Consider the following 224,120-nt stretch of genomic DNA (forward strand, 5'->3'; position numbering starts at 1 on the left):
GCTACCCGGTCGAGGACGTCCGCCAGGCCCTCGACCTCGACGACGGCGTACCGCTCATGATGTGCGACGCCCGCGACCGCGAGTCCGTCAAGGAAGCGCTCATCGGCGTCGTCCAGCACGCGATGGCCTACGCGGCCGAACACCGCCAGACGGTGACCTCCTGACCGCTGACGGCCGACGGCTGACGGCTGACCACTGACCGGTGCCCACCGGCGGGCACGGCCCGTACCCCCGCCGGCGGGGGTACGGGCCGCAGTCGGAAACGGCCCTCCACGCGCGCGTGGTCAGCTGTCGCCGTCCTCCTCCCAGCCGAAGCTCCGCTCCACGGCCTTGCGCCAGTTGTGGTGCTCGCGGTCCCGCACCGACGCGTCCATGGACGGCGTCCACTCGACGTCCTTCTGCCAGTGCGCCTTGAGTTCGTCCAGGTCGTTCCACACACCGGTGGCCAGACCGGCCGCGTACGCGGCGCCCAGGCAGGTCGTCTCGGAGACCTTGGGCCGCACCACGGGCACGTCGAGCACGTCCGACTGGTGCTGCATGAGCAGGTTGTTCTTCGTCATGCCGCCGTCGACCTTCAGGGTGGTGATGTGCACCCCGGAGTCCTGGTACATGGCGTCCACGACCTCGCGCGTCTGCCAGCTCGTCGCCTCCAGCACCGCGCGGGCGAGGTGCGCCTTCGTGACGTACCGGGTGAGGCCGGTGACCACGCCACGCGCGTCGGAGCGCCAGTACGGCGCGAACAGGCCGGAGAACGCCGGCACGATGTACGCGCCGCCGTTGTCCTCCACGCTCGCCGCCAGGGGTTCGATCTCGTCGGCGGTGCGGATGATGCCGAGCTGGTCGCGGAACCACTGCACGAGCGCGCCCGTTATGGCTATCGACCCCTCCAGACAGTAGATCGGCGCCTCACTGCCGATCTTGTACCCCATGGTCGTCAGCAGGCCGCTCTTCGACGGCACCGGGCGGTTGCCCGTGTTGAGCAGCAGGAAGCTTCCCGTGCCGTACGTGTTCTTCGCCGTGCCCACGTCGTAGCAGGCCTGCCCGAACACGGCCGCCTGCTGGTCGCCCAGCGCGGAGGCCACGGGGACGCCGGCGAGCTGGCCGACAGCGGTGCCGTACACCTCGGCGGAGGACTTGATCGCGGGCAGCATGGCCTCCGGAATGTTCATCGCCGAGAGGATCGAGGAGTCCCACTGGAGGGTCTCCAGGTTCATCAGCATGGTCCGGCCGGCGTTGGTGACGTCGGTGACGTGCTGCCCGCCGTCCGTGCCGCCGGTGAGGTTCCAGATCAGCCACGAGTCCATGGTGCCGAAGGCGATCTCACCGCGTTCGGCACGCGCCCGCAGGTCGGGCACGTTGTCGAGCAGCCAGGCCGCCTTGGGCCCGGAGAAGTAGGTGGCCAGCGGCAGCCCCGTCTGCTCGCGGAAACGGTCCTGCCCGTCCGATCCGCCCAGCTGGTTGCAGAGCGCCGCCGTCCGCGTGTCCTGCCAGACGATGGCGTTGTGCACCGGCTTGCCCGTCGCGCGGTCCCACAGGAGGGTCGTCTCCCGCTGGTTGGTGATCCCCATCGCGCTCAGCTGGTCGGCCCGCAGTCCGGCCTTGGCGATCGCCCCGGCGACCACCGCCTGGGTCTTGGACCAGATCTCGGTGGCGTCGTGCTCCACCCAGCCCGGCTTGGGAAAGATCTGGCGGTGCTCGCGCTGGTCGACGGCGACGATCGCGCCGTCCTGGTTGAAGACGATGCAGCGGCTCGACGTGGTGCCCTGGTCGATCGCTGCGACGTACTTCTCGGCGTTGTCCGTCATGAGTACCCCTCGGGCTGGTTCAGAAGGCTGCGTTGTAGATGAGGGCCGCGAGGACTCCGCCTGCCAAGGGCCCCACCACCGGAACCCATGCGTATCCCCAGTCGGACGTCCCTTTGTTCGGGATCGGGAGGAACTGGTGCACGATGCGCGGACCCAGGTCACGCGCCGGGTTGATCGCATAACCGGTGGGCCCACCGAGCGAGAGACCGATGCCGACGACCAGCAGGGCCACCAGCAGGATCGAGATACCGGAGCCGTAGATCCCGGCTCCCTCGCCCGGGATCGGTCCGATGCCGACCCCCTGGACGACCCGGTTGTCGCCGACGAGCGCGAGGATGGGCAGCACCAGGGCGATGGTCGCGAGGACCTCCGTCATCAGGTTGGCGACCGGGTTCCTGATCTCCGGGATGGTGGAGAAGATGCCCAGGGTCGGCACCGGCTCGTCCACCGTGCCGTCCGTGGTACCCGTCTGCCGTACATTGGCTCGGAACTGGGCGAAGTACAGCAGGTACGCCAGAATGGCGCCCAGGATCGCTCCCACCATCTGCCCGAGCACGTAGACCCAGACCTTGTTCCACACGCCTGTGTCGACGGCCAGGCCGAATGTGACCGCGGGGTTGATGTGGCCGCCCGACAGCGGGGCGGCGGTGTACGCGCCGGCCAGGACACCGAAGCCCCAGCCGAACGTGATGACGATCCAGCCGGAGGCTCGCGCCTTCGAGAATCTGAGCGTGACGGCGGCGCAGACGCCCGCGCCGAACAGGATGAGAATCGCCGTTCCGATGATCTCGCCGACAAAGATGTCTACGTTGCTCATGGCGGCTCCTAGGCCCCGGCCCGGGACGATCCGCCCCGGTCCTCATGTGCAGGATGCGTTTTCCCATGGCTACTTCAGCCGGAGGCAGGGGGTCCCGCGCCCCGCCCGGCATCCGTGACGAGCGTGCCGTCGCAGCCGAATCGCCCGTGGGGGAAGGGGCCTTGGCGCAGGCGCGTTCACGCGCCGCAGTGCCGGATTACGCCGAGTATGTACGGCGATGTCGACTGACACCGGAAGTGTTCACCGGCACCCAAAGGGCGTCAAGGTGGCCGACCGCAACGGTTGACGGCCATGTGACGGCCGCCCGGGATCCTGCCGGGCCGGGTGGCCGGTTGCACGGCCGCGGCGATACCCGGTCGGGTCATTGTTCAGATCTGGGTCGGACCCGCGCGGGCCTTGGTGCGCCGCGCGAGGCATGACGGATGGTGTCCGGCCTCCGCTGAGCTCCGCCTTCGGCGACTGCCCAGCCGCACCTGACTCCTCGCTTGCTCGTGTCCAGGATCTACCTGACCTGCCGGTTTCTCAACCGGACCAGCGGAGGCCCGCTGACGGCCGCCGTACGGGGGCCTGGCGGCCAGGTTCCCGGCGCCCGGGTGCCGCCTCCGACAGCGCAGCCGACCGCGTGTGCCGAGCCCCCCGGAGTCCCGCGGAGCCCCGCCGGAAACCTTGCCCGCTCGCCCCCTGAGGCCGTTGCGAGCGGCGCAGGACCGGGCTCGCCTCTCCGGCCCCACGCGGCTCTGCAAGCGGCTCAGAGGCTTTTCCGTTCCATACGGCCGGGCGGGCGCTGAACGCACCCAGCCTCCATGGCCCTGCGAGCGGAGACCCCGCCGGAAGGCCCCCCGGCCCCGCAACACTGCCCTGTCAGCCCCCACCCGGTTCCCCCACACCGCACCCCGCCGGTGCCGGTTCGGAGCCCCGCCGGGTCTCGTGGCCGGGCAGGCCAGCGCGTCCCAGCACCCAACTCGCCCCGTGCAACGCCTTCGCCGCCTTCTTCAGCGGTGCCAGGCAGGCCGCCGCCTGCCGGTGGTCCGCCACGCTGCCCGGAGCACACAGCACTGTCGCGAGCGACAGCGTGACCGGGCGCCCGCCCGCCGACCAGGGCGCGTCCAGCACGGAGGCCACCAGCGGATCGAGACCGTCCGGATCGGCCAGGACCAGGAAGTCGTCCCCGCCGATGTGCCCCACGCGCGCCCCGTCCGTGGCGGCCTGCTGGAGTGCTCGGCCCACGGCCCGGATCAGCTCGTCGCCCGCCGCGAAACCGGCCCCGTCGTTGACCTGCTTGAAGTGGTCGACGTCCAGCCAACTCAACGCGAACGCCCGCCCGGCAGCGATGCGCCGGTCCACCTCACCGGTGATCGCGTCCGAGCCGGGCAGGCGCGTCAGCGGATTGAGCCCGGCCGCCTCCTCCACCCGTGTCTCGGCCAGCGCGCGCACGAGGTCCGCGAGCCGTACGACGCCCACGCACCGCCCGTACTCGTCCACCACGGCCACGTCGTCGGACGTACGGTCCCGTCCGCCGACCGCCACCACGTCCAGCACCTCCCAGGCCGTCGCGTCGACGCCCACCGTCCGCGGCGGGTCACCGAGCTTGGCCGCGGGCCGGTCGGCGTACAGGGCGTGTCCGTAGCGCCCCGACATCGACAGCAGGAAGCGGGACCGGTGCACCGACCGGACCGGTACCCCCGCGGTGTCCACGAGCAGCACTCCGGACACGTCCGGCGAGCCGGTCAGCAGTGCACGCACCTGCCCCGCGGACGCCGTGGCGGGCAGCAGGGCGGCGGGCCGCACGAACTCCCGTACCGACGGCCCGGACCGGGGCATCGTCATGTCGCCGGGGGAGCGGGGCGGAACGTAGACGTCCGCGGCGGGCAGCCGGGCCGGCGGCGCGAAGAGCTCGCCCTGTGCCAGCTGCGCTCCGGCCGCCGATGCCGCCGCGCACTGCCCTTCGGTCTCCACGCCCTCGACGGCCAGGAGCGCTCCCAGCTCGTCGCACAGCGTCCGCATCGACCGCACCACCGCAGGCCGCGCCAGCAGCGACGCGTCCAGCTTCACGAGGCCGGGCGCCATGTCCGACAGCAGCCGCAAGGGCACGTCCCCGTCCCCTACGCCGTCCGCGCAGATCCGGAAGCCCTGGCCGCGCAGCGTGGCGACCGCCTCCAGCAGCCCCGGTTGCGGCACGTGCGTGTACGGCGGACAGACGTCGATCGTCACCTCCCACGGCAGCCGCCCCGCCTCGCGCACGGCGTCGTGCAGGGAGGGGAGACCGCCGAGGTCGGCCAGGGTGCCGGCGAACACGTTGACGAACAGCGGGAGCAGGGTCTCCTTGCGCACCGCCGCACGGACCGCCGACACCGCCAGCCGGCAGTCGAGTTCGGGATCCCGACGGGCTTCGGCCAGGATGTCGCCGGTCTCCGGGCGGGCGAGTATCTCCAGTCCCGCGACCACTCCGGTCGTCAGGTTGACCACCGGTTGGAAGGCGAAGCGGAGAGTATCCGTCCAGGAGCGCACGGGAGCATGATGACTCCACCGGCGCACGCTCAAGCCCAGTTCATGAGACGTTCACGCAGGATTCCGGAGCGGTCACACAGCGTATGGCCATGGCCCGGCACGGCCGCATGACCTGCACGGGCAGATGGTTCGTCCAGCCTCCGCAGAGCGGTTCACCGCACGGCGATCACCGCCGACCCGTGCCCGAAGAGCCCCTGGTTCGCGCTGAGGCCGACGCGCGCTCCCGCCACCTGCCGGTCACCGGCCTTGCCTCTCAATTGCCAGGCCAGCTCACACACCTGGGCTATCGCCTGGGCCGGAACCGCCTCTCCGAAGGAGGCCAGCCCACCGCTGACGTTCACCGGTATCCGACCGCCCAGGGTCGTCGCCCCGTCGCGCAGCAGCTTCACGCCCTCGCCCTCACCGCACAGCCCCAGGTCTTCGTACCACTGCAGCTCAAGGGCGGTGGACAGGTCATAGACCTCGGCCAGCGACAGGTCCTCCGGCCCGAGGCCGGCCTCGTCGTAGGCCGCCTGGGCGATCGATGTCCGGAACGTCTGCCCGGGCGGGTCCACCGCCACCGCGGAGTCCGTGGCGATGTCCGGCAGGTCCAGCACGGTGTTGGGGTAACGCGGGGTCACCGTGGAGACGGCCCGGATCCGCACCGGCTCCGTGTGACCGTGCCGCCGCGCGTACTCCAGGCTCGACAGCACCAGGGCCGCACCGCCGTCGGAGGTGGCGCAGATGTCGAGCAGCCGCAGCGGATCGGCGACGACGGCGGAGGCGGCGACCTCCTGGGCGGTGACGCGGCCGCGGTAGCGGGCGTTCGGGTTGAGTGCTCCCATCGCCGCGTTCTTCACCTTCACCTGAGCGAAGTCCTCCGGCGTGTCTCCGTGCACAGCCATGCGTCTGCGGGCGTACAGCCCGAAGTAGACCGGGTTCGTCGCCCCGAGGACGCGGAAGCGCAGCCAGTCGGGATCGTCGGGCCGATCGCCGCCCGCAGGGCGAAAGAACCCCTTGGGAGCGGCATCTGCGCCGACCACGAGCACCACATCGGCGAGACCGGCGAGGATCTGGGCCCGCGCGGTGTCGACGGCCTGTGCCCCGGAGGCGCACGCCGCGTACACGCTCGCGACCCGGGCCCCTTGCCAACCCAGTGCTTTCGCGAACGTCGCTCCCGCCACGTATCCCGGGTAGCCGCCCCGCACCGTGTCGGCGCCGACGATCGAGCCGACGTCCCGCCAGTCCAGCCCGGCGTCGGCCAGAGCCGCGCGGGCGGCTGCCACGCCGTACTCGACGAAGCTCCGCCCCCACTTGCCCCACGGGTGCATGCCCGCGCCGAGCACCGCCACTTCGCCTGTCACGCCGTCACCCCCGTCGGCCGCCAGTGCCACGTCGTCCATGTCGTCTCCGCGTCCTCATGGAGCACGCCGGGGACGACCTCCGCCTCCATGCCCACCGCGAGATCCGAGGCGGTGACCCCGGGTGCCGCCTGTCCCAGTACCACGATCCGCTCGGCCTCCAGCTCCACAGCGATCAACGTGCACGGCTCCCATGGAAGTTCCGGATCGCTCACATAGGGTGACGGTGGCCGATACCGGCTGTCCGTGTACGACCAGACGCGCCCGCGCCGGGACAGCGGCACCTCCTTCAACTTCCCGCTTGCGCAGCCGGGGTTGCGGCAATGGTGGTCCTCGCGTGGGAAGAAGACCGAGGCGCATGCCGTACAACGCGTGCCGAGCAGCCGGAATCCGTCCCCGTCCCCGGCGAACCACCCCGCCACCACAGGTGTTCGTGTACGCGACACAGCGCCTCCCCACGCGAACCTGACGGTATGTCAGGAGTCTGCCACGGTCCGCCCGGGTTCGGCAGCCACCGGACCGGACGCGAGAGGCGGTTGGAGCCCCTGTCCCTTCCCCGCCGGGGACCACTCCTGGTAGACGCAGGAGGCATGACACGACTCACCACCGTGGCCCGCGCCCTGATCACCGCCCTCGCCGGCCTGCTGGCAGCGATCGTCCCGAGCGCAACCGCCCAGTCCCGGACCGAGCCTCAGGCGCCGAAGGACTTCGTGGCCCTGAGGAGCGTGGACCCGACGATCATCCAGGAGATGCGCTACTTCACCCCGCACAACTTCGTCGGCGAACGCATCGACGGCTACCTCCAGCCGATGTGCGTCCTGACCCGCCCCGCCGCCGAAGCCCTGCACCAGGCCCAGCGGAAGCTGCTGCGTCAGGGCTACACGCTGAAGGTGTACGACTGCTACCGGCCCCAGCGTGCGGTGGACCACTTCGTCCGCTGGGCTCGGGATCTCGACGACCAGGCGATGAAGGCCGAGTTCTACCCGAACGTCGACAAGAGCCGGCTCTTCGCCGACGGCTACATCGCCGAGAAGTCCGGCCACAGCCGCGGATCCACCCTCGACGTCACCCTCGTGAGGCTCCCCGCGAAGCCGACCCGGCCGTACCGCCCCGGAGAACCCCTCGTGCCGTGCTTCGCCCCCGAGAACGAGCGGTTCCCCGACAACTCGGTCGACATGGGCACCGGCTTCGACTGCTTCGACACCCTCTCGCACACCCTCGACCCCCGCATCCAGGGCGAACAGCGCGCCAACCGGGCACTGCTCAAGAGCACCCTGGAGGGCCTCGGCTTCGTGAACCTGCCGGAGGAGTGGTGGCACTACACCTACAAGCCCGAGCCCTACCCGGACACCTACTTCGACTTCCCGGTGTCCAGGAAGTCGCTCACCAGCGCTCACTGAGCCGCCTGCCCGAGACGCCCTGCCCGCGATCGGCTACAGTCCGCCGCGTGTCCGAAACTCAGCACTCCAGTTCCAACTCCGCGCCGGACTCCCACTGTTCGAGCTGCGGCGCGCCCTACGGTGAGGGCGTCTCCGGGTGGCCCCGCACCTGCCCGGCATGCGGCGCCGTGGCCTACCGCAACCCGCTCCCGGTCGCGGTGGCCCTCCAGCCCGTGTACGACACCAAGGGCACGGCCCTGGTGGTCATCACACGAACCGTCGCTCCCGCGCGCGGGGGCACCGCCCTGCCCGGCGGCTACATCGACCACCGGGAGGACTGGCGGCAGGCCGTCGTACGCGAGCTCAAGGAGGAAACCGGCATCGACGCGGCCGGCCGCGACGTACGCCTCGTCGACGCCATGAGCTCGCCCGACGGACACCTGCTGCTCTTCGGCCTCCTCCCGGAACGCCCCGTCGAGGGGCTGCCGCCCTCCGCCGCCACGGACGAGACGGAGGGCTGGCACCTCCTGCGCAGGCCGGAAGAGCTCGCCTTCCCGCTGCACACCGTGGCCGTCCGGGCCTGGTTCGAGGGCCGGTACTGAGCTCAGCGCTCGCCGGCCCCGCGGACGCGCACCGGGTGGGGCGGCGTGCCCCCGCCGTCCTCACCCTCCCGTTCGACGACCAACCGCGAGCTCATCCACCGGGCGGTGTAGCGCTCGAGCTCCGGCTCGTCCCAGCCCTCGCCCCCGTCCGGCACGACCAGCCCGCCCCCTGTCCGGCCCCGGGCGGGTGCCCACACCTCCAGTTCGAGACCGCCGTCCTCCCCGCGTACGGGAAGCACGGCACCCGCGCGCGCGAACACCGGGATCCGCGACAGGGGCGCGTCGACGAGCACCTGCGCCGGCCCCTCGTACGCCTGCTCCGTCGCCGTGTCGTACCAGCGCCCCCGCGGCAACTGCACGGCACGGCGGTCCGCGCCCGGATCGAGCACGGGCGCCACCAGCAGGCTGTCCCCGAGCAGGAAGGCATCCCCGCAGTCCCGCAGAGCCCGCTCCTCCGGCGCGGCCCACCACAGGGGCCGTACGTAGGGCGCCCCGGTCCGCCGGGCCAGATGCGCCAGCGTCACGAAGTACGGCAGCAGCCGCCGTCGCTCGACGAGCGCCACGCGCGCGTGCTCCAGCACCTCGGGACCGAACTCCCACGGCTCCCTCCGGCCCGCCCGCAGACTCGCGTGCGTCCGGAACAGCGGCAGATACGCGCCCAGCTGGAACCACCGCAGATACAGCTCGGGTGAAGGATCCCCATCGAAGCCTCCGATGTCCGGACCCGAGTACGGGACACCGCACAGCCCGAGCCCCAGGACCAGCGACAGGGACGCCCGCAGTCCCGGCCACCCGGTGGCCACGTCCCCCGACCACGTCCCGCCGTAGCGCTGCATGCCGGCCCACCCGGAGCGGGAGAACAGGAACGGCCGCTCCTGGGGTGACAGTTTCCGCAGCCCTTCGAAGCCCGCCCTGGCCATGCACAGCGCGTACACGTTGTGCGCCTCACGATGGTCCCCACCCCGCCCCTCCAGGGAGTGCCGCGCCGAACGCGGCAGCGTCGTCTCTCCGAAGGCGTTGAACGAGGTGGGCTCGTTCATGTCGTGCCAGAAACCCGAGAACCCCTGCGCCAGCCGCTCCTCGTAGAGACGGCCCCACCACTCACGCACCCGCGCGTGCGTGAAGTCGGGAAACACCGCCTCGCCGGGCCACGCCACACCCTGCACGACCTGCCCCGACGCGTCCCGCACGAACGCGTCCTCCGCCACGCCGTCGTCGTACACCGCGTTGCCGGGCAGGGCCTTCACGGCCGGGTCGACGATCGACACCAGCCGGATGCCGTCCCGCCGCAGCTCCTCGGCCAGAACCGGCAGCTTCGGAAAGCGGTCCGGGTCGACGGTGAAGACCTGATGTGCGTCCAAGTGATCGATGTCCAGGTGCACGGCGTCGAGCGGAAGACCATGCTCCAGATACCCCGCGACGATCCGCCGCACCTCCTGCTCGCTGCCGAACCCCCAGCGCGCGTGGTGATGGCCGAGCGCCCACGCGGGCGGCAGCGCGGGCGCCCCGGTGAGCGAGGCCCACGCGAGCAGCACGCGCGCGGGGCTGCCCACCATCACCCAGCAGCGCAGCGGACCGCCGTCCATCCGCAGCTCGCTCGTCCCGGCGCGATCGTGCCCGGAACCCGCCCCCTCCTCGCCCTCGCGCAAGGTCACCGTGCCGTCCCACGAGCTGTCGTGGAACACCAGGTGGGTCCCTCCGTCGGCCACCACCAGCTGCACCGGCATCGTGATGTACAGCGGGTCGTCTCCGGGCGCGAAGGCGTGCCCGGGATCGGTGTTCCACAGCCGGTACGTCCCGTCCGGCAGCCGAGGACCCGAAGCACGCCCCCCGAGCCCGAAGAACCGGGCGTCGGCAGCCACCTCCGACCGCTGTGCCCATCGCGCCGGGCCGCCACCGACCGGTTCCCACCACCGCGGCGGTTGATCACGGCGCAGGGTCACGCCACCAGGAGTGCGCACCTCCACTGCGCCGTGCCGCGAGACGACCACCGTCGCCCGCTCGGCCACCACCCGCCAGCCGCCGTCCTTGTCCGGCTCCAGCACCGCCCGGGGGTCCGGCTCCGGACAGCGGCCGGCCAGCGCGTACGACGGCTCGGGCTCCGCCCCGTCCCAGCCCCAGAAGACGGCCCCGTTCACCGCGACGAGAACCCGCAGCTCCGACCGGCCGAACCGGACGACACCGCCCCCCGGCCCCGGCTCCACCTCCTGCACGGGCCCAGGCACCCGCGCCCGCTCCGCCCCTCGCGACGGCAGCCCAGTGGCGTCGGCCCGCCGCCTGCGCCACGCTGCTCGTACGGTACGCACACCCTGCGCCGCCCCCACCGAACCCACCGCTTTCACCGAACGCACCAGGTCACGACCGTTCATGCTGCTCACCCTGCCACTGACCGGCCCACGAGAGCGTCTCGTTCAACTGCCGTTCACCCGTGTAAGGACCACATCTTCACGACACGGACTATGTGGGGCGCACCCTGGTGCCGAAGTCGATCACATGGCATTGTCCGTGCCAGCCGCGTCACGCGCACACCCCAGCCCGTGCGCGGAGGACGCACACGACGCGCACAGTCCGGGAGCCGACCATGTCGACCGATAGTCCTCAGCCGCTCTGGCAGCCCGACCCCGAGCGCATCGCGCGAGCACGCATCACCAGGTTCCAGGCCTGGGCCGCCGAGCACCACGGCGCCCCCGCCGAGGGCGGCTACGCGGCCCTGCAGCGCTGGTCCGTCGATGAGCTGGAAACCTTCTGGACAGCCGTCACCGAGTGGTTCGACGTCCGCTTCTTGACCCCCTACGCGCGCGTGCTCGGCGACCGCTCCATGCCCGGCGCCTCATGGTTCCCCGGGGCAACCCTCAACTACGCCGAACACGCCCTGCGCGCCGCCGACACCCGCGCGGACGAACCCGCTCTCCTGCACGTCGACGAGACTCACGAACCACGCCCCGTCACCTGGACCGAGCTGCGCCGCCAGGTCGGCTCCCTGGCCGCCGAGCTGCGCGCCCTCGGCGTACGCCCCGGAGACCGCGTCAGCGGCTACCTCCCCAACATCCCGCAGGCCGTGGTCGCCCTCCTCGCCACCGCAGCCGTGGGGGGAGTCTGGACCTCCTGCGCGCCCGACTTCGGTGCCCGCAGCGTCCTCGACCGCTTCCAGCAGGTCGAACCCGTCGTGCTGTTCACCGTCGACGGCTACCGCTACGGCGGCAAGGAACACGACCGTCGCGAGATCGTCACCGAACTGCGGCGCGAACTGCCCACCCTGCGCGCCGTCGTCCACATCCCGCTCCTCGGCACCGACGCGCCCGAAGGCGCCCTGGACTGGGCTGCCCTCACCTCCGCCGACACCGCCCCCGTCTTCGAGCAGGTGCCCTTCGACCACCCCCTGTGGGTGCTCTACTCCTCCGGCACGACGGGCCTCCCCAAGGCCATCGTCCAGTCCCAGGGCGGCATCCTGGTCGAGCACCTCAAGCAGATCGGCCTGCACTGCGACCTGGGGCCCGAGGACCGCTTCTTCTGGTACACCTCGACCGGCTGGATGATGTGGAACTTCCTCGTCTCCGGCCTGCTCACCGGCACCACGATCGTCCTCTACGACGGCAGCCCCGGCTACCCCGACACCGGTGCCCAGTGGCGGATCGCCGAACGCACGAAGGCCACCCTGTACGGCACGTCGGCCGCCTACGTCATGGCCTGCCGCAAGGCCGGCGTGCACCCGTCCCACGACTTCGATCTCTCGGCCGTCCAGTGCGTGGCCACCACCGGTTCGCCTCTGCCGCCCGACGGCTTCCGCTGGCTCCACGACGAGGTCCGCGACGACCTGTGGATCGCCTCCGTCAGCGGCGGCACGGACGTGTGCTCCTGCTTCGCCGGCGCCGTACCGACCCTCCCGGTCCATGTCGGCGAACTCCAGGCCCCCTGCCTGGGCACCGACCTCCAGTCCTGGGATCCGAACGGCAACCCATTGATCGACGAGGTGGGGGAACTCGTGGTCACCAACCCCATGCCGTCGATGCCCATCCACTTCTGGAACGACCCCGACGGCAGCCGCTACCACGACAGCTACTTCGACACCTACCCCGGCGTATGGCGGCACGGCGACTGGATCACCGTCACGTCCCGCGGATCCGTCGTCATCCACGGCCGTTCCGACTCCACGCTCAACCGCCAGGGCGTGCGCATGGGATCCGCCGACATCTACGAAGCCGTCGAGCGCCTCCCCGAGATCCGGGAGTCCCTCGTCATCGGCGTCGAACAGCCCGACGGCGGCTACTGGATGCCCCTCTTCGTGCACCTGTCCCCGGGAGCCGTCCTCGACGAGCCCCTGCTGAACCGCATCAAGCAGACCATCCGCGAGCAGCTCTCACCGCGCCACGTCCCCGACGAGATCATCGAAGTGCCCGGCGTCCCGCACACCCTCACCGGCAAGCGCATCGAGGTCCCGGTCAAGCGCCTCCTCCAAGGCACCCCCCTGGAGAAGGCGGTCAACCCGGGCTCCATCGACAACCTCGACCTGCTGACCTTCTACGAGGACCTGGCCCGCAAGCGCGCCTGACCGGCAGCCCGGACCACTCCCCGTAACCGTGGGTTGATGGCGGGGGCCATCAGCTCCAAGGCTGTGACCTGCTCCTTCACCATCAGTCGAGTGCGTGATCTCCCTGTCCACCCTCATTGTCAGTGCTGCCGGTTACTGTGAGTGAGCATTGATCGACCGTGCACAGGGGGAACACAATGGCGCACACCGACAGCAGGACCATGCGACGCGTCCTGGGCCGCGAAATCGCAGGCACCATCGGCCTGCTGACCGACGAGCACGACTTCCGGGCCATGCGGCGCTACCGCAGCTTCACCTTCGACGACCACGCGACCTACCTCAAACAGATGGAGGCCCTCCTCAGGACGCGAGCTCTGCAAGGCAGCCACACCACGGTGGCCCTCTTCGACCCGGAGGAATACGCCGAGTTCTGCGAGCAAAAAGGCCTGAACCCCGACATCCCGTCGACCCGCACCCGCTTCACGGCGCACGTCGCGCTGACCGGTCCGACCCTCCCTTATGAGGGCCAGCCACTGGCCGACCTCGTCGCGTCCCTCGTCGACGAGGCCGTCCGGCAGGCCACCTGGGAGTACGCGACCACGCTCCTGGCCCGCCTGGGGGCCTGCACCTCCTGTGGCGAGGACATCGGACGGGCCGCCTTCGCCCGAGCCTCGGACCTGCTCGTCCGCATCCTCGACACAGCTCCGCCCGGGGACCGGCACCTCGTCTGCAGCGTCACCGGACCACCCGAAACCCTCGTCGCCGCCCTCCACGCCACCGACACCGGCAGCGAGCTGGAACTCGACGAGACCGAAGCCCTCGAATTCACCACGGTCCTGGCCCTCGGCCTGGCCACCGAAAGCCCCGGAGGCCTCGTCATCCGCGCCAGCGCCCCAGGCACCCCCGACCGCGTCTACGGCTGGCGCCTGCGCGCATACGGACTCGAGCCCCTCACCGCCGGAGAGGTCTTCGACGCCTACTGCACCGACGTCGACTCCGGGGACCTCATCTCCCCGGAATCCAACGTCGACTACTGCGCACCTCCCGACCTCGAAGACGAGAAACCCACGCAGGGACACAACCACTGAAACGCCGGAGGGGCGCCCCACCTCAGTGGAGCGCCCCTCCCGGGCAGCCGATCAGCCGGCCACATCCGGCCTACTCGCCGGACAACACCGCCTGCGCCGCGCTCCGCGCGTCCTCGGCACTGTCCGACGCCCGCGCAGCGGCGGCGGCCCGCTCACACTGCGCCAACGTGTACTTCGCCAGCGTCGCACGGACGTAAGGGATCGACGCCGCGCCCATGGAGAGAGAGGTGACACCCAGACCAGCCAGCACACACGCGAGCAGCGGGTCGGACGCGGCCTCACCGCACACGCCACAGCTCTTGCCCTCGGCCTTCGCCGCCTCGGCGGACAACGCCACCAGGTCGAGCAGCGCGGGCTGCCACGGATCCTGAAGACGGGAGACCGCACCCACCTGACGGTCGGCGGCGAAGGTGTACTGCGCCAGGTCGTTCGTCCCCAGCGACAGGAACTCGACCTCCTGCAGGATCGAGCGTGCCCGCAGGGCGGCCGACGGGATCTCGACCATCGCGCCGAACTTCGCTCGCAGACCCGCCTCACGGCACGCGTCCGCGAAGGCCCGGGCATCCGTACGGTCCGCCACCATCGGGGCCATGACCTCGAGGTAGACCGGCAGCCCCTCCGCGGCCTTCGCGAGCGCCGTCAGCTGCGTGCGCAGCACCTCCGGGTGATCGAGCAGAGTCCGCAGGCCGCGCACGCCCAGCGCCGGGTTCGGCTCGTCGGCCGGCGTGAGGAAGTCGAGCGGCTTGTCCGCACCCGCGTCCAGCACCCGCACCACGACACGCCCCTCGGGGAACGCCTCGAGCACCTGCCGGTACGCCGCGATCTGCTTCTCCTCGGACGGCGCCTGCTTGCTGTCGTCCAGGAAGAGGAACTCGGTACGGAAGAGGCCGACGCCTTCTGCACCGGCCTCGACGGCGGCATCCACATCGGCCGGCCCACCGATGTTCGCCAGGAGCGGCACCTTGTGACCATCCGCGGTGGCACCGGGCCCGGTCGAGGCGGCCAGCGCAGCCTTCCGCTCGGCGGCCGCGGCTTCGAGCTGAGCCTTCTTCTCATCGCTCGGGTCCACGAAGATCTCGCCCGTGCTGCCGTCGACGGCGATCATGGTGCCTTCGGCGAGCTCACCGGCGCCCGGCAGCGCGACGACGGCCGGCACCCCAAGCGCACGCGCCAGAATCGCGCTGTGGCTGGTCGGACCGCCCTCCTCGGTGACGAAACCCAACACGAGAGTGGGGTCGAGCAGCGCGGTGTCGGCAGGCGCGAGATCGCGGGCGACAAGGACGTAGGGCTCGTCGCTGTCGGGGACACCCGGCATCGGCACCCCCAGCAGACGGGCGACGATACGATTCCGCACGTCGTCGAGGTCGGCCACGCGACCGGCGAGGTACTCACCGGCGCCGGCCAGCAGCTCCCGGTACGAGGCGAACGCGTCGTACACCCCGCGCTCGGCCGTGCTGCCGACGGCGATCCGCCGCTCCACGTCGGCCATCAGCTCGGGGTCCTGGGCCATCATGGCCTGAGCCTCGAGCACCGCCTGGGCTTCGCCTCCCGCCAGGTTCCCGCGCGCCATCAGGTCGGCCGCCACAGCCTCCACGGCCTTGCGGGCGCGCCCCTGTTCACGCTCCGCTTCCTCCGCCGGGATCTGCTTCGCGGGCGGCTCGAGCACCGCCGTTCCCATATGCCGAACCTCGCCGATCGCCACACCGTGGCTCACGCCGACGCCTCGCAACGTTGTCTCCATCTCACCCGTCTCCGATAGTGCGGCGGGTCCCACCGCCGCGTAGGTTGTCGTACTCGCCGTCATACGACGGCACAGACGTCACTTCCAGAGGAAGAGACTGTCGCCGGCCTTCACATCGCCGTTGTCGCGAAGATCGGAGAGAGCCTCGGCCGTGGCTTCCAGCGCTACGACCGGGCAGATCGCGGACTTGCCGGCTGCCTCGACGGCCGCCGGGTTCCAGCGCACGACGCTCTGGCCGCGCCGGACGGTGTCGCCCTTGTTCACGAGCAGCTCGAAACCCTCGCCGTTGAGCTGCACGGTGTCGATACCGAGGTGGGTGAGCACGCCGTGTCCGCTCTCGTCGACGACGACGAACGCGTGCGGGTGCAGGGAGACGATGACGCCGTCCACGGGGGAGACGGCTTCGGAAGGCTCGCGTACGGGGTCGATCGCTGTGCCCGGGCCGACCATGGCCCCGGAGAAGACCGGATCCGGCACGGCTGCCAGTCCGATGGCGCGTCCTGCGAGTGGGGACGTCACGGTGGTCATGGGAAGCCTCCCAGGGGTGGAGATCGATAGGGGCCGTCCGTGTCGGTACCGGGCGGCACACTGCTCAGCAGCGTATGTCACCTGAAGTGCCGGTTCCGCGTGGGCACTCCAGAGTGGTCTAGACCATACCCCAAATGGATTTGCACCGGCTCCACGGCCGCGTGTACAGTCGTACTCCTGCTTGGGGCTGAGTAACGCAACCTCGCGTCCTCGCCCGGCAGCACCCAACTTGTCAGATCCTATCTCGGGGTCGCCTTCTGCATGCCTGCAGGACGGTGGTCAGGGAGTCGGAAAAACACTGATAGAGTTTGGAACACCGAAGGGAAGCGCCCGGAGGAAAGCCCGAGAGGGTGAGTACAAAGGAAGCGACCGTTCCTTGAGAACTCAACAGCGTGCCAAAAGTCAACGCCAGATATGTTGATACCCCGTCCATCGGACAACCGATGGTCGAGGTTCCTTTGAAAAAACACAGCGAGGACGCTGTGAACGGTCGGGCTTATTCCGCCTGACTGTTCCGCTCTCGTGGTGTTGCACCGGATTACCGGTACACATTCACGGAGAGTTTGATCCTGGCTCAGGACGAACGCTGGCGGCGTGCTTAACACATGCAAGTCGAACGATGAACCACTTCGGTGGGGATTAGTGGCGAACGGGTGAGTAACACGTGGGCAATCTGCCCTGCACTCTGGGACAAGCCCTGGAAACGGGGTCTAATACCGGATATGACCATCTTGGGCATCCTTGATGGTGTAAAGCTCCGGCGGTGCAGGATGAGCCCGCGGCCTATCAGCTTGTTGGTGAGGTAACGGCTCACCAAGGCGACGACGGGTAGCCGGCCTGAGAGGGCGACCGGCCACACTGGGACTGAGACACGGCCCAGACTCCTACGGGAGGCAGCAGTGGGGAATATTGCACAATGGGCGCAAGCCTGATGCAGCGACGCCGCGTGAGGGATGACGGCCTTCGGGTTGTAAACCTCTTTCAGCAGGGAAGAAGCGAAAGTGACGGTACCTGCAGAAGAAGCGCCGGCTAACTACGTGCCAGCAGCCGCGGTAATACGTAGGGCGCGAGCGTTGTCCGGAATTATTGGGCGTAAAGAGCTCGTAGGCGGCTTGTCGCGTCGGTTGTGAAAGCCCGGGGCTTAACCCCGGGTCTGCAGTCGATACGGGCAGGCTAGAGTTCGGTAGGGGAGATCGGAATTCCTGGTGTAGCGGTGAAATGCGCAGATATCAGGAGGAACACCGGTGGCGAAGGCGGATCTCTGGGCCGATACTGACGCTGAGGAGCGAAAGCGTGGGGAGCGAACAGGATTAGATACCCTGGTAGTCCACGCCGTAAACGGTGGGCACTAGGTGTGGGCAACATTCCACGTTGTCCGTGCCGCAGCTAACGCATTAAGTGCCCCGCCTGGGGAGTACGGCCGCAAGGCTAAAACTCAAAGGAATTGACGGGGGCCCGCACAAGCGGCGGAGCATGTGGCTTAATTCGACGCAACGCGAAGAACCTTACCAAGGCTTGACATACACCGGAAAACCCTGGAGACAGGGTCCCCCTTGTGGTCGGTGTACAGGTGGTGCATGGCTGTCGTCAGCTCGTGTCGTGAGATGTTGGGTTAAGTCCCGCAACGAGCGCAACCCTTGTCCCGTGTTGCCAGCAGGCCCTTGTGGTGCTGGGGACTCACGGGAGACCGCCGGGGTCAACTCGGAGGAAGGTGGGGACGACGTCAAGTCATCATGCCCCTTATGTCTTGGGCTGCACACGTGCTACAATGGCCGGTACAATGAGCTGCGATACCGCGAGGTGGAGCGAATCTCAAAAAGCCGGTCTCAGTTCGGATTGGGGTCTGCAACTCGACCCCATGAAGTCGGAGTCGCTAGTAATCGCAGATCAGCATTGCTGCGGTGAATACGTTCCCGGGCCTTGTACACACCGCCCGTCACGTCACGAAAGTCGGTAACACCCGAAGCCGGTGGCCCAACCCCTTGTGGGAGGGAGCTGTCGAAGGTGGGACTGGCGATTGGGACGAAGTCGTAACAAGGTAGCCGTACCGGAAGGTGCGGCTGGATCACCTCCTTTCTAAGGAGCACTTCTAAGCCGGTCCTTCGGGGCTGGTTCAGAGGCCAGTACATCAGCGAACGTCTGATGCTGGTTGCTCATGGGTGGAACGTTGACTACTCGGCATCTTCAGCCAACTCGGGCTGCTAGTACTGCTCTTCGGAGCGTGGAACGCAGATCACGAGGGGCGAGGGTGTCGGGCACGCTGTTGGGTGTCTGAGGGTACGGCCGATTGGCTGCCTTCAGCGCCGGCCCCAGTGAACTCGCCTAGTAGGGCGGGGTGATGGGTGGCTGGTCGTTGTTTGAGAACTGCACAGTGGACGCGAGCATCTGTGGCCAAGTTTTTAAGGGCGCACGGTGGATGCCTTGGCACCAGGAACCGATGAAGGACGTGGGAGGCCGCGATAGGCCCCGGGGAGCTGTCAACCGAGCTTTGATCCGGGGGTGTCCGAATGGGGAAACCCGGCAGTCGTCATGGGCTGTCACCCGCTGCTGAACACATAGGCAGTGTGGAGGGAACGCGGGGAAGTGAAACATCTCAGTACCCGCAGGAAGAGAAAACAACCGTGATTCCGGGAGTAGTGGCGAGCGAAACTGGATGAGGCCAAACCGTATGCGTGTGAGACCCGGCAGGGGTTGCGTATACGGGGTTGTGGGATCTCTCTTTCATGGTCTGCCGGCCATGAGACGAGTCAGAAACCGTTGATGTAGGCGAAGGACATGCGAAAGGTCCGGCGTAGAGGGTAAGACCCCCGTAGTCGAAACGTCAGCGGCTCGTTTGAGAGACACCCAAGTAGCACGGGGCCCGAGAAATCCCGTGTGAATCTGGCGGGACCACCCGCTAAGCCTAAATATTCCCTGGTGACCGATAGCGGATAGTACCGTGAGGGAATGGTGAAAAGTACCCCGGGAGGGGAGTGAAATAGTACCTGAAACCGTGTGCCTACAAGCCGTGGGAGCGTCGGATGGGAGCTTGCTTCCATCTCGTGACTGCGTGCCTTTTGAAGAATGAGCCTGCGAGTTTGCGGTGTGTTGCGAGGTTAACCCGTGTGGGGAAGCCGTAGCGAAAGCGAGTCCGAATAGGGCGTCTGAGTAGCACGCTCAAGACCCGAAGCGGAGTGATCTAGCCATGGGCAGGTTGAAGCGGAGGTAAGACTTCGTGGAGGACCGAACCCACCAGGGTTGAAAACCTGGGGGATGACCTGTGGTTAGGGGTGAAAGGCCAATCAAACTCCGTGATAGCTGGTTCTCCCCGAAATGCATTTAGGTGCAGCGTCGTGTGTTTCTTGCCGGAGGTAGAGCACTGGATAGGCGATGGGCCCTACCGGGTTACTGACCTTAGCCAAACTCCGAATGCCGGTAAGTGAGAGCGCGGCAGTGAGACTGTGGGGGATAAGCTCCATGGTCGAGAGGGAAACAGCCCAGAGCATCGACTAAGGCCCCTAAGCGTACGCTAAGTGGGAAAGGATGTGGAGTCGCAGAGACAACCAGGAGGTTGGCTTAGAAGCAGCCACCCTTGAAAGAGTGCGTAATAGCTCACTGGTCTAGTGATTCCGCGCCGACAATGTAGCGGGGCTCAAGCGTACCGCCGAAGTCGTGTCATTGCGATATATACCCCCAACGGGGATCGTGATGGGTAGGGGAGCGTCGTCTGCCGGGTGAAGCAGCCGCGTAAGCGAGTTGTGGACGGTTGACGAGTGAGAATGCAGGCATGAGTAGCGATTCACACGTGAGAAACGTGTGCGCCGATTGACTAAGGGTTCCTGGGTCAAGCTGATCTGCCCAGGGTAAGTCGGGACCTAAGGCGAGGCCGACAGGCGTAGTCGATGGATAACCGGTTGATATTCCGGTACCCGCTGTGAAGCGTCAAACATCGAGCATCGTGATGCTAAGGCCGTGAAGCCGCCGGTGATCCCTTCGGGGTGAGTCGGAGTGGTGGAGCCGCTGAACCAAGCGGTTAGTAGGTGAGTGATGGGGTGACGCAGGAAGGTAGTCCATCCCGGGCGGTGGTTGTCCCGGGGTAAGGGTGTAGGCCGGACGGTAGGTAAATCCGCCGTTCATTAAGGCTGAGACCTGATGCCGAGCCGATTGTGGTGAAGTGGATGATCCTATGCTGTCGAGAAAAGCCTCTAGCGAGTTTCATGGCGGCCCGTACCCTAAACCGACTCAGGTGGTCAGGTAGAGAATACCGAGGCGTTCGGGTGAACTATGGTTAAGGAACTCGGCAAAATGCCCCCGTAACTTCGGGAGAAGGGGGGCCACATCCGGTGACGGCACTTGCTGCCAGAGCTGGGGGTGGCCGCAGAGACCAGCGAGAAGCGACTGTTTACTAAAAACACAGGTCCGTGCGAAGCCGTAAGGCGATGTATACGGACTGACGCCTGCCCGGTGCTGGAACGTTAAGGGGACCGGTTAGCTCCATTTCGGTGGGGCGAAGCTGAGAACTTAAGCGCCAGTAAACGGCGGTGGTAACTATAACCATCCTAAGGTAGCGAAATTCCTTGTCGGGTAAGTTCCGACCTGCACGAATGGCGTAACGACTTCTCGACTGTCTCAACCATAGGCCCGGTGAAATTGCACTACGAGTAAAGATGCTCGTTTCGCGCAGCAGGACGGAAAGACCCCGGGACCTTTACTACAGTTTGATATTGGTGTTCGGTTCGGCTTGTGTAGGATAGCTGGGAGACTGTGAAGCGCTAACGCCAGTTAGTGTGGAGTCGTCGTTGAAATACCAGTCTGGTCGTGCTGGATGTCTAACCTGGGTCCGTGATCCGGATCAGGGACAGTGTCTGATGGGTAGTTTAACTGGGGCGGTTGCCTCCTAAAGGGTAACGGAGGCGCCCAAAGGTTCCCTCAGCCTGGTTGGCAATCAGGTGTTGAGTGTAAGTGCACAAGGGAGCTTGACTGTGAGACCGACGGGTCGAGCAGGGACGAAAGTCGGGACTAGTGATCCGGCGGTGGCTTGTGGAAGCGCCGTCGCTCAACGGATAAAAGGTACCCCGGGGATAACAGGCTGATCTTCCCCAAGAGTCCATATCGACGGGATGGTTTGGCACCTCGATGTCGGCTCGTCGCATCCTGGGGCTGGAGTCGGTCCCAAGGGTTGGGCTGTTCGCCCATTAAAGCGGTACGCGAGCTGGGTTTAGAACGTCGTGAGACAGTTCGGTCCCTATCCGCTGTGCGCGTAGGAGTCTTGAGAAGGGCTGTCCCTAGTACGAGAGGACCGGGACGGACGAACCTCTGGTGTGCCAGTTGTTCTGCCAAGGGCATGGCTGGTTGGCTACGTTCGGGAGGGATAACCGCTGAAAGCATCTAAGCGGGAAGCCTGCTTCGAGATGAGGACTCCCACCCACTTGATGGGGTAAGGCTCCCAGTAGACGACTGGGTTGATAGGCCGGATATGGAAGCACGGTAACGTGTGGAGTTGACCGGTACTAATAGGCCGAGGGCTTGTCCTCAGTTGCTCGCGTCCACTGTGTTGGTTCTGAAACCACGAACAGCCCCGTCATTGTTGGCGGTGTGGCGTTCACAGTTTCATAGTGTTTCGGTGGTTATAGCGTAGGGGAAACGCCCGGTTACATTCCGAACCCGGAAGCTAAGCCTTACAGCGCCGATGGTACTGCAGGGGGGACCCTGTGGGAGAGTAGGACGCCGCCGAACTCCTTTTAGAGCTCTGGCTCTTGGGTACCAGCCCGAGAGCCAGAGCTTTTTTGCGTTGAGGTAAGGTCAGGGGGCATCGTTGGTACGTTCCCCACAGGAGGCCCCCGGGTGGAGGTTCAGGAGACTCGTGTCCAGACGGACCGTGTGCTCACCATCCCGAACATCCTCAGCATGGCGCGGCTCGTTGGCGTGCCCCTCTTCCTGTGGCTGATCCTGCGGCCTGAGTTCGGTGGGCCCAAGAGTGACGGATGGGCCCTCCTGGTGTTGGCCCTGAGCGGCGTCAGCGACTACCTGGACGGCAAGCTCGCGCGGCGTTGGAACCAGATCAGCAGCCTCGGCCGGCTTCTCGATCCCGCAGCCGACCGGCTCTACATTCTCTCGACATTGGTCGGTCTCACCTGGCGCGAGATTCTGCCCCTGTGGTTGACCGCCGTACTTCTGGCGCGAGAGCTGGTTCTGCTGGTGATGGTGGGCATCCTCCGCCGGCACGGCTATCCGCCACCCCAGGTGAACTTCCTGGGCAAGGCGGCAACCTTCAACTTGATGTATGCCTTCCCCTTGCTCCTGCTCAGCGACGGAAGTGGTTGGATCTCGTCACTGGCTGCTATTTTCGGATGGGCGTTCGCCGGATGGGGTACAACGCTGTACTGGTGGGCAGGAGTCCTCTACGTGGTACAAGTCCGCCGCTTGGTCCGTGCGGACTCCATGGCCGATTGAACTCGTGGATTGACCCGCCCAGCGCGGTGCGATGGCCCGTGGTCGAAAAGTGCGGGACAATCCTCGCGGGGGAAGTCGGCTAGACCGTCGTCTCTTCGAGGAGGACGCTTCCGACATGAAGGCCGTCGTGATGGCCGGAGGCGAAGGCACGCGCCTTCGCCCCATGACCTCAAGCATGCCCAAGCCGCTCCTGCCTGTGGCCAACCGCCCGATCATGGAGCACGTTCTGAGGCTGCTCAAAAGGCATGGGCTCAACGAAACAGTCGTGACTGTCCAGTTCCTGGCCTCGCTCGTCAAGAACTACTTCGGTGACGGCGAAGAGCTGGGTATGGAGCTCACCTATGCCAATGAGGAGAAGCCACTCGGTACCGCCGGAAGCGTCAAGAACGCCGAAGAGGCGTTGAAGGACGATGCCTTCCTCGTCATCTCCGGCGATGCTCTGACGGACTTCGACCTCACAGAGCTGATCAATTTCCACAAGGAAAAGGGTGCGCTGGTCACGGTCTGTCTGACGCGTGTGCCCAATCCCCTGGAATTCGGCATCACCATTGTCGACGAGGAAGGCAAGGTCGAGCGCTTCCTTGAGAAGCCCACCTGGGGCCAGGTCTTCTCCGACACGGTGAACACCGGCATCTATGTGATGGAGCCCGAGGTCTTCGACTACGTCGAGCCCGATGTGCCCGTCGACTGGTCCGGCGACGTCTTCCCGCAGTTGATGAAGGAAGGCAAGCCGATCTACGGCTATGTGGCCGAGGGATACTGGGAGGACGTCGGCACCCACGAGAGCTATGTGAAGGCGCAGGCCGACGTCCTGGAGGGCAAGGTCGACGTCGACATCGAAGGGTTCGAGATCTCCCCGGGAGTCTGGGTCGCCGAGGGCGCCGAGGTGCATCCCGACGCTGTTCTCCGCGGGCCCGTCTATATCGGTGACTACGCCAAGGTCGAAGCCGGTGCGGAAATCCGTGAGCACACCGTCGTGGGCTCCAACGTGGTCGTCAAGAGCGGCGCCTTCCTGCACAAGGCCGTTGTTCACGACAACGTGTACGTGGGACCGCACAGCAATCTGCGCGGCTGCGTGGTCGGAAAGAACACCGACATCATGCGTGCGGCGCGGATCGAGGACGGGGCGGTCATCGGTGACGAGTGCCTGATCGGTGAAGAATCGATCGTCCAGGGCAATGTGCGGGTGTACCCGTTCAAGACGATCGAGGCCGGCGCCTTCGTCAACACGTCGGTGATCTGGGAATCCCGGGGACAGGCGCACCTCTTCGGCGCCCGCGGGGTGTCCGGAATCCTCAACGTCGAGATCACGCCGGAACTGGCGGTGCGTCTGGCGGGTGCGTATGCGACGACCCTCAAGAAGGGCTCGACCGTCACGACGGCCCGTGACCACTCGCGTGGTGCCCGTGCGCTGAAGCGGGCGGTGATCTCCGCGCTGCAAGCCAGTGCCATCGACGTACGGGACCTGGAGAACGTGCCGCTGCCCGTGGCGCGGCAGCAGACCGCACGGGGCAGCGCGGGCGGGATCATGATCCGTACCACGCCCGGAGTGCAGGACTCCGTCGACATCATGTTCTTCGACGGGCAGGGCGCGGACCTCTCGCAGGGCAGCCAGCGGAAGCTTGACCGGGTGTTCGCGCGCCAGGAGTACCGGCGTGCCTTCCCCGGGGAGATCGGGGACCTGCACTTCCCGGCCAGTGTGTTCGACTCGTACACCGGGTCCTTGCTGCGGAACGTCGACACGACCGGGATCGCCGATTCCGGGCTGAAGGTGGTCGTGGACGCGTCCAACGGCAGTGCGGGACTCGTGCTGCCCAGCCTCCTCGGGAAGCTCGGTGTCGACTCGCTGACGATCAACCCCGGCCTCGACGAGTCCCGGCCGACGGAGACGGCCGACATGCGACGGTCGGGCATGGTGCGCCTCGGCGAGATCGTGGCGTCCTCGGGAGCCGCGTTCGGTGTGCGGTTCGACCCCGTCGGTGAGCGGCTCTCGCTCGTCGACGAGAAGGGACGCATCATCGAGGACGACCGGGCGCTGCTCGTCATGCTGGACCTGATCGCGGCCGAGCGGCGCAGCGGCAGGGTCGCGCTTCCGGTGACCACGACCCGGATCGCCGAGCAGGTCGCGGCGTACCACGGGACCCAGGTCGAGTGGACGACCACCTCGCCGGACGACCTCACGCGGGTGGGCGGTGAGGAAGGGACGATCTTCGGCGGTGACGGCAAGGGCGGTTTCATCGTCCCCGAGTTCAGCAGCGTGTACGACGCCACCGCGGCCTTCGTACGGCTCATCGGGCTCGTGGCGCGGACGCAGCTCACGCTCAGCCAGATCGACGCGCGGATCCCGCGGGCGCACGTCCTGAAGCGGGATCTGGCGACCCCGTGGGCCGTCAAGGGCCTGGTGATGCGGCGGGTCGTCGAAGCGGCCGGAGATCGCTTCGTGGACACCACGGACGGCGTGCGTGTCGTGGAGACCGACGGGCGCTGGGTGATGGTGCTGCCGGACCCGGCCGAGGCCGTGACCCATCTGTGGGCAGAGGGCCCGGACGACGCCTCGGCGCAGGCCCTGCTCGACGAGTGGTCGGCGGTCGTGGACAGCGCCGGCCGGTAGAACGGGCTGCACGCGTGCGTGCCGGACAAGTGTCCCCAACGGGGCCTGTCCGGCACGCCGGTGGGGTCGTTCGGAGGTAGTGGCCGCGACGTGCGACGATGTGCGGCATGCCGCAGCAACCCCCCATTCGGAGCACACCCACGCGGCCCCGGCGCCCGGATGCGTCCATGTCGTTGATCACCAACGTCATGGACCACAGCCTCGACGACGGATACGCCGAGGCCGCCGCTCGGAAGAAGGCCGCGGGCGACGGCGGCATGCCGAAGACTCTCCGGGCGAAGCTGGGGCTCGCAGTCGGCCTGGTGCTCGCGGCCCTGGTCGTGACCGTAGGGGCGGCACAGGCGCGGGTCGCCGCTCCGGTCGTCGCGAAGGAGCGGGAGGAGCTGGTCGACCGCATCGACCGGGAGACCGAGGCGGCGGACAAGCTGGAGGACTCCGTCGACAAGCTGCGCGAGGACGTGAACGCGCGGCAGCGTGAGGCGCTGAAGCACAGCGGCGGCAGTGCCCGGTCGGAGCTGGTGGGCATCCTGTCGGGCGCCGTGGCGGTGCACGGTCCCGGCGTGAAGCTCGTGGTGAACGACGCCAAGGAAGCAGCCGCGGGCGGTGACGGTGATGCCCGTGAGAACTCCGGCTTCTCCGACACCGGACGAGTGCGGGACAGGGACATGCAGCGCGTGGTCAACGGGCTGTGGGAGTCGGGCGCCGAGGCGATCTCCATCAACGGGCAGCGGTTGACGGCGCTGTCCGCGATCAGGGCCGCGGGAGACGCGATACTGGTCGACAACAAGCCGCTGGTGCCGCCCTACACGGTGCTCGCGGTGGGGGACGGGCAGCGGCTGAGCACTCGGTTCCAGAACAGCGCGGACGGGCTGTACCTCAACGCGCTGCAGGAGAGCTACGGCATCAGGACAGCCATCTCCGCGGAGGACGACCTCCGGCTGCCTGCCGCACCGAGTGTGATCGTACGTACAGCACAGCCGAGCACTGAGAAGAGCGAGAAGGGCACATCGTGATCGCCGTACTGGGCCTCGTCGTGGGAGTCGTGGCCGGCCTGTTGGTCCGGCCTGAGGTTCCGGCGGTGGTCGAGCCTTATCTGCCGATCGCTGTCGTGGCGGCGCTCGACGCCGTGTTCGGCGGACTGCGGGCCATGCTCGACGGGATCTTCGACGACAAGGTCTTCGTGGTGTCGTTCCTGTCGAACGTCGTCGTGGCCGCGCTGATCGTGTTCCTGGGGGACAAGTTGGGCGTGGGTGCCCAGCTGTCGACCGGTGTGGTGGTCGTCCTCGGTATCCGGATCTTCTCCAACGCCGCGGCGATCCGCCGGCACGTTTTCCGGGCGTGAGGCCGATGAGCGAGCACGACGACAAGCGCGCCGAGGAGCACGGCGACACGCGCGAGGAGCAGCGCGAGGAGCGCGACGAGTCCGGGAACAGGCTGCGCAAGGAACTGCCCCAGGAGGTGTCCGCGTCGGTCCCCGCACCGCAGGACATCCCGGAGCCCGACCCGGAACCCGACCCGGAGGCGGAGGATCCGGAGCGGCAGCTGACCGGTCGGCAGCGGCTGGTGCAGGGCCTGTGGCCGCCGCGCGTCTCACGGGCCCAACTCATCGTCGCGGTGCTGCTGTTCGGTCTCGGGTTCGGACTGGCCGTGCAGGTGGCCTCGAACAGTGACAACGACAGTGCCCTGCGCGGTGCACGGCAGGAGGATCTCGTCCGGATCCTCGATGAACTGGATGACCGCACTCAGCGTCTTGAGGACGAGAAGCAGGGTCTCGAGAAGCAGCGCGACGAGTTGGAGAACAGCTCGGACCAGGCCGAGGAGGCCCGGAAGCAGACGATCGAGAAGGAGAGGCAACTCGGCATCCTCGCGGGCACCGTCGCCGCGCAGGGGCCCGGCATCACCATGACCATCGAGGACACGAAGGGGACGGTCGAGGCGGACATGCTGCTCGACGCGATCCAGGAGCTGCGCGCGGCGGGTGCGGAGGCGATCCAGGTGAACGGCGTGCGGGTCGTCGCCGGCACGTACCTCACGGACTCGGGCAAGGGTGTGAGCGTCGACGGGAACAAGATCACCGCGCCCTATCGTTTCAAGGTCATCGGCAAGCCGCAGGACCTCGAGCCGGCGCTCAACATCCCCGGAGGCGTGGTGCAGACTCTCGAGAAGGAACAGGCCACCGCCACGATCGAGCGGTCGTCCAAGATCGTCGTGGACGCCTTGCGAGCGGCGAAGCGGCCTGACTACGCTCGGTCGTCCTCGCAGTGAACCGGGGGTGCATGGGCGGCGTCCGGCGAGGGCATGAGGTTGCGGGGGGTCGGCGCACCGAATGGGTGGTGCGTGGTGGAAACTGTCTGGTGCAGACGGACGTTGTCAGGATGTCCGGGTCGGTCAAAGTGTTCAGTCAGGGTTCGTCCTGCCCCACGGGCGGGTCTGTTTCGGTCAAGGGGAATCGCCCGTGAAGTTGTTTGCGAAGTTGTTCGGCAAGAGCGCGCGAGAGGGCAGCGACAGCGCCACCGCTCGTCATCGCGCACAGCCTGACGCGGAAGGCCAGCGGCCGCTGTTCCGTGACCAGGTCGGTGGTCCGGGCGGGGACGTTTCCGGAGGTCAGGGCGCGCCGTCGGTTGACCCTGCGCAGCCCGGCGGCATAGGTTTCGGCCAACCGTCAGCCTCAGGTGCGGGTGGAGGCTTCTCCGACCCGTATGCGTCCAATGCCCCCGGTGGGCAGCCGCGGCAGGAGGATCCGATGTCGGCCCTGGTGTGTACGAGGTGCGGTAACCGCAACGCGGAGAACAGCCGCTTCTGCTCGAACTGCGGCGCGCCGCTGCGGGCCGGGGCGGCGGCGGAGCGTCCGTCCGAGACGACGTCCACGATCTCCATCTCCGGTCTCGAGGCCTACGACAGCGAGACCACCGGCCAGACGCCGATGCCGACGCTGTCCCCCGAGGCGCAGGCGGCCGTCGACGCGCTGCCGCTGGGCTCGGCCCTCCTGGTCGTGCGTCGTGGGCCGAACTCGGGCAGCCGCTTCCTGCTGGACGGCGATCTGACCACGGCCGGGCGTCACCCGCAGAGCGACATCTTCCTGGACGACGTGACGGTGTCCCGGCGGCACGTGGAGTTCCGCCGCGGCCAGGACGGCTCGTTCACGGTGGCCGACGTGGGCAGCCTGAACGGCACGTACGTGAACCGCGAGCGGATCGACCAGGTTGCCCTGAACAACGGTGACGAGGTGCAGATCGGCAAGTACCGGCTGGTCTTCTACGCCAGCCAGCGGGGCTACTGACCCGGGCTCGTTCCGGGGCGACCCCCAGCGAAGGTCCATCCGTCAGGGAAGGTCCATGCTTCGAACACCGAGCGGCGGTGCCGGGCACGGCACCGCCGCCACGGACAGTGGGCTGATGAGCATCGGCACGGTGCTGAACGTGCTGCGCGACGAGTTTCCCGAAGTCACCATCTCCAAGATCCGTTTCCTGGAGTCGGAGGGGCTCATCGAGCCGCAGCGGACCCCCTCGGGTACCGCAAGTTCAGCGCCCACGACGTCGAGCGCCTCGGTCACGTCCTGAGGATGCAGCGGGACCACTATCTGCCTCTGAAGGTGATCCGGGAACACCTGGAGGTCATGGAGCGCGGTGAGGCCGTACCTCTGCCGGCGCTGGGCCGTCAGCGGGACGGCGATGCCGCGCCCGAAGCGGCCGAGGGGCCCACGGCCGCCAGGATCGGGCGTGCGGAGCTGCTCGCCGCCGCCGGGGTCGAGGAGGAAGAGCTCAGGGAGTGGGAGTCGTACGGGCTCGTCACTCCACTGGAGGACGGGGCGTACGACGCCGAGGCGGTCACGGTGGCCTCGCTCGTCGCCGAGCTCGGGCGGTTCGGCATCGAGCCGCGGCACCTGCGGGTGATGAAGGCCGCCGCCGACCGTGAGGCCGGGCTCGTGGACCAGGTCGTGGCTCCGCTGAGGCGGCACCGGAACCCGCAGACCAGGGCCCATGCCGAGGCCCGTGCCAAGGAACTGGCGGGGCTCACGGTGAAGCTGCACGCGGCGCTCGTGCAGATCGCGCTCGGGGTGCGGCTGCCGTGAGGCGGCCGGCCTCGCGAGGGCCGGATCGGGCGCCTGATCCCGGCCCGACTACCCAAACATCCCGAGCACGGCCTAGGGTTGCTGTGTGAACGAGCTCGATGTCGTAGGTGTCCGGGTCGAAATGCCCTCCAACCAACCGATCGTGCTGCTGCGTGAAGTGGGGGGCGACCGTTACCTCCCCATTTGGATCGGACCGGGGGAGGCGACGGCGATCGCCTTCGCCCAGCAGGGCATGGCTCCCGCGCGGCCGCTGACCCACGACCTGTTCAAGGACGTGCTGGAGGCGGTCGGTCAGGAGCTCACGGAAGTGCGCATCACGGACCTGCGTGAGGGGGTCTTCTACGCGGAGCTGGTCTTCGCCAGTGGCGTCGAGGTGAGTGCCCGCCCGTCCGACGCCATAGCGCTCGCCCTGCGCACGGGGACGCCGATCTACGGCAGCGACACAGTGCTCGACGACGCCGGTATCGCGATCCCGGACGAGCAGGAGGACGAGGTGGAGAAGTTCCGCGAGTTCCTCGACCAGATCTCTCCGGAGGACTTCGGCAGCAGCAGCCAGTGAACCCCCGGTCCGGTGAAGGCCGGGCGGGGCGGGAGCACCAGCGGTCAGGGAGTCGTGTGGGCGGCCCGGCGGACGATGTGGTCCGTGGCGGAGCCGCCCGCCGCGTTGTCGGGGTGAAATGCCCGCATGTGCCGGTGGCGAGTGAGAGCGTCACGAGGCCCATGCCGAACGCATTCGGCTAGCCTTTCCCCGCGGTGGGGCACGGGAAACCACTCCTAGGGTGATTATCACTCGGCGTGGCGAGTGTGGCGATCGTTGACGCACCCCTGGTGACTGCCTACCGTCGAGAAGGCAGGTCAAGGACGGAGGTCGGCGTGAGAAGCAGCGGCGACGGTACGGCTGGGGGCGGCCCCGAGCGCAGTCTCAGGGCGAGCGGTCCGTACCCTCCCCCCGGCTCTCGGCTCCGCTCGAGCGGGGGATACTCCCAGCCCGGCGGCGCGGCCGATCACGCTCCGCAGCGACCGACGGCCGTGCCGAGCAGCGGAGGGACGACGTCCATGGCGTCCGAGCAGATCGGCTATCGAGGTCCCACGGCATGCGCCGCCGCCGGTATCACCTACCGGCAGCTGGATTACTGGGCCCGCACAGGTCTCGTCGAGCCGAGCGTGCGCCCCGCCTACGGGTCCGGGACGCAGCGGCTGTACAGCTTCCGGGACGTCGTCGTCCTGAAGATCGTCAAGCGGTTCCTCGATACCGGAGTGTCCCTGCAGAACATCCGCACAGCCGTCCAGCATCTGAGAGAACGCGGTTTCCGCGACCTGGAGCGGATGACGCTGATGAGCGACGGCGCGACGGTGTACGAGTGCACCTCGCCGGACGAGGTCCACGCCCTGCTCCAAGGGGGCCAGGGCGTCTTCGGGATCGCCGTGGGCGTGGTGTGGCGGGACGTCGAGAGCGCGCTGTCCCAGCTGCACGGAGAGCGGATCGATACCGGCGAGACGCTGGTCGGACCCAACCCGGCGGACGAGCTGGCGCGACGGCGGAACCGGGCCGTCTGAGCCCTGGGCAGTGCGTGGCCGCAGTAGGCGGGACGTTTCCGCGCCGCGCTGCAAGCGGTTTCCGTCGGCGCGGTTCGAGCGGTCGCCGGGGGCGTTGTCAGTGGCGTAGGGCAGCATCGGAGATGTGAGAACCGCGCCCACGATCCTGCATCTCGACATGGATGCCTTCTTCGCCTCGGTGGAGCAGGCGTCCAAGCCGAGTCTGCGCGGGAAGGCCGTGGTCGTCGGTGGCCTCGGGCCCCGGGGTGTGGTCGCCACGGCGTCGTACGAGGCGCGGGTCTTCGGTGTGCATTCGGCGATGCCCATGGGGCAGGCCCGACGGCTCGCGCCCAACGCCGCGTATCTCGTGCCCCGCTTCGGGTTCTACCGGGCGATCAGTGAGCGGGTGATGGAGCTGCTGCGCGCGCTGTCGCCGTTGGTGGAGCCGCTGAGCCTGGATGAGGCGTTCGTGGACCTGGAGGCCGGGGGAGCGGCCTGGGACGAGCAGTCGGCGCGCCTGGTCGGGGCGCAGCTCCGCGCCGACATCCGGGCCGTCACGGGGCTCACGGGGTCGGTGGGGCTCGCCGCCTCCAAGATGCTCGCGAAGATCGCCTCGGAGCAGGCCAAGCCCGACGGACTGGTGGTCATCGAGCCGGGGACCGAGCGGGCGATGCTCGAACCGATGTCGGTGCGGACCCTGCCGGGTGTCGGACCGGCCACGGGTGACCATCTGCGGCGGGCCGGGATCACGACGGTCGGGGAGATCGTCGAGGCGGGCGAGGACGAGCTGGTGCGGCTGCTGGGGAAAGCGCACGGGCACGGGCTCTACACGATGGCGCTGGCGCGGGACGACCGGCCCGTGGTGGCGGAGCGCGAGGCGAAGTCGGTGTCGGTCGAGGACACCTACGACGTGGACATCCACGACCGGGTGCGGGTCGGGCTGGAGGTGCAGCGGCTCGCCGACCGGTGCGTGCGGCGGCTGCGCGGGGCGGGGATGTCGGGGCGGACCATCGTGCTGAAGGTGCGGCGGTACGACTTCTCGACGCTCACCCGTTCCGAGACGCTGCGCGGGCCGACGGACGATCCCGCGGTGATCCGGGAGGCGGCGGCCCGGCTGCTGGACTCGGTCGACACGACGGGCGGGGTGCGGTTGCTCGGGGTCGGGGTCAGCGGGCTCGCCGACTACACGCAGGAAGACCTCTTCGCGCAGGCGGCGGGGGAGCGGGCCGTCGCAGAGGGGCCGGTCGAGGAACACGCCGCGGCGCCGGCCGAGGAACAGCCGGCCCTCGCCGATCGGCGGTGGCCCGCCGGGCACGACGTGCGGCACGCCGAGTTCGGGCACGGGTGGGTGCAGGGCAGCGGTCTGGGGCGGGTGACCGTACGGTTCGAGACGCCCGGCTCGGAGCCCGGGCGGGTGCGGACCTTCCGGGTGGACGACCCCGATCTGGAGCCGGCGGATCCGTTGCCGCTGGTGTTACGAAGACCCGAGGGGGGCGGTGGCGTCGATTCCGCTTCCCCGGTCGGGTCGGCCTCGGGGGATGCGCAGTCCGTGGCGTCGTCGGAGTAGGGCGTCGTCGGAGCAGAGGGCCGTGCGGGGGTCGGGGCGGGGATCGGCGAGACCTGTTGCCGGACGGCAGGGGAGGGCGAGCGGGCCGGTCGGGGGTCGGCCGGGTGGGGCAGGGCTTCAGGGGGTCGGCTCGTCCGTGCCCGCCAGTTTGCCGAAGCCGCGGTCCTGGAGCGGGGGAGGAGCGGCGATGTCGAGACCGTAGTGGTGGTAGAGCTGGAGTTCCTGCTCCGGGGAGAGGTGGCGGCCGACGCCGAAGTCGGGGGCGTCCTTGATCAGGGCGCGGTCGAAGGGGACGTGGAGGGCGCCGTCGATCAGTTCGCTGGGCTCCAGGGGGACGAACGCGTCCCTGCTGAACAGGCCCGTCCGTATGGCCGCCCACTCGGGCTCACCGGTGGCGTCGTCGAGGTAGACCTCGTCGATCGTGCCGATCCTGGTTCCGTTGCGGTCGAATGCCTTGCGGCCGATCAGGTTGCGCGGATCGATATCGGTACGCACGGGCCCTCCACAGGGTCGCAACTCATCCGTAATCACTACAAAACGGCACAATCGAAGAGGCGGCCACTCGAAGGTACGTGCGTTGACCTCGCTGGTACGCTGGCATCGGCTGTTGACCCCGTGCGGGAGAGTCCTCCGGACACCACCGGAGGCGCCGAAGGAGCAAATCCTCCCCGGAATCTCTCAGGCCCACGTACCGCACGGACGAGGTCACTCTGGAAAGCAGAGCGGGTGTCGACGGCTTCCGCTCTCACCGACGGTGAAAGCCGGAGGCCTTCGGGCGATCCGGTGAAGCTCTCAGGTTGAGATGACAGAGGGGGAGGCCGTCCGGGTACCCGCGCCGTGGTGCCCCTCGAAGGTCGTGTGACCAGGAGGCCTCCGCAAATGACCGCCCACCGCATTCCGCTCTCCGAGCTCGAAGAGGCAGTCCCCTTCGAGCAGCGCCACATCGGCCCCGACCACGAGGCCTGCGCCAAGATGCTCGCGCAGGTCGGCTACGGCTCGCTGGACGAGCTGACGGCCGCCGCCGTCCCGGCCGTGATCAAGAGCACCGAGGCCCTCGATCTGCCCAGCGCGCGCAGTGAGGCCGAGGTGATCGCCGAGCTGCGGTCCCTCGCCGACCGCAACCAGGTCCTCGGATCCATGATCGGCCTCGGGTACTACGGCACGTTCACCCCGCCGGTCGTCCTGCGCAACGTCATGGAGAACCCGGCCTGGTACACGGCCTACACGCCGTACCAGCCGGAGATCTCGCAGGGGCGGCTCGAGGCTCTGCTCAACTTCCAGACCATGGTCGCCGACCTGACCGGACTGCCGACCTCCGGCGCCTCCCTGCTGGACGAGGGCACCGCGGCCGCCGAGGCCATGGCGCTGTCGCGGCGTATGGGCAAGAACAAGAAGGGCCTGTTCCTGGTCGACGCGGACGCGCTGCCGCAGACCATCGCCGTGATCCAGACCCGGGCCGAGCCGACCGGCGTCGAGGTCGTCGTCGCCGATCTCAGCGAGGGCATCCCGGCCGAGGTCGCCGAGCGCGAGATCAACGGTGTCCTGATCCAGTACCCGGGCGCCTCCGGTGCCGTACGGGACATCAAGCCGGTCATCGACCAGGCGCACGAGCTCGGGGCGCTCGTCACCGTCGCCGCCGATCTGCTCGCGCTGACGCTGCTGAAGTCGCCCGGTGAGCTGGGCGCGGACATCGCGGTCGGCACGACCCAGCGCTTCGGCGTGCCGATGGGCTTCGGCGGACCGCACGCCGGCTACATGGCCGTCCAGGAGAAGATGGCGCGCAGCCTGCCCGGGCGGCTCGTCGGCGTGTCCGTGGACGCCGACGGCAACAAGGCCTACCGGCTGGCGCTGCAGACCCGTGAGCAGCACATCCGCCGCGAGAAGGCGACCAGCAACATCTGCACGGCGCAGGTGCTGCTCGCCGTGATGGCCGGCATGTACGCCGTCTACCACGGGCCGGAGGGTCTGAAGGGCATCGCGCGGCGCACCCACCGGTACGCCACGGTCCTCGCCGCCGGGCTCGCGAACGGTGGCGTGGAGGTCGTGCACGGCTCCTACTTCGACACCCTGACCGTGCGCGTCGCGGGCCGTGCCGCCGAGGTCGTGGCCGCGGCGCGCGACAACGGGGTCAACCTGCGTCTCGTCGACGCCGACCACGTCTCGATCGCCTGCGACGAGACCACCACGCGGGCCCAGCTGCGAGCCGTGTGGGCCGCCTTCGGGGTCGAGGGGGTCATCGAGGCGCTGGACGCCGCCGCGGAGGACGGGCTTCCGGCCGGCCTGCTGCGCACCGACGACTACCTCACGCACCCCGTCTTCCACCAGCACCGCTCCGAGACGGCGATGCTGCGCTACCTGCGCCGGCTGGCCGACCGGGACTACGCGCTCGACCGCGGCATGATCCCGCTGGGCTCCTGCACCATGAAGCTCAACGCGACCACCGAGATGGAGCCGGTCACCTGGCCCGAGTTCGGGCAGCTGCACCCCTTCGCGCCCGCCGAGCAGGCCGCGGGCTACCTCACGCTCATCCACGAGCTGGAGGACCGGCTCGCCGAGGTCACCGGCTACGACAAGGTGTCCCTCCAGCCGAACGCCGGGTCGCAGGGCGAACTGGCCGGACTGCTCGCCGTGCGCGGCTACCACCGGGCCAACGGCGACGCGCAGCGCACCGTGTGCCTGATCCCGTCGTCAGCCCACGGCACCAACGCCGCGAGCGCGGTGATGGCGGGCATGAAGGTCGTCGTCGTGAAGACCGCCGAGGACGGCGAGATCGACGTCGAGGACCTGCGCGCGAAGATCGAGCAGCACCGCGACGAGCTGGCGGTGCTGATGATCACCTACCCCTCCACGCACGGCGTGTTCGAGGAGCACGTCTCCGAGATCTGCGCGCAGGTGCACGAGGCGGGCGGCCAGGTCTACGTCGACGGAGCCAACCTCAACGCCCTCGTGGGGCTCGCCAAGCCCGGGCACTTCGGCGGGGACGTCTCGCACCTGAACCTGCACAAGACCTTCTGCATCCCGCACGGCGGCGGAGGTCCCGGCGTCGGTCCGGTCGCGGTGCGCGAGCACCTCGCGCCCTACCTGCCGAACCACCCGCTGCAGCCCGAGGCCGGACCGGAGACGGGCATCGGGCCCATCTCCGCGGCGCCCTGGGGCTCGGCCGGGATCCTGCCGATCTCCTGGGCCTACGTCCGGCTCATGGGCGGCGAGGGGCTGAAGCGGGCCACGCAGGTGGCGGTGCTCAGCGCCAACTACATCGCCAAGCGCCTGGAGCCGCACTACCCCGTGCTGTACACCGGCCCGGGCGGGCTCGTCGCGCACGAGTGCATCATCGACCTGCGGCCGCTGACCAAGGCGACCGGCGTGAGCGTCGACGACGTGGCGAAGCGGCTGATCGACTACGGCTTCCACGCGCCGACGATGTCGTTCCCGGTGGCCGGGACGCTGATGATCGAGCCGACCGAGTCGGAGGACCTGACCGAGCTGGACCGGTTCTGCGAGGCGATGATCGCCATCCGCGCCGAGATCGAGAAGGTCGGCTCGGGCGAGTGGCCCGCGGACGACAACCCGCTGCGGGGCGCCCCGCACACCGCCGGCGCGCTCGCCGGGGAGTGGGAGCACGCCTACAGCCGTGAGGAGGCCGTCTTCCCGGCCGGGGTCGCGGCGGCCGACAAGTACTGGCCGCCCGTGCGCCGCATCGACCAGGCCTTCGGCGACCGGAACCTGGTCTGCTCCTGCCCGCCGCTGGACGCGTACGAGGACTGATCCGGCGCACGCCGGTCCGTGGGAGGGCTCTGCCGTGCGGGGCCCCTCCCGTCATGTCGCGGCGAGTGCCACCTCGGTCGACTTGATCAGGGCGACGACTGGGGTTCCGGGCGACAGGGTGAGGTCGTCCGCGGCGTCCTTGGTGATCGCGGCGGTCAGCGCGCCGTCCTCGACGGTGACGCGGACGGAGGTCATCGCGTCGCCGCTCGTGACGTCCTGGACCGTGCCCGGGAGCCGGTTGCGGATGGACAGGCCCTCGACGGGGGCGGTGGCCAGCGAGATCTCCGTCGACTTCACCAGGGCCCGCACGGCGGTGCCCGGAGCGAGGCGGAGATCCTCGGCGGCCTCGCGGGTGATCGCCGCGGTGAGGTCCTGGCCGCCGGTGAGGCGGACCCTGACCGTCGCCATGACCTCGCCGGGTGTGACGGCGGTGACGACGCCGGGGAGCTGGTTGCGGATGCTCAGGCTCATGGGGGAACGGTAGCCCGGCACATCCCTCATGCCGGGTATGCGTGGGTCTGCGTCGCCTTGACCGCCGCCCACACCGGTGCCCCGGGGTGGAGATCGAGTTCGGCCGCGGCGACCGTGGTGAGGTCGGCGGCCAGGGGCAGCTCACCGGTGAGGTCCGCGCGGATCTGGTCGCCGTGCGTCTCCAGCCCGGCGACCTCGCAGTGCCACAGGTTGCGGGCGCTGGAGCCGGTCGGGCGGTCCCGGTACAGCGTCACCGCGCCCGGCGGGAACGCCACGAAGACCGGGCCGGACAGCTCCTCCGTGGTCGTGATGCCCGGGCCGGTGTCCAGACGGACCGTGTGGCCCTCGGCCCGCCCCTTGTAGAGGTTGAGGCCGACGAGCCGGGCGATGTAGTCCGTGCGGGGGTGGCGGGCGATGTCGGAGGGCGTGCCCTCCTGGACGACCCGGCCGTCCTCGACGACGACCAGGCGGTCGGCCAGCACCATGGCGTCCAGCGGGTCGTGCGTGACGAGGACGGCCACGGCCTCGAACTCGGCGAGGTGGCGCCGGAGCTGGGCGCGCACCTCCAGGCGGGTCCGGGCGTCGAGCGCGGCGAGCGGCTCGTCCAGGAGCAGCAGCCGGGGCCGGGTGGCCAGGGCACGGGCCAGGGCCACGCGCTGGGCCTGGCCGCCGGAGAGGCGGCGGGGCTTGGCCCCGGCGTGGTCGGCGAGGCCCATGCGGTCGAGCCACTCGGTGGCCTGGGCGCGGGCCTCGGCCTTTCCGGCGCCCCGGCAGCGCGGCCCGAAGGCGACGTTGTCCAGGGCGGTCAGGTGCGGGAAGAGCAGATAGTCCTGGAAGACCACGCCGACCGGGCGGGACTCGGGTGCCGTGCCGTCCAGCCGGGTGCCGTCCAGCAGCAGATGGCCGGACGTGAGCGGGATCAGGCCCGAGAGTGCGCGCAGGGCCGTGGTCTTGCCGGCGCCGTTGGGGCCGAGCAGGGCGACGACGTCGCCGGGCGCCGCGGCGAGCGTGACGTCGAGGCGGAACGCGCCGCGGTCGACGACGAGACGGGCGTCGAGGCCTTCGGAGAGGTGACCGGGGGGCGGTGTGCCGAGGTCGGTCGTCTCGGTCATGAGGATCACGTCCAGGGGGTCAGGGGACGGGCCACGGCATCACGACGCCGTCATCCAGCGGTCCCGCAGGGCCGCCAGCACGGCGATGGACACGGCCAGCAGCACCAGGCTGAGGGCGATCGCCGCCGCCGGGTCGTTCTGGAGGGCGAGGTAGACCGCGAGGGGCATGGTCTGCGTCCGGCCCGGGAAGTTGCCCGCGAAGGTGATCGTCGCGCCGAACTCCCCCAGCGCCCGGGCCCAGGCCAGCACCGCACCGGCCGCGACGCCCGGCGCGATCAGCGGCAGGGTGACCCGGCGGAAGGCGGTGAAGCGGGAGGCGCCCAGGGTGGTGGCGGCCTCCTCGTAGCGCGGGTCGGCGGCCCGCAGGGTGCCCTCCACGCTGATGACGAGGAACGGCATCGCCACGAAGGTCTCGGCGAGGATCACACCCGTCGTCGTGAAGGGCAGCGTGATGCCGAACCAGGAGTCGAGCCACTGCCCGACGACGCCGTTGCGCCCGAAGGCGAGCAGCAGGGCGACACCGCCCACGACCGGCGGCAGCACCAGCGGCAGGGTGACCAGGGCCCGTACGAATCCGCGGCCCGGGAAGCGCGTGCGGGCCAGCAGCCAGGCCAGGGGGACCCCGACGACCAGGCTCAGCCCCGTCGCCGCCGTGGCGCAGACGAGGGACAGCCGGAGCGCCTCCCACACCTCGGCGCTGGTCAGCTGTTCGGGCAGGCTGCGCCAGGGTGCCCGGACGAGCAGGGCGATCAGGGGCAGGAGCAGGAACGCCAGGCCGATGAGGGCGGGGGCCAGCAGAGGGATCGGCACCACCCGGGACCGGCCGCGGTGGCGGTCGCGGCGGGGCCGGCTCTCCAGCGTGTCGGTCATGGCTTGAGGAACCCGGCCCCGGACAGCACCTTCTGGCCTTCGGCGGAGCGGACCAGGGCGATGAAGGCCTTCGCCGTCTCGGGGTCGGGGGCGTTCTTGAGCCGGGCGATCGGGTAGTCGTTGACGGCCTCGGCCGACTCGGGGAACTCCACGCCCTCCACCTTGTCGCCCGCCGCGCGCACATCGGTCCGGTAGACGACGGCCGCGTCGGCCTCCTCCAGCTCGACCTTGGTCAGGGCGCTCTTGACGTCCTGTTCGTAGGAGACGGGGGTGAGCTTCAGGCCGCCGGCGGCCAGCGCCTTCTCGGCGGCGGCGCCGCACGGAACCGTCCTGTCGCACAGCACGACCTTCAGGCCGGGCCGGGTGAGGTCCTTGAGGGAGGAGATCCTGTCGGGGTTGCCCGGCAGGGTGGCGATCTCCAGCCGGTTGCGTACGAAGGTGGCCGGTGTGCCCGCCGCGTCCCCCTTGTCCGTCACGATCGCCATGGTCTTGGTACTGGCGGCGGCGAAGACGTCGGCGGGGGCCCCGCCGGTGATGCCGGCGGCGAGGCTGTCGCTGCCGCCGAAGTTGAACGTGACCTTGGTCCCCGGGTGCTGCTTCTCGAAGGTCTTGCCCAGGACCTCGAAGCTCTCCTCCAGTGAGGCGGCGGCGAACACGGTGATCGTGCCGGAGAGCTTCGACGCCGAGGAGGAGCCCTGGTCCGAACGCGTGGCGGTGGAGGAACAGGCGCTCAGCGTCAGCAGCGCGGCCGCGGACACACCGGCGACCTGAAGCATCCGGCGGGTCCGGTGCGCGGAACGGGTCATCTCGGGGCCACTCCCTCTGTGTGCGGGAGGAAGAGCCCGCAGGGCCCTTCCGACACGCCGATCATACTTGCGCATCTGCGAGGCAGAAGCCACCTGTCACATCGCATGAGCCAAGCGGAAGGGCGTGGTGGATACGCATGTGCGTACCACCGATGGAGTCACGCGCGGTCGATGTGCACGTTCGTCGACTTCACCCGGGCCGTCGCCTCCATGCCGACCTCCAGGCCCAGTTCCTCCACGGCCTCGCGGGTGAGCAGGGAGACGAGCCGGTGCGGGCCGGCCTGGATCTCGACCTGGGCGGCGACGTCGCCGAGCTTGATCGCGGTGACGATGCCGGGGAAGGCGTTCCGCGCCGAGGTGTACCGGGTGTCCTCCTCGGCGGTGCCGGACCGGGCGAGTTCGACGGAGAACGCGGCCAGGTCCCGGCCGTCGACGAGCCGTCGCCCGGTCTCGTCGCGGTGGGTGGTGAGGCGGCCGGCGTCCGCCCAGCGCCGGGCGGTGTCGGGGCTCACCCCGAGCAGCCGTGCTGCCTGGCCGATCGTGTAGGACTGCATGCCGGTCACGATAGGGGGCGGGGGAGGGGAACGACGGCTGCGGGGTTGGCCGTTGGGTATAACGCGATATAGCGTTAGTCGGCGAACCGGATGGGTGGGATCGGGGTGGAGCCAAGGGTGGCTGAGGTGGCGTGGATCGGTGGATCACCCGAGGTGAGGGCCTCGCACCCGGACCGGGACCGGATCGTGGACGTGCTGCGTGTCGCCGCGGGTGACGGCCGGCTGACCATGGAGGAGCTCGACCAGCGGGTGGAGGCCGCGCTGTCCGCCCGCACGGTGGGCGAGCTCGCCGCGCTCACTGCGGATCTGCCCGAGGCGGTGCCCCAGGATGCCGTCGAGGTCGAGGACGTCGTGCGGATCGAGCAGGAGGGGTCTTCGACCCGGCGCGGCGATGCCTGGGTGGTGCCGCGGCGGCTGGAGGTCCGTTCGGCGTGGGGCGAGGTGACGCTCGACTTCACCGGCGCGGTGATCACCCAGGACACCCTGCACATCGACCTGGACATGAGGGGTGGTGCCCTGAAGCTGGTGACGCGGCCGGGCGTCGTGGTGGACACCGACGCGCTGGTGACGAACTACTCGAAGATCAAGACGCGTCGGGCTGCCGAGGGCCCTGCCGTGCTGCGCGTACGGATCACCGGTGAGATCAACTTCGGGCAGGTCGTGGTGCGTCCGCCCCGCAGGGGCTTCGGCAGGCGCGGAGCGACGGTCTGACTCAGCCCACGTGCACCCTCGGCCGCCGCTTCCGGTCCGGTTCCGCCTCGCGCAGGACCTCGCGGGTCACCGGGGCGACCTCGCCCTGGCCGAACAGGAAGAAGCGCAGGAGGTTGGCGAAGGGCCCGCCCTCGGTCCACTCGAAGTAGATGTGCGGGGTGCGCCCGGTCGTGTCGCGTACGTGGAGGAGCAGGGCGGCCAGCGCGTTGGGGATGGAGGAGGACTCCAGGGTCAGGACGCGGTAGCGGCCGTGAAGGACCTCGCCGCGTACGGTCAGGCCCGCCTCGAACTCGGACGGGTCGGTGACCGTTACCTCGACGAAGACGAAGTCCTCGTGCCCGGGCACGTCGTTGTCGTGCCGGATCTGCTCGATCTTGTCGCGGTACTCCGCGATGTCGCGCCGGTCGGGCTCGTTGGCGATGAACCGCATCCGGCGGCTGGCCATGTCGCGGACGAAGCGTTCCGCCATGTCGTCCAGGGTGACGCTGGTGACGCGCAGCTCGAACGACCGGGCCAGTCGTGACAGCAGGGAGACCAGGATGATGCCGGCGATGAAGCAGGCGCCGATCTTCACGCCGTCCGGACGCTCGATGACGTTGGCGACGGTCGTGTAGAGGAACACCGCGGAGATGACCGCGAAGGCGATCGTCCAGTTCCGCTGCCGGGCCTTGCGGGCGGCGATGGTCACGGCGATCGCGGCGGAGCTGATGAGGACCAGCACACCGGTGGCGTAGGCGCCGCCCTGCGCGTTGACGTCGGCGTCGAAGATCCAGGTGACCAGGAAGGCGATCAGCGTGAAGACGATGACCATGGGGCGCACGGCACGGGCCCAGTGCGGGGCCATGCCGTAGCGGGGCAGATAGCGCGGCATCAGGTTGAGCAGGCCGGCCATCGCGGAGGCGCCGGCGAACCACAGGATGGCGATCGTCGAGACGTCGTAGACGGTGCCGAAGGTGTTGCCCAGGTAGTCGTGCGCCAGGTAGGCCAGCGCGCGGCCGTTGGCCTGGCCGCCCGCCTCGAACTCCTTCTCGGGGATGAGGAGGGTGGTGATGAAGCTGGTCGTGATCAGGAAGACGCTCATGATCAGGGCGGCCGTGGTGAGCAGCTTCTTCGTGTCGCGGATCCGGCCGACCGGCCGTGCCTCGGTGTCGTCGGGGTCACCCTTGACGTGCGGCATCACGGCGACGCCGGTCTCGAAGCCGGACAGTCCGAGGGCCAGCTTCGGGAAGACCAGCAGGGCGACGCCGATCATGACGAAGACGTTGCCGTGCTGGGTGGTGAGGGCGCTCGACCAGTCGGTGATCACGTGGCCCGCGGTGATGACGTGGTAGAGGCCGACGACCACCACGACCGCGTTCAGCGCGAGGTAGGCGCCCACCAGGGCGACCGCGACGCCGATCGCCTCCAGGAAGCCCTTGAGGAAGACCGCCCCGAGCAGCGCCACGAGGACGAGGGTGATCAGCATCTGCCGGTCGTGCAGCACGCCGGTCAGATGCGGGTTTTCCACGAGGTGGGTGGAGGCGTCGGCGGCCGACAGTGTGATGGTGATGAGGAAGTCGGTGGCCGCGAATCCCAGCAGGGTCAGCACGAACAGCTTGCCCTGCCAGAAGGACAGGAGCCGCTCCAGCATCGCGATCGAGCCCTCGCCGTGGGGGCTCTCCTCGGCCACGCGCCGGTAGACCGGCAGGGCGCCGGCCAGGGTGACGACGACCAGCACGATGGTCGCGACGGGGGACAGCAGGCCGGCGGCGAGGGCGGCGATGCCCGGCTGGTAGCCGAGCGTGGAGAAGTAGTCGACGCCGGTCAGGCACATCACCCGCCACCAGGGCTGGCCCTGGTGTGCAGGCTGCGGTTCGGCGTGGGGCCCCGTGTGGCCGCCGCCCTTGCCCATGTCGGACAGGCCCTGCAGCATCCAGGCGCGCAGGCGGCCGGGTGGGGCGGGCTCCGTGACGCCCGGTCCGGGGTGCTCAGTGGTGGCCATCGACGTGCTCCCGATGTGCGGCTCAGTGCGGTTCCGGCCATCACTGGACGGCCAGATCAGCGTAAGCGGAGCGTGATGCCGTGGCCGGTGGATACGGGGGCTGTGCGCGTCAAGCTTCCGTTAATTCTGACGTGCGGGATGGCGGAGCAAGTGAAAGCCCCAGGTCGGGGGCGGTTCTGCGGCTCTGTCCGGCTGGAGGGCGGTGCCGAGCGTGGGGCTCGCGGGTGGGTACCTAGCGTGACCACTGCCTCCGTAAGGTTCGTCTTGGCGCTCGAATGTTTCGGCACCCTTCTGCGGTCCTCGTGTCGAGGAAAGATTCACCGTGTACAAGGGGTTGCCACTGTTTACCCGCTGTCTCTAGGGTGCGGCAGCAACGCATCTTTCTGAATCTCATTCGAAACTTTCGAGGAGCGCATGATGGGCGACCCGGCACTGTCCCGCCGCGGCTTCCTGGCGGGCTCCGCCGCCGCCGGTCTGGGGATGACGGCACTGACGGCATGCGGCGGGGACTCGGACGGAGGGTCGTCCGGGACGACCACGATCGAGTGGTGGAACATCTCCACCACCGAGCCGACCAAGGGGGTCTGGGCCGCCCTGGCCCGGAAGTTCGAGGCGCAGAACCCCAAGGTCAAGGTGAAGATCGTCCAGCTGGAGAACGACGCCTACAAGGCGAAGATGACGGCCCTGACCTCCTCCGGGAAGCTGCCCGACATCTTCCACACCTGGGGCGGCGGCGTCCTCCGCCAGCAGGTCGACGCCGGGCTCGTCGAGGACCTCACGGACCGCACCAAGCCGTGGGGCGACGCCCTGCTGCCGGTCGCCCGCGAGCCGTACCTCCTCGACGACCGGGTCTACGGCATCCCGTTCGACATCGGCATGATCGGCTTCTGGTACAACAAGGCGCTGTTCCAGAAGGCCGGCATCAGCGCGCCGCCGACCACCTGGAGCGGCTTCCTCGACGCCGTGCGCAAGCTGAAGTCCGCGCAGATCACGCCGCTGGCCCTGGCCGGCAAGGAGAAGTGGCCCGGCATGTACTACTGGGCCTACCTGGCGATGCGCACCGCCGGCGCCGGGGCGCTGCAGAAGGCCTACGAGGACAAGGACTTCACCGGCGCACCTTTCCTCGAAGCGGGAGAGCACCTGGAGGAACTCGTCGCCCTGAAGCCGTTCCAGAAGGGCTTCCTCGGCGCCGCCTACTCCACCCCCACCGGCCAGGCCGCCACCGTCGGAAACGGCAGGGCGGCCATGGAACTCATGGGCCAGTGGGCGCCCGTGGTCCAGGCCGACGCGGGCAAGGGCCTCGGCAAGGACCTCGGCTTCTTCCCGTTCCCCGCGGTCGAGGGCGGCCGCGGCGCCATCACCGAGGTGTTCGGCGGAGGCGGCGGGCACGCCCTGCGCCGGGGCGCACCACAGGCGGCCGTCGACTTCCTGAAGTTCTTCGCGTCCGAGGCCACCGACCGGGAGCTGGTGAAGAAGACCGGCGTCCTGCCCGTGGTCCCGGCGGCCGAGAGCGCCCTCGCCGACCCCAACATCAAGGCCGTACAGCAACAGCTGAAGCAGGCCACCGGCTTCCAGCTCTACCTCGACCAGGCGTACGCGCCCGCCGTGGGCCAGGAGGTCAACGACAGCGTCGCCGCGCTCATCGCCGGGTCCAAGTCGCCCGGGCAGGTCGCCCAGTCGATCACCAGGACCGCGAAGGAAGAGCAGTAGCCGGCGATGACCTCCACGTACCTGCCGGACAAACGGGCCGGCCGCGACGCCGGCCCCCCGGCCCCGGCCGCCCGCCGGGACCGGGCCCGGGCCCGGCGACGCACCCTGAACTGGCTGACCGCGACGGGATTCCAGCTGCCCGCCCTGGTGCTGTTCATGGGGCTCGTGCTGCTGCCGATGCTGTTCGCGCTGTACGCCGCCTTCTTCCGCTGGGGCGGCTTCGGCATGCCCTCCGACTACGTCGGCGGCGAGAACTTCACCCGGCTCTTCCAGGACGACGTCTTCCTCGGCGACCTGTGGCGCTGCCTCGTCCTGGTGGTGCTGTCGCTCGCCCTCCAGCTGCCGTTCGCGCTCGCCATGGCCGTGCTGCTCAACCAGCGGATGCGCGGCCGGGCGGTCTACCGGATGCTGTTCTTCGCCCCGTACGTGCTGTCCGAGGCCATCACCGGTGTGCTGTTCGGCATGATCTTCGCGCCGGACGACGGCTTCGCCGACCAGGTCCTCGGCGGGATCGGGCTGGACGGGCTGGGCGGCGAGTGGTTCGCCGACCCGTCGACCGTCATGGCGACCCTGTTCCTGGTCATGACCTGGAAGTACTTCGGCTTCCACATGATGCTGTACCTGGCCGGACTCCAGGCCGTCCCCAGGGAACTGACCGAGGCGGCGCTCATCGACGGGGCCGGGCCCTGGCAGCGCTTCCGCAACGTCACCCTGCCGCTGCTCGCGCCCACCCTGCGCATCAGCGTGTTCCTGTCGGTCATCGGGGCTATCCAGCTCTTCGACCTGGTGTGGGTGACCACCGCGGGCGGCCCCGACCACCACTCCGAGACCATGGCCGTGACCATGTTCCAGTACGGCTTCAAGCGCTACCAGGTCGGCTACGCCAGCGCGATCAGCGTGGTCATGTTCGCCATCAGCCTCGTCTTCGCCCTCGCCTACCAGCGGTTCGTGCTCCGGCGCGACCTGGAAGGGGCCACCACGACCATGCGGGGTGACGGAAAGTGACAGCCAGTCAGAAGACGCGCAGGGGCCGGACCCTTCCGCTGCACCTCGTCCTGGTCGTCGTCGGCGCGGTCATGGCCGTGCCGCTGCTCTACGCCGCGCTGTCCGGCTTCAAGTCCACCGACGAACTCTCCCGCAACCCGGTCGGCCTGCCCGAGTCATGGGTGACCTCCAACTACACCCAGATCCTCGGCTCGGGCGACTTCTGGCGGCTGATCGGGAACAGTACGCTCATCGCGGTCGGCACGACCGTCCTGATCGTCGCCGTCTCCGCGCTGTCGGCTTTCTCCTTCGCCCGGTTCGCCTTCCGCGGCAGGGAAGCGCTGTTCACGCTGTTCACGATGGGGCTGATGTTCCCGTTCGCCGTGGCGGCGCTGCCGCTGTTCCTGCTGCTGCGGTCCCTGGACCTGCTGGACAACCCGCTCGGCGTGATCCTCCCGCAGGCGGCCTTCGGGCTGCCGATGACCATCATCATTCTGCGGGGCTTCTTCCGGCAGATCCCCGGCGAACTGGAGGAGGCGGCCACCCTCGACGGGTGCAGCCCCTTCGGGTTCTTCTGGCGGGTGCTGCTGCCCATGGCGCGGCCCGCGCTCGGCACGGTCTCGGTACTGGCCGTCGTCACCAGCTGGAACAACTTCTTCCTGCCGCTGCTGGTGTTCACCGACGCGCAGTGGTGGACGCTGCCGATCGGAGTCCAGCAGTTCCAGGGGCAGTACTCGGCGGAGTACGCCAAGGTCTTCGCCTATCTGGTGCTGGCCATGGTCCCCGCCCTCGCCTTCTACTCGGTCGCCGAGCGCCAGCTCGTCGGCGGCCTCACCGCGGGCGCCACGAAGGGCTGACGCGCCCGCGGACGTACGGCTCACCCACCCGTTGACCGTGAGGAGTCGCACCATGCACAAGACCGCCACCCGGCTCAGACTCGCCGGGGCGCTCGCCGCCGCGCTGATGCTCGGAGGCATCGCCACCGGCCCGTCGGCACAGGCGGACGAACGGCACGGCAAGGAACGGACCCTCGCCGACCTCGCCCAGCGGCACGGCCGCTACTTCGGCAGCGCGACCGACAACCCGGAGCTCGTCGACGAGCCGTACAAGGCCCTGCTCGGCCACGAGTTCGACCAGATCACCCCCGGCAACGGGATGAAGTGGTACGCGACCGAGCCCGAGCAGGGCGTGTTCGACTTCTCCAAGGGCGACGAGATCGTGAACCTCGCCCGCGCCAACCGGCAGAAGGTGCGCGGCCACACCCTGGTCTGGCACAGCCAGCTGCCCGACTGGCTCACGAGCAGGGAGTGGACGGCGCCGGAGCTGCGGGCCGTGCTGAAGAAGCACATCCAGACGGAGGTGCGGCACTACCGGGGCAAGGTCTTCGCCTGGGACGTCGTCAACGAGGCGTTCAACGAGGACGGCACGTACCGCGAGTCGGTGTTCTACAAGACCCTGGGCCCCGGCTACATCGCCGACGCCCTGCGCTGGGCGCACCAGGCCGATCCGCGCGTGAAGCTGTACCTCAACGACTACAACATCGAGGGGATCGGCCCGAAGAGTGACGCCTACTACAAGCTGGCGAAGGAGCTGAAGGCCGAGGGCGTCCCGCTGCACGGCATCGGTCTGCAGGCCCATCTGGCGCTCCAGTACGGCTATCCGACCACCCTGGAGGACAACCTCCGCCGCTTCTCCCGGCTCGGCCTCGACACCGCGCTCACCGAGGTCGACATCCGGATGCAGCTGCCCGCGACCGAGGAGAAGCTGGTCCAGCAGGCCGAGTGGTACGGCGACCTGACCGAGGCGTGCCTGGCGGTGCGCCGGTGCGTCGGCATCACCCTGTGGGACTACACCGACAGGTACTCGTGGATCCCCGACTTCTTCCCGGGCGAGGGCGCGGCCCTGCCGTGGGACGAGGAGCTGCGGCGCAAGCCGGCCTACTTCGCGCTGCGTGAGGCGCTCGGCGGCAGGTAGCGGGGGTGGTGGCGCCCTGCCGTCGGGGGGTGGCGGGGCGCCACCGCAGGTCCGCCGGGAGCAGGGCTACGGGCCGGTGCCGGGCGCGTCGTGTGGGCTGTCGGACGGGGGCTGCCGCCCTGGCCGCGGTGTCCGGCCGGCCCCGGGCGGGACCGGTGGGTTCCGGGGTGTCGGAGGTGCCGTGCTCGCCCTCACCACCAGGTCGGTGCCCAGCTCCACCCGCGGCGAGTCCGGCTGTTCGTCGCGGGTGAGGCGGAGGACCGTGCGGACGGCCAGCTTGCCCATGTCGGCGAGGGGCTGGCGGACCGTGGTGAGCGGCGGAGCCGACCAGCGGACTTCCGGAAGGTCGTCGAAACCCACCACGCTCATGTCCTGCGGCACCCGCAGCCCGCGCCGGCGCAGTGCCTCGATCGCGCCGAGTGCCATCTGGTCGCTGGCCGCGAACACGGCGGTCGGCGGCTCGGGCAGGTCGAGCAGGGCGTTGCAGGCGGTGAAGCCGGACTCGGGACGGAAGTCGCCGGGGGCGACGAGGGACTCGTCCAGCGCGATGCCGGCGCCCTCCAGCGCGGCGCGGTAGCCGTCCAGCCGCGCCCGGGAGCAGAGGAGGCGCGGCGGGCCGGCGATCAGGCCGATCCGGCGGTGGCCCAGCGACAGCAGGTGGGCGGTGGCCGCCATGCCGCCCGACCAGTTGGCGGCGCCGATCGTGGGCGCGTCCAGGGCGGGGGAGCCCGCCGGGTCGACGACCACCAGCGGCACCCCGAGGATCCGCAGCTCCTCGTGGAGCATCGGCTCCAACGCCGACGTGACCAGGATGACGCCGTCCGAGGCGCGGGCCCGGAGGTTACGCATCCACTCGCGGGCGTCGCCCGACCGTCCGTGGATGGCCGACACCACCGTGCCGACCCCGGCCGCGTGCGCGACCTCCTCCACCCCACGGATGATCTCCACGGCCCAGGGACTGTCCAGGTTGTTGAAGACCAGGTCGAGCAGGGCTGCGCGGGTGCCGGAGGACGCGGGGCGCCTGCGGTAGCCGTGCCGGCGCAGCAGGTCCTCGACGCGGGCCCGGGTCTGCGGCGACACGTCCGACCGGCCGTTGACGACGCGGGACACGGTCGGGACGGACACGCCGGCCTGCCGGGCGATCTCCGTGATCGTGACCCTGCCCTCCGCGTCGGCCTCACGTGCTGCCACTCGCCCCACCTCCGTCGACGTTGACCGCGAAACTTCCAGGAGTCTTCCGGAAAACGGGCATCCGTGGGAAGGCGTACGGGGCGGGAACGGGGCGTCGCCGGGAATGACGGGGAGTGACGGTCTCCGGACACGCGTCGGGGCCGGTGCGCAGGAGGTCCTGCGGCCGGCCCCTCATGTCTGCGGGCGGGGCGTCACCCCGCCCGCGGCCCTCAGGCCGCCGTGACCACCTGGCTGCCGGCCGGCGGGCGGTGCGGGGCGATGATCCGGCCGTCGGGCAGGAGCTCGCCGGTGTCCTCGAAGAGCAACACCCCGTTGCACAGCAGGCTCCACCCCTGCTCCGGGTGGTGCGCCACGAGGCGGGCGGATTCCCGGTCGGCGGAGTCGGCGGAAGGGCACGGTGTCTGGTGCTGGCACATGGGTGGGATCTTTCGGTCTGTCGTCATGGATGAGGTGACTGAGTCTGCTGTCGTGTTCGTTCCGCGGCTGGAAGTCTCGTTCATGGCCGCCCCCCGTGATAAGTCGTCGGAACCCAGTGTTGCCCCACGGGCGTCGATCCGCAGGGATTTCGCAGCACCGCTACTCACTGGTTCAGGACGCATCACCCGCGCGGACGGTTCATCCCAACTGGACTGTCACTTCGGGTGGTTCTCGGTGGCCTGATGGGGCTAGTCCGGTCGGGGCGGTCACCTCTCCGGGCTCTTATGAGCCATTAGCCGCTCTTAAGAGCGGGGAAAAGGCGACCCCGCCGGCGGGAATTCCGGCGGCGGGGCGCAGGGGAACGTCGCGGCGCTTCAGGCGGGTGAGCCGAGCAGGCGCGTGGGAGTCGCCCGGTGGGTCAGCACCGGGAGGAGTTCGGCGACGCGGTGCGGTCGGTGGGCCGCGATGCCGGGAGGCGCGGGGGCCAGCGGGACGAGCAGGTCGGTGGCGGCGGGATGGCCGACGGCGCCGTCCGCGGCGCAGTCCTCGTGCAGCCAGAGCGTCAGCATGTACAGGCCGGGCACCGACAGCAGGCGGGGCTGGTAGGGCTGCGCCATCGTCTCGGCCTGGCGCAGGGCGCGCTCGGTCGAGGTGATGTACGGGCCTTCGAAGAAGTGGGAGAAGGCCCAGCCGTCGGCGGTCAGCATGGTCTCCGCCGCGGCCAGGGCACGATCGCCGCAGCGGATCAGGAAGCGCCACCCGGCCAGCCGCGTGACCGGCACGCCCTCGGCCGTGACCGCGTCGAGGACGTGGACGGGCAGGGGCAGCTCGGGCGTGGCGGGCCCCTGGGCGCCGAGCAGGGCGGGAGTTCGGGCTTCGCGGACCGCGGTGGGAGAGGAGAGCGCAGTCAGGACGGAACGGAGTGCGGGCGCGGGAGCCGGGGGGACATGCAGCGGCATGGTGGGTCGCCTCTCATTCAAAGGCACGGTGGCGCGAGGGCGGGGGCGGACGGCGCTGTCTGCTCACGGGAGGTCAGAGAGGCAGGGGCCGGGGTCTGGAGAACGAGAGGGGGGTGGGGTCCGCCGTACATCGCCTCGACGACATGACCCATCGACCGTGGGCGCCAACCTTCTGCCTTGTTCGCGGAGTTTATACGACACGGGTTCAGACTGTGTTTCGTCTAGCCGTTTCCGGTGAGTAGAACAAGGGTACATTCGGTCGGCGATACGCGAGAATTATCCCGATTCCACGCGGGGGTGTGCGGCGATGACCTCGGCGAATGGCCGCGATCCGGTCGGCCCATTCTCGTCGGCGTTTTTCACGAGTCGGCGCCGCCCGAAACCGGTGTCCCGCTTCATGCCGAGCGAATGTGCCACCGGTCACACGTGACCAGCGTAGCGGCCGCCGGCCCCGCCCGGGACGTTATCGATCGCTTTCGCTGGGCATCCTCCACCTGACCGGGGCCCCGGCGGCCGGGTCTTCGGCCCGCACCATCCGAGGAGGGACGCATCGATGGGGGAGAAGGTCGTGGCAGGCCGGTTCGACCTGTCCGATCGCCAGCGCTACCGCGACAAGCTCCGCCAGTGCCTGACGGGCTTGGAGCGTCTCCTGGCGGAGAAGCGGTTCGATCGCCCGAAGAACCTCATGGGGCTGGAGATCGAATTGAATCTCGCGGGCGCCGACGGCCTGCCGAAAATGTTGAATGGGCAAGTCCTGGAACGCATCGCAAGTCGCGACTTCCAAACAGAACTCGCCATGTTCAACCTTGAAGTCAACATTCCTCCACACCGCCTCGGTGGCCGTGTATTCGACCGGCTCGCGGAGGAACTCCGTACGTCACTGGCATATGCCGACCGAAAAGCCGGCGAAGTCGATGCGGGAATCGTGATGATCGGCATTCTGCCGACTCTCGACCGGGACGACCTGGTGTCGTCGAACCTCTCCGACGTCGACCGCTACACCCTCCTCAACGACCAGATCGTGGCCGCCCGAGGCGAGGAGTTCACCCTCGACATCGCCGGTGTGGAACATCTGTCCTGCACCTCGAAGTCCATCGCCCCGGAGGCCGCCTGTACCTCCGTGCAACTGCACCTCCAGGTCACCCCGGCCCGGTTCGCCGACGTGTGGAACGCGGCCCAGGCCGTCGCCGCCGCGCAGATCGCCGTCGGCGCCAACTCGCCCTTCCTGTTCGGCCGCGAGCTGTGGCGCGAGTCCCGGCCCCCGCTCTTCCAGCAGTCCACCGACACCCGCCCGCCCGAGCTCCAGGCCCAGGGCGTCCGGCCGCGCACCTGGTTCGGGGAGCGTTGGGTGACCTCGGCGTACGACCTCTTCGAGGAGAACCTGCGCTACTACCCGGCGCTGCTGCCGATCTGCGACGACGAGGACCCGATCGAGGTGCTCGACCGGGGCGGCACCCCGACGCTCGCTGAGCTCGTCCTGCACAACGGCACGATCTACCGCTGGAACCGCCCGGTCTACGGCATCGCCGACGGCGTCCCGCACCTGCGCGTGGAGAACCGCGTCCTGCCCGCCGGGCCCACCGTCACCGACGTCATCGCCAACGCGGCGTTCTACTACGGCGTCGTCCGCGCCCTCGCCGAGGAGGCCAGGCCGGTCTGGACCCGGCTGCCGTTCGAGGCGGCGGCCGCCAACTTCGACGCCGCGTGCAAGGACGGCATCGACGCCCGCTTCACCTGGCCCCGGCGCGGCCGGTACGGCGGCACCGTCCAGGTCGACGCGGTGAGCCTGGTCCGCGACGAGCTGCTCCCGCTCGCCGAGGCAGGACTGGACGCCTGGGGCGTCGAGCCCGCCGACCGCGACCTGTACCTGGGCGTGATCGAGGAACGCTGCCGGCGCCGGGTGAACGGGGCGAGCTGGCAGGCCGCGACCTTCCACAAGGCCCTGGACACGGGCCTCACCAGGGAGGACGCGCTGGCCGCCACGACGCGGCGCTACCGCGAGCTGATGCACAAGGGCGACCCGGTGCACAGCTGGCCGGTGGGACTGCCGGAGCCGGTGTCGCTGGGCTGACGCCCCTGTGGGACGGCCGCCCGCTGCCGCCATACTGATCCGACACGTCGGTGAAGTTGGAGGCAGGTGTGCAGGCGGAGGCGAGCCCGGCGGGCGATCCCATTCCCCAGCAGGGGCTCTCACGGCGGATGCTCCGCGACGAGACGCTGCTCGTCCTCGCGCTGTCGCTGGGGGCGAGCGGGGTGTCCGCGCTGATCAGCTTCATCGGGTCGGTCACCAAGCCGGGCGGGCTCAAGGACCAGGCGGCCACGATGAACGCCTCGGCCGCGCCCGGCCGCCCCTGGCTCGACCTGGCCTGGCAGCTCTTCGGCATCACCACGGCGCTGGTGCCCGTCCTGCTCGTCGCGCACTTCCTGCTGCGCGAGGGCGCGAGCCTGCGCACCCTCGGCTTCGACCGCACCCGCCCCTGGCCCGACCTCGGCCGGGGAGCCGCGATCGCCGCGGTCATCGGCAGCACGGGCATCGCCTTCTACCTGGCCGCCCGCGGCCTCGGCTTCAACCTCACCGTGGTGCCCGAGGCGCTGCCCGGCGTGTGGTGGAAGTACCCGGTGCTGATCCTCTCGGCGATCCAGAACGCCGTACTGGAGGAAGTGATCGTCGTCGGCTACCTGCTGCGCCGCATGGGCCAGCTGGGCTGGACGCCGACGGCCGCACTGGTGGGCAGCTCCGTACTGCGCGGCTCGTACCACCTCTACCAGGGCATCGGCGGCTTCATCGGCAACATGGTCATGGGCGTCGTCTTCGTCTGTCTCTACCGCCGCTGGGGCCGCGTCGGCCCGCTCGTGGTGGCTCACTCGCTGCTCGACATCGGGGCGTTCGTGGGCTACGCGCTGCTGGCGGGCAAGGTGGGGTGGCTGCCGACCGCGTGACGAGACACGGGAGGGGCGTACGACGGTGTCGTACGCCCCTCCGCTCGTCTCAGGCGAGCAGTTCGCCCTCGATGACCGTGACCGCCCTGCCGGTCAGCAGGGTGCGGTCGCCGCGCAGCTCCGTGCGGACGCGGCCGGAGCGGGGCGAGGCCTGGAGGCCGGTGAGGCCGGGGCGGCCCAGGCGCTCGGACCAGAACGGGGCGAGGGCGGTGTGGGCGCTGCCGGTCACCGGGTCCTCGTCGATGCCGACGTTCGGGAAGAAGCAGCGCGAGACGAAGTCGTAGCCCCGGACCGGGTCCTCCGCGCGGGCGGTGGCGATGACGCCGCGCTCGGAGTGGGCGGCGAGGGCCTTCAGATCGGGGCTGAGGGCGTGCACCGTCTTCTCGTCGGCGACCTCGACCAGCAGGTCGCCGACGTTCGGGCCCGTGTCGAGGACCGTCAGCGGTTCGGTGCCCAGGGCCTCGGCGAGGCCGGGGGGCGGGTCGACCCGGGTGAGCGGGGCCGTCGGGAAGTCCAGGGTGACGGAGCCGTCCGCGGCGGGCGTGGCGACGAGGACGCCGCTGCGGGTGGCGAACCGCACCGGCCCCTCCTGGATGCCGGTGGTGCGCAGGACGTGGGCGGTGGCCAGGGTCGCGTGGCCGCACAACGCGACCTCGGTGGCGGGGGTGAACCAGCGCAGGGCCCAGTCGGCCTCGCCGCCCTCGGGGAGGGGGTGGGCGAAGGCCGTCTCGGCGTGGTTGACCTCCAGGGCGACGTTCTGCAGCCAGGTGTCGTCCGGGAAGGCGTCCGCGTCGTTCAGGAGCAGGACGCCGGCCGGGTTGCCGGAGAAGGGACGATCGGTGAAGGCGTCGACGATTCGGATCCGCATGCCCCGACGCTAGGGGCTCCGCGAAGCCGGGGGCCAAGGCCAATTCACGAGTGCTGGCCCGCTTCCGCCGGGGTCGGCACTGTCCTGACGTCCTGCTGGCGCGGTCGAATCGAGGAGGCGACGTGTGAAGACTGGACGTACCCCGAGGAGTTCGATGTCCGTCAGCGGCTACATTTCGAGGTCGAAGGCGTCGAATGCCGGCTGCACGGCTCCCGCTTCGACCTCGCACCGGCCAGCCGTTCGCGCGTCGGCCTCGCGGCCCCGCCGGGTGTGTCCGGTGCGGATCGAGGAGGGTTGCGTGTACGTCGATGTCGTACCGCGGAGTGATGGATGACTGGACCTTCGGGCGATCTCGCGGGGGAGCGTGCCGACGCCGTCCGCAACCGTGCCCGCTTGCTGGAGGCGGCCGCTTGGCTGGTGGCCGAGCGGGGCGCCGAGCATGTGACGATGCACGAGGTCGCGCGGGTGGCCGGGGTCGGCAAGGGCACGCTGTTCCGCCGGTTCGGCGACCGCAACGGACTGCTGCTGGCTCTGCTGGACGACGTCGAGGCCGAGTTCCACGAGGCGTACACCTTCGGCCCGCCGCCACTGGGACCGGGGGCGCCGGCGAGTGAGCGGCTGATCGCGTTCGGCCAGGCCCTGATCGAGCGGGTCGCCGACCCCACGGACCTGGGCCCGGCACTGGGCCGCCAGGTGCCCACCGACCGCCGCCGGACCTCGTACTACGGCCGGGCCTTCCGCGCCCACGTCATCTCGCTGTTGCGGGAGGCGGGAGTCGTGGGCGACCACACGATGCTCGCCCACGCCCTGCTCGCCTTCGTCGACCTGGAGACCCTGGACCACCTGCGCACCGACGACCAGGTCACCACCGCGCGCCTCCAGGCCGCTTGGGCGGATCTGGTGCGGCGGGTGACCGGCACCGACGAACGGTGAACGTCCCTCCGTTCACACGTTCTTACGGACGACATGGGGTGCTGAATCACGAGTGCTCAGGGATGTCGTAGACCCACTCGTCCGCGAGCGCGGCCGCGACTTGGCGGAATTCCGCGAGCACGTCGAGGAATCCGGCGCGGCCCCACACCGCCAGTCCCAGGACGGTGACTCCCACGGCGGTGATGTGCACGGCCCCGGTGAGGTCCCGGCACGAGGCCGCGCGCATCGCCGACTCGTCCCCGCGGGCCCACGCCCGCGTCGCCTCGGCCGTGGCGAACTCGTAGTGCGGCGGCGCCGCGACGGCGACCTCGTCGCCCACCGCACCAGATCCTCCAGCCGGCACGGCCTGCCGGTCCAGACCGTCCAGCGCCTCGTGGACCGCGGCGGCGTCGTGGTCCGCATAGCCGCGGACGACATCCAGAGCCCGGTCACGAGGAGCCTTCTGCGCAGCGTCCCTCATGCACCAGGACCAGGCTCCGTCGTGCTCGTGCGGGTGGCCTGCGGCGCCTAGCCCGACGTTCTGATGGCGTGGTTGATCGCGGAGGCCACGTCCTCGGCGATGTGGGTGGGCCGATAGGGGTCCTGGGTCCAGGCACGTCCGTCCGTCACCCACACGCTTCGCAGACCGAGCGCGTGGGCGCCCGCGATGTCGGCGTGGGGCGAATCGCCGATGACCCAGGAGCCAGGGAGCGGGACACCGACGGCATCGGCTGCCGCCTGAAAGATCTCCGGGGCTGGTTTCTTGTGGCCGACCGCTTCGGAGACGACCCAGCCGTGGACGAGTCGGTCGAGTCCGGTCTTCCGGATCTTCGCTTCCTGCTGGGTGGTGCGCCCGTTGGTGACGATCGCGCAGGTCCAGCCGTCCGCCGCCGCTTGGGCCAGCGCCTCGCGGGCCGAGTCAGCCAGGACGACGCGGTCGGCGGCGCCGCTGTCGAGGAGGGCGCGGATGGCGGTGGTCGGCACGACGTCGCCGTATCGGTCGGTGAGGGCTGCGGCGACTTCGTCCCGCGCGGTGTAGCCGCCGGCGTCGATCGCCATCACCCAGGTGAGGTCGGATGTGGGCAGGTCGTGCTCGGCGAGAAAGTCGGTGACGGCGGCGCGAAAGGCCGCATCCCGGTCGACCAGGGTGTTGTCGAGGTCCAGCAGCAACAACGGCATGACCGGGAGTAGATCACGGAACCCGCGGACGCGGGCGGGGCCTTGTCATGCGAACCATTCCGATATATCGTTGACGCATCGCGACAGATCAACGATGGAATGGAGAGTGGTTGCGATGCGTACCCATGGTTTCGAGCACGGGCATGGCCACGGCGGACCGCGTCACGGTCGGGGCGGTTTCGAGGGGCTGCGGGCGGCCTTCGGTCCCTTCGGTCCGGGCGGCCCCGGCTGGGGCGGCCCCGGTGGTCCCGGTTTCGGTCCCGGTCCCTGGGGTGGTCGAGGGCGCGGCGGGCCGAGGGGAAGGGCGCGGCGCGGTGACGTACGGGCCTCGATCCTGGCCCTGCTGAAGGACCGGCCGATGCACGGCTACGAGATGATCCAGGAGATCGCCGAGCGCAGCGGCGGGGCGTGGAAGCCCAGCCCCGGCTCGGTGTACCCCACGCTTCAGTTGCTGGAGGACGAGGGCCTGATCGCGAGTGAGTCGGAGGGCGGCAAGAAGCTGTTCTCGCTCACCGAGGCGGGCCGTGCCGCGGCCGACGAGGGGCCCGAGGCGCCCTGGGAGGAGGCCTCCCGCGGGGTCGACTGGGAGGCCCTCGGCGAGATCCGCCAGGCCGGCTTCGGCCTGATGGAGGCCTTCGGCCAGGTCTGGAAGACCGGCAGCAAGGAGCAGCGGGAGAAGGCGCTCGGCGTCATCAACGACGCGCGCAAGAAGCTGTATCTGATCCTCGCCGACGAGGACTGAGACGGCCGGGACCGAGAGAGCCAGGACTGAGATGGCGAGGCCTGTGGCGGCGAGGGCCGTGACGGCGGAGCTGAGGCCGACCGCTGGTTCGACGAGCGCCCCTCGGAGTGATCCGGGGGGCGCCTCCGTGTTCCCGGGCGGCAGGCCTCGGACGTCCCGGCGGGCCTCAGGTCACCAGCCCGTCCAGCCTGCGCAGCGACTCGTCGAGGGCCGCCGTGGCCGAGTCCTTGAGCTTGCCCGCCATCAGGGACACCGTCGCGCCCGTGAACGCCCCGTCGATCCGGACCCTCGTCGCGTCGCCGTCGGGCGTGAGGGTGTAGCGCGTCGCCACGGTCACGGCCATCGGGCCCTGGCCGCGGATGGCGAGGACCCGGGCCGGTTCCAGCTCCTCGACGGTCCATTCCACCTCTGCCGGGAAGTTCATCAGCCGCATGTTCTCCCGGAAGGTCGCGCCGACTTCGAGCGGCTCGGGGCCGCCCGACGGGAAACCCGTGTGGGTCGTGTTCCACTCGCCGTACGCGGACCAGTCGGTGAGTCGGGCCCACACCGTCTCGGCCGGTGCCCCGATGCGTGACTCCGCGCTGACTTCGGCCATGCGACCACCTCTTCGAGTCGGGCTGGATGTCGCGGAACGTAGCCGGGACGGCTGCGATGTTCAATACTGACGAACCGTCAGAACTGGTACGTCCTCCGTAGGAAACAGCCTGATGTCCTCCGCAAGGAGGAGATTTCGGTCGGCGGAGTCCACTTCCCGTGGGACGCGAGAATGCTCCGCTCCGGGGATGTCCCGGGCCCTCGGAGCTGATGGGGTAGGGGATGTGCAACCCCGTATCCCCCGGCAGTCGGCCCATGAGCACGGCGTCCACCGCGCAGAGCACGATGCCGGGCTCAGTGACGAGCTGGCCTCGATGGTCGCCGGTGCCCGCCGCAGGGCGGTCCGGGACGGGGACCGGCAGATCGACACGGCCCATCTGCTCCACTCGCTGCTGGAGTCCGACCCCGACGCACGCGCCGTCCTCGGTGACGGACCGCGGATCGCGCGGCTGCTCGGCTACCTCGTCCAGCGCAGCATCGGCTACGGCCTGCGCTGGCAGAGCGGCGTCGAGGACTCCGGCGCCGTCCCCGTCGTCACGGAGGCCACGGGTTTCTCGCCACTGGCCGCGGCGTCGATGAAGTACGCCCGCGCACGCGCCGTGCGGCACGGCGGACCGGCCCGCGGTACCGACCTGCTCGCGGCGATCGTCGTGGATCCGCAGGCGCGCGCGGTCGAAGTGCTCGAACGCGCCGGGATCGACGCGCACGAGGTGCTCGCCCGGCTGGAGAACCGGTCCAGTCGGCCTCAGGAGTGCGTCGGCGGCGGCGAAACCGGCCGATGACCGGATCCGCGCGCCTCGTCCAGGCAGTGAGACAGGTGTCATAGGGGGTGACGCTCCTGTCGGAGCCTGACATCATGTGCCGGTGCGTACGTCTGACAGCAGTCCGAGCAGGCGCGGCAAGGGCGTGGGGCTCGGCCTCGCGATCCTGTCCGCGGTCGCCTTCGGCGGATCCGGGGTCGCCGCCAAACCGCTGATCGAGGCCGGCCTGGACCCGCTGCACGTGGTGTGGCTCCGGGTGGCCGGGGCGGCCCTGGTGATGCTGCCGCTCGCCGTCCGCCACCGCGCGCTGCTGCGCCGCCGCCCCGGACTGCTCGCCGGATTCGGCCTGCTGGCCGTCGCCGGTGTCCAGGCCTGCTACTTCGCCGCGCTCTCCCGTATCCCCGTCGGCGTGGCCCTGCTCATCGAGTACCTGGCACCCGCCCTCGTGCTCGGCTGGGTGCGGTTCGTGCAGCGGCGGCCGGTGACCCGTGCGGCGGCCGTCGGTGTCGTGCTCGCCGTCGGCGGACTCGCGTGTGTCGTCGAGGTGTGGTCGGGCCTCGGCTTCGACGCCCTGGGGCTGCTGCTCGCGCTCGGCGCGGCCTGCTGCCAGGTCGGCTACTTCGTCCTCTCCGACCAGGGCAGCGACGCCGGTGAGGAGGCGCCCGACCCGCTCGGCGTCATCGCCTACGGCCTGCTCGTCGGCGCGGCCGTGCTGACCGTCGTCGCCCGGCCCTGGAGCATGGACTGGTCGGTCCTCTCCGGCGCCGCGCACCTGGACGGCACGCCCGTCGCGGCCGTCGTCCTGCTGGGGTGGATCGTCCTCGTCGCCACGGTCGTCGCGTACGTCACCGGCGTGCTCGCCGTGCGCCGGCTCTCCCCGCAGGTCGCCGGAGTGGTCGCCTGCCTCGAAGCGGTCATCGCCACCGTCCTGGCCTGGGTCCTGCTCGGCGAGCACCTGTCGGCGCCGCAGATCGCCGGTGGCGTGATCGTGCTGCTGGGCGCGTTCATCGCGCAGTCCTCGACGCCCGCGAAGGGCTCCGACCGGCCGGTGGCCGGCGGCGGCCCGGAAAGGCAATTGTCGACCCCCGGGACGACCGCATAAGGTGCCGATCATGCCTTCGAACGCGCTCGTTCTTCCGCCTCCGGCCGCCTGAGGCGGGCCCTCCGGAAACCGCGCCCGGCGCGTCGCCGCCGGGCCGAACGGTGCTGCCCGCAGACGAAGTCCGTGGACCCCGCTGATCCCGACTGATCCGGGGCCCTTCCCGAACTTCCGCGCACCCGCCGACGCCCCTCGGGCGCGGTACGTCGTGCGCGTCTGCGGAGAGAACACGTGTCGAACACTGCCTCCGGCCTGCCTATCGGGCGAGGCCTCCTCTGTCTGATCGTCGCCGGTGCCGCCTGGGGCACCGCGGGCGCGGCTGCCTCCCTGGTCTACCAGGCCAGTGACATGGGGCCGATCGCCCTCTCCTTCTGGCGCTGCGCCACCGGCCTGGTCCTGCTGCTCGGCCTGCGCCTGCTGCGGTCACGCGCCGGCAGCCCCGTCCGCGAGCCGTCGCGCCGCAGGGCGCTACGGGCCGGTGTCACCGGATTGGGCCTCGCGGTCTTCCAGACCGCCTACTTCGCGGCCGTCTCGGCCACCGGCCTCGCCGTGGCCACCGTCGTCACGCTGGGCGCCGGGCCCGTGCTCATCGCGCTCGGCGCGCGACTGACGCTGGCCGAACGCCTGGGCCGGGGCGGGGCGGCCGCCGTCCTGGGCGCCCTCGCGGGGCTCGCGGTCCTCGTCCTCGGCGGCGGGGGAACGGCGGTACGCCCCGGCGGCGTGCTGCTCGCGCTGCTGTCCGCGGCCGGGTACAGCGTGATGACGCTGCTCACCCGGCGCTGGGGGCGCGACGGCGGGGCCGACGCCTCCCGTACGTCCGTCGACGCGTTCGCCGTCACGAGCCTGTGCCTGTTGCCGTTCGCGCTGGCCGAGGGGATCCTGCCGCACACCGGGGATCCGGTCCGGCTCCTGGTCCTGCTGGCGTACGTCGCCGCGGTCCCGACCGCCCTCGCCTACAGCCTCTACTTCGCGGGCGCGGCCGTCGTGCGGTCCGCCACCGTCTCTGTGATCATGCTGCTGGAGCCGGTGAGTGCGGCGGTGCTGGCCGTTGTCCTGCTCGGTGAGCGGCTGACGGTGGCGACGGTGGCCGGAACCCTGGTGCTGCTGGGGTCGGTGGCGGGACTCGCCGTGGGGGAGGCGCGGACGCCCGAGGCGCGGGTGGTGCGGGTGCGACGGCGGCCGCGGGCTGTCGTCGGCTGGTCGCGCAGTTCCCCGCGCCCCTAGAGGGCTAGGGGGTCACCTGCCCTGGAGGTAGTCGGGAAGTGCCGTGTCCGCGGCCAGAGCGGGGTCGGGGATCGGGGTGCCGTAGGTCCTGCGGACCGGCACGACTCCGGCCCAGTGCGGAAGGGCGAGGTCCTCCGGCTCGTCGTTGACGCCGCCGGTGCGGAGCTTGGCGGAGACCTCGTCCAGGTCCAGGCGGAGCACGGCCGTGGCGGCCAGCTCCTTCTTGTTGGCCGGCCGGGAGTCGGCGGCGCGGCCCGGTACGACGTGGTCGACCAGGGCGTCCAGGGCCTGCCGCTTCTCCTCGGGGTCCGTCACGTCACGGGCGACGCCGTGCACCACCACCGAGCGGTAGTTGATCGAGTGGTGGAAGGCGGAGCGGGCCAGGACCAGACCGTCGACGTGGGTGACGGTCAGGCAGACCGGCAGGCCCGGGTCGGCCTGACCGGCCGCCCGCAGCGGGCGCGAGCCCGTCGAGCCGTGCACGTAGAGCCGCTCACCGACCCGGGCGTACAGCGTGGGCAGCACCACCGGCGCGCCGTCGCGGACGAAGCCGAGGTGGCAGACGTAGGCCTCGTCGAGTATCGCGTGCACCAACTCCCTGTCGTACGAGGCCCGGTCCGGTGAGCGCGTGGGGACGGTGCGGTCGGTCGGCGGGTAGGCGGTGGCGGGCTGCGACGGCGTCTGCGTGCTCCCCTGCATGGCGCTCTCCATTGCACTAGTGCATAATCGGCTTTGTGCTAGGAGAGTATCCGATCAGTGGGCGTCGCGCAGCGGACATTTCCGCGAGCATCGAGCGGGCGGTGGGCGCCGGTGAGCTGCGGCCGGGTCAACCGCTGCCGCCCATGCGGGAGCTGGCCGAGCGGCTGGGAGTGAATCCGAACACGGTCGCGGCCGCGTACCGGACCCTGCGCGAGCGCGGGGTCATCGAGACCGCGGGCCGGCGCGGCAGCCGGGTGCGGCCGGCGCCCGCCACGACCGGGCGGGACCACATCAGGGTGGACGTCCCCGCGGGCGTGCGCGACGTGGCGAACGGCGATCCGGATCCGGCGCTGCTGCCGCCGCTCGCGGGCGCGTTCGCGGGGGCCGCCGCCGAGGGCGACCGGGCGCCCGTGATGTACGGGGACGCCCCCGTGGAGCCGGAGCTGGCCCGGATCGCCCGCGCCGGTCTGGACGCCGACGGGGTGCCGGACGGGCCGCTCGCCGTGGTCTCGGGGGCGCTCGACGGCGTCGAACGGGTGCTGGCGGCCCACCTCAAGCCCGGCGACACCGTCGCCGTGGAGGACCCCGGCTGGGGCCGCACCCTGGACCTCGTGCCGGCGCTCGGACTGCGGACCGCCCCCGTCGGCGTCGACGACGAGGGCCCGTACGCCGATGACCTGCGCCGGGCGCTGGAGGCCGGGGCGCGCGCCCTGATCGTCACCGACCGGGCGCAGAACCCCACCGGTGCCGCGGTGAGCGCCGCACGCGCGCGTGCCCTGCGGTCCGTGCTCCGGGAGCACCCGGAGACCCTGCTGATCGAGGACGACCACGCCCACGGCATCGTCGACGTGCCGCTGCACTCGCTGGCCGGGGCGACCCGGCACTGGGCCTTCGTCCGGTCGGCCGCCAAGGCCTACGGCCCCGATCTGCGCCTCGCCCTGCTCACGGGGGACGCGGTCACCGTCGACCGGGTCCGCGGTCGGCAGCGGCTCGGGCCCGGCTGGGTGAGCCGGCTGATGCAGCGGGCCCTGGTGCGGCTGTGGGCCGACGGCGCTGTGGACACGGCCCAGGTGGCGGCGGCGTACGGGCGGCGCCGGGACGCGCTGATCGGCGCGCTCGAACGGCGCGGTGTCGCGGCGCACGGGCGCAGCGGCATGAACGTCTGGGTGCCCGTGCCGGACGAGACCGGGGCCGTCGCCCGGCTGCTGCACGCCGGCTGGGCCGTCGCCCCCGGCGCCCGCTTCCGGATGAGCGCGCCGCCCGGCATCCGCGTCACCGTCTCGACGCTCACCGAGGGCGAGACCGAGGCGCTGGCCGACGCGATCGCCTCGGCCCTCGGCCCCGCCCCGGCGCGCAGTTACGTCTGAGGCGCCCGCCGGGGCTTCGGCCGCACCTGCGTGAGCGCCGCCCCCGTCAGCACGATCACCGCACCGACCGGTGTCGACCAGGTGAGCGACTCGCCGAGGAGCGCGACGCCCGCGGCCGTGGCGATGACCGGGATGAAGTACGTGACCATCTGCGCGGTGGTCGGGCCGACTTCGGCGACCAGGCCGTACTGGAGGAGCACGGCGACGCCGGTGCCCAGGGCGCCCAGGGCGGCGATCGCCAGCAACGGCACGACGGACACGCGGGTGGGCAGGGAAGTGAACAGCGGTGTGACGACGACCAGTTGGACCGTCGCGAGCAGCAGCTGCGCGCCGGTCATCGACAGGTGCGAACCGCCGGTGCCCGCCAGGGTGCGCCGGACGTAGATCCAGCCGACGGGGTAGCTGAGGGACGCGAGCAGGGCCAACGCCGTGCCCGTGGCGTCCAGGCCGTGGAAGCCCTGCCAGGCGCCCAGCACCGTGAGCACTCCGAGGAAGCCGAGGCCGAGCCCGGCGACCCGCACCCGCGTCGGGCGGTCCTCCGACAGGGCGACCAGGGACAGCGCCATGCCCCACAGCGGCGAGGTCGCGTTGCAGATGCCCGCCAGCGTGGAGGGGATGGTCAGTTCGGCGTAGGCGAACAGCGAGAACGGCAGGGCGTTGAGCAGGAACGCGGCGACCGTCAGATGGCCCCAGGTGCGCGCGCCGCGCGGCAGTCGCTCCCGGCGCACCGCCATCGCGGCGGCCAGCACCGCCGCGCCGAACACCAGGCGGCCGAGCGTGACCTGGAACGGCGCGTATCCCTCGGTGCCCACCTTGATGAGCAGGAAGCTGAAGCCCCAGATCAGCGAGAGGGCGGCGAACCGGATCCGCCAGTCGAGGCGGGGCCCGGGGCGGTCGGGCGAGGCGGGGGTGATCCGGCCGGAGGCGGTGGTGGCGGTGCTCATGGACGCCACGATGCTGGAGAAGAACCTCTTAGCACAATCGAGATTTCGCACCCGGTATTGCGTAGCATTGCTTACGTGTTGAATCTGGAGCGCCTGCGCACCCTCGACGCCCTCGCCCGGCACGGCTCGGTCAGCGGCGCGGCCGAGGGGCTGCACATCACGACGTCCGCCGTCTCGCAGCAGATGTCCAAGCTGGAGCGGGAGGTGGGCCAGCAGCTCCTCGCCAAGAACGGCCGGGGCGTACGGCTCACCGACGCCGGGCGGCTGCTCGCCGAGCACGCCGCGCGCATCCTGTCCCAGGTCGAACTCGCCCAGTCGGATCTGGAGGCGCAGCGCGGGCAGGTCGTCGGCGAGCTCAGACTGTCGGCCTTCCCGACGGCCGCGCGCGGGCTGTTCCCGCACGCGCTGTCCGCCCTGCGCGAGGCGCACCCCGCGCTCCGGCTGCGCTCCTGCGAGCTGGAACCGGAGGACGGCATCGCCGGGGTCGTGCGCGGCGACCTCGACCTCGCCGTGGTGCTCGACTGGTACAACAAGCCGATGGCGTTGCCCGACGGCCTGGTCAAGGCGTCGATCCTGGACGACCCGGCCGAGGTCGCCATGCCGGTGGACCACCGGCTCGCCGGGCGCGACGAAGTGGATCTCACCGAGTTCGCCGAGGACGAGTGGATCACCTGGGGCGAGGGCGAGTTCTGCCACGAGTGGCTCATGTTCACGCTCCGCTCCAAGGGCGTCGAGCCGATCGTCGGCCACCGCGCCGCCGAGAACCACACGCAGCTCGCGCTGGTCGCCGCGGGGCTCGGGGTGTGCGTCGCCCCGCTGCTCGGCCGCCATCCCGTGCCGACCGGAGTCGTGACCGTCCCGCTCAAGCAGCGGGTACGGCGGCACGTCTACGTCGTCTGGCGCGCGGACGCCGACCGCCGCCCGTCGATCCGGGCGGCGGTGAAGGCGCTGCGGGCGGCGGGGGAGAGCGTCGGCTGAGACCGCCCGGCGAGAGCCTGCCCCCGACCACGGGAGGCCGCCAACCCCTCCAAAGGACCTACCGTGCCCCCAGCTTGCGGAAGTCCCAGGAGACGATCTTCTCCGGGGTCAGCCGCACCCAGGCGTGCCGGCCGTCGTGCGGCATCTCATCCAGGCCGAAGTTCTTCCGGGCGAACAGCGTCTCCGGCACGTCGAGTTCGGCGCGCAGCTCGCCCGTGCGCGGGATCTCGCCGACGAACTCGACGGTGCCCGACAACTCGGCACCGCGCAGCTCGTCGTACTCCTCGCCCGTGTCGACCACGATCGCCACACGCGGATCGCGCCGCAGGTCGGCCCACCGCTTGCTGCGCACGACCGAGTACAGCCACATCGAGGTGCCGTCCCAGGCGAACCACAGCGTGCTCACGTGCGGAGCGCCGCCCGCCGAGACCGTGGCGACCCGGCAGGTGCGCTGCGTGGTCAGGAAGTCGTCCAGCTCGCCCGGCGTCATCATGATCTTCCGGCCCCGGCGCTGCTGCGTGACGGTCATGCTCCCCCTCTTTCTTCTCCCACGTCGTGTCAGAGGAGATCCTCTGACATCACGTCAGAAAAGAATGAGTTCTCTTCCGTCGGCGCGCAACGCTTCCGTCCGTGCGCAACGGTGGCTACGCTCGCCCGCCCAGCCGCCGGCGACAGGGGGAAGCCGTGCCCTCGTACGCGGAGCTCAGCGAACTCCTCGATCCGGACACCACCGTGCTGCTCACCGTCGAGTGCCAGGAGGGCGTCGTCGGGAAGGACAGCGCGCTGCCCGAACTCGCCGAAGAGGCAGGCTCCAGCGGGATGCTCACCCACGTGGCCCGCCTGGTCGCCGCCGCCCACGAGCGCGGTGTCCAGGTCGTGCACGCCGTCGCCGAGCGCCGGCCCGACGGCCGGGGTTCCAGCCGCAACGCCCGTCTCTTCCGCGCCGCCGCCCGCCTGCCCGTCAAGCAGTTGGCCGGCACGCCGGCGGTGCGGGTCGCCGCCCCGATCGAGGTCGCCGACGAGGACCTCGTCGTACGGCGCCTGCACGGCCTGTCGCCCCTCCAGGGCACCGACGTCGACCCGCTGCTGCGCAACCTGGGCTGCCGCACGCTGATCGTCACCGGTGTCTCGGCCAACGTGGCGATACCCAACGCCGTGTTCGACGCGGTGAACCGCGGCTACACCGTCGTGGTCCCGGCCGACGCCATCGCGGGGGTGCCCTCCGACTACACCCCCGCGATGATCCGCCACACCCTCGCGTTGGTCGCCACGGTCGCGACCACGGACGAGGTGCTGGCGTGTCTGGGGCGTCGGGGCGGGGTCAGGCGAGCGTGATGGAGTCGCCGTTCACGGTCACCTGCTTCGCCTCCAACGGCTTGACCGCGGGGCCCTTCTTCACGCTGCCGTCGAGGACGGAGAACTGACTGCCGTGGCAGGTGCAGGAGATGATGTCGTCCTTGAGGTCCACCATCGGGCAGTTCTGGTGGGTGCAGATCGTCGAGAAGGCCTTGAAGTCACCCGCGGCCGGCTGCGAGACGACGACCTTCTCGTCCTTGAAGATCTTGCCGCTGCCCTCGGGGATGTCGGCGGTCTTCGCGAGCGCCGCGCCACCGGCTCCCGCCCCGGCGGACGAGCCGCCCTCGGAGTTCGTCGCGCCGCCGCCCGCGGCGCCCTGCTCGGTGGACGAGTCGGACGCCTTGTCGTCCGAGCCGCACGCCGTCAGCGCCACGGTGAGCCCCGCCGCGCCGACCGCCGCCACGACGGCACGGCGGTTCGGTCCCGACACCGGCTGAACTGATTCGCTGGTCATGCTGACGTTCCTTCCGGGGATTCCTGATCTGCGGAGAGGTACGGTCCTTGGGGACCGGCTGTTCAGACAACGTCGAAATCCTGACCCGTCCGCCCAGCGCCGTGGGTAAAACGGAGCTGTCGGTTCGCTGTCGGGTTCCGGCGCGCCGGCGCGAGGCCGTCGCCCATGGCGGCGCCCGACCACGGCGGGCACCGACCGGCTGGCCGAGGCCGCCCCGCGCACACGGCCGACCCGCTCGCCAACGACCAGGACTGGCACCTGGTGCTGTGGCTGCGAGCACAGGCACAGGCGGGTGACCAGGTCGGGTAGTCGGCGGCCGCGGAGGCAACAGTGGGTTCTCCGCAGCCGCGGAGGAACAGCGGGCCCTCCGCCGACCGGGGAGGTTACGGCCGTACAGGCGCTTTCTCGGAGGGGAGGCGTGTGCGGTTGCGGGCCGGTCGCCGGTCGGCCGCCCAGACGGCCAGCCCGCAGGCAGCGAAGCCGGCGCCGAGCAGGCTGGAGCCCGCCCAGCCGTGGGCGGTGAAGAGGGCGGTGGTCGCGGCTGCGCCGAGGGCGGAGCCGAGGGAGTAGAAGACCATGTAACCGCCGATGACGCTGCTGACGCGATCCCGATACAGGGCGGTGAGCACGTGCTGGTTGCTCACGTGCACGGCCTGGACCGCGAAGTCGAGGAGCACGATCCCGGCGACGAGGAGCCACAGTGACCACGGCAGCTGTGCGATCGCGGTCCACGAGAGGACGAGCAGGGCGAGCGCGAGACCGGTGACCGGGACCGCCCCGCCCGCATCCGCCCACCGTCCCGCGCGTGCCGCGCCGAGCGCGCCGGCGAGCCCGGCGACGCCGAACAGTCCGATCTGGCTCTCCGTCAGCTGCCACGGCGTGTCCGCGAGCGGCAGGGCCAGTCCGCTCCACAGGCTTCCGAACGACGCGAACAAGAAGAACGCGATGAGCCCGCGCGTCAGGAAGAGCCGCTGCCCGAACAGTCCGCCGAGTGAGACGACGACCTTCCTGTATCCCGCGGTTGAGGTGGAGCGCTCCTCCGACGGCAGTGCGACGAGCACGAGAGCCGCGAGCCCGAGTGACAGCACCGCGAGCACGGCATAGACGCTCCGCCAGCCCCACATCTCGGCGAGAGCGCCGGTGACGACCCGCGCGCCCAGGATGCCGACCACCACGCCCGAGGTCACGACACCGATGTTCCGCCCGCGTTCGGCAGGCCGGGAGACCGACGCGGCGTAGGCCACCGCGGTCTGTACGACGACCGCGAACATCCCGGCCGTCGCGAGCCCCACGAACGCCACCCATGCGGCCGGTGCCGAGGCCGTGAGGGCCATGCCCGCCGCGGTGATCAGGAGGTGCACGGCGATGAGCCGGCGCCTGTCGACCACGTCCCCGAGCGGCACCAGCAGCACCAGTCCTGCCAGATAACCGAACTGGCCGGCCGCGACGATCCATCCGGCGAGCCCCGCCGACACCCCGAGATCGCGTCCCATCGGCTCCAGAACCGGCTGCGCGGCGTAGATGCCCGCGACCGCCACAGCGCACGCCACCGCGAGCAGTAAACGCCGCCGGGCATCCATCCCACACCAACCCCAATCAGTAGCTGATTGCAACCAATTTGACCGTACGGCAGTATGGTCTCGATCCGCAACTCATGGGAGGTGTCATGCCGCGCGACGCCACGGGCGCCTCGAACCCTGACTGGACCGACCCCGACTGCCCCGTCGCCCGCACGCTCGACCTCGTCGGCGACAGGTGGAGCCTGCTCATCGTCCGCGACGCGATGGACGGGGCGCGATCGTTCACCGAGTTCCAGCGCCGGACCGGCATCGCCCGTAACGTCCTCACCGATCGCCTCCGCAAGCTCACCGCTCACGGGCTCGTCGCCCAGCGCACCGCACCGTCGGGCCGCCGTCAGCAGTACGTGCTCACCGACGCCGGCCGCGATCTCTTCCCCGTCATCGTCGCTCTGCGACAGTGGGGAGAACGCAACGCCTTCGCCCCCGGTGAGACGCACTCCGTCCTTGTCGACCGGCACGGGAACCCGGTTCCGGCCATCGCGCCGACCAGCGCCGACGGCACTGCCCTCGACGCCGACACCACTCACGTGCGGAAGGCCCCATAACGGCGGAGATCACCGGCGGTTACTATGCTCACCTCCTGCCGGAGGCCGGGGGCAAGGGCCGCATCGGGCCCCTCCGAGGCCGGTCGTGGACTGCAAGGCTGAAGAGACGGATGGCCCGGGACATGCTGGAAGAGGTCACCGCGACCCGCTACATCACGCCCCTGCGTGAGGGTGGTTCGCTGCCGGGACTCGTCGAGGCCGACGACTTCGGCACGTACGTCCTGAAGTTCACCGGCGCGGGACAGGGCCGCAAGACGCTCGTCGCCGAGGTGGTCTGCGGGGAACTCGCCCGCCGGCTGGGACTGCGCGTGCCGCGCCTGGTCACGGTCAGGCTCGACGCGGAGCTGGGACTCGGCGAGCCCGACGAGCAGGTCCAGGGCCTGCTCAGGTCCAGCGGCGGCACCAACCTCGGCATGGACTTCCTCTCCGGCGCGCTCGGTTTCGACCCGCTCGCCTTCCGGGTGAGCCCGGAAGAGGCCGGGCGGATCGTCTGGTTCGACGCGCTGGTCAACAACGTCGACCGGTCCTGGCGCAACCCCAACCTGCTGATGTGGCGGGGCGAGTTGTGGCTCGTCGACCACGGCGCGACGATGATCTGGCACCACAACTGGCGCGGTGCCGAGGCCTCGGCGGCCCGCCCCTACGACGCCTCCGACCACGCGCTCGCGCCCTTCGCGCCCGACATCGCCGCCGCGGCGGCCGAGTTGGCTCCCCGGATCACCGAGCGGCTCCTCGCCGAGGTCACCGCCCGGATCCCCGACTCCTGGCTGGCGGACGAGCCCGGCTTCGACACACCGGACGACCTGAGGCAGGCCTACGCGCGCCCGCTGCTCGCCCGGGCCGCCGTCATCCACGACCGCATCCAGGGAATCAAGTGAGCGACCGGCACATCATCAAGGGCGGCCCCCGGGACCGCCAGATCTACGAGTACGCCGTCCTGCGCGTGGTCCCGCGCGTCGAGCGCGGCGAGTGCATCAACGCCGGGGTGCTCCTGTACTGCCGCGCCGAGGCCTACGTCGGCGCGCGCACCCACCTGGACGAGACCCGCCTGCTCGCCCTCGACCCGCAGGCGGACGTGGCCGGTGTCCGGGCCGCCCTCGGCGCCGTGGAGAGGCTCTGCGCGGGCGGTACGGCGGCGGGCCAGGCCGCGGCCGACGACCCCGGCCGCCGCTTCCGCTGGCTGGTCGCCCCCCGGTCCACGATCGTCCAGCCCGGACCCGTCCACACCGGCCTGACGCGAGATCCGGCGGCGGAGACGGAGCGGCTGCTGGACCTCCTGGTGAGGTGAGAGGGGCCCGGCGGGGCCGGGGGATGGATCACATGGCCGAGCTGGCCGTTGACACCGCGTGCCAGGGCTTCTAGCGTCACACCCACTGAAGGTACTAAGCGGTCGCTCACCCGAGGAGAAGCAGCCATGTCCACCACTGAGCAGCGGGTCGCCGTCGTCACCGGTGCCGCGCGCGGCATCGGCGCCGCCACCGCCGTACGACTGGCCGCCGAGGGCCGCGCGGTCGCCGTGCTCGACCTCGACGAAGCCGCCTGCAAGGACACCGTCGAGAAGATCACCGCCGCCGGTGGCAAGGCCATCGCGGTCGGCTGTGACGTCTCGGACGAGGCGCAGGTCGAGGCGGCCGTCGCGCGGATCGTCGAGGAGCTCGGCGCGCCGACCATCCTGGTCAACAACGCGGGCGTGCTGCGCGACAACCTGCTGTTCAAGATGAGCGTCTCCGACTGGGACACCGTCATGAACGTGCACCTGCGCGGCGCCTTCCTTATGTCCAAAGCCTGCCAGAAGCACATGGTGGACGCGGGCTTCGGCCGGATCGTCAACCTGTCGTCGTCGTCCGCGCTCGGCAACCGCGGCCAGGTGAACTACTCGGCCGCCAAGGCGGGCCTGCAGGGCTTCACCAAGACCCTCGCCAAGGAGCTCGGCAAGTTCGGCGTCACCGCCAACTCCGTCGCCCCCGGCTTCATCGCCACCGAGATGACCAAGGCCACCGCCGAGCGCGTCGGCATGGGCTTCGAGGACTTCAAGGCCGCCGCCGCCACGCAGATCCCGGTGGCCCGGGTCGGTGAGCCGGACGACATCGCCAACGCCATCGCCTTCTTCACCGGCGAGGCCGCCGGGTTCGTCTCCGGCCAGGTGCTGTACGTGGCCGGCGGACCGCTCGACTAAGGGACGAAGAACATGACTTCCGTGGAACTCTCCGGCAAGGTCGCCCTCGTCACGGGCGCCAGCCGCGGCATCGGCTACGGCGTCGCCGAGGCGCTCGTCGCGCGCGGCGACCGCGTCGTCATCACCGGCCGCAACGAGGACGCCCTCAAGGAGGCAGTGGAGCGGCTCGGCGCCGACCGGGCCGTCCACGTCGCCGGCAAGGCGCACGACGAGGCCCACCAGGCCGTCGCCGTCGAGCGCGCGATGGAGGCCTTCGGCCGCATCGACTTCCTGGTCAACAACGCCGGCACCAACCCGGTGTTCGGGCCGATCGCCGACCTCGACCTGAACGTCGCCCGCAAGGTCTTCGAGACCAACGTCGTCTCGGCGCTCGGCTTCGCCCAGAAGACCTGGCACGCCTGGCAGAAGGACAACGGCGGCGCGATCGTCAACATCGCCTCCGTCGCGGGCCTGTCGCCCTCGCCGTTCATCGGCGCCTACGGCATCAGCAAGGCCGCGATGATCAACCTGACCGTGCAGCTCGCGCACGAGTTCGCGCCCAGGGTGCGGGTCAACGCGATCGCCCCGGCCGTCGTGAAGACCAAGTTCGCCCAGGCCCTGTACGAAGGCCGGGAGGAGGAGGCCGCCGCGGCCTACCCGCTCGGCCGGCTCGGCGTGCCCGCCGACATCGGCGGCGCGGCCGCGTTCCTCACCTCCGAGCAGTCCGACTGGGTCACCGGCCAGACGCTCGTCGTGGACGGCGGGATCTTCCTCAACGCCGGCACCGGCTGACACCGGCGTACGGGCCGCACGGCACGGGCGCTCCTCAACACGAGGGGCGCCCGTGCCACGCGCAAAGGCACCGCAAAGGGCGATGACAACGTAGTCACATGTTTATCGATCAAGGAGTCAGGTCCGGGGGAGGGTCAGGGGCCCCGGCACTGCGGTATGGTCTGCCGACCCTTGGTATGGCAGATCGAGGAGCGTGCGCGTGTTCAACCGGAACCGATGCCTGCGGCGGGTGGCGGCCATCGCGTCCATATCGTCCCTGGTGACCGGCTGCGGAGTGCTGTCGTCCGACACCCCGGAGGACGAAGGGCCGATCGTCGTCGGCACCACCAGTGCCCCCAGCACGCTCGACCCTGCCGCCTCCTGGGACAGCTCGTGGGAGCTGTTCCGCAACATCTACCAAACGCTCCTGAGCTATCCGACCGGTGCGACCGAGCCCCAGCCGGACGCCGCCGAGAGCTGCGGCTTCAGCGACTCCTCGAACCAGGTCTACCGCTGCGAACTGCGCGAGGGCCTGAAGTTCTCCAACGGCGACGCGCTCGACGCCCGGGCCGTCAAGCACTCGTTCGACCGGATCCGCAAGATCAACGTCAACGGCGGCCCCGCCGGTCTGCTGGGCAGCCTCGAACGGGTCCAGGCGCCGAACGACCGCGAGGTGATCTTCCACCTCAACAAGCCCGACGCCACGTTCCCGTTCGTGCTCGCCACGCCCGCCATGTCGATCGTCTCCCCGGAGGCCTACCCGGAGGGCTCCCTGCACGAGGGCGAGGACGTCGTCGGCTCCGGGCCGTACACGCTCGACTCCTACGACGACGGCAAGGAGGCCGTCCTCGTCCGCAACGACTCCTACAAGGGCTACGCGGAGCGCCGGAACGACGCGGTGACCATCCGCTACTTCCAGGACTCGGCCACCATGGTCAAGGCCCTGCGCGACCAGCGGATCGACGTCACCTACCGCGGCCTGGCCGCCGGCGACGTCGTCGACCTCCAGAGCAAGACCTCCAAGGAGGAGGAGATCCAGCTCGTCGAGGGCACCGGCACCGACATCAACTACCTGGTGTTCAACCCGAAGGACTCCTGGGCCAACAAGAAGGCCGTGCGCCAAGCCATCGCCCAGGTCGTCGACCGGGCGGCGATCGCCCACAAGGTCTACAAGGACACCGTCGACCCGCTGTACTCCATGGTCCCCAAGGGCCTCACCGGCCACACCACGGGCTTCTTCGACGACTACGGCGACCCGGACGTGGCCAAGGCCCGCAAGATCCTCACCGACGCCGGCATCAACCAGAAGGTCCCGCTCACCTTCTGGTACACCAGCGACCGCTACGGCTCCGAGACCGCCGCGGAGTTCAAGGAGCTGGAGCGCCAGCTGGAGGACTCCGGCCTGTTCACGATCAGCCTCAAGAGCCGCCCCTGGAAGACCTACGTCGAGGGCTACCAGAACGGTGAGTACCCGGTGTTCGGGCGTGGCTGGTTCCCCGACTTCCCGGACGCCGAGAACTTCATCGCGCCGTTCGTCGGCGAGCAGAACGCCCTCGGTACGCCCTACCCGGCCCCCGAGATCACCGGCGAGCTGCTGCCCCGGTCGCGCCGGGAGAGCGACCGCGCGAGCGTGGAGAAGGAGTTCGAGGAGGCCCAGCGGATCCTCGTGAACGACGCGCGGCTGCTGCCGCTGTGGCAGGGCCGGCAGTACGTGGCGGCCAGCCGGGACGTCTCGGGCGCCGAGCGGGCCCTGGACCCGTCGACGATCATGATGATGTGGGAGCTGCACCGCAAGACCGCCTGGTAGGCAGCGGCGGACGTCCGGCTTCCCGGGGCGCGTTGTCAGTGGTCGCCTGTAGGTTCTGAGGCCTGAAGTGACCGCACATCGTGAGGACGTTGACGTGACCGACATCGCCATGCTGCCCGAGTCCTGGCGCGGGGTTCTGGGTGACGAGCTGCAGCAGCCCTACTTCAAGGAGCTGACGGAGTTCGTCGAGGAGGAGCGGGCGAACGGTCCCGTCCACCCGCCTCGCGAGGAGGTCTTCGCGGCGCTGGACGCCACGCCGTACGAGGAGGTCAAGGTCCTGATCCTCGGCCAGGACCCGTACCACGGCGAGGGCCAGGGGCACGGCCTGTGCTTCTCGGTCCGGCCCGGCGTGCGCATCCCCCCGTCCCTGCGCAACATCTACAAGGAGATGCACGAGGAGCTGGGCACGCCGATCCCGGACAACGGCTACCTGATGCCCTGGGCGCGCCAGGGCGTGCTGCTGCTCAACGCGGTGCTCACGGTCCGCGGCGGTGAGGCCAACTCGCACAAGAACCGGGGCTGGGAGAGGTTCACCGACGCGGTGATCCGCGCGGTGGCCGGGCGGCCGGACCCGGCGGTGTTCGTGCTGTGGGGGAACTACGCGCAGAAGAAGCTCCCGCTGATCGACGAGTCGCGGCACGTGGTGGTCAAGGGCGCGCACCCCTCGCCCCTGTCGGCGAGGAAGTTCTTCGGCTCCCGCCCGTTCACGCAGATCAACGCGGCGGTGGCGGCGCAGGGGCATGAGCCGATCGACTGGACGATCCCGAACCTGGGCTGACGGCGACGGGCCGCACGGCCGGTGCGCCGGGCACCGGCCGTGCGGCCCCGAACAGCCCGGTGGCGCACGGAGCGGCCTGAGCCGGATCGCCCCCGCCTGCGGTTAGCGTCGGGGAGGACAGCGGGCGAGGGCGCGGAGGGCGTGGTGGTCGAGCGACAGGGGCAGGCGGCGCCGGACGCCGTGCTGACGCGGATCGGGCAGGTCGTGATGCTGCACCACGCGGGGGACCGGGAGGAGGCCCGGCACCGGTTCCTGGACCTGTGGGCGGAGATCGGGGAGCACGGAGACCCGCTGCACCGCTGCACCCTCGCCCACTACCTGGCCGACACCCAGGACGACCCCGCCGACGAACTGGCCTGGGACCTGCGTGCGTTGACGGCGGCCGAGGAGATCGCCGAGGACGGGCTCGGCGCGCGGGACGGGGCGGCCGTTCGGGACAGGGCGGCCGCGCGGGACACGGCGGCCGCGGTGCGCGCCTTCTACCCCGCCCTGCACGTCAGCCTGGCTGCCGACTACGCCGGGCTCGGTGACCGCGACGCCGCCCGTACCCATCTGCGGCGGGCGAGGGGAGCGGCCGCCGCCCTCACCGACGACGGCTACGCGGCGGGGGTGTGGGCGGCCATCCGGCGGCTGGAGTCCCGGTTGGGGGAAGGCGGCGGCGAGACCGGCGGAGGGCCGTGGGGGAGGCCGCCGAGGCAGCGGCCCTGACGGAGTCGGTCACCGTCCGTAGGTGTCCTGGCAGATGGTCGCCTCCGGGCTGTCGGCCCGCCATCCCCCGTAGCGCCTGCCCAGCGCGCACACGTCCGTGCCGCCCGGGACGTTCCGGTGGACGTCCTGCCGTACTGACATTGAGACGTCGGGGAGGCCGGGGCGCGGCCGCTGCGGGCCGCGCGGGGCCGGCTCGGGGCGCTCCGGGCGTTCCGGGCGGGCGGGGCGCGGACGGATGTCGCGGTCACCGGCCGGCGGCCGGTGCTGTCGCGGCGGGTCCGCCGCCGGGCTCTCCAGGCGGGACTCGGACGGGGCCGGTCGCGGGCGGCGGGACTCCTCGATGAGCTGCAGGGCCTCGCGGGCCGGGGCCTGCACGATCTGCGTCTCCGTCTGCCCCGCCGGCTGCGGCGCCGACGGCCGGGACGGTGCCGTCGGCGGCCCGGGAACGGGCGGATGCTGGACCGTCACGCAGCCGGAGAGGGCCGAGACAGCCACGGTCACCAGGAGCGTCGCGGTGGTCGTCGTTCGATGCACCCGCGCCACTCTGGCCCGTGCGGCGCGGGGCGGTACGGCGGACCGGCGGAGGATGCCCCGCACGGGTGATGTCCGGCCCCGTACGGAGGGCGTCCGCGGGCCGTGGGTGACGTCAGTCGCCGGTCGAGCCGTCGATGCGCTCGCGGATCAGGTCGGCGTGGCCGTTGTGCCGGGCGTACTCCTCGATCATGTGGGTGTAGATCCACCGCAGGTTGAACTTCTCGCCGGTGCGCCGGTGCGCGCCCTCGGAGAGGTCGTCCAGGCCGAAGCGGGCCGCGATGCTCCGGGCGGTCTCGATCTCGGACTGCCAGGCGCGGTACGCCTCCTGGTAGGTGTCCGCCCCGGTCAGGCGGAACTCGCCGTCGCGGTCCTCGTCGCTCCAGTAGAGGGGCGCCGCGTCCTCGTCCGCCATCACCCGGCGGAACCAGCTCCGCTCCACGTCGGCCATGTGTCGCACCAGCCCCATGAGGGACAGAGTGGAGGGCTCCACGGCGGCGGACCTGAGCTGTTCGTCGCTCAGGCCCTCGCACTTCCACGCGAGGGTCTGCCGGTGGAACTCCAGCCAGCCCTCCAGCATGGTGCGTTCGTCGGCGGTCGTGGCAGGCATACGGCGTTCGGTCGTCATGGAGGCAATCCTTATCCCGATGTCCCTTGCCGGGCCACGGGTTTTCCGTGGCCGAGCATGCCGTCCAGCAGTTCCCGCAGCCCGGCGCGCACCTCCTCCAGGCTGGGCACCTCGGTGCTGAACGACCCGGCCACGCAGCTGAACATCAGCCCGTCCGCCCAGGCGATCAGGGACAGTGCGTGCCGGGCCGGGTGCGTCGAGCCCATCCCGGTGACCAGGGCCGTCAGTTGCTCGCGGAAGCGGGCGCCCATCGCGTCGAAGCACGCCCGCAGTTCGGGGCGGCGCGTCGCCTCCAAGGCCAGTTCGTAGCGGGCGCGGGTCAGCTCGCGGTTGCAGGTCAGGGCGCGGTGGGTGGCGAGGGCCAACGCGTCCGCCAGAGGACCGGCGCCGGCCCGCGGTTCCGGCATCTCGTGCAGCGCCAGCACCCGCGCCTCGCGGTCGGCCAGGCGCCGCACCGCCAGCTCCAGCAGGGCCTGCCGGGTCCGCGCGAGGTTCGACGTGGAGCCCTGGGGGAGTCCGGCCGCCTCGTCGACCGCCCGGTGCGTCAGGCCCCGCATCCCGCGCTCGGCGAGCAGGGCCAGGGCGGTGTCGGCGACGAGGTCGGCGCGGGAGGAACCGGCGGTGCGTACGGACATGCGGCTCACGCTACCCGCCTCACTACATCTGTAGTAGCCTCGAAGGGGTCACTACAGATGTAGTGACCGTGGCCGGCCCGAGGAGGAGTCATGGCACAGGCGGACCACGCCGTCGTGATCGGCGGCGGAATCGGAGGCCTGACCGCGGCCGCCGCCCTGCACCGGCGCGGCCGGCGCGTCACCGTGCTGGAGCGCGCCCCCTCGCTGGAACCGGTCGGCGCCGCCATCTCCCTCGCCCCCAACGCCCTGCGCGCGCTGGACGTCATCGGCCTCGGCGACGAGATCCGCGACCTCGCCGCCTGGACCGGGGACGGCGGCCTGCGCACTCCCTCCGGGCGATGGCTCTCACGCTCCTCCGCCGACGCCGCCGCCGAGCGCTTCGGCGGCCCGCTCGTGTTGCTGCACCGCGCCACCCTCATCGAGCGCCTGGCCGCCCTGCTCCCGCCCGGCACCGTCCGCACGGACGCCGCCGCCACCCTCCTCGACAGCGGAGACCACGACCGCCCGGCCCGCGTCACCACCGCGGACGGCGAACTGGAGGCCGACGTGGTGGTGGGCGCCGACGGTGTCCGGTCCGCCGTACGCCCCGCGCTCTTCCCCACCCACCCGGGGCCCGTCTACGCCGGCTTCACGACCTGGCGGGTCGTGATCCCGGTCCCCGGCGCCGAGTTCGCCTCGCACGAGACGTGGGGCCGGGGCCGCATCTGGGGCACGCACCCGCTCAAGGACGGCCGCGTCTACGCCTACGCCGCCGCCGTGACCCCGGCCGGCGGACGAGCGCCGGACGACGAGCGGGCGGAGCTGCTGCGCCGCTTCGGCGACTGGCACGACCCCATCCCGGCCGTGCTCGCCGCCGCCCGCCCCGAGGACGTCCTGCGCCACGACGTCCACCACATCGCCGAGCCCCTGCCCGCCTACCACCGCGGCCGGGTCGCCCTGGTCGGCGACGCCGCGCACGCCATGCCCCCGACCCTCGGCCAGGGCGGCAACCAGGCCATCGAGGACGCGATCGTCCTCGCCCACCACTGCGAGGACCTCCCGGCCTACTCCGCCGACCGGCTGCCCCGTACGACCTCCATCGCGCGCCAGGCCGTCAGGGTCGCCCGCCTCAACCTCATGACCGGCCGCGTCGGCGCCGCCGTACGCGACACGGTCGTGGCCGCGCTGTCGAAGGCCGGGCCCGCGCTGTTCCTGCGGAGCTTCGACGGCATCGCCGACTGGCGGCCGCCGCAGCCCCCGTATGCTTCCGAGCAGACCCCGGCAGGCAACGGCCAGAGGAGCACACCAGGTGAAGGTCGGCTGCATCGGACTCGGTGACATCGCGCAGAAGGCGTACCTTCCGGTCCTCGCCTTCCAGCCCGGGGTCGAGCTGCACCTGCAGACTCGCACGCCCGCCACCCTCGACCGGGTCGCCGACGGGCTCCACCTCCCGCCGGAGCGGCGGCACACCACCCTCGACTCCCTCCTCGCGACGGGCCTCGACGCCGCCTTCGTGCACGCGCCCACACTCGTCCACCCGGAGATCGTGACGCGGCTCCTCGAGGCGGGCGTCCCGACGTACGTCGACAAGCCGCTCGCCTACGCGCTCGACCACTCGGCACGGCTGGTGGCGCTCGCCGAGGAGCGCGACGTGAGCCTGGCCGTCGGCTTCAACCGGCGCTTCGCCCCCGGCTACACCCAGTGCGCCGACCACCCGCGCGAGCTGATCCTGATGCAGAAGAACCGCATCGGGCTGCCGGAGGAACCGCGCACGATGATCCTCGACGACTTCATCCACGTCGTCGACACCCTGAGGTTCCTGGCGCCCGGCGCGATCGACGACGTCACCGTGCGCGCCCGTGTCCGGGACGGCCTGCTGCACCACGTGGTGCTCCAGCTCGCCGGGGACGGCTTCACCGCGCTCGGCGTGATGAACCGGCTCAGCGGTTCGGCCGAGGAGATCCTGGAGGTGTCCGGGCAGGACACCAAACGGCAGGTGGTCAACCTCGCCGAGGTGATCGACCACAAGGGTCAGCCGACCGTGCGGCGGCGCGGGGACTGGGTGCCGGTGGCCCGGCAGCGCGGGATCGAGCAGGCGGTGCTGGCGTTCCTGGACGCCGTGCGGGCGGGCAAGGTGCTCAGCGCCCGGGACGCGCTGGAGACCCATGAGCTGTGCGAGCGGGTCGTACGCGCGGTTCAGGAGCGGACCGCCTGAGCCGCAGGGTCCGTACGCCCTCGCCGGCGGCCCAGGCGGCGAGGATCAGCAGGGCCGCGTGCACGGTCCAGTCGCCGAGGCGGACGTAGGGCGTGGTGCCGTGGGCGAGGGGGATGTCGTAGACCTGCGCGGCGGACGTGTCCGTCCCGAGCCACGGGCCGACGCGCTGTCCGCTCGGGCCGTACACCGCGGAGACGCCCGTCAGGGTCGAGTGCACCATCGGACGGCCGGTCTCGGCGGCGCGCAGCGCGGCGAGCGTGGCGTGCTGCTCGGGGGCCCAGCTGCCCTGGAACGTGGAGGTCGACGACTGGCCGATCAGCACGTCGACGCCCTCCTTGGTGAGGTGGCGGGTCATGTCGGGGAAGGCGGTCTCGAAGCACACCATGGGGCCGGTGCGCAGGCCGCTGCCGCCCACGTTCATCACGACCGGCTGGGAGCCGCGCCGGCGGTCCTCACCGGCGGCCTTGCCGACGGACGTGGCCCAGCCGAGCAGGGAGCGGGCCGGGATGTACTCGCCGAAGGGCACGAGCCGCATCTTGTCGTAGCGCTGGCCGGTCAGGCCGTCCTGCCCGACCAGGACGGAACTCTTGTAGATGCCGGGCTTGTCGGAGCGCCGGGCGTCCACGTTGACCAGGATGTCGGCGTTCGTCGCGCGGGACAGGTCCGCGAGCCGCCGGGCGAGGTCGGGGCGGTCTCCGAGGTCGAAACCGACGCTGCTCTCCCCCCAGACGATCAGGTCGACGTCCTGTCCGGCGAGCCGCCGGGTGAGCTGCTCCTCGCGTGCGAACCGGCGGTCCCCGCTGTCCGCGCCGCCGATGACGCCCGGCTGGACGACGGCGATCCTGGCCTGGCCGTCGACGGCGGGGCGGGGCGCGAGCGTCCAGGTGGCGGAGGTGGCGACGGCGGTGACGACGAGACCGGCCACGGCGGGCACGCGGGCCCGGCGGACCGCGACGAGGACGGCGACCGCGACGTTGAGGGCCACCAACAGGAAACTGATCAGCCACACCCCGCCGACGGAGGCGAGCCGCAGCGCCGGTTCCACCTGCCACTGACTGCTGCCGAGCATGCCCCAGGGCCCGCCCAGGCCCTGCCAGGAGCGGACCAGCTCGACGGCCAGCCAGCCCGACGGCAGCACCACGAGCGCGGCCGCGATCCGGCTCCGTGAGGGCACCCCGGCCAGCAGGCGGCGCACCAGCCAGCCCCAGGGGCCCCACAGCGCACCGAGCAGCGCGGCGATGACGAACGTGAACACGTGCAGGAACGGCATCAGCCAGTGGTGCATGGCCAGCATGAAGCCGAAGCCGCCGCACCAGCCCTCGTACAGCGCCCGTTTCCCGCTCGGGGCCGTCCGCAGCAGCAGGAGCCACGGCACCAGGGCGACGTAGGCCCACCACCACAGGGACGGGGCGGGGAAGGCAAGGACGGGCAGGGCGCCCGCGACCGCCGCGGCGGCCGAGCGCCGCCAGGGGGAGGCGAGCCAGTGGCCGAGCGTCTTCATAGGCGCCTCCTACCCGCGGATGCCTCCAGTGTGCGTCCTGCGGACGATCTAGGACAGAGGACGCCGGGTCAGTTGACCACAGGTGCCGCCCGCCGCTCGGGAAGGCGTCGCCACTTCTCCCGGACGACCACCTCGCTGAGCCGCCAGCCCGCGTCGGTGCGCAGCAGGGCGAAGGCGTACCGGCCGCCGCACACGAAGTCGGGCGCGGGCCCTTCGGTGGCCATGGGATTGACGTAGTCGGCCTGGACCTGGGCCGTGTCGCCGGTGTCGTGCTCCCAGACCCCGAACCGGACCCGCCGGTTGACGATCAGGTGCTGGCGCATCGGGAACAGCCGCATGCTCTCGGCGAGCCACGCGGCGACCGCCCCGGCCTCTCCTTCGATGCCGCCGGCCGACCGGTAGTCCGCCCGCCCCTGAGGGGCGAACAGCCCCCGGTACGCCTCCCAGTCACCGTCGTCGACCGCCACCGCGTAGTCGGTGATCAGTCCGTCGACGGCCAGCCGGTCCCTCACGGTGGCGAGCTCCACGCGCTGCGTCATCGGCTCAGTGTTGGGCATGGGAGGGGCCGAGTGAAGAGCCGTGCGGTGATATTCGGTGGCCGTCGAGGGGCACCGGGGCCGAGCCTGTCCCTCGTGAACGATCAGAACGAACCGAGATTCCGGGTCCGCGCCCGCCACACCGCGTCCACGCTCACCGTCTACCAGGCCTACCGCCCGGAGATCGGCGGCCCCGCGGCCCGTGACGGCCGCTTCCCGTCCACCTGGAAGCGGGAGCGCATGACGTGGATCAAGCCGTCGTTCCTGTGGATGATGTACCGCTGCGGCTGGGGCACGAAGGAGGGCCAGGAGACGGTCCTGGCGATCGAGATCAGCCGCGAGGGCTTCCACTGGGCGTTGCGCAACGCCTGCCTGTCCCACCACGTGCCCGCCCTGCACGGCGACCGGGCCGCGTGGCAGCGGCAGTTGAGGCAGGCGCCGGCACGGGTGCAGTGGGATCCGGAGCGGGATCTGCGTCTCGATCCGCTGCCGTACCGGTCGCTCCAGCTGGGGCTCGCGGGGGAGGCGGCGGCCCGGTACGCGGACGAGTGGATCGTGGGGATCGAGGACGTCACGCCGCTCGCGGCGGAGGTCCACCGTCGGGTGCGGGCGGGTGAACTCGACGCGGCCGCCGGGCTGTTGCCCGAGGAGCGGCCCTATCCGGTCGACGACGAGGTGCTGGCGCGGCTACGCGCCTGAGGATCGGGACGGCGGCTGCCGGCTGAAGGCCGGAACGGCGGCTGCCGGCGCTTGCCGGTCAGGCCGCCTTGACGACGCCGCCGCGGATCGCGGCGGCCCATTCGACGACCAGCAGCTCGTACTCCGCGCGCTCCTCGGCGGACAGGGTGCCGCCCGTGCGCTGCCAGAGCGCACGGATCTCCTCGTTCACCTCGGCAGCGGACCGCACGGAACCAGGGGTCAGGGAATCGGGGGACATGCGGACAAGCCTAGGGGCAGCCACTGACAGGCCGCTACCGGACGGCTACCGGATCGCTATGCGGTTGGTCACGAGATGCGGGTCACACGCGCCGCGTCAGTGTGCCGGTTCCCCCGCGTGCGGGCTGAGCTCACCCATGCTGACCAGGGCGATGATGACGATGCCGAGCGCGATGCGGTACCAGACGAACGGCATGAAGCTCTTGGTCGAGATGAACTTCATGAACCACGCGATCACCGCGTACCCGACGCCGAAGGCGATGACCGTGGCGAAGACCGTCGGACCCCAGGAGACGTGTCCGCCCTCCGTCGCGTCCTTCAGCTCGAACAGACCGGAGGCCAGCACCGCGGGGATGGCGAGCAGGAAGGAGTAGCGGGCCGCGGCCTCGCGCTTGTAGCCCATGAACAGGCCGCCGCTGATGGTGGCGCCGGAGCGGGAGACGCCCGGGATGAGCGCCATGGCCTGGCAGACGCCGTAGATCAGGCCGTCGCGGACGCCCAGGTCCTCCAGGGCCTTGCGCTGCTTGGGCGCGCGGTGCTTGCCGCCGCTCTCGTCGCGTGCCGCGAGCCGGTCGGCGATGCCCAGGACGATGCCCATGCCGATCAGCATCGTCGCGGTGATCCGCAGGTCGCGGAAGGGCCCCTCGATCTGGTCCTTCAGCGTCACGCCGAGCACGCCGATCGGGATCGAGCCGACGATGACGAGCCAGCCCATCCGCGCGTCGGGGTCGCTGCGCAGCGCCTTGTTCGTGAGCGAGCGCGTCCAGGTCGAGATGATCCGTCCGATGTCCTTGCGGAAGTAGATCAGCACGGCGGCCTCGGTGCCGATCTGCGTGATGGCCGTGAAGGCCGCGCCCGGGTCCTCCCAGCCCGAGAAGGCCGCCGTCAGACGCAGGTGCGCGCTGGAGGAGACGGGCAGGAACTCGGTCAGCCCCTGGACGAGTCCGAGGATGAGTGATTCGAACCAAGACATGAGGTAGCGGAGTCCAAGTGCCGATCGTGGGACGGACGACGTGCACACCGGGCCGCCGTGTGTGATGACCGGGTGATCAGGTGTGCCGAGGGGGAAGCGTAGCGCCCCGCGGAGGCCGCCCCGACACAGGGGTTTGGAAGCGGCCGTCAAGCAGTGGGGATCAGGCCGCCGTCGGTCCGGTGACCGTCCAGCCGGGCGCCTGGGGGCGGGCTGTGAGGTCCTCGTGACGCACCTCGTCGCCGCAGGCCCGGCAGGTGACGACCGGGGCGAGCGCCTCGCCGCAGGAGTGCTCCACGACCATCGGGCGGTCGCCGTCCGCGCGGAGGTGGCGGTCCCCCCACGCCATGAGGGTCAGCAGGACCGGTTCCAGCTCCAGGCCCGCCCGCGTCGGCAGGTACTCGAAACGCTGCGGGCGCTCGCTGTAGGGCCGCTTGGTCAGGATCCCGGCGTCCACGAGCCGGCGCAGCCGCGTGGCGAGGATGTCGCGCGGGGCGCCGATGTTGCGCACCAGCTGGTCGAACCGGCCGTTGCCGAGGCACACCTCCCGCAGCACGAGCAGGGAGTGCTTCTCCCCGACGAGCGCGAGGGTGTCGGCGATGGAGCAGGGGCGCGGGTCTTTGCTGGCGGCCATGAAGCTCAGTCTAGGAGAGGGTTGGAATTTCCAACCCTGCGGGATACCGTGAGTTCGGATTTCCTACTCACCGGTAGTCGTGGAGGCCCGCACATGCGTGACGCAGTGATCGTCGAAGCCGTACGCACCCCGATCGGCAAGGGCAAGCCCGACGGCGCCCTCGCACACGTCCACCCCGTGGAGCTGCTCGCCCACACCCTGCGCACGCTGGTCGAGCGGTCCGGCGTCGACCCGGCGCTGATCGACGACGTCATCGGCGGCACCGTCGACCAGGTCGGCGAGCAGGCCATGAACACCACCCGCTACGCCGTCCTGTCCGCGGGCCTCCCGGAGTCCGTGCCCGCGACCACCGTGGACCGCCAGTGCGGCTCCTCCCAGCAGGCCGTGCACTTCGCGGCGCAGGGCGTCCTCTCCGGCGCCTACGACCTCGTCGTGGCGTGCGGGGTGGAGTCGATGAGCCGGGTGCCGATGTGGTCGAACGTGCCGGAGGGCAAGGATCCCTTCGGGCCCGGGGTCGCGGAGCGCTACCCGGAGGGGCTTGTTCCGCAGGGCATCAGCGCCGAGCTGATCGCCGCCAAGTGGTCGATCGGCCGTGAGCGGATGGACGCCTTCGCGGTCTCCTCGCACCGGAAGGCCGCCGCGGCCTGGGAGGCGGGGCTCTTCGACGCCGAGGTCGCGCCCCTAGAGGGCGTCACGCGCGACGAGTGCGTCCGCCCAGGCAGCACCACGGAGATCCTCGCCGGGCTCAAGCCCGCCTACTACGACCCCGGCTTCGCCGAGCGCTTCCAGCAGATCGAGTGGAACGTCACGGCCGGCAACGCCAGCCCGATCAACGACGGCGCCTCGGCCGTGCTCATCACGTCGAGCGAGACGGCGGCCCGGCTCGGCCTGCGCCCGCTCGCCCGGCTGCACAGCTTCGCCATCACCGGCTCCGACCCGCTGCTGATGCTCACGGGCGTCGTCCCGGCGACCGAGAAGGTGCTGCGCCGGGCGTCGCTCACCCTCGACGACATCGACCTGTTCGAGGTCAACGAGGCGTTCTCCAGCGTCGTCCTGGCCTGGCAGCAGGAGACCGGGGCCGACCTCGACCGGGTCAACGTGCACGGCGGCGCCATCGCCCTCGGCCATCCGCTGGGCGCGAGCGGCACGCGGCTGACGACGACGCTCGTGCACGCCATGCGGGAGCGGGGCGCCCGGTACGCGCTCCAGACCATGTGCGAGGCGGGCGGGCTCGCCAACGCCATGGTGCTGGAACGGGTGTGAACCAGGATGCTGTAACGGTTCGTCAGAGGCGGCGCAGCTGGTGCCGCTTACGCCAGGCCACCACCACGCCCGCCAGCGCCGGCAGGGCGATGCAGGCCAGGGCGATCAGGAAGGCAGGTGACGTCGGCGTCGAGGCGCGGGCGCCGGCGACCACGTAGGCGGCGGTGTTCGGGATCGAACCGAGGCCGGTGGCCAGCAGGAAGGGCAACAGGCCCATGCGGGAGACGGCGGCGCAGTAGTTCGCGGCCCAGAACGGCACCCCGGGGAACAGCCGCACCGCCAGCATCGAGCGGAAGCCGTGCCGGCTGAGCTGGCCGTCCGCCGCCTTCAGCCAACGCCCGCGCAGCAGCGGCCGCAGGGCCTCCTGGCCGAGCGCCCGGCCCAGGCAGAAGGCGATCCCGGCGCCGAGCACCGTGCCGGCCAGGGAGACGCCGAGGCCCAGCTGCGAACCGAACAGCGCACCCGCCGCCAGATTCAGCAGCGGCCTCGGCACGAACGCCACCGTGCACACGCCGTACGCCACCGCGAACACCACCGCCGCCGCGGCTCCGCCGAGCTGCGGCGGCCAGCCCTGGGTCAGCAGCCGCTGCGGCTCGAACAGCAGCACGCCGCACGCGCCCGTGGCGAGCAGGGCGACGAGCAGCGACAGCCGCGACCACGGAGAGAGCAGAACTCTCGTGCAGCGGGCGGCGAAACCGGTGGGTGGAACGGGCGAGGCGGTCGTTGCCGGGGAAGCGGCGACGGCGAGCTCCGCGGTGGCGGCCCGGGGAGAGGCCGTGGCGGTGCCCCCAGAGCGGGTGGTGGCATCGAGCATCCGGTGACACTAACCGACAAATGTGTGTGATCGCCGTATGGTTCGTCTCACGAGCGTCACAGGAACCCGGCCGCACCCCCTGTACGCAGGCCGGACGAAAACCATTCGACGCGCGGTAAAGCGTCGGCAATGATCGACGTCATGTTCCGGCACGCCTTCGCCCTCGCAGCATCCGTGGTCACGGATGCCCCGAAGGCTGCCGTCGTGGTTCTCACGGCCGTCGCGGACGGCGCCCGAAGCTGACCCTCTCCGGTTCGTCCGGCGGACCCCGCAAGGGGAGGGTCGGGGAGTTCCTCGGGGTCCCACTTCCTTTCTCCGTCGACCAGACGCTTCGAGGTACAGCCATGTCCAAGACGGCCTACGTCCGTACGAAACCGCATCTCAACATCGGCACCATGGGTCATGTCGACCACGGCAAGACCACCCTGACGGCCGCCATCACCAAGGTCCTCGCCGACCGGGGCACCGGCGCGTTCGTGCCGTTCGACCGGATCGACCGGGCGCCCGAGGAGGCGGCGCGCGGCATCACCATCAACATCGCGCACGTCGAGTACGAGACCGACACCCGGCACTACGCGCACGTCGACATGCCGGGCCATGCCGACTACGTCAAGAACATGGTCACCGGCGCCGCGCAGCTGGACGGGGCGATCCTCGTCGTCTCCGCGCTGGACGGGGTCATGCCGCAGACCGCCGAACACGTCCTGCTCGCCCGGCAGGTGGGCGTCGACCACATCGTGGTCGCCCTGAACAAGGCCGACGCGGGCGACGAGGAGCTGACCGACCTGGTCGAGCTGGAGGTGCGCGACCTGCTCACCGCGCACGGCTACGGCGGTGACTCCGTGCCCGTCGTGCGCGTCTCCGGGCTGAAGGCGCTGGAGGGCGACCCGCGGTGGACGGCGTCGATCGAGGCGCTGCTCGACGCGGTGGACACGTACGTGCCGATGCCCGAGCGGTACCTGGACGCGCCGTTCCTGCTGCCGGTGGAGAACGTGTTGACCATCACCGGGCGGGGGACCGTGGTCACCGGTGCGGTGGAGCGGGGTGTGGTGCGGGTCGGGGACAAGGTCGAGGTGCTCGGGGCTTCCGTCGAGACGGTGGTCACGGGTCTTGAGACCTTCGGCAAGCCGATGGAGGAGGCGCAGGCCGGGGACAACGTGGCGCTGCTGCTGCGGGGGGTTCCCCGGGACGCCGTCCGGCGGGGACATGTCGTGGCCGCGCCGGGGAGCGTCGTGCCGAGTCGTCGCTTCACCGCGCAGGTGTACGTGCTGTCCGCCCGTGAGGGCGGTCGTACGACGGCTGTCTCCACCGGGTACCGGCCGCAGTTCTACATCCGTACGGCGGATGTGGTGGGGGTCGTCGACCTCGGGGAGGTGGCTGTGGCGCGGCCCGGGGACACGGTGGTCATGACCGTGGAGCTGGGGCGGGACGTGCCGCTGGAGGCGGGGCTCGGGTTTGCCATCCGTGAGGGTGGCAGGACCGTGGGGGCGGGGACCGTGACCGCCGTTGTGTGAGCGTGGTTCGTCGCGTGGGGGACCGCGGGCCGTCTGTGGCCGGTCGCGCAGTTCCCCGCGCCCCTCCGGGGCGTCGCCCTACCGCACAATGGAGAAGTGAGCGAGTCCATCCCCGTGATCCGCGTCGTCGATCACGGCACCGCCAAGCTGATGCCCGACATCGACCGGGAACGCGCCTGGCTGCTCACCGTCGACGGGGCGCCGCAGTCGTACGTCGATCTGGACGAGCCCACGCATCTGGAGTTCGAGTACGCGCGGCGGCTCGGGCATGTGCTGGACGTCGTGGCGGAGCCGGGGGCCGCGCTGGACGTCGTGCACCTCGGGGGCGGGGCGCTCACCCTGCCCCGGTACGTGGCCGTGACGCGGCCGGGCTCCCGGCAGGAGGTGGTGGAGGCCGACGGGGGGCTGCTGGAGCTGGTGGCCGAGCATCTGCCGCTGCCCGAGGGGGCCCGGATCGCGCTGCACGCGGGGGACGCGCGGACGTGGCTGGAGGGCGCCGCCGGTGACTCGGCCGACGTGATCGTCGCCGATGTGTTCGGCGGCTCCCGGGTCCCGGCGCACCTCACGTCCGTCGCCTATGTGCGGGAGGCCGCGCGGGTGCTGCGGGGGAGCGGGGTCTACCTCGCCAACCTCCCCGACGCGGCGCCGTTCGGCTTCCTGCGGTCCCAACTCGCCACGCTGGCCACCGCCTTCGAGGAACTCGCGCTGATCGCCGAGCCGGGGGTGCTGCGGGGGCGGCGGTTCGGCAACGCCGTGCTCGTCGCCGGGCACCGGCCCGTCGACATCGCCGCGCTGGTCCGGCTCACCGCTGCCGACGCCTTCCCGGCCCGGGTGGAACACGGTGCCGCGCTGCGGGAGTTCACCGGTGGCGCGCGGGCGGTGCGGGACGAGGACGCCGTGCCGTCACCCGAGCCCCCCGACGGGGCGTTCGGCATCGGCTGAGGGGTGCTCGGCATCGGCTGAGGGGCGTTCGACGACGCCCTTCGCCACCGGTGTGGTCCTGCGGCGCAGATTGCGCACGTCCGGGACGCACAGCACGGCCGCCGTGACCAGGACCACCAGGCCGGCACAGCCCCACAGGGCCGCCGTACGGCCGAAGGCGTCCTCCGCCGGGCCGGCCGCCGCCGTGGCGAGGGGGACGAACGCCACGGAGCCGAACCAGTCGTAGGCCGAGACGCGGGAGAGCTTGGCCTCGGGGATCTCCTGGTGCAGGGCCGTCATCCAGGAGACGCCGAACACCTCGATCGTCGCCCCCGCCACGAACATCACCGCGCACAGGGCGCCGATCGGCACCGGGACGGCGAGCGCGGCCGAGGGCAGGGCCAGCGGGAACACGCAGAGGGTGCCCGCCAGGAGCAGGCGGCGGGGCTTCCAGCGGGTCATCAGCACGGCCCCGGCGACCGTGCCCGCCCCGAACGCGCCCAGGGCGAGACCCCAGGGGCCCGCGCCGCCGAGGTGGTCGCGTGCCACGAGCGGGCCGTACACGGCGTCGGCGGCGGCGACCACCGCGTTGGCGATGGAGAACTGGACGACGATGCCCCACAGCCACGGGCGGCCGGAGAACTCCCGCCAGCCGTCCCGCAGGTCGGCGAGCAGGCCGCCGCCCGGTGCCCGGGGCGGGATGTGGCCGACGTCGAGGAAGGCCCGCAGCGCACCGGCGACCGCGAAGGCCGCCGCGTCAGCGGCGAGCACCCAGCCGGGTCCGAGCGCGGCGACCAGGGCACCGCCGAGCGCGGCACCGCCCAGGGCCGCGCCCTGCATCGCCATCCGGAACACCGCGAACGCGCGGCCCGCCTGCTCGCCCTCGACCGAGGACATCAGCATGCCCTCGGCGGCCGGGCCGAAGAAGGCCTGGCCGGTGCCGCCGAGGGCGGAGAGGAGCATCATCTGCCACAGCAGGGGCTCCCCGGCCAGCACGAGCACGGCGAAGGCGGCCTGCGAGAGGCAGTTCAGGACGTTGGCCGCGACCATCACGTGGTGCCGCGGCAGCCGGTCCGCCACCGCCCCGCCGATCAGCAGGAACAGCACCAGCGGGACCGTCCGCGCCGCCGCCACCAGACCGACGTCGCCGCCGTCACCGCCCGCCTCGAGCACGGCGAACGCCGACGCGACCAGGGCGCCCTGGCTGCCCAGGCTGGTCACGACCGCGGCGGCGGTCAGCAGGGAGTAGTTGCGGCCCGCCCAGGCGGGTCTGCGGGGGCTCCGGGTGGAGGCGGTGCGGGATGTCACCGGCCGACTATCGCCGCCGAGGCCCCGTCCTGCCAAACCATTTCGACCGGCCCCGCCGCCCTGCCGCATCAGCCGCCGGTCGGCTCCCCGTGCAGCCGGACCGTGCTGAGGATCTTCAGGATGGTCTCCTTGGGCACTTCCTCCTTGACGCCCTTGGCGCCGAAGAAGCTCCACGCGACGAAGTCACCGGCCGAGTTCTTGAAGCCGAAGGTGACCGCCTTGCCGTCGCTCGCGCACTTGCCCTTGTCGGGCGTGTTCTCCGACCAGGCCCACGCGACACTGCCCTTCACACCCGAGGCGGTGGTGTAGGGCTTGGCCTTGTCGTCGGTCTTCACGCTCTTCTTGTCGGGCTGCGTGTACCCGCCGTACACCCACCAGGCCACCTGGTTGACCGCGACCTCGTCGGTGTTCTTGGCGCCGTCGGCGCCCTTGGTGCCCGCGCCGGCCAGGGCCTCGCTCTCGGTCCTGCCGTCCTTGTCGTCGTCGCTCGTGCACCACTTGGACTTGTAGAACGCCGGTGCCGACATGAGGATGAGCGGCTTGCCGTCGTCGGACTTCTCGTCCTCGAAGAAGACCGACGACTTCGGGGACGCCACCTCCCAGTCCGCCGGGACGTCGAAGGCCGTGCCCCACTTGGGGTTGATGACGACCTTCCAGCCCTTGACCGTGGGCTGCTCCTCCTCGCCGCCGCGGGGGTTGTCGCCGGTGGCGGGTGCGCTCGGCTCCGGGGCCGAGGCGCTCGCCGACGCCTTGCCGTTCTCGCTGCCGCCGTCCGCGGTGTCGTCCTTGTCCCCGCCCAGCACCAGGAAGCCCGTGACACCGGCCGCCACGACCACCGCGGTGGCGGCGACGATCGCGACCAGCTTCGTCCGGTTGCCGCCGCCACCGCCCTGCGGGGGCTGCGGCGCGCCGGCCGGGGTGGGGGCGCCCCACTGCGGCTGCGGGGACTGCGGCGGTTGCTGCCCATAGGGGTTGGGCTGCTGGTACCCCGGCTGCTGATACGGATTCGGCTGCTGGTACCCCGGCTGCTGGTACGGGTTGTTCGCTTGCGGGTTCTGCTCGCCCCCGGGCGGCTGCTGTCCTGGCCACATGGGCAGCAACCCTAGCCGCGCCTCGGACACGATTCGGTCACCGCTCGTGGACGGGGAGGTAGCAACACGGGGACGGACGGGGGCGGGCCGGTGCGCGGCGGGCCGGTGCGGCGGTCGTCACACGGCCTGGTCAGCCCTCTCTACTCGTGAGTAACATGCGGCCATGAGCGCAGACCAGATGTCCATCGGCGAGATGCTCGCCGCCACGGTGCCCATGGCCCGGACCCTGAACCTCGAGTTCCTCGAGACCACGCCGGAGCGTGCCGTGGTGTCGCTGCCGGACCAGAGCGAGTACCACAACCACGTGGGCGGTCCGCACGCCGGTGCGATGTTCACGCTCGGCGAGTCCGCGAGCGGGGCGATCGTGCTCGCCGCGTTCGGGGACCAGCTCTCGCGTGCCGTGCCGCTCGCCGTCAGCGCCGAGATCTCCTACAAGAAGCTGGCGATGGGCGCCGTCACCGCCACCGCCACCCTCGGCCGCCCGGCCGCCGAGGTCGTCGCTGAACTGGACGCCGGTGAGCGGCCGGAGTTCCCGGTGGCCGTCGCCATCCAGCGCGCCGACGGTGCCGTGACCGGCGAGATGGCCGTGGTGTGGACCCTGCGCCCCAACGGCTGATCCGCCGGCGCGGACACGGAGCCCCGGCCGGATGCCGGGGCTTCTCGCGTCTCAGGCCGCGATGTCCCGCCGTGCGGGCCGCGCGTCGTCCAGCCCGGCGACGAACTCCCTGAGCCAGGCCGTGAACTCCGGCCCCAGGTCGGGCCGTTCGCAGGTCAGCCGGACCACCGTGCGCAGGTAGTCGGCCTTGTCGCCGGTGTCGTAGCGCCGCCCCTCGAAGACGACCCCGTGCACCGTGCCGCCCGCGGCCAGTTCCTGAAGGGCGTCGGTCAGCTGGATCTCGCCGCCCCGGCCCGGCGGGATGCGCTCCAGGACGCCGAAGACGCCCGGGTCGAGGACGTAGCGCCCGATGACGGCGTAGCGGCTGGGCGCGCTGTGCGGGGCGGGCTTCTCGACCAGGCCGGTGACGCGGACGACGTCCTCCTCGCCGGTCGGCTCGACGGCGGCGCAGCCGTAGAGGTGGATCTGCTCCGGCGGGACCTCCATCAGCGCGACCACGCTGCCGCCCCGGCCGTCGCGGACATCGAGCATGCGGCTGAGCAGAGCCTCGCGTTGGTCGATCAGGTCGTCGCCGAGGAGGACCGCGAAGGGCTCGTCGCCGACGTGCCGGCGGGCGCACAGCACGGCGTGGCCGAGGCCGAGCGGGTCGCCCTGCCGGATGTGGTGGATGCTCGCCAGCCGCGCCGGGTCGCGCACCGCGTCCAGCCGCACGGTGTCGCCCTTGGTCGCGAGGGCCTGCTCCAGTTCGAGGGCGTGGTCGAAGTGGTCCTCGATGGCCCGCTTGTGGCGGCCCGTGACCATCAGGACGTCGTCGAGTCCCGCGGCCGCCGCCTCCTCGACGACGTACTGGATGGCCGGCTTGTCGACGACCGGCAGCATCTCCTTGGGGGTCGCCTTCGTGGCGGGCAGGAAGCGGGTGCCGAGACCGGCGGCCGGGACGACCGCCTTGCGCACGCGGCGAGTGGGGGCGGCGGGGGCGTCGGGGGCGGAGGAGTCGGAAGGGTGGGGGGTGCTCATGCGGCTCATGCTGACGCGCGGAGATGAGAGCGCGCCGAGAGGCGCCTGGGAGAGCGCTGTGGAGTGGGAGATTTCGTGGACCAACCGTCCTCGCGTGCACACAACTCGACGCTCTGACCGGCGGCGTTATCGAAAGCCGGTACGGATACCGGCGGTAACATATTTGAATTCGCCGCGTTTTGAACTCGGGTCATCCGAACTCCTTGTTACCTGTGAGTCGTATGTGCGAAAGTGAGCCGCCTCACAGCCAAGTCCGCAGCTGACGCGGCAGAGGTATGCACCAATCACGCACCTGCTTTCCGACGGACGCGCAATTCGCATGCCGTCCTGCGGCTGGAAGGAAATGGTTCCGTGCAACCCCCTTACCCCCCACGCCCGCCGTACCCGCCGCGCCCCGGAGCGAGGCCCGCGGAGTCCGACCGCAATCTCCTCGCCCGGTTGGGTGAGCCCGGTGAAGGCCCGCGTGCCGTCGCGCTGTTACTGGCGCGGCACTGGCGGGCGGTCTACGAGTACGCCGTCATCTGTCTGGCCTCCTCGGCGGATTCGGCGTCGATGGCGGCCGCCGCCGCGTTCCGCCGGGAACTCGCCCTGCCGGGCGGCGGCGCCCTGCGCCCGCGCCTGCTCGCGGCCGTGCGGGACACGGTCGGGGAGTGGGCGGCCGACGACGGCATTTCCGGAGTGCTGCCGGAACTCCGCAATACCGTCGGCGCCCGCGGTCTGCGCGCCGCCCGGTCCGTGACACCCGAAAGGCGGCGCCTCGCCGAGCGCGCATTCCGGGCCCTTCCGGGGGCATCCCAATGCCTGCTCTGGCACACGGAGGTGGAGGCCGAGCCCCTATCCGTACCGGCCGGTCTGCTGGGGGTGGACACCGGGACCGCGTCGGCCGCGCTGGAGCAGGCCCGTGAGCAATTCCGGGCGGGCTGCGTGCGGGCGCACCGGGAACTCGCGCCGACGCGGGAATGCCGCTACTACAACCGCCTGCTGGACGTTCCGATGCGCCGCGGCGGGGCCTTGCTGACGGATGTGCAACGCCATCTCATGGCGTGCCGCTACTGCCGGCACGCCGCCGAACAACTCAGCCATTTCGAGGGCGGTTTGGAGGACCTGCTCGTCGAGACCGTGCTCGGCTGGGGCGCCCGCCGCTACCTCACGTCACGGCCCGGCCGCGACGGGGGCCAGGCCGCCCTGCCGGCCGGGGGCCGCCATCGGCTCCGGCCCCGCGCCCTGCCGGCGGGCGGGCGCCCCGGGACGCCGAGACGGCACGCGAAGGCGCTGGCCGCCGCGATCGGGGTGACCTCCCTCGTCCTGCTCGCGACACTGCTCGCCGCCCGGGGCTGGTCCGAGGAGGGCGGTACGGCCGGCCCCCGGGCCACCTGGGGAGCGGTCAGCGGCCACTCGGTCGACCCCGACACCGGGGGCTCCTCGTCCGCGGAGCCGTCCTCGGCCGCCGCCCCCTCGGCCGCCTCCGCGGGCGGTCCCGCCGAAGTGGCCCGGGGGCGGCTGCGCAACCTCGACGCCGGGCTGTGCCTCGACGTCCGGGGCGGCCGGGGCCGGGCCGACGCGCCTCTCGTGCTGGCCACCTGCTCCGCGGGGTCCCCGCAGTGGTCGTACCAGGACGACGGTCTGCTGCGCAGCGCCGCCGATCCCACCCGCTGCCTCGACTCCGACCCGGCCGAGGGCTCGGTCGTCCTGGCCGGCTGCCTGGTGCACGCCGGCGTCGTGCGCTACGACCTGACCGTGCGCGGCGAACTCCTGCCCCGCGCCGGCAAGGGGCTGGCCGTCGCCCCCGGCAAGGGCCGCGGCGTGATCGTCACCGGGCGCGACGGCTCCGCCGCCCAACGCTGGGCGCTGGAACCGTTGATCGCCCCCGAGGACAAAGGACCCTCCCGGGAGAACCGCGCCCAGGACGCCCCGAGGGAGAGCCGTCAGGAGAAGAGCCACCCGTACGGGGACGCCCCGCCCGCGCGGCGTCCCGAGCCGCCGCGGACCACGTCCGAGGATCGCGCGCCCGAGCGGCACGGGACGCGGTTCGCGCAGGTGGGATGCTGCGGTGCGACGGGGCCGGAGCCGGGCCCCGACGCCGGGGGTACGTCCGGCACCGGCGTGCTCCGTTCCGTACGCGCAGGCGTGACCGATGCCGTGACGGCACTGCACTCGGCCGTGGGGCCGTAGGGCGGGTGGGGGTGTGAGCCAGGGGCAGGTCGGCGGGGGGAGAGGGTGCGCGCCGGGATCAGGCCCGGCGGCGTCCCGCCGGACGGCCCGCCCCGGCGGCTCGGGTGACTAACCGGGCCCGGTCCACGTCACTCCCCTGCGGCGGGGCCGATCCCGGACTCCCGCCAGCTCACCAGGGGGGCGCACCGGCTGACGATCACCGCCCGGGGCGGGGACACCGGCTCCCTGTTCCGGCTGCGCCGCATCACCGCAGCGACCCGGGCCGACGACGTCGCCGAGGCCGTACGGGCGGCCGGCTCCGCCCGGGACGTCGTCCTCTTCGCCTACGAGGACGCCATCGAGGGCCAGGACCGCACGACCATCGCCCTCCCCGGCAACCAGGAGCGGCTGATCGAGGCCGTGACGGCGGCCAACCCGCGCACCACCGTCGTCCTGAAAACACCTCGTCGGCCATGTCGATGCCGTGGCTGGAGCGCACCGGGGCCGTGCTCCATATGTACTACCCGGGCCAGGAGGGCGCCGCCGCCACCGCCGCCGTCCTGTACGGGGACCGCGACCCCGGCGGCCGCCCCACCCAGAGCTTCCCGGCCGACGACGACCACCACCCCGTGGCCGGCGACCCGCGCCGCTACCCGGGCGTCGACGGCACCGAGACCTACGCGGAGGGCGTCCGCGTCGGCCACCGCTGGTACGACGCCGAGGGCGTGCGGCCGCTGTTCCCCTTCGGCCACGGACTGTCGTACACCTCCTCCGCCTACGCGGATCCGGACGCGCGCTGGACGGGCGACGGCGTCGACGTCGCCTTCACGGTCCGCAACACCGGGCGCCGCGACGGCGTGGACGTGCCGCAGGTGTACGCGGGGCCCTCCCCGGACCTCCCGCTCGACCAGCCCGTACGCGTGCTGGCCGGGTACCGGCGGCTCGCGCTGCGGGCGGGGGAGGAGCGGCGCGTCGGCGTCCGCGTCGAGCCGCGCACCCTGTCCTCCTGGGACGCCGGGGTCCACGACTGGGTGCTGGGCACGGGAGTGCGCACCCTGTGGATCGGGGCGTCGTCACGGGACCTGCGGCTGCGCACGAGCGTACGGGTGGGCGGCTGACCCGGCGTGCACCGAACAGCCGTGCGCCGAACAGCCGCGCGGCGCATGGCCGAGAGACGCGTGGCCGAGAGGCGCCTGGCCGAGAGGCGCCTGGCATCGAACCGGAACAGACTGGTACTCCTCCTGAGGCCGTCGCAGAACCCAGGGAGTCAGCCATGCCCGAGGCCCCGCGCCAGCACCACCCGACCGCACCGACCGACGAGGAACTGCGCACGCTGGACGCGCACTGGCGGGCCGCCAACTTCCTGGCGGCCGGTCAGATCTACCTGCTGGCGAACCCGCTGCTGACCGAGCCGCTGAGGCCCGAGCACATCAAGCCGCGGCTGCTGGGGCACTGGGGCACCTCGCCCGGCCTGAACCTCGTGTACACGCACCTCAACCGGGTGATCAGGAACCGGGGGCTGGACGCCCTGTGCATCTGGGGCCCGGGCCACGGCGGGCCGTCCGTGCTGGCCAACTCGTGGCTGGAGGGCAGCTACAGCGAGAAGTACCCCGACGTGTCGCGGGACGCGCAGGGCATGGGACTGCTCTTCCGCCAGTTCTCGTTCCCCGGCGGGGTGCCGAGCCATGTCGCCCCGGAGGTCCCGGGCTCGATCCACGAGGGCGGCGAACTCGGCTACTCCCTCGCCCACGCCTACGGCGCCGCCCTGGACAACCCCGGCCTGCTGGTGGCCTGCGTGATCGGCGACGGCGAGGCGGAGACCGGCCCGCTCGCCGCGTCCTGGCACGCCAACAAGTTCCTCGACCCCGTCCACGACGGCGCCGTCCTGCCGATCCTGCACCTGAACGGCTACAAGATCGCCAACCCGACCGTGCTGTCCCGCCTGCCCGAGGGGGAACTCGACGCGCTGCTGCGCGGCTACGGCCACGAGCCGGTCCACGTCTGCGGCGACGACCCCGCGCAGGTGCACCGCGCCATGGCCCGGGCGATGGACACCGCGCTCGACCGCATCGCCGGGCTGCAGCGCGCCGCACGCGAGGAGGGCGTGGGCGAGCGCCCGCGCTGGCCGGTGATCGTGCTGCGCACCCCGAAGGGCTGGACCGGCCCCGCCGAGGTGGATGGGCAGCCGGTGGAGAACACCTGGCGCTCCCACCAGGTGCCGCTGTCGGGCGTCCGTGACAACCCGGACCACCTGCGGCAGCTGGAGGCCTGGCTGCGCTCGTACCGGCCCGAGGAGCTGTTCGACGCCCAGGGCCGCCCGGTCGCCGACGTCCTGGCGCCGATCCCCGAGGGCACGCGCCGGCTGGGCGCCACGCCGCACGCCAACGGTGGACTGCTCGTGCGCGATCTGCCGGTCCCGTCCCTGGACGACTTCGCTGTCCCCGTCGACAAACCGGGCACGACCCTGCATGAACCCACCCGCGTCCTGGGCGACCTGCTGGCCCGGGTCATGCGGGACACCGCCGACCGCCGGGACTTCCGCCTGGTCGGCCCGGACGAGACCGCCTCCAACCGGCTCCAGGCCGTCTTCGACGCCAGCGGCAAGACCTGGCAGGCCGGGACGCTGCCGGTGGACGAGCACCTGGACCGGCACGGCCGCGTGATGGAGATCCTCTCCGAACACCTCTGCCAGGGCTGGCTGGAGGGCTACCTCCTGACGGGCCGGCACGGGCTGTTCTCCTGCTACGAGGCGTTCGTGCACATCGTCGACTCGATGGTCAACCAGCACATCAAGTGGCTGCGCACCTCCCGCAGGCTGCCCTGGCGCGCCCCCATCGCCTCCCTGAACTACCTGCTGACCTCCCATGTGTGGCGGCAGGACCACAACGGCTTCTCCCACCAGGACCCCGGCTTCGTCGACCACGTCCTGAACAAGAGCCCCGAGGTCGTCCGCGTCTATCTGCCGCCGGACGCCAACACCCTGCTGTCGGTGGCGGACCACGCGCTGCGCAGCCGCGACTACGTCAACGTGATCGTGGCCGGCAAGCAGCCCTGCTTCGACTGGCTGTCCATGGACGAGGCCCGGGTGCACTGCGCCCGCGGCGCCGGGATCTGGGAATGGGCGGGCACCGAGAACGGCGGTGAGCCCGACGTCGTCCTGGCCTGCGCCGGCGATGTCCCCACCCAGGAGACCCTGGCCGCCGCGCACCTGCTCCGCCGCCATCTGCCCGAGTTGTCCGTTCGCGTGGTGAACGTCGTCGACCTGGCCCGGCTGCTGCCCCGCGAGGAGCACCCGCACGGCATGAACGACTTCGAGTACGACGGCCTGTTCACCGCCGACAAGCCGGTGATCTTCGCCTACCACGGCTACCCCTGGCTGATCCACCGTCTCGCCTACCGCCGCACCGGCCACCAGCACCTGCACGTACGCGGCTACAAGGAGGCCGGCACCACCACCACGCCGTTCGACATGGTCGTCCGCAACGACCTGGACCGCTACCGCCTGGTCATGGACGTCATCGACCGCGTCCCGGGCCTGGCGGTGCGCGCCACGGCCGTACGCCAGCGCATGGCCGACGCCCGCACCCGCCACCACGCGTGGATCCGCGAGCACGGCACCGACCTGCCCGAGGTCGCCGAGTGGAGCTGGAACGCCTGAGCCGCGAGGGACGTCCTATGAGCCGGTAGGCTTCCCGGGGCACGCAGGGAAGCACAGGGAAAGGATCCGGCGTTGCACGTCCAGGAGTGGCTCGAAACCGTACCCGCGGTGGCCGTCTACGCACTGGTGGGAGTGGTCATCGGCCTGGAGAGCCTGGGCATCCCGCTGCCGGGCGAGATCATCCTCGTCTCCTCCGCGCTGCTCGCCTCCCAGCACGGCGACATCGACCCGGTCGTCCTCGGCGCCAGCGCCACGGCCGGCGCGATCATCGGCGACTCCATCGGCTACGCCATCGGCCGCAGGGGCGGGCGGCCCCTGCTGGCCTGGCTGGGCAGGAAGTTCCCCAAGCACTTCAGCGAGGGCCACATCGCCACCGCCGAGCGCTCCTTCGAGAAGTGGGGCATGTGGGCCGTCTTCTTCGGCCGCTTCGTCGCCCTGCTCCGCATCTTCGCGGGCCCCCTCGCCGGTGTGCTCCGCATGCCGTACTGGAAGTTCCTCATCGCCAACGTCCTCGGCGGCATCCTCTGGGCCGGCGGCACGACAGCGGTCATCTACTACGTCGGCATCGTCGCCGAGTCCTGGCTGAAGCGCTTCTCGTGGCTGGGCCTCGTGGCGGCGGTCCTCGTCGGTGTGACGTCCATGCTGGTGCTCAAGCGCAAGGCGAAGAAAGCGGGCGAGAACCGCGAAGTGGCAGAACCACAGGTTCCCTAGGGCCCCCTACGCGTGCACCTCCCGGTGCGCCTTCGCCAACTCGGCGTACATCGTGCCGTTGAGGGTGACCCCCTGCCGCTCCTCCTCCGACAGCTCCCGCCGGACCTTCGCGGGGACGCCCGCCACCAGGGACCCGGGCGGTACGACCATCCCCTGCGGCACCAACGCCTGCGCGGCGACCAGCGACCCGGCTCCGATCACGGCCCCGTTCAGGACGGTCGCCCCCATGCCGATGAGGCAGTCGTCCTCGACCGTCGCCCCGTGCACCACCGCGTTGTGCCCGATGGACACCCGCTCGCCCACCGTCACCGGAAAACCCGGGTCGGCGTGGAGCGTGCAGTTGTCCTGCACGTTGCTGCTGGCCCCGACGGAGATCGACTCGACGTCGCCGCGCAGTACGGCCCCGTACCAGACGCTCGCGCCGACGCCCAGCGTCACGCCCCCGATCACCGACGCCGTGGGCGCCACGAACGCCGTTTCGTCGATCTCCGGCTCACGGCCGCCGATCCCCGTGATCATCGCCCGCTGACCCATGTCCGCCTCCATAACGTCGTCGACAACGCGCAAACCGTACGCCACCCGATGGGGCGAAGATCACAGGCCTCCGACGCCGCGGGGTGAGCTACCGCTGAGTACGGTGAGCGGGTGCCGAAGCGCAAGAACACGTTCTCATCCTGGCGACGGGGCCTCGCGCAGCGCGCCGTCCACGCCGGCTGGGCCTGGGTGCAGCGGACGGGGTCGGTCACGGCCGAGCACCCCGGGCGCTACCGGTTCGGCGCGATGGGAACAGGTACCAGGCTCGCCTTCCCGCTCGGCACGGTCTTCGGCGAACCCTGGATCCACCTCGGCTCCCACTGCATCATCGGCGAGCAGGTCACGCTCACCGCGGGCCTGATGCCCGACCTCGACCTCGGTCCGGACCCGATCCTGCGCCTCGGCGACGGCGTGGTCCTCGGCCGCGGCAGCCACGTCATCGCCGACACCACGGTCACCATCGGCAGCGACTGCTACTTCGGCCCGTACGTCTACGTCACGTCCACGAACCACTCCTACGACGACCCCCACGAGCCGATCGGGAAGCAGTGGCCGCGGATGGAGCCGGTGGAGATCGGACCCGGCTGCTGGATCGGCACCGGCGCGGTGATCCTGCCGGGGGCCCGGATCGGGCGGAACGTGGTGGTGGCCGCGGGCGCGGTCGTCCGGGGCGTGGTGCCCGACCACGCGGTGGTGGCGGGGGCGCCGGCGCGTGTCGTCCGCCGCTGGACCCCCGCCGACGGCTGGCAGCCGCCGCTGCGCACCCCGCCGCCGGTCCCCATCCCGGAGGGCGTCACCCCCGAGCAGTTGCGCGCGCTGTCCGGGCTGGACGAGGAGACGGCGGCGCAGCTCGCCGAGCTGGACGGGGAGGCGGCGGCCCGGCTCGCGGAGCTGGAACCGGGATCCTGAACCGCCGGGTTCAGCCCGACGCGAGCAGGACCGTTCCGACCAGGGCCAGCCCCGCGCCCGCCGCCTGCACCGCCCGCAGCCGTTCGCGCAGGACGCCGCGCGCGGCCACGGCCGTCACCACCGGGTAGAGGGAGGCGAGCACGGCGGCGACGGTGACCGGGCCGTGCTGCGCGGCGATCGCGTAGGTGCCGTTCGCGGCGACGTCCGCCAGACCGACAAAGGCGAGCGCCGGCAGGGAGCGCCAGGGGAAGCCGTCCGCGGGAAGGGCGGGAGCCCCGCGCCGCACCGACACGTACAGCGCGAGTCCGCCGGCCGCCACGTTCGTCACCCGCTGCACGAACAGCGCGAGGAACAGTCCCGTCAGCGTCGTCGACGCCTCGGCGATCAGCGCCATCACCGCGCCGAAGCCGAACGCCGCGAGGAGGGTCAGGACGACGGCCTGGCGCTGGACGGGCGCCCCGCGGAACTGCGGGCCGCCGGCGAGGCAGACACCGGCCACGGCGACAAGGATGCCGACGAACTGCAGCAGGCCCGGGCGCTCGCCCAGCACCAGCCCCACCCCGACGGGCACGGCGACGCCGATCGAGCCCAGCGGCGAGACCACACCCATCGGCCCCAGCGCGAGCGCCTTGTAGAACGCCAGCATCGCCACGGGCCCTACGAGCCCGGCGGTCACGGCGAACCACAGCTGCGGTCCCGCCTCGCTCCAGCCGCCGGTCGCCACCACGACCGCGCCGAGCACGACCACCGCGATCGACTGCGAGACCACGACCACCGTCAGCGCGGGCGTGCGCCGGGTCAGCAGTCCGCCGCCGAAGTCGGCCAGTCCCCACAGCAGGCTGGTGGCCAGGGCGAAGAGCGCTGTCATGGGGTGGATGCCTCGCAGTACAGTTCAGTGAACGATCAGGTCAACCACACCATAGTGCGTTCTGTTGCACTGTGTCATACAGAATATTGGACGGAATGTGTCGGACCTCGACCTGTTGACCCAGTCCCTGGCGCGCAGCGTCAAGCACTGGCGCGCGGTGCGCGGCTTCACCCTGGACGTGCTCGCCGCCCGGGCGGGCGTCAGCCGCGGCATGCTCATCCAGATCGAGCAGGCCCGCACCAACCCCAGCCTCGGCACCGTCGTCAAGATCGGCGACGCCCTCGGCGTCAGCATCACCACCCTGCTCGACTACGAACAGGGCCCGCACGTGCACATCGTCCCCGCGGACCAGGCCGTACGGCTGTGGCACACCGACGCCGGCAGCTACAACCGGCTCCTCGCGGGCACGGAGGCGCCCGGCCCGCTGGAGATGTGGGACTGGCGGCTCATGCCCGGCGAGAGCAGCCAGTCCGACCCGCACCCCGCCGGCACGATCGAACTGCTGCACGTCACGGCGGGGGAACTGACGCTCGCCGTCGACGGGGTCGAGCACCGCGTCCCGGCGGGCGCGAGCGTCCACTTCGAGGCCAACGTCCCGCACACGTACGGCAACACCGGCGAGGCGCCCATGGAGATGGTCATGGCCGTCTCGGTGCCGCCCGTGCCCTGAGACGCCCCGGCCCGAGGACGGCCCCGAGTTGTTAGCGTGCGGTCATGCGCGCACCCATCGGACACTTCGACAACGCCCGTCCCGCCCCCGACTGCCTCGGCGAACTCACCGGCCCGGTCGCCGACGCCGTGCGCCACTGGGCGGGCAGCGTCCCCGCCGAGCAGATCGTCTACGTCGACACCGACCCGGAGTGGGCCGACACCGCGACGTTCCTGGAGCACTACGGTCCGGAACTGCTGGGACAGTCGGCGAACTGCGTGGTGGTCGCGGGCAGGCGCGCCGGTGAGACCACGCTCGCCGCGTGCGTCGTGCTGTCCGCCACCCGGGTCGACGTGAACGGCGTCGTCCGCCGTCACCTCGGTGTCCGCAAGGCCTCGTTCGCCTCGATGGACACGGCGACCGGCGAGACCGGCATGGAGTACGGCGGGATCACCCCGCTCGGACTGCCCGGCGACTGGCCCGTCCTGGTCGACGCGGCCGTCACCGACCTGCCCTACGTCCTCGTCGGCAGCGGCCGACGACGCGGCAAGCTCCTGGTCCCGGGCAAGGCCCTCGCGGAACTGCCGGGCGCGGTGGTGCTGGAGGGGCTCGGAGTCGCCTGAGCTACGCCGCCGCGTGGTGGGCCAGCGGCAGGTGCGGGTCGGCCTCGCCGGGGGACGCTTCCGGATCGGCGTGGACCAGGGCCGCCGTCAGGCGCGGTACGGCGTGCAGCAGTGCGTGCTCGGCGTCGACGGCGATGCGGTGCGCCTCGCGTACCGTCGCCTCCCCGTCGACCACGACGGCTACCTCGGCGCGCAGCCGGTGCCCGATCCAGCGCAGCCGCAGCTCGCCCACCCCCCGCACCCCCGGGACCTCGGTCAGGGCCCGCTCGGCCCGGTCCACCAGGGCCGGGTCGACCGCGTCCAGCACCCGCCGGAACACCTCCCGTGCCGCGTCCCGCAGCACCAGGACGATCGCCGCGGTGATCGCCAGGCCGACGATCGGGTCCGCCAGTTGCCACCCCAGGGCGGATCCGCCCGCGCCCAGCAGCACGGCCAGTGAGGTGAAACCGTCGGTGCGGGCGTGCAGCCCGTCGGCGACCAGCGCCGCCGAGCCGATCGCACGGCCGACCCGGATGCGGTAGCGGGCCACCCACTCGTTGCCCGCGAACCCGACGAGGGCCGCCACGGCGACCGCCGGGACGTGCGCGACCGGCCGCGGGTCGAGGAGGCGGTCGATCGCCGCCCACCCCGCGAAGGCCGCCGACGCGGCGATGGTCAGCACGATCACCAGGCCCGCGAGATCCTCGGCCCGCCCGTAGCCGTAGGTGAAGCGGCGGGTCGCCGCGCGCCGGCCCAGCACGAAGGCGATCCCCAGCGGCACGGCGGTCAGCGCGTCCGCCGCGTTGTGCACCGTGTCCCCGAGCAGCGCCACCGAGCCGGAGACGGCCACCACGACCGCCTGCGCCAGCGCCGTCACGCCGAGCACGGCGAGCGAGACCCAGAGCGCCCGCATCCCGCGCGCCGAGGACTCCAACGCGGAGTCGACCTTGTCGGCCGTCTGGTGCGAGTGCGGGGTGAGGAGGTGGGCCAGTCGATGCCGCAGGCCGTGCCGACGGCTGTGGGAGTGCTCGTGCCGGGAGTGCTCGTGCCGGTGGTCGCTCACGTGGATCCCCTTCCGGTGCGCGGAGTGGACGTGCACACGCCCATGGCGCCATTATGTGCGTATGAGCGCACGCATGCACCTGTCATCTGCGCACGATGCGCATCCGCGCACCCCCGGCGAGGAGCAGTTCGCGCTCGCCGCCGAACTCCTCGCCCTGCTCGGCGACCGCACCCGGCTCGCCCTGCTGCACGCCCTGGCCGGGGGAGAGGCCGACGTCACGACCCTCACGGAGGCGTGCGGCGCCGCACGGCCGGCCGTCAGCCAGCACCTGGCGCGCCTGCGCCTGGCGGGCCTGGTGAACACGCGCAAGGAGGGCCGCCGGGTGATCTACTCACTCCGGGACGGCCATCTGCGCCGGCTCGTCGACGAGGCGCTGAACGTGGCCGACCACCGACTGAGCGACCGCCCCCCGCACGACTGAGGCTGAGCGACAGCCTCCGGCACAACTGAGTCAGTAGCGCGCGGCCGTCCCGAGGTACTGCTCGGCGAAGGCGGCCGCCGCCGCGCGCGAGGTGAACAGCCGGCGCAGCCGGGCCAGCGTGGTGCCCGCGCGGAACGGGTCGCCCGACGCCGTGCCGTGGTACACCTCGGACAGCCACTGCGAGAACTCCTGGTAGTCCCACACGCGCCGCAGACACGCCTGCGCATAGCCGGCCAGGCCGCCGTCGTCGCCCATGGTCAGGTGGGCCACCAGGGCGTCACCGAGCAGGAAGGCGTCGTGCAGGGCGAGGTTCATGCCCTTGGCGGCGATGGGCGCGACCAGATGGGCGGCGTCGCCCGCGAGGAAGAGCCGGCCGTGCACCATGGGCTCGACCACGTAGTCGTGCATGTCCAGCACGCGCTTCTCGATCAGCCGCCCCTCCGTCAGCGGCGGCACACCGGCCGCCCCCAGGCGCTCCTGGAGCTCCGCCCAGACACGCTCGTGCGGCCAGTTCTCCGGATCGTCGCCCGGCGGGCACTGGAGGTAGTAGCGGGTCACCTCCGGGCTGCGGGGCATCTGGCCGGCGAAACCGCGGACGTGGCAGCCGAACAGCACGCAGTCCGCGGACGGCGGCGCCTCGGCGAGCAGCGCGAGCCAGCCGATGCCGTAGTCGTGCCGTGCGATCCGGACCCGCTCCGGCGGCAGCGCGGCCCGGGTCACCCCGCGCGCCCCGTCGCAGCCGGCGACGAAGTCGCAGTGCACGACCCGCCGTTCCCCCGTGTCCGGGCAGAGGTACGACACCGAGGGCCGGTCGGTGCCCAGGTCGTGGAGCCGTACGTCCCGGACGCCGAAGCGGATCCGGCCGCCGCGCACGTCGGCGTACTCGCGCACCAGGTCCGTCACCAGCAGCGGCTGCGGGTAGACGAAGTGGTGACTGCCCGTCAGCTCGCCGTAGGGGAACCGGTACCGCTCCCCGTCGAAGCGGAACTCGCACGCCGTGTGCAGCTCGGCGCGGTCCAGCAGGTTCCGGGCGAGGCCCCGCTTCTCCAGGCCCCGCACGGCCCATTCCTCGATGACGCCGGCCCGGGGCCGCTGTTCGATGAACTCCCGCGTCTCCGTCTCCAGCACCAGGCAGTCCACCGAGGCGGCCCGCAGGATGTTGCCGGTGGTCAGCCCCGCGGGACCGGCGCCCACGACAACGACCGGGAAGCGTTGCGGGGCGCCGGAGTTCGCGGCTGGGGAGGCGTGGGTCATGCGGTCATTATGGAGGCGGGCCTCAGTGGGCGGGCACCTCCGTGACGGCCAGCTCCTCGATGCTCCGCTCGATCTCCTCGGGCCGGGACGCCGAGGCCCGTGCCCAGTAGTAGATCGCCAGCGAGAACACGGCGATGACCACCATGTCCCACCACAGCCCGATGCGGCCCTGCCCCCCGAAACCGCCCTGCCAGGAGATGACGCCCATGCCCAACAGGTAGACGGGCAGCCACTGTGCGGCCTTCCAGTCGAGCCGGGGCGCGTCCGGCAGGCCCCTGCGCGTGGCATACCAGGCGTAGCCGCCGAGCAGGACGTAACCGAGGACGATGGCCACGCCGAGCCGCCACAGCGTGTCCCAGGTGGACCAGTAGATGATGAGGTTGGCCACCACGAACGACAACGGGGACACGACCTTGCCGCCGGGCAGCCGGTAGGGGCGCCCGCGGTGCGGCAGCCGGTCGGCGAAGACCCCGTAGGCCAGCGGGGCGCCCGCGTACATCAGCACGCTCGCCGAGGTGATGAAGCTGACCAGCTGCTGCCAGCTCGGGAACGGCAGGAAGCAGATCACGCCGGTCACGAAGGAGACGAACAGCCCGAACCACGGCACGCCGCGCGCGTCGGTGCGGGTGAAGATCTTCGGCGCGTAGCCGTTGCGGGCCAGGCCGTACGAGATGCGGGACGTGGCCGTCGTGTAGATCAGGCCGGTGCCGCCGGGGGAGACCACCGCGTCCAGGTACAGCACCACGCTCAGCCAGCCGAGCCCCAGCAGGGTGGCCAGACCCGCCCAGGGGCCGCTGATGCCGGGGTAGTCGAGCTTCGTCCAGCCGTGCGCGAACGACGCCAGGGGCAGGGCGGCGATGAAGACGACCTGGAGCAGGAGGTAGACGACCGCGCCGATGGCGACCGAGCCGATCGTCGCGCGCGGCAGGTCCCGCGCCGGATCGCGGCTCTCGCCCGCGAGCTGGATCGCCTGCTCGAAGCCCAGCAGGGCGAAGATGATGCCGCTGGAGCTGACGGCGCTCAGCACACCGTGCGCGCCGAACGGGGCGAAGCCGTGCTCGGTGAAGTTGCCCGGGTGGAAGTTGCCGGCCGCGATGATGAAGATCGCGGCCAGGGGGACGGCCACCTTCCACCAGGTGGCGGCGCTGTTGGTGTGCGCCAGGAGCCGCACGCCGAGGAAGTTGATCACGACGAACACGGCCATGAGGACCACGGCGACGACGAACCCGCTGGCCGTCAGTGTCCCGTCCTTGGCGTGCTGGAAGCCCTGCGCCCAGTGCCAGTGCCCCGCGTAGCCGATCATGGCCTCGACCTCGATCGGTGCCACCGTCGCCGCCTGGAGCCAGGAGAACCAGCCGAAGGACATGCCGGCCAGTCCGCCGAACGCGTAGTGCGGATAGCGGGCCGTGCCGCCCGCGACCGGGAACATGCCGCCCAGTTCCGCGTGCACCAGCGCCAGCAGCACGATCGCCACCGCGCCGATGAGCCAGGACAGGATCGCCGCGGGACCGGCCGCCACGACCGCCTTCTCGGCGCCGTACAGCCAACCGGATCCGATGATGGACCCGACCGACGCCCACATGAGCCCGATCAGTCCGACGTCCCTGCGCAGTCCGCCCGGGCTCCCCTCCACCCCCACTGCCACCTGGTCGACGCTTGCCATTCAAGGGGCCTCTCATCAACGAACTCGGAGAGTTCAGCGAGCAAGAGGCCTCAGGCTAGGAACCGGTCACCGGCGGCAGAAAGACGAGTTGTACGCCCTTGACCGGGCAGGGGTGTTTCCTGGCCATCGCTTCAGGAATCCTCGACGCGGCGATGGGGAAGTCGTGGGATCTCGATGGCCGGGCAGCGGTCCATCACCATCTCCAGGCCCGCCGCGCGCGTCCGCTCGTACGCCGCCTCGTCGACGACGCCGAGCTGGAACCACACGGCCCGCGCGCCCTTCGCGACCGCCTCGTCCGCGACGGCCCCGGCGAGGTCGCTGTTCACGAAGACGTCCACGACGTCCACGTCGAAGGGGATGTCCGCCAGGCTCGCGTAGCCCTGCTCGCCGTGCACCGACTCCGCCTTCGGGTGCACGGGCACGACGCGCTTGCCGAAGCGCTGGAGCACCTCGGCGACGCCGTACGCCGCGCGCTGCCGGTTCGACGACAGGCCCACCACGGCCCAGGTGTTGCCGAGCTCGGTGAGGATCCTGCGGACCGTTGCCTCGTCGCCGTACACCGGCGGCCTCCTCGGGAGTCGGGGAAGAGCTGCTGCCCGCACAACGACGCAGGGTGCGCGGTGATTCCCCGGCCCCCCGATCCGGAACTGACGCGCAGCGGTGAGGGGGACGGGCGGGGCCTCGGCCACTGGACTGTCGTGCGGACGTCCGGGAAGGCGCCCCGATCCGGGTGAACCCGAGTCCGAAGACCTGCTGGCGGCCCCCGCGGCCGCGCGCGGCGGGGGAGCACCGTACGACCGGGCCCCGCGATCGGGCCCTCGACGCCTGAGGACTGGTTTCCGTGCCCCTCGCCCGACCCGCCCGTGCCGCCGTGCTGCTCGCGGCCGGCTCCCTGCTCCTGACCGGCTGCGGCGACGCGCGGCCCGCCCCCGCGAAGGCCGCCGCCGTCCCCCTCGCCAACTGCGGCCACGAGGTACGCGTCGCGGCCCCGCCCCGGCACGCCGTCTCCCTCAACCAGGGCACCACCGAGATCCTGCTCTCCCTCGGCCTCGCCGACCGGCTCGCGGGCACGGCCACCTGGACCGATCCCGTGATGAAGGGGCTGGAGAAGGCCGACGCCCGGGTGCCGCGCATCGCCGACAACAACCCCTTCTTCGAACGGGTCCTGGACGCGGACCCCGACTTCGTCGCCGCGTCCTTCGTCTCCACCCTCGGCAAGGGCGGCGTCGCCACCCGCGAACAGTTCGAGAAGCTCGGCGTGCCCACGTACGTCTCCCCGTCCGACTGCGCCGGCAAGGACAACTCGGGGGACGGTGACGGCGCGCGCGACAAGGCGCTCGGCATCGACACCGTCTACGGCGAGGTGCGCGACCTCGCCGCCGTGTTCGGGGTGAAGGAACGCGGCGACGAGCTCGTGGCCTCCCTCCAACAGCGCATGAAGAAGGCCACCTCGGGCATCGACGCCTCCGACGTCACCCTCCTGTACTGGTTCGCCAACTCCGAGTCCCCCTACATCCGCCGACGCCGAGACGACCAAAGGCGTGCTGTTCTGGCTGCTCGGTTCGCTCGGCGGCGCGGGCTGGACCGACGTCCGGCTCTGCCTGGCCGTCCTGGCGGTGGCGCTCGTGGTGTGCCTGTCCTACGCCCGCACGCTCGATGCCTTCGCCTTCGGGCAGGACGCGGCGGCCGCGCTCGGGGTGTCCGTGGCCCGCACCCGCCTGGTGCTGCTGTGCGTCACGGCCCTGCTCGTCAGCTCGGCCGGGGCGATCGGCTTCGTCGGGCTGGTCCTGCCGCACGCCGCCCGGGCCCTGACCGGCCCCGGGCACGCCCGGCTGCTGCCGGTCACGGCCCTTGCCGGCGCGGTCTTCCTGGTGTGGGTCGACACCCTCGCCCGGACCGTCCTGGATCCGCAGGAGGTGCCGGTGGGAGTCGTGACGTCGCTGATCGGGGTGCCGGCGTTCGTGGTGGTGCTGTACCGGACGCGGAGGGCGCGATGAGCGAAACGACCCAGGGGGCCGCGCCGGAACCCGGGCTCCGCGCCGACCGGGTGTGCCGCCGGGCCGACGGGCGCCTCATCCTCGACGGCGTCGTCCTCGCGCCGGAGCCCGGCTCCACCGTCGGCGTCCTCGGGCCCAACGGCTCCGGCAAGTCGACGCTGCTGCGGCTGCTGGCCGGGCTGCTCACCCCGACGGGCGGGGTCGTCACCCTCGACGGCACGCCGCTGGGCGACGTGCCCCGCCGTACGGTCGCCCGCCGCCTCGCCGTCGTCGAACAGCAGTCGGACACGCAGGTCGAGTTGACCGTCGAGGACGTCGTACGGCTCGGCCGGTTGCCGCACCGCCGGGCCTGGACCCCCGCCTCGGCCGACGACGAGCGCGCCGTGCGAGCCGCCCTGGAGCGCACCGGCCTCGCCGACCGGGCCGGCCAGCCCTGGCAGACCCTCTCGGGCGGCGAGCGCCAGCGGGTGCAGAGCGCCCGCGCGCTCGCGCAGGAACCCCGCGAACTCCTCCTCGACGAGCCGACCAACCACCTCGACATCCACCATCGGCTCGACCTGCTCGCCCTGGTCACCACCCTGCCCGTCACCACCGTCGTCGCCCTGCACGACCTCAACCTCGCGGCGATGTGCTGCGACCGGGTCGTCGTCCTGCGCGCGGGGCGGGTCGTGGCCAGCGGTGCTCCGGGTGACGTCCTCACGGAGGGGCTCATCGCGGAGGTGTACGGGGTGCGGGCGGCCGTCAGCCGCGAGGGGCGTGAGGGGCGGCCTCACGTGCGGTTCCTGGGGACGCTGGGGTGAGGGGCGGACGCCCCCTCGACAGCGCAGGCCTGCACGCCATTGGTGGAGCGATTTCGCCACAGTGACCGAAAAAAGCCGAGCGGGCCTGCGCGTGTCCGCCCGCCCGCCTAGGCTCGCATCGTGCTGCGCATCATCGACGCCCGTACCGGCGAGCCGGTCGACGCCGCCCCCGCCCGCCGGGGACTGACCCGTGTCGAAGTCCACGCGTCCGACTCCGACACGACGGACCTGAGGGTGCTGCTCGTGGCGGACCTGCTCATCCGGGCCCTGGAACTCGGCGGCACCCCCGTGTGGGCGATGCTGACCGGCGGCCGTCGGCAGGCGGAGCTGCGGGCGAGCGCCGCGACGCTCGGCATCCGCCCCTTCGAGGACAGTGCCGACGTCGGCGCGGGCCTGGGTGAGTCCCAGGTCATCCATGTCGCCGGGGAGGCCGAGGCACCACCGGACGGAGTACGGATCGCCGTCGCGCCCGTGCGGCGGGGGAATCCCGGCGCGCCGGTCGACGGGGCAGGGGGAACGGGCGCGCCGGTCGATGGGCCAGGGAGGTGGGGCGCGTCGGTCGATGGGCCGGGGGGACCGGAAGCCCCTGGTGCGCCGGCCGGTGAGCCGGCGGAAGCGGGCGGCTCGGCCGGTGGCTCGCCGGAACCGGGCGCGAGGGGCGGTGAGGGGCCGCACGGCCGGCCGGCGGAGCGGGGCCCGTCGCACAGTCGCTCGGCGGCATCGGCGGCATCGGCGGCATCGGCGGGCCCGCAGAAGCCGGGCGGCGACCCCGCCGTTCTGCGGCTCGCGCTGCTCGCCCGGCACCACAGCGCTCCCGTGGAACTGGAGGCGGCCGGTCTCGACGACGCCGGTGTCACCCTCGCCCGCTGGCGGCGCGCCGTCGCCCGCTGGGCGCGGCGGCCCTCGCGGCCGGTGCCCGACGAGGTGCGCGGGCGGCTGCGCGCGGCCTGGGAGGACGACCTGGACGTGCCCGGGGTGCTGGACGTGCTGCGCCACGTCGAGACCGACCCGGACCTGCCGGACGGCGCCCGCTTCGAGACGTACGCCTACGCCGACCGGCTCCTCGGCCTCGAACTCACCCGTGACCTGGGATCCCTCTCATGATCGAGCGTGCCGGAGCCGGCCCCCTGCGCCGACTGGTCGTGCTGCGGCACGCCAAGTCCGCCTGGCCCGTGGACGTCACCGACCACGAGCGCCCGCTCGCCCCGCGCGGCCGCCGGGACGCCCCCGCCGCGGGCCGTGCCCTGGCCGAGGCCGACTGCCTCCCGGACCTCGCCCTGTGCTCCACCGCCGTACGCGCCCGCCGGACCTGGGACCTGGCCGCGGCCGAGTGGGGCACGCCCCCGCCGGTCCGGTTCGACCGGCGCCTGTACGCCGCCGGCGCCCCCGGCCTCCTGGCCGTCGTCCACGAGGTACCCGCCGAAGTGGAGACGCTGCTGCTGATCGGGCACAACCCCGGCCTGGAGGAACTGGTCCTGGCGCTCGCCGGCGACGGCCTCGACGACACCCTGGAACGGGTCGGCACGAAGTTCCCCACCTCGGCGATCGCCGTCCTGTCCTGGCGCGGCGCCACCTGGCGGGCGCTCGCCCCCGGCACGGCGTTGCTCACGTCCGTGACCGTGCCCCGGGGCGCGAAGAAGTAGCCCCGGGCCCGCGCATAGGCTGGCCGGATGCAGGACGAATACCGCACGGTCGCCCACGCGGGCGTGCACGAGACCGAGGTCAACCGCTCCCGCTTCCTGTGCGCCCTCGCCCCGGCGGCCACCGAGCAGGAGGCCCAGGCGTTCATCGCCACGGTCCGCAAGGAGCACGCCGACGCCACCCACAACTGCTGGGCGTACGTCATCGGCGCCGACGCCTCCGTCCAGAAGGCGAGCGACGACGGCGAACCCGGCGGCACCGCCGGCGTCCCCATGCTCCAGATGCTGCTGCGCCGCGACATGCGGTACGTCGTCGCCGTCGTCACCCGCTACTACGGCGGGGTCAAGCTCGGCGCGGGCGGGCTCATCCGCGCGTACGGCGGGGCCGTGGGCGAGGCCTTGGACACCCTGGGCACGCGCACCCGCCGCAGGTACCGCCTCGCCACGATCACCGTCGACCACCAGCGGGCCGGAAAGCTGGAGAACGACCTGCGCACCACCGGACGCGAGGTACGGGACGTCCGCTACGGGGAGGCGGTCACGATCGAGATCGCCCTGCCGGACGCGGACGTGGACGCCGCCCGCGCCTGGCTCGCGGACGCGACCGCCGGCACCGCCCGCTTCGACCTGGGCGGGGAGGCGTACGGCGACGCCTGAGTGTCAAGGGGCGGTCGCGTCACGCCGGTTGCCAGAGCTGGGTGAGCGTCGAGGCGGTGAGCAGCTGCTCGGGGCTTCCCCGGCCTGCCAGGCGGCCGTCGCGGAGCAGGAGGCAGGCGTGCGCCGCGCGCGCGGCTTCCAGGTCGTGGGTGGCCTGGACGACGGTCACTCCGTCGGTGACCAGCTCCGTCAGGAGGGTCGCGATCCGCTCTCGTGCCTCGGGGTCGAGGCCGGTGGTCGGCTCGTCCAGCAGCAGCAGGTCCGACTCCTGGGCGAGCCCTTGGGCGATCAGGGCGCGCTGTCGCTGTCCGCCGGACAGCTCGCCGAGCTGACGGGTGGCGAGGCCGGCGATGCCCAGTCGCTCCATGGCCGTGTCGACGGTGACGCGGTCCTGTCGGGTCAGCCGGCGCCACGGACCGCGTTCGCCCCAGCGCCCCATCTCCACCGTCTGTCTGACCGTCAACGGCAGCGCGTCTCCGACGGCGCCGCGTTGCGGGACGAACGCGGGTGGCCGGTCGCCCTCGTGGTGGAGCTCGCCTGACGTGGGGTGGATCACACCGGCCAGCACTCCGAGCAGGGTGGACTTCCCGCTGCCGTTCGGGCCGACCAGTGCCGTGGTGGCCAACGCCGGTATCTCTGCGTCGATTTGATGCAGGACGGGGCGGCCCGGATATCCGGCGCAGAGTCCGGTGAAGCGGATGCGGGGCGTTCTGTTCCGGGCGGGAGCGGGCGAACGTGGGGATGAGTTGAACATGATTTTCATTATAGTGTGTTTACATGGACTGGTTGACGGGCCCCTTCGAGGTGACCTTTGTGCAAAGGGCCCTGTGGGGCGGGATGTTGGTGTCGGCGATCTGCGCCCTGGCCGGCACGTGGGTGGTGCTCAGGGGGATGGCCTTCCTCGGTGACGCCATGTCCCACGGGCTGCTGCCCGGAGTGGCGCTCGCCGCGCTGTTCGGCGGCAACCTGCTGGTGGGGGCGCTGCTGAGCGCGGCCGTGATGACGGCCGGCGTCACCGCACTCGGCCGCACCCCGCGGCTCTCCCAGGACACCGGTATCGGCCTGCTGTTCGTGGGGATGCTGTCGCTCGGCGTGATCATCGTGTCGCGCTCGCAGTCCTTCGCTGTCGACCTGACCGGGTTCCTCTTCGGTGACGTCCTCGCCGTCCGTGAACAGGACCTGGTGCTGCTGGGCGTGGCGCTGCTGCTGGCGCTGGCCGTGTCGGTCCTCGGGCACCGGGCCTTCCTCGCCCTGGCCTTCGACCCGCGCAAGGCCCGGACGCTCGGGTTGCGCCCCCGCCTGGCCCACGCGGTGCTGCTCGGTCTCCTGGCGCTGGCCATCGTCGCCTCCTTTCACATCGTGGGGACGCTGCTGGTCCTGGGCCTGCTCATCGCCCCGCCGGCCGCCGCGCTGCCGTGGGCGCGCAGTGTGCGGGGTGTCATGGCCCTCGCGGCGCTGCTCGGCATCACCGCCACCTTCTGCGGCCTGCTGCTGTCCTGGCATCTGAGCACCGCGGCCGGCGCGACGGTATCCGCCCTCGCGGTGGCCCTGTTCTTCCTCTCCCATCTGGCTTCCGGTCTCCGCGGCCACCGTCGTGCGCGCCTCGCCGGTGCTGACGCCGCGGCGACCGACTGAAAGAAACCCGAGGCGATCCCCTTGTTCGTCCGCAGAAACCGCACTCCCTGGGCGTCGGCCGCGTTCGTGACCGTCGCACTGCTCGCCACCGGCTGCGCCGGGCAGGACGCCGATCCGTCCGCCCGGGGAGCGACTCCCACGTCCGCCGCTCCGCACGGGTACGTCGAAGGGGCGCAGGAGAGGGCCGAGCAGCAGTCCCGGCTGGTTCTCAACGACCCGGGGAGCGGAGACACCCGCGTCCTCGACCTCATCACCGGAAAGGTGCACGAGGTGTCCCGGACGACGGACACCACGCACCTCACCACGGACGGCCGGTTCGGCTACTTCCACACCCCGCGCGGCACGCACGTCCTCGACAGCGGCGCCTGGATGGTGGACCACGGCGACCACGTGCACTACTACCGCGCGCGGATTCGTGACGTGGGCCGGCTGCCCGGAGGCCCGGGTGCGCGCGTGCGCGGCGACGCCGCCGTGACCGCGGTGACCGACGCGGACGGCCGGGCCAGGACCTACCGCCGGGCCGAACTGGAGAAGGGCGAGGTCGGCTCCCCCCGCACGCTTCCCGGAACCCACGCGGAAGCTGTCGTGCCGTACGCGGAGCACCTGCTCGGCCTCACCGACGACGGGAAGGGCTCCGCGAAGCTCGTGGTGTACGACCGCGAGGGCAGGCGCGTCGCGTCGCCGGACGCGCGGTGCGAGGACCCGCGGGGAGACGCCGTCACCCGGCGCGGAGCCGTCCTCGGCTGCTCCGACGGCGCCCTCCTCGTCCGTGAGGACGACGGCACGTTCACCGCCGAGAAGACCCCGTACGGCGACGACGTACCCGCGGGGCAACGCGCCACGGCCTTCCGCCACCGGCCCGGCAGCGACACGCTCACGGCACCGGCGGGTGAGCGGGCCGTGTGGGTTCTGGACGTCACCGAGCGCGCGTGGACGAGGGTGAACACCGGCCCCGTGGTCTCCGCCAACACCGCGGGCGAGGGCTCCGTCCTGATCGTCCTGGAGACCGACGGGTCGCTCCACGGCTACGACATCGCCACCGGCAAGCAGGTCTCCGAGACGAAGCCGCTCGTGAAGGGCGACCTGGACGCCGGCGCCGACGGGAAGACGGGACCGGTCATCGAGGTCGATCGCAGCCGCGCCTACCTCAACGACCCCGAGGGGAAACGCGTGTACGAGATCGACTACAACGACAACCTGCGCGTCGCGCGCACCTTCGACCTGGACATCGTGCCGGCGCTGATGGTGGAGACCGGACGATGACGAGACAGCCCCGACGGCCGCGGCGCTTGCGCGGCCTCCTCCTCGCCCTGCTCGCCCTCGTCCCGGCCGGTGCGGCGACCGCGTGCACGGCCGGCGACGACCGGCCCCGGGTCGTGGTGACGACCAACATCCTCGGCGACATCACCCGCGAGATCGTCGGCGACCAGGCCGACGTCACCGTGCTGATGAAACCCAACGCCGACCCGCACTCCTTCGGTCTGTCGGCCGTGCAGGCCGCCGAACTGGAGCGCGCGGACCTCGTGGTCTTCAACGGGCTGGGCCTGGAGGAGAACGTCCTGCGGCACGTGGAGGCCGCCCGCGAGTCCGGCGTGCCCACCTTCGAGGCCGGCAAGGCGGCGGACCCGCTCACCTTCCAGGCGCACGACGACGGAGGCCCCGAGGAGGAGGCCGGGCAGCCCGACCCGCACTTCTGGACCGACCCCGACCGCGTACGCAAGGCCGCCGGCCTGATCGCCGATCAGGTCGCCGAGCACGTGGACGGCGTGGACGAGAAGACGATCCGCGCCAACGCCGACCGCTACGACGGCCGACTCGCCGACCTCACCGCCTGGATGGAGAAGTCCTTCGACCGCATCCCGGAAGAGCGGCGGGCGTTGGTGACCAACCACCACGTCTTCGGCTACCTCGCCGAACGCTTCGGCTTCCGGGTGGTCGGCGCGGTGATCCCGAGCGGTACGACGCTGGCCTCGCCCAGCTCCTCCGACCTGCGCTCGCTCACCCGGGCCATGCGCGAGGCGGGAGTGCGCACCGTCTTCGCCGACTCCTCCCAGCCCAAGCGGCTGGCCGAGGTCCTGCGCACCGAACTGGGCGGCCAGGTGCGCGTCGTGGAGCTCTACTCGGAATCGCTGACCGAGCAGGGCAAGGGCGCCGGCACCTACCTGCAGATGATGCGCGCCAACACCACCGCCATGACCGACGGCCTGACCGGCGCCTGAGACCGTCCCTCACCCCCTGAACACAAGCACCGCACCCCACGCCGCGCCCGCGCGGCCCAGAAAGGATCACACCGGTGAACAAGTCGATACGCACCAGAGCCTTCACGGGCACGGCCCTCGCCCTGGCGGCCTCCGCGGTCCTGACCGCCTGCGGAGGGGAGGACACCTCCTCGTCCGACGCGCAGGCCAAGAACACGCCGGGCACCAAGGCCGTGGCGGTCAAGGACCCGTTGGTCGCCACGTTCGACGGCGGCCTGTACGTCCTCGACGGCGAGAGCCTGAAGACGGCCGCCACGATCGAGCTGCCCGGCTTCAACCGGCTCAACCCTGCCGGCGACGACTCCCACGTCATCGTCTCCACCGACGCCGGCTTCCGCGTCCTGAACGCCGCCGAGCAGACCTTCACCGGCGTCGAGTACAAGGGCGCCAAGCCCGGGCACGTCGTCCAGCACGCCGGCAAGACGGTGCTCTTCACGGACGGAACCGGCGAAGTCAACGTGTTCGACCCCGACGACCTCGCGGGCGGCAAGAAGCCGGAGGGGCGCACCTACACCTCCGCCGAACCGCACCACGGCGTCGCCATCGAACTGAGCAACGGTGAACTCCTCAGCACCCTGGGCACCGAGGAGAAGCGCACCGGCGCCCTCGTCCTGGACAAGGACAACAAGGAGATCAAGCGCAACGAGAACTGCCCCGGCGTGCACGGGGAGGCCGCGGCCAAGGGCGAGGCCGTCGCCGTCGGCTGCGAGGACGGCGTGCTCATCTACAAGGACGGCGAGTTCACCAAGGTGGACGCCCCCGACGACTACGGCCGCATCGGCAACCAGCGGGGCAGCGACGCCTCGCCGATCCTCCTGGGCGACTACAAGACCGACCCGGAGGCAGAACTGGAGCGGCCGACCCGCATCTCGCTCATCGACACCGAGACCGGGAAGCTGCGCCTGGTCGACCTGGGTACCAGCTACTCCTTTCGCTCGCTCGGCCGCGGACCCCACGGTGAGGCACTCGTCCTCGGCACGAACGGCACCCTCCACGTCATCGACCCGGAAACGGGCAAGGTGGAGAAGAAGATCCCCGTCGTGGACAAGTGGCAGGAGCCGCTGGACTGGCAGCAGGCCCGGCCCACCCTCTTCGTCCGCGACCACACCGCGTACGTCTCCGAGCCGGGCAAGCGCAAGCTGCACGCCGTCGACATCGAGTCGGGCGAGAAGATCACGTCGGTGACGCTGCCGAAGAGCACGAACGAACTGTCCGGCGTGGTCGCGGGGCACTGATCCGCACCAGCCCGAGCCGGACGACCTTGCCGTGTGCCGCGCAGCGGGTGCCCCACCGCTGCGCGAACCGGACCACCGCGCCCCGTAAAAAACAGGTCAAGTGAAAATGATTATCAGGTATGTTTGGGATCCGGGGACCGTCAAGGAAGAAGCGAGGGAACGATGCTGCGCGCACCGTCGAGATTCGTCCGAAGCTGCGTCGCCGCAGCGGTAGTGGGGTCGGTCCTGGCCGGATGCGGCGCGTCCGCCGAACCCGCGAGCGAGCGGCGCGCTGCCGGGGCCGGGCCCAGGACCGACGTCACCGTCGAACCCATCGAGGCCACGCGGGAGCTGACGGACACGAACGGCGTCAGGATCTCTCTGCGGAAGGAACCGGAGCGCATCGTCTGCCTCTTCGCGCTCTGTGACGACATCCTGACCGAACTGGGCATCGTCCCCACGGCCACGAACAACGCGCTCCTGGCCCACCCCGGCTTCCTGGGAGAGGAGAAGGCGAAGGAAGTCGACGTCATCCCCGGCGGTTTCATCGCCCCCGAGGTGGAGGCGATCCTCTCCCACAAGCCCGATCTGGTGATCGGCCTCGAGGACACCCACGGAAAACTCGCCCCGGCGCTGAAGGGCGCGACCACCTTCTGGCCCATGCAACCGGAGACCTGGCAGGACAGCGTGGGTTACCTGCGCGACACCGCGGCGCTCACCGGCCGTACCGCCGAAGGAGTGAAGGCCGAGAAGGCCTTCCGCACCAAGCTCGCCGAGGCCGAGCGGGCCAGGAGCGACAAGACCGCGATCGTCATCTACGGCAGCGACGAGAACTTCGGCGTCGCCACCCCGGAGACGGACGTGGCCGCCAGCCTGTTCCCCAAGCTGGCCGACTACCCCTGGAAGTCGCGGGGCGTGGAGGGGAGTTACAGCCTCGAGGAGATCCTCGCGGCCGACGTCGACGTGATCTTCTCCGAGACGATCAGTTTCGGTGAGGCGGACGGCAAGCTGTCGGAGAAGCTGGCCCGGAACCCGCTGTGGGGGAAGATCCCGGCCGTGCAGAACGGGGACGTCCACGAGGTGAACTCCGAGGTGTGGGCCAAGGGCCGCGGCACCCGCTCGCTGGGGATCGTCCTCGACGAGGCCACGGCCGCGCTGCGGTGAACGCGCCCCCTGCGACCGAGGCCGCAGCGGACGACGTGACCACGCGGGGGCGCAGGGCTGTGCCGTGGCAACTGCCCTTGCTGGTCTCCCTGGTGGCCGTCGCATCCGGCTGCGCGCTGAGCCTGGGCACGCCCTATGTGCAGCTGTACCGGCTGCCCGGCGCGCTGCGGGATGCCGACTCCACCCTTGCCGGGATCGTGGTCACCGAACTGCGCCTGCCCCGGCTGGTGCTGGCGCTGGCCGCCGGGGCCTGCCTGGGTGCCGCAGGGCTCGTGCTGCAGGAGGCGCTGCGCAATCCCCTGGCCATCCCCGAGATGCTGGGGGTGTCGTCGGGAGCCGCGTTCGGGGTCGCCGCACCGCTGGTGCTGGCGGTGTCCATCCCCGCCGCCGTCCAGCCGCTGCTGGCGATCGGCGGCGCCGTGCTCGGCGGCGGACTCACGCTGCTCGCGGCCGGGCTCGGGCGCAGCCCGTCCGCGGTGCTGCTCACCGGTGCCGCGGTCGCCGCCGCGTTGCAGGCCGCGCTGCTCGTGCTCATGGTGATGGCCGACCAGCTCGACCTTCAGCTGATCTACCGCTACCTGCTCGGCTCCCTCTCCGCCCGCACCTGGGACGACGTCACCGGGCTGTGGCCGTGGCTGCTCGTCGCGGTACCCGCGCTCGTGCTGTGCGCGCCGGTGCTCTCGGTGCTGCGGCTGGGGGACGAGGACGCCGAGGCGCTGGGCGTCCGGGCGCAGCGGGCACGGTTGGCGGCGCTGGCCATCGCCATCGTGCTGATCGCGCCCGTGACGGCCGTGTGCGGGCCCGTGGCCTGGGTCGGATTCCTCGCCCCGCACCTGGCCCGACGGCTCAACCCGGGTGCGACCGCGGTGGGTTGGCTGCCGTGGTCGGCGGCGTGGGGTGCGGTCGTGGTGGCCGTCGCCGACATCCCGGCCCGGCTGGCCCTGGTGCCCGTCGAGACACCGGTCGGCGCCTGGACGGCCCTGCTCGGTGTGCCGGCCGGTGTCGCCCTGCTCCGGTCGGGCCGCCGGAGACCGACTGCTCCGCGACGAGCGGCCGGCTCCGCTGCCGTGTCCCTCGAACCGCCGGGCCCGCGCGGGACGGAACCCTCCCCGGAGACCCCCGGGCATGGCCACCGGCAGGAGCCGGGCGGCGAACCCGGCTGGGCGGCCGAAGCGGGGGAGGCCCGATGAACCGGCGCTTCGGGGCGCTCGTCGCGCTCGTCGTCGTGTGCGCCTGCGCCGAACTGCTGGCTGGGCGGGGCCTGTCCCCGTCCGTGGTCGCGGACGTGCTCGGCGGAGGCGGCGACGCGACGGAACGGCACATCGTGTTCCAACTCCGGCTGCCCCGGCTGCTGGTGGCCCTCGGCGCGGGAGCGTGCCTGGGAGTCGCGGGCCTGGTCCTGCAGTCAGCTCTGCGCAACCCCCTGGCCGGACCCGAGGTCACGGGTGTGACGCCGGGCGCGGTGCTCGGAGCCGTCACCGCGACCGGCCTCGGCCTCGCCGGCTGGGAATCTCCCCTCGCGGTGGTCGTCGCCGCGTGCGTGGGGGGCTGCACCGGGGCCACCCTGCTGTGGCTGCTCGCCGGACGCGGCCGGGGCGACCCGGAACAGACCGCCCTGCACGGGGTCCTCGTATCGGCGGTGCTCGGCGGGCTGACCGCCATGGTGCTGCTGGTCGCGCCGGGCGAGCTGGGCAGCGTCGTGCAGTGGCTCGTCGGCACGACGGAGGGCAGGGTGTGGCAGCACTGGCACCTGCTGTGGCCCTGGGCGCTGGCCTGGGGTGCCGCGGCGTGGCTGCTCGCCGGGCCCCTGACGCTGTTGCGCTGCGGGGACGAACTCGCCGCCGCCGCGGGGCTGGCCACCGGACGGGCCCGGTCCCTCGCCCTGCTGTGCGCGGTGGCGCTGACGGCGGGAGCGGTGGCCGCCGTGGGGGCGCTGGGGTTCGTCGGACTGCTCGTGCCGCATGTCGCCGTGGCCGTGTTCGGCGCGGACCTGCGGGTGTCGCTGCCCGGTTCCGCCCTGGTCGGGGCGGCCGTGGTGTGCGGGTCGGACGCGGCGGCGCAACTGCTGTCACGGCTGCTGGCGGCCGCCCTGGACTTCGGGCGGCTCACCCTGCCGGTCGGGGCACTCACGACCTGCCTCGGAGCCGCGCTGTTGATGGTCGTCGTGCGCCGCGCGCCGAGCCGTACGTTCTGATGTCGACGGAGGGGAACATGACCGAGCCCGTAGGGATCCGCGTCGAGGGGGTTCGCTTCGGATACCCCGGCAGGCCCGTGCTGCGCGGCGTCGACATGACCGTCGAGCCGGGTCAGTTGACCGCCCTCATCGGCCTCAACGGCTGCGGCAAGTCGACCCTGCTGCGGCTGGCGGCCGGACTGCTCCGGCCCGAGGAGGGAAGCGTCCTGCTCGGCGGGGACGACCTCGCCGGGCTCTCCCGGCGCGCCACCGCCCGGCGCGTCGCGCTGTTGCACCAGTCGGCCCCGGCCGTCCCCGGCATGACCGTACGGCAGCTCGTACGGCAGGGGCGGTACGCGGCCCGGGGCCCGCTCGGCATGCTGCGCGAGGGCGACGACCCCGTGGTGCGGCGGGCCCTGCGCGACGTCGGCGTGGAGGACTGGGCCGAGCGCGACGTCGACGCGCTGTCCGGGGGCGAGCGGCAGCGGGTCCGGCTCGCGATGGCACTCGCCCAGGACACCCGCGTCCTGCTGCTGGACGAGCCGACCACCTACCTGGACCTGCATCACCAGCTCGATGTGCTCCAGACCGTGGTGCGGCTGCGCGAGGAGCGCGGTCTCACCGTCGTGATGGTGCTGCACGACCTGGCGCACGCCGCCCGGTTCGCCGAGCGGATCGTGGCGCTGCGGGACGGCCGCGTGGTGGCCGACGGGACGCCGAAGGAGGTGGTCACGCCCGGACTGCTGGCGGACGTCCTCAGGGTGGCGGGCCGGGTGGGCCAGGATCCCGAGGGCGGCTGGCCGGTGTGTTACCCCGACCACCCTCTCACCGAGGGCGTCTGACACCCGCCCCCGGCCACCCGCTCCCACGCGCTCGTCGAGCGCCCCTGCGATCACTCCGAGGAGAGGACCCGTGATCACCCACCCCGAGCTGCGCCGTGCCGCCGGGCACGCCCGGCGGCCTCTGCTGGCCGCCGCCGCCCTGCAGGGGGCCGTCACCCTCACGCACCTCGCGCAGGCCGCGCTGCTCGCCGTCGCCCTCGCCGGCCTGGCCCGGGGCGACACGGACCGGCTCCCCCTGCTCCTCGGAGCGGTGCTCGGCGTCGTCGCCGCCCGGGCCCTGCTCGGCACGTGGCAGCGACGTACCGCCGGCCGTGCCGGCGCACAGGTCAGGGTGCGCCTCAGGGACGAACTCCTCGTCCACCTCGGACGGCTCGGACCCGCACACCTGACCTCCGCGCGCGCCGGGGCCGTCCGCACCACACTCGTCGACGGGGTGGAGGGCGTCGACGCCTACGTCTCCCGCTACCTGCCCCAGCTCCTCATCACCCTCACCGTGCCGCCCCTGCTGCTCGCCGCCCTGGCCGTCGTCGAACCGCGCGCACTCCTCGGCCTCGTCCCCGCCCTGCTGCTCGCCCTCGCCGGGCCGCGCGCCTGGGACCGGCTCCTCGCCAAGCGCGGCAAGGAGCACTGGGACACCTACGAAGCTCTCGGCGCCGACTACCTGGAGGCGCTGCAGGGCATGCCCGCCCTCCGGGCAGCGGGCGCCGTCGGGCGCGCCCGGAAACGGCTTCAGCAGCGTTCCGCGGCCCTGCACCGGGCGACCGTCGCCAAGCTCCGCGTGTCGCTCGTCGACACCGGCCTGACCGATCTGGCCATCCAGGGCGGCGTCGTGGCCGCCGCGCTGCTCGGCTGCTGGTCGGCCGTCACCGGATCCACCACGGCGACGGGCACCTATCTGGTGCTGCTCCTGGCCTCCGAGTGCTTCCGGCCCGTGCGCGACCTGTCCCGCGAGTGGCACGCCGGGTACCTGGGTGTGTCGGCCGCGGACGGGCTCGCGGCGCTGCGCACGGCCGAACCGGCGGTCCCCGACACGGGAACAGCACAGGCGCGCCGGTCCGCCCCGCCCGAACTGCGCTTCGACAACGTGGAGTTCACCTACGAGGGCGCGCAGGAACCCACCGTGCGCCAGGTCACCTTCACCGCCGAGGCAGGGCGCACCACGGCCGTCGTCGGCCCGTCGGGCGCCGGCAAGTCCACGCTGCTCGCCCTGCTCCTGCGCCACCGCGACCCGCAGCAGGGCCGGATCCTCATCGGCGGCCGCGCCGTGACCGAGTACGCCCTCGACTCGCTGCGCCGGAGCATCGCCGTCGTCTCCCAGGAGACGTACCTCTTCCACGCCACCATCGCCGACAACCTGCGCCTCGCCCGGCCGGCGGCCACGGACGAGGAACTCGTACGGGCGGCGCGCACCGCCGGCATCCACGACGAGATCGCCGCCCTCCCCGACGGCTACGCCACCGTCCTCGGCGAACGCGGCGCCACCCTGTCCGGCGGCCAGCGCCAGCGGCTCGCCCTCGCGCGCGCCCTGCTGGCCGACGCTCCGGTCCTCGTCCTCGACGAGGCCACCAGCGCCGTCGACGAACGCCGGGAGGCCGGCATCGTCCGCGAACTGCTCGACGCCGTGGGCGGCCGCACCGTCCTGCTGGTCGCCCACCGGCTCGCCGCCGTGCGGCACGCCGACCGCATCGTGGTGCTGGACGGCGGGCGCGTGGATGCCATCGGCGATCACGCCACCCTCGTCGAGGCCGGGGGCGTCTACGCCGACCTCGTCAAGGCGGGCCGCACGCACGAAGAAGGGCTCGCCGCATGAGCAGCACCACCGACAGCACCACGGCCGAGCTGACCGCCGTGCCCGCACGCGGCTCACTGCGCGCCCTGCTGCCCGCCCTCGCCGGGCACCGTGCCATGATGGCCCGCACCTGCGCCGCCGCCCTCGTCGAACAGGGCTCGCTGGTCACCCTGTTGACGCTGGCCGCGCACACCGTCGGCACCGCCGTCATCGAGGGCCGGGCCCCCTTGGCCGGTACGGTCACCGCTCTCGTCGTCCTGGTCCTCGTCCGCGCCCTGATGACCTGGCGCGAGATGGACCTCTCGCACGACCTGGCCTACCGGGTGCTGGCCGAACTGCGCGTGCGGATCTTCGACGGGCTCGCCCGCAGCGCACCCGCCCGGGTGGCCGGCAAGCGCAGCGGAGACCTCGCCGCCACCGCGATGGCCGATGTCGAGGCCCTGGAGTTCTTCTACGCCCACACCACGGCCCAACTCCTCGCGTCCGGCGTGGTGTTCGCCGGTGGAGTCACGGCACTGGCCACGGTCGAGCCGTGGCTGCTCATGGCGATGCTGCCGGTCGCCGCGCTGCTCGCCGCGGCGCCCTTCGCCGATGCGAGCGGACGTGCGGTGCGGGGAGCCCGTACCCGGGCGTCCTCGGCGAAACTCTCGGCGGACACCGTGGAAACCGTCGACGGGCTGCGCGAGCTGCTCGCCTTCGGAGGACTCGCCGAGCGGCGCGCCCGTCTCGCCGAACAGGGCCGGAAGGTGGGCGAGGCCCAGCGGGCCGAGGCGACCTGGGAAGCCATGGCCGCCGCTGTCCGGGACGCCCTCATCGTCCTCGCGGTCCTCGGCGTGGTGGCCACCGCGGCCCAGTCCGTGACCTCCGGGCGGCTGCATGGCGCATGGGCCCCGGCGGCGATGGCACTGGCCGTGTCAGTGCTCGGCCCGGTCGCCGAGTCGGCCCGGGCACTGAGCCAGGCCGTGGGTCTGCGCGCCGCGGCCGCCCGCGTCGACGCGGCCCTGAAAGCCCCGGCGCTCGCCCCGCCGCCCGCCTCACCCCGCCCGCTTCCCGCGGGCCCACTGGGCGTCCGGCTGCACCGGGTGAGCTTCGGCTACGGCGGCCGACCCGTGCTGGACGGCGTCGATCTGACGGTTCCGGCGGGGCAGACTCTCGCCCTGGTCGGTGTCTCGGGGGCGGGCAAGTCGACCTGCGCACACCTGCTGGCCCGCTTCTGGGATCCCTCCGCGGGAGCCGTCCAGCTGGTGCCCGACGGAGAGGACCCCGTCGACCTGCGCGACCTGACCGACGCCCAGCTCCGCGGCGCCGTCGCCGTGGTCGGTCAGGACACCCCCCTCTTCCACGGAACCCTCGCCGACAATCTGCTCCTCAGCGCCCCCGGTGCGGAGGAGCAACTGCTGGCCGCGACAGCCCGGTTGTGCGGCGTCGACCGGATCGCCCCCCTGGAGACCCTCGTCGGCGAGCGCGGCGCCACCCTCTCCGGCGGTCAGCGCGCCCGCGTCGCCCTGGCCCGCGCCCTGCTGGCGGAGCCCAGGGTCCTCGTGCTCGACGAGACCACCGCCCACCTGGACAACGCCTCGGACGCCCGGCTCGCCACCGCGCTCGGCAAGGGGCACCGCACCACGATCGTCATCGCCCACCGCCCCGCCACCATCCGCCGCGCCGACCGCGTCGCCGTCCTCGAAGCCGGCCGTATCTCCGAGGAAGGAACCTGGGACGAACTCACCGCCCGCCCCGACAGCGCACTCAACCGAGTCCTGGCCGTCACGTCGCCTTGACGCCGCCGGCCCACGGGACGCGGTCTCGTGGGCCGGCGCCCGCCGATCACGGCAGCTGAACGAGGGTGAGCCGGTAGGCCTTGACGTGCGGCAGGTTCCGCCCGGCAAGGTCGGTGATCATCTGCCGGCAGGTGCCCGGCAACGCCTCGAACATCCGGGACGGCAGCGCGTCGAGCGTGTGCGAGGCGAGGACCCGCGTCCCGGGCCGCCACGTGCTGAGTTCGGCCGGATCCGCACAGGCCCACCGGAAGCGCGCTTCGACCTTGCTGAGCACGTCGTGCTGGTCCTGGTTGTCGACGACCCAGGGGCCGTTGGTGTCCAGGGCCAGCAGCGAGCCGGGGAAACGCTCGGAGATCAGGTCGACGACACCCCGGACCTCCGCCTCCTCCAGGTAGGGCAGTACGGCTTCCGCGGCGAAGAAGTACGGGCCCTCCGTCCCGGAGACCGCGTCGGCCCATGCCTCGTCCGTCACCGAGCCGGCCACCATCGTCCTGCGCGGGGCGTCGCTGAAGAAGGTCCGCCGCAGGTCGATGACGTCGGGCAGGTCCAGGTCGAACCATCGGGCGCGGCCGTTGTCGACGCGTTCGAAGCGGGTGTTGAGTCCGGTGCCGATCTCCACCACGGTCCCGGTGGGATGGGCGGTGAGGAAGTCCGTGATCCAGTGGTCGAACAGGCTCGTGCGCAGGACCGAGCCGAAGAGGCTGGGCTGGTCGTCGAAGCGGCTGAAGTCGTAGTCGATCGATGCGACGATCTCCTCCGCCCTCGGGTCGCGCAGGGCGGGTTCCGGCTTGCGGTTCTCCACCGCCCGGCCGTACAGGGGGATCAGGAGCGTTTCCTGGACGGTGCCCAGGCGCACGGCGTGTTCCGTCATGGGGCGACCTCCTCGTGGGTGGGCCCATGACTCTATATGAAAATGGGATCCATTATTAAGTGTCCGGGTCCGGCAGCCTCGACCGGGTCGGGGGCCGCCATGCGTTAGCGTGGCAGGCGTTGAGAGCGAGCCCCGTGTGGGTTCGTGCTGGTTCTGGAGGTGCAGTGGGGGCAGACGTGCGGGGCAGTGCGGTTTCATGAGACTGCTGCACACTTCCGACTGGCATCTCGGCCGGGCGTTCCACCGGGTGAACATGCTCGGCGCCCAGGCCGAGTTCATCGCCCACCTCGTCACCACCGTGCGAGAGCGGGCCGTGGACGCGGTCGTCGTGTCCGGGGACGTGTACGACCGTGCGGTGCCGCCGCTCGCCGCGGTCGAGCTGTTCGACGACGCCCTGCACCGCCTCGCCGACCTCGGTGTGCCGACCGTCATGATCTCCGGGAACCACGACTCGGCCCGCCGTCTCGGCGTCGGAGCGGGCCTGATCGGACGGGCCGGCATCCATCTGAGGACCGAGCCGTCGGCGGCCGGTACCCCGGTGGTGCTGCCCGACGCCCACGGGGACGTCGCCTTCTACGGACTGCCGTACCTCGAACCCGCCCTGGTGAAGGACGAGTTCGGTGTCGAGAAGCCCGGGCACGAGGCCGTGCTCGCCGCCGCCATGGACCGGGTCCGCGCCGACCTCGCCGCCCGCGCGCCCGGCACGCGCTCCGTCGTCCTCGCGCACGCCTTCGTCACCGGCGGCGAACCCAGCGACAGCGAACGCGACATCACCGTCGGCGGCGTCGCCGCGGTGCCCGCCGGCGTGTTCGACGGCGTCGACTACGTGGCGCTCGGGCATCTGCACGGCTGCCAGACCCTCACCGACCGGATCCGCTACTCCGGCTCCCCGCTGCCCTACTCCTTCTCCGAGGCCGCCCACCGCAAGAGCATGTGGCTCGTCGACCTGGCCGCCGACGGCTCGATCGACGCCGAGCGCGTCGACTGCCCGGTGCCGCGCCCCCTGGCCCGGATCCGCGGCACGCTGGAGGACCTGCTCGCCGACCCGGAGCTGGCCCGCCACGAGGACGCGTGGGTCGAGGCCACGCTCACCGACCCGGTCCGCCCGGCCGACCCGATGGCCCGGCTCAGCGAGCGCTTCCCGCACACGCTCAGCCTCCTCTTCGACCCCGACCGGGACCGGGAGGAGACCGAGGTGTCGTACGCCCGCCGCCTCGCCGGGCGCAGCGACCAGCAGATCGCGGAGGACTTCGTCACCCATGTGCGCGGCGCCGGACCCGACGCCCGCGAACAGGGCGTGCTGCGGGACGCGTTCGACGCCGTGCGGGCCGACGAGACGGTGCGGGAGGTGGCCCGGTGAGGCTCCACCGGCTCACGCTCACCGCCTTCGGGCCCTTCGGAGGCACCCAGAGCGTCGATTTCGACGAACTGTCGGCGGCCGGCCTGTTCCTGCTGCACGGCCCGACCGGCGCCGGCAAGACGTCCGTCCTCGACGCCGTGTGCTACGCCCTGTACGGCTCGGTGCCGGGCGCCCGGCAGAGCGGCGGACAGGGCGCGACACTGCGCAGCGACCACGCCGCCCCCACGGTCCGCACCGAGGTCACCCTCGACCTCTCCGTCGCCGGGCGCCGACTGGAGATCACCCGCCAGCCGCCCTGGGAACGCCCCAAGAAACGCGGGACGGGCACGACGCTGGACAAGGCGCAGACCTGGCTCCGGGAGTACGACGCGACGGCCGGCACCTGGAAGGACCTCAGCCGCTCCCACCAGGAGATCGGCGAGGAGATCACCCAGCTGCTCGGCATGAGCCGGGAGCAGTTCTGCCAGGTCGTGCTGCTGCCGCAGGGCGACTTCGCCCGGTTCCTGCGCGCCGACGCCGAAGCCCGCGGCAAGCTGCTCGGCCGCCTGTTCGACACCCGTCGCTTCGCCGACGTGGAGAAGCGACTCGCCGAGCGCCGCCGCGCCACCGAGGCCCAGGTGCGGGACGGCGACGCCGAGCTGCTGGCCGACGCGCACCGCATGCAGCAGGCCGCCGGTGACGGCATGGAGTTGCCGGACCTCGCCCCGGGTGAACCGGGACTCGCCGAGGCCGTGCTGAGCGCGGCCGCCGTCGCCCGCGGCACCGCCCGGGAACAGCTCACCGTCGCCGAGTGCGGGCTCGCCGCCGCCGAGTCCGCGCACGCCGCGGCCGCCCGCGTTCTGGACGACGCACGCGAACTGGCCCGGCTGCAGCGGCGGTTCACCGAGGCCCGGGAACGGGCCGCGCGTCTGGAGGAGGGAGCGCAGGCGTACCGGGAGGCGCAGGCCCTCATGGAGCGGGCCCGCAAGGCCGAGGCGGTCGCGCCCGCCCTGGAGCTGCGCGAGTCCGCCGACGCCGAACACCGGCGCACCGCCGCCGCCGAGGCACGCGCGCGTGCACGGCTGCCCGAGAGCTTCGCCGACGCGGGCGCGGCCGGACTCGCGACCGCCGCCCGCCGCGCCGCGGAGGAACTGGGCGGACTGGACTCGGCCCGCCGCGCCGAACGGCGGCTCGCCGAACTCCTCGACGAACGCGCCGGCCTGGACCGGCAGGAGCGCGCCGACGCCGACCTCCTGCACGAGGCCGAGGCCTGGCTCGACGGCTGGGAGGAGACGCGCACCGCCCTCCAGGCCCGTGTCGACACCGCACAGCAGGCCGCCTCCCTCGCCGAACAGCTCGCCGTACAGCGCGAGCCCGCGCAGCAACGACTCAAGGCGGCCCGGCTGCGCGACCAGCTCGCCCAGGACACGGACGAGGCCGTCGACCAGGTCCGTACCGCGCGGGAACAGGCGCTGCGCGCCAAGCAGCACTGGCTCGACCTCAAGGAACAGCGCCTGACCGGTATCGCCGCCGAACTGGCCGCGCACCTCACCGACGGTGAGCCCTGCGCCGTCTGCGGCGCCACCGAGCATCCGGCGCCCGCCCGCAAGGTCGCCGGGCATGTCGACCGCGAGGCGGAGGACCAGGCCCTCGCCGCCCACCAGCGGGCCGACGAACAGCGCGCCGAGGCCGAGCGGCGCCTCGGCGTCGTACGGGAGGCGCTGGCCGCCGCCACCGCCGAGGCCGGTGACACCCCCACCGACCGGCTCGCCGCCGAGGTCGAGGAGCTTCAGGCGCGGTATGCGCACGCCCGCGGCGCCGCCGCCGAACTGCACTCCGCGCAGGAGCGGCTGCGGCAGGCGGGGCAGGAGCACGAACGGCGTGTCGCCGCCCGGCAGGAGGCCGCCGTGCGGACCGCCTCCCGGGTCGGTCACCGGGACCGGCTGGACCGCGAACGGGCCGTGCTGGAAGAGGAGTTGGACCGGGCGCGGGGTGCCCTGGACAGCGTCGCCGCGCGGGCCGCGCAGTTGCAGCGGCAGGCCGCGCTGCTCTCGGACGCCGCCGACGCGGCCCGTGCCGCCGAGGACGCGGCGCAGCGGCTGAAGGACGCCGACGCCCGGCTCGCCGACGCCGCCTTCCGTGCCGGCTTCGACACCCCGCAGGCCGCGGCCGCCGCCCTCCTCGACGCCGCCGCCCACCGGGAGCTGCAACGGCGGCTGGACGCCTGGCAGAGCGAGGAGGCCGCCGTACGGGCCGTCCTCGCCGAGGCCGACACCGCGGCCGCCGCCGGGCAGCCGCCCGCGGACGTCGACGCGGCCCAGCGGGCCGCCGACGACGCGGCCCGCCGCCTGCGCGACGCCGCCTCCGCCCACGACGCCGCCGGCCGGCGCTGCGCCGAACTCGACCGGCTGTCCGCCCGGGCGACCGCCGCCGTGCGCCGACTGGGGCCGCTGCGCGAGGAGTACGACCGGGTCGCCCGCCTGGCCGGCCTCACCGCCGGCACCTCGGCGGACAACGAACGCCGGATGCGCCTGGAGTCGTACGTGCTGGCCGCCCGGCTGGAGCAGGTCGCCGCCGCCGCGACGGTGCGGCTGCGGCGCATGTCGTCCGGCCGCTACACCCTCGTCCACTCCGACGACCGCACCGGACGCGGCCGCAGCGGACTCGGGCTGCACGTCGTCGACGCGTGGACCGGCCGCGAACGCGACACGGCGACGCTGTCGGGCGGCGAGACGTTCTTCGCCTCCCTCGCCCTCGCCCTCGGTCTCGCGGACGTCGTCACGGACGAGGCGGGCGGGGTGCGGCTGGACACCCTCTTCATCGACGAGGGCTTCGGCAGCCTCGACGACCAGACCCTCGACGAGGTCCTCGACGTCCTCGACTCCCTGCGCGAGCGAGACCGCAGCGTCGGCATCGTCAGCCATGTGCCCGACCTGCGGCGGCGGATCCACGCCCAGCTGGAGGTCGTCAAGGGCAGGTCGGGCTCGGTGCTGCGGCAGCGCGGCACCGGCTGAGGGACCTCGGACTCGATCACTTCCGGTGAGCCGCTAGGATCACGGCATGGTTACGGCTTGGTCGCCCTGGCGCATCGTCAGGACCCGCTCGGGTGCGGGTCCGCTGCTGCGCGTGCTGACCTTGGCCGTGCTCCTGGCCGGCGTCCTCGTCACGCACGGCATGCACGTGGACAGCGTGCAGGGACACCTTTCCACCAGCGCAACGGCCGTCACCGCACCGTCGGACGGCGGTGTCCGCCAAGCAGCCGTCGAGCCCGCGGTGCTCTCCGCCGCGGACACCGACGATCACCACGAGGGCCACGGACCCGCACATCCCGGCGAGCACTGCGTGTCCGGGCAGCCTCAGCAGGCTCCCGCCCTGGCATCGCCCTGCTGTGCAACGGCGGTTCGCGCATCGACCGGTCCCCGGGACGCCTCGACCGTTCGAGGGCCGGCCGCCGGCGGTCCCATGGACGGTGAGCCTCCCGTGGCGCTCAGAGCGGCCTCCGTGGTGCGGCAGGTCTAGAGGAACGCGGTTCCGTCCGTCGAACCCGTTCCTGCCCCCCACCCACGTCTGCCATGTCTGCCCCTCACTCCGTGCTTGCCGGAGCCGTGGCAGCAGCGCGGAGGACCCGTGTCGCCCCCTTCCCGTACACCCGCGCACGCCCTACGGGCGCCATGCGGCTCATCACCGTCCCGCCGCCTGGCTGCGGTGATCCGCGGCGCCCTAGTGATGGCGCTCGTGCTCTGCGCCGTCCTGCACGGCGTGTCCGAGGAGACACACGAGCCGGTGTCCGCGCCTGCCGCGTTCTCGGCTACGGCGATGGCGACGGCGGTGGACGAGGACCCTCATGGCCCCCACGCTCCCCACGGGGGCGAGGAGTGCGCGACGGACATGATCGTGCGCACCGCGGCCCAGCCGACCGAGGAACGTGCCCTCGGCGCGCTGGCCGTCGTCCTCCTCGCCGTGACCGTGGCGGTCGCGAGGCCCCTCGTACGGCGTGAACGCCGTAGACGTCGCAGCGCACGCACCGGCCGCTTGGCGCTCGCAGTCACGTCGCGGTGGCGGATCTAGACCACTCGCTCGCAGCCGACCGACGTCACGGCTGCCGCGTGCCCATGGCCCGGGCGCGGACGCACGGTCCGCCCCATGGCCAGGACGCGCGAGATGCACCCGCACCGGTATTCATCGAGCGAGAGTGAACACACAGACATGCAGTCATCGACCAAGGCCGGGACCCCTTCCGGCCAGCCCGGCCAGCCCGGCCAGTCCGCCCTGTCCGGACTGGTGGGCAACACCCCGCTGCTGCGGGTGTCGGAGCCGCTGGCGCCCGCCGGGCGTGGCTTCTGGGCGAAGCTCGAAGGCTTCAACCCCGGCGGCATCAAGGACCGTCCGGGGCTGCACATGGTGGAGCGGGCCCGCGCCCGGGGCGACCTGCGGCCCGGTGGGCGCATCATCGAGTCCACCAGCGGGACCCTGGGACTGGGTCTGGCGCTGGCCGGGATGGTGTACGGCCACCCGGTCACCCTGGTCACCGATCCCGGGCTGGAGTTGTCCATGACCCGGCTGCTGACCGCGTACGGCGCCCGGGTCAACGTCGTCTCCGAGCCGCACCCCACCGGCGGCTGGCAGCAGGCCCGCCGCGACCGCGTCCAGCGACTGCTGGAGCAGCACCCCGGCTCCTGGTGCCCTGACCAGTACAACAACCCCGACAACGTCGCCGCCTACACCCCGCTGGCGCTCGAACTCGCCTCCGAGATGGGCCACATCGACATGCTGGTGTGCAGCGTCGGCACCGGCGGCCACTCGGCCGGCGTCTCCCGCGTGCTGCGCCAGCTCTACCCCGAGCTCACCGTCGTCGGCGTGGACACCATCGGCTCCACGATCTTCGGCCAGCCCGCCCGGCCCCGGCTGATGCGCGGACTCGGCTCCAGCATCTACCCCCGCAACGTCGCCTACGAGAACTTCTCCGAAGTGCACTGGGTCGCCCCGCACGAGGCCGTGTGGACCTGCCGACAGCTGGCCGCCTCCCACTACGCCACCGGCGGGTGGAGTGTCGGCGCCGTAGCGCTGGTGGCCGGCTGGCTGGCCCGCACGATGCCGGCGGACGCCCGGATCGTCGCGATCTTCCCCGACGGTCCGCAGCGCTACCTGGGGACGGTCTACGACGACGACTACTGCGCCGCCCACGGCCTGCTGGAGTCACCACCGGCGCCCGAACCGGAGCTGCTCGGCCGCCTGGACGAGAAGGAGGTCACCCGCTGGACCCGGTGCACCACCGTCGTCGATCCCCTCACCCTGCGAGACGCTCAGGGCGCATCGGACGCTTCGGAGGAGGACCGGTGAAGGGGCTGTACACCCAGGTCCGGTCGTACGAGGGCAGCGTCCAGCTGTTGATGGTCAACCAGTTCACCATCAACCTGGGCTTCTACATGCTGATGCCCTATCTGGCCGCTCACCTCTCCGGAACGCTCGGGCTGGCCGGCTGGATCGTCGGACTCGTCCTCGGCGTACGCAACTTCAGCCAGCAGGGCATGTTCCTGGTCGGGGGCACACTCGCCGACCGTCTGGGCTACAAGCCGCTGATCGTCGCCGGATGCGTGCTGCGCACCGTCGGCTTCGCGACGCTCGGCCTGGTCGATTCCCTGCCCGCCCTGCTCGCCGCCTCGGCGGCCACCGGGCTGGCCGGGGCGCTGTTCAACCCGGCCGTACGGGCGTACCTCGCGGCCGACGCCGGGGAGCGCAGGGTCGAGGCCTTCGCCCTGTTCAACGTGTTCTACCAGGCGGGCATCCTGCTGGGCCCGTTGGCCGGCATGGTGCTGACCGGCGTGGACTTCCGCATCACCTGCCTGGTGTCGGCCGGGATCTTCGCGCTGCTGAGCGTCGTACAGATCCGCGCACTGCCCGCCAGGAGGTCGGAGGACACCGGGCGGCAGGGCGCCCCCGCCGACGAGGGTGTGCTGACCCAGTGGCGCGGCATTCTCGCCAACCGGCCGTTCCTGCTCTTCTCCCTCGCCATGATCGGTTCGTACGTCCTGTCCTTCCAGGTCTACCTGGCGCTGCCGCTGGAGGTGCGACGGCTCGGCGGGGACGGGGAGTTCGGCACGGCGGCGGTGGCGACGCTCTTCGCCATGTCCGGGCTGACCACGATCCTCGGCCAGACGCGCGTGACGGCGTGGTGCAAGGCGCGGTACGAGCCGGGACAGGCGCTCGTGCGCGGGCTCGCGGCCATGGGGCTGGCCTTCGTGCCCCTGCCGCTCGCCACCGCCGTGCCGGTACCGGAGTCCGGGATCGGGCTGTGGCTGCTCGCGGCGGTTCCGCCGACGCTCGCGGCGCTGCTGCTGGCCATCGGCACGATGATCGCGTACCCGTTCGAGATGGACACCATCGTCCGTCTGTCCGGTGACCGCCTCGTCGCCACCCACTACGGGCTGTACAACACGATCTGCGGCATCGGCATCACCGTCGGGAACCTCGGCACGGGCGCCGCGCTCGACGCCGCCCGCGCGGCCGGGATGCCCGCGCTGCCCTGGATCACCCTGTGCGCGCTCGGCCTGGCCTGCGCGGCCGCCCTGTACGGCCTGCACCGCACCGGCCGACTGGCGGCACCGCCGGCCTCCGAGCCGCTCACCGCGACCGCCTGACCCACCGGCCCACCGGCCCGGGGGCGGGGCACCGCACGGTGCCCCGCCCCCACCCGAGACGCCGACGGCTTCGCGTATCGGGTGCGGCTGCCGAACCCCCGATTTTTTGCCGCGAGTTGACCCTGTAGGTTCTTGCGCCATGGTGCGATACGCGGAACCGGGCGTCGTGGAGTGGGTGGAGTCGGGCGGCGGGCCGCTGATAGCGGTACCCGAGACCGTCCTGCCGTTCTGGGCGGGCGCCGACGGCGAGGAGACGGCGTCGGACTACGACCGGGCCTGCGAGGTGGACGGACACGTCGGACTCCTCCCGGTCGGCGACTGCACGGCCCTGGTCCTGGGCGACGAACCCGCCTCCACCGCCTACCTGCCCGACCACGGCGCGTTCGTCCGGTGGTGCGCCGGCGACTCCGAGGACGAACTGCTGGCGAGCGTCCCCGCGGCGATCCGGACCGCGGAGTGGGGGACCGAGGTGAACTGGGAAGTACCCGGCACGGTCCTCCTGTTCGACGCGGCCTGGCCCGGTACGGACACCTCCGGGACCGACCACGTACGGATCGCCCTGGAGCCCGGCCGGTACGCGGTGCGCGCGGCCCGGGTCCAGCCGGGTCCCGAGACCTGGCTCGACCTGGTCCACCTCCGTCTGCTGGCGCCGCGGTAGTCACCCCACGCCCCGGAGGAAAATCATGTGCGTCGGGCCGTGGGGGCCTACCACGATGAACCCATGCCCCGTCTTCCCCACCCCACCCCCGCAGAACTGCGCCGCCACCCCCTGCCCCTGCGCGGCCGGGCCGCGTTGGTCACCGGCGCCAGCCGCCGCGGCGGCATCGGACACGCCGTCGCCCGCCGCCTCGCCGCCTACGGGGCGAGCGTCTACCTGCACCACCACGTGCCGCACGACGCCGGCCAACCCTGGGGCGCGGACCGCCCCGAGGACGTCCTCGCCTCGGTACGCGACGCACTGGGCGATCCCTGGGCCCGGGTCGTCGCCGGCCCCGGTGACCTGGCCGACCCGGCCGTGCCCGCCGCACTCGTCGCCAGGGCCGCCGACGCGCTCGGCGGACGCCTCGACATCCTCGTCGCCAACCACGCGCAGAGCGGGTTCGACGGCGCCCTGGACGAGATCGACACGGCGATGCTCGACACGCACTGGGCGGTCGACACCCGCTCCGTGATCCTGCTCGTCCAGGCCTACGCCCGGCTGCGGGCCGCACTGCCGCCCCGCACCCCGGGCGGACGCGTGATGATGATGACGTCCGGGCAGGACATCGCGGGCGGCATGCCCGGGGAGCTGGCCTACGCCCTCCAGAAGGGCGCCCTCGCCTCCGTCACGCGGTCCCTCGCGACGGCGCTCGCCGAACACGCGGTCACCGTCAACACCGTCAACCCCGGCCCCGTGGACACGGACTACATGACCGGCGCCGACTACGAGGCCGTCGCCGCCCGCTTCCCCGCCGGACGGTGGGGCATGCCCGACGACCCGGCCCGCCTCATCGCGTGGCTCGCCACGGACGAGGGGGAGTGGGTCACCGGGCAGGTCATCGATTCCGAGGGCGGCTTCCGGCGCTGATCAGAGGGCGGACAGCTCGTCCACCAGATCGTCCAGGCCCAGGGAGCCCTGGGACAGTGCCGCCATGTGCCAGGCCTTCGGGTCGAAGGCGTCCCCGTGCCGGGCGCGGGCCTTCTCGCGGCCCAGCAGCCAGGCCCGCTCGCCGAGCTTGTAGCCGATGGCCTGGCCCGGCATCGACAGGTAGCGGGTCAGTTCGCTCTCCACGAAGTCCGACGGGCGGCTGCTGTGCGCACCGAAGAACTCCTGCGCCAGCGCGGGCGTCCAGCGCTCGCCGGGGTGGAACGGCGAGTCGTCCGGGATCGTCAGCTCCAGGTGCATGCCGATGTCGATGATCACGCGCACGGCCCGCATCATCTGGGCGTCCAGATAGCCGAGCCGGCGCTCGGCGTCCGTCAGGAAGCCCAGTTCGTCCATCAGCCGCTCCGCGTACAGGGCCCAGCCCTCGGCGTTGGCGCTCACCATGCCGACGCTCGCCTGGTAGCGGGAGAGGTCCTTCGCCACGTGCTTCCACTGGGCCAGCTGGAGGTGGTGGCCGGGCACGCCCTCGTGGTACCAGGTCGACACCAGGTCGTAGACCGGGAAGCGGTCCAGGCCCATGGTCGGCAGCCAGGTGCAGCCCGGGCGGGAGAAGTCGTCCGACGGGGGCGTGTAGTACGGGGCCGCGGCGCTGCCGGGCGGCGCGATGCGCGACTCGACCCGGCGCACCCGCTCGGCCAGGTCGAAGTGGGTGCCGTCGAGCGCGTTCATCGCCTCGTCCATCAGGCCCTGCAACCAGTCGCGGACCTCGTCGACGCCCTCGATGTGCGTCCCGTGCTCGTCGAGATGCGCCAGCGCCACCCAGGGGGTGGCCGCGCCCGGCAGGATCTTCTCGGCCTCGGCCTTCATCTCGCCGAGGAGACGGTGGTACTCGGACCAGCCGTAGGCGTACGCCTCGTCCAGGTCGAGGTCCGTGCCGTTGTAGTACCGCACCCAGCGCGCGTACCGCTCCCGGCCCACCACGTCCGGGGCGCCCTCGATCGCCGGCGTGTACACGTCCCGCATCCAGTCCCGCAGCCGCACCACGGCCTCGGTGGCCCCGCGGGCCGCCGTCTCCAGCTCGGGCCGCAGCGACTCGGGGCCGGCGGCGGCGTACTGCTCGAACCAGCCGTGGCCCTGCCCGTCCGCGTCGGCCCACTCGCCGAGCTGCTCCACGAAGGTGGCCGTCGCGCGGGGCCCGGCGTACAGCTTCCGCTCCAGGCCGAGCGCCAGGGACTCCCGGTAGCCCTCCAGAGCGGCCGGGACCGCGCGCAGCCGCTCGGCGATCGCCGTCCAGTCCTCCTCCGACTGCGCCGGCGTCACGGTGAACACCTGCCGCACCGCGTGCGCGACGGAGCTCAGGTTGCTGACGGAGCGCAGGCTCTCGTCGGCCTCGTGCACGGCGAGTTCCGCGGTGAGCCGCTCGCGCAGCAGCCGGCCGCAGCGGCGTTCGATGTCGCTGTCCGCTCCGGGCTGCCGCTCGGCCTCGTCCAGCCGGGCCAGCGTCCGGCGCGCCAGCTCCGCGAACGCCTCCTGGCCCGCGGGCGAGGTGTCGGGCAGCCTGCTCGAACTCTCCTTCACGCCGAGGAACGTGCCGGTGATCGGGTCGAGGGCGACGAGCTCGTCGACGTAGGCGTCGGCGACCTCACGGGGCAGCGGGCTCTTGATCTCAGACATGCGGCCATCCTCGTACGAGGGGCCGCACACGTCACGCGGATTGAGCCGTGGGCGAAGGCGGCAGCAGCGGCCCGCACTCCCACTGCTGGAAGATCAGCCGGGTCTCCACCCGGGCCACCTCCCGCCGGGCCGTGAACTCGTCCAGCACGAGCCGCTGGAGATCGGCCATGTCGGCGACCGCGACATGGACCAGATAGTCGTCCGGCCCGGTCAGATGGAAGACGGTCCGCGACTCCGGCAGCGCCCGGATCCGCTCCACGAACGGCCCGACCAGCTCCCTCCGGTGCGGCCTGACCTGCACCGACAGCAGCGCCTCCAGGCCGCGCCCCAGCTTGGCGGGGTCCAGCTCCAGCCGGTGCCCGAGGATCACCCCGGAGCGGCGCAGCCGGGCCACCCGGTCCAGACAGGTCGACGGCGCCACCCCGACCTGCGCGGCGAGATCCCGGTAGGTCGTCCGGGCGTCGTTCTGCAGCAGCCGCAGCAGATGGAGATCCACCGGGTCCAGTACGACGGATTCGGTCATCGGCCGAACGTAGCACGGGGTTCAGCCCCACGACCCCGGCCGGTGTTCACCCTTCGGTCATGGACACAGCGAGCATGGGCGCCCACGACGACGTACGCACCGCACCACGGGCACTGGCCACCGAGGCCGTGCACGCCGGGCGGGACGACCTGGCCCGGCAGGGCCTGCACGCCCCGCCGATCGACCTGTCCACCACCTACCCGTCGTACGACAGCCGCGGCGAGGCGGCCCGGATCGACGCGTTCGCCGCCACCGGCGCCGAGCCGGACGGGCCGCCCGTGTACGGACGCCTGGGCAATCCGACCGTCGCCCGCTTCGAGACGGCGCTGGCCCGACTGGAGGGCACCGAGGCGGCGGTCGCGTTCGCCAGCGGCATGGCCGCGCTGAGCGCCGTCCTCCTCGTCCGCGGCTCGATGGGTTTGCGGCACGCCGTCGCCGTACGCCCCCTCTACGGGTGCAGCGACCATCTGCTGACCGCGGGACTGCTGGGCTCGGAGGTGACCTGGACCGACCCTGCCGGTGTCGCCGACGCGCTGCGCCCGGACACCGGCCTGGTCATGGTCGAGTCCCCGGCCAACCCGACCCTCGCTGAGGTCGACCTGCGGGCCGTGGCGCACGCCTGCGGCTCGGTGCCGCTGCTCGTGGACAACACCTTCGCCACGCCGGTCCTGCAGCGCCCCGCCGAGCAGGGGGCGCGACTGGTGCTGCACAGCGCCACCAAGTACCTCGGCGGGCACGGGGACGTGCTGGCGGGCGTGGTCGCCTGCGACGAGGAGTTCGCGGGCCGGCTGCGCCAGGTGCGTTTCGCGACCGGCGGCGTCCTGCACCCGCTGGCCGGCTATCTGCTGCTGCGGGGCCTGTCCACCCTGCCGGTCCGGGTCCGGGCCGCCTCCGCCACCGCGGCCGAACTCGCCCGCCGCCTCGCCGCCGACCCGCGCGTGGCCCGCGTCCACTACCCCCGCATCGGCGGCGCCATGGTCTCCTTCGAAGTCCACGGCGACCCGCACGAGGTCATCGCCGGGGTACGCCTGATCACCCCGGCGGTGAGCCTCGGCAGCGTCGACACCCTGATCCAGCACCCGGCGTCCATCAGCCACCGCATCGTGGACGCGGAGGACCGCAGGGGAGCGGGGGTCGGCGATCGGCTGCTGCGCCTGTCCGTGGGCCTGGAGGACGTGGAGGACCTGTGGCTCGACCTCGCCCAGGCGCTGCGCTCCGAAAAGGGCGCGGGGCCGTACTGATGTGCGGCTCCGCCGCGTGGGCGCGAACAACCACAACGCGCCCGCACCCGCCTACGGTCATGACCTCCTACGGCGCGGACGCACTCCCCAACTCCTCCGCACCGGTCGTCACCGCGGCCTCACCCAGCCGCGCCGTGATGACCAGCGTCCCCTCCTCGACCTGGTAGTCGAGCGGCAGCCCCAGCCCCCGCATCGCCGCGACCATCCCCGTGTTGGAGGCCTGCGTCACGGCGTACACACTCGTGCACCCGGCCTCACGGGCCATCGCCACCAGTCGCCGCAGCAACTCACCGCCGATGCCACGCCGCTGCCACGCGTCCTCGACGAGCAGCGCGACCTCGGTCTCGTCCCCGTCCCACAGCAGATGACCGAGTCCGACGAGCCGCCCGGAAGCCGTCTGCACGGCCAGCGTGCGCCCGAATCGCGGGCTGAGCAGGTGGTTGAGATACCGGTCCGCGTCACCGACCGGCCCGTGGTAGCGCAGCTTCAGCGTCCGCGGCGAGCACCGCTCGTGCATCGCCCGCGCGGCCTGGAGGTCACGCGTGTCGGCCCGCCGCACGGTGATGTCGCTGCCCTCGGCGAGGGTGAGCACGTCCCGGCCGTGCGGGACGCGCGGACCGAGCCGGGCGTCCAGTTCCACCAGGGCCCTGGCCCGGGCGAACTCGGTCGGGGTGAACGGCAGGTACGGCCGCTCGACGGTGATCACTCCGCCTTCCGGGGCGCGCAGCCGCATCACCGTGTCGTCGAGGGCGCCCTCCACCGGAAGGCTCCCCGGCACGCGGTCGCCGGCGGTCGGCGCGGGCTGCGAACGGATGGTGCACCGGCCCAGCAACTGCCGCAGAGCCAGCGGGAGCTCCGCCGCGTCCAGGGCCGTGCGGGCGGCCAGTGAGAGGACCCGGGTCGGCGCGTCCACCAGGTCGTGCGCGTCGGCCCGCTCGATCCAGGTGTCGGATCCGCCGGCCGACCGGACGGCCGTGGTGATCGCGGACGCCGACAGCTCTCCGGGGGCCCGCAGCAGGAACTCGTCCACCGTGCCCTCGGCCAGCGGGTGCGTCTGGAGGCTGAGGATGTCGACCCGCTGCCCGGCGAGTGCCGTGCACAGCGCCGCCAGCGACCCGGGCTCGTCCTTCACCGTGGTCCGCATCCGCCACAGCGTGTTCGCCCCCGGCACCGGCTCCGGTGCCGGGGACCCGGTATCGCCCGTCGGCGGCGCGTGTTCGTGGCGTCGTGTTCGCCAGGCCCGGAACGCCGCCGCGAGCCGCTGCCGGCGGCCCGCCCGGCCGCCGTCGAGGTGCTTCACTTCCGTCACTTCTCGCGTCATGCACCCACTGTGACGGAACGGTGTTGCGTGATCACGAACGCCTTGTGACTGGCGGGTAAAAAGGGCATCGTGCCCTCTTTATCACCCCTTCAAACGTTGCGCTCCGTACCTACTGGCCGACCCGGCCCGGCTGGAGCACCTGGGTGAAGAGCACGGTGCCGTCCTGCTCGCGCAGACGCACCGTCAGCTCGCCGCTGCCGCCGTCGATATCGACCTCGCCGAAGAACTGGTAGCCGCCCGCGGGCGAGACGTTGGCGGTGGTCGGGGCCTTCACGAAGACGCGCTCCGGGCCGAAGGTGCCGTCGAGCGTGTTCGCCGGGAAGGCACCGGCGTTGAGCGGGCCGGACACGAACTCCCAGAACGGCTCGAAGTCGGTGAAGGCGGCCCGCGACGGCTGGTAGTGCTGCGCCGAGGTGTAGTGCACGTCGGCCGTCAGCCACACCGTGCCCGTGATCCGCCGGTGCTTGATGAACCGCAGCAGCTCGGCGATCTGCAGCTCACGCCCGAGCGGCGCGCCGGGATCGCCCTGGGCGACGGCCTCGATGTTCGGCTTGCCGTCGCCGGTGTCCGGGACGACCAGGCCGAGCGGCATGTCGGAGGCGATCACCTTCCACACCGCCCGGGAGCGGGACAGTTCGCGCTTGAGCCACTCCAACTGCTCACGGCCCAGGATGCCCTGCGGGTCGGTGGGCTGGTCGTCGGGGGAGTTGGCGTTGCGGTAGGTGCGCATGTCCAGGACGAAGACGTCCAGCAGCGGGCCGTGGTGCTGCACGCGGTAGACGCGGCCGTCGGGGCGGCGCAGCGTCGAGATCGGGAAGTACTCGGAGAACGCCTGGCGGGCGCGGGCCGCGAGCACGTCGACGTTCTTCTCGGTGTACCGGGTGTCGCCGAGGATCTCGCCCGGGTACCAGTTGTTGGTGACCTCGTGGTCGTCCCACTGGATGATCGAGGGCACCTGGGCGTTGAAGGCGCGCAGGTTCTCGTCCAGGAGGTTGTAACGGAAGTTGCCGCGGAACTCCGCGAGCGTCTCGGCGACCTTCGCCTTCTCCTCGGTGGTGATGTTCCGCCAGGTCCGGCCGTCGGGCAGGGCCACGGTCGAGGTGATCGGGCCGTCGGCGTAGACGTTGTCGCCGCTGCAGAGGAAGAAGTCCGGGTCCAGGGCGGCCATCGCCCGGTAGATCCGGTAGCCGCCGAGGTCCGGGTTGATGCCCCAGCCCTGTCCGGCCAGGTCGCCGGACCACACGAACCGCACGCCGTCGCGGCGTCTGGCGGACGCGGTGCGGAAGGTGCCGGTGACCGGCTCGCCGGTGCGGCGCGGGTCGTCCGGGTCGGCGAGCAGCACGCGGTAGTGGATCTGCTCGCCGGACGGCAGACCGCGCAGCGGGGTCGTGCCGGTGAAGTCCGTGCCCGGGCCCAGCAGCGGGCCGCGCCATCTGCGCGGGTTGCGGAACGACTCGGTCGCCGACGTCTCGACGATCATCCGGGCGGGCCGGTCGGAGCGCACCCACACCAGCCCGGAGTCGCAGGTCACGTCTCCGGCCTGCACCCCCCACTGCGCCTGCGGACGCCCGGACCGCGCGAAGGCCGGTGCCGCGCCGAGCGCGGTGGGCAGGGAGAGGGCCGCCGACGCGGCGAGGGAGCCGCGCAGGACGCTACGGCGCCCGGGGAACGGACGGTGTGACATGGATACGCCTCCAGGGACGGGATCCGGCCAGTGTGCAGAGCCACAACTACTGGCACGCCGCAGCGCACACACGAACCCCAAGTGAACAACTGACCGCGGGGTGAGGGAACCGGGCGGGCACGCCGGGTCACCCGGTGGCCGCCTCCGCCATCAGACGGACCCCTTCGGCGATCCGGGCCGGGGAGATGTGCGCGTAGCCCAGGACGAGTCGCACCTCCTTCGCTCCGGCGTCCCCGGGCCGCGAGTGGGTGCAGGAGGACAGCGGGCGCACCGCCACCCCGGCCGCCGCCACGCGCGCGAGGAACCCGTCCTCGGGGCCGAACCGCTCCGGCAGCGTGGCGATCACGTGCAGGCCCGCGGCGATCCCGGACACCTCCGCGCCGGGGAAGTGTTCCGCCAGGGCGGCGACCAGCGCGTCACGCCGCTCGCGGTAGGCGCGCTGGCAGCGGCGCAACTGGCGGTCGTAGTCGCCGCGTTCCACGAAGCGCGCGAACAGGGCCTGGTCGAGGGCCGGGTGGCCGAGATCCATGGTGCGTTTGCGTTCGACGATCTCCGCCGCCCAGGACTCGGGCACCAGCAGCCAGCCCAGGCGCAGGCCCGGGGCGAGGGACTTGCTGACGGAGCCCGTGTAGGCGACGTGGCCGGGGTCGAGGCCCTGGAGCGCGCCGACCGGGGCGCGGTCGTAGCGGAAGTCGCCGTCGTAGTCGTCCTCCAGGACGATGCCGTCCACGGACCGCGCCCAGTCGAGCAGTTCGGCGCGCCGGCGGGCCGAGTAGGCGATGCCGGTGGGGAACTGGTGGGCCGGTGTCGTGACGACGGCCCGTACGCCCGACTCCCGCAGCGGCCGGAGGGCGATCCCCTCGCCGTCCAGGGGAAGCGGCACGGTCGTGACCCCGGCCGCGGCGTACAGGGCGTCGTGCTGGGGACTGCCGGGGTCCTCCACGCCGACGGCGCGCACCCCGCGCGCGTGCAGCGCGAAACCGAGCAGGGTCGTCGCCTGGGCCACCCCGGAGACGATCACGATCCGCTCCGGGTCGGCCACCACGCCCCGCCGCCGGGCGAGCAGTCCGGCCAGCGCCGTCCGCAGCCCGGGCAGACCGCGCGGATCGGGGTACCCCAGCTCCTGGTGCGGCAGGTCCGCCAGCACGGCACGCTGCGCGGCGGCCCAGGCCGAGCGCGGGAACAGCGACAGGTCCGGCGTCCCGGGCACGAAGTCGGCGCGGGCACCGGGCGCGCGCGGGGCGAGGTCGCGCGCACGCGGCCGGGCGGCACGCACCGCCGCGCCCACCCACGTTCCGGCGCCCCCGCCGCTGCGCAGATAGCCCTCCGCCGTCAGCTGCTCGTACGCCTCGGTGACCAGCCCCCGCGACACGCCCAGGTCCGCCGCGAGGTCCCGGCTCGACGGCAGCCGCGTGCCCGGCGCCAGCCGGCCCGAGCGGACCGCCTCGCGCAGCGCCGCCTGGAGGGCACGGCCACGCGTGCGTGCCGGCGCCGAAGCGGCCGGGAGCAGCAACTCCCAGGCGGCGGACGCGGTACCTCTGCCCGGATCGCTCTGCGATGGCCTCATGGGGAAGACCTTAGAACGCGCCTGCCGGTGGCAGGGGATCCGGTTCAGCGGCTGCCGTCGAGCACCACCCGGGCGACCAGCGCCGGGTCGTCGTTCATCGGGACGTGGCCGCAGCCGGGCAGCCGGACCAGCCGCGCCTGCGGGATGACACCCTTGGCGCGCACGCCCTGGCGGGGGATCAGGAGCCGGTCGCGGTTGCCCCAGGCCACGGTGACCGGTGTGCCCACGATGTCGTCCGTGAACTGCACGGTCCGGCCGGAGCGGAGGGTCTCGGAGAAGCCCTGGGCCCGGGCCAGCGCGAGCGTCTCGGCGATCACGGCCTCGGGGGAACGGCGGCCGGGGCGGGCGTAGATGGTGCTCGTCAGCAGGGTGCGGCCGATCGCCGGGCGGGCCAGCCGCTCGACCACGGGCAGCGGCATCCGCTGGGCGATCTGCCGCATCGTCATCAGCACCGCGAAGGCGTAGCGGCGCTCGGCCGCGTTCCAGAACCCGGCGGGGGACAGGGCGGTGACGGACCGGACGAGGCGTGCCCGGGCCAGGTCCAGGGCCAGCAGGCCGCCCAGCGAGTTGCCCGCCACGTGCGGCCGTTCGACCTCCAGCGCCGCCAACAGGGCCGCGAGAACGGCGTTCATCGTCGGCAGGTCGTGCGCCATGCCGTCGGGGAGCGCCGGCGACTCGCCGCAGCCGGGCAGGTCCACGGCGATGACGTCCCGCTCGGCCGTCAACGCGGGGAGCACCGGGTCCCACACCTGCCGGTGGTGGCCGATGCCGTGCAGCAACAGCAGCGGTTCGCCGCTGCCCTCGCGCGTGTACGACAGGGTCACGTGCTGGTCGCCGCGCGGGGTGGCGACGTCGAAGGAGACGGTGGCGGACATGGGGTGCTCCTCGGCTGTGCTGGCTGACGGACGCTGTAGACAGCTTGTCAGCAATTACTACCGACGGGTAGCCCTCAAGGTGTCGCCGCGTTCCCACCGTGCCACCGCCTTCCCCCTCCCGCCGGACCGCTCAACGGGCCCGGCGCACCTCCAGGTTGAACTCCGCGTGTCCGAACTTCTGGAGCAGGCCCACCCACAGGGGCAGCCACATCTCCACCGCCCGGGCGGCCCGGATGCCGCCGAGGTCGAGCACCCGGTCCGCCGGCCAGCCGAACTCCCCGAGCAGCGCCGTCACCTGCTCCTTGGCGCCCGGGTCGTCCCCGCAGACGAAGACGTGGTGCCCGCCGGGCACCCGCGCCGGTTCCACCATCACCCGGCAGTTGACCGTGTTGAGCGTCTTCACCACGCGCGCGTGCGGGAAGGCCCGCTGGATCTGCTCGCCCACGCTGTCCGACTCGACGGGGGAGAGCCGCAGCTCGCCCTCCTCGAACGCCAACGGGTTGGAGACGTCCACCAGCACCTTCCCGCCGAGGTTCCCCGCCCCCGCCGCCTCCAGCGCGGCGAGCGCCACCCGCCCGCCCACCGCGTTCACCACGACCTCCCCGAACGCCGCCGCGTCCGCGAACGTCCCCGCGTGCGCCCCCGCACCCGCCCCGGCGGCCCACTCCACCGCGGCCGGGTTGTCCCTCGTCCGCGAGCCGAGCGTCACCTCGTGCCCCAGCTGAACCAGCCGGCCGCCCAGCGTGCGTCCGACCTCCCCCGTCCCCAGCACCGCGTACCGCATCGCCACCTCCGGGAGCCGCGTCGCCGATCACCGGCGTCCTGTCGGCCATTGTGTCCGGAGCGGGGCGATCCCGCCTGGACAGCACTCCGCCGGTGGGCTGGGATGGAGCCGTGACCACCGAGACCGCGACCGACGTCTTCGAAACGCACCGACCCGTCCTGCTGGGCGTCGCCTACCGCATGCTGGGACGCGTGGCCGACGCGGAGGACGTGGTCCAGGAGGCCTGGCTGCGCTGGTCCGGCGCCGCCCGCGACGACGTCCGCGAACCCCGCGGCTACCTCGTGCGGATCACCACCCGCCTCGCCATCGACCGACTGCGCCAGATCAAGGCCCGCGGCGAGACGTACGTCGGCCCCTGGCTGCCCGAGCCGTACGTCACCGACTTCGGCGACACCGTGCCGGACACCGCCGAGCGGGCCGTGCTCGCCGACTCGGTCTCCCTCGCCGTCCTCGTCGTGCTGGAGTCGCTGTCACCGCTGGAACGGGCCGTGTTCGTGCTGCGCGAGGCCTTCGGCTTCCCGTACGGCGACATCGCCGCCATGCTCGACCGCGGTGAACCGGCGGTGCGCCAGCTGGCCGGCCGGGCCCGCAAGCACGTCGAGGAGCGGCGGCCGCGCTACGAGGTCGACCCCGCCCAGCGCCGCGACCTCACCGAGCGGTTCCTCGCCGCCGCGGCCGACGGCGACCTGGAGGGCCTGATGGCCCTGCTCGCCCCGGACGTCCGGCTCGTCGGCGACAGCGGCGGCAAGGCGCGGGCCCCGCTGCGGATCCTGCAGACGGCCGACAAGGTGGGCCGCTTCCTCGTCGGCGCCGCCCGGAAGGGCCTCCCGGACCTGTCCGTCCGCTTCCTGGAACTCAACGGCGGCCCCGGCGTACTGGTCCTGTCCGGCGACAAGCCCGACGCCGTCTTCCAGCTCGACGTCGCCGACGGCCGCGTCCAGGCGGTCTACGTCATCCGCAACCCCGACAAACTGCGGTCGCTGACCGCCCTCTAGACACCGCGGAGCAGTGCGGCCGAGAAGCCGTACACATGTCCCGTGAACGTTCCCGGCCATTGGTCTTGACCAAGGATCAGGGCCGCCCTATGGTCGCAGAGAAGTGCAACAACCTTTAATAAACAAGGGCGCTAAATAGCCGCCGACCACGGCGATTGCGGAGGACAGGGTGGGGACCACGCAGCTGGAATCGGTGCCGGAACCGAAGTACTGGCATCTCAAGACCGTGCTCAGTCAAGCGCTCGACTCGGAGTTCTCCGTGGGCGAGATCCTGCCCAACGAGCGCGACCTCGCGGCCCGCTTCGGCGTCGCCCGCGCCACACTCCGCCAGGCCCTGGAACAGCTCGAACTGGAAGGCCGGCTGCAACGCCGCCGCGGTGTCGGCACGACCGTCGCGCCGCCCCGCATGGGCGTCTCCCTCGGCACCGGCCCGCACACCTGGCCGGGCGGCCCCGAGGACGCCTGGCAGCCCGTCGACTGCGCGGCGGCGGTGCCGCCCGCGGCCGTCGCCGACGCGCTGGGGACCGGCGGTGACGAGCCCGTGCACATCGTGCGCCGCTCCCGCGTCTCGCACGGCCGGCCGGTGGCCGCCGAGCTGCTGTACGTCCCGCAGTCCTCGGTGCCGGAGCTCTCCGCCATCGACGCGCCGTCCGGAGCGGCCCGCGCGCGTGCGGTGCTCCGTGAACTGCAGCGCGTCGAGCTGGAGCGGCAGGAGAACGCGGTGGAGCTCGGCTCCGCCGGGGCCGATGACGCGAAGGAACTGGACCGGCTTCCGGGGGCGCCTGTGCTGGTGGTGACGACGCGGTTCGTCGCCGGGGGGCGTACGGCCGCGTTGTCGGTCGCCACGTATCGCGCTGACACGTGCCGGTTGACCTTCGGGGACGCGGGGGGTGTGGAGATCCACGACGGGCCGCAGCGGAGGGCGTCCTGACCTTGGCGCCGTAGGGGTCCGCTCCGTTCGGGACTGCGGGTGCGTCGTGGTCGGTCGCGCAGTTCCCCGCGCCCCTAAGGGGTCGGTGTCCTGCCCTCCACAGTGAACAGCTGTTCCTCCACGTGGTCCAGGGCCAGGCGCAGGGCGCCCGTCGCCACGGCCGCGTCACCGAGGCGGGAGAGCGTCACCTGCGGGGGCCGCAGGCAGTAGCGGGCGAGTTCCCGGCGGAGCGGGTCCAGGACGCCGTCCAGGCCCGCGGCCCAGCCGCCGATGACGACCAGCTCCGGGTCGAGCGCCAGGGCGAGGGCCGCCACGTCGTGGACCAGGCGCTGGATGAACCGGTCCACGGCGGCGCGGGCCCGCTGGTCGCCCTCGCGGGCCTGGGCGAAGACCTCGGCGACCGCCTGCTCGTCGAGGGGGTGCAGGGGCTCGTCCGTGGTGGACAGGAGCGCCTCGGGCGTCACCTCCCGGCCCAGCAGGTGCAGCGCCCCGATCTCGCCGGCCGCTCCGCCGTAGCCCCGGTGCAGCCGCCCCCCGATCAGCGCACCGGCGCCCGGGCTGAGCCCCGCCAGCACGAACACGACGTCGTCCGACTCGCCGGCCGCGCCCTTCCAGTGCTCGGCGACGGCCGCCGCGTTGGCGTCGTTCTCGACCAGCACCGGGCACTTGAAGGACCGGCTCAGCCGCTCGCCCAGCCGCAGCCCGGTCCACCCGGGCAGCGCCGTGCCCAGCCGGACCGTGCCGTCCGCCTCGACGATCCCGGGCGTCGCCACGCCCACGGCCCGCAGCGAGCCGCGTGCGACCCCCGCCCGCCGCAGCAGCTCGGCCACGGCCCCCCGCACCCGCTCCAGCCGCTCGTCGGCCTCCGCCGTCTCCGCCACCTCCTTGGCCTGGGAACCGATCACCCGGCCGTCCAGGTCGGCCAGCAACGCCGCCACCCGGTGCGCGCCGATCTCCACGCCCAGCAGATGCCCGGCCTCCGCCCGGAACCGGAACCGCCGCGCGGGGCGCCCCTGCCGCCGGGCCGCCCCCTCCTCGGCCGCCTTCTCGACGACGAGCCCCGCCTCGATGAGCCCGTCGACGACGCCCTCGACGGTCGGCCGGGACAACCCCGTCACCCGGGTGATCTCGGTCAGCGTCGCGCAGTCCGTGGCACGCAGCGCGTGCAGCACCACCGCGGAGTTGATCCTGCGCAGCAGCGAGGGATCCCCGCCGGTCAGCCGCCCCACCGTCCGTCCTCCCAGGTCGTGCGCGTGTTGGCCGGATCGTACTTCGGCGCGGCGCACCACGGCGAGGGGCGGGGCGGCGCACCACGGCGAGGGGCAGGACCGGCCCCGCCGATCAGCCCGGGGCCACGAACCCCGACTCGTACGCGGCGATCACCGCCTGGGTGCGGTCCCGTGCCCCCAGCTTCGCCAGCACGGAGCTGACGTGCGATTTCACGGTCTCCGTCCCGACGACCAGCCGGGCCGCGATCTCCGCGTTCGACAACCCGCGGGCCATCAGCCGCAGCACCTCCGCCTCGCGCTCGGTCAGCTGGGCCTGCTCCATCGCGGCCCGCGCCGCGCGGTTCCCGCCGCCCTCTCCGTACTCGGCGGCGAGCTGCCGCACCGAGGCCGGGAACAGCAGCGACTCGCCCTCGGCGATCAGCCGCACCGCGTGCACGATCTCGGCCGGCCGGGCCCGCTTCAGCAGAAACCCGTCGGCACCCGCGCGCAGCGCCTCGTACACGTACTCGTCGTTCTCGAAGGTCGTCACCACCAGGATCCGCGGCGGTTCGTCGACCGTGCGCAGCAGTGCCCGGGTGGCCTCGATGCCGTCGAGCAGCGGCATCCGGACGTCCATGGCGACCACGTCGGGCCGCAGCCGCCGCACCAGCGGGATCACCGCCGCCCCGTCCGCGGCCTCCCCGACGACCTCGATGTCGGGCTGCGCCTCCAGCACGGCCCGCAGACCCGCGCGCACGAGGGGTTCGTCGTCGACGAGGAGAACGGTGACCGGCATCGGCCCAGCGTAGATCAACTCAGCGGCAGCTCGACATGCACCTGCCAGTCACCCTCGTCGGGGCCGGTCCGGGCCCGCCCGCCCAGCAGGGCCGCGCGCTCGCGTATCCCGCGCAGGCCGCTGCCGCGTCCCGGGCCCGGTATCGCGGCCGGGAGCGGATTGCGTATCGCGAGGACGAGGGTGCCGTCGCCGGCGTGGACGCGCACGCGCACCGGGACCGCGCCCGCGTGCCGCAGCACATTGGTCAGCGCTTCCTGGAGGATCCGGTAGCCCTCCCGGGACACCGGCCCGGGCACGGAGTCCACCGGGCCGGTCACCTCGGCGTCGACCTTCGCCCCGGAGGCGCGCGCGGAGTCCAGCAGCCGGTCGGCGTCGGCGAGAGTCGGCCTGCCGCTCACTGACTTCCCGGACTCGCGCAGCACGCCGAGCACCCGCTCCAGGTCCTCCAGGGCGGTCCGCCCGGTCTCCTCGATGGCGCTCAGCGCCCGGTCCGTGAAGGCCGGGTCGCCCGCCGCCCGCGCAGCCCCCGCCTGCACGACGGCGACCGTGAGCGCGTGACCGATGGAGTCGTGGAGCTCGCGGGCGATCCGCGTGCGTTCCAGGAGCTGTTCGGTGCGTTCCTCCAGCGCGGCGAGCCGCTCGGCGTGCGAGGGGCCCAGCAGCCGCGCGGCGAGCCGGGTGATGAGGTGGCCCGAGCCGACCACGACGGCGGCCACCAGCACCAGGGGCAGGGGCGCGAGCAGCATGTGCCACCAGTGCTGGCCCCCCACGGGAATCCAGGAGCCGCCGACGCGCTCACCACCGACCGCCGTCGACACCAAGTCCATCGTGAAGAGCGGGAGTTGGAAGGTGAGGTGGGACACCAGCGCGCCGAGCAGCAGCCGCAGCTCCAGCCACACCATCGTCCGACCGCGATCGGCCCACGTCGTGGCCGGGGCGACCATGATCTCCATGTCCTCGCGGCCGTCCCGATGGCCGGTCAGCAGCAACCGGGCCTGGAACCCCTCCACGACCCGCGTGGCCGGGATCAGGCCCGCGAGCCCGAGCAACACGACCGCGGTGCCGACCGTCCACCACGCCTCGTCGATGAACAGCCACAGAGACGGCCACACCACCGCCATCGCGAGGTGCAGCCACCGTGTGTACGTCACCGCCCGGCCGAACGGGCGCAGCATGCGGACCATTGCGCCATCGTGCCAGCCACCACCGACAACGAGCCTCCCCCGCACGGGGGAGGTGATCTCCACCGCCGGGGGAGGCCCGGACCCCGCACCGACGGCCACGCTGCTGCCATGACCAGCATCGACATCCAGGACCTCACCAAGGAGTTCGGCGGCCGGCGAGCTGTGGACCACCTCACCGTCCGCGTGCTGCCCGGCCGCGTCACCGGCTTCCTCGGCCCCAACGGCGCCGGGAAGTCCACCACCATGCGGCTGGTGCTCGGCCTCGACCGCCCGACGGCGGGCCGCGCCACGCTCGGCGGCCGCCCCTACGCCGCTCTGCGCGAACCCCTGCGCCACGTGGGCGCCCTGCTCGACGCGCAGGCCGCGCACGGCTCCCGCACCGCCCGCGACCACCTCCGGGTGCTGGCCGCGAGCAACCGCATCCCGGACCGGCGGGTCGACGAGGTACTGGAAGAGACCGGCCTGGCGTCGGTGGCCCGCCGCCGCGTGCGGACGTACTCCCTGGGCATGCGCCAGCGGCTCGGCATCGCCGCCGCCCTGCTGGGCGACCCCGAGGTCGTCATGCTGGACGAGCCGTCCAACGGCCTCGACCCCGAAGGCATCGTGTGGATCCGGCAGGTGCTGCGCCGGCTCGCGGCAGAGGGCCGCACGGTCCTGGTCTCCAGCCACCTCATGAACGAGACCGCGTCCTTCGCCGACCACCTCGTGGTGCTGGGCCGGGGCCGGCTGCTGGCCGACACCCCGATGCGGGACTTCATCCACGCGCGCGTGCGACCCCTCGTCCGGGTCCGCACGACCGACCCCGTCGCCCTCAAGAGCGCCCTCGCCCGGCACGGTCACGACGCCGTGGAACACGAGGACGGCCACTGGACCGTGCACCACGCGCGCGTGGACGACATCGGCCGCATCGCCTCCGCCGCAGGTGTGCCGGTCCTGGAACTCGCCGCCGAGGAGGCCACGTTGGAGCAGGCCTACTTCGACCTCACCGGTGCCGAGACCGAGTTCGCCGCCCAGCCCCAGGAGGCCTGACCATGGAATACACGCCCGTACTCCGCTCCGAGTGGCTCAAGATCCGCACGCTCCGCTCGTTGCCGGGCGCGCTGCTGGCGCTGTTCGCCGCGACCACGGCGTTCTCCGCGATCGCCGGTGTCTCCGAGACGTCGGACCCGGACTTCGACCCGCTGTTCACGGCCCTGTCCGGCGTCATACCGGGACAGATCGCGGCCGTCGCCTTCGGCGCCATGGCGGTGTCGTCGGAGTTCCACCCGGGTGCGCTCCGGCTCACGCTGGCCGCGGTCCCGCGGCGCGGCCGGTGGTTCGCGGCCAAGGCGGCGGTCATCGCCGTACCGGCCCTGGCGGTGGGCACGTTGACGGCGCTCGCCGCACTTCTCGTGGCGGGGGCGGGGCTCGGCACGGCGGCCGACGGGCTCAGCGCCGGTGAGCAGGTGCGCGGTGTCGTGGGCTGCGGTGTCTACCTCATGCTGATGGCCCTGTTCGCCGCCGGGCTCGCCGCCCTGCTGCGCAGCGGCGTGGCCACGCTGTCGCTCATGGTCCCGTTCATCCTCGTCGTGTCGTTCGTGATCGGTGACGCGACGGGCACCGTCGCCGACTTCCTTCCCGACAAGGCGGGACAGCTCGTCCTCCACGAGACGTACGAGGGAACCCTCGGGCCGTGGTCGGGGCTCGCGGTGACCGCGCTCTGGACGGCCGCCGCCCTCCTGCTGGGAGCGTGGCGCCTGCGCCGCCGGGACGCCTGACCGGGACCCGGCTGATGCCCCGCCAAGTGTCAGTGGCGACGGGTTTACTGGACCCATGAACATCGCACAGCACATCGCTCTCATCGACGAGCTGTGCTACCGCCCCTTTCCGGCGGAGCACGGCCCGTCGGACGTCGGCGCCTCGGGGCCCGGCCACCACGTCGCGGTATTAGCGGCCGCGGCCGACAGCGACCCGGCGCGGTGGGCGGTGGTGGTCGACCAGTACGAGAAGGACCGGGACGCCGTCTACGAGGTGCTCGCCTCACGCTGGGGCGACACCCCGCCCTACAACCTGCAGACCGTCCTCCTGCGCACCGAGCGCGAGGAGATACCCGGGCCGTGGGCCGAGTTGAGCGAGCGCGCGAACGTCGCCCACCTGTGGGAGGTGGAGGGCACGGGCCGCTGGGTCGCCGTGGCGGTCACCGACCGGGACGCGTCACAGGACCTCCAGCTGCTCGCCCTGGTGACGGAGATCGCCCCGCCGTGAGGGACCGGCGGCGTCGACAACCGCTCGCCGTGCCCGATCAGCCCTCGGCGGCCTCCCGCAGCCGCGCGAACTCCTCGGCCATCGTCTCGGCCGTCCAGTGCGCGTTCAGCCCGCTCGGGTTGGGCAGCACCCACACACGCGTGTCGCCGATCGTCCGTGCCTGCGGCCCGACCTGGGCCTTCCGGTCGTCGAACGCGGCCCGGTACGCCGTCACCCCCACCACGGCCAGCCAGCGCGGCCGCAGCCGCCCCACCTTCAGCGCGAGCAGCCGCCCGCCCTCCCGGTACTCCTCCGCGGTCAGTTCGTCGGCCCGAGCGGTCGCCCGCGCCACGACGTTGGTGATGCCGAGCCCGTACGACAGCAGCTCCCGCTGCTCGGACGGCTTCAGCAGCCGCGGCGTGAACCCGGAACGGTGCAGCACCGGCCAGAAGCGGTTGCCCGGCCGGGCGAAGTGATGGCCCGTGGCGGCGGTCATCAGCCCGGGGTTTATCCCGCAGAACAGCACCCGCAGACCGTCCGCGACCACGTCGGGCACGACGCGGCCACGGGCGGCCTCCAGTTCCTCGGGGGTGAAACGGGGCATCGGGTGCGGCGCGTCAGAGGATCGCGCCGGGCGTGTAGCCCGCGGCCTGGGGGTGCTGCTTGACGATCTCCTCGACCCGGGCGACGACGGCGGCCACCTGGTCGCCCGCGGCACCCGTGAAGGACAGCTTGTCGGCCATCAGCGCGTCCAGCTCGGCGCGGTCCAGCGGGATGCGCGCGTCGGCGGCCAGCTTGTCGAGCAGTTCGTTGCGCTCGGCGCCCTGCTCACGCATGGCGAGCGCGGAGGCGACGGCGTTCTCCTTGATCGCCTCGTGGGCGAGCTCCCGGCCGACACCCGCGCGCACGGCGCCCATGAGGACCTTGGTGGTGGCGAGGAACGGCAGGTACCGGTCCAGCTCCCGGGCGACGACCGCCGGGAACGCGCCGAACTCGTCGAGCACCGTCAGGAACGTCTCCAGCAGGCCGTCCAGCGCGAAGAACGCGTCCGGCAGCGCGACCCGGCGCACCACCGAGCAGGACACGTCGCCCTCGTTCCACTGGTCGCCCGCCAGCTCGCCGGTCATCGAGGCGTAGCCGCGCAGGATGACCATCAGGCCGTTGACGCGCTCGCAGGAGCGGGTGTTCATCTTGTGCGGCATGGCGGAGGAGCCGACCTGGCCGGGCTTGAAGCCCTCCGTGACCAGCTCGTGCCCGGCCATCAGCCGGATCGTCTTCGCCAGCGACGACGGCGCCGCCGCCAGCTGCACCAGCGCGGTGACGACCTCGTAGTCCAGCGAGCGCGGGTAGACTTGGCCGACCGAGGTGAACGCCTGCGAGAAGCCCAGGTGCGCGGCGATCCGCTGCTCCAGGTCCGCGAGCTTCGCGGCGTCCCCGCCCAGCAGGTCCAGCATGTCCTGGGCCGTGCCGACCGGGCCCTTGATGCCGCGCAGCGGGTAGCGGCCCAGCAGCTCCTCGACGCGGCCGTACGCCACGAGCAGCTCGTCGGCGGCGGTCGCGAAACGCTTGCCGAGGGTGGTGGCCTGTGCTGCCACGTTGTGCGAGCGGCCGGCCATGACCAGCTCGCCGTACTCGCCGGCCAGCTTGCCCAGGCGCGCCAGGACCGCCACCGTGCGGTCGCGCATCAGCTCCAGCGACAGCCGGATCTGCAGCTGCTCGACGTTCTCGGTGAGGTCGCGGGACGTCATGCCCTTGTGCACGTGCTCGTGCCCGGCGAGGTCGTTGAACTCCTCGATCCGCGCCTTCACGTCGTGCCGCGTGACCTTCTCGCGCTCGGCGATGGAGGCCAGGTCGACGGTGTCGAGGACACGCTCGTAGTCGGCGAGCGCCGCGTCCGGCACCTCGATCCCGAGGTCCTTCTGCGCCCGCAGCACGGCGAGCCAGAGCTGCCGCTCCAGCCTCACCTTCTGCTCGGGCGACCAGAGCGTGGCGAGCTCGGCGGAGGCGTAGCGTCCGGCGAGGACGTTCGGGATGCGGGGCTTGGCGGGAGCGGAAGTCACGTGGACGGATTCTACTGGCGATTCGTGCAGGCCAGCGCAACGGGTGGGTTCGTCGGAACCTACGAGAGCGTCCCGAGGGCGACCACCTGCGGCTACGCCAGGTCCTCGTACGGCAGCAGCTCCGGCCGCTTCGGCGGCAGCCCGTCTCCCGAGGAGCGGCCCGTCAGACGGCGGCCGATCCACGGCAGCAGGTGCTGCCGGGCGAACCGCACGTCCGCCGCGCGCCGCATGACCCAGCCCGGCGGCAGCGTCGCCGGCATCGGCGTGCTCCACTCGGGGTCCTCGGGCTCGTGGCCGAGCCCCTGCCACACGGCCTCGGCGACCCGGCGGTGGCCCTCGGCCGTCAGGTGCAGCCGGTCCACGTCCCACAGCCGCGGGTCGGCGAGCGAGGGGGCCCCGTACAGGTCGACGACGATCGCGCCGTGCCGCGCGGCCAGCTCGTCGACGCAGGCGAACAGCTCCTCCATGCGCGGCCGGAACCGCTCCAGCACCGGACCCCGGCGGCCCGGGCTGCGCATCAGCACGAGCTGCTTGCAGGAGGGGGCCAGCTTCTCCACGGCCTCCTCCAGGAGCCCGCGCACCCGGCCCATGTCGCACTTGGGGCGCAGGGTGTCGTTGAGCCCGCCGACCAGGGTGACGACGTCGGCCTGCATGGCCGCCGCCACGTCCACCTGCTCGTCGACGATCTGCCGGATCAGCTTGCCGCGCACCGCGAGGTTGGCGTACCGGAAGCCGGGCGTGCGGGCCGCCATCCGCGCGGCGAGCAGGTCGGCCCAGCCCCGGTAGGTGCCGTCGGGCAGCAGGTCCGACATGCCCTCGGTGAAGGAGTCGCCGACCGCGACCAGGCTGCTGTAGGTGGGGTTCGTGTCCATGGCGGCGGAAATGATATCCCGTGCACATACCCAGCAGTCGGTCACCCGCTCGCGAGGCGAGCACCGACAGCCGGTCCCTCAGGCCCGCTGACCGAACAGCTCCCGCAGCACGTCCTCCATCGTCACCAGCCCGGCCAGCCGCCCGTCCGCCCCGAGGACCGCCGCGAGGTGCGTACGGCTGCCCCGCATCGCCGTGAGGACATCGTCCAGCGGGGTGCCCTCCCGCACGCGTGCGATGGGCCGCATGTCCCGCAGCCGGAACGGCACCTCGCGCCCGGCGGCGTCCAGGGCGTCCTTCACGTGCAGATAGCCGACGATCCGCCGCCCCTCGTCCACCACCGGGAACCGTGAGAACCCGGACTCCGCCGACAGCCGCTCCAGCTGGTCCGGAGTGACGCCCACGCGCGCGTACACCACGCGCTCCAGCGGCAGCACCACGTCGCGCACCGGGCGGCGGCCCAGTTCCAGCGCGTCGTGCAGCCGCTCCTGGGCGCGGTCGTCGATGAGCCCGGCCTCGCTGGAGTCCCTCACGATCTGCGCTATCTCGGCGTCCGAGTAGGAGGCGGCCACCTCCTCCCGCGCTTCGACGCGCAGCAGCTTCAGCAGGGTGTTGGCGAAGGCGTTCACCGTGAAGATCACCGGGCGCAGCGCCCGGGACAGCGCCACCAGGGGCGGGCCGAGCGTCAGCGCGCTGCGCACCGGCTCGGCGAGCGCGATGTTCTTCGGCACCATCTCGCCGAGCAGCATGTGCAGATACGTCGCCAGGGCCAGCGCGATCACGAAGGACACCGCGTGCCCCGCACCCTCGGGCACGCCCACCGCGTGGAACACCGGCTCCAGCAGGTGCGCGATCGCCGGCTCGGCGACCACGCCCAGCACCAGCGTGCACAGCGTGATGCCGAGCTGGGCGGCCGCCATCAGCGCGGACACGTGCTCCAGGCCCCACAGCACGCTCTTCGCACGTCGGTCGCCCTGGTCGGCGTACGGCTCGATCTGGCTGCGGCGCACCGAGATCAGCGCGAACTCGGCGCCGACGAAGAAGGCGTTGACGACCAGCGTCGCCAGACCGATCAGCAGCTGTACGGCGGTCACAGCTCGACCCCCTTCTCGTCGGGCTTCTCGTCGTCGAGGGGCGCCTGCAGCAGGACGCGGGCCGCCCGGCGGCCGGTGGCGTCCAGGACCTCCAGCCGCCAGCCGGCGACCTCGAGCCGGTCACCGGCGGCCGGTATCCGGCCGAGCACCGTCGCCACCAGCCCGGCCAGCGTCTCGTAGGGTCCTTCGGGCGCGCGCAGCCCGACCCGCTCCAGGTGGTCCACGCGCGCGGAGCCGTCCGCCGAGTACAGGGCGTGGCCGGACTCGTCCGTGCCGGCCGGCGCGAGGTCCGGCAGCTCGTGCGGGTCGTGCTCGTCGCGCACCTCGCCGACGACCTCCTCGACGATGTCCTCCAGAGTGGCCACGCCCGCGGTGCCGCCGTACTCGTCGATCACGACGGCCATCGTGCGCTTGCCGGAGAGCCGGTCCAGAAGGCGGTCGACGGTGAGCGTCTCGGGGACCAGCAGCGGCTCGCGCATCAGCTCCGAGACGAAGATCCGGGTCCGGCGCTCGGCCGGCACCGCCAGCACGTCCTTGACGTGGGCGGTGCCGACGACCGAGTCGAGCGTGCCGCGGTAGACGGGGAACCGGGACAGGCCGGTGGCCCGGGTCGCGTTCGCCACGTCCTCCAGGGTCGCCTGCACCTCCAGGGCGACGACCTGCACCCGCGGCGTCATCACGTTCTCCGCGGTCAGGTCGGCGAGGTTCAGCGTGCGCACGAACAGCTCGGCGGTGTCGGCCGCCAGGGCGCCCTCCTTGGCGGAGTGCCGGGCGAGCGCGGCCAGCTCCTGCGGCCCGCGCGCCGAGGCCAGCTCCTCGGCGGGCTCCACGCCGATCCGGCGCACCACCCGGTTCGCCGTGTTGTTGAGGTGGGTGATGAAGGGCCGGAACGCGGCGCTGAACCAGCGCTGCGCGTTGCCCACGGTCTTGGCGACGGTCAGCGGCGAGGAGATCGCCCAGTTCTTCGGCACCAGCTCGCCGACGACCATCAGGAACACCGTCGACAGCGCCGTGCCCAGCACCAGCGCGAGGCTGTGCGACGCCGAGCGCGAGACGCCGAGATCCTCCAGCGGCCCGGCGATCAGCGCGGCGATCGACGGCTCGGCGAGCATGCCGACCACCAGGTTCGTGACGGTGATGCCGAGCTGCGCCCCGGAGAGCTGGAACGTCAGGTTCCGTACGGCCTTCAGCGCACCCTGCGCGCCCCGCTCGCCGCGCTCCACCGCCCGCTCCAGCTCGGCGCGCTCGACCGTGGTGAGGGAGAACTCCGCCGCGACGAAGGCGCCGCAGGCGAGCGAGAGCAGGATCGCCGCGAGGAGGAGGAGCACTTCGGTCATCGGTTCACCCCCGTTCCATGGTTCTCCAAGACGGGGCGGGACGCGCGGTGTCGCGGACTGGGAGGCTCGCCCATGGGCGGACGCTCACAACCTTTCATACAGAACCGAGTGGCCATCCAAGGGTAAAGGATGGGCAAAGTCCTGCGGTCGGCCTATGCCGTCAGCGGCTTCACCCAGCGTCGCCACTGCTCCTGGGGCGCGTACCCGGCGGCGCCCCACGCGTGGTGCGCGGTCTCGTTGCGGGTGAGCACCACCGCGTCCGCGCGCCGCCCGCCGAGCCGTACGAAGCGTTCCTCGGCGGCGGCCAGCAGCGCGGACGCGACCCCCTGGCGGCGCCGGTCCGGGTGCACGGCCAGCCGGTACAGATGGCAGCGCCAGCCGTCGAACCCCGCGATCACCGTGCCGGCCAGCTCGCCCCCCTGCTCGGCGAGGAGCAGCGCCTCCGGATCGCGCTCCACGAGCTTCTCCACGCCGGCCCGGTCGTCGCTGATGCTCGTGCCTTCGGCGGCGACCTTCCAGAACGCCAGCACGGTGTCGAGGTCCTCGGGCGTCGCGGCCCGGATGCGCAGCTCCGTCATGCCGTGATCACATCACGCACGGGCGGCCGGGACAGGCCGTTCCATCATGCGGACGTCAGGCCCCGCGCACCCGTTCCATGACCGGCGCGAACGCCTCCATGTAGGGCTCCAGGACCGTGAAGTACGTGAAGCCGTAGCGCTGCCGCCGGGCCAGGACCTGCTCCGCCAGCTCCTCCGGCGTGCCGACCAGGGAGACGGGCAGGTCCAGCACCTGCTCCACCGTCAGGTCCGGCACGAGTTCCAGGAACGGCTGGACGGCGGCCTCCCGGTCCTCCGTGCCGATCACCATCTGCAGCAGCAGGTTGAGCTCGGGCGGCTCCTCGCGGTGCTCCGCGAGCTTCAGACACCGCGCCACGCGTTCGTCGAGCTCCTCCGCGGTGATCGGCGTCAGCTGCCCGGTCGTGCTGCCGGGCACCGTACGCGCCCCGGTGAACGCCGCGATGTCGGCGTGCTCGGCGCTCAGCCGCAGCACGCGGTCGCCGTTCCCGCCGATCAGCAGCGGCACCCGGGGCCGCTGCGCCGCCTGCGGTCGGTGCTCCTGCGAGCCCAGCAGCCGCCCCAACTCCTCGACCGTACGCCGCAGGTGCTCCACCCGCTCGCCCGGCGAGCCGAACGGCAGCCCGGCCGACTCGTGCTCCGCCCGCACGTAGCCGGTGCCCAGGCCGAGTTCCAGGCGTCCGCCCGTCAGCGCGTCCGTCGTCGCCACCTCGCGGGCCAGCAGCGTCGGGTTGTAGAAGCCCGCGTTGAGGGTGAAGGTGCCCAGCCTCGGACGCTCGGTGGCCTCGGCGGCCGCCACGAGCGCGGGGAAGGGCGCGGGCATGCCCAGATGGTCGGGGACCAGGATCACGTCGTACCTCAGCTCCTCGGCCCGGCGGCACTTGGCGCGCCACTCCCCGGCGGACCCGGGTTGCAGCAGATTGACCCCGAAGCGGAACGGACGCGACATGAACTCTCCTCACACGAAAGCGACTTGAGTACCCGCCGCGATTCCATCACTCGTGCGCGATGGCCGCCAGTACGTTCATGCGGGATGCACGCAACGCCGGCAGCAGCGCCGCCACGACCCCGATCACCGCCGAACCGATCACCACGGCGACGATCGTGACCCACGGGATCGCGAGGGCCGTCATCCCCTGGAGCGCGAGCACCTGCTGCGTGCACAGGCCCCACACCAGCCCCAGCGCGAGCCCCAGGACCGCGCCGAACACGGCGATCACCACCGACTCCAGCCGGATCATCCGCCGCAACTGCCGCCGGGCCAGGCCGATCGCCCGCAGCAGCCCGATCTCCCGGGTGCGCTCGACGACCGACAGCGCGAGGGTGTTGACCACGCCGAGCACCGCGATGATGATCGCCAGCCCCAGCAGCGCGTACACGAGGTACAGCAGGACGGCGATCTGGTCGTGGACGAGCTGCTTGTAGTCGGCCAGGTCCCGCACCTGCACCTGCGGATACGGGTCGAGGGTCGCCTCCAGCCGCGCGCGCAGCTCGTCGTCGCTCGTGCCCGGGGCGGCGTTGACGTACAGCGCGGAGTCCTGCCCGCCGGGCGCGTACCGCTCCAGCGTGCCGAGACCGAAGTAGAGCCCGCCCTGGGTGCCGAACCCCTCGGCGGAGTCCTGGTCGGTGAGGGCGCCGACCGTCAGCTCGGCCGAGCGTCCGCCCTGGAACTCCACCGGGACGGTGCCGCCCACCCGGACGCCGTGGTCGCGGGCGAAGTCCCGGTCCATGGCCAGGCGCCCGTCGGCGAGCGCGGCCGCCGAGTCCCCTTGCGTGTAGGTGATGTTGGCGACCTCGTCGAGCCGCGGATCGTAGCCCGCCGCGGTCGTCTCGACGCGGTCGCCGTCCGGCAGCCGCACCGCGACCGGCGTGAACCGCCCCCGTACGACGAGGCCCACGCCCTCGGTGTCGCGCACCGCGTCGGTGACCTCCTTCGGGAACGGCAGGAAGTTGGTGTTCTGGATGACGAAGTCGGCACCCAGCGTCCTGTCGATCTGCCGGTCGAACGACGCGGTCATCGACTCGCTCGCCACCGACATGCCGCCGACCAGGGCGAGACCGACCATCAGGGCGGCCGCGGTGGCTCCGGTACGGCGGGGATTGCGCAGGGCGTTGCGCTGGCTCATCCGGCCGATCGACCCGAACAACGCGGGGAAGACCCCGCCCAGCACGCGGATCACCGGGCGCACCAGCAGCGGACCGGCGATCACCGTCGCGATCAGGGTCAGCACGACACCGAGGCCCAGCAGGGACGCCGCCGACGCCGTCCGCTCGGACACCGCGCACCCCACGAGCGCCGCCGCCCCGGCCGCCCCGACGACGGCGCCCGCCACCGCGCGCACCCGCAGTGGGCGGCCCACCCCGGCGACCTCGGCGTCCGACAGCGCGGCCATCGGTGAGACGCCCGCGGCCCGCCGCGCCGGGAGGTACGCGGCGACGAAGGTGACGCCGAGGCCGACGACGTACGCCGCCACGGGCGTCACCCAGCCGATGACCATCTCGTCTGCGTCGATGTTCATGCCGAGCAGGCCCATCAGCTCGATGAGCCCGGCCGCGAGCCCGATGCCCGCGGCGAGCCCCAGCGTGGAGCCGACCAGGCCGAGCAGGAGGGCCTCGGTGAGCACCGAGCGGCGCACCTGCCGCCGGTCGGCGCCGAGGGCGCGCAGCAGGCCCAGCTCACGGGTGCGCTGGGCGATGAGCATCGAGAAGGTGTTGACGATCAGGAACACGCCGACCAGCACGGCGATCCCGGCGAAGCCGAGCATCACGTACTTGATGACGTCGAGGAACCGGCCCAGCTGCTCGACGTCGGACTCGGCCTGCTCGTCGGCGGTCCGGAAGTCGTAGGTGTGCGCGCCGAGTGCGGCGGCCACGCGCCGCTTGAGCTGCTCGTCGCCGACGCCCTCCGCCGCGTCGACCGCGATGCCGGTGGCGGCCCGCGGGTCGCCGAGGAGTTTCGTCCGCGCGGTGGACGGGTCGAGGAAGACCAGGGCGGCGCCCGGATTGGTCGTGGTGAACGTGACGATGCCGACGACCCGGACCTCGAACGACCCGGGCGGCGCGATCACGGTGAGGGTGTCGCCGATGCGCACGTCCCTGCGGTCGGCGGTCTCCGAGTCGAGCAGCGCCTGGCCGGGCCCGCGCGGGGCGTGGCCGGAGGTCAGCTCCACGGGGCTGCGCTCGTTCGGGTTCCAGGCGTTGCCGAGCGTGGGCGCCCCGGTGGTGGGGCCGACCGGTTCGTTGTTCTCGTCGACGACCGTGAGCCCGTTGACGTCCACCTCGGCGCGTGCCGCCGCCACGCCGTCGACGCGCCGTACGCGTTCGGCGAGCGCGGCCGGCAGGGTCGCCGTCCGGCCGGAGGGCACCGCCTCGTCGAGGCCCTCCTTCGGGCTGACCGTGACATCGGCGGCGGTGGAGGCGAACAGCCGGTCGAAGGTGCGGCTGACGGTGTCCGAGAAGATCAGGCTCCCCGCGACGAACGCGACGGACAGCAGGACGGCGAGCGCGGAGAGCAGCAGCCGCCCCTTGTGCGCCAGGAAGCTCCTCAGGGTCGCCTTGAGCACGGGGTCAGTTCTCCTCGAACCGCGTGCGGATCACATCGAACCTCTTCATGCGTTCGAGCACGGCCTCCGCCGTGGGCCGCGGCATCTCGTCGACGATCCGGCCGTCCCCGAGGAAGAGCACCAGGTCCGAGTGGGCGGCGGCCCCCGGGTCGTGGGTGACCATGACGACGGTCTGCCCGAGCCGGTCCACCGCCTCGCGCAGGAAGCCGAGCACCTCCAGACCGGCGCGCGAGTCGAGGTTGCCGGTCGGCTCGTCCGCGAAGATCAGCTCGGGCCGCGAGGCCAGCGCCCGCGCGCAGGCCACGCGCTGCTGCTGACCGCCGGAGAGCTGGGAGGGCCGGTGCCTGAGCCGGTCCCTCAGGCCGAGCGTGTCGATGACCTGGTCCAGCCACTTCTCGTCGGGCCGCTTGCCCGCGATGTCCATGGGCAGGGTGATGTTCTCCAGCGCGTTCAGGGTCGGGATGAGGTTGAACGACTGGAACATGAACCCGATCCGGTCCCGGCGCAGCCGGGTCAGCTCACGCTCCCGCAGCCCGGTGATCTCCGTGTCGCCGAGCCACACCCGGCCGGCCGAAACGGTGTCGAGCCCCGCCAGGCAGTGCATCAATGTGGACTTCCCGGAGCCCGACGGCCCCATCACGGCGGTGAACCGGCCGCGCACGACGTCCACGTCCACCGAGTCGAGCGCCAGCACGGTCGTCTCGCCCGAGCCGTACGCCTTGGTCAGCCCGCGGGCGCGGGCCGCGATCCCGTCGGCCGACGCGAGGCCGGGGACGTGCTCCGCAGCAGGTGTGGACAAGGCCGCCTCCTCAGGGTGTACGTCGGACATCCTGACTCTGCCCGAGCGTAATGTGACCCGGCACACACTCGGTATCCTCCGCGGGTCGGACTCCGGCCCTTGCCGGTGCTAGCGCCCTCGCGCTAGCGTCGAGGTATGGCGAAGACCCAGCTGAACGTGCGAGTCGACGAGGGCACCGCCCGCGCCGCCCGCGAACGCGCCCTGGCCCGCGGGATGAGCGTCAACCGCTACATCGAGGAGCTGGTCAGACAGGACACCGGCGAGGTGGGCCACACGTTCGTGGAGGCCGCCGCCGACTTCATGAAGCAGTACGAGTCCGTCTTCGCCGAGGAGTTCGGCCCGGACCGTGAGGGCACGCGCGAAGGTCGCCACTGAACCGTTGAACAACCTCGAGATCGACCTCGCCTGGCTGCTGATGCTCGCCGAGCAGAAGACCCCCGGCGACCCCCAGGTCACCGACTGGGGAGCGCTCGTCGCCGCCGTCGCACGCCACCAGGCCCGGATATTCGACGTCCCCGTCTACGACAGCCCCCACGCCCGCGCCGCCGCGCTGCTCCAGCTCCTCATCCACGTCCCCGCGCTGGAACGTTCCAACGCCCTCTTCGCCTCCGCCGTCGCCTACGCCTACCTCGTCGCCGGCGGCGCCAAGGTCGTCACCTCGCCCGAGCAGGTCCGCGACCTTGCCCGGCTGGTCAAGAGCGGTGAGGCGTCCGTACGGGACATCGAGCGGGAGCTGCGCCAGTGGAGCCTGTGACTACGCGCTGACACCCGGGCGCCACGCCGTGCCCAGCACGCAGTACGAGGCGGGCAGCACCGGCCCCTGCTCCGGCATCATCACCCGCCGGTAGGGGCCGAGCTCGAACCCGGCGTCCCGCAGTGCCCGCACGGGCTCCCGCGACAGGTGGCAGCCGCCGCTCACCAGCGGCCACAGCGTCCGGTCCAGCGCGTGCTGCGTGAAGGTCATCGCCCGGCCACCGCCCCGGCCGTGCTCGAAGAACCGCACCTCGCCGCCCGGCCGCAGCACCCGCCGCAGTTCCCCGAGCGCCCGGGGCACGTCCCGCACACTGCACAGCACCAGCGACACCACGGCCGCGTCGAAGCCCTCGCTCTTGACCGGCAGCGCCTCGGCCGCCCCCGGCACCACGTCCACCGGAACGTCGGCGCGCAGGGCGGCCTCCACAGCCAGCTGCCGCAGCAGCCGCTCCGGCTCGATGGCCACGACCTCCGAGACGGTGCCCGGGTAGTGCGCGAAGTTCAGCCCGTTGCCCGCGCCGATCTCGATCACCCGCCCGGACAGCCCGGCGAGCAGTCTCTCGCGCATCCGGCCCATGCCCATCCGGGTCTCGGCGTGCACGCTGACCCGGGCGTAGTAGCGGGCGAAGAGCGGGTGGTGCACGGCATCCCGCGGCACCGTGCCGGAGCGGAGCGGCATGGGGGACCTCCCTGACGAGGCGGGCCTACCGCGATTCTCCCTCGCGGGGACCCGGCGCACCCCTGCCTGCCGGTGACACCGGCGAACCGGGTGCCCGCCACGGCCCGCCTCGTCGGCCGGCTAGGCGAGTTCCGCCGCCAGCAGCTCCGCCGTCCTGGCCACCAGCGGGTTGTCGGCCGGGGCGTCCTCCTCCGGCTGGGTGGTCAGCACGGACATCACGATCGGGGGACCGTCCGGCGGCCAGGTGATGCCCACGTCGTGGTTGCCGCCGTACCGCCCGCCGCCGGTCTTGTCGGCGATCAGCCAGTCGGCCGGCAGGGCCTTGCGGAACTTCTCGACGCTCGTGGTGTTGCGGAGCAGCCAGTCCGTCAGCCGGGCCCGGTCCCGCGGCTCCAGCGCGTCGCCGAGCACCAGACGGGCGTAGGTCCGGCCGATGGCGCGCGGGGAGGTCGTGTCGGTCACGCGCCAGGGTTCCGCGCTGTTGAGCTCGGGCTCCCACCGGTCGAGCCGGGTGACCCCGTCACCGATCGAGCGGGCGAACCGCGTGATCGCGGTCGGTCCGCCCAGCTCCTTCAGCAGCAGGTTGCCCGCGGTGTTGTCGCTGAAGCGGATGGTGGCGTCGCATAGTTCGGCGACGGTCATGCCGGTCGCGACGTGGTCCTCGGTGATGGGGGAGTACCCGGAGTCCGTGACGTACTCCCGGGTGTAGTGGATGCGCCGGGCCAGGAACTCGCCGTCGCGGTCGAGGTCGCGCAGCACGGCAGCGGCGGCGAGCGTCTTGAAGACCGAGGCCATGGGGAAGAGTTCGTCGGCCCGGTACGCCACCGTCCGGCCCGTGCGCAGGTTGCGGGCGTACACCCCCAGGCGGGCGGTGTGTTCCTGCTCCAGCTTCCGCAGCCGTGCGGTGACGCCGCCGGTGCCCGGTAAGGCGTGGGCCGTGCCGCCGCCCAGCGAGAGAGCGGCGGCCGCGCCCAGCGCGAGGGCCGTGCGGCGGGACGGACGTGAGTGTGGGGTGTGCACGGGGTTCCCTTCCGACGTGATCACGTACGTAGTTCAACACGCGATCACGTCCGCGTCGGTTTCACCGCACGGCCGCGGCACGCTCAGGACGCCGGCGGTGCCTCCCGTACCCGGAACGCCTCCGCGTCCCACGTGCCGTCGAGGCGGGGCGCCAACCAGTGCGGCGCGGCCGCCCGGAAGACGGCGGGGGAGAGGCCCCCCGACCCGGCGGGCACCGACCCCAGCAGCGGCGCCCCGGCCACGTCCGGCAGGTCCGCGAGGTTGCAGCGCGCGGCGAGATCCGGTTCCGCGGGCCAGCTCCCGATCACCACGCCCGCCAACTCCAGTCCCCGGGAGCGGAGTTCGCGTGCCGTCAGCTCCGTCGTGTTCAGCGTGCCGAGCCCGGCCGGTGCCACGACCAGCACCGGCGCCGACAGCAGCCCGGCCGCGTCCGCCAGCGTGCCGCCGGCCGCGTCGAACCGTACGAGCAGTCCGCCCGCCCCCTCCACCAGCACCAGGTCGTGCTCGGTGGCCAGCTTGGCGGCGGCCTCCGCGACCTCGTGCGGATGCACCGGGGCACGACCGGCCCGGCGGGCCGCCGTGGCCGGCGCCAACGGCTCCGGATAGCGGGCGAGTTCGGCCGTCGTCACCGGGCCCGCGAGGCGCGCGACCTCCGCGGCGTCCCCCGGCTCGTCCGGCCGCACGCCCGTCTGCGCGGCCTTCAGCACGGCCACCGAACGGCCGGCCGCCAGGGCCGTCGCGGCGACGGCGGCGGTCACCACCGTCTTGCCGACCTCCGTGCCCGTGCCCGTGATCACCAGGACCGGCATGTCATCACCCCGCTCATCCTTCTCGCGCCGCCGCGCACACCGCCCGCGCGATCCGCGCCAGGTCCGCGTCGCCCGTGACGTACGGCGGCATGGTGTAGATCAGATCGCGGAACGGCCGCAGCCACACGCCTTCGCGCACGGCCGCCTCCGTCGCCGCCCGCATGTCCACGGCGTGGTCCAGCTGCACGACCCCGATGGCGCCGAGGACCCGTACGTCCTTCACCCCCGGCAGGGCGGAGGCCGCCGCGAGTCCGTCCCGCAGTCCCGCCTCGATCCGCTTGACCTCGGCGAGCCAGTCCTGGCCGAGCAGCAGCTCGATCGAGGCGCACGCCACGGCCGCCGCCAGCGGGTTGCCCATGAAGGTCGGACCGTGGGCCAGCACCGGGACCTCGCCCCGTGAGATGCCGTCGGCGACCCGCGCGGTGCACAGCGTCGCCGCCATCGTCAGATAGCCGCCGGTCAGCGCCTTGCCCACGCACATCACATCCGGCGTCACCGCCGCGTGCTCCGCCGCGAACAGGGCGCCCGTGCGGCCGAAGCCGGTGGCGATCTCGTCGAACACCAGCAGCACGCCGTGCGCGTCGCACGCCTCGCGCAGCACCCGCAGATACGCGGGGGAGTGGAACCGCATCCCGCCCGCGCCCTGCACCACCGGCTCGACGATCACCGCGGCCAGCTCGTCGGCGTGCCGCCCGATCAGCGACCGCAGGTGCTCGGCGTAGGCCTCGTCGTACTCCGCCGGGGGCGGGTCCGCGAAGACCTGGCGTTGCAGCACCCCGGTCCACAACTCGTGCATCCCGCCCTCGGGGTCGCACACCGACATCGGCTGCCAGGTGTCGCCGTGGTAGCCGCCGCGCCAGGTCAGCAGCCGCTGTTTGCCGGGGAGGCCCAGTGAGCGCCAGTACTGGAGACACATCTTGACCGCGACCTCGACCGACACCGACCCGGAGTCCGCGAGGAAGACGTGCTCCAGCCCCTCGGGCGACATGTCGACAAGGAGCTTCGCCAGGCGTACGGCGGGCTCGTGGGTGAGTCCGCCGAACATCACGTGGCTCATCCGCCCGAGCTGCTCGCGCGCGGCCTCGTTCAGCACCGGGTGGTTGTAGCCGTGGATCGCCGACCACCAGGACGACATACCGTCGACCAGCTCGCCCGAGCCGTCCGCGAGCCGCAGCCGTACCCCGCTCGCCGACTCCACGACGAGCGGTTCCTGCCGGCCGGGCATCGGCCCGTACGGGTGCCACACATGCCGCCGGTCGAGCTCCAGCAGCTCGGGCACCGTCAGCTCGGCCACCGTCGGCTCAGGCATTGGGCGCGAGGTCCGTCCCGGCGCCCCGGCGGCGCACGGCGACCAGGTCGGTACGGGGCTCACCGGCCTGCGGGGCGGGTGCGGCACCGCACACGCCGTTCCCGTCGGGCCCCTCGGAGCCGCAGCCGCCACCGCTTCCGCAGCCGCCGGAGGCGCGGTGCTCCGGCAGCGTCACCTGGTCGGTGCCCTCCACCTCGAACCCGGCGTCCGCGATCATCTCCAGGTCGGCCTTGCCCGCCTGGCCCTCGCTGGTGAGGTAGTCGCCCAGGAAGATCGAGTTGGCCAGGTGCAGTGCGAGCGGCTGCATCGTGCGCAGATGGACCTCGCGCCCGCCCGCGATGCGTACCTCCACGTCCGGGCAGACGAACCGGGTCATCGCCAGGATCCTCAGGCACCGCTGCGGCGTCAGGTTCCACTCCTTGCCCAGCGGCGTGCCCTCGAACGGGATGAGGAAGTTGACCGGAACCGAGTCCGGGTCCAGCTCGCGCAGCGAGAAGACGACGTCCACCAGGTCCTCGTCCGTCTCGCCCATGCCGGCGATCAGCCCCGAGCAGGCGGACAGGCCCGCCGCGTGCGCCTTGTTGACCGTGTCGACGCGGTCGGCGTACGTGTGCGTGGTGGTGATCTCCCCGTACGTCGCCTCGGAGGTGTTGAGGTTGTGGTTGTAGGCGTCGGCGCCCGCCTCGCGCAGCCGCTCGGCCTGGCCGTCGGAGAGCAGTCCGAGGCAGGCGCACACCTCGACGCCCTCGTTGTTCTCCTTGATCGCCTTGATCGTCTCGGAGACCCGGTCCACGTCCCGGTCGGTGGGACCGCGCCCGCTGGCCACCAGGCACACCCGTTTGGCGCCGCCCGCCACACCGGCCGCCGCCGCGTCGGAGGCCTGATCGGGTTTGAGCCATGTGTACTTCAGGATCCCGGCCTCGGAACCGAGCCGCTGCGAACAGTAGGAGCAGTCCTCGGGGCACAGGCCGGACTTCAGGTTGACGAGATAGTTGAGTTTCACCCGTCGGCCGAACCAGTGCCGGCGCACCTTCCCGGCCGCGGCCACCACATCGAGCAGGTCGTCGTCGGACGTCGCGAGGACGGCCAGTGCCTCGTCACGGGTCGGCAGCTCGCGCCGAAGCCCCTTGTCCACCAGCGTGTTCAGCAGGTCCATGAGAGCCGATCCTGTCCTACGGAGCGGCCCGCGGCCAAGGAGAGTTCGCACAACAGAGTCGCTTCGAGGTGTGGGTATTGCCACACAGTGACCTGCTGGTCGTCCCGCTAGTGTCTGTGCACTGCCTACAAATTCCCCGGAGGACCACCCATGGCGTTCGGCTGGATCGACGAGCAGGCGCGGCTGCGCCGCCGCGCGGGACTCGTACGGACCCTGCGCCCCCGTCCGGCCGACTCGCCGCTCCTGGACCTGGCGAGCAACGACTATCTGGGACTCGCCCGCCACCCCGAGGTCACCGAGGGCGCGGCCCGCGCCGCGAAGAGCTGGGGCGGCGGCTCGACCGGCTCCCGGCTGGTCACCGGCAGCACCGAACTGCACGCGGAGCTGGAACGGGAGCTGGCCGATTTCTGCGGTGCCGAGGCCGCCCTGGTCTTCTCCTCCGGCTACGCGGCCAACCTCGCGGCGGTCACCGCGCTGGCCCCGCACGGTGCGCTGATCGTCTCCGACGCGGGCAACCACGCCTCGCTCATCGACGGCTGCCGACTGGCCCGCGGCACGACCCAGGTCGTGGCGCACGCCGAGCCCGAGGCCGCGCGCAAGGCGCTGGCGGGCCATGAGGGCCCGGCGATCGCCGTGTCCGACACCGTCTTCTCGGTCGACGGCGACGCGGCCCCGCTCGCCGCACTCGCCGGGGCCTGCCGGGAGCACGGCGCCGGACTGGTCGTCGACGACGCCCACGGCCTGGGCGTCCTCGGCGACGGCGGTCGCGGCGCCCCGCACGCGGCGGGACTCGCGGGCGCCGACGACGTCGTCGTGACGGTCACGCTCTCCAAATCGCTCGGCAGCCAGGGCGGAGCCGTCCTCGGCCCGGCCCGGGTCGTCGACCACCTGGTCAACGCGGCACGGACGTTCATCTTCGACACGGGACTCGCCCCCGCCGCGGCGGGGGCGGCCCTCGCGGCCCTGCGGCTGCTGCGCCGCGAGCCGGAGCGGGCGGCGCGGGCCCGCGCGGTGGCGGGCGAGCTGTACGCAGGGCTGACCGCCGCGGGTCTGGAAGCGGTGCGTCCGGACGCCGCGGTGGTCTCGGTGCGGGCGCCCTCTCCCGAGGACGCCGTGCGCTGGGCGGCCGAGTGCCGCGCGGCGGGCCTGGCCGTGGGCTGTTTCCGTCCTCCTTCCGTGCCGGACGGCATCTCACGGCTCAGGCTGACCGCCCGCGCGGACCTGACCGGTCAGCAGATCGAACGCGCTGTACGGCTGATCGGCGAGACGCGGCCATGAGTCGGCGTGACACGGCCGTGCGTCGCACGATGGCGGGCTGGACGGACGGGGTTCACATACGGTCCACCGCGGCCGTGAACTCCGCCCAGCTCCTCGAGGAGAAGAGCAGCGCGGGCCCGGCCGGGGCCTTGGAGTCACGCACGGCGAGGAGCCCGGCCCAGGGAGGGGTGTCCGGACACGCGGTCTCGACGCAGTTGTTCGCGCCGGTGCTGTAGCTGCTGCGCAACCACCGCACACCGTGCAGTTCGATGCTCGAGGGGACATGACGAGGCAGTGCACGCATGGGGTCTCCTTACGCGCCGGCGGCTGTCCCGGCGATGAAATCCAACGAGTCCTCGGGCGAAAGGGCGTGGATCTGAAGGGCGTTGAAGGCCTCCGTGTAGGCCTGGAGGTCTTCTTTCCGTTCGAGATAGAGGCTACTCGTCAAGTGGTCGAGAACAACCACATCCAGATCAGAAGTGCTCGAAAATGAGAAGATAACGAAAGGGCCGGTGACACCGATGTGCGCCCCGGCGGCGAATGGCAGCACCTGCAGCCGCACTTGGGGCAGCCGCGCCGCCTCGACCAGGCGTTCCAGCTGCCGGGCCATGACCCCTGGCCCGCCCACCTCGCGGCGCAGCACCGCCTCGTCCAGGACGGCGCTCAGTGCCAGCGGCGGATCCGCGCGCAGCACGTCCTGCCTGGCCAGTCGCACTTCGACGAGGGTGTCGAGCCGGTCTTCCGACAGCCCCTCCACCGCGGCCCTCGTCACGGCGCGCGCGTACTCGGGCGTCTGGAGCAGGCCCGGGACGACGGTGGTCTCCAGGGTGCGCATCGCGCTGGCCTGGGACTCCAGGCTGATGAAATCCCGGTAGGTCGGCGGCAGCACCCCGCGGTAGGCGTGCCACCAGTGGTGCCGGCCGTCGCTGTCCTCGGACCCCGCCAACGCCATGAGCAACTCGCGAAGTTGGGAGTCCGCCACATCGTAGGCATCGAGGAGTAACCGCACATCGGCCGGTTTCACCCCGCTCGTGCCCGTCTCGATCCGACTGACCTTCGACTGGTGCCAGCCCACCAGCCGGGCCGCCTCGCCACTGGTGAGCCCCGTCGAGGTGCGCAGCGCACGCAGTTCGGCGCCCAGTTTCCGGCGGCGCACCGCGGGACCGTGCTGCATGGGCTTCTCCTTACTCCTTCCGAGCCACCCAAATGCGGTCTCGCGTCGTAGAGTTCACCGCTTTGAGCGACAGATATATGCACATCTTGGTGGATCGCCGTCCTCCATGGGGGTTCTGGTGGCAGTCTGGCGACGAAGCACCAGTCCGGGACCGTACTCGAACCTTCCGCTCCGTGTCGGACTGCGGTCCCGTGGGAAAGGGACGACGTCGCCATGGCAGACCATTTGGAAGCCTCCGTCACTCTGCCGAGCGATCCCGCCTCGGTCTCCGCAGCGCGTGCCTACGTGGTGGGCACGCTGGCGGAGTGGGGCCTGCCGGAGGACACGGAAGTGTCCGACACCATCCGGCTCATCATCTCCGAACTCGCCACCAACGCCGTCCAGCACACCTTCGGGCAGTCGCCCACGTTCACCGTGGACGTCGCACTCGACCGCGACGAGCACCTGCGCGTCGGTGTCACGGACAGCCACCCGCGCTTCCCCAGACGGCTCCCCGCGGCGGTCCAGCAGGACAACGGCCGCGGCCTGGCCATCATCCGCTGGCTGACCGCGGAGTACGGCGGCAGGCTCCGTATCCGCCCCACCCGCGAGGGCGGCAAGACCATCTCCGTCGAACTCCCGTGGACTGTCCCGGCCCAGCCCGTGACGGCGGCGGGACAGCAGGAGCCGTAACGTCACAGCGGCCCGCAGACCTTGTCCGCCGCACGGCGGGGCCCACCGGACGGGCCCACCGGACCGGCCCACGGTGGACGCCGCCTCGCCGCCCTGCCGGGCGACCGGAACCCTACGCCGCGGCCCGCCTGCTCAGCGCCGCCCAGCACCCCGTGACGCCCCGCACGCAACGCCGCACCCACGCGCAACGGCGCCCCCCGGACGTCGCGCCTCCGGAAGGGGCCGCCCCGACACCCACCCGCCCCGACGCTCGTCGGCTCGGATGCTTGCCGCCTCGACGCTCGTCGATTTGGACGCGCCGCCCCGCGCTCGTCGGGTCGGATGCTTGCAGCCCGATGCTCGTCGGCTTGGACGGGCCGCCCTACGCTCGGTCGGCTTGGACGGGCCGCCCTACGCTCGTCGGGTCGGATGCTTGCAGCCCGATGCTCGTCGGCTTGGACGGGCCGCTCTACGCTCGTCGGCTCGGACGCGCCGCCCTACGCTCGTCGGGTCGGATGCTTGCAGCCCGATGCTCGTCGGCTTGGACGGGCCGCTCTACGCTCGTCGGCTCGGACGCGCCGCCCTACGCTCGTCGGGTCGGATGCCTGCAGCCCGATGCTCGTCGGCTTGGACGGGCCGCCCTACGCTCGTCGCCTTGGACGCGCCGTCCGACGCTCGCCGCCCCGACGCTCGTCGGCCCGGCCCGGCCCGGCCGGCCCGGCCCCGCCCCGACCGACACCGCCCGTGTCACCGGCGTCGCGTCGACGTCTCCCGACGTGCCGTTCCCGGCGGCGTCGACGGCTGCCTGACGGTGTCCCGCAGCTGCGCCGGAACCCTGACGGGGACAGACCGGGGCGACGCCGGCTCCTCCGCCGGCCCGGCGGGCTCGTCGCGCAGGCCCGCTCGCCGGACCAGCCGGGGGAGCAGCCCCCACAGGCCGACACAGACCAGGAAGGTTGCCGCGCTCGCCGCGATGCCGCCGGCCCGGCCGGTCGTCACATCGACCACCAGCAGGACGGAACCGCTGAACGCGAACACGAGCACCACCAGGCCGGTGGTGGCCAGGCGCGAGGAGACCTGCACGATGCGCGGCTTGGCGCCCTGCTGGAAGAGCGAGCGGTGCAGCGCGGCCGGCGCGGTGAACAGCGCCGCGGCCAGGACCGCCAGCAGCAGCGTGATGACGTAGGTGACGCGCTGGACCGTGTCGAGGTCCTCGAAGCGCGAGGTGAAGGCGAGCGACAGCAGGAAGGCGAAGAGGATCTGTACGCCCGTCTGGGTGACGCGGAGTTCCTGGAGCAGCTCGACGAAGTTGCGGTCGGCGCGCTGCAGCGGCGTCTCGTTGCGTGCGGTGCAGGGACGGTGCTCGGCCATGGGTGACGGGTAACCACCTGAGCCCGTATCACGCTCCGGCGTGCGGCGGCGCGTCAGGACGCCGCCGCACGCCGGGCGCTTACTTCACGCGCCCGTACCAGACGCTCTTGGTCCAGATCTTCTGCAGCCGCACCACGTCCCCGGTCTTCGGGGCGTGCCAGAGCTTGTTCTTACCCGCGTAGATACCGACGTGGTACACGCTCTTGCCCGAGTGGAAGAACACCAGGTCCCCCGCCTTGCGGTTCTTGGCGGAGATGTGACGGGTCTTGTTGTACTGCTGGGCGGCCGTGCGGGGGAGCTTCTTGCCGGCCTTCTTGAACGAGTACAGCGTCAGCCCGGAGCAGTCGAACCGGTGCGGCCCGGTGGCCCCGTACTTGTAGGGCGAGCCCTTCTTCGAGGCCGCGATCTGGAGTGCCTTCGTCGCATGCGTGGCTGCCGCGGCCTCCGAGGAGAAGCCGGGGGCCACGATCGAGCCGCCCACCGCGGCGATGGTGAGGGCCGAGGCCGTACCGGCCCGGACCATGAGCGACGGGACACGATTGAGCGCAGTCATGCGCAACCCTTCGTCAGCCGCCTGTGAAGGATGACCTGTCGGATTCGGGCTGGCGAAGTTGCCCGGCCGCTGACGCGGCTTCACCCCAAGGGCTGCTCGGGCCCGGTCATGGCGTGACCGTCCCGGCGACCCGTCGTGCTTGGGTCCTCCACTCCTGCCGATCCACTTCCGTCGACCGGTCATCCGGGCGGCGGCAGGACTCGGCGTCCGCCCGGATCGCCCCGCCGTTGTGGCGGGGGCTTGTCGTCAGACAGGGATCTTGACTCATCGTTGTCCGGAAATCCCAACCGAACCGGGGATTTGTGTTGTTACTCACCACTCACCCGTTCGGGTGGACACGTCTGTGTTCGAGCCACCGTCGACAGCTCCGCGGACCGCCGGACCAGGCATGGAATGTCCCATTCCGCCCCACGGCTACGCGCGTTGCGCAACTGTGGGGGCCCAAAAAAAGGATCCCCGTCTACTCCGAACAGGGGTACGTCGTTCGGCCCGTTTCGACTCAGGCCCGGACGCTCCGTCGACAGGGCGGACGTCCGGGCCGTCGGATCCGCGTCAACTGACGGACTCGGGCGGCAGGGTGAGCCTGGCCGTGCGCCGCTCACCGTCCAGCACTCGCAGCGCCCGGGCCAGCGTGCCGGCGTGCAGTTCCGTCTCGCCCCGCTGGTGCATCAGGGCCAACGCGTCACGTAGCGCGGTCGCCTTGCCGACCAGGGCCTGGGCGGCGCGCAGTCCGCGGTAGGTGTCGCCGTGCAGCGCCGGGTTGATCCGGCCGAGCAGATCGACGACATCGAGGTAACGGTCGATCAACTCCGCCTCGGCGCGGGTCAGCGCGGGCAGCGGCGGCAGTTCGGGCGGCAGCACCGGAGTCTCACCGTCCGGTCGGCGCGGCCAGGGTGGCCTCGCGGTTGGGGAGGATCCGGTCCACCAGGCCGTACTCCACCGCCTCCTGGGCGGTGAGGATCTTGTCCCGCTCGATGTCCGCGCCGACCTGCTCCCGGGTGCGGCCCGTGTGCCGCGCGAGCATCTCCTCCATGCGCGTCCGGATGCGCGTCAACTCGTCGGCCTTAATCGCCAGATCGCTGGCCTGGCCGTGGACCGGCTCGGGCAGCGACGGCTGATGGATCACCAGACGCGCGCCGGGCAGCACGGATCGCTTGCCGGGTGTGCCCGCGGCCAGCAGTACCGAGGCGGCGGCCCCGGCCTGGCCGAGGCAGACCGTCTCCACGTCGCAGGTGACGTAGCGCATCGTGTCGTAGATGGCGGTCATCGCGTGGAAGGAGCCGCCGGGGGAGTTGATGTAGAGCGCGATGTCGCGGTCCGGGGCCTGGTGCTCCAGGTACATGAACTGGGCCATCACGTCGTTCGCCGACGTCTCGTCCACCGGCGCGCCGAGGAAGACGATCCGCCCCTCCAGCAGCTTGGAGTACGGATCCATCGTCCGGTGCCCGGACCCCGTGCGTTCGGTGAACTCGGGCAGCACGTAGCGGGCGGACGGTCGGGTCATGGCGAACCCCTCCTCGCGGGCAGAGCCGTCTCCGGCGACGGCTGTCTCTGTAAAAAATGTACAGGACGTACGTGACGTTATGATGGGTGCATGGCCTACGAGATTCCGGTGACGCAAGCCAGGGCTGAACTCGCCGACCTGATCAACCGCGTGGTGTACGGCGGCGAACGCGTCGTCGTCACCCGGCACGGCAAGCCTCTCGTCGCCCTCGTCTCGGCCGATGACCTGCGGCGACTCGAGGAACTCGCGGAGTCGGCGGAGCCCGCCGAGGAGCAGGTGATCAGCGCCGTCTCCACGGTCCGCGAGGTCGCTTCCGCTCCTCGCGAACAGCAGCGGTTCGGCATCGCGGCGGAGCACCGGAGGGCGGGCGGCCCGGCGTAGGGCGGGCGGCCCGGCGTGGTCCGGGCACGCGATCGGAGGACCGGTCCGGCGCGGTCAGCGACCCGGGCATCCCGGACGAGCGGACGAAAAGGCCGCGCACCCCCGTCCGCTACAGCGGGGGTGCGCGGCCGTCCTTGCGGTGCGGCGGCTCAGCCGACGGCCGCGAGGCCGCGTGCGTCGGCCGCGGGGGCGCCGCTCTCCTTCCGCGCCCTGAGCGAACCTCCGAGCAGTACGGCGCACAGGCCCAGCGCCGCCCACCAGGTCAGGGTCAGGGCGGGGCCGGTCGCCGCCGCGCCGTCGAAGTAGGCCACCGAGCGCAGCAGGGTCGTCCCCGCGCCGGGCGGCAGCCACTGGCCGATCGCGCCGGCCGGTTCCGGCAGCATCCGCGGTGCCGACGGCGCGCCGGAGAACGGGTTGCCGAGCAGCATCACCACGGCCGCCGCGATCCCCATCCCGGCGGTGCCGGCCAGGGCGGCGAGTCCGGCGACGGTGCCGCTGACGGCCAGCGCGGACAGGCCGAGCACGGCCGCCTCCGCCCACCAGTCGCCCGTGAGCACCCCGAGCCAGCTGTCCGCGATCCCGGTCGCGACCACGCCCACCAGGGCGGACGCGCCGAGCAGAGCGGTCACGGCCCGGACGCCGCGCAACCCCAGCCTCGTGACCACGGCGCCCGCCGCGATGCCGGCCAGGGCGAGCGGCAGGACGGAGGCGTTCAGTGCCGCGCCGCGCGGATCGCTCGCCGGGGCCGGTACGACGTCGACCGTCCTGACCTGTGTGCCCCCGGCGGAGGCCTGCTGCGCGACGGCCTGCTGGAGGAACTGCGCCACGGCCGGCCCCGCGGCGGAAGCGGTGAGCAGTTCGGGGCCCTCGGGCGTGACCACCACCGCCCCGTACACGCTCCGGTCCTCGATCGCGTCCCGGGCGGCGGCCTCGTCGGCGTAGCGGTGGATCTCGAACGCGCCCTCGTGGCGCTCCAGCTGCCGCTCGACCTGGGCGGTCGCCGCTGGTGGTCCCGCGATGCCCAGGGGCAGGTCGCGGGGCGCGGTGCGGGCGGCCGGCCAGGCGAAGGCCCACAGGGCCAGGGCCGCGAGAACGGGGACGAGCACGACGACCGCGATCACGTGGCGGGTGCTGGTGGAAGGCATGAGGTCTCCGGATCGCTAAAAAGAAGGATCGTTCGTTTTTCTCTGCTTCCACGGTGCTCCGGCCGGGACTCCTTGTCAAGAATGAATATTCGTTTTACTTTGGGGATCATGGCTCGCGTGTCCCAGGAACATCTCGACGCCCGCCGCCGCCAGATCCTCGACGGCGCCGCGCTCTGCTTCGCCCGCAACGGCTTCCACGCCACGTCCATGCAGGACGTGCTGAAGGAGGTCGGCCTCTCCGCCGGCGCGGTCTACCGGTACTTCAGCGGCAAGGACGAGCTGATCGAGGCGATCGTCGGCGAGGTGCTGGAGGTGGTGGGCGGCGTCTTCGAGAGCGCGGCCGAGCAGAGCCCGCCGCCGCTGCCCGACGAGATGATCCCCAGCCTCCTCGCCACCCTGAAGGAGGTCAGGCCCGGCGTCGTGCAGGACGGCGAGTGGATCTTCCCCCGCCTCATGCTCCAGGCCTGGACGGAGACCGTGCGCAACGATGACCTGGCCGCCGTCATCCACGCCGGCTACGACCGTGTCCGCGCGGGCTGGGCGAAGGTGGTGGAGGGCTACCGGGCCGCCGATCTGATCCCCGAGGACGTCGACGCCGACGCCATGGCGCGGGTGATGATCGCCCTCGCGCAGGGCTTCGCCGCCCAGATGGCCGTCTTCGGGGAACTGCCCCCGCAGACCCTCGGGGACGGAGTCCGGGCGCTGATGCGCATGCGGGACCCGCGCGCGGGCGCCTGAGGGATCACAGCTCGGTTAACGTGCCTGAAACCCGGTCCAATTAGCCTGCCGCCACGCCACCAGGGGTTTTCCCCGGGGGTTGCGGCAACCGGGCCCCGCACGGTCCGGAGCGAGGACTGTGAGGTGGGACGTGCAACTGACCCCGCACGAGCAAGAGAGGCTGCTGATCCACGTGGCGGCCGACGTGGCCGAGAAGCGCCGGGCCCGTGGGCTCAGGCTCAATCACCCCGAGGCGGTCGCCCTCATCACGTCGCACATTCTCGAAGGCGCCCGGGACGGCCGGACCGTCGCCGAACTCATGGCCTCCGGACGGAAGCTGCTCACCCGGGACGACGTCATGGAGGGTGTCCCGGAGATGATCCACGACGTCCAGGTCGAGGCCACCTTCCCGGACGGAACCAAGCTCGTCACCGTCCACGAGCCGATCGTCTGAGAGGGCCCCGATGATCCCCGGAGAGACCCTCTTCGCCGACGACCCGATTGCCTACAACGAGGGCCGTGACGTCACCCGGCTCACCGTCCTCAACGCAGCCGACCGCCCCGTCCAGGTCGGCTCCCACTACCACTTCGCCGAGGCCAACCCCGGTCTGGAGTTCGACCGCGCCGCCGCGCGCGGCAAGCGGCTGAACGTCGCCGCCGGCACGGCCGTGCGTTTCGAGCCCGGGATCCCCGTCGACGTCGAACTCGTTCCGCTCAGCGGCGCCCGGGTCGTGCCCGGCCTGCGCGGGGAGACCGGAGGTGCCCTCGATGCCTGAGATCTCGCGTGCCGCGTACGCCGACCTGTTCGGCCCGACGACCGGCGACCGGATCCGGCTCGCCGACACCGACCTGCTGGTCGAGATCGAGGAGGATCGTTCCGGTGGTCCCGGACGCGCCGGTGACGAGGCCGTGTTCGGCGGCGGCAAGGTCATCCGCGAGTCCATGGGACAGGCGCGTGCCACGCGTGCCGAGGGCACCCCGGACACCGTGATCACCGGCGCGGTGATCATCGACCACTGGGGCATCGTCAAAGCAGACGTCGGCATCCGCGACGGGCGGATCACCGGCATCGGCAAGGCCGGCAACCCCGACACCATGGACGGCGTCCACCCGGACCTGGTCATCGGCCCGGAGACCGAGATCATCGCCGGCAACGGGCGGATCCTCACGGCCGGCGCCATCGACGCGCACGTGCACTTCATCTGCCCGCAGATCGCCGACGAGGCGCTGTCCTCGGGCATCACGACCCTCGTCGGCGGCGGCACCGGCCCGGCCGAGGGCTCCAAGGCGACCACCGTGACCCCCGGCCCCTGGCACCTGGCCCGGATGCTGGAGGCCATGGAGGCGTACCCCCTCAACATCGGCCTGCTAGGCAAGGGCAACACCGTCTCCCACGAGGCGATGCTGTCGCAGATCCGGGGCGGCGCGCTCGGTCTGAAGCTGCACGAGGACTGGGGCTCCACCCCGGCCGTCATCGACGCCTCGCTGACCGTCGCCGACCAGACGGGCATCCAGGTCGCCATCCACACGGACACCCTCAACGAGGCCGGGTTCGTCGGTGACACGCTCGCCGCGATCGCCGGGCGGGGCATCCACGCATACCACACCGAGGGCGCGGGCGGCGGCCACGCGCCGGACATCATGACCGTGGTCTCCGAGTCGTACGTGCTGCCGAGCTCGACCAATCCGACCCGGCCGTTCACCGTCAACACCGCCGAGGAACACCTCGACATGCTGATGGTGTGCCACCACCTCAACCCGGCCGTGCCGGAGGACCTGGCCTTCGCCGAGTCCCGGATCCGGCCGTCCACGATCGGCGCCGAGGACGTGCTGCACGACCTCGGCGCGATCTCGATCATCTCCTCCGACTCCCAGGCCATGGGGCGCGTGGGCGAGGTCGTCATGCGGACCTGGCAGACCGCCCACGTGATGAAGCGGCGGCGGGGCGCGCTGCCCGGGGACGGACGGGCCGACAACCGGCGGGTGCGCCGCTATGTCGCCAAGTACACGATCAACCCCGCCCTCGCCCAGGGCCTGGCCCGCGAGATCGGGTCGGTGGAGAGCGGCAAGCTGGCCGACCTGGTCCTGTGGGAGCCGGCGTTCTTCGGCGTCAAGCCGCAGCTCGTCATCAAGGGCGGGCAGATCGCCTACGCGCAGATGGGCGACGCCAACGCCTCCATCCCGACCCCGCAGCCGGTCCTGCCGCGGCCGATGTACGGGGCGATCGGCCGGGCGCCGGCGTCCAACTCCGTCAACTTCGTGGCGCCGCTCGCCCTGGAGGACGGGCTGCCGGAGCGACTGGGCCTCGGCAAGCGGTTCACGGCGATCGAGTCGACGCGCCGGGTCACCAAGGCCGACATGCGGGAGAACGACGCGCGGCCCGAGGTACGGGTCGACCCCGACAGCTTCGCCGTGCACGTCGACGGGGAGCTGATCGAGGCGTCGCCGGCGGCCGAACTGCCCATGGCCCAGCGGTACTTCCTCTTCTGAAGGCGGGGTTGCGATGTCGCGCGCGGCGCTTCTCGTCCTGGCCGACGGCCGCTTCCCCGCCGGCGGGCACGCGCACTCCGGCGGGGCCGAGGAGGCGGTGAAGGCCGGGCGGATCAGCGGGGCGGCGAGCCTCGCGGACTTCTGCCGGGGACGGCTGCACACGGCCGGGCTGGTGGCGGCTGCTCTGTCGGCGGCCGCGGCGCTCGGGATCGACCCCGTCGCGCTGGACCGCGCCGCGGACGCCCGTACGCCCTCGCCCGCGCTGCGGCTCGCCGCGCGCAAGCTGGGGCGGCAGCTGATGCGGGCCGCCCGGTCGACCTGGCCGTCCGCAGAACTGGACGCCCTGGGCCGGGAGTTCCCCAAGGGCGCCCATCAGCCGGTGGTGCTCGGGCTGGCGGCCCGGGCGGCGGGGCTGGGGCCGGTCGACGCGGCGTACTGCGCGGCGTACGAGAGCGTCGGCGGACCGGCCACGGCGACGGTGCGGTTGCTGAGCCTGGACCCCTTCGACGCGACGGGCGTGCTGGCCCGGCTGGCGCCGGAGATGGACCGGGTCGCGGACCGGGCGGTGGAGGCGGCACGCCGAGTCGTCGACGAAGGAGTCGACGCCCTGCCGGCGGGGTCGGCGCCCCTGCTGGAGATCGGGGCGGAGGCGCACGCCGGGTGGCCCGTCCGGCTGTTCGCCTCCTAGCCGGCGGCCCGTCGCCCACCTCGTCGAATCAGTCGGACAAGAAAGCAGGAGCCGTACATGCACCTCGACCACAGTCACAGCCATGACGGACCGGCCGCCGTCGGTGCCGACGCACACCGGGCCGACGGCAGCCGCCGCGCGCTGCGCATCGGCCTCGGCGGGCCCGTGGGGTCCGGGAAGACCGCGACCGTCGCCGCCCTCTGCCGGGCGCTGCGGGACGAGCTGTCCCTCGCCGTCGTCACCAACGACATCTACACCCGGGAGGACGCCGAGTTCCTGCTCCGGGAGGCCGTGCTGCCGCCCGAGCGGATCACCGCCGTGGAGACGGGGGCCTGCCCGCACACCGCGATCCGGGACGACATCTCCGCCAACCTCGAAGCGGTGGAGGACCTGGAGGACGCCGTGGGGCCGCTGGACCTGGTGCTCGTGGAGTCCGGCGGGGACAACCTGACCGCGACCTTCTCCAAGGGGCTCGTCGACGCGCAGATCTTCGTGATCGACGTGGCCGGGGGCGATGACATCCCCCGCAAGGGCGGACCGGGCGTGACCACCGCCGACCTGCTCGTCGTCAACAAGACCGACCTCGCCCCGTACGTCGGCTCCGACCTGGCCCGCATGGCCGCCGACGCCAAGGCGCAGCGGGCGGAACTCCCGGTCGTCTTCCAGTCGTTGCGCAGCGAGGCCGGGGTGGCCGACGTCGCGGCGTGGGTGCGCGCGCAGCTCGCCGCCTGGGCGGCCTGAGCGTGAGCGGCTCCGCCGGGGTGCGGTCCGTCGCGAGGATCCTGGCCCGCGACGACGGACGGGGCGGGACCTCCCTGCCCGTGCTGGAGAGCGACGGCCCCCTGGCGCTGCGCCGCACCCGGGCCGGCGGCAGCGAGGCGCGGGTCATGCTGGTCGGGGCGATGAGCGGACCCCTGGGCGGTGACCACTTCACCGTGCAGGCCCGGGTGGAGGAGGGGGCCCGGCTGTCCGTCGGATCGGCCGCCGCCACCATCGCACTGCCCGGGCAGGCGAAGGGCGAGGCACACTACGACGTGCGGCTCGAGGTCGCCGACCACGCCGAACTGCACTGGCTGCCCGAGCAGTTGATCTCGGCGCACGGCAGCGACCTGTATGTCGCGACCCGCGTCGAACTCGCCGCCACGGCTCGGCTGGTCCTGCGCGAGGAGCAGGTGCTCGGGCGGTCCGGTGAGGAACCCGGACGGCTGACGAGCCGGCTGACCGTGCGGGTCGCCGACCGGGTGGTGCTCGACCAGGAACTGGCGTGCGGTCCCGGCGCACCGGGCGGCTGGGACGGTCCGGCCGTGCTCGCGGGACACCGGGCCGTGGGACAACTCGTCGTCGTGCGGCCCGAGTTCGCCGCCGAGCCGGTGCCCGTCCGGTCCCTGGGGGAGGGGGCCGCCCTCATGCCGCTCGCCGGGCCCGCCGCGCTGGTGACCGCCGTGGCGCCGGACGCCCTCCGGCTGCGGCGGCTGCTCGACGAGGCCCTGGCCTCTCTCGGATAGCCGTCCGTAGAACAGACGCGGTTCTCCGTTTATCGGATTGGCAAAGAAGGTCACCACCCCCTGTTCTCGGACACCTCACAGCCGAGAGGATCCCCCGTACTGATCGCAACTCTGTACGGGGAGGTCCCACTTGAGGGGTACGAGACCGAAGAGGCGGGTGGCGGCGCTCGGTTCGGCCGGCGCGCTCGTCACGGCCACGCTGATAGCCGGCGCCGTCGCGGCGCCCACGGCCAACGCGAGCGCGGGCAGCGGCCCCGGCCAGGACCGCGAGGCCCGGGGCGCCGCCATCGCGGCGGCCCGGGCGGCGAAGGCCGGCATCGACTGGCAGGACTGCCCCGCCGACTGGAACCTGGCCAAGCCGATCCAGTGCGGGTACGTCACCGTGCCGCTCGACTACGCCAAGCCGTACGGCAAGCAGATCAAGCTCGCCGTCGACCGCATCGGCAACACCGGCACGAAGGCCGAGCGGCAGGGCGCGCTCCTCTACAACCCCGGCGGCCCCGGCGGTTCCGGACTGCGCTTCCCGGCCCGGGTCACCAGCAAGAACCCGCTCTGGGCCAATGCGGCCAAGGCCTACGACTTCGTGGGCTTCGACCCACGCGGCGTCGGCAAGTCGACGCCGATCTCCTGCGTCGACCCGCAGGAGTTCGTCAAGGCGCCCAAGATGGACCCGGTGCCCGACTCCGAGGCCGACAAGCTCACCCAGCGCAAGCTGGCCCGCGAGTACGCCGACGGCTGCTACGAGCGCAGCGGCTGGATGCTGCCGCACATGACCACGCCGAACACCGCGCGCGACCTCGACGTCATCCGCGCCGCCCTCGGCGAGAAGAAGCTCAACTTCCTCGGTGTCTCCTACGGCACCTACCTCGGCGCCGTCTACGGCACCCTCTTCCCTGGCCACGTGCGCCGCATGGTCGTCGACAGCGTCGTCAACCCGTCCCGGGAGAAGATCTGGTACCAGGCCAACCTGGACCAGGACGTCGCCTTCGAGGGCCGCTGGAAGGACTGGCAGGACTGGGTCGCGAAGAACGACGCGACCTACCACCTCGGTGACACCCGCGCCGAGGTCCAGCAGCAGTGGCTGAAGCTGCGCGCCACCGCGAAGAAGAGCCCGCTCGGCGGCGTCGTCGGCCCGGCCGAGCTGATCTCCTTCTTCCAGAGCGCCCCGTACTACGACTCCCGGTGGGCGCCGGTCGCCTCGGTCTTCAGCAAGTACGTCGCCGGGGACACCCAGGCGCTGATCGACGCCGCCGCCCCCGACCTGTCGGACACCGCGGGCAACGCCTCCGCGGAGAACGGCAACGCCGTGTACACGGCCGTCGAGTGCGCCGACGCCAAGTGGCCCACCAGCTGGCAGCGGTGGGACCGCGACAACACGCGGCTCCACCAGGACCACCCGTTCATGACCTGGGCCAACGCCTGGATGAACCTCCCGTGCGCCACCTGGCCGGTCAAGCAGCAGACGCCGCTGGACGTGAAGACCGGCAAGGGCCTGCCGCCGGTGCTGATCGTGCAGTCCGAGCGGGACGCGGCCACCCCGTACGAGGGTGCCGTCGAACTGCACAAGCGGTTCAAGGGCTCCCGTCTGATCACCGAGAAGGACGCGGGCTCCCACGGCGTCACCGGCCTGGTCAACCCGTGCATCAACACCCGGGTGGACAGCTACCTGCTCACCGGCAAGCTGGACGGCGCGGACGTGACCTGCGCGCCGCACGCCACGCCGAAGCCGTAGTCGTCGGCCGTACGGTGGCGAGGGGCGGCCGGAGCACCGGCCGCCCCTTCGTCATGTCTCCCGGGCTGTGAACCAGGCGTCCTCCGCCGCGTAGTCGAAGAGGTCCGGGTAGACCCGCGCGAGAGCGGGGAACGCCTCCCGCCAGTCCTGCGCGGAGAGCCGGCGGGTGAGCCAGTCGACCGTCTCCGGCAGGCTGTCGGCGTACGAGACGACCGGCCGGTAGCCCAACTCCCGTTCCGCCGAGGACATGTCGCACACCACCGGCCGTGGTGTCGACCAGGGCGTACGGCCCACGGACGGCGCCGGTGCCGGCCCGTCCACCAGGACGGTCTCCGTCTCCACGCCCATGACCGCGTCGATCGCCGCCCCGATCTCCGACACCGTCGGCGGCTGCGGGTCGCAGGCGTTGAGCGCGCGTGAGCCCGGCCGGGCCGCCGCCAGCCGGATCAGTTCGGCGATGTTCCGGGCGGCCGCCGTGTGGAACAGGCTCTCGCCCCGGTGGGCGACCACGCGCCTGCGCCGGCCGTCGAGGTTCCGCTTCACGAAGTACAGCTCGCGGGGGAGCGGGCTGCGGGGACCGTGGATCGCGCCCGCGCGCAGCAGCGTGGTGGGCAACCGGTCGCCCGCCGCGAGGAGTTCATGCTCCAGGGCGGCCTTGCCGGTGCTGTACGTGGCGTCCCCCGGCGGGACCGTCGGCTGGTCCTCTCCGATCGGCACGGGGTACTCCGGGAAGCCGTCCGGTTCCTCCATCGTGTCGAAGCCCCGGCCCTTGCCGTCCTCGTAGACCGACACGGTGGACACGACCACGGCCGAGCCGATCCGGTCGGCCAGGGCCGTCAACTGCCGGGCGTGCCGGGCCCCGTAGGCGACCACGTCGACCACCAGATCGCAGCCGTCGCCGATCAGCGCGGCCAGCGCCGCGTCGTCCTCGCGGTCCAGCCGCTCCGTGCGTACCCCGTCGGGCCAGTCCCCGGCGCTGCCTCCGCCGCGCGAGGCGGCCGTCACCTCCCAGCCGTCCCGCGCCAGCGCCGCCACCGCCGGCCGCCCGATCTGTCCACCGGCTCCGATCACCACAGCACGTCTCATGCCGTGACCGTAGGGCGCCGGGGCGTGCCGGGTCACGGGGTTCTGCCGACAGCAGACCTCAACTGAGGGGCATGCGGGGGAACTTCCGCTCCTTCGCGGCGGCGGCCTCCTCGGCCTTCACGACGGCCGCGTACTGGTCGACGTACTCCTGCTCGGACAGCGAGAGGATCGCGTACATGATCTCGTCCGTGATGGCGCGCAGGATGGCCTTCTCGTTCTCCATGCCCTCGTACCGGGAGAAGTCGAGGGGCTCGCCGAAGCGGATCACCACGGGGTGGATGTTGGGGATCACCTTGCCGGGCGGCTGGGCCTCGAAGGTGCCGATCATGGCGCAGGGCACGACCGGGACCCCGGCCTTCAGGGCCATCACCGCGACACCGACCTTGCCCTTGTAGAGCCGCCCGTCGTGCGAGCGCGTGCCCTCGGGGTAGATGCCCAGCAACTCGCCCTTGCCCAGCACGCCGAGACCCTCGCGGATCGCGGCCTGGCCCGCGTCCTTGCCGGAGCGGTCGACCGGGATCTGCCCCGCGCTGCGGAAGAAGGACGCGGTCAGCCGGCCCTTGATGCCCGGCCCGGTGAAGTACTCGGCCTTCGCCAGGAAGGTGATGCGCCGCTTGAGGACCGCGGGCATCAGGAAGTGGTCCGAGAACGACAGGTGGTTGCCGGCGATGATGGCGGCGCCCTCCGACGGCACGTGCTTCAGGCCTTCTATGCGAGGCCGGAAGACGAGTCTCAGCAGCGGGCCCAGCAGCACGTATTTCAGCAGGTAATAGAACAAAGCGGGCGCTCCTCGACTCTCGCGGTGGACTCAACCGCCGCGTTCCAGCAGGTCAACCGGCATGTCGTGGGGTGCCAGTGTAGGTGCAGGCGGAGCCACCGGGCACCTCGTGCACCCGTACCGCACAGATCCTTTGCCGATTGACTGACGGTCAGTCAGGGTGGGTGTGTGCGGTGGTGCTCCTGCGGCTGGTGAGGCAGCGGGGCCGACGTGTTGCTCCGTACGGGTGACCGGCGCTCCGGGGCCCCGCCGAGTACCCTGCGACCTATGCGGATCTCTGTTTCCTCGGACATGGACGAGCCCGTCGCCCGCTCCCTCGTGGCCGCGCTGCGCGACCGGGGGCACGAGGTGCGCCCGCACGGCGCGCTGCGCCCCGGGGACGACCCGCAGTGGGCGGTCTGCTCCGAGGCCGCGGCCCGGGAGGTCGCCGACGGGACGGCCGACCAGGCCGTGGTGTGCTGCTGGACGGGCACGGGCGCGTCGATCGCCGCGAACAAGGTGCCCGGCGTCCGGGCGGCGCTGTGCACGGACGCCTACACCGCCGACGGGGCCCGCCGCTGGAACGACGCCAACGTGCTGGCGCTCAGCCTGCGCCTGACGTCCGAGCCGCTGCTGAAGGAGATCCTCGACGCGTGGTTCGGCGGCGAGCCCAGCGCGGACGCCGAGGACCGGCAGAACGTGGACCGCGTCCGGCTGCTCGACCACGGCAGGACCCGCGGGTAGGTCACAGCCGCACGATGACGAGCGCCGTGTCGTCGGTGGCGCCGCCGGGCGGCAGCAGCTCCAGCAGCACGGTGTCGGCCAGGGTCTCCGGGTCCTGGTCCCGGTGGCGGCGCAGGGCGTCGGCCAGCCGGGCCAGGCCCACGTCGATGTCCTCACGGCGCCGTTCCACCAGGCCGTCGGTGTAGAGCACCAGGGTGGCGCCCGGCGTGAACGTGGTGTCCGCCTGGGGCCGGGGAATCGGGTCGGGGCGGGCGTCGAGCGGTGTGTCGGTGGCCCGGTCGAGGAACTCGGTGCGGCCGTCGGGGTGGACCAGCACCGGCGGGAGATGACCGGCGCTGCTGTAGGTCACGGTGTTCCCGTCGAAGTCGACGAACGTCGTCACCGCGGTCGCCGACTCGGCGCCGTCGACCACGTTCGCGTAGCGCCCCAGCACGTCCAGGGCCTGCGCCGGGCCCTCGGCGACCCGGGAGGCCGCGCTGAGCGCGCTGCGCAGCTGGCCCATGACCCCGGCGGCCGCCAGCCCGTGCCCGACCACGTCGCCCACGGACACGCCGATCCGGTGGCCGCCCACCAGGTCGACCAGGTCGTACCAGTCCCCGCACACGTTGAGCGCGCCCACGGCCGGCCGGTAGCGGACGGCCGCCCGATGGTGGTGGCGGACCTGGCGGCCCGCGGGCAGCATCGCCTCCTGCAGCGCCAGCGCCACCTGACGCTCCCGGGAGTGCGCGAGGCGCAGCCGCTCGTTCAGCTCCTGCAGCTCACGGGCGCGGGTGTACAGCTCGGCCTCCAGCACCCGCGCGCGACTGTTCCGGCCCGCCCGGCTCCCGCCGGAGCGGCCCCGGGCCCGGATCAGTTCCGTGACCTCCTCGACGCGGTGCACGATCAGCGCCACCTTCCCGTCGGGGCCGAGCAGCGGCGCGTTCACCGGGCTCCAGTAACGTTCCTCCCACTCCCCGGGGCGCTCGGGGTCCTCGATGTCGTAGCGCTGGAGGGCCATGGTGTCGCGCTCGCCGGTGGCCAGGACGCGGTAGAGCGAGGCCTCCAGGTTGCGCATGCCCGTCGCGGCCGGGTCGTTGGGGTTGTCCGGGAAGACGTCGAACAGATAGCGGCCGACCAGCTGCTCGCGGGAGCGGCCCGAGACGCGGACGAACTCCTCGTTCACGTCCGCGTACACGAGCTCGGGCGTCAGAAGTGCCACCATGCCGGGCAGGGCCTGGAACACCGCCGCGTAGTCGATCGCCGTCTCCGCCATGGCTGCCGCCTCCCGCCGCCGGGATCACACCAGTTTCCCACGGTATGTACGAAGCGGAGCCCGACGTCACTCCAGGAGATCCGTCAGGGCCTGCTCGGCCCAGATGATCTTCCCGTCGGGGATGAACCGCGTGCCCCACCGCTGGGTGAGCTGGGAGACCAGCAGCAGGCCGCGCCCGCCCTCGTCCGTCGTGCGGGGGTGGCGCAGATGGGGCGCCGTCGCGCCGCCGTCGAAGACCTCGCAGACCAGGGCCCGCTCACGGATCAGCCGGAGCCGGATGGGCCCCTCCGAGTACCGCATGGCGTTGGTGACCAGCTCGCTCACCACCAGTTCCGTGGTGAAGACCAGCTCCTCCAGACCCCAGCGCGACAGCTGCCGGGTGGCCGTGCGGCGGGCCTCGGCGACGACGGCCGGGTCGCAGGGCAGGTCCCAGGCCGCGACCTGGTCGGCGCCGAGACGTTTCGTCCGGGCCATCAGCAGCGCCACGTCGTCGTACGGGCGCGCCGGGACCAGCGCGTCGACCACAGCCCTGCAGTAGGAATCGAGCGGCCCCGCCCGCTCCAGCGCCCTGCGCAGCCGCTCCCGGCCCGTGTCGACCGCCCAGGTCTCGCCACGGGCCAGCAGCCCGTCGGTGTGCAGCGCCAGCGTGCTGCCCTCCGCCAGGGACAGCTCGACCGCCTCGAAGGGCGGGCCGCCCACGCCGAGCGGCGGCCCCTGCGGGAGATCGATGAACGTGACCGAACCGTCGGGCAGGACCACGGCCGGCGCGGGATGGCCCGCGGCGGCCATCGCACACTGGCCGTCGACGGGGTCGTAGACGACGTACAGGCACCCGGAGCCCACGGACTGCCCGCTGCCGGTGCCCGCCGCGCCCGGCTCGACGCCCTCCTCCCGCGCCGACCGCGCCACCAGGTCGTCGAGGTGGGCCAGCACCTCCTCGGGCGTCAGGTCCAGCGCGGCCAGCGTCCGCACGGCGGTCCGCAGCTGCCCCATGGCCGCGGCGGCGTCGATGCCGTGCCCGGGGACCTCGCCCACGACGAGCGCGACGCGTGCCCCGGACAGCGGGATGAGGTCGTACCAGTCGCCGCCCAGGCCGGTCAGCTCGTCGGCCGGCCGGTAGCACGCGGCCACCTCGACGGCGTCCTGCTCGGGCAGCCGGTGGGGGAGGAGACTGCGCTGGAGGACGAGCGCGGCGTCGCGCTCGCGGGTGTAGCGGCGGGCGTTGTCCACGCAGACGGCCGCGCGGGCGACGAGGTCCTCGGCCAGGCGCAGATCCTCCTCGTCGAAGGGCTCACGGCGGTCGCCGCGGAAGAAGGAGGTGACGCCCAGGATGGTCCCGCGTGACCGGATCGGCACGGTCATCGCGCTCTGCGGGCCCGGCTCCAGGAAGGCGGCCCCCCGGTCGCCCGGGACGTCCGTGGCCCACTCCCGGGCCGGCGGATCGAGTCGCTCCGCACGCCAGGACCGTCCCGTGGCCAGGGAACGGGCCGGGGGCGACCCGGCTAGGTAGGCCACGCCGTCGCCGATCGCCACTCCGGTCTCCGGCAGGTCGTCCTCCGTGGACCGGTGTCCGGCCCGGCGCAGCGCCGGCGGCTCCGTGTCCGCGAGCGGCCCCGGAGCCGGCTCGGCGCCCCGCAGCACCGTCTCCAGCAGGTCCACGGTGACGAAGTCGGCCAGTCCCGGCACCGCCACGTCGGCCAGTTCCTGCGCGGTGCGCACGAGGTCCAGGCTGCGGCCGATGCTCTGGCCGGCCCGGTCGAGCAGCGCCAGCCGCTGCCGGGCCCGGTGCCGCTCGGTCATGTCGACGACCGTGTAGTACACGCCGATCGGGCGGCCCCGGTCGTCCTCGAGCCGGGTGAAGGACAGCATGTGCGCCGTCTCGCGCAGCGGCGCCGACCGGATCTGGCCCACGTGCTCGTACCCGACCACCGCCTCGCCGGTCTCCAGCACGTGCCGCATCTGCGCCTCGACCGCCTGGGCGTCCATGCCGGGCTGGACGTCCGCGAGACGCAGGCCCAGCCGCCGGGGCGCCGGTCCGCCGCCGAACTGCTCCAGGGCGGCGTTCGACCACACGAACCGCAGGTCCGTGTCCACGATCGCGATCCCGACCGGGGCGTCGGACACCATCCGCTCCAGCACCGTGCGGCTCATGTCCCAGCCGGGCGCGTCGGCCAGCTCCGACAGCAGCACCAGCCAGCGTGAGCCGCCGTGGGCCTCGTCGGCCGCGGTGATCCGGGTCATGACGCGCACCGGCTGCCCGTCCCTGCGGCGGGCCGTCAGCAGCCCCGTCCAGCCGCCGTTCCTGCGGCACCGCTCGACCAGGTCCGGCACGCGCTGCGCGTCCTCGGCGGTCAGCAGGTCGGCCAGCTTCCTGCCGACCGCCTCGGACGCCGGGTACGCCAGCAGCAGCCGGGCGGCGCCGGTCCAGCCCGTCACCACGCCTTGCGGATCGAGCAACAGGGGCGCGGCGTCGGCCACGTCGAACCGCTGCCGGCCAACGCCGTACTCCTCGTGTGCGCCCACGGCCGACCTCTCTGTCGCTGAGAGTGGTCTACCACCTCTTGCACCAATCTTCACCCTTCCTGCGGGAGGGGGCGGCTTGGGCGGGGCTGCTCGGTGGAGGGCGGTACGGGGGCCGAGCGGGTGCCCGCCCGGCCCGTGGGCGTCAGCTCCGCTGCCCGAGTACCTTCTCCAGGGCCCCGAGCGCTCCCTCGAGTTCCTCGCCGGTGATGGTGAGCGGCGGTGCCAGGCGGATCGTCGAGCCGTGGGTGTCCTTCGCGAGGACGCCCTCCCGCATGAGGCGCTCGCTGATCTCGCGGCCCGTGCCGAGCGCGGGGTCGATGTCGACGCCCGCCCACAGGCCGCGCGAGCGGAAGCCGACCACGCCCTTGCCGACCAGCCCCGCCAGGCCGTCGCGCAGGATCACGCCCAGTTCGGCCGCCCGGCGCTGGAACTCGCCCGTCTCCAGCAGCTCGACCACCGCCGTGCCGACCGCCGCCGCCAGCGGGTTGCCGCCGAACGTCGAGCCGTGCTCGCCCGGGTGCAGCACCCCGAGCACCTCCCGGCGCCCGACCACCGCCGACACCGGCACGATGCCGCCGCCCAGCGCCTTGCCCAGCAGCACCACGTCCGGCACCACCGACTCGTGCTCGACCGCCAGCGTGCCGCCCGTCCGGCCCAGCCCGGACTGGATCTCGTCGGCGACGAAGAGGCATCCCTCGCGGCGGGTCAGCTCGCGCACGCCGGCCAGATAGCCGTCGTCCGGGATGATCACCCCGGCCTCGCCCTGGATCGGCTCGATCAGCACCGCGGCCGTCGTCTCGTCGACCGCCGCCTCCAGCGCGGCCAGGTCGTTGTACGGCACGACCCGGAACCCCGGTGTGAACGGCCCGAAGCCGGCCCGGGCGGTCTCGTCCGTGGAGAAGCTGACGATCGTCGTCGTCCGGCCGTGGAAGTTGTCCGCCGCCACCACGATCGTGGCCCGGTCCGCCGGGACGCCCTTGACGTCGTAGGCCCACTTGCGGGCCACCTTCACGCCGCTCTCCACCGCCTCCGCGCCGGTGTTCATGGGCAGCACCATGTCCTGCCCGGTCAGCGCGGCCAGCCGCTCCGCGAACTCCGCGAGCCGGTCGTTGTGGAAGGCCCGCGAGGTCAGGGTCAGCCGGTCGAGCTGGCGGTGGGCCGCCTCGATCAGCGCCGGGTGCCGGTGGCCGAAGTTGAGGGCCGAGTAGCCGGCCAGCATGTCGAGGTAGCGGCGGCCCTCCACGTCCTCCACCCAGGTGCCCTCGGCGCGGGCGACGACCACGGGCAGCGGGTGGTAGTTGTGCGCGAGGACCGGCTCCTCCGCGCGGATGAGCTCCTCGGAGCCGCGGGGCTGTGGCGAGGCGGGGGTCTCCTGCGAGCCCTGCGTGCGGACGGGTGCGGTCATGAGCGGATCTCCCGGATCTCCTGGGTGCAGCACTTGATGCCGCCACCGGCCTTGCGGAACTCGGACAGGTCGACGGGGACGGGGACGTAGCCACGGTCGGCGAGCTGCCCGGCCAGGTCCGTCGCCCCGGGCGAGATGAACACGTGGCGCCCGTCGGAGACGGAGTTGAGCCCGAACGCCATCGCGTCCTCGCGGGTGGCGAGCACCGCGTCCGGGTACAGCCGGGCCAGCACCTCGCGGCTGCCCGGCGAGAACGCCTCGGGGTAGTAGGCGATGTTCCCGTCGGGCCCCTCGTCGAGGACGAACAGCGCCGTGTCCAGGTGGTAGAAGTACGGATCCACCAGCGTCAGGCCGATGACCGGCACACCGAAGTACTCCTGCACCTCGTTGTGGGCCTCCCGGGTCGTGCGGAAGCCCGTCCCGGCCAGGATCCAGCGGCCGGCCGGCACGATGTCGCCCTCGCCCTCGCACACCGACTCGGGGTGGTACACCTCGTAGCCCTCCGTCTTGAACCACGCCTCGTACGGCACGGACTCGGGACGGCGCTCGGGCGCGTGGAAGAGGGAGCCGAAGACGCGGCCGTCGACGACGACCGCCGCGTTCGCGGCGAAGACCATGTCGGGCAGGCCGGGAACGGGTTTCACAGTGTCCACGGTATGGCCGTGGGCACGGTAGGTGTCGACCAGCGCCTGCCACTGGTCCAGGGCGCGGATGACGTCGACGGGTTCGTCGGGGTGCATCCACGGGTTGATCGCGTACTGCACGGCGAAGTGTCTGGGTTCGCAGACGAGGTAGCGCCGCCGGCGCGGCACACGGGAGTCGGGCACGAAGGGGTCCCTCCGCTTCCTCACGGTGTGTGACTGGGGGTTGACCCAACGGTAGGAACTGACGGAGGGACGAGCAAGAAACAAAGGTTGCGCGTGCGCGCAGGAACGCTGCGTCTTGCGGCCGGTCAGCGCACGTACGCTGCGCCGCCCGGGAGCTACTGGGGCGCCGGCTGGCTGGCTCCCGCCTCCGGACTGTCCGGCAGCAGATGGGACAGCACCATCACGCTGATCGTCTTCCGGATGAACGGCTCCTGCCGGATCCGCTCCAGCACCTCCTCGAAGTGCTCCACGTCCCGGGCCCGCACGTGCAGCAGCGCGTCCGCGCCGCCGGTCACCGTCATCGCCGCGGTGATCTCCGGGTAGTCGCGCACGACCTCGGCCAGCCGCCGCGGCGGGGCCGCGCCCTCGCAGTACACCTCGACGTAGGCCTCCGTGCGCCAGCCCAGCGCCGACGGCTTCACCGTGGCCGTGAACCCGGTGATCACGCCCGTCTCGCGCAGCCGGTCGACCCGCCGCTTGACCGCCGTGGCCGACAGCCCGATCGCCGTGCCGATCTCGGCGAACGACGTCCTGGCGTTCGCCATCAACGCGGTGATGATCTTCCGGTCGAGTTCGTCGAACGGCGCGGACGACCTGCTGTTCATGCGGGCACTGTATCCACGTGTCCGGACAGGGGGGATCGCCCCTACACTCCACCTTCATGCTGCGCGCCCTGGCTGTCGACGACGAACGCCCCTCGCTCGAGGAACTGCTCTACCTGCTGCAGGCCGATCCCCGCATCGGCAGCGCGGAGGGCGCCGGCGACGCGACCGAGGCACTGCGCCGCATCAACCGCGCCCTGGAATCCGGCCCCGGCGGGCCCGAGGCGATCGACGTCGTCTTCCTCGACATCCAGATGCCCGGCCTCGACGGCCTCGACCTGGCCCGGCTGCTCACCGGCTTCGCCCGCCCGCCGCTCGTGGTGTTCGTCACCGCCCACGAGGACTTCGCCGTGCAGGCCTTCGACCTCAAGGCCGTCGACTACGTCCTCAAGCCCGTCCGCAAGGAACGCCTCGCCGAGGCCGTCCGCCGGGCCGCCGAGCTGCGCGGAGCCACGCCCCGCATACCCGTGAGCGAACCCGACCCCGACCACATACCCGTCGAGCTCGGCGGCGTGACCCGGTTCGTCGCCGTCGACGACATCACCCACGTCGAGGCCCAGGGCGACTACGCCCGCCTGCACACGGACAAGGGCAGCCACCTGGTGCGCATCCCGCTGTCCACCCTGGAGGAGCGCTGGCGCTCCCGCGGTTTCGTCCGCATCCACCGCCGCCACCTCGTCGCCCTGCGCCACATCGGCGAGCTCCGCCTCGACGCCGGTACCGTCAGCGTCCTCGTCGGCTCCGAGGAGCTCCAGGTCAGCCGGCGCCACACGCGCGAACTGCGCGAGCTGCTCATGAGGAGGCCGTGACGGTGCCCCAGGACCACACCGAACGCCGCGTCGTCGTCACCGGCCCGCCCCGGCAGGCCCGGCGCGCCTCCGGCTACTACCGCCCGCGCACGGAGATCGACGAGCAGACCACCCTCGGCCACACCTACGTCCGCTCCCTGATGCGCACCCAGCTGCGCGCCGCCCTCACCGTCCTCGCGATCCTCGGCCTGCTCGTCGGCCCGCTCCCGCTGCTGTTCGCCGCCATGCCCGACGCCCGCCGCCTGGAGTGGGCCGTCCTCGGTTTCGGCCTCTACCTCCCCCTCGTCCTGCTCGCCCGGTGGTACGTCCGCCGCGCCGAGCGCAACGAGCGTGACTTCGTCCGCCTCGTCGAAGACCGCTGAACCCAGCCCATGAACTCCAGCTACGCCGTCCCCGCCGTCGCCCTGGTCGTCGTCGCCACGGTCCTGGTCGGTGCCTTCGGCCTGCGCATCTCCCGCACCACCTCCGACTTCTACGTCGCCTCCCGCACCGTCGGCCCGCGCCTCAACGCCGCCGCCATCAGCGGCGAGTACCTCTCCGCCGCGTCCTTCCTGGGCATAGCGGGCCTGGTCCTGGTCCAGGGCCCCGACATGCTCTGGTACCCGGTCGGCTACACCGCCGGCTACCTGCTCCTGCTGCTCTTCGTCGCCGCCCCGCTGCGCCGCTCCGGCGCCTACACCCTCCCCGACTTCGCCGAGGCGCGCCTCGCCTCCCAGGCCGTACGGCGACTCGCCGGGGCCTTCGTCGTCGGCGTCGGCTGGCTGTACCTGCTGCCCCAGCTGCAGGGCGCCGGACTCACCCTGACGGTGCTGACCGGGGCGCCCGACTGGCTCGGCGGCGTGATCGTCGCCGTCGTCGTCACCGCCACCGTCGCCGCCGGCGGCATGCGCAGCATCACCTTCGTCCAGGCCTTCCAGTACTGGCTGAAGCTCACCGCGCTGCTCGTCCCCGCCCTGTTCCTGATCCTCGCCTGGCAGAGCGACGGCGCCCCGCGGCACGCCTTCGACGAACCGGCCACCTTCCGCGAACAGCGCGTGGTCCGCGTCGACGACAGCGTCGACCTGAAACTGGACCGACCGCTGACCGTCACGGTCACCGGCACCGTCGACGGCCGTGCCCACACCGACACGCGCCTCGACCTCCCGGCCGGCACCCACCACATCGAACGCGGCACCCGGCTCACCTTCGCCGAGGGCGCGACCGTCCCCGCGGCCGAGCGCGGCGGCGGCGGCGACCTCTCCCCGTCCCAGGCCGAGAGCCGCGCGGAACGCCCCTTGTACGCCACGTACGGGCTGATCCTCGCCACGTTCCTCGGCACCATGGGCCTGCCGCACGTCGTGGTCCGCTTCTACACCAGCCCGCACGGCGTCGCCGCCCGCCGCACCACCGTCGCGGTCCTCGGCCTGATCGGCGCCTTCTACCTCCTGCCCCCCGTCTACGGCGCCCTGGGCCGCCTCTACGCCCCCGAACTCACCCTCACCGGAGACCCCGACGCGGCCGTCCTGCTGCTGCCCGACCGGATGATCGGGGGAGTGGGCGGCGATCTCCTGGGCGCGCTGGTCGCGGGCGGCGCCTTCGCCGCGTTCCTGTCCACCGCCTCCGGCCTGACCATGGCCGTCGCGGGCGTCCTCACCCAGGACGTCCTGCCGTCCCGGGGCGTCAGGCACTTCCGGCTCGGCACGGTCCTCGCGATGGCGATGCCCCTGGCGGCGAGCGTCCTGGTCGGCGGGCTCCCCGTCGCGGACGCGGTCGGTCTCGCCTTCGCCGTGTCGGCGTCCTCGTTCTGCCCGCTGCTCGTCCTGGGCATCTGGTGGCGGCGGCTCACCCCGCCCGGCGCGGCCGCCGGGATGCTGGTCGGCGGCGGCTCGGCCCTGCTCGCCGTCGCCGCGACCATGGCCGGCTATCCGGGCGAGGGCGCCGCCCTGCACGCCCTGCTCGCCTGGCCCGCCCTGTGGTCGGTGCCGCTGGGCTTCCTCACCATGATCCTGGTCTCCCTGGCCACCCCCGGCCGCGTCCCGCCGGGCACGGCGGCCGTCCTGGCCCGCTTCCACCTGCCCGAGGAACTGCGCACGGAGGTGACGGCGTGAGCGACTTCCTGGCGGGCCTGTGCGTCGCCGTCCTCCCGGTCCTGGCCCTCGGCGTCTGGCTGGGCCGGCGCACCGCCCGGGCCAAGAGCCTCGCCGGCCTCGGCACCCCCGTCGAGCACGCCACCTTCGAGACCCTGCACACCGCCTCCCTCGCCGCGCCCCCGCTCAGGGCCGGCCTGACCGAGGAGACCGCCCGCAAATCCGCCCGCAAGCTGCGCTCCCTGCTCGGCACCGACGCCCTCTGCCTCACGGACCGCAAACAGGTGCTGGTCTGGGACGGCGACGGCGCCCACCACCGCAGCGAGATCATGGAACGCCTCGCCGGCGCCCTGGACACCGGCCGCGGCGAGGCCTTCGCACTCACCTGCGACAGCCTCGACTGCTCGGTGCGCTGGGCGGTCGTCGCCCCGCTCACCGTCGACGACCGCGTCCACGGCGCCCTGGTCGCCTGCGCGCCCCGCGAGTCCGCCGTCCTGGTGCGGGCCGCGGGCGAGGTCGCCCGCTGGGTCTCGGTCCAGCTGGAGCTGGCGGACCTCGACCAGTCCCGCACCCGCCTCATCGAGGCCGAGATCAAGGCGCTGCGCGCCCAGATCTCCCCGCACTTCATCTTCAACTCGCTCGCGGTGATCGCGAGCTTCGTCCGCACCGACCCCGAGCGCGCCCGCGAACTGCTCCTGGAGTTCGCCGACTTCACCCGCTACTCGTTCCGCCGGCACGGCGACTTCACCACCCTCGCCGACGAACTCCACGCCATCGACCACTACCTGGCCCTGGTCCGGGCACGCTTCGGCGACCGCCTCTCCGTCACCCTCCAGATAGCACCGGAGGTCCTGCCCGTCGCCCTGCCCTTCCTGTGCCTCCAGCCGCTCGTCGAGAACGCCGTCAAGCACGGCCTGGAGGGCAAGGCCGTCTCCTCGGGCAAGTGCCACATCCAGATCACCGCACAGGACGCGGGCGCCGAGGCCCTCGTCGTCATCGAGGACGACGGCGCCGGCATGGACCCCGAGCTGCTGCGCCGCATCCTCGCCCGCGAGGCCAGCCCCTCGGGCGGCATCGGCCTGTCCAACGTCGACGACCGGCTCCGTCAGGTCTACGGCGACGACTACGGCCTCGTCATCGAGACCGCCACGGGCGCGGGCATGAAGATCACCGTGCGGCTCCCCAAGTACCAGCCGGGCGTGCACTCGGCGGGCCGGCTGACGCGGGAGTGAACCCTCAGGTGCTCTTCGTGGTGACCACCATCCCGAGGGTGATCAGCCCCAGCACGATCCAGCCGAACCACAGCCAGCCGTTGCTGCCGAGCGCCACCGTGTAGGCCGTCACCACGACGAGGCCGCCGACGGTGAGCACTCCCATGGTCTTCGTCGAGTTTGAACCGTTCGTGGAACCGGGCATCGCAACACCCTCCTCATGGTTCGGTCCCCTCCATGGTGCCCCCGTTCTGCCTCCTGACGGTGCACACGACGACATGAGTACCGGATTTCCAGGGACCCTCGCTGGTCCACGAACCGGCTTCGTAGACGGACGGATCGAAGCCGTAGTCACGCGGGGCGACGTCCCGCGCGCACGCGGCGTCCGATGAGGTCCGGGCCTCGGCGAGCGTCACGTCGGCGCCCAGCCGGGTGAACCCGAGCACCTGTTCGTCGTACCGTCCGCCGCAGGGCACCAGCCGCACCTCCCGGTTCGAACGGACGTCCAGGCAGTCGCGCTTCTGCATGGTCGCGGTGTCGGCGAACGGCGTACCGAACCTACGCCGCTCCCCGAGCGGCCCGTACAGCGGCCCGTGCGCGCCGAGCACCAGGCAGGCGGTCCGCCGCCCGGCGGCCTCGAACCCGGCGCCGCTCGGCACGACGGCGTGGCCGCGGACATCGGCGAGCCGGTCCCGCAGCTCCCGCGTCCGCTCCTCGCACCGGGCCGGACCCAGCGTCCGCGCCTCCGCCACGGAGGCGGCCCCGACGAATCCCAGCACCTGCCCGTCGGGCGCCTTGTCCCGGCAGGTCGGGTCCAGGGTCAGCCGGGGCGTGCCGGCGAAGCGGCTCCCGCCGGGCCAGTCGGCGAGCACGCAGTCCCCCTCCGCGAGCGGCTTCCCCAGCCCGACGGCGTCTCCGTACGGCGTCACCGCCTCGCCGTCCGCGCGGTCGCCCAGCGCGTACCAGACGCCGCCCAGGGCGAGGGCCAGCCCGAGACCGCAGGCGGCGACGGCCCGGAGGGCGGAGGAGCGCCTGCGCCGCCGCGCGCCGGACGCGGCGACGACGGGTACGAGGCCGCCCGGCCCGGCCCCCGCCTCCCAGGGGGACGGCGACCCGGGATCGGTCCTGGTCCGCTCGTACGCCTCGGACCGGGACGCGACGAGCCCCGACAGCGCGGCCTCCGCCTCCGGCGCGGTCATCCGCAGGTCAGGATCCTTGGCGAGCAGTCCGCGCAGCACGGGCTCCAGCGCGCCGGCCCGCACCGGCGGGCGCGGTTCCTCCATGACCACCGCGGTGAGCGCCGCCACCTGGGACTCCCGCTCGAAGGGGCTGCGGCCCTCGACACCGAAGTACAGCGTGCAGCCGAGCGAGAACAGGTCCGCGGCGGGCGTCGGCGAGCCGCCGGACGCGCGCTCCGGCGCCAGATACCCCGCCGTGCCGACCAGGACGGACGCCTTGGTGTACCGCGTCTCACCGGCGTCCGGCTGCACCGAGATGCCGTAGTCGGTGAGCAGGACCCGCCCGTGGGGCGCGCCCGTGCGGTCCGGCGCGAGGAGGATGTTCGCCGGCTTCACGTCCCGGTGCATCACGCCCCGCTCGTGCCCGGCGGTCAGCGCGTCCAGCACGGCGAGGCCGACCCGGGCGCACTCGGCCGGGGCGAGCGGTCCGCGCCGGGCCACCAGCTCCCGCAGGTCGACGGCGCCCGTCACGTACTCCATGACGATCCACGGCAGGCCCTCGTGCTCCAGCACGTCGTGCACCGTCACCACGTGCGGGTGACCGCGCAGCCCGGCAGCGTGCCGGGCCTCCGCACGGGCCCGCGCGACCCGTGCCTCCCGCTCGTGACGCGCCTCGGCCGGGTCGCGGAACACGATCTCCTTCAGCGCGACCTCGCAGGCCAGTCTCTGGTCGTGGGCCAGCCAGACGTGCCCCATGCCGCCGCTGCCGAGCCGGTGCAGCAGCAGATAACGGCCGGCGATGACCCGGCCCGCTCCCGACGTCGCTGATCCTGAGGACATCCGGTGCCTCCCGAGGTCGGCGGGGCTGCTAAGGCGTGGCGCTCGTGGCGGGTGCGGTGGTCACCGGGGCGCTGCCGGCGCTGCCGGATTCCGGCGGTGAGCTGGTGGTCTGTGGCGGTGTGCTCGTGGTCTGTGGTGGTGGGTCGGTCGTGCGGGGTGGCTGGCTGGAGGCCTGTGGCGGTGGGCTGGACGGCCGTGGCGGCGGACTGGTCGTCCGGGGTGGTGCGCTGGTGCCCTTCGGCGGTGTGCCGGTGGCGCTCGGCGGTGAGCTGGTCACCGTAGGCGGGGCGCTGGTCACCGTAGGCGGTGCGCTGCTCCGGGGCGGCGTGCTCGCCGCGGGCGAGCCGGAGCCGGGCGGCGCGGCACTCGACGAGGGCGACTCGGAGCCGGGCGGCGCGGCACTCGACGAGGGCGACTCGGAGCCGGGCGGCGCGGCACTCGACGAGAGCGACTCGGAGCCGGGCGGCGCGGTACTCGACCGGGGCCGCTGCGAGGGCGGCTCCTGACTCGTCGCACCCGTGCTCGTGGGCCCGGCCCCGGTGGGCCCGCCACCCGTGCTCGTCGGCCCGGAACCGGCCGGGGGAGCCGGGGAAGCCGGGGGAGTGGCCACCCGCACCGTCACATACGCCCCGAACGGCAGCTCGGCCCCCGCCCCCGGCTCGGTCGCGGTGACCCGTGCCCGGTCCGGCGGCAGCCCCTCACTCCCGTACGCGATCGCCAGCCCCGCATCGGCCAGCCGTCGGCTCGCCTCCCCGAACGTCGTCCCGGCGAGACGCGGCACGGCCCGCCGCTCCGTCGCGTCGAAACGGGAGTCGGCCTCACCCGTCGTCCCGACGGGCCGCCGGATCCCCCGCTCGGCGTCCTCGACGTCGACGAGGGCGATCCGCTCCAGTTCCCGCGAGGCGGGTCGTACGACCACCACCTCGGCACGGTCGTAGCCCTGCCACTTCTCGTTTCCGTCCTCGAAGGTGACCGATATCCGGCCCGTGTCGCCTTCGAAAGGCAGCAGCGGATTTCCGCACGAACACTTGACCGACGGAAGTCCCTTCTCGTCGACGAGTACCGCGATTCCCGCCTGCAGCAAGGCGCGGAAGGGAACGGCCTTTCCTTTTTTGTAGTCGTGGTTCAGGGCGAGCGTGTCGTGACGCAGGAGAACAGGGGTGAGCCGGTCGAGATATCCCGGGATCTGGTCCGTACGGAGTTCCAGAGCGGTCGCCCACGCTCGTGCCTTCCCGGCATTGCGGGGCGCGGTCAGGAACCGCTTCAACCGCTCCACGTCACAGATCTTCGGCTGCTCGGTTCCCCCGTACAGCCCTGGCGTGTCACCCTGCTGGAGCCCGCTCGGCACCGGCCGCGACCGTACCCGTGCGTCTCTGCCGAGCCCGCTGTCCTCGGCGAAGAAGGGCGCCAGGGACGGCACCCCTGCGGCGATCGCCCTGACCTCGACCAAGGGCGCCCTCGCGTCACACCCCCCGAGCGCCAGCAGAAAGACGACCAGGACAGCGATCTTCCGCATCACCGCTCCCCCCTGCGGTTCCCCCCGACGCGTTTCATGCTACTGAAGGAAAATGCTGTTCATCCGGGTTGTGGAAAAAGAGCAGAGGGGGAGAAAAGAGCGGCCTGGGGAGACGGAGGAAATCAGTTCCCGCGTGCGTGCAGCGAGCTCAAATAGGCGTTGTACGCCTCGAGTTCCTTGTCCCCGTCGCGGTCGGCGGCCCGGTCCTTGCGCCGGGCCTGCCGCTGCTCCGATGCGTACCACTGGAACAGCAGGGCGATCAGCACCAGCACGGACGGGATCTCACTGAACGCCCAGGCGATGCCGCCCGCCGCGTTCTGGTCGGAGAGCGCCTCGATGCCGAGGGAGGCGGGCGGGTTCTTGAACGTCTCGACCATCGGCTCGGACGCCATCATCAGCGCGATCCCGAAGAACGCGTGGAACGGCATGCCCGCGAACAGCTCCAGCATCCGCATCAGATAGCCCGGCCGGTGCGGCCCCGGGTCCACGCCCATGATCGGCCAGAAGAACACCAGGCCGACGGCGAGGAAGTGCACCATCATCGCGATGTGCCCCGGCCTGGAGCCCATCAGGGTGTCGAACAGCGGCGTGAAGTACAGCCCGTACAGGCTCGCGATGAACAGCGGGATCGTGAACGCCGGGTGCGTGACGATCCGCATGTAACGGCTGTGCAGGAACTTCAGCAGCAGCTCGCGCGGCCCCTTGCGGCCCCGCCCCGCCGTGGGCAGCGCGCGCAGCGCCAGTGTGATCGGCGCCCCGAGCAGGATCAGGATCGGCGACACCATGCTGATCACCATGTGCTGGACCATGTGCACGCTGAACATGACCATGCCGTAGTCGTTCAGCTGCGTGCACATCATGAGCATGATGCTGAGGACGCCGATGGCGAAGGCGACGGTGCGTCCCACCGGCCACTTGTCCCCGCGTCGTACGAGCCGTACGACACCCCATCCGTACAGTGCGAGCCCGGCCAGGCAGGCGACGAGGAAGAACGGGTCAGCCGACCACTCCAGCCCTCGCCCCAGCGTGAACGGCGGCAGATCCATCGTCATGCCGTGCCCGCTGTGATCCATGTAGCCGGCTCCTGTTTCGTGGGGGTGTGCAGCAAGTTGTCCGCCCCCAAGAGTAGAACCGCCCCCGACCACACCAGTGACCGGGGGCAAGGTTCCAGGGACGCGGGGAACTGCGCGACAAGCCACGAACGGCCCGCACCCGCCGACTACGGCAGCCTCAGAGAACGGTCTCCGCCTCTTCGTACCGCTCGTCCGGCACGGTCTTCAGCGTCTCCACGGCTTCCGCCAGCGGCACCATCACTATGTCCGTGCCCCGCAGCGCGGTCATCTGCCCGAACTCCCCGCGATGCACGGCCTCCACCGCGTGCCACCCGAACCGCGTGGCCAGCACCCGGTCGTACGCGGTGGGCGTACCACCCCGCTGCACATGCCCGAGGATGACCGGCCGCGCTTCCTTCCCCAGCCGCCCCTCCAGCTCCACGGACAGCTGCCGCGCGATGCCCGCGAACCGCTCGTGCCCGTAGATGTCCTTGCCGCCCTCGTCGAACTCCATGGTCCCGGGGCGGGGCTTGGCCCCCTCCGCCGCCACCACGATCGCGAAGCGCTTGCCGGCCTCGAACCGCTCACCGACCCGCCGGGTCAGCTCCTCTATGTCGAAGGGCCGCTCGGGGACGACGATGGCGTGCGCGCCGGCCGCCATGCCGGAGTGCAGCGCGATCCAGCCGGTGTGCCGGCCCATGACCTCGACGACGAGGACCCGCTGATGGGACTCGGCGGTGGTCTTCAGCCGGTCCAGCGCCTCCGTCGCCACGCCGACGGCCGTGTCGAAGCCGAACGTGACGTCCGTGACCGCGATGTCGTTGTCGATGGTCTTCGGCACACCCACCACGGGCAGACCGCTGTCCGACATCAGCCGCGCGGCCTTGAGCGTGCCCTCGCCGCCGATGGGAATGATCGCGTCGAGGCCGAGCTCCTCGACATGGCCCTTGGCCCGCTCCACACCGTCCCGCAGATGGGAGGGCTGGACCCGGGAGGACCCGAGAATCGTGCCGCCGCGGGCGAGGATGCCGCCCACCGCGTCGAGGTCGAGCTTGAGGTAGTCGCACTCCAGGAGGCCCTTCCAGCCGTCCCGGAAGCCGATGACCTCGTCGCCGTGGTCGACGACGGCACGGTGCACGACGGACCGGATGACGGCGTTCAGGCCGGGGCAGTCGCCGCCGGACGTGAGGACACCAATGCGCATAGCCCGAATACCTTCTCAACGTGGGCCGGGGACCGGACCACGTTGTCCGGCTGGAATCCCCGCCACCCTAGCGGCATCGAGGGGCCGGACCGAAGCACGCGTCCGCCTGCTGGACGACCCCGCTCACCTGTGCGGATGTGCCGTCAGACGGGCTGTTGACCAGCAGGTTGACGCGTGTGCCGGGCCAGCTGCGACGACGTGCTCAGGCAGGCTGCTGCGCAGCTGTGTTCACGCAGGCTGCTGCGCAGCCGCGATGCGCTCGTTGCGCAGCGCCTCGTACCAGCGGTCGTCGGTCGGCGGCAGCGCGTTGACGTCGAGCGCCAGCTTCAGCAGCAGGTCCGCGATGAGCGGGTTGCGCGCGAGCACCGGACCGTGCATGTAGGTGCCGAACACGGTGTCGTTGTACGCGCCTTCCGTGCCGTCGCCCGTGCCGTTGCCGTTGCCCAGGCGCACCCGGGCCAGGGGGCGGGCGGTGGGGCCGAGGTGGGTGACGCCCTGGTGGTTCTCGAAGCCGGTCAGCGGGGGCAGACCGAGCCGCGGGTCGATGTCACCCAGCACGTCACCGACGCACCGCTCGCCCTCGCCGCGCACGGACACCACGTCCAGCAGGCCGAGGCCGGGCTCGCGCTGGCCGAGGTCGTTGATGAACTCGTGGCCGAGGATCTGGTAGCCGGCGCACACGGAGAACACGATGGCGCCGTTCTCCACGGCCCGGTGCAGTCCGCCGTCCCGGCGCAGCCGCTCGGCCGCGAGCCGCTGCGGACGGTCCTCGCCGCCGCCGATCAGGTAGATGTCGCCGGACGTCGGGATCGGCTGGTCGCTGCGCACGTCCAGCCGGGCCACGTCCAGGCCGCGCTGCCGGGCCCGGCGCTCCACGACGAGGGCGTTGCCCTGGTCGCCGTAGGTGCTGAGCAGGTCGGGATAGATCCAGACGATGCGCAGTTGGTTGTCGCTCACAAAAGTCCCCTGACGTCTCGTGCTCAGTTGCCGACGCGGCGGCGCAGGTCCTGGAACGCCGTGTAGTTGGCGATGACCTCGATCCGGCCCGGCGGGCACGCGGCCACGGCCTGGTCGAGGTTCTCGTAGACCTGGAAGTGCTGGTCGGCCACCTCCAGCCGCACCGCGAGGTCCAGCCGCCGGTCGCCGACGACACAGATCGGGTGGCCGGTCAGGCGCGTGTAGTCGACGTCCCACAGCCAGGAGGTGTCGGTGCCGTCGGCGGAGCGCGCGTTCACGGAGAGGATGACCGGGGCGGGCGGCGGGTCGATGAGGGAGAACGTCTCCAGCCAGCCGGCCGGGTTCTTCGCGAGCAGCAGCCGCAGGTCGCGGCCCTGGAACTGGACGACGTCGTACCGCCCGGCCACCGCCTGCACCTGGTACATGCGCTCCAGCGCGACCTGCGGCGGCACCCCGAACACGGCGGCGACGGCGGCCGAGGAGGCGGCGTTGGCCTTGTTGGCGCGGCCGGGCAGCTGGAGGTGGATCGGCCAGGCCGAGCCGTGCGGGTCGAGGACGTGGTCGCCGGACAGGGCCCAGCTCGGCGTCGGGCGGCGGAAGCCGCACTCACCGCAGTACCAGTCGTCGCCCGGGCGCTGCATGACGCCGCCGCAGGACGGGCAGGACCAGGCGTCGTCCTTCCACATCTGGCCGGCGGCGACCCAGATCACGTTGGGGGAGGACGACGCCGCCCACACCACCAGCGGGTCGTCGCAGTTGGCCACGACCACGGCCTTCGAACCCGCAAGCCCTTCCCGCCAGTTCTCGGCGAGCATGCGGGTCTCGGCGGCGCGGTCGAGCTGGTCGCGGGAGAGGTTGAGCAGGGCGATGCACTTCGGGGCGGTGTCCCGGGCGACGCCGGCCAGGTACTTCTCGTCGACCTCGATGACGCCGTACCGGGCGTCCGAGCCACCGGCGAGCGCCGAGGTGATGCCGGCTGGCATGTTGGCGCCGAGCGCGTTGGAGACGACCGGGCCCGCCGCGCGCAGGGCCTCGGCGATGAGCCGGGTGGTCGTGGTCTTGCCGTTGGTTGCCGAGACCAGGATCACGTCCAGGTTCTGGGCGAGCCGGGCGAGGAGGTCGGGGTCGAGCTTGAGTGCCACCCGGCCGCCGATCACCGAACCGCTGCCGCGTCCAGCGGCGCGGGATGCCGCTGCGACCGCCTTGCCCGCGGTCACGGCCAGCTTGGCCCGCGGCGAAAGCGGGTCCGAGTTGCCTGCCATCAGTTCTCGATCCTCCTTGCGTACGCGCCGCGCCTGAAGCCTGACGGCCACGTGGTGTGGACCTCAGCCTATCGAGATCCCTTCGCACTCCCGAACCGCGGCACTGTGGGGAACTCGTGCGGGAGGCGCGGGCCGACAGGGACCTTACTCTTGCCGCCATGCGACACAGCTCCATCCCCGGCGCCCACGGCCGCGTGAGACCCCTCACGCTGCACGGCGACCCGCTGCTGCACACGCCCTGCGCGGAGGTCACCGACTTCGGCCCCGAACTGGCCCGCCTCGTCGACGACTTGTTCGCGACCATGTACGCCGCCCGGGGCGTCGGCCTGGCCGCCAACCAGATCGGCGAGCCGCTGCGGGTCTTCGTCTACGACTGCCCCGACGACGAGGACGTCCGTCACGTCGGTCACCTCGTCAACCCGCGTCTCGTCGAGACGGACGGGGTGGTGATCCGCGGCCCGGAGGGCTGCCTGTCCCTCCCGGGCCTGGAAGCGGGCACGGAGCGGTACGACCACGCGGTGGTCGAGGGCTTCACCGTGACCGGCGACCCGGTCACGATCCACGGCACGGGATTCTTCGCCCGCTGCCTGCAGCATGAGTGCGACCACTTGGAGGGCCGCATCTACGCGGACCACCTGAGCGGCTGGCGCCGGCGCAAGCTGATGCGCCAGGTGGCCAGGGCTTCCTGGCGCCGAGCCGAGTAGTTCAGGGGCGCGGGGCTGTATTGATTTGCGGCTCCGCCGCGTGGGCGCGAACAACCCCACCCACCGTCAGCCGAAACGCGACGGTCAGAACCCCGGACCCCCCACCCGATCCCCCGCAGCCGCGAGCCGACCCCACAACAGGTCGGCAAGACTGCGCACCAACTCCGCACGGGAACACGGCCGTTCCCCCAGCCACCAGTCCCCGGCGGCATGCATCATGCCGACGATCCCGTGCCCCCACACCCGCGCGAGCTGCTGCCCGCCCGGCCCGAGATCCAGCCGCTCCTCGATGACCTGCGCCAGCTCCTCACCCATCCGCCGCAGCAACGGCGCACTGTGCTTGCCGACGTCGAACCCCTGGTCCCCCGGCTGGCTCCCCTCCGCCGGGTGCATCAGGAACCGGTACACCTGGGGCCGCGCCTCGATCGCCGCGAGGTACGTGTCCAGCGTCGCCTCGACCCGCTCCCGCCGGTCCGCCGGCGCGTCCAGCGCCGCCCGCAGCGAGTCCAGCAACGCGTCCGTGTGCCGCTTGGCAAGGGCCGCGTAAAGTCCGCCCTTGTCGCCGAAGTGACGGTAGAGAATCGGCTTGGTGATGCCGGCCTCCGCCGCGATCGCGTTCATCGAGGCCTGCGGGCCGTCGCGCAGCACCACCCGGTCGGCGGCCTCCAGCAGCTCACGCCGTCGGCGGTCGGCGGACCGTTGCTGGTCGGTCCGCTGCGTGGTGTCCATGTGCTCTCCCCACCCGTGCTGTATCGATGACGCCTGCGCAAACTAACACTGAAGCATGCCCCGGACACCGAAAGGGTGCCGACCGGTCGGTAGGAGTTGACGCGGACTACCCACCGGTAACAGACTGGTGTTACCGCAAGTAACATGCACGTGTGCCGCTGGAGGGGACGACATGGCCGAGTTCACCATGGAGCTCAACGACGAACAGAAGGAGGTCCGGGACTGGCTCCACGGCTTCGCGGCCGATGTGATCCGCCCCGCGGCCGCCGAATGGGACGAGCGTGAGGAGACTCCCTGGCCGGTCATCCAGGAGGCCGCCAAGGTCGGCATCTACTCCCTGGACTTCTACGCCCAGCAGTACTTCGACCCCACCGGCCTCGGCATCCCCATGGCGATGGAGGAGCTGTTCTGGGGCGACGCGGGCATAGCCCTGTCCATCGTCGGCACCGGCCTCGCCGCGGTCGGCGTCCTCGCCAACGGCACCGAGGAGCAGATCGGCACCTGGATCCCCCAGATGTACGGTGACGCCAACGATGTCAAGGTCGCCGCCTTCTGCTCCTCCGAGCCCGACGCCGGCTCCGACGTCGCCTCCATGCGCACCCGGGCCGTGTACGACGAGGCCAAGGACGAGTGGGTCATCAACGGCACCAAGACCTGGGCGACCAACGGCGGCATCGCCAACGTCCACGTCGTCGTCGCGGTCGTCGACCCCGAACTCGGCTCCAAGGGCCACGCCTCCTTCATCATCCCGCCGGGCACCGAGGGTCTGTCCCAGGGGCAGAAGTTCAAGAAGCACGGCATCCGCGCCTCGCACACCGCCGAGGTCATCCTCGACAATGTGCGCGTCCCCGGCTCCTGCCTCCTCGGCGGGAAGGAGAAGCTCGACGAGCGGCTGGCCCGGGCCCGCGAGAAGGCCAGGCAGGGCGGGGAGCGCGTGAAGAACGCGGCCATGGCCACCTTCGAGGCCTCGCGCCCGGCCGTCGGCGCCATGGCGGTCGGCACCGCCCGCGCCGCGTACGAGGTCGCCCTCGACTACGCCGTGACACGGGAGCAGTTCGGCCGGCCGATCATCGACAACCAGGGCGTCGCCTTCCAGCTCGCGGACATGCGCACCTCCATCGACGCGGCCCGGCTCCTCGTCTGGCGCGCCTCCTGGATGGCGATCAACGGCAAGCCGTTCACCGCCGCCGAGGGCTCGATGTCCAAGCTCTTCGCCAGCGAGACCGCGAAGAAGGTCACGGCCCAGGCGATCCAGATCCTGGGCGGCAACGGCTACACCCGGGAGTACCCGGTGGAGCGGATGCACCGCGACGCGGCCATCTACACCATCTTCGAGGGCACCAGCGAGATCCAGCGTCTGGTGATCGCCCGGACGTTGTCGGGCAAGCCGATCCGCTGACGCGGTGAAAGGGCCCCCTCCGGTACGGAGGGGGCCCTTTTCCATGTGCGCACAGGGCGGACGTCAGGACGGGCTGCCGGGTTGCCTCAGACGCCTGATTTTTTTCGGTGAACCGTGCAACCATGCATTTCCTTTGCGAGTCCTTCACTTACGTGTCACAGAACCCTGGGGGGATCATGAGCAACTACAGCCGCATCAGGCTCACCGCGGCAGCGGCGGCCGTCATCGGCGCACTCACCGTCACCGCCTGCGCGGGCTCCGGCGATTCCGTCGTCGACAAGCCCAAGGCGAAGGCCTCCGCCAACGCCGACAGCGGGCAGCAGAAGGCCAAAGAGGCCAAGGAGGCCGCCAAGAAGGAGGCCGCACCCGAGGTCGCCGAGACCGGCGACACCCTCGCCCTGAAGGGCATGGAGGACGGCAGCAAGCTCGACGTCACCGTCGTCAAGGTCGTCGACAACGCCAAGTCCAGCGACGAGTTCACCGCTCCGGAGTCCGGCAACCGGTGGCTCGCCGTGCAGTTCCAGCTGGTCAACACCGGAACCAAGGCCTACACGGACAGCCCGCAGAACGGCGCCCAGGTCGCCGACGACCAGGGCCAGCAGTTCCAGACGACCTTCGCCGAGGTCACCGCCGGCCCGTCCATGTCGTCCGCCGTCCGGCTCAAGCCCGGCGCCAAGGCGCTGGGGTGGATCGTGTTCGAGGTGCCGAAGGCCTCGAAGGTGGCCACCGTCCAGTTCGCGATGGACTCCGGCTTCGCCGAGCAGACCGGCGAGTGGAAGCTCACCTGACGTCCGCCGGCCGTTCGGCGACGCCCGCCGGTCCCCACCGGTGCCTGAGAGGCGTCAGCTGTTCGATGTCGTAGCGGGCCCATCTTGGCCGGGGTGTCCGTCGGGTTGGCGAACGCGTGCGGGCACCCCGGGGGTACGACGATCACCGTTCCCGGGGTGGCCCGCACCACGCGGTTGCCCGACGTGGACTCCCACTTCTGCCAGTTGTCGGGGGTGCGGACCCGCGGCTCGAAGGCGAGGACGCCCAACTCGGGCCGGAGGGTCAGCGGCAGTTGGGGGTGGTCGGCGTGGCGCTCACGCGCCAGCTCCAGCGTCTCCTCCATCGTGATCACGTGCTCTGGAACGGACACCGAGGGTCTGCACGAAGTCGCCATGAACCGTGCCTGCTTTCGCCTCCCGGAAGGCCCTTCGCCCCCCGGTCAGAAGGTGGTTCACCTCAGGGGGTGGTCCATCCACGATCACCCGGTGGGGCCGATCTCGCGCCGGACTACTCCGTCTCGGGGACGCCGTGTCAGGCTCGTCCCCGGACCCTCACGACGGAGGACGCGATGACGCACACGGCCAGGGACCTGCTGACGACGACCACGGCGACCCTCGCCCCGGACCCGAACGCCAACCCTCTGGTCCCCCGGATCGCCGCCGGCACGGCACCCCGAGCCACCCTCGCCGCGCTCGCCCTGGAACAGACCTGGGTGATCCCGGCGGACCGCCGGGCGTTCGAGTTTCTGGCGGAGCGCTCGGCCGTGACCGACCCGGAGGCTGCGGCCTTCTTCACGACCCTGGCGCAGGGCGAGGCCCTGGCGGGTGAGCGGCTGACGGCGTTCGCACGAGCGTGCGGTGCGGACGAGGCCTCGTACGAGCCGCTCCCGGGCTGCCAGGCCTACCCCGCATACGTCGCCTGGCTGGCCCTCAACGCCTCACCGCCGGACGTGGTCCTGGCGCTTACGGCCAACTTCTCGGCGTGGGGCGGCTACTGTGCCACGATCGCGACGGCACTGCGCGACCACTACGGCTTCACCGACGAGGCCTGCGCCTTCTTCGACTTCTTCGCCGAGCCGTCACCCGACCTGGACCGGCTGGCGACGGCAGCGGTGCAGGCAGGGCTGGACACGGGGCGACTGGACGAGATGAGCGCGTGTCGATACGGCCGCCTACTACAAACCTACGAGGCCATGTTCTGGAACGCGCTGAGTGCAACTCCTTAGGGGCGCGGGGCTGTGTCGACTCGCGGCTCCGCCGCGTGGGCGCGACCAGCCACAACGCACCCGCACTCGCCCCGCTACGTCCCGCTCCCACTGCTGTGCGCGATGCAAGCCACATCAATCCGATCGGCCAGCTTCGCCAGCTCGATGGCCAACTCGGCAACCGTGTCCTCGTCGAGCCCCGACTCCCCGCCCTCCACCAGCCGCACCCACCGACCCCCCACGGTCCGCAACAGCTTGCTGACATCCGCCGCAGCCACCTGCAGGGTCCCGCGGTCGTCGACGATCAGAGGCAGAGTCACTTCGCGGTTCACAGACGGGATCGTAGCCCCGCAACACTCACGCACCGTGCCAAACGGTGGTGATGTTGCAGAACTCGCGGATTCCGTGCCCGGACAGCTCACGCCCGTACCCGGACCGCTTCACACCGCCGAACGGGAACGCCGGATGCGAGGCCGTCATCCCGTTGAAGAACACCCCTCCGGCCTCCAGATCCCGGACGAACCGGTCCACCTCGCCCTCGTCCCGCGTCCACACGTTCGAACTCAGTCCGAACGGCGAGTCGTTCGCGATCAGCACGGCCTCGTCCAGGTCGGCCGCCCGGTACAGCGTCGCCACGGGCCCGAACGCCTCCTCCCGGTGGATCCGCATCTCCCGGGTGATGCCGGCGAGGACCGTCGGCGCGTAGTACCAGCCGGGCCCGTCCGGCCGTTCGCCACCGCACAGCACCTGCGCTCCACCGCGCACCGCGTCGTCGACCAGTTCCTCCAGGTCGCGCAGCCCCTGCTCGCTGGAGAGCGGCCCGACCTCGGTGTCCTCGGCCAGCGGGTCGCCGACCTTCAGCGCCCTCATGCCCTCCGCGAACCGCTCGGCGAAGGCGTCGTAGACGTCCGCGTGCACGATGAACCGCTTCGCGGCGATGCAGGACTGCCCGGTGTTCTGCACGCGCGCGGTCACCGCGACCTTCGCGGCCCGGTCCAGATCGGCCGAGGGCATGACGACGAAGGGGTCGCTGCCGCCCAGCTCCAGCACCGTCTTCTTGACCATCTCCCCGGCGGTGGAGGCGACCGCACGCCCCGCCGGCTCGCTGCCGGTGAGTGTGGCGGCCTTGACGCGCTCGTCGCGCAGGATGTCGTCGACCGCGGCGGAACCGATCAGCAGGGTCTGGAAGCAGCCCTCCGTGAAGCCCGCCCGGTGGAAGAGATCCTCCAGGTAGAGGGCGGTCTGCGGGACGTTCGAGGCGTGCTTGAGCAGACCCACGTTCCCCGCCATCAGCGCGGGCGCGGCGAAGCGCACCACCTGCCACAGCGGGAAGTTCCACGGCATGACCGCCAGTACCGGCCCCATCGGCCGGTAGCGCACCCGCACCCGCGAGGCGCCGGAGTCCTTCACGTCGGCGTCGGCGGGCTCCTCGTCGGCGAGCAGCTCCTCGGCGTGGTCGGCGTACCAGCGCATCGCCTTGGCGCACTTCGCCGCCTCGGCCCGGGCCTGCTGGATCGGCTTGCCCATCTCGGTGGTCAGCACGCGGGCGATGTCCTGCTGGTCCTCGTCCAGGAGGTCGGCGGCCCGGTGCAGCAGCCGGGCCCGCTCGCCGAAGGTCGTCGTCCGGTACGTGCGGAACGTGGCCTCCGCGAGCTGGAGCCGGCGCTCGATCTCCACCTCGCCCATGGCCTCGTACGTCCTGAGCGTCTCGCCGTTCGCCGGGTTCACCGTTGCGATGGGCATGGCTGACCTCCCTCAAAGCGGGCTGTGTCTCGACCTTCCCGCGCGGCGGGGCGGACCGCAACGCGGGAGCGTCTCCTCAGGGCGAGTGCTCCGCCAGGCGGTCGAGAAACGCCGCCTGTGCCTTGACGATCACCGCGCGGGCCCGGTCGATGCCGAACCACGCCACCCGGTCCAGCTCGGGGAACTCCTGGAGCTTCCCCGAGCGCGGCGGCCACTCCATCCGGAACGTGCCGGGCGCGATCGTCGCCGGGTCGAGGTCCGCCTCGACCGCCCAGGCCGTGACGATCTTGCCGCCGGTCTGCCGGACCTCGCCCAGGGCGATCGCCTCACCGTCCGGCGGGGGCAGCCCCAGCTCCTCCGCGAACTCGCGGCGGGCGGCCGCCCAGGCCGACTCGTCGGGCTCGTACTCGCCCTTGGGGAGGGTCCACGCCCCGGCGTCGCGGCGGGCGAAGAACGGGCCGCCCATGTGGCCGAGCAGCACTTCGAGGCCGCCGTCGGTGTGGTGGAAGAGCAGCAGTCCGGCACTGCGCTTCACGGGCTCACCTCCGGGTGCGCGGCCAGCAGCGTCTCGACCGTGTCGGCGTCCTCGGGGCGCTTGTCCTCGCGGTAGCGGACCACACGGGCGAAGCGGAGGGTGACGCCGGCCGGGTAGCGGGTGGAGCGCTGCAGCCCGTCGTAGGCGATCTCCACGACGAGTTCCGGGCGGACGGTCACGACGTGGCCGTTGTCGTCGACGGCGAGCTGCCGGAGCCGTTCGGTCTGCCAGGTGAGCATCGCGTCGGTCATGCCCTTGAAGGTCTTGCCGAGCATGGCGAGGCCGCCGTCGGCGGTGCGGGCGCCGAGGTGGAGGTTGGAGAGCTTGCCGGTGCGGCGGCCGTGGCCCCACTCGGCGGCCAGGACGACCAGGTCGAGGGTGTGCACGGGCTTGACCTTGAGCCAGGAGGCGCCGCGCCGGCCCGCACTGTAGGGGGCGTCGAGCGCCTTGGCCACGACACCCTCGTGGCCGCGCTCCAGGGTCTCGGCGAGGAACTCCTCCGCCGCGGGCGTGTCGTCCGGGCCGGACACCAGGGTGCGCCGCACCCGCATCGGCTCGGGGACCAGACGGGCCAGCTCGGCGTGCCGCTCGGCGAACGGCAGGTCGAGCAGGTCGCGGCCGTCGACGGACAGCGCGTCGAAGAAGACGGGGGAGACCGGGACCGCGCGGGCGGCCGTCGACACGTCCGTGCGGGAGCCGACGCGTCCGGCGGTCTCCTGGAACGAGCGGGGGCGTCCGCTCTCGTCGAAGGAGATCACCTCGCCGTCCAGGATGAACCGCTCGCCCCGCAACTCCCGTGCGGCGGACGTCACTTCGGGCAGGCGGTCGGTGATGTCGTCGAGGGTGCGGGTGTAGAGGCGCACGGTGTCGCCGTCCCGGTGCACCTGGACGCGGATGCCGTCCAGCTTCTCCTCGACCGCGCAGGCGCCGAGCTTGACCACCGCCTCCGCCACCGAGGAGGCGCTGTGCGCCAGCATCGGCAGGACCGGACGGCCGACGGTGAGGCGGAAGCGGTCCAGGGCGGCGGGGCCGTCCGCGAGCAGGGCCTCGGCGACCGCCTGGAGGGAGCCGGCGAGCATCACAGCCCGCCGTACGTCGGCGGGGGGCGCCCCGGTCGCCTGGGCCAGTCCCTCGACGGCGACGGCGTCCAGCGCGCCCTGCCGCACCTCGCCGGTGAGCAGCCCGAGCAGGAACCGCTGCTCGTCCGCGGTGGCGGCGCCCATCAACTCACCGACCAGACGGGTGCGTTCCGCCTGGGAGCCGGGGCCGGAGACCTCGGCGAGCGCCGACAGCCGGGCGTCCACGTCCCGCACGGTCAGGGCCGGCTCGGCGGCCGGGGCGACCGGGCGGCTCAGCACCTTCCAGCCGACGCCGATCCGGCCCTGCGGCAGCCGCCCGGCCAGGTACGGGATGACGATCGGCACGTCGTCCGCCTCGGCGTCCCGGAAGAGCTCCGCGAGCAGGGCCGTCTTCCGGGACCGCGCCGAGGTGGCGGCGACCTCCTGGGACACTCGGGCCAGCCGGTGCAGCAGCATGCAGCCATGGTGCACCCGAGGCGATGCCTCTACACCTGGTCTCCACCTCCGCTACGCCTGGGCGGCCGCGTCGAGGTCCGTCATCAGCAGATCCCCGACGATGGCCGACGCGGCCCGGTACCCGCCGCTCGCGGCGTGCACGACCTGCTCGGCGAAGCCGATCGCGTTGCCCGCGGCCCACACGCCCGGCACGCTCGTCAGGCCGTTCCCGTCGACCACCGGGTACGCGCCGAACGGCGTCTCGTGCAACTCGGCGCCCAGCCGCTCGAGCAGCCCCGTCTGCGGCACCGGCCGCGGGGCGGTGAACACCACCGAGCGGGCGTGCGTCGTACCGTCCGCGAGCCGGACGCCGGTGAGCCGGTCGTCCTCGACCACCAGTCCGGCGACCTCCCCGGGCACCACGTCGACCCCGGCCGCGGCGAGCCGGCGCAGATCCTGGTCGGACAGCTCCTCCTCGGCGACCGTGTGCAGGAAGAGCCGCACGTCCTTCGACCACTGCGACACCATCAGCGCCTGGTGCGCGCTCGCCGGGCTGGTCGCGAGCACCCCGAACGGCTGGTCGCGCACCTCCCAGCCGTGGCAGAACGGGCAGTGCAGCACGTCCCGGCCGAACCGCTCGGCGATCCCGGGGACGGCGGGCAGCTCGTCCCTCAGCCCCGTCGCGACCACCAGCCGCCGCGCCCGCACGGTCCGGCCGCCGGCCAGCACCACGGAGAAGTCCTCGCCCCTCTCCACGTCCACCACCCGGTCCCGCACCAGCTCCACGCCGTACCGCGCGATCTCCTCCCGGCCGGCCGCGAGGAACTCGGCGGGCGGCATGCCGTCCCGCGACAGGTAGCCCTGCATGTGGGCTGCGGGGGCGTTGCGCGGCTCGCCCGCGTCGACGACCAGCGTGCGGTGCCGGGCCCGCCCCAGCACCAGTGCCGCGCTCAGGCCCGCGGCACCCCCGCCGACGACGACCACTGCGTACTTCTCGGTCATGGTGACCACCTCCGCCCCCGAGGTTCGCCCCGGCGGTACGGGATTGACAAACGCGTTTGCCGAACCTGCAATACGAGCATGACGACGGACGAGGTACTCGCGGGCGTGGGCCCCCGGCTGCGGCAGATGCGCAAGGACCGGGAGGTGACCCTGGCGGCGCTCTCGGAGGCCACCGGCATCTCCGTCAGCACCCTGTCGCGACTGGAGTCGGGCCTGCGCAAACCCAGTCTCGAGCTGCTGCTGCCGATCGCGCGCGCCCACCAGGTGGCGCTGGACGAGCTGGTCGGAGCACCGCCGGCCGGCGATCCGCGGGTGCGGTCGAAGCCGATCGTGATGGGCGGCCGCACCCTCTGGCCGCTCACCCGGCAGCCCGGCGGCCTCCAGGCCTACAAGGTGCTCGAACCCCAGCGCAGGCAGGAGCCGGACCCGCGCACCCATGAGGGCTACGAGTGGCTGTACGTGCTCTCCGGGAAGCTGCGCCTGGTGCTGGGCGAGCACGACGTGGTGCTCACGGCGGGGGAGGCCGCCGAGTTCGACACCCGTGTGCCGCACTGGTTCGGGTCGACGGGGGAGGGGCCGGCGGAGTTCCTCAGCCTGTTCGGGCCGCAGGGGGAGCGGATGCACGTGCGGGCGCGGCCCAAGCGGTCGTGACGCACGCGATACCGGAGGGCGGGACTCTTCCTTCGAAGACGGTTCCCTGATCGGCAAGCGACCGCTTAGTATGCGAACCGACCCCGGTCAGACGAAGCAGTCCCCCGTGGAGGCCCCGCATGCAGGCATGGCACGTGCACGAGAACGGCGAGCCGAGCGAGGTGATGCGCCTCGAGGAGGCGGAGCCGCCTATCCCCGGCGACGGCCAGGTCCTGCTGAAGGTGCGCGCCGCGAACATCAACTTCCCCGACGCCCTGCTGTGCCGGGGGCAGTACCAGGTCAGGCCGCCGCTGCCGTTCACCCCGGGCGTGGAGATCTGCGGCGAGACCGAGGACGGCCGCCGTGTCATCGCCAACCCGGCGCTGCCCCACGGCGGCTTCGCCGAGTACGCCGTCGCGGACGCCGCCGCCCTGCTGCCCGCGCCGGACGCCCTCGACGACGCCGAGGCCGCCGCCCTGCACATCGGCTACCAGACCGGCTGGTTCGGCCTCCACCGCCGGGCCGCCCTGCAGGCCGGGGAGACCCTGCTCGTCCACGCTGCCGCAGGAGGGGTCGGCAGCGCGGCCGTGCAGCTCGGGAAGGCCGCCGGCGCCACCGTCATCGGTGTCGTCGGCGGCTCCGGGAAGGTGGCCGTCGCCAAGGACCTGGGCTGTGACGTGGTCATCGACCGGCGCGCCGAGGACGTCGTCGCCGCCGTGAAGGACGCCACCGGCGGCCGGGGCGCCGACGTGATCTACGACCCCGTCGGCGGCGAGGCCTACGCCCAGTCCACCAAGGTCGTCGCCTTCGAAGGCCGGATCGTCGTCGTCGGCTTCGCCAGCGGCTCGATCCCCAGCCCGGGCCTGAACCACGCCCTGGTGAAGAACTACTCGATCCTGGGCCTGCACTGGGGCCTGTACAACACCAAGGACCCGAAGCTGGTCCGGCACTGCCACGAGCGGCTCACCGAGCTGGCCGCCCGAGGCGCCATCAAGCCGCTGGTCAGCGAGCGCGTGCCGCTCGGCGGTGCCGCCGACGCCGTGCAGAAGGTCGCCGACGGCCGCACCACCGGCCGCGTCGCCGTCGTCCTGGAGGGAGCAGCATGACCGACGCCGAGGAACTGCGCCGCCGCACCCGGGAGTTGCTGGCCGCGCACCCGCCGGCATCGACCGACCGCCTGGACTTCCTCCGGGCCCGCTTCGACGCCGGCCTCGCCTGGGTGCACTACCCCGAGGGACTCGGCGGACTCGGTGCCCCCCGCTCCCTGCAGGCCGTCGTGGACGCCGAGCTGGAGGCGGCCGGCGCCCCTGACAACGACCCGCGCCGCATCGGCATCGGCCTCGGCATGGCCGCCCCGACCATCCTGGGCTTCGGCACCGAGGAGCAGAAGCGGCGGTTCCTCAGGCCGCTGTGGACGGGGGAGGAGGTCTGGTGCCAGCTGTTCAGCGAGCCCGGCGCCGGATCCGACCTCGCCGCGCTCGGCACCCGGGCCGTCCGGGAGGGCGACGACTGGGTGGTCAACGGGCAGAAGGTCTGGACGTCCAGCGCCCATGTCGCCCGCTGGGCGATCCTCATCGCCCGCACCGACCCGGACGTGCCCAAGCACCGCGGCATCACGTACTTCGTGTGCGACATGACCGACCCGGGCGTCGAGGTGCGCCCGCTGCGGCAGATCACCGGCGAGGCCGAGTTCAACGAGGTGTTCCTCACCGACGTCCGCATCCCGGACACACACCGCCTCGGCGCGGTCGGCGAGGGCTGGAAGGTCGCCCAGACCACGCTGAACAACGAGCGCGTGGCCATCGGCGGCATGCGACTGCCCCGCGAGGGCGGCATGATCGGCCCGGTCTCGAAGACCTGGCGCGAACGCCCCGAGCTGCGCACCCACGACCTCCACCAGCGGCTGCTGAAGCTGTGGGTGGAGTCCGAGGTCTCCCGCCTCACCGCCGAGCGGCTCCGCCAGCAGCTCGTCGCGGGCCAGCCCGGCCCCGAGGGCGCCGGCATGAAGCTGGCCTTCGCCCGCCTCAACCAGGAGATCAGCGGCCTGGAGGTGGAACTCCTCGGCGAGGAGGGCCTGTTGTACGACGACTGGACCATGCGGCGCCCGGAGCTGGTCGACTTCACCGGCCGCGAGGCCGGCTACCGCTACCTGCGCTCCAAGGGCAACAGCATCGAGGGCGGGACCAGCGAGGTCCTGCTCAACATCGTCGCCGAGCGGGTCCTCGGCCTGCCCGCCGAGCCGCGCACCGACAAGGACGTCGCATGGAAGGACCTGGCCCGGTGAAGAACGAGCGCGACCTGTTGTACTCGGAAGAGGAAGAGGCGCTGCGCGCCGCGGTCCGCGACCTGCTCGCCGACCAGTGCGACGCGCCCGGCGTCATCGCCCGCACCGAGTCGGACACCCCGCACCACCTGGCGCTGTGGAAGACGCTCACCGACGGCATGGGCCTCGCGGGCCTGCTGGTGCCCGAAGCGCTGGGCGGCCAGGGCGCCACCCACCGGGAAGCCGCCGTGGTGCTGGAGGAACTGGGCCGTGCGGTGGCGCCCGTGCCGTACCTGACGAGCGCGGTCGTCGCCACCGAGGCACTGCTCGCCTGCGGCACCGACGACCTGCTCCGTGAGCTGGCGTCCGGGACGTCGATCGGCGTGCTCGCGGTCGCCCTCAACGTGGCACCGGGCGCCGCCCACAAGCTCGTCCGGCACGACGACGGCGTACTGAGCGGCGAACTGACCGGCATCGCGGACGCGGCCGTCGCGGACGTGCTGCTCGTGCCCGCCGACGACGGCGGCCTGTACGCGGTCGACGCCACCGCCGCGACCGTCACACCCCAGACCTCCCTGGACCTGACCCGGCCGCTCGCGACCGTCACCCTGGACGGGGTCCGGGGCCGTCTCCTCGGCGACGCCGAGCCCGCCGTCCGCCGGGCCCTGCGCGCCGGAGCCGGACTGCTCGCCTCCGAGCAGTTCGGCCTGGCCGACCGGTCGCTGACGGAAACCGTCCGCTACCTGAAGGAACGCAAGCAGTTCAACCGGCCCGTCGGCGGCTTCCAGGCGCTCAAGCACCGGCTGGCCCAGCTGTGGCTGGAATCCGTCAACCTCCGCGCGGCCGCCCGCAACGCCGCCGACGCCCTGGCCACCGGCGAGGACGCCGACATGGCCGTCACCGTCGCCCAGGCCTACGCGGCGCCGGTCGCCGTCCACGCCGCCGAGGAGGCCCTGCAGCTGCACGGCGGCCTCGGCATGACCTGGGAGCACCCCGCGCACCTGTACCTCAAGCGCGCCAAGGCCGACTCCCTCGCCTACGGCACCGCCGGCGCCCACCGGGAGGCACTGGCCGCACTGGTCGACCTCCAGGCCCCCTGACGTACACCGGCCCGACACCCGGCAACAGCCCGCGGACAACCCGGAGAAGCCCGTCCCACCTGGGGCGGGCTTTTCCGTGCGCCCCTCCCGGGTGAAGTGAACACACGGCGGCAGTCCGGCCAACTCCGCGCGCGGGCCTGCTTCTTGTGCCTGCCGGCAGCCCATACTCGCAGGGTTCCCGTACGGCACTTCCAGGGAGGCAGAGCATGGCCCTCACCACCCGTCGCAGAGCCCTCACCACCCTCGGCGCGGCCTTCGCGGGCGCGGTCGCCCTGCCGGCCGCCGACGCGCTGGCCGGTGAACGGCGGCACGGGCCCCGCCCGTTGTGGCGCGCCCACGCCCACAACGACTACGAGCACCCGCGCCCGCTGTTCGACGCACTCGACCACCGCTTCGGCAGCGTCGAGGCCGACATCTACCTCGTCGGCGACCAGCTGCTCGTCGCCCACGACCCGGAGGACCTCGACCCCGCCCGCACCCTGGAGTCCCTCTACCTCGACCCGCTCGCCGCCCGCGTCCGGGCCAACCGGGGGTCCGTGTACCGGGGGTACCGGGGCTCGCTGCAACTGCTCATCGACATCAAGACCGAGGGCTCGTCGACGTACCTCGAACTCGACCGCCATCTGCGCCGCTACCGGCACCTGTTCACCACGTACGCCCACGGCCGCGTCCACCGCGGCCCGGTCACCGCCGTGATCTCCGGCGACCGGGCGGCCCGCGCCCCCATGGAGGCCCAGTCCGTCCGGCGCGCCTTCTACGACGGCCGCCTCGCCGACCTCGGCGGCCAGGCCCCGGCCTCCTTCATCCCGCTGATCAGCGACAACTGGACGCTCAACTTCACCTGGCGGGGCGTGGGCGCCTTCCCCGACGCCGAGCGGCAGAAGCTGCGGGGCATCATCGCGACCGCCCACCAGCGGGGCCAGCGGGTGCGGTTCTGGGCGACCCCGGACCTGGCCGGACCCGCCCGGGACGCCCTGTGGTCCGAACTGCTCGCCGCGGACGTCGACCACCTCAACACCGACGACCTCGCCGGCCTGGAGGCGTTCCTCGACGCCCGTCGGGCGGCGTAGGTCCCGGCGCGGACACCACACGTTCGGCGGACAGGTCAGCCGCACGGACGAACCCTCCGCTACGCCACACTTACGGCCGAACGCCGTGAACCGGACAAGGCGGCGTGGCGGAGGAGTCGACGATGGCCATTTCCATCTCTGTGGTGCTGCTGCTCGTGATCCTGGCGGTGATCTTCCTGCGCAACGGCGGGCTGAAGGTTTCCCACGCGCTGGTCTGCCTCCTGCTGGGCTTCTACCTGGCCAGCACCAGCATCGCCCCCACCATCCACAGCGGCCTCACGGCGACGGCGGACATCGTGAGCAGTCTGCGGCCCTGAGGTTCACGTCCCCGAGAACACGCCGATGCCGTTCGGGACGGCCCGTTCGGCGCCGCCGCTCGGGTGGTTTCGCACGGAGACGGTGCTCGCGCCCGCCTTCCGGGCGACCAGCGTCGACGAACCGCCGCCGTCCAGGCTGAAGACGTCGTCCGAGCCCAGCTTCCGCATGGTGCCCGCCACTTCGGCGATCGTCAGGCCGGTGCGGTAGGCGGCGGCGCCGTCCAGCGCGAGCAGCAGCACGCGCCGCCCGCCGTCGGCGATCCCGACAGCCGTACGGACCGCCGAGGTGGTGTCGTCGAGCCCCGGCAGCGGCCGGCCGCCCGTGAGAACCGGGTAGCCGCCGAGGGCGAGGCGGTACGGGGTGCCGCTGGTGGCCGCCACGAGAGCGTGCTCGACCTCGACCGTCTCACCGGTGGAGAACTTCCGCAGCTGCTGGGCGCCCGCCTCCCGGCCGACCAGCACGGCGGTCCCCGCGGCGATCGGACCGCTGCCCGGGGTGTCGGCGGCCGACACGACCTTGCCGTCGCGGACCGTCACCTCATAGGTGTCCGTGCTGCACGGCGCCGCGCGGTCCGTGTCCGTGCCGCACGTGGCGCGCACCCGGGAGGCGCTGCCCCAGTCGGAGGTGAACGCGCCGACGGAACCCACCGGCAGTGCGTACTGGTTGAGCCCGCCGAGCGGCAGTTGCGTCTCGGCCGTGCGGACCGAGCCCCGCAGCGCCAGCCGGTCCAACCGGGCCCGCCCGTCGGTGCCCACGCCGAACACGTCCTCGGTGGACGTGCCGGGTGGCAGCGCCGGCCCGAAACGCTGGCCGTTCGGCACGGCCGCCTTGAGCGTCCGCCCGGCCGCGATCGCCGGACCCACACTCGCGCCGGTCGCCTCCACGCCCGGGTGCTGCGTCTCGGTGATGTTGAAGAAGTCGCCGTTGACCCCGGCGACCGCTCCCTGCGCGTCGGCCATCCGCGAGACCTGCGCGCGCGAGGCCACCGCCCCGGGGTACAGCAGCTCGACCCGGACGTTCGGATGAGCCAGGTCGACCCTCAGCACATGCGCGTGCGTCAGCCCCTTGGCCGCCTTGATGTCGAACTCCTGGTACGTGACGCCCGGCGCGACCCGAACGCCCTTCTGGACGGCGCCGGCCGGTGCCGCCCCCGCCAGGGCCGCACCGGCCAGTGCTCCGAACGCCGCGAGGAAGGCCAGTACCGCTCTGCCTGCTCCCCGCCGTGTGTGACGGCCTGTCACCGTGCCCCCTGATGTCTCGTCAACCGTCCCGATACTCACGGGCAGTGCACCAGACCCTGGGGGCCGGCGGGGGGCCTCGGCGTCGACTACTCGGGAACGGCTGAAAAAACGCACCCCTCCGGGTGCTTCAGCCGTCGTCCGTTCCGGTGGCGTACGGCGTGTAGTGCGCCGGCGTGTGGTCGATGGGCAAGCCGGGCCGCCAGGCGGTGAGGGCCTGCGCGCTGCACACGAACAGCTGGTCCGGGAGCCGGTCCAGGGCGAACCAGCGCCAGCGGCCCACGCTCTCCCCGGGCTGGTCCGACGGCTCGCCCCGCCAGGCGGTGACCCGGGCCGCCACGGTCACCCGGGCGACTCCGCCCACGTCGTCCAGCAGCGTCCCCAGCAGCCGGACGTCCTGCGGGCGTGCCGTGATCCCCGTCTCCTCGCCGAGTTCGCGCACGACCGTCTCCTGGAGCGACTCCCCGGGCTCCACCGTCCCGCCGGGCAGCTCCCACGTCCCGCGCCGGTGCCGGCCGAGCAGCAGCCCGCGCGGCCCGTACAGGATGGCGCCCACCCCGAGCGCCGCGTGCGCCGGCGGCGGCTTCCCGACGCGGGGCCGGGAGGAGACGCGGACGGGCCGGGTCACCCGGAAGAGCCGGTAGGACGCCTGGTTGCCGTCCTGCGGCGAGTCGAGGACGTCGACGCGCTCCACGCGCAGCCCGTACTCGGTGAGCAACTCCGTCCAGAGCTCCGGCGTGAGGACCCACATCCGGACGGTGACCTCACCGCCGCCCGCCAGCCGCAGAATCTCGGGCCGGGCGGCGACCCCGTCCGACGGCCCGTCACCACGCGAGTTGGTGTGCAGGACGGTGAAGCAGAGCCTGCCGCCCGGCCGGAGCGCCCCGGCGAGGGCGGGCAGCAGCCGGTGCGGGTCGAGGTACGGGACGGCGTTGACGGAGTAGACGACGTCGTAGGGCTCCGCCGAGCGCAGGTGCTCCACCGCGTCGGCCAGGACCAGCCGCAGCCCGGGCAGCGAGCCGTAACGGGCACGGGCCCGTTCGTACTGGCCGGCCGAGGCGTCGACCGCGTCCACCAGCGCGCCGTGGGCCCGGGCCAGATGCGCGGCGTGCCGGGCCGTACCGCACCCGAGATCCAGCACCCGCCGCCCTGACAACTCCCCGAGCACCCCGGTCCCCGGCCCGGCGCCCTCGAACCCCCAGTCGATCCCGGCCGCTTCCGGCAGCACCGTGCCGCGTCGCAGATGGTGTGCGCCGTAGGCGGCCCAGGCCGCTGCGTTGACGGCCTCCGGTTCGTCCGCCAAGGGTCAGCCGCCCGCCGCCGCGTCGCGCGGAAGCACCGTGACGCGGTGGAAGTTGCATCCGACGGGCCGTGGCTCGTCGGCGGGAGGCCGGGCCTGGTGGGCCTTGAGGGCGCTGCTCACCAGGGTGAGCAGCAGGTCGACGTCCGCCTCGCAGTCGAGGTGGACCGTCACCCAGCACGATCCGGGAACCAGACGGATCGCGCTCGAACCGGAGAGGTCGTAGTGGAAGCGCTGGATGGCCCGGCGAGTGAGATGGAGGTCCACGTCCCGGGGGGAGTGGAAGTGGACGATCTCGTCGCGGACGGAACGGAGCGCCCGTCCGATGCCGCAACTCGCCGGGCCCACCGTCAGATCGGGCCAGGCCTGCAGGCGCTCCAGGGCGCGCTGGGCCAGAGTCATGGTCCCATCGTCGCCCGCTTACCGTTCCGCAACCAGAGGTTGAGTGATTTGTAACCGGGACGTGAGGTGTGTGCGGCGAGGCAGGGACCGGAGGTTCAGTAGGAGTTGACCAGTCTGAGGTAGCGCTTCCAGTCCCAGTGGCGGCCCGGGTCGCTGTGGTCGCTGCCCGGCACCTCGTGGTGGCCGATGATGTGCGCGCGGTTGCGGGGGATGTCGTACCGGGCGCAGATCGCCGCCGTGAGCCGGGCCGACCGCTCGTACATGGCGTCGGTGAAGTACCTGGGCCGGTCCACCCAGCCCTCGTGCTCGATGCCGATGCTGCGGGTGTTGTAGTCCCAGTTCCCCGCGTGCCACGCGATGTCCGACTCGCGCACGCACTGCGCCACCTTTCCGTCGGACGAGCGCACCACGTAGTGGGCGGACACCTTCGTCCGGCGGTTGCGGAAGACGGACAGGGTGCCGGAGTAGGTCGTCTGCGCGACATGGATGACCACGTAGTGCAGGGGATGGGCGCGTGGGCGGTTCGACGGCGTGTAGTTGGCGCGGCTCGCCGGGTGCCAGGCGGCCCCCGGGTAGTCGACGGCCTGGGGCCCGGCGGTGGCCTGGGCGTCCGGGAGCAGGGCGTACGGGACGGCCGTGAGGGCGGCGGCGCCCCTGAGGATGCCTCGCCTGCTGGGGAAAGATCGTGTCGGTTGCATGAGTGGGGGCCTTTCCGGTGTCCACGGGCAGGTGTCACGTGCTCAACTGCGGAGCGCGGCGGCCGTTGTGGTCGCGGCTCGCGTGGATCAAGTTACGGCGCCCGCAGGCAGGCCGCGGTGACGCACCGCGTTGCGGTGGACAGGCCGCGGAATGTGGACAACTCGCTCACTCGGCCGGGTGATTCAAGGGCGGGGGGTGACACGAGCGGTGGGTCGGTGAAGGCCCGTTTCAGGCTCGCTCGGCGACGGCCGCCGGGTCGTCCAGGACGGCCCGCACCACCGAGTGCGCCGCCCCGAGCAGCGGCCCTTCCGGGCCCAGTCGGGACACGGACACCGGGCAGACCGGGCCCGCGGTGCGCCGCGCCAACTCCTCGCGCAGCGAGGGCAGCAGCCACGGCGCCAGGCCGGACAGCTCCCCGCCCAGCACCACGCTCTCCGGGTCGAGCAGGTTGACCGCCCCCGTCAGGGCGACACCGAGGGCGGTGCCCGCGTCACGCAGGGCCCGGCGCACGTCCTCGTCGCCGTCCGCGGCGCGCCCCGCGAGCAGTCCCACCCGGTCCTCGTCCGGCTCCAGTCCGGCCGCGCGCAGCACCGCCTCCTCACCCGCGTACTGCTCCAGGCAGCCGCGCCCCCCGCACGCGCACTCCGGCCCGTCGGGCTGGACCGGCACGTGCCCCAACTCGCCCGCGAAACCGCGTGTTCCGCGCAGCAGCCCGCCGTCCACCACGACCGCCGCACCAATGCCGATCTCCGCCGACACGTGCAGGAAGTCGCCGGGCGTGCCGTCACCGAGCCAGAGTTCGGCGAGCGCGCCGAAGTTGGCCTCGTTGTCCACCGTCAGCGGGAACGCCGTCGGCAGCAGGTCACCGAGGTCCGTGTCGTGCCAGTCGAGGTTCGGGGCCCGGACGACGGTCCGGGAGTCACGCGCCACCAGACCCGGCACGGCCACGGCGAGCCCGGCCGGCCACAGGCCCTCGCCCTCCGCCTCGGCGACGACCGCGTGGATCAGTTCGGTGAGTTCCGCGAGCACGGGCTCGGGGGAACGGCCGCGGTTCACGCCCTGCCGTACCGCCCGCGCCCGCGTGGTGCCCCGCAGGTCGACGGCGCAGACCGCGAGATGGTCGACGCCGACCTCCGCGCCGATCCCCGCCGGGCCGCGCGCGCTGACGGCCAGCGCCGAGCCCGGGCGACCCACCCGGCCGGGCCGTTCGGGCCCCAGCTCCTCGATCAGCCCCGCGCGGACGAGCTCGTCGACCAGCGTCGACACCGCCGCCCGGGTCAGGCCGATGCGGGAGGCGACGGCGGCCCGGGACAGCGGCCCCTCGGCACGGACGGTGTGCATCACGCGGGCGAGGTTGCGGCGGCGCATGCCCTGCTGGGTGTCGGGCGTCGCCCGGCGCGGGCCGCCCGCGTGCGGCGCACGCCCCGGTCCGACGGGGTGGGTCTCGGGCGGCGGTGCGGTCATGCCTGGGTCAGCCTCCGG

General features: G+C 72.1%; 213 protein-coding genes, 3 rRNA genes, 7 pseudogenes and 3 riboswitches (1 of these 226 only partly in view). Of the genes and pseudogenes, 118 read left to right on the plus strand and 105 right to left on the minus strand.

Annotation, left to right across the window (positions count from 1 at the left end; translation table 11 throughout):
- Window positions 1–164, plus strand: partial view of a GTP-binding protein gene (locus ACSUPV_RS34200; protein WP_359794313.1) — the end only. It extends 442 nt beyond the left edge of the window; only the last 164 of its 606 coding nucleotides appear in the window; its start codon lies off the left edge, out of view; the stop codon is at window positions 162–164.
- 120 nt (window positions 165–284) lie between these two features.
- Here the strand turns inward: ACSUPV_RS34200 and glpK are convergent, their stop codons facing one another.
- The 5 genes from glpK to ACSUPV_RS34225 form a co-directional block, all read right to left on the minus strand.
- Window positions 285–1,805 carry a glycerol kinase GlpK gene (gene glpK / locus ACSUPV_RS34205; RefSeq protein WP_436949157.1) on the minus strand — a complete coding sequence of 507 codons (1,521 nt, stop codon included), beginning with the start codon at window positions 1,803–1,805 and terminating at the stop codon, window positions 285–287.
- A 19-nt stretch (window positions 1,806–1,824) separates the two neighbouring features.
- A complete protein-coding gene (locus ACSUPV_RS34210) occupies window positions 1,825–2,622 on the minus strand; it encodes an MIP/aquaporin family protein (RefSeq protein ID WP_114250841.1) in 798 nt (265 codons plus the stop codon).
- Window positions 2,623–3,483: 861 nt separating this feature from the next.
- Window positions 3,484–5,130 carry an EAL domain-containing protein gene (locus tag ACSUPV_RS34215; RefSeq protein WP_436949158.1) on the minus strand — a complete coding sequence of 549 codons (1,647 nt, stop codon included), beginning with the start codon at window positions 5,128–5,130 and terminating at the stop codon, window positions 3,484–3,486.
- Between the two features lie 152 nt (window positions 5,131–5,282).
- Window positions 5,283–6,473: a lipid-transfer protein gene (locus tag ACSUPV_RS34220; RefSeq protein ID WP_436949967.1), complete on the minus strand. Its 1,191-nt coding sequence runs from the start codon at window positions 6,471–6,473 to the stop codon at window positions 5,283–5,285.
- Window positions 6,470–6,895: a Zn-ribbon domain-containing OB-fold protein gene (locus tag ACSUPV_RS34225; RefSeq protein ID WP_031116746.1), complete on the minus strand. Its 426-nt coding sequence runs from the start codon at window positions 6,893–6,895 to the stop codon at window positions 6,470–6,472. The genes ACSUPV_RS34220 and ACSUPV_RS34225 overlap by 4 nt, the downstream gene beginning before the upstream one ends.
- A 165-nt stretch (window positions 6,896–7,060) precedes the next feature.
- Here ACSUPV_RS34225 and ACSUPV_RS34230 point away from each other — a divergent pair, with 165 nt between their 5' ends.
- Complete coding sequence (locus ACSUPV_RS34230; RefSeq protein ID WP_436949159.1) at window positions 7,061–7,870, plus strand: M15 family metallopeptidase; 810 nt, start codon at window positions 7,061–7,063, stop codon at window positions 7,868–7,870.
- Between the two features lie 47 nt (window positions 7,871–7,917).
- Window positions 7,918–8,451 (plus strand): NUDIX domain-containing protein, encoded by a 534-nt coding sequence (locus ACSUPV_RS34235; protein WP_382616554.1) that lies wholly within the window; start codon window positions 7,918–7,920, stop codon window positions 8,449–8,451.
- Between the two features lie 2 nt (window positions 8,452–8,453).
- Here the strand turns inward: ACSUPV_RS34235 and ACSUPV_RS34240 are convergent, their stop codons facing one another.
- On the minus strand, window positions 8,454–10,820 hold the full coding sequence (locus ACSUPV_RS34240) for a glycoside hydrolase family 31 protein (RefSeq protein ID WP_436949160.1): 2,367 nt from the start codon (window positions 10,818–10,820) through the stop codon (window positions 8,454–8,456).
- A gap of 212 nt (window positions 10,821–11,032) precedes the next feature.
- Here ACSUPV_RS34240 and ACSUPV_RS34245 point away from each other — a divergent pair, with 212 nt between their 5' ends.
- Window positions 11,033–13,000: an acetoacetate--CoA ligase gene (locus ACSUPV_RS34245; RefSeq protein WP_436949161.1), complete on the plus strand. Its 1,968-nt coding sequence runs from the start codon at window positions 11,033–11,035 to the stop codon at window positions 12,998–13,000.
- Window positions 13,001–13,176: 176 nt separating this feature from the next.
- Window positions 13,177–14,067 (plus strand): hypothetical protein, encoded by an 891-nt coding sequence (locus ACSUPV_RS34250; RefSeq protein ID WP_382616562.1) that lies wholly within the window; start codon window positions 13,177–13,179, stop codon window positions 14,065–14,067.
- A gap of 70 nt (window positions 14,068–14,137) precedes the next feature.
- On the opposite strand, the gene ptsP is transcribed toward ACSUPV_RS34250, so the two are convergent.
- Complete coding sequence (gene ptsP / locus ACSUPV_RS34255) at window positions 14,138–15,808, minus strand: phosphoenolpyruvate--protein phosphotransferase (protein ID WP_037769248.1); 1,671 nt, start codon at window positions 15,806–15,808, stop codon at window positions 14,138–14,140.
- 78 nt (window positions 15,809–15,886) lie between these two features.
- Window positions 15,887–16,336 carry a PTS sugar transporter subunit IIA gene (locus tag ACSUPV_RS34260; protein WP_031116753.1) on the minus strand — a complete coding sequence of 150 codons (450 nt, stop codon included), beginning with the start codon at window positions 16,334–16,336 and terminating at the stop codon, window positions 15,887–15,889.
- 551 nt (window positions 16,337–16,887) lie between these two features.
- On the opposite strand from ACSUPV_RS34260, the gene ACSUPV_RS34265 reads away from it, so the two are divergent.
- The 13 genes and pseudogenes from ACSUPV_RS34265 (at window position 16,888) to ACSUPV_RS34325 (ending at window position 32,554) form a co-directional block, all read left to right on the plus strand.
- Window positions 16,888–18,412 (plus strand): 16S ribosomal RNA (locus tag ACSUPV_RS34265).
- A gap of 313 nt (window positions 18,413–18,725) precedes the next feature.
- Window positions 18,726–21,849: ribosomal RNA gene (locus ACSUPV_RS34270) — 23S ribosomal RNA — on the plus strand.
- An 85-nt stretch (window positions 21,850–21,934) separates the two neighbouring features.
- Window positions 21,935–22,051: ribosomal RNA gene (rrf, locus tag ACSUPV_RS34275) — 5S ribosomal RNA — on the plus strand.
- Together the 16S, 23S and 5S rRNA genes form the textbook arrangement of a ribosomal RNA operon.
- Before the next feature lie 108 nt (window positions 22,052–22,159).
- Complete coding sequence (locus tag ACSUPV_RS34280) at window positions 22,160–22,768, plus strand: CDP-alcohol phosphatidyltransferase family protein (RefSeq protein ID WP_114250831.1); 609 nt, start codon at window positions 22,160–22,162, stop codon at window positions 22,766–22,768.
- Window positions 22,769–22,883: 115 nt separating this feature from the next.
- Window positions 22,884–25,379, plus strand: coding sequence for a sugar phosphate nucleotidyltransferase (locus tag ACSUPV_RS34285; RefSeq protein ID WP_436949162.1), 2,496 nt, complete (start codon window positions 22,884–22,886; stop codon window positions 25,377–25,379).
- Between the two features lie 98 nt (window positions 25,380–25,477).
- Entirely contained in the window at window positions 25,478–26,392 is a 915-nt protein-coding gene (locus ACSUPV_RS34290; protein WP_436949163.1) for a DUF881 domain-containing protein, read from the plus strand.
- Window positions 26,389–26,721, plus strand: a complete 333-nt coding sequence (locus tag ACSUPV_RS34295) for a small basic family protein (protein WP_003988855.1) — start codon at window positions 26,389–26,391, stop codon at window positions 26,719–26,721. Before ACSUPV_RS34290 ends, ACSUPV_RS34295 begins: the two co-directional genes overlap by 4 nt.
- Window positions 26,722–26,726: 5 nt before the next feature.
- Window positions 26,727–27,644 (plus strand): DUF881 domain-containing protein, encoded by a 918-nt coding sequence (locus ACSUPV_RS34300; RefSeq protein ID WP_359790686.1) that lies wholly within the window; start codon window positions 26,727–26,729, stop codon window positions 27,642–27,644.
- A 61-nt stretch (window positions 27,645–27,705) separates the two neighbouring features.
- Window positions 27,706–28,659, plus strand: a complete 954-nt coding sequence (locus ACSUPV_RS34305) for an FHA domain-containing protein (RefSeq protein WP_078651094.1) — start codon at window positions 27,706–27,708, stop codon at window positions 28,657–28,659.
- Between the two features lie 55 nt (window positions 28,660–28,714).
- Window positions 28,715–29,451 (plus strand): annotated as a pseudogene (ftsR, locus tag ACSUPV_RS34310) (transcriptional regulator FtsR).
- 85 nt (window positions 29,452–29,536) lie between these two features.
- On the plus strand, window positions 29,537–30,010 hold the full coding sequence (locus tag ACSUPV_RS34315; protein WP_003988851.1) for a bifunctional nuclease family protein: 474 nt from the start codon (window positions 29,537–29,539) through the stop codon (window positions 30,008–30,010).
- 314 nt (window positions 30,011–30,324) lie between these two features.
- Window positions 30,325–31,008: a MerR family transcriptional regulator gene (locus ACSUPV_RS34320; protein WP_078651095.1), complete on the plus strand. Its 684-nt coding sequence runs from the start codon at window positions 30,325–30,327 to the stop codon at window positions 31,006–31,008.
- Between the two features lie 124 nt (window positions 31,009–31,132).
- The gene (locus tag ACSUPV_RS34325) at window positions 31,133–32,554 is read left to right on the plus strand and encodes a DNA polymerase IV (protein WP_436949164.1); all 1,422 of its coding nucleotides are present in this window, start codon (window positions 31,133–31,135) and stop codon (window positions 32,552–32,554) included.
- 117 nt (window positions 32,555–32,671) lie between these two features.
- Here the strand turns inward: ACSUPV_RS34325 and ACSUPV_RS34330 are convergent, their stop codons facing one another.
- Window positions 32,672–33,049 carry a PRC-barrel domain-containing protein gene (locus ACSUPV_RS34330; RefSeq protein WP_031115132.1) on the minus strand — a complete coding sequence of 126 codons (378 nt, stop codon included), beginning with the start codon at window positions 33,047–33,049 and terminating at the stop codon, window positions 32,672–32,674.
- A gap of 113 nt (window positions 33,050–33,162) precedes the next feature.
- Window positions 33,163–33,258: riboswitch (glycine riboswitch) on the plus strand.
- A gap of 175 nt (window positions 33,259–33,433) precedes the next feature.
- Between ACSUPV_RS34330 and gcvP the strand changes: the two genes are divergently transcribed.
- Entirely contained in the window at window positions 33,434–36,319 is a 2,886-nt protein-coding gene (gcvP, locus tag ACSUPV_RS34335) for an aminomethyl-transferring glycine dehydrogenase (RefSeq protein WP_436949165.1), read from the plus strand.
- 51 nt (window positions 36,320–36,370) lie between these two features.
- Here gcvP and ACSUPV_RS34340 read toward each other — a convergent pair whose 3' ends face one another.
- The 5 genes from ACSUPV_RS34340 to ACSUPV_RS34360 form a co-directional block, all read right to left on the minus strand.
- Window positions 36,371–36,790 (minus strand): TOBE domain-containing protein, encoded by a 420-nt coding sequence (locus tag ACSUPV_RS34340; RefSeq protein ID WP_436949166.1) that lies wholly within the window; start codon window positions 36,788–36,790, stop codon window positions 36,371–36,373.
- A 26-nt stretch (window positions 36,791–36,816) separates the two neighbouring features.
- Complete coding sequence (locus tag ACSUPV_RS34345; protein ID WP_436949167.1) at window positions 36,817–37,902, minus strand: ABC transporter ATP-binding protein; 1,086 nt, start codon at window positions 37,900–37,902, stop codon at window positions 36,817–36,819.
- Between the two features lie 39 nt (window positions 37,903–37,941).
- Complete coding sequence (locus tag ACSUPV_RS34350; protein WP_436949168.1) at window positions 37,942–38,772, minus strand: ABC transporter permease; 831 nt, start codon at window positions 38,770–38,772, stop codon at window positions 37,942–37,944.
- Window positions 38,769–39,578 (minus strand): molybdate ABC transporter substrate-binding protein, encoded by an 810-nt coding sequence (modA, locus tag ACSUPV_RS34355; RefSeq protein WP_436949169.1) that lies wholly within the window; start codon window positions 39,576–39,578, stop codon window positions 38,769–38,771. Before modA ends, ACSUPV_RS34350 begins: the two co-directional genes overlap by 4 nt.
- 158 nt (window positions 39,579–39,736) lie before the next feature.
- The gene (locus tag ACSUPV_RS34360; RefSeq protein WP_436949170.1) at window positions 39,737–40,132 is read right to left on the minus strand and encodes a TOBE domain-containing protein; all 396 of its coding nucleotides are present in this window, start codon (window positions 40,130–40,132) and stop codon (window positions 39,737–39,739) included.
- 126 nt (window positions 40,133–40,258) lie between these two features.
- Between ACSUPV_RS34360 and ACSUPV_RS34365 the strand changes: the two genes are divergently transcribed.
- Window positions 40,259–40,843, plus strand: coding sequence for a DUF1707 SHOCT-like domain-containing protein (locus ACSUPV_RS34365; protein ID WP_436949968.1), 585 nt, complete (start codon window positions 40,259–40,261; stop codon window positions 40,841–40,843).
- 1 nt (window position 40,844) lies between these two features.
- Here ACSUPV_RS34365 and ACSUPV_RS34370 read toward each other — a convergent pair whose 3' ends face one another.
- On the minus strand, window positions 40,845–42,824 hold the full coding sequence (locus ACSUPV_RS34370) for an amino acid transporter (protein WP_436949171.1): 1,980 nt from the start codon (window positions 42,822–42,824) through the stop codon (window positions 40,845–40,847).
- Window positions 42,825–43,241: 417 nt separating this feature from the next.
- Here ACSUPV_RS34370 and ACSUPV_RS34375 point away from each other — a divergent pair, with 417 nt between their 5' ends.
- The 4 genes from ACSUPV_RS34375 to ACSUPV_RS34390 all read left to right on the plus strand — a co-directional run bounded on the left by ACSUPV_RS34375 (window position 43,242) and on the right by ACSUPV_RS34390 (window position 47,492).
- Window positions 43,242–44,534, plus strand: a complete 1,293-nt coding sequence (locus ACSUPV_RS34375) for an extracellular solute-binding protein (RefSeq protein WP_031115123.1) — start codon at window positions 43,242–43,244, stop codon at window positions 44,532–44,534.
- A 6-nt stretch (window positions 44,535–44,540) separates the two neighbouring features.
- Complete coding sequence (locus tag ACSUPV_RS34380) at window positions 44,541–45,539, plus strand: carbohydrate ABC transporter permease (protein WP_037768400.1); 999 nt, start codon at window positions 44,541–44,543, stop codon at window positions 45,537–45,539.
- A 71-nt stretch (window positions 45,540–45,610) separates the two neighbouring features.
- Window positions 45,611–46,375: a carbohydrate ABC transporter permease gene (locus ACSUPV_RS34385; RefSeq protein WP_382614387.1), complete on the plus strand. Its 765-nt coding sequence runs from the start codon at window positions 45,611–45,613 to the stop codon at window positions 46,373–46,375.
- 52 nt (window positions 46,376–46,427) lie between these two features.
- Window positions 46,428–47,492: an endo-1,4-beta-xylanase gene (locus tag ACSUPV_RS34390; protein WP_436949172.1), complete on the plus strand. Its 1,065-nt coding sequence runs from the start codon at window positions 46,428–46,430 to the stop codon at window positions 47,490–47,492.
- A gap of 66 nt (window positions 47,493–47,558) precedes the next feature.
- Here the strand turns inward: ACSUPV_RS34390 and ACSUPV_RS34395 are convergent, their stop codons facing one another.
- From ACSUPV_RS34395 to ACSUPV_RS34405, 3 genes are all read right to left on the minus strand, one after another.
- Complete coding sequence (locus ACSUPV_RS34395) at window positions 47,559–48,683, minus strand: LacI family DNA-binding transcriptional regulator (RefSeq protein WP_359790666.1); 1,125 nt, start codon at window positions 48,681–48,683, stop codon at window positions 47,559–47,561.
- A gap of 209 nt (window positions 48,684–48,892) precedes the next feature.
- Complete coding sequence (locus ACSUPV_RS34400) at window positions 48,893–49,099, minus strand: DUF5999 family protein (protein WP_031115118.1); 207 nt, start codon at window positions 49,097–49,099, stop codon at window positions 48,893–48,895.
- Between the two features lie 375 nt (window positions 49,100–49,474).
- On the minus strand, window positions 49,475–50,059 hold the full coding sequence (locus ACSUPV_RS34405) for a hypothetical protein (RefSeq protein ID WP_359790664.1): 585 nt from the start codon (window positions 50,057–50,059) through the stop codon (window positions 49,475–49,477).
- A 553-nt stretch (window positions 50,060–50,612) separates the two neighbouring features.
- On the opposite strand from ACSUPV_RS34405, the gene ACSUPV_RS34410 reads away from it, so the two are divergent.
- Window positions 50,613–52,130 carry a glutamate-cysteine ligase family protein gene (locus tag ACSUPV_RS34410; protein ID WP_031115116.1) on the plus strand — a complete coding sequence of 506 codons (1,518 nt, stop codon included), beginning with the start codon at window positions 50,613–50,615 and terminating at the stop codon, window positions 52,128–52,130.
- Window positions 52,131–52,258: 128 nt separating this feature from the next.
- Complete coding sequence (locus ACSUPV_RS34415) at window positions 52,259–52,999, plus strand: CPBP family intramembrane glutamic endopeptidase (protein WP_382614385.1); 741 nt, start codon at window positions 52,259–52,261, stop codon at window positions 52,997–52,999.
- Between the two features lie 49 nt (window positions 53,000–53,048).
- On the opposite strand, the gene ACSUPV_RS34420 is transcribed toward ACSUPV_RS34415, so the two are convergent.
- On the minus strand, window positions 53,049–53,867 hold the full coding sequence (locus tag ACSUPV_RS34420) for a PhzF family phenazine biosynthesis protein (protein WP_436949173.1): 819 nt from the start codon (window positions 53,865–53,867) through the stop codon (window positions 53,049–53,051).
- 330 nt (window positions 53,868–54,197) lie between these two features.
- Between ACSUPV_RS34420 and ACSUPV_RS34425 the strand changes: the two genes are divergently transcribed.
- Complete coding sequence (locus tag ACSUPV_RS34425) at window positions 54,198–54,800, plus strand: TetR/AcrR family transcriptional regulator (protein WP_382614360.1); 603 nt, start codon at window positions 54,198–54,200, stop codon at window positions 54,798–54,800.
- Between the two features lie 46 nt (window positions 54,801–54,846).
- Here ACSUPV_RS34425 and ACSUPV_RS34430 read toward each other — a convergent pair whose 3' ends face one another.
- Both ACSUPV_RS34430 and ACSUPV_RS34435 read right to left on the minus strand, forming a co-directional pair.
- Window positions 54,847–55,260 (minus strand): hypothetical protein, encoded by a 414-nt coding sequence (locus ACSUPV_RS34430; RefSeq protein ID WP_436949174.1) that lies wholly within the window; start codon window positions 55,258–55,260, stop codon window positions 54,847–54,849.
- 47 nt (window positions 55,261–55,307) lie between these two features.
- Window positions 55,308–55,958 carry an HAD family hydrolase gene (locus tag ACSUPV_RS34435; RefSeq protein WP_436949175.1) on the minus strand — a complete coding sequence of 217 codons (651 nt, stop codon included), beginning with the start codon at window positions 55,956–55,958 and terminating at the stop codon, window positions 55,308–55,310.
- Window positions 55,959–56,073: 115 nt separating this feature from the next.
- On the opposite strand from ACSUPV_RS34435, the gene ACSUPV_RS34440 reads away from it, so the two are divergent.
- The gene (locus ACSUPV_RS34440) at window positions 56,074–56,700 is read left to right on the plus strand and encodes a PadR family transcriptional regulator (RefSeq protein ID WP_359790660.1); all 627 of its coding nucleotides are present in this window, start codon (window positions 56,074–56,076) and stop codon (window positions 56,698–56,700) included.
- Window positions 56,701–56,866: 166 nt separating this feature from the next.
- On the opposite strand, the gene ACSUPV_RS34445 is transcribed toward ACSUPV_RS34440, so the two are convergent.
- A complete protein-coding gene (locus tag ACSUPV_RS34445; protein WP_031115105.1) occupies window positions 56,867–57,295 on the minus strand; it encodes a type II toxin-antitoxin system Rv0910 family toxin in 429 nt (142 codons plus the stop codon).
- A gap of 223 nt (window positions 57,296–57,518) precedes the next feature.
- Here ACSUPV_RS34445 and ACSUPV_RS34450 point away from each other — a divergent pair, with 223 nt between their 5' ends.
- From ACSUPV_RS34450 to ACSUPV_RS34460, 3 genes are all read left to right on the plus strand, one after another.
- A complete protein-coding gene (locus ACSUPV_RS34450; protein ID WP_359790658.1) occupies window positions 57,519–58,076 on the plus strand; it encodes a Clp protease N-terminal domain-containing protein in 558 nt (185 codons plus the stop codon).
- Between the two features lie 76 nt (window positions 58,077–58,152).
- The gene (locus tag ACSUPV_RS34455) at window positions 58,153–59,157 is read left to right on the plus strand and encodes an EamA family transporter (protein WP_031115103.1); all 1,005 of its coding nucleotides are present in this window, start codon (window positions 58,153–58,155) and stop codon (window positions 59,155–59,157) included.
- A 228-nt stretch (window positions 59,158–59,385) separates the two neighbouring features.
- Entirely contained in the window at window positions 59,386–60,378 is a 993-nt protein-coding gene (locus ACSUPV_RS34460; protein WP_051649313.1) for a DMT family transporter, read from the plus strand.
- Between the two features lie 12 nt (window positions 60,379–60,390).
- Here the strand turns inward: ACSUPV_RS34460 and ACSUPV_RS34465 are convergent, their stop codons facing one another.
- Window positions 60,391–61,077: a pyridoxamine 5'-phosphate oxidase family protein gene (locus ACSUPV_RS34465; RefSeq protein WP_037768419.1), complete on the minus strand. Its 687-nt coding sequence runs from the start codon at window positions 61,075–61,077 to the stop codon at window positions 60,391–60,393.
- Window positions 61,078–61,112: 35 nt separating this feature from the next.
- Between ACSUPV_RS34465 and ACSUPV_RS34470 the strand changes: the two genes are divergently transcribed.
- The gene (locus tag ACSUPV_RS34470) at window positions 61,113–62,444 is read left to right on the plus strand and encodes an aminotransferase class I/II-fold pyridoxal phosphate-dependent enzyme (protein WP_037768421.1); all 1,332 of its coding nucleotides are present in this window, start codon (window positions 61,113–61,115) and stop codon (window positions 62,442–62,444) included.
- Here ACSUPV_RS34470 and ACSUPV_RS34475 read toward each other — a convergent pair.
- Window positions 62,435–63,388, minus strand: a complete 954-nt coding sequence (locus ACSUPV_RS34475; RefSeq protein WP_436949176.1) for a DMT family transporter — start codon at window positions 63,386–63,388, stop codon at window positions 62,435–62,437. The genes ACSUPV_RS34470 and ACSUPV_RS34475 overlap by 10 nt on opposite strands.
- A gap of 75 nt (window positions 63,389–63,463) precedes the next feature.
- Here ACSUPV_RS34475 and ACSUPV_RS34480 point away from each other — a divergent pair, with 75 nt between their 5' ends.
- A complete protein-coding gene (locus tag ACSUPV_RS34480) occupies window positions 63,464–64,366 on the plus strand; it encodes a LysR family transcriptional regulator (RefSeq protein ID WP_031115097.1) in 903 nt (300 codons plus the stop codon).
- 58 nt (window positions 64,367–64,424) lie between these two features.
- Here ACSUPV_RS34480 and ACSUPV_RS34485 read toward each other — a convergent pair whose 3' ends face one another.
- The gene (locus ACSUPV_RS34485) at window positions 64,425–64,895 is read right to left on the minus strand and encodes a pyridoxamine 5'-phosphate oxidase family protein (RefSeq protein WP_436949177.1); all 471 of its coding nucleotides are present in this window, start codon (window positions 64,893–64,895) and stop codon (window positions 64,425–64,427) included.
- Between the two features lie 155 nt (window positions 64,896–65,050).
- Here ACSUPV_RS34485 and ACSUPV_RS34490 point away from each other — a divergent pair, with 155 nt between their 5' ends.
- A complete protein-coding gene (locus ACSUPV_RS34490; RefSeq protein WP_031115095.1) occupies window positions 65,051–65,701 on the plus strand; it encodes a cysteine hydrolase in 651 nt (216 codons plus the stop codon).
- Here the strand turns inward: ACSUPV_RS34490 and ACSUPV_RS34495 are convergent.
- On the minus strand, window positions 65,688–66,176 hold the full coding sequence (locus ACSUPV_RS34495; protein ID WP_037768426.1) for a Rieske (2Fe-2S) protein: 489 nt from the start codon (window positions 66,174–66,176) through the stop codon (window positions 65,688–65,690). The two genes, ACSUPV_RS34490 and ACSUPV_RS34495, sit on opposite strands and share 14 nt — an antisense overlap.
- A gap of 165 nt (window positions 66,177–66,341) precedes the next feature.
- On the opposite strand from ACSUPV_RS34495, the gene ACSUPV_RS34500 reads away from it, so the two are divergent.
- Entirely contained in the window at window positions 66,342–66,485 is a 144-nt protein-coding gene (locus ACSUPV_RS34500; protein WP_382614345.1) for a hypothetical protein, read from the plus strand.
- Between the two features lie 74 nt (window positions 66,486–66,559).
- Here the strand turns inward: ACSUPV_RS34500 and ACSUPV_RS34505 are convergent, their stop codons facing one another.
- Window positions 66,560–67,756, minus strand: a complete 1,197-nt coding sequence (locus tag ACSUPV_RS34505) for an MFS transporter (RefSeq protein WP_436949178.1) — start codon at window positions 67,754–67,756, stop codon at window positions 66,560–66,562.
- Between the two features lie 86 nt (window positions 67,757–67,842).
- Here ACSUPV_RS34505 and ACSUPV_RS34510 point away from each other — a divergent pair, with 86 nt between their 5' ends.
- From ACSUPV_RS34510 to ACSUPV_RS34545, 8 genes are all read left to right on the plus strand, one after another.
- Entirely contained in the window at window positions 67,843–68,301 is a 459-nt protein-coding gene (locus ACSUPV_RS34510; protein ID WP_031115092.1) for a winged helix-turn-helix transcriptional regulator, read from the plus strand.
- Window positions 68,302–68,423: 122 nt separating this feature from the next.
- Entirely contained in the window at window positions 68,424–69,179 is a 756-nt protein-coding gene (locus ACSUPV_RS34515) for a HipA family kinase (RefSeq protein WP_031115091.1), read from the plus strand.
- Window positions 69,176–69,589, plus strand: a complete 414-nt coding sequence (locus ACSUPV_RS34520) for a DUF3037 domain-containing protein (protein WP_031115090.1) — start codon at window positions 69,176–69,178, stop codon at window positions 69,587–69,589. The genes ACSUPV_RS34515 and ACSUPV_RS34520 overlap by 4 nt, the downstream gene beginning before the upstream one ends.
- A 126-nt stretch (window positions 69,590–69,715) precedes the next feature.
- Window positions 69,716–70,477: a 3-oxoacyl-ACP reductase FabG gene (gene fabG / locus ACSUPV_RS34525; protein ID WP_037768431.1), complete on the plus strand. Its 762-nt coding sequence runs from the start codon at window positions 69,716–69,718 to the stop codon at window positions 70,475–70,477.
- A gap of 12 nt (window positions 70,478–70,489) precedes the next feature.
- Window positions 70,490–71,248, plus strand: coding sequence for an SDR family oxidoreductase (locus ACSUPV_RS34530; protein ID WP_037768434.1), 759 nt, complete (start codon window positions 70,490–70,492; stop codon window positions 71,246–71,248).
- A 199-nt stretch (window positions 71,249–71,447) separates the two neighbouring features.
- Window positions 71,448–73,034 (plus strand): ABC transporter substrate-binding protein, encoded by a 1,587-nt coding sequence (locus ACSUPV_RS34535; protein WP_037768436.1) that lies wholly within the window; start codon window positions 71,448–71,450, stop codon window positions 73,032–73,034.
- Between the two features lie 94 nt (window positions 73,035–73,128).
- A complete protein-coding gene (locus tag ACSUPV_RS34540) occupies window positions 73,129–73,812 on the plus strand; it encodes a uracil-DNA glycosylase (protein ID WP_037768439.1) in 684 nt (227 codons plus the stop codon).
- 144 nt (window positions 73,813–73,956) lie between these two features.
- Window positions 73,957–74,520 carry a hypothetical protein gene (locus ACSUPV_RS34545; RefSeq protein ID WP_359790647.1) on the plus strand — a complete coding sequence of 188 codons (564 nt, stop codon included), beginning with the start codon at window positions 73,957–73,959 and terminating at the stop codon, window positions 74,518–74,520.
- 9 nt (window positions 74,521–74,529) lie between these two features.
- Here ACSUPV_RS34545 and ACSUPV_RS34550 read toward each other — a convergent pair whose 3' ends face one another.
- From ACSUPV_RS34550 to ACSUPV_RS34560, 3 genes are all read right to left on the minus strand, one after another.
- The gene (locus ACSUPV_RS34550) at window positions 74,530–75,063 is read right to left on the minus strand and encodes a hypothetical protein (protein WP_359790689.1); all 534 of its coding nucleotides are present in this window, start codon (window positions 75,061–75,063) and stop codon (window positions 74,530–74,532) included.
- A 103-nt stretch (window positions 75,064–75,166) separates the two neighbouring features.
- On the minus strand, window positions 75,167–75,679 hold the full coding sequence (locus tag ACSUPV_RS34555) for a DinB family protein (protein ID WP_031115083.1): 513 nt from the start codon (window positions 75,677–75,679) through the stop codon (window positions 75,167–75,169).
- 11 nt (window positions 75,680–75,690) lie between these two features.
- Complete coding sequence (locus tag ACSUPV_RS34560; protein WP_436949179.1) at window positions 75,691–76,314, minus strand: TetR/AcrR family transcriptional regulator; 624 nt, start codon at window positions 76,312–76,314, stop codon at window positions 75,691–75,693.
- 90 nt (window positions 76,315–76,404) lie between these two features.
- Here ACSUPV_RS34560 and ACSUPV_RS34565 point away from each other — a divergent pair, with 90 nt between their 5' ends.
- Window positions 76,405–77,631 (plus strand): FAD-dependent monooxygenase, encoded by a 1,227-nt coding sequence (locus ACSUPV_RS34565; protein ID WP_436949180.1) that lies wholly within the window; start codon window positions 76,405–76,407, stop codon window positions 77,629–77,631.
- The gene (locus ACSUPV_RS34570; protein ID WP_382614335.1) at window positions 77,603–78,508 is read left to right on the plus strand and encodes a Gfo/Idh/MocA family protein; all 906 of its coding nucleotides are present in this window, start codon (window positions 77,603–77,605) and stop codon (window positions 78,506–78,508) included. Before ACSUPV_RS34565 ends, ACSUPV_RS34570 begins: the two co-directional genes overlap by 29 nt.
- Here the strand turns inward: ACSUPV_RS34570 and lnt are convergent.
- Both lnt and ACSUPV_RS34580 read right to left on the minus strand, forming a co-directional pair.
- Window positions 78,432–80,009, minus strand: coding sequence for an apolipoprotein N-acyltransferase (lnt, locus tag ACSUPV_RS34575; RefSeq protein ID WP_436949181.1), 1,578 nt, complete (start codon window positions 80,007–80,009; stop codon window positions 78,432–78,434). The two genes, ACSUPV_RS34570 and lnt, sit on opposite strands and share 77 nt — an antisense overlap.
- Before the next feature lie 68 nt (window positions 80,010–80,077).
- Window positions 80,078–80,548, minus strand: a complete 471-nt coding sequence (locus ACSUPV_RS34580) for a nuclear transport factor 2 family protein (RefSeq protein ID WP_031115079.1) — start codon at window positions 80,546–80,548, stop codon at window positions 80,078–80,080.
- 93 nt (window positions 80,549–80,641) lie between these two features.
- Here ACSUPV_RS34580 and ACSUPV_RS34585 point away from each other — a divergent pair, with 93 nt between their 5' ends.
- Window positions 80,642–81,244 carry a DUF4291 domain-containing protein gene (locus ACSUPV_RS34585; protein ID WP_037768449.1) on the plus strand — a complete coding sequence of 201 codons (603 nt, stop codon included), beginning with the start codon at window positions 80,642–80,644 and terminating at the stop codon, window positions 81,242–81,244.
- Window positions 81,245–81,302: 58 nt separating this feature from the next.
- Here ACSUPV_RS34585 and ACSUPV_RS34590 read toward each other — a convergent pair whose 3' ends face one another.
- The 3 genes from ACSUPV_RS34590 to ACSUPV_RS34600 all read right to left on the minus strand — a co-directional run bounded on the left by ACSUPV_RS34590 (window position 81,303) and on the right by ACSUPV_RS34600 (window position 83,085).
- Window positions 81,303–81,482 (minus strand): hypothetical protein, encoded by a 180-nt coding sequence (locus ACSUPV_RS34590; RefSeq protein WP_078651099.1) that lies wholly within the window; start codon window positions 81,480–81,482, stop codon window positions 81,303–81,305.
- Window positions 81,483–81,578: 96 nt separating this feature from the next.
- Window positions 81,579–82,454, minus strand: coding sequence for an undecaprenyl-diphosphate phosphatase (locus tag ACSUPV_RS34595; RefSeq protein ID WP_037768451.1), 876 nt, complete (start codon window positions 82,452–82,454; stop codon window positions 81,579–81,581).
- A gap of 160 nt (window positions 82,455–82,614) precedes the next feature.
- Window positions 82,615–83,085, minus strand: coding sequence for a winged helix-turn-helix transcriptional regulator (locus tag ACSUPV_RS34600; protein ID WP_031115075.1), 471 nt, complete (start codon window positions 83,083–83,085; stop codon window positions 82,615–82,617).
- A 93-nt stretch (window positions 83,086–83,178) separates the two neighbouring features.
- On the opposite strand from ACSUPV_RS34600, the gene ACSUPV_RS34605 reads away from it, so the two are divergent.
- Window positions 83,179–84,348 carry a thiolase family protein gene (locus ACSUPV_RS34605; protein WP_436949182.1) on the plus strand — a complete coding sequence of 390 codons (1,170 nt, stop codon included), beginning with the start codon at window positions 83,179–83,181 and terminating at the stop codon, window positions 84,346–84,348.
- Between the two features lie 22 nt (window positions 84,349–84,370).
- Here the strand turns inward: ACSUPV_RS34605 and ACSUPV_RS34610 are convergent, their stop codons facing one another.
- On the minus strand, window positions 84,371–85,162 hold the full coding sequence (locus tag ACSUPV_RS34610; protein WP_037768456.1) for a TVP38/TMEM64 family protein: 792 nt from the start codon (window positions 85,160–85,162) through the stop codon (window positions 84,371–84,373).
- A 344-nt stretch (window positions 85,163–85,506) separates the two neighbouring features.
- Here ACSUPV_RS34610 and tuf point away from each other — a divergent pair, with 344 nt between their 5' ends.
- Window positions 85,507–86,676, plus strand: coding sequence for an elongation factor Tu (gene tuf / locus ACSUPV_RS34615; RefSeq protein ID WP_436949183.1), 1,170 nt, complete (start codon window positions 85,507–85,509; stop codon window positions 86,674–86,676).
- 96 nt (window positions 86,677–86,772) lie between these two features.
- Window positions 86,773–87,618, plus strand: coding sequence for a spermidine synthase (locus tag ACSUPV_RS34620; RefSeq protein ID WP_436949184.1), 846 nt, complete (start codon window positions 86,773–86,775; stop codon window positions 87,616–87,618).
- Here the strand turns inward: ACSUPV_RS34620 and ACSUPV_RS34625 are convergent.
- The gene (locus ACSUPV_RS34625; protein ID WP_436949185.1) at window positions 87,580–88,974 is read right to left on the minus strand and encodes an MFS transporter; all 1,395 of its coding nucleotides are present in this window, start codon (window positions 88,972–88,974) and stop codon (window positions 87,580–87,582) included. The two genes, ACSUPV_RS34620 and ACSUPV_RS34625, sit on opposite strands and share 39 nt — an antisense overlap.
- Window positions 88,974–89,996: a hypothetical protein gene (locus ACSUPV_RS34630; protein WP_436949186.1), complete on the minus strand. Its 1,023-nt coding sequence runs from the start codon at window positions 89,994–89,996 to the stop codon at window positions 88,974–88,976. Before ACSUPV_RS34630 ends, ACSUPV_RS34625 begins: the two co-directional genes overlap by 1 nt.
- A gap of 163 nt (window positions 89,997–90,159) precedes the next feature.
- Here ACSUPV_RS34630 and ACSUPV_RS34635 point away from each other — a divergent pair, with 163 nt between their 5' ends.
- On the plus strand, window positions 90,160–90,612 hold the full coding sequence (locus tag ACSUPV_RS34635; RefSeq protein ID WP_382614322.1) for a DUF4442 domain-containing protein: 453 nt from the start codon (window positions 90,160–90,162) through the stop codon (window positions 90,610–90,612).
- Between the two features lie 51 nt (window positions 90,613–90,663).
- On the opposite strand, the gene galU is transcribed toward ACSUPV_RS34635, so the two are convergent.
- On the minus strand, window positions 90,664–91,629 hold the full coding sequence (gene galU / locus ACSUPV_RS34640) for a UTP--glucose-1-phosphate uridylyltransferase GalU (protein WP_436949187.1): 966 nt from the start codon (window positions 91,627–91,629) through the stop codon (window positions 90,664–90,666).
- Window positions 91,630–92,067: 438 nt separating this feature from the next.
- On the opposite strand from galU, the gene ACSUPV_RS34645 reads away from it, so the two are divergent.
- The 5 genes and pseudogenes from ACSUPV_RS34645 to ACSUPV_RS34665 all read left to right on the plus strand — a co-directional run bounded on the left by ACSUPV_RS34645 (window position 92,068) and on the right by ACSUPV_RS34665 (window position 98,149).
- Window positions 92,068–93,801 carry a ricin-type beta-trefoil lectin domain protein gene (locus ACSUPV_RS34645; protein ID WP_436949188.1) on the plus strand — a complete coding sequence of 578 codons (1,734 nt, stop codon included), beginning with the start codon at window positions 92,068–92,070 and terminating at the stop codon, window positions 93,799–93,801.
- A gap of 243 nt (window positions 93,802–94,044) precedes the next feature.
- Window positions 94,045–94,179 (plus strand): annotated as a pseudogene (locus ACSUPV_RS34650) (hypothetical protein); the annotation flags it as partial.
- Window positions 94,180–94,253: 74 nt separating this feature from the next.
- Complete coding sequence (locus ACSUPV_RS34655; protein ID WP_436949189.1) at window positions 94,254–94,898, plus strand: fibronectin type III-like domain-contianing protein; 645 nt, start codon at window positions 94,254–94,256, stop codon at window positions 94,896–94,898.
- Between the two features lie 155 nt (window positions 94,899–95,053).
- Window positions 95,054–97,438 carry a phosphoketolase family protein gene (locus ACSUPV_RS34660; RefSeq protein WP_436949190.1) on the plus strand — a complete coding sequence of 795 codons (2,385 nt, stop codon included), beginning with the start codon at window positions 95,054–95,056 and terminating at the stop codon, window positions 97,436–97,438.
- A 72-nt stretch (window positions 97,439–97,510) separates the two neighbouring features.
- Window positions 97,511–98,149, plus strand: a complete 639-nt coding sequence (locus tag ACSUPV_RS34665; protein WP_436949191.1) for a DedA family protein — start codon at window positions 97,511–97,513, stop codon at window positions 98,147–98,149.
- A 6-nt stretch (window positions 98,150–98,155) separates the two neighbouring features.
- Here ACSUPV_RS34665 and ACSUPV_RS34670 read toward each other — a convergent pair whose 3' ends face one another.
- Window positions 98,156–98,683 carry a gamma carbonic anhydrase family protein gene (locus ACSUPV_RS34670; RefSeq protein ID WP_031115059.1) on the minus strand — a complete coding sequence of 176 codons (528 nt, stop codon included), beginning with the start codon at window positions 98,681–98,683 and terminating at the stop codon, window positions 98,156–98,158.
- Between the two features lie 111 nt (window positions 98,684–98,794).
- Here ACSUPV_RS34670 and ACSUPV_RS34675 point away from each other — a divergent pair, with 111 nt between their 5' ends.
- Window positions 98,795–99,592 carry an acyltransferase gene (locus tag ACSUPV_RS34675; RefSeq protein WP_436949192.1) on the plus strand — a complete coding sequence of 266 codons (798 nt, stop codon included), beginning with the start codon at window positions 98,795–98,797 and terminating at the stop codon, window positions 99,590–99,592.
- A 10-nt stretch (window positions 99,593–99,602) separates the two neighbouring features.
- Here the strand turns inward: ACSUPV_RS34675 and ACSUPV_RS34680 are convergent, their stop codons facing one another.
- On the minus strand, window positions 99,603–100,460 hold the full coding sequence (locus tag ACSUPV_RS34680; RefSeq protein WP_031115057.1) for a DMT family transporter: 858 nt from the start codon (window positions 100,458–100,460) through the stop codon (window positions 99,603–99,605).
- 97 nt (window positions 100,461–100,557) lie between these two features.
- Here ACSUPV_RS34680 and ACSUPV_RS34685 point away from each other — a divergent pair, with 97 nt between their 5' ends.
- Both ACSUPV_RS34685 and ACSUPV_RS34690 read left to right on the plus strand, forming a co-directional pair.
- Window positions 100,558–101,130 carry a helix-turn-helix domain-containing protein gene (locus tag ACSUPV_RS34685; RefSeq protein WP_436949193.1) on the plus strand — a complete coding sequence of 191 codons (573 nt, stop codon included), beginning with the start codon at window positions 100,558–100,560 and terminating at the stop codon, window positions 101,128–101,130.
- 44 nt (window positions 101,131–101,174) lie between these two features.
- Window positions 101,175–101,732 (plus strand): YbaK/EbsC family protein, encoded by a 558-nt coding sequence (locus ACSUPV_RS34690; protein ID WP_031115055.1) that lies wholly within the window; start codon window positions 101,175–101,177, stop codon window positions 101,730–101,732.
- A 1-nt stretch (window position 101,733) separates the two neighbouring features.
- Here the strand turns inward: ACSUPV_RS34690 and ACSUPV_RS34695 are convergent, their stop codons facing one another.
- Window positions 101,734–102,774: a cation diffusion facilitator family transporter gene (locus ACSUPV_RS34695; protein WP_359790630.1), complete on the minus strand. Its 1,041-nt coding sequence runs from the start codon at window positions 102,772–102,774 to the stop codon at window positions 101,734–101,736.
- 61 nt (window positions 102,775–102,835) lie between these two features.
- Between ACSUPV_RS34695 and ACSUPV_RS34700 the strand changes: the two genes are divergently transcribed.
- On the plus strand, window positions 102,836–103,195 hold the full coding sequence (locus ACSUPV_RS34700) for an ArsR/SmtB family transcription factor (RefSeq protein ID WP_031115053.1): 360 nt from the start codon (window positions 102,836–102,838) through the stop codon (window positions 103,193–103,195).
- 30 nt (window positions 103,196–103,225) lie between these two features.
- On the opposite strand, the gene ACSUPV_RS34705 is transcribed toward ACSUPV_RS34700, so the two are convergent.
- The 3 genes from ACSUPV_RS34705 to ACSUPV_RS34715 all read right to left on the minus strand — a co-directional run bounded on the left by ACSUPV_RS34705 (window position 103,226) and on the right by ACSUPV_RS34715 (window position 106,672).
- Window positions 103,226–104,449 (minus strand): 4-hydroxybenzoate 3-monooxygenase, encoded by a 1,224-nt coding sequence (locus ACSUPV_RS34705; protein ID WP_359790628.1) that lies wholly within the window; start codon window positions 104,447–104,449, stop codon window positions 103,226–103,228.
- A 22-nt stretch (window positions 104,450–104,471) separates the two neighbouring features.
- The gene (locus ACSUPV_RS34710; protein ID WP_382614310.1) at window positions 104,472–106,112 is read right to left on the minus strand and encodes an APC family permease; all 1,641 of its coding nucleotides are present in this window, start codon (window positions 106,110–106,112) and stop codon (window positions 104,472–104,474) included.
- A 131-nt stretch (window positions 106,113–106,243) separates the two neighbouring features.
- Complete coding sequence (locus ACSUPV_RS34715) at window positions 106,244–106,672, minus strand: CoA-binding protein (RefSeq protein ID WP_436949195.1); 429 nt, start codon at window positions 106,670–106,672, stop codon at window positions 106,244–106,246.
- Between the two features lie 79 nt (window positions 106,673–106,751).
- A riboswitch (cobalamin riboswitch) is annotated at window positions 106,752–106,861 on the plus strand.
- A 92-nt stretch (window positions 106,862–106,953) separates the two neighbouring features.
- On the opposite strand from ACSUPV_RS34715, the pseudogene ACSUPV_RS34720 reads away from it, so the two are divergent.
- The 6 genes and pseudogenes from ACSUPV_RS34720 to ACSUPV_RS34745 all read left to right on the plus strand — a co-directional run.
- A pseudogene (locus ACSUPV_RS34720) lies at window positions 106,954–107,628 on the plus strand (ABC transporter substrate-binding protein); the annotation flags it as partial.
- Window positions 107,624–108,109: pseudogene (locus ACSUPV_RS34725) on the plus strand (FecCD family ABC transporter permease); the annotation flags it as partial. The pseudogenes ACSUPV_RS34720 and ACSUPV_RS34725, both read left to right, overlap by 5 nt.
- Entirely contained in the window at window positions 108,106–108,909 is an 804-nt protein-coding gene (locus tag ACSUPV_RS34730; protein WP_436949969.1) for an ABC transporter ATP-binding protein, read from the plus strand. The pseudogene ACSUPV_RS34725 and the gene ACSUPV_RS34730, both read left to right, overlap by 4 nt.
- A 120-nt stretch (window positions 108,910–109,029) precedes the next feature.
- Window positions 109,030–110,013: a hypothetical protein gene (locus tag ACSUPV_RS34735; protein ID WP_436949196.1), complete on the plus strand. Its 984-nt coding sequence runs from the start codon at window positions 109,030–109,032 to the stop codon at window positions 110,011–110,013.
- Window positions 110,010–110,552, plus strand: a complete 543-nt coding sequence (locus tag ACSUPV_RS34740) for a SixA phosphatase family protein (RefSeq protein WP_031115045.1) — start codon at window positions 110,010–110,012, stop codon at window positions 110,550–110,552. The genes ACSUPV_RS34735 and ACSUPV_RS34740 overlap by 4 nt, the downstream gene beginning before the upstream one ends.
- A gap of 27 nt (window positions 110,553–110,579) precedes the next feature.
- On the plus strand, window positions 110,580–111,206 hold the full coding sequence (locus ACSUPV_RS34745; protein WP_037768499.1) for a YigZ family protein: 627 nt from the start codon (window positions 110,580–110,582) through the stop codon (window positions 111,204–111,206).
- A 19-nt stretch (window positions 111,207–111,225) separates the two neighbouring features.
- On the opposite strand, the gene aztA is transcribed toward ACSUPV_RS34745, so the two are convergent.
- Window positions 111,226–111,969: a zinc ABC transporter ATP-binding protein AztA gene (gene aztA, locus ACSUPV_RS34750; RefSeq protein ID WP_037768502.1), complete on the minus strand. Its 744-nt coding sequence runs from the start codon at window positions 111,967–111,969 to the stop codon at window positions 111,226–111,228.
- Window positions 111,970–111,983: 14 nt separating this feature from the next.
- Between aztA and aztB the strand changes: the two genes are divergently transcribed.
- From aztB to ACSUPV_RS34800, 10 genes are all read left to right on the plus strand, one after another.
- On the plus strand, window positions 111,984–112,841 hold the full coding sequence (gene aztB, locus ACSUPV_RS34755) for a zinc ABC transporter permease AztB (RefSeq protein WP_037768505.1): 858 nt from the start codon (window positions 111,984–111,986) through the stop codon (window positions 112,839–112,841).
- Between the two features lie 21 nt (window positions 112,842–112,862).
- Window positions 112,863–114,104 (plus strand): hypothetical protein, encoded by a 1,242-nt coding sequence (locus ACSUPV_RS34760; protein ID WP_037768507.1) that lies wholly within the window; start codon window positions 112,863–112,865, stop codon window positions 114,102–114,104.
- Window positions 114,101–115,060, plus strand: coding sequence for a zinc ABC transporter substrate-binding protein AztC (gene aztC / locus ACSUPV_RS34765; RefSeq protein ID WP_382614295.1), 960 nt, complete (start codon window positions 114,101–114,103; stop codon window positions 115,058–115,060). The genes ACSUPV_RS34760 and aztC overlap by 4 nt, the downstream gene beginning before the upstream one ends.
- 74 nt (window positions 115,061–115,134) lie before the next feature.
- On the plus strand, window positions 115,135–116,334 hold the full coding sequence (gene aztD / locus ACSUPV_RS34770) for a zinc metallochaperone AztD (RefSeq protein WP_037768511.1): 1,200 nt from the start codon (window positions 115,135–115,137) through the stop codon (window positions 116,332–116,334).
- Between the two features lie 162 nt (window positions 116,335–116,496).
- Complete coding sequence (locus ACSUPV_RS34775) at window positions 116,497–117,477, plus strand: ABC transporter substrate-binding protein (RefSeq protein ID WP_436949197.1); 981 nt, start codon at window positions 116,497–116,499, stop codon at window positions 117,475–117,477.
- A 59-nt stretch (window positions 117,478–117,536) separates the two neighbouring features.
- Window positions 117,537–118,667: a FecCD family ABC transporter permease gene (locus ACSUPV_RS34780; RefSeq protein ID WP_436949198.1), complete on the plus strand. Its 1,131-nt coding sequence runs from the start codon at window positions 117,537–117,539 to the stop codon at window positions 118,665–118,667.
- Window positions 118,664–119,671, plus strand: coding sequence for a FecCD family ABC transporter permease (locus ACSUPV_RS34785; protein ID WP_037768515.1), 1,008 nt, complete (start codon window positions 118,664–118,666; stop codon window positions 119,669–119,671). The genes ACSUPV_RS34780 and ACSUPV_RS34785 overlap by 4 nt, the downstream gene beginning before the upstream one ends.
- 17 nt (window positions 119,672–119,688) lie before the next feature.
- Window positions 119,689–120,492: an ABC transporter ATP-binding protein gene (locus ACSUPV_RS34790; protein ID WP_037768517.1), complete on the plus strand. Its 804-nt coding sequence runs from the start codon at window positions 119,689–119,691 to the stop codon at window positions 120,490–120,492.
- Window positions 120,493–120,562: 70 nt separating this feature from the next.
- Complete coding sequence (locus tag ACSUPV_RS34795; protein ID WP_436949199.1) at window positions 120,563–122,302, plus strand: ABC transporter ATP-binding protein/permease; 1,740 nt, start codon at window positions 120,563–120,565, stop codon at window positions 122,300–122,302.
- The gene (locus ACSUPV_RS34800) at window positions 122,299–124,059 is read left to right on the plus strand and encodes an ABC transporter ATP-binding protein (RefSeq protein ID WP_436949200.1); all 1,761 of its coding nucleotides are present in this window, start codon (window positions 122,299–122,301) and stop codon (window positions 124,057–124,059) included. The genes ACSUPV_RS34795 and ACSUPV_RS34800 overlap by 4 nt, the downstream gene beginning before the upstream one ends.
- Before the next feature lie 46 nt (window positions 124,060–124,105).
- Here the strand turns inward: ACSUPV_RS34800 and ACSUPV_RS34805 are convergent, their stop codons facing one another.
- Window positions 124,106–124,930, minus strand: a complete 825-nt coding sequence (locus tag ACSUPV_RS34805) for a class I SAM-dependent methyltransferase (protein ID WP_382614285.1) — start codon at window positions 124,928–124,930, stop codon at window positions 124,106–124,108.
- Window positions 124,931–125,126: 196 nt separating this feature from the next.
- Here ACSUPV_RS34805 and ACSUPV_RS34810 point away from each other — a divergent pair, with 196 nt between their 5' ends.
- The 8 genes from ACSUPV_RS34810 (at window position 125,127) to ACSUPV_RS34845 (ending at window position 134,474) form a co-directional block, all read left to right on the plus strand.
- Window positions 125,127–126,290 (plus strand): exonuclease SbcCD subunit D, encoded by a 1,164-nt coding sequence (locus tag ACSUPV_RS34810; RefSeq protein ID WP_436949201.1) that lies wholly within the window; start codon window positions 125,127–125,129, stop codon window positions 126,288–126,290.
- The gene (locus tag ACSUPV_RS34815) at window positions 126,287–129,283 is read left to right on the plus strand and encodes an AAA family ATPase (RefSeq protein WP_436949202.1); all 2,997 of its coding nucleotides are present in this window, start codon (window positions 126,287–126,289) and stop codon (window positions 129,281–129,283) included. The genes ACSUPV_RS34810 and ACSUPV_RS34815 overlap by 4 nt, the downstream gene beginning before the upstream one ends.
- Window positions 129,284–129,329: 46 nt before the next feature.
- Complete coding sequence (locus ACSUPV_RS34820) at window positions 129,330–129,788, plus strand: hypothetical protein (protein WP_031115040.1); 459 nt, start codon at window positions 129,330–129,332, stop codon at window positions 129,786–129,788.
- Between the two features lie 207 nt (window positions 129,789–129,995).
- Window positions 129,996–130,337: a hypothetical protein gene (locus ACSUPV_RS34825; protein WP_436949203.1), complete on the plus strand. Its 342-nt coding sequence runs from the start codon at window positions 129,996–129,998 to the stop codon at window positions 130,335–130,337.
- 138 nt (window positions 130,338–130,475) lie between these two features.
- Window positions 130,476–131,609 (plus strand): PLP-dependent cysteine synthase family protein, encoded by a 1,134-nt coding sequence (locus ACSUPV_RS34830; protein WP_436949204.1) that lies wholly within the window; start codon window positions 130,476–130,478, stop codon window positions 131,607–131,609.
- Window positions 131,606–132,907, plus strand: a complete 1,302-nt coding sequence (locus ACSUPV_RS34835) for an MFS transporter (RefSeq protein ID WP_436949205.1) — start codon at window positions 131,606–131,608, stop codon at window positions 132,905–132,907. Before ACSUPV_RS34830 ends, ACSUPV_RS34835 begins: the two co-directional genes overlap by 4 nt.
- Window positions 132,908–133,046: 139 nt before the next feature.
- Window positions 133,047–133,565 carry an immunity 21 family protein gene (locus ACSUPV_RS34840; protein WP_031115035.1) on the plus strand — a complete coding sequence of 173 codons (519 nt, stop codon included), beginning with the start codon at window positions 133,047–133,049 and terminating at the stop codon, window positions 133,563–133,565.
- Between the two features lie 63 nt (window positions 133,566–133,628).
- Complete coding sequence (locus ACSUPV_RS34845) at window positions 133,629–134,474, plus strand: SDR family oxidoreductase (RefSeq protein ID WP_436949206.1); 846 nt, start codon at window positions 133,629–133,631, stop codon at window positions 134,472–134,474.
- Here the strand turns inward: ACSUPV_RS34845 and ACSUPV_RS34850 are convergent, their stop codons facing one another.
- The gene (locus ACSUPV_RS34850) at window positions 134,475–136,166 is read right to left on the minus strand and encodes a DUF885 domain-containing protein (protein WP_359793449.1); all 1,692 of its coding nucleotides are present in this window, start codon (window positions 136,164–136,166) and stop codon (window positions 134,475–134,477) included.
- 31 nt (window positions 136,167–136,197) lie between these two features.
- Window positions 136,198–136,689, minus strand: a complete 492-nt coding sequence (locus ACSUPV_RS34855; protein WP_031115031.1) for an Lrp/AsnC family transcriptional regulator — start codon at window positions 136,687–136,689, stop codon at window positions 136,198–136,200.
- Window positions 136,690–136,748: 59 nt separating this feature from the next.
- Here ACSUPV_RS34855 and ACSUPV_RS34860 point away from each other — a divergent pair, with 59 nt between their 5' ends.
- On the plus strand, window positions 136,749–137,930 hold the full coding sequence (locus tag ACSUPV_RS34860; protein ID WP_436949207.1) for a trans-sulfuration enzyme family protein: 1,182 nt from the start codon (window positions 136,749–136,751) through the stop codon (window positions 137,928–137,930).
- Window positions 137,931–137,997: 67 nt separating this feature from the next.
- On the opposite strand, the gene ACSUPV_RS34865 is transcribed toward ACSUPV_RS34860, so the two are convergent.
- From ACSUPV_RS34865 to ACSUPV_RS34885, 5 genes are all read right to left on the minus strand, one after another.
- On the minus strand, window positions 137,998–139,251 hold the full coding sequence (locus tag ACSUPV_RS34865) for a GNAT family N-acetyltransferase (RefSeq protein WP_382614272.1): 1,254 nt from the start codon (window positions 139,249–139,251) through the stop codon (window positions 137,998–138,000).
- 109 nt (window positions 139,252–139,360) lie between these two features.
- Window positions 139,361–140,935 (minus strand): alkaline phosphatase D family protein, encoded by a 1,575-nt coding sequence (locus tag ACSUPV_RS34870; protein ID WP_382614270.1) that lies wholly within the window; start codon window positions 140,933–140,935, stop codon window positions 139,361–139,363.
- Window positions 140,936–141,062: 127 nt separating this feature from the next.
- Window positions 141,063–142,502, minus strand: coding sequence for a PLP-dependent aminotransferase family protein (locus ACSUPV_RS34875; RefSeq protein WP_436949208.1), 1,440 nt, complete (start codon window positions 142,500–142,502; stop codon window positions 141,063–141,065).
- A gap of 44 nt (window positions 142,503–142,546) precedes the next feature.
- Window positions 142,547–143,377: an alpha/beta fold hydrolase gene (locus ACSUPV_RS34880; RefSeq protein WP_031115026.1), complete on the minus strand. Its 831-nt coding sequence runs from the start codon at window positions 143,375–143,377 to the stop codon at window positions 142,547–142,549.
- Window positions 143,378–143,507: 130 nt separating this feature from the next.
- Window positions 143,508–144,161: an NADPH-dependent F420 reductase gene (locus ACSUPV_RS34885; protein WP_031115025.1), complete on the minus strand. Its 654-nt coding sequence runs from the start codon at window positions 144,159–144,161 to the stop codon at window positions 143,508–143,510.
- Between the two features lie 110 nt (window positions 144,162–144,271).
- On the opposite strand from ACSUPV_RS34885, the gene ACSUPV_RS34890 reads away from it, so the two are divergent.
- Together ACSUPV_RS34890 and ACSUPV_RS34895 are read left to right on the plus strand one after the other, a co-directional pair.
- Window positions 144,272–145,156, plus strand: coding sequence for an RNA polymerase sigma-70 factor (locus tag ACSUPV_RS34890; protein WP_436949209.1), 885 nt, complete (start codon window positions 144,272–144,274; stop codon window positions 145,154–145,156).
- A 169-nt stretch (window positions 145,157–145,325) separates the two neighbouring features.
- Window positions 145,326–146,087 carry a GntR family transcriptional regulator gene (locus tag ACSUPV_RS34895; protein ID WP_031115023.1) on the plus strand — a complete coding sequence of 254 codons (762 nt, stop codon included), beginning with the start codon at window positions 145,326–145,328 and terminating at the stop codon, window positions 146,085–146,087.
- A 74-nt stretch (window positions 146,088–146,161) separates the two neighbouring features.
- Here ACSUPV_RS34895 and ACSUPV_RS34900 read toward each other — a convergent pair whose 3' ends face one another.
- From ACSUPV_RS34900 to ACSUPV_RS34910, 3 genes are all read right to left on the minus strand, one after another.
- Window positions 146,162–147,316 carry an ROK family transcriptional regulator gene (locus ACSUPV_RS34900; protein WP_436949210.1) on the minus strand — a complete coding sequence of 385 codons (1,155 nt, stop codon included), beginning with the start codon at window positions 147,314–147,316 and terminating at the stop codon, window positions 146,162–146,164.
- 112 nt (window positions 147,317–147,428) lie between these two features.
- Window positions 147,429–148,091 (minus strand): response regulator, encoded by a 663-nt coding sequence (locus ACSUPV_RS34905; protein WP_436949211.1) that lies wholly within the window; start codon window positions 148,089–148,091, stop codon window positions 147,429–147,431.
- Window positions 148,092–148,105: 14 nt separating this feature from the next.
- Window positions 148,106–149,275 (minus strand): sensor histidine kinase, encoded by a 1,170-nt coding sequence (locus ACSUPV_RS34910; protein WP_436949212.1) that lies wholly within the window; start codon window positions 149,273–149,275, stop codon window positions 148,106–148,108.
- A gap of 108 nt (window positions 149,276–149,383) precedes the next feature.
- Here ACSUPV_RS34910 and ACSUPV_RS34915 point away from each other — a divergent pair, with 108 nt between their 5' ends.
- From ACSUPV_RS34915 to ACSUPV_RS34925, 3 genes are read left to right on the plus strand one after another with little or no spacing between them, the layout of a single operon-like run.
- Window positions 149,384–150,304 carry an ABC transporter ATP-binding protein gene (locus tag ACSUPV_RS34915; RefSeq protein WP_436949213.1) on the plus strand — a complete coding sequence of 307 codons (921 nt, stop codon included), beginning with the start codon at window positions 149,384–149,386 and terminating at the stop codon, window positions 150,302–150,304.
- A gap of 2 nt (window positions 150,305–150,306) precedes the next feature.
- Window positions 150,307–151,032 carry an ABC transporter permease gene (locus ACSUPV_RS34920; protein ID WP_382614260.1) on the plus strand — a complete coding sequence of 242 codons (726 nt, stop codon included), beginning with the start codon at window positions 150,307–150,309 and terminating at the stop codon, window positions 151,030–151,032.
- A gap of 55 nt (window positions 151,033–151,087) precedes the next feature.
- Window positions 151,088–151,519 carry a hypothetical protein gene (locus tag ACSUPV_RS34925; protein WP_031115016.1) on the plus strand — a complete coding sequence of 144 codons (432 nt, stop codon included), beginning with the start codon at window positions 151,088–151,090 and terminating at the stop codon, window positions 151,517–151,519.
- Window positions 151,520–151,556: 37 nt separating this feature from the next.
- On the opposite strand, the gene mug is transcribed toward ACSUPV_RS34925, so the two are convergent.
- The 9 genes from mug to ACSUPV_RS34970 form a co-directional block, all read right to left on the minus strand.
- The gene (gene mug / locus ACSUPV_RS34930) at window positions 151,557–152,102 is read right to left on the minus strand and encodes a G/U mismatch-specific DNA glycosylase (protein ID WP_051649078.1); all 546 of its coding nucleotides are present in this window, start codon (window positions 152,100–152,102) and stop codon (window positions 151,557–151,559) included.
- Between the two features lie 13 nt (window positions 152,103–152,115).
- Window positions 152,116–153,558, minus strand: coding sequence for an adenylosuccinate lyase (purB, locus tag ACSUPV_RS34935; protein ID WP_037765541.1), 1,443 nt, complete (start codon window positions 153,556–153,558; stop codon window positions 152,116–152,118).
- Window positions 153,559–153,650: 92 nt separating this feature from the next.
- Window positions 153,651–154,430, minus strand: a complete 780-nt coding sequence (locus ACSUPV_RS34940) for an SGNH/GDSL hydrolase family protein (protein ID WP_359793484.1) — start codon at window positions 154,428–154,430, stop codon at window positions 153,651–153,653.
- Window positions 154,431–154,508: 78 nt separating this feature from the next.
- Window positions 154,509–155,522, minus strand: coding sequence for a hemolysin family protein (locus ACSUPV_RS34945; protein ID WP_037765589.1), 1,014 nt, complete (start codon window positions 155,520–155,522; stop codon window positions 154,509–154,511).
- Complete coding sequence (locus ACSUPV_RS34950) at window positions 155,519–156,859, minus strand: hemolysin family protein (RefSeq protein WP_359793487.1); 1,341 nt, start codon at window positions 156,857–156,859, stop codon at window positions 155,519–155,521. The genes ACSUPV_RS34945 and ACSUPV_RS34950 overlap by 4 nt, the downstream gene beginning before the upstream one ends.
- Before the next feature lie 152 nt (window positions 156,860–157,011).
- A complete protein-coding gene (locus ACSUPV_RS34955; RefSeq protein WP_436949216.1) occupies window positions 157,012–157,437 on the minus strand; it encodes a GNAT family N-acetyltransferase in 426 nt (141 codons plus the stop codon).
- 55 nt (window positions 157,438–157,492) lie between these two features.
- Window positions 157,493–158,383: an LLM class F420-dependent oxidoreductase gene (locus ACSUPV_RS34960; RefSeq protein WP_436949218.1), complete on the minus strand. Its 891-nt coding sequence runs from the start codon at window positions 158,381–158,383 to the stop codon at window positions 157,493–157,495.
- Window positions 158,384–158,429: 46 nt separating this feature from the next.
- Window positions 158,430–160,997 (minus strand): ABC transporter permease, encoded by a 2,568-nt coding sequence (locus tag ACSUPV_RS34965; RefSeq protein WP_436949219.1) that lies wholly within the window; start codon window positions 160,995–160,997, stop codon window positions 158,430–158,432.
- A 4-nt stretch (window positions 160,998–161,001) separates the two neighbouring features.
- Window positions 161,002–161,796 (minus strand): ABC transporter ATP-binding protein, encoded by a 795-nt coding sequence (locus ACSUPV_RS34970; RefSeq protein ID WP_031115008.1) that lies wholly within the window; start codon window positions 161,794–161,796, stop codon window positions 161,002–161,004.
- 135 nt (window positions 161,797–161,931) lie between these two features.
- On the opposite strand from ACSUPV_RS34970, the gene ACSUPV_RS34975 reads away from it, so the two are divergent.
- Window positions 161,932–162,171 (plus strand): hypothetical protein, encoded by a 240-nt coding sequence (locus ACSUPV_RS34975; RefSeq protein ID WP_003988727.1) that lies wholly within the window; start codon window positions 161,932–161,934, stop codon window positions 162,169–162,171.
- 4 nt (window positions 162,172–162,175) lie between these two features.
- On the plus strand, window positions 162,176–162,550 hold the full coding sequence (locus ACSUPV_RS34980; RefSeq protein WP_031115007.1) for a hypothetical protein: 375 nt from the start codon (window positions 162,176–162,178) through the stop codon (window positions 162,548–162,550).
- Here the strand turns inward: ACSUPV_RS34980 and ACSUPV_RS34985 are convergent, their stop codons facing one another.
- The 5 genes from ACSUPV_RS34985 to bioB form a co-directional block, all read right to left on the minus strand.
- Window positions 162,551–163,228 carry a class I SAM-dependent methyltransferase gene (locus tag ACSUPV_RS34985; protein WP_031115006.1) on the minus strand — a complete coding sequence of 226 codons (678 nt, stop codon included), beginning with the start codon at window positions 163,226–163,228 and terminating at the stop codon, window positions 162,551–162,553.
- Between the two features lie 120 nt (window positions 163,229–163,348).
- Window positions 163,349–164,248: a class A beta-lactamase gene (bla, locus tag ACSUPV_RS34990; RefSeq protein ID WP_037765716.1), complete on the minus strand. Its 900-nt coding sequence runs from the start codon at window positions 164,246–164,248 to the stop codon at window positions 163,349–163,351.
- An 83-nt stretch (window positions 164,249–164,331) separates the two neighbouring features.
- Window positions 164,332–165,057 (minus strand): dethiobiotin synthase, encoded by a 726-nt coding sequence (gene bioD, locus ACSUPV_RS34995; protein ID WP_037765601.1) that lies wholly within the window; start codon window positions 165,055–165,057, stop codon window positions 164,332–164,334.
- A 13-nt stretch (window positions 165,058–165,070) separates the two neighbouring features.
- Window positions 165,071–166,366, minus strand: coding sequence for an adenosylmethionine--8-amino-7-oxononanoate transaminase (locus ACSUPV_RS35000; protein WP_359793502.1), 1,296 nt, complete (start codon window positions 166,364–166,366; stop codon window positions 165,071–165,073).
- Window positions 166,359–167,522 (minus strand): biotin synthase BioB, encoded by a 1,164-nt coding sequence (gene bioB / locus ACSUPV_RS35005; protein ID WP_436949221.1) that lies wholly within the window; start codon window positions 167,520–167,522, stop codon window positions 166,359–166,361. The genes ACSUPV_RS35000 and bioB overlap by 8 nt, the downstream gene beginning before the upstream one ends.
- Window positions 167,523–167,672: 150 nt before the next feature.
- Here bioB and ACSUPV_RS35010 point away from each other — a divergent pair, with 150 nt between their 5' ends.
- Window positions 167,673–168,800, plus strand: coding sequence for an 8-amino-7-oxononanoate synthase (locus tag ACSUPV_RS35010; RefSeq protein WP_031115000.1), 1,128 nt, complete (start codon window positions 167,673–167,675; stop codon window positions 168,798–168,800).
- A 52-nt stretch (window positions 168,801–168,852) separates the two neighbouring features.
- Here ACSUPV_RS35010 and ACSUPV_RS35015 read toward each other — a convergent pair whose 3' ends face one another.
- Window positions 168,853–169,083, minus strand: a complete 231-nt coding sequence (locus ACSUPV_RS35015; RefSeq protein ID WP_031114999.1) for a DUF397 domain-containing protein — start codon at window positions 169,081–169,083, stop codon at window positions 168,853–168,855.
- Between the two features lie 9 nt (window positions 169,084–169,092).
- Window positions 169,093–169,953: a helix-turn-helix domain-containing protein gene (locus ACSUPV_RS35020; protein WP_031114998.1), complete on the minus strand. Its 861-nt coding sequence runs from the start codon at window positions 169,951–169,953 to the stop codon at window positions 169,093–169,095.
- 213 nt (window positions 169,954–170,166) lie between these two features.
- Here ACSUPV_RS35020 and ACSUPV_RS35025 point away from each other — a divergent pair, with 213 nt between their 5' ends.
- Complete coding sequence (locus ACSUPV_RS35025; RefSeq protein ID WP_031114997.1) at window positions 170,167–170,625, plus strand: ATP-binding protein; 459 nt, start codon at window positions 170,167–170,169, stop codon at window positions 170,623–170,625.
- Between the two features lie 726 nt (window positions 170,626–171,351).
- Here the strand turns inward: ACSUPV_RS35025 and ACSUPV_RS35030 are convergent.
- The 4 genes from ACSUPV_RS35030 to ACSUPV_RS35045 form a co-directional block, all read right to left on the minus strand.
- Window positions 171,352–171,975, minus strand: coding sequence for a DUF6328 family protein (locus tag ACSUPV_RS35030; RefSeq protein WP_037765611.1), 624 nt, complete (start codon window positions 171,973–171,975; stop codon window positions 171,352–171,354).
- A 79-nt stretch (window positions 171,976–172,054) separates the two neighbouring features.
- A complete protein-coding gene (locus ACSUPV_RS35035; RefSeq protein ID WP_031114995.1) occupies window positions 172,055–172,528 on the minus strand; it encodes a C40 family peptidase in 474 nt (157 codons plus the stop codon).
- 3 nt (window positions 172,529–172,531) lie between these two features.
- Window positions 172,532–172,712, minus strand: a riboswitch (cyclic di-AMP (ydaO/yuaA leader).
- A 368-nt stretch (window positions 172,713–173,080) separates the two neighbouring features.
- Window positions 173,081–173,389: a hypothetical protein gene (locus tag ACSUPV_RS35040; RefSeq protein ID WP_037765613.1), complete on the minus strand. Its 309-nt coding sequence runs from the start codon at window positions 173,387–173,389 to the stop codon at window positions 173,081–173,083.
- 7 nt (window positions 173,390–173,396) lie between these two features.
- Window positions 173,397–174,032, minus strand: coding sequence for an ATP-dependent Clp protease proteolytic subunit (locus ACSUPV_RS35045; RefSeq protein ID WP_436949222.1), 636 nt, complete (start codon window positions 174,030–174,032; stop codon window positions 173,397–173,399).
- A gap of 90 nt (window positions 174,033–174,122) precedes the next feature.
- On the opposite strand from ACSUPV_RS35045, the gene ACSUPV_RS35050 reads away from it, so the two are divergent.
- The gene (locus ACSUPV_RS35050; protein ID WP_031114992.1) at window positions 174,123–174,413 is read left to right on the plus strand and encodes a type II toxin-antitoxin system Phd/YefM family antitoxin; all 291 of its coding nucleotides are present in this window, start codon (window positions 174,123–174,125) and stop codon (window positions 174,411–174,413) included.
- Between the two features lie 149 nt (window positions 174,414–174,562).
- Here the strand turns inward: ACSUPV_RS35050 and ACSUPV_RS35055 are convergent, their stop codons facing one another.
- Window positions 174,563–175,558: an ABC transporter permease gene (locus tag ACSUPV_RS35055; protein ID WP_436949224.1), complete on the minus strand. Its 996-nt coding sequence runs from the start codon at window positions 175,556–175,558 to the stop codon at window positions 174,563–174,565.
- Between the two features lie 108 nt (window positions 175,559–175,666).
- On the opposite strand from ACSUPV_RS35055, the gene ACSUPV_RS35060 reads away from it, so the two are divergent.
- From ACSUPV_RS35060 to ACSUPV_RS35095, 8 genes are all read left to right on the plus strand, one after another.
- Window positions 175,667–176,296, plus strand: coding sequence for a TetR/AcrR family transcriptional regulator (locus ACSUPV_RS35060; protein WP_031114990.1), 630 nt, complete (start codon window positions 175,667–175,669; stop codon window positions 176,294–176,296).
- A gap of 130 nt (window positions 176,297–176,426) precedes the next feature.
- Window positions 176,427–176,729 (plus strand): urease subunit gamma, encoded by a 303-nt coding sequence (locus ACSUPV_RS35065; protein ID WP_031114989.1) that lies wholly within the window; start codon window positions 176,427–176,429, stop codon window positions 176,727–176,729.
- A 10-nt stretch (window positions 176,730–176,739) separates the two neighbouring features.
- Window positions 176,740–177,051 carry an urease subunit beta gene (locus ACSUPV_RS35070; protein WP_436949225.1) on the plus strand — a complete coding sequence of 104 codons (312 nt, stop codon included), beginning with the start codon at window positions 176,740–176,742 and terminating at the stop codon, window positions 177,049–177,051.
- Complete coding sequence (locus ACSUPV_RS35075) at window positions 177,044–178,765, plus strand: urease subunit alpha (RefSeq protein WP_037765623.1); 1,722 nt, start codon at window positions 177,044–177,046, stop codon at window positions 178,763–178,765. The genes ACSUPV_RS35070 and ACSUPV_RS35075 overlap by 8 nt, the downstream gene beginning before the upstream one ends.
- A 13-nt stretch (window positions 178,766–178,778) precedes the next feature.
- Window positions 178,779–179,453: an urease accessory protein UreF gene (locus ACSUPV_RS35080; RefSeq protein ID WP_031114986.1), complete on the plus strand. Its 675-nt coding sequence runs from the start codon at window positions 178,779–178,781 to the stop codon at window positions 179,451–179,453.
- A 57-nt stretch (window positions 179,454–179,510) separates the two neighbouring features.
- Window positions 179,511–180,194, plus strand: coding sequence for an urease accessory protein UreG (gene ureG / locus ACSUPV_RS35085; RefSeq protein WP_382614241.1), 684 nt, complete (start codon window positions 179,511–179,513; stop codon window positions 180,192–180,194).
- On the plus strand, window positions 180,158–180,958 hold the full coding sequence (locus tag ACSUPV_RS35090; RefSeq protein ID WP_436949226.1) for an urease accessory protein UreD: 801 nt from the start codon (window positions 180,158–180,160) through the stop codon (window positions 180,956–180,958). Before ureG ends, ACSUPV_RS35090 begins: the two co-directional genes overlap by 37 nt.
- A gap of 130 nt (window positions 180,959–181,088) precedes the next feature.
- A complete protein-coding gene (locus tag ACSUPV_RS35095; RefSeq protein ID WP_436949227.1) occupies window positions 181,089–182,690 on the plus strand; it encodes an alpha/beta hydrolase in 1,602 nt (533 codons plus the stop codon).
- Between the two features lie 51 nt (window positions 182,691–182,741).
- On the opposite strand, the gene ACSUPV_RS35100 is transcribed toward ACSUPV_RS35095, so the two are convergent.
- Both ACSUPV_RS35100 and ACSUPV_RS35105 read right to left on the minus strand, forming a co-directional pair.
- Complete coding sequence (locus ACSUPV_RS35100; protein WP_436949228.1) at window positions 182,742–183,776, minus strand: NAD-dependent epimerase/dehydratase family protein; 1,035 nt, start codon at window positions 183,774–183,776, stop codon at window positions 182,742–182,744.
- A gap of 58 nt (window positions 183,777–183,834) precedes the next feature.
- Window positions 183,835–184,554: a lysophospholipid acyltransferase family protein gene (locus ACSUPV_RS35105; RefSeq protein ID WP_436949229.1), complete on the minus strand. Its 720-nt coding sequence runs from the start codon at window positions 184,552–184,554 to the stop codon at window positions 183,835–183,837.
- Between the two features lie 267 nt (window positions 184,555–184,821).
- Between ACSUPV_RS35105 and ACSUPV_RS35110 the strand changes: the two genes are divergently transcribed.
- Window positions 184,822–185,277, plus strand: a complete 456-nt coding sequence (locus ACSUPV_RS35110) for an RpiB/LacA/LacB family sugar-phosphate isomerase (protein WP_031114980.1) — start codon at window positions 184,822–184,824, stop codon at window positions 185,275–185,277.
- Between the two features lies 1 nt (window position 185,278).
- Here ACSUPV_RS35110 and ACSUPV_RS35115 read toward each other — a convergent pair whose 3' ends face one another.
- The 5 genes from ACSUPV_RS35115 to ACSUPV_RS35135 form a co-directional block, all read right to left on the minus strand.
- A complete protein-coding gene (locus ACSUPV_RS35115) occupies window positions 185,279–186,529 on the minus strand; it encodes a PP2C family protein-serine/threonine phosphatase (protein ID WP_037765634.1) in 1,251 nt (416 codons plus the stop codon).
- A gap of 66 nt (window positions 186,530–186,595) precedes the next feature.
- A complete protein-coding gene (locus ACSUPV_RS35120; protein ID WP_436949231.1) occupies window positions 186,596–189,052 on the minus strand; it encodes a SpoIIE family protein phosphatase in 2,457 nt (818 codons plus the stop codon).
- A gap of 142 nt (window positions 189,053–189,194) precedes the next feature.
- A complete protein-coding gene (rocD, locus tag ACSUPV_RS35125) occupies window positions 189,195–190,457 on the minus strand; it encodes an ornithine--oxo-acid transaminase (RefSeq protein ID WP_037765639.1) in 1,263 nt (420 codons plus the stop codon).
- On the minus strand, window positions 190,454–191,284 hold the full coding sequence (gene ddaH / locus ACSUPV_RS35130) for a dimethylargininase (RefSeq protein ID WP_436949232.1): 831 nt from the start codon (window positions 191,282–191,284) through the stop codon (window positions 190,454–190,456). The genes rocD and ddaH overlap by 4 nt, the downstream gene beginning before the upstream one ends.
- 155 nt (window positions 191,285–191,439) lie before the next feature.
- Entirely contained in the window at window positions 191,440–191,928 is a 489-nt protein-coding gene (locus ACSUPV_RS35135) for an Lrp/AsnC family transcriptional regulator (protein WP_031114973.1), read from the minus strand.
- Between the two features lie 56 nt (window positions 191,929–191,984).
- On the opposite strand from ACSUPV_RS35135, the gene ACSUPV_RS35140 reads away from it, so the two are divergent.
- The 4 genes from ACSUPV_RS35140 to ACSUPV_RS35155 are packed head-to-tail and all read left to right on the plus strand — an operon-like array spanning window position 191,985 to window position 196,032.
- Window positions 191,985–192,734, plus strand: coding sequence for a LytR/AlgR family response regulator transcription factor (locus tag ACSUPV_RS35140; RefSeq protein WP_037765645.1), 750 nt, complete (start codon window positions 191,985–191,987; stop codon window positions 192,732–192,734).
- 2 nt (window positions 192,735–192,736) lie between these two features.
- The gene (locus tag ACSUPV_RS35145) at window positions 192,737–193,096 is read left to right on the plus strand and encodes a hypothetical protein (RefSeq protein WP_031114970.1); all 360 of its coding nucleotides are present in this window, start codon (window positions 192,737–192,739) and stop codon (window positions 193,094–193,096) included.
- A gap of 9 nt (window positions 193,097–193,105) precedes the next feature.
- Window positions 193,106–194,821, plus strand: a complete 1,716-nt coding sequence (locus tag ACSUPV_RS35150; RefSeq protein WP_031114969.1) for a cation acetate symporter — start codon at window positions 193,106–193,108, stop codon at window positions 194,819–194,821.
- A complete protein-coding gene (locus ACSUPV_RS35155) occupies window positions 194,818–196,032 on the plus strand; it encodes a sensor histidine kinase (protein ID WP_382614228.1) in 1,215 nt (404 codons plus the stop codon). The genes ACSUPV_RS35150 and ACSUPV_RS35155 overlap by 4 nt, the downstream gene beginning before the upstream one ends.
- A gap of 4 nt (window positions 196,033–196,036) precedes the next feature.
- On the opposite strand, the gene ACSUPV_RS35160 is transcribed toward ACSUPV_RS35155, so the two are convergent.
- Together ACSUPV_RS35160 and ACSUPV_RS35165 are read right to left on the minus strand one after the other, a co-directional pair.
- Window positions 196,037–196,216, minus strand: coding sequence for a hypothetical protein (locus tag ACSUPV_RS35160; RefSeq protein WP_031114967.1), 180 nt, complete (start codon window positions 196,214–196,216; stop codon window positions 196,037–196,039).
- Between the two features lie 13 nt (window positions 196,217–196,229).
- The gene (locus ACSUPV_RS35165) at window positions 196,230–198,029 is read right to left on the minus strand and encodes a serine/threonine-protein kinase (protein ID WP_382614226.1); all 1,800 of its coding nucleotides are present in this window, start codon (window positions 198,027–198,029) and stop codon (window positions 196,230–196,232) included.
- Window positions 198,030–198,073: 44 nt separating this feature from the next.
- Here ACSUPV_RS35165 and ACSUPV_RS35170 point away from each other — a divergent pair, with 44 nt between their 5' ends.
- Complete coding sequence (locus ACSUPV_RS35170) at window positions 198,074–198,535, plus strand: hypothetical protein (RefSeq protein WP_436950004.1); 462 nt, start codon at window positions 198,074–198,076, stop codon at window positions 198,533–198,535.
- A 158-nt stretch (window positions 198,536–198,693) separates the two neighbouring features.
- On the opposite strand, the pseudogene ACSUPV_RS35175 reads toward ACSUPV_RS35170, so the two are convergent.
- The 5 genes and pseudogenes from ACSUPV_RS35175 to ACSUPV_RS35195 form a co-directional block, all read right to left on the minus strand.
- Window positions 198,694–199,545 (minus strand): annotated as a pseudogene (locus ACSUPV_RS35175) (DUF6777 domain-containing protein); the annotation flags it as partial.
- Window positions 199,546–199,667: 122 nt separating this feature from the next.
- The gene (locus ACSUPV_RS35180) at window positions 199,668–200,618 is read right to left on the minus strand and encodes a cytochrome c oxidase assembly protein (protein WP_037765656.1); all 951 of its coding nucleotides are present in this window, start codon (window positions 200,616–200,618) and stop codon (window positions 199,668–199,670) included.
- A gap of 157 nt (window positions 200,619–200,775) precedes the next feature.
- A complete protein-coding gene (locus tag ACSUPV_RS35185) occupies window positions 200,776–201,801 on the minus strand; it encodes a 6-phosphofructokinase (RefSeq protein ID WP_031114961.1) in 1,026 nt (341 codons plus the stop codon).
- Window positions 201,802–202,029: 228 nt separating this feature from the next.
- Window positions 202,030–202,758, minus strand: a complete 729-nt coding sequence (locus ACSUPV_RS35190) for a type 1 glutamine amidotransferase (protein WP_031114960.1) — start codon at window positions 202,756–202,758, stop codon at window positions 202,030–202,032.
- 23 nt (window positions 202,759–202,781) lie between these two features.
- A complete protein-coding gene (locus ACSUPV_RS35195; protein WP_037765659.1) occupies window positions 202,782–204,020 on the minus strand; it encodes a MurT ligase domain-containing protein in 1,239 nt (412 codons plus the stop codon).
- 158 nt (window positions 204,021–204,178) lie between these two features.
- Between ACSUPV_RS35195 and def the strand changes: the two genes are divergently transcribed.
- Window positions 204,179–204,724 carry a peptide deformylase gene (gene def, locus ACSUPV_RS35200; protein ID WP_037765661.1) on the plus strand — a complete coding sequence of 182 codons (546 nt, stop codon included), beginning with the start codon at window positions 204,179–204,181 and terminating at the stop codon, window positions 204,722–204,724.
- Window positions 204,725–204,808: 84 nt separating this feature from the next.
- On the opposite strand, the gene ACSUPV_RS35205 is transcribed toward def, so the two are convergent.
- The gene (locus ACSUPV_RS35205; RefSeq protein WP_031114958.1) at window positions 204,809–205,453 is read right to left on the minus strand and encodes a TetR family transcriptional regulator; all 645 of its coding nucleotides are present in this window, start codon (window positions 205,451–205,453) and stop codon (window positions 204,809–204,811) included.
- Window positions 205,454–205,625: 172 nt separating this feature from the next.
- On the opposite strand from ACSUPV_RS35205, the gene ACSUPV_RS35210 reads away from it, so the two are divergent.
- The gene (locus ACSUPV_RS35210; RefSeq protein ID WP_037765664.1) at window positions 205,626–206,852 is read left to right on the plus strand and encodes an acyl-CoA dehydrogenase family protein; all 1,227 of its coding nucleotides are present in this window, start codon (window positions 205,626–205,628) and stop codon (window positions 206,850–206,852) included.
- A 176-nt stretch (window positions 206,853–207,028) separates the two neighbouring features.
- On the plus strand, window positions 207,029–207,640 hold the full coding sequence (locus tag ACSUPV_RS35215; RefSeq protein ID WP_436949233.1) for a DUF4352 domain-containing protein: 612 nt from the start codon (window positions 207,029–207,031) through the stop codon (window positions 207,638–207,640).
- 80 nt (window positions 207,641–207,720) lie between these two features.
- Here the strand turns inward: ACSUPV_RS35215 and ACSUPV_RS35220 are convergent.
- Both ACSUPV_RS35220 and ACSUPV_RS35225 read right to left on the minus strand, forming a co-directional pair.
- Window positions 207,721–207,900 (minus strand): annotated as a pseudogene (locus tag ACSUPV_RS35220) (cupin domain-containing protein); the annotation flags it as partial.
- A pseudogene (locus ACSUPV_RS35225) lies at window positions 207,895–208,014 on the minus strand (type III polyketide synthase); the annotation flags it as partial. The pseudogenes ACSUPV_RS35220 and ACSUPV_RS35225, both read right to left, overlap by 6 nt.
- A gap of 174 nt (window positions 208,015–208,188) precedes the next feature.
- On the opposite strand from ACSUPV_RS35225, the gene ACSUPV_RS35230 reads away from it, so the two are divergent.
- Entirely contained in the window at window positions 208,189–208,845 is a 657-nt protein-coding gene (locus ACSUPV_RS35230; RefSeq protein WP_037765668.1) for a transcriptional regulator, read from the plus strand.
- Between the two features lie 74 nt (window positions 208,846–208,919).
- On the opposite strand, the gene ACSUPV_RS35235 is transcribed toward ACSUPV_RS35230, so the two are convergent.
- From ACSUPV_RS35235 to ACSUPV_RS35255, 5 genes are all read right to left on the minus strand, one after another.
- A complete protein-coding gene (locus ACSUPV_RS35235) occupies window positions 208,920–209,156 on the minus strand; it encodes a DUF6213 family protein (RefSeq protein ID WP_078650951.1) in 237 nt (78 codons plus the stop codon).
- Between the two features lie 25 nt (window positions 209,157–209,181).
- The gene (locus ACSUPV_RS35240) at window positions 209,182–210,567 is read right to left on the minus strand and encodes an NADP-dependent succinic semialdehyde dehydrogenase (RefSeq protein ID WP_382614219.1); all 1,386 of its coding nucleotides are present in this window, start codon (window positions 210,565–210,567) and stop codon (window positions 209,182–209,184) included.
- A 76-nt stretch (window positions 210,568–210,643) separates the two neighbouring features.
- A complete protein-coding gene (locus tag ACSUPV_RS35245; protein WP_031114952.1) occupies window positions 210,644–211,102 on the minus strand; it encodes an NUDIX domain-containing protein in 459 nt (152 codons plus the stop codon).
- The gene (locus ACSUPV_RS35250) at window positions 211,099–212,637 is read right to left on the minus strand and encodes an ATP-dependent DNA ligase (RefSeq protein WP_436949234.1); all 1,539 of its coding nucleotides are present in this window, start codon (window positions 212,635–212,637) and stop codon (window positions 211,099–211,101) included. Before ACSUPV_RS35250 ends, ACSUPV_RS35245 begins: the two co-directional genes overlap by 4 nt.
- A gap of 51 nt (window positions 212,638–212,688) precedes the next feature.
- Complete coding sequence (locus tag ACSUPV_RS35255; protein ID WP_031114950.1) at window positions 212,689–213,618, minus strand: NAD(P)/FAD-dependent oxidoreductase; 930 nt, start codon at window positions 213,616–213,618, stop codon at window positions 212,689–212,691.
- 78 nt (window positions 213,619–213,696) lie between these two features.
- On the opposite strand from ACSUPV_RS35255, the gene ACSUPV_RS35260 reads away from it, so the two are divergent.
- From ACSUPV_RS35260 to ACSUPV_RS35285, 6 genes are all read left to right on the plus strand, one after another.
- Window positions 213,697–214,269 (plus strand): helix-turn-helix domain-containing protein, encoded by a 573-nt coding sequence (locus ACSUPV_RS35260; RefSeq protein ID WP_031114949.1) that lies wholly within the window; start codon window positions 213,697–213,699, stop codon window positions 214,267–214,269.
- A 119-nt stretch (window positions 214,270–214,388) separates the two neighbouring features.
- A complete protein-coding gene (locus ACSUPV_RS35265; protein ID WP_359791442.1) occupies window positions 214,389–215,354 on the plus strand; it encodes an NADPH:quinone oxidoreductase family protein in 966 nt (321 codons plus the stop codon).
- Window positions 215,351–216,532, plus strand: a complete 1,182-nt coding sequence (locus tag ACSUPV_RS35270; protein WP_382614214.1) for an acyl-CoA dehydrogenase family protein — start codon at window positions 215,351–215,353, stop codon at window positions 216,530–216,532. Before ACSUPV_RS35265 ends, ACSUPV_RS35270 begins: the two co-directional genes overlap by 4 nt.
- A complete protein-coding gene (locus ACSUPV_RS35275) occupies window positions 216,511–217,611 on the plus strand; it encodes an acyl-CoA dehydrogenase family protein (RefSeq protein ID WP_031114946.1) in 1,101 nt (366 codons plus the stop codon). Before ACSUPV_RS35270 ends, ACSUPV_RS35275 begins: the two co-directional genes overlap by 22 nt.
- A 206-nt stretch (window positions 217,612–217,817) precedes the next feature.
- Window positions 217,818–218,681, plus strand: a complete 864-nt coding sequence (locus ACSUPV_RS35280; RefSeq protein ID WP_031114945.1) for a phosphatidylinositol-specific phospholipase C/glycerophosphodiester phosphodiesterase family protein — start codon at window positions 217,818–217,820, stop codon at window positions 218,679–218,681.
- 122 nt (window positions 218,682–218,803) lie between these two features.
- Window positions 218,804–218,998: a hypothetical protein gene (locus tag ACSUPV_RS35285; protein WP_031114944.1), complete on the plus strand. Its 195-nt coding sequence runs from the start codon at window positions 218,804–218,806 to the stop codon at window positions 218,996–218,998.
- A gap of 3 nt (window positions 218,999–219,001) precedes the next feature.
- Here the strand turns inward: ACSUPV_RS35285 and ACSUPV_RS35290 are convergent, their stop codons facing one another.
- From ACSUPV_RS35290 to ACSUPV_RS35310, 5 genes are all read right to left on the minus strand, one after another.
- Window positions 219,002–220,240: a phosphodiester glycosidase family protein gene (locus ACSUPV_RS35290; RefSeq protein WP_436949236.1), complete on the minus strand. Its 1,239-nt coding sequence runs from the start codon at window positions 220,238–220,240 to the stop codon at window positions 219,002–219,004.
- Window positions 220,241–220,367: 127 nt separating this feature from the next.
- Complete coding sequence (locus ACSUPV_RS35295; protein WP_436949237.1) at window positions 220,368–221,540, minus strand: bifunctional class I SAM-dependent methyltransferase/NUDIX hydrolase; 1,173 nt, start codon at window positions 221,538–221,540, stop codon at window positions 220,368–220,370.
- 3 nt (window positions 221,541–221,543) lie between these two features.
- Window positions 221,544–221,939, minus strand: coding sequence for a luciferase domain-containing protein (locus ACSUPV_RS35300; RefSeq protein ID WP_436949238.1), 396 nt, complete (start codon window positions 221,937–221,939; stop codon window positions 221,544–221,546).
- Window positions 221,940–222,034: 95 nt separating this feature from the next.
- Window positions 222,035–222,637, minus strand: a complete 603-nt coding sequence (locus ACSUPV_RS35305; protein WP_436949239.1) for an N-acetylmuramoyl-L-alanine amidase — start codon at window positions 222,635–222,637, stop codon at window positions 222,035–222,037.
- Window positions 222,638–222,866: 229 nt separating this feature from the next.
- On the minus strand, window positions 222,867–224,102 hold the full coding sequence (locus ACSUPV_RS35310; RefSeq protein ID WP_031114939.1) for an ROK family transcriptional regulator: 1,236 nt from the start codon (window positions 224,100–224,102) through the stop codon (window positions 222,867–222,869).
- Window positions 224,103–224,120: the final 18 nt, after the last annotated feature.

The organism is Streptomyces sp. SudanB52_2052 (assembly GCF_964272415.1).
GTDB classification, from domain to species: Bacteria; Actinomycetota; Actinomycetes; order Streptomycetales; family Streptomycetaceae; genus Streptomyces; species Streptomyces olindensis.

Bases quoted from the DNA above. Each gene is read 5' to 3' on its own strand.
- glpK (WP_436949157.1), bottom strand. From the start codon at position 1,805: ATGACGGACAACGCCGAGAAGTACGTCGCAGCGATCGACCAGGGCACC.
- ACSUPV_RS34210 (WP_114250841.1), bottom strand. From the start codon at position 2,622: ATGAGCAACGTAGACATCTTTGTCGGCGAGATCATCGGAACGGCGATT.
- ACSUPV_RS34230 (WP_436949159.1), top strand. From the start codon at position 7,061: ATGACACGACTCACCACCGTGGCCCGCGCCCTGATCACCGCCCTCGCC.
- ACSUPV_RS34240 (WP_436949160.1), bottom strand. From the start codon at position 10,820: ATGAACGGTCGTGACCTGGTGCGTTCGGTGAAAGCGGTGGGTTCGGTG.
- ACSUPV_RS34245 (WP_436949161.1), top strand. From the start codon at position 11,033: ATGTCGACCGATAGTCCTCAGCCGCTCTGGCAGCCCGACCCCGAGCGC.
- ACSUPV_RS34250 (WP_382616562.1), top strand. From the start codon at position 13,177: ATGGCGCACACCGACAGCAGGACCATGCGACGCGTCCTGGGCCGCGAA.
- ptsP (WP_037769248.1), bottom strand. From the start codon at position 15,808: ATGGAGACAACGTTGCGAGGCGTCGGCGTGAGCCACGGTGTGGCGATC.
- ACSUPV_RS34260 (WP_031116753.1), bottom strand. From the start codon at position 16,336: ATGACCACCGTGACGTCCCCACTCGCAGGACGCGCCATCGGACTGGCA.
- ACSUPV_RS34285 (WP_436949162.1), top strand. From the start codon at position 22,884: ATGAAGGCCGTCGTGATGGCCGGAGGCGAAGGCACGCGCCTTCGCCCC.
- ACSUPV_RS34290 (WP_436949163.1), top strand. From the start codon at position 25,478: ATGTGCGGCATGCCGCAGCAACCCCCCATTCGGAGCACACCCACGCGG.
- ACSUPV_RS34300 (WP_359790686.1), top strand. From the start codon at position 26,727: ATGAGCGAGCACGACGACAAGCGCGCCGAGGAGCACGGCGACACGCGC.
- ACSUPV_RS34305 (WP_078651094.1), top strand. From the start codon at position 27,706: ATGGGTGGTGCGTGGTGGAAACTGTCTGGTGCAGACGGACGTTGTCAG.
- gcvP (WP_436949165.1), top strand. From the start codon at position 33,434: ATGACCGCCCACCGCATTCCGCTCTCCGAGCTCGAAGAGGCAGTCCCC.
- ACSUPV_RS34340 (WP_436949166.1), bottom strand. From the start codon at position 36,790: ATGAGCCTGAGCATCCGCAACCAGCTCCCCGGCGTCGTCACCGCCGTC.
- ACSUPV_RS34345 (WP_436949167.1), bottom strand. From the start codon at position 37,902: ATGACCGAGACGACCGACCTCGGCACACCGCCCCCCGGTCACCTCTCC.
- ACSUPV_RS34350 (WP_436949168.1), bottom strand. From the start codon at position 38,772: ATGACCGACACGCTGGAGAGCCGGCCCCGCCGCGACCGCCACCGCGGC.
- modA (WP_436949169.1), bottom strand. From the start codon at position 39,578: ATGACCCGTTCCGCGCACCGGACCCGCCGGATGCTTCAGGTCGCCGGT.
- ACSUPV_RS34360 (WP_436949170.1), bottom strand. From the start codon at position 40,132: ATGCAGTCCTACACGATCGGCCAGGCAGCACGGCTGCTCGGGGTGAGC.
- ACSUPV_RS34370 (WP_436949171.1), bottom strand. From the start codon at position 42,824: ATGGCCACCACTGAGCACCCCGGACCGGGCGTCACGGAGCCCGCCCCA.
- ACSUPV_RS34375 (WP_031115123.1), top strand. From the start codon at position 43,242: ATGGGCGACCCGGCACTGTCCCGCCGCGGCTTCCTGGCGGGCTCCGCC.
- ACSUPV_RS34380 (WP_037768400.1), top strand. From the start codon at position 44,541: ATGACCTCCACGTACCTGCCGGACAAACGGGCCGGCCGCGACGCCGGC.
- ACSUPV_RS34385 (WP_382614387.1), top strand. From the start codon at position 45,611: ATGGCCGTGCCGCTGCTCTACGCCGCGCTGTCCGGCTTCAAGTCCACC.
- ACSUPV_RS34390 (WP_436949172.1), top strand. From the start codon at position 46,428: ATGCACAAGACCGCCACCCGGCTCAGACTCGCCGGGGCGCTCGCCGCC.
- ACSUPV_RS34400 (WP_031115118.1), bottom strand. From the start codon at position 49,099: ATGTGCCAGCACCAGACACCGTGCCCTTCCGCCGACTCCGCCGACCGG.
- ACSUPV_RS34405 (WP_359790664.1), bottom strand. From the start codon at position 50,059: ATGCCGCTGCATGTCCCCCCGGCTCCCGCGCCCGCACTCCGTTCCGTC.
- ACSUPV_RS34410 (WP_031115116.1), top strand. From the start codon at position 50,613: ATGGGGGAGAAGGTCGTGGCAGGCCGGTTCGACCTGTCCGATCGCCAG.
- ACSUPV_RS34415 (WP_382614385.1), top strand. From the start codon at position 52,259: ATGCTCCGCGACGAGACGCTGCTCGTCCTCGCGCTGTCGCTGGGGGCG.
- ACSUPV_RS34420 (WP_436949173.1), bottom strand. From the start codon at position 53,867: ATGCGGATCCGAATCGTCGACGCCTTCACCGATCGTCCCTTCTCCGGC.
- ACSUPV_RS34425 (WP_382614360.1), top strand. From the start codon at position 54,198: ATGACTGGACCTTCGGGCGATCTCGCGGGGGAGCGTGCCGACGCCGTC.
- ACSUPV_RS34430 (WP_436949174.1), bottom strand. From the start codon at position 55,260: ATGAGGGACGCTGCGCAGAAGGCTCCTCGTGACCGGGCTCTGGATGTC.
- ACSUPV_RS34435 (WP_436949175.1), bottom strand. From the start codon at position 55,958: ATGCCGTTGTTGCTGCTGGACCTCGACAACACCCTGGTCGACCGGGAT.
- ACSUPV_RS34440 (WP_359790660.1), top strand. From the start codon at position 56,074: ATGCGTACCCATGGTTTCGAGCACGGGCATGGCCACGGCGGACCGCGT.
- ACSUPV_RS34445 (WP_031115105.1), bottom strand. From the start codon at position 57,295: ATGGCCGAAGTCAGCGCGGAGTCACGCATCGGGGCACCGGCCGAGACG.
- ACSUPV_RS34465 (WP_037768419.1), bottom strand. From the start codon at position 61,077: ATGCAGGGGAGCACGCAGACGCCGTCGCAGCCCGCCACCGCCTACCCG.
- ACSUPV_RS34475 (WP_436949176.1), bottom strand. From the start codon at position 63,388: ATGAGCACCGCCACCACCGCCTCCGGCCGGATCACCCCCGCCTCGCCC.
- ACSUPV_RS34485 (WP_436949177.1), bottom strand. From the start codon at position 64,895: ATGACCGTCACGCAGCAGCGCCGGGGCCGGAAGATCATGATGACGCCG.
- ACSUPV_RS34495 (WP_037768426.1), bottom strand. From the start codon at position 66,176: ATGACCAGCGAATCAGTTCAGCCGGTGTCGGGACCGAACCGCCGTGCC.
- ACSUPV_RS34500 (WP_382614345.1), top strand. From the start codon at position 66,342: ATGGCGGCGCCCGACCACGGCGGGCACCGACCGGCTGGCCGAGGCCGC.
- ACSUPV_RS34505 (WP_436949178.1), bottom strand. From the start codon at position 67,756: ATGGATGCCCGGCGGCGTTTACTGCTCGCGGTGGCGTGCGCTGTGGCG.
- ACSUPV_RS34510 (WP_031115092.1), top strand. From the start codon at position 67,843: ATGCCGCGCGACGCCACGGGCGCCTCGAACCCTGACTGGACCGACCCC.
- ACSUPV_RS34515 (WP_031115091.1), top strand. From the start codon at position 68,424: ATGCTGGAAGAGGTCACCGCGACCCGCTACATCACGCCCCTGCGTGAG.
- fabG (WP_037768431.1), top strand. From the start codon at position 69,716: ATGTCCACCACTGAGCAGCGGGTCGCCGTCGTCACCGGTGCCGCGCGC.
- ACSUPV_RS34530 (WP_037768434.1), top strand. From the start codon at position 70,490: ATGACTTCCGTGGAACTCTCCGGCAAGGTCGCCCTCGTCACGGGCGCC.
- ACSUPV_RS34555 (WP_031115083.1), bottom strand. From the start codon at position 75,679: ATGACGACCGAACGCCGTATGCCTGCCACGACCGCCGACGAACGCACC.
- ACSUPV_RS34560 (WP_436949179.1), bottom strand. From the start codon at position 76,314: ATGTCCGTACGCACCGCCGGTTCCTCCCGCGCCGACCTCGTCGCCGAC.
- ACSUPV_RS34565 (WP_436949180.1), top strand. From the start codon at position 76,405: ATGGCACAGGCGGACCACGCCGTCGTGATCGGCGGCGGAATCGGAGGC.
- lnt (WP_436949181.1), bottom strand. From the start codon at position 80,009: ATGAAGACGCTCGGCCACTGGCTCGCCTCCCCCTGGCGGCGCTCGGCC.
- ACSUPV_RS34580 (WP_031115079.1), bottom strand. From the start codon at position 80,548: ATGACGCAGCGCGTGGAGCTCGCCACCGTGAGGGACCGGCTGGCCGTC.
- ACSUPV_RS34590 (WP_078651099.1), bottom strand. From the start codon at position 81,482: ATGTCCCCCGATTCCCTGACCCCTGGTTCCGTGCGGTCCGCTGCCGAG.
- ACSUPV_RS34595 (WP_037768451.1), bottom strand. From the start codon at position 82,454: ATGTCTTGGTTCGAATCACTCATCCTCGGACTCGTCCAGGGGCTGACC.
- ACSUPV_RS34600 (WP_031115075.1), bottom strand. From the start codon at position 83,085: ATGGCCGCCAGCAAAGACCCGCGCCCCTGCTCCATCGCCGACACCCTC.
- ACSUPV_RS34605 (WP_436949182.1), top strand. From the start codon at position 83,179: ATGCGTGACGCAGTGATCGTCGAAGCCGTACGCACCCCGATCGGCAAG.
- ACSUPV_RS34610 (WP_037768456.1), bottom strand. From the start codon at position 85,162: ATGCTCGATGCCACCACCCGCTCTGGGGGCACCGCCACGGCCTCTCCC.
- tuf (WP_436949183.1), top strand. From the start codon at position 85,507: ATGTCCAAGACGGCCTACGTCCGTACGAAACCGCATCTCAACATCGGC.
- ACSUPV_RS34625 (WP_436949185.1), bottom strand. From the start codon at position 88,974: ATGCGGCAGGGCGGCGGGGCCGGTCGAAATGGTTTGGCAGGACGGGGC.
- ACSUPV_RS34630 (WP_436949186.1), bottom strand. From the start codon at position 89,996: ATGTGGCCAGGACAGCAGCCGCCCGGGGGCGAGCAGAACCCGCAAGCG.
- ACSUPV_RS34635 (WP_382614322.1), top strand. From the start codon at position 90,160: ATGAGCGCAGACCAGATGTCCATCGGCGAGATGCTCGCCGCCACGGTG.
- galU (WP_436949187.1), bottom strand. From the start codon at position 91,629: ATGAGCACCCCCCACCCTTCCGACTCCTCCGCCCCCGACGCCCCCGCC.
- ACSUPV_RS34655 (WP_436949189.1), top strand. From the start codon at position 94,254: ATGTCGATGCCGTGGCTGGAGCGCACCGGGGCCGTGCTCCATATGTAC.
- ACSUPV_RS34660 (WP_436949190.1), top strand. From the start codon at position 95,054: ATGCCCGAGGCCCCGCGCCAGCACCACCCGACCGCACCGACCGACGAG.
- ACSUPV_RS34670 (WP_031115059.1), bottom strand. From the start codon at position 98,683: ATGGGTCAGCGGGCGATGATCACGGGGATCGGCGGCCGTGAGCCGGAG.
- ACSUPV_RS34680 (WP_031115057.1), bottom strand. From the start codon at position 100,460: ATGACAGCGCTCTTCGCCCTGGCCACCAGCCTGCTGTGGGGACTGGCC.
- ACSUPV_RS34690 (WP_031115055.1), top strand. From the start codon at position 101,175: ATGCGCGCACCCATCGGACACTTCGACAACGCCCGTCCCGCCCCCGAC.
- ACSUPV_RS34700 (WP_031115053.1), top strand. From the start codon at position 102,836: ATGAGCGCACGCATGCACCTGTCATCTGCGCACGATGCGCATCCGCGC.
- ACSUPV_RS34705 (WP_359790628.1), bottom strand. From the start codon at position 104,449: ATGACCCACGCCTCCCCAGCCGCGAACTCCGGCGCCCCGCAACGCTTC.
- ACSUPV_RS34710 (WP_382614310.1), bottom strand. From the start codon at position 106,112: ATGGCAAGCGTCGACCAGGTGGCAGTGGGGGTGGAGGGGAGCCCGGGC.
- ACSUPV_RS34730 (WP_436949969.1), top strand. From the start codon at position 108,106: ATGAGCGAAACGACCCAGGGGGCCGCGCCGGAACCCGGGCTCCGCGCC.
- ACSUPV_RS34740 (WP_031115045.1), top strand. From the start codon at position 110,010: ATGATCGAGCGTGCCGGAGCCGGCCCCCTGCGCCGACTGGTCGTGCTG.
- ACSUPV_RS34745 (WP_037768499.1), top strand. From the start codon at position 110,580: ATGCAGGACGAATACCGCACGGTCGCCCACGCGGGCGTGCACGAGACC.
- aztA (WP_037768502.1), bottom strand. From the start codon at position 111,969: ATGAAAATCATGTTCAACTCATCCCCACGTTCGCCCGCTCCCGCCCGG.
- aztB (WP_037768505.1), top strand. From the start codon at position 111,984: ATGGACTGGTTGACGGGCCCCTTCGAGGTGACCTTTGTGCAAAGGGCC.
- aztC (WP_382614295.1), top strand. From the start codon at position 114,101: ATGACGAGACAGCCCCGACGGCCGCGGCGCTTGCGCGGCCTCCTCCTC.
- ACSUPV_RS34775 (WP_436949197.1), top strand. From the start codon at position 116,497: ATGCTGCGCGCACCGTCGAGATTCGTCCGAAGCTGCGTCGCCGCAGCG.
- ACSUPV_RS34785 (WP_037768515.1), top strand. From the start codon at position 118,664: ATGAACCGGCGCTTCGGGGCGCTCGTCGCGCTCGTCGTCGTGTGCGCC.
- ACSUPV_RS34790 (WP_037768517.1), top strand. From the start codon at position 119,689: ATGACCGAGCCCGTAGGGATCCGCGTCGAGGGGGTTCGCTTCGGATAC.
- ACSUPV_RS34800 (WP_436949200.1), top strand. From the start codon at position 122,299: ATGAGCAGCACCACCGACAGCACCACGGCCGAGCTGACCGCCGTGCCC.
- ACSUPV_RS34805 (WP_382614285.1), bottom strand. From the start codon at position 124,930: ATGACGGAACACGCCGTGCGCCTGGGCACCGTCCAGGAAACGCTCCTG.
- ACSUPV_RS34810 (WP_436949201.1), top strand. From the start codon at position 125,127: ATGAGACTGCTGCACACTTCCGACTGGCATCTCGGCCGGGCGTTCCAC.
- ACSUPV_RS34820 (WP_031115040.1), top strand. From the start codon at position 129,330: ATGGTTACGGCTTGGTCGCCCTGGCGCATCGTCAGGACCCGCTCGGGT.
- ACSUPV_RS34825 (WP_436949203.1), top strand. From the start codon at position 129,996: ATGGCGCTCGTGCTCTGCGCCGTCCTGCACGGCGTGTCCGAGGAGACA.
- ACSUPV_RS34830 (WP_436949204.1), top strand. From the start codon at position 130,476: ATGCAGTCATCGACCAAGGCCGGGACCCCTTCCGGCCAGCCCGGCCAG.
- ACSUPV_RS34840 (WP_031115035.1), top strand. From the start codon at position 133,047: ATGGTGCGATACGCGGAACCGGGCGTCGTGGAGTGGGTGGAGTCGGGC.
- ACSUPV_RS34845 (WP_436949206.1), top strand. From the start codon at position 133,629: ATGCCCCGTCTTCCCCACCCCACCCCCGCAGAACTGCGCCGCCACCCC.
- ACSUPV_RS34850 (WP_359793449.1), bottom strand. From the start codon at position 136,166: ATGTCTGAGATCAAGAGCCCGCTGCCCCGTGAGGTCGCCGACGCCTAC.
- ACSUPV_RS34855 (WP_031115031.1), bottom strand. From the start codon at position 136,689: ATGACCGAATCCGTCGTACTGGACCCGGTGGATCTCCATCTGCTGCGG.
- ACSUPV_RS34860 (WP_436949207.1), top strand. From the start codon at position 136,749: ATGGACACAGCGAGCATGGGCGCCCACGACGACGTACGCACCGCACCA.
- ACSUPV_RS34865 (WP_382614272.1), bottom strand. From the start codon at position 139,251: ATGACGCGAGAAGTGACGGAAGTGAAGCACCTCGACGGCGGCCGGGCG.
- ACSUPV_RS34870 (WP_382614270.1), bottom strand. From the start codon at position 140,935: ATGTCACACCGTCCGTTCCCCGGGCGCCGTAGCGTCCTGCGCGGCTCC.
- ACSUPV_RS34875 (WP_436949208.1), bottom strand. From the start codon at position 142,502: ATGAGGCCATCGCAGAGCGATCCGGGCAGAGGTACCGCGTCCGCCGCC.
- ACSUPV_RS34880 (WP_031115026.1), bottom strand. From the start codon at position 143,377: ATGTCCGCCACCGTCTCCTTCGACGTCGCCACCCCGCGCGGCGACCAG.
- ACSUPV_RS34885 (WP_031115025.1), bottom strand. From the start codon at position 144,161: ATGCGGTACGCGGTGCTGGGGACGGGGGAGGTCGGACGCACGCTGGGC.
- ACSUPV_RS34905 (WP_436949211.1), bottom strand. From the start codon at position 148,091: ATGCCGGTCACCGTTCTCCTCGTCGACGACGAACCCCTCGTGCGCGCG.
- ACSUPV_RS34910 (WP_436949212.1), bottom strand. From the start codon at position 149,275: ATGGTCCGCATGCTGCGCCCGTTCGGCCGGGCGGTGACGTACACACGG.
- ACSUPV_RS34915 (WP_436949213.1), top strand. From the start codon at position 149,384: ATGACCAGCATCGACATCCAGGACCTCACCAAGGAGTTCGGCGGCCGG.
- ACSUPV_RS34920 (WP_382614260.1), top strand. From the start codon at position 150,307: ATGGAATACACGCCCGTACTCCGCTCCGAGTGGCTCAAGATCCGCACG.
- ACSUPV_RS34925 (WP_031115016.1), top strand. From the start codon at position 151,088: ATGAACATCGCACAGCACATCGCTCTCATCGACGAGCTGTGCTACCGC.
- mug (WP_051649078.1), bottom strand. From the start codon at position 152,102: ATGCCCCGTTTCACCCCCGAGGAACTGGAGGCCGCCCGTGGCCGCGTC.
- ACSUPV_RS34940 (WP_359793484.1), bottom strand. From the start codon at position 154,430: ATGGACACGAACCCCACCTACAGCAGCCTGGTCGCGGTCGGCGACTCC.
- ACSUPV_RS34950 (WP_359793487.1), bottom strand. From the start codon at position 156,859: ATGACCGAAGTGCTCCTCCTCCTCGCGGCGATCCTGCTCTCGCTCGCC.
- ACSUPV_RS34955 (WP_436949216.1), bottom strand. From the start codon at position 157,437: ATGACGGAGCTGCGCATCCGGGCCGCGACGCCCGAGGACCTCGACACC.
- ACSUPV_RS34960 (WP_436949218.1), bottom strand. From the start codon at position 158,383: ATGTCGCGTCCGTTCCGCTTCGGGGTCAATCTGCTGCAACCCGGGTCC.
- ACSUPV_RS34975 (WP_003988727.1), top strand. From the start codon at position 161,932: ATGGCGAAGACCCAGCTGAACGTGCGAGTCGACGAGGGCACCGCCCGC.
- ACSUPV_RS34985 (WP_031115006.1), bottom strand. From the start codon at position 163,228: ATGCCGCTCCGCTCCGGCACGGTGCCGCGGGATGCCGTGCACCACCCG.
- bioD (WP_037765601.1), bottom strand. From the start codon at position 165,057: ATGCCGGTCCTGGTGATCACGGGCACGGGCACGGAGGTCGGCAAGACG.
- ACSUPV_RS35000 (WP_359793502.1), bottom strand. From the start codon at position 166,366: ATGCCTGAGCCGACGGTGGCCGAGCTGACGGTGCCCGAGCTGCTGGAG.
- bioB (WP_436949221.1), bottom strand. From the start codon at position 167,522: ATGGACCTGCTGAACACGCTGGTGGACAAGGGGCTTCGGCGCGAGCTG.
- ACSUPV_RS35010 (WP_031115000.1), top strand. From the start codon at position 167,673: ATGGCGTTCGGCTGGATCGACGAGCAGGCGCGGCTGCGCCGCCGCGCG.
- ACSUPV_RS35015 (WP_031114999.1), bottom strand. From the start codon at position 169,083: ATGCGTGCACTGCCTCGTCATGTCCCCTCGAGCATCGAACTGCACGGT.
- ACSUPV_RS35020 (WP_031114998.1), bottom strand. From the start codon at position 169,953: ATGCAGCACGGTCCCGCGGTGCGCCGCCGGAAACTGGGCGCCGAACTG.
- ACSUPV_RS35025 (WP_031114997.1), top strand. From the start codon at position 170,167: ATGGCAGACCATTTGGAAGCCTCCGTCACTCTGCCGAGCGATCCCGCC.
- ACSUPV_RS35030 (WP_037765611.1), bottom strand. From the start codon at position 171,975: ATGGCCGAGCACCGTCCCTGCACCGCACGCAACGAGACGCCGCTGCAG.
- ACSUPV_RS35035 (WP_031114995.1), bottom strand. From the start codon at position 172,528: ATGACTGCGCTCAATCGTGTCCCGTCGCTCATGGTCCGGGCCGGTACG.
- ACSUPV_RS35045 (WP_436949222.1), bottom strand. From the start codon at position 174,032: ATGACCCGACCGTCCGCCCGCTACGTGCTGCCCGAGTTCACCGAACGC.
- ACSUPV_RS35050 (WP_031114992.1), top strand. From the start codon at position 174,123: ATGGCCTACGAGATTCCGGTGACGCAAGCCAGGGCTGAACTCGCCGAC.
- ACSUPV_RS35055 (WP_436949224.1), bottom strand. From the start codon at position 175,558: ATGCCTTCCACCAGCACCCGCCACGTGATCGCGGTCGTCGTGCTCGTC.
- ACSUPV_RS35060 (WP_031114990.1), top strand. From the start codon at position 175,667: ATGGCTCGCGTGTCCCAGGAACATCTCGACGCCCGCCGCCGCCAGATC.
- ACSUPV_RS35070 (WP_436949225.1), top strand. From the start codon at position 176,740: ATGATCCCCGGAGAGACCCTCTTCGCCGACGACCCGATTGCCTACAAC.
- ACSUPV_RS35075 (WP_037765623.1), top strand. From the start codon at position 177,044: ATGCCTGAGATCTCGCGTGCCGCGTACGCCGACCTGTTCGGCCCGACG.
- ACSUPV_RS35080 (WP_031114986.1), top strand. From the start codon at position 178,779: ATGTCGCGCGCGGCGCTTCTCGTCCTGGCCGACGGCCGCTTCCCCGCC.
- ureG (WP_382614241.1), top strand. From the start codon at position 179,511: ATGCACCTCGACCACAGTCACAGCCATGACGGACCGGCCGCCGTCGGT.
- ACSUPV_RS35100 (WP_436949228.1), bottom strand. From the start codon at position 183,776: ATGAGACGTGCTGTGGTGATCGGAGCCGGTGGACAGATCGGGCGGCCG.
- ACSUPV_RS35110 (WP_031114980.1), top strand. From the start codon at position 184,822: ATGCGGATCTCTGTTTCCTCGGACATGGACGAGCCCGTCGCCCGCTCC.
- ACSUPV_RS35115 (WP_037765634.1), bottom strand. From the start codon at position 186,529: ATGGCGGAGACGGCGATCGACTACGCGGCGGTGTTCCAGGCCCTGCCC.
- rocD (WP_037765639.1), bottom strand. From the start codon at position 190,457: ATGACCGCACCCGTCCGCACGCAGGGCTCGCAGGAGACCCCCGCCTCG.
- ACSUPV_RS35135 (WP_031114973.1), bottom strand. From the start codon at position 191,928: ATGAACAGCAGGTCGTCCGCGCCGTTCGACGAACTCGACCGGAAGATC.
- ACSUPV_RS35140 (WP_037765645.1), top strand. From the start codon at position 191,985: ATGCTGCGCGCCCTGGCTGTCGACGACGAACGCCCCTCGCTCGAGGAA.
- ACSUPV_RS35150 (WP_031114969.1), top strand. From the start codon at position 193,106: ATGAACTCCAGCTACGCCGTCCCCGCCGTCGCCCTGGTCGTCGTCGCC.
- ACSUPV_RS35160 (WP_031114967.1), bottom strand. From the start codon at position 196,216: ATGCCCGGTTCCACGAACGGTTCAAACTCGACGAAGACCATGGGAGTG.
- ACSUPV_RS35165 (WP_382614226.1), bottom strand. From the start codon at position 198,029: ATGTCCTCAGGATCAGCGACGTCGGGAGCGGGCCGGGTCATCGCCGGC.
- ACSUPV_RS35180 (WP_037765656.1), bottom strand. From the start codon at position 200,618: ATGGATCACAGCGGGCACGGCATGACGATGGATCTGCCGCCGTTCACG.
- ACSUPV_RS35185 (WP_031114961.1), bottom strand. From the start codon at position 201,801: ATGCGCATTGGTGTCCTCACGTCCGGCGGCGACTGCCCCGGCCTGAAC.
- ACSUPV_RS35195 (WP_037765659.1), bottom strand. From the start codon at position 204,020: ATGGCAGGCAACTCGGACCCGCTTTCGCCGCGGGCCAAGCTGGCCGTG.
- def (WP_037765661.1), top strand. From the start codon at position 204,179: ATGCGACACAGCTCCATCCCCGGCGCCCACGGCCGCGTGAGACCCCTC.
- ACSUPV_RS35205 (WP_031114958.1), bottom strand. From the start codon at position 205,453: ATGGACACCACGCAGCGGACCGACCAGCAACGGTCCGCCGACCGCCGA.
- ACSUPV_RS35210 (WP_037765664.1), top strand. From the start codon at position 205,626: ATGGCCGAGTTCACCATGGAGCTCAACGACGAACAGAAGGAGGTCCGG.
- ACSUPV_RS35215 (WP_436949233.1), top strand. From the start codon at position 207,029: ATGAGCAACTACAGCCGCATCAGGCTCACCGCGGCAGCGGCGGCCGTC.
- ACSUPV_RS35230 (WP_037765668.1), top strand. From the start codon at position 208,189: ATGACGCACACGGCCAGGGACCTGCTGACGACGACCACGGCGACCCTC.
- ACSUPV_RS35240 (WP_382614219.1), bottom strand. From the start codon at position 210,567: ATGCCCATCGCAACGGTGAACCCGGCGAACGGCGAGACGCTCAGGACG.
- ACSUPV_RS35250 (WP_436949234.1), bottom strand. From the start codon at position 212,637: ATGCTGCTGCACCGGCTGGCCCGAGTGTCCCAGGAGGTCGCCGCCACC.
- ACSUPV_RS35255 (WP_031114950.1), bottom strand. From the start codon at position 213,618: ATGACCGAGAAGTACGCAGTGGTCGTCGTCGGCGGGGGTGCCGCGGGC.
- ACSUPV_RS35260 (WP_031114949.1), top strand. From the start codon at position 213,697: ATGACGACGGACGAGGTACTCGCGGGCGTGGGCCCCCGGCTGCGGCAG.
- ACSUPV_RS35265 (WP_359791442.1), top strand. From the start codon at position 214,389: ATGCAGGCATGGCACGTGCACGAGAACGGCGAGCCGAGCGAGGTGATG.
- ACSUPV_RS35270 (WP_382614214.1), top strand. From the start codon at position 215,351: ATGACCGACGCCGAGGAACTGCGCCGCCGCACCCGGGAGTTGCTGGCC.
- ACSUPV_RS35275 (WP_031114946.1), top strand. From the start codon at position 216,511: ATGGAAGGACCTGGCCCGGTGAAGAACGAGCGCGACCTGTTGTACTCG.
- ACSUPV_RS35280 (WP_031114945.1), top strand. From the start codon at position 217,818: ATGGCCCTCACCACCCGTCGCAGAGCCCTCACCACCCTCGGCGCGGCC.
- ACSUPV_RS35285 (WP_031114944.1), top strand. From the start codon at position 218,804: ATGGCCATTTCCATCTCTGTGGTGCTGCTGCTCGTGATCCTGGCGGTG.
- ACSUPV_RS35300 (WP_436949238.1), bottom strand. From the start codon at position 221,939: ATGACTCTGGCCCAGCGCGCCCTGGAGCGCCTGCAGGCCTGGCCCGAT.
- ACSUPV_RS35305 (WP_436949239.1), bottom strand. From the start codon at position 222,637: ATGCAACCGACACGATCTTTCCCCAGCAGGCGAGGCATCCTCAGGGGC.
- ACSUPV_RS35310 (WP_031114939.1), bottom strand. From the start codon at position 224,102: ATGACCGCACCGCCGCCCGAGACCCACCCCGTCGGACCGGGGCGTGCG.